Here is a 217,363-nt window from a genome sequence, read left to right on the forward strand (position 1 = left end):
GCCGTCCTGGGCGATGCGCATCCGCGCCCACATGTACGGCGTGCCGAACGCGACGCGTGCACCCAGTGCGACGAGCAGGCGGCTCGTCTCGAGCGACCTGAACACGATGCCGTGGTGCCCCTCGTCGTCGACGGAGTAGAGCCGGACGTTGGTCTCGGCGAAGTCGCCGAAGAACGGCACCGCGGGGCCGCGGCCGAAGCCGGCGCGACGCATCTCGAACGGGATCAGCCCGACGTACGTCACTCCGTCGAGCACGTCCGGTCGGGTGCCTTCCGGCAGCAGCGGGGCGATGAGGGCAGGGTCGACGGCCCAGTGGATGAACGTCAGCCGGGTCCAGTCCTGACGCATCAGGCGGGGTCCGACGAGCTCGGCCGGCAGGGAATTGAACGCGTTCATATTTCCAGTGTGCCACCGCTGGGGATCGGACGGGGCCTGGAACCGCAACGACTACGTCACACGCGGCCGAGCCACCCCGACGTCTGCTCGTTGCGGAATGTGCCGGTCGGGTCGAGGCGATCGGCCAGTGACCGGAACTCGGCGATGCGCGGGTAGGCCGCGTCGAGCCGGTCGCGGTCGCTCGTGAAGACCTTGCCCCAGTGCGGCCGGGCGGCGTACGGCGACAGGGCATCGTCGAGCGCCGGCAGCAGTGCCGTCACCTCGGGGACGTGCATGCGCCAGGTGAAGTGGATCGCGAGGCAGTCGAGGTCATGGCTCGGGCTGAGCCACAGGTCGTCGGCCGCGATCGTGCGCAGCTCGCTGACGAACAGGTGCGGGCGGATGGCCGGGGCGAGCGAACGTACCGCGTCGATCGCTGCGAGTGCGTGGAACCGGGGCACGAGGTACTCGGTCTGCAGCTCCTCGCCGTTGCTCGGGGTGAAGCCGAGGCGGAAGTGCGGCAACCGGTCCCACCAGACGCCGGGCGCACCGAGCTGCTTGGTCGTGAACTCGGCCGACTCGTCGGGCAACGGGTGCAGCTCGCGGGTCGCCGGTGCAGCGCCGAAGAAGTCGGCCGGGGGAGTGACGTCGGCCCGCGACTTGAGCCACGCCTGACCCGCACCGGCATCGCCCCAGTCGGTGAACATGCTGACGCTGTAGGCGCTCGCCGTGATCGCGTCGAGGTTGGCGGCGATCGACTCCCACGACACGCCCTCGTAGACGTCCTGGCGCACCTGGAACGTCGGCACGATGTCGAGCGTGACCTTGGTGACGATGCCGAGGCAGCCGAGCGACACGACCATGCCGGCGAAGTCGGTGTCGCCGCGGCGCACCGTCAGCACCGAGCCGTCGCCGGTCACGAGCTCGAGCGCGGCCACCGAGCTGGCGAGGCTGCCGTTGTGGTCGCCCGAGCCGTGAGTGCCGGTCGCGATTGCACCGGCGACCGAGATGTGGGGGAGCGAGGCGAGGTTGTGCAGTGCCCAGCCCGCGCGGTCGAGCTCCTCGACCAGCTCCCCGTAGCGCAGGCCGGCCGAGACGGTCACCTCACGCGCCGACTCGTCGACCTCGACGAGTGCCGGGAGCTTCGCGACCGAGACCTGTACACCCGACGTGTCGGCGATCCGGTTGAACGAGTGCCGGCTGCCGAGCCCGCGTACGACGGGCTCGGCGGCCACGACCTCGCAGAGCTCGTCGACCGAAGCCGGTTCGAGCAGCGCCGAGGCGCCGTACGTCAGATTGCCTGCCCAGTTGGTCCCGGTCATGTCACCAGTGTGCTGGTCGGCTCACACGGCGATCCTCCGGGTGAGCCCGAGGTCGTCGAGGAACCTCTCGTCGTGGCTGACCACGATGAACGCGCCACGGTACGACTCCAGCGCCTCGACCAGGTGGCGGATGCTCGGCAGATCGAGGTTGTTGGTCGGCTCGTCGAGCAGCAGGAGCTGCGGTGCGGGCTCGGCCAGCAGGAGGCACGCCAGCGTTGCGCGCAGGCGCTCGCCGCCCGACAGCGTCGATGCCGGTTGGTCGGCCGCCCGCCCGCGGATCAGGAAGCGCGCGAGCTGGGCCCGCCGGTCGTTCTCGGTCGTCGCCGGAGCGATCCGGGCGACGTTCTCGGCGACCGTGAGGGCTCCGTCGAGCAGGTCCATGCGCTGCGGCAGGAGGCGGATCGGCACGTGCGTGCGTACCGTGCCGGCCGCCGGCTCCAGCTCACCGGTGACGGTGCGCAGCAGCGACGTCTTGCCCGATCCGTTCCGTCCCGTGAACCCGACCCGCTCCGGCCCGCGGAGCTCGAGGTCGAGCTGCAGGTCGCCGTACGCCGGACGTACGCCGTCCAGCGTCAGGACGTTCCTCCCGCTGGGCACGACCGTGTTGGGCAGGTCGACGCGGATCTCGCGATCGTCGTGGACGAGCTCCTCGGCCTCGGCCAGCCGTGCGGTGGCGTCCTCGATCCGGTCCTCGTGGATGCCGCGAAGCTTGCCGGCAGACACCTGTGCCCGGCGCTTGTAGTTGCCCATCGCGATCTTGGGCATCCGCTTCTCGGCCCACGCCTTCTCGCCCTGCTTGCGCCGGGTCGTCAGCACGGACTCCGCCTCGATGCGGTCGCGCTTCTGGGCGCGCAGGTCCGACTCGGCGACCCGCACCATCCGCTCGGCCGCCTCCTGCTCGACCGCGACCGCGGCCTCGTAGTCGTCGAACCCGCCGCCGTACCAGCGCACGCCGCCGGCCCGGAGCGAGCCGATGTCGTCCATCGCGTTGAGCAGCTCGCGGTCGTGGCTGACCACGAGCAACGTGCCCTTCCAGGCGGCGACGATGTCGATCAGCCGCTCGCGCGCGTCGGCGTCGAGGTTGTTGGTCGGCTCGTCGAGCAGCAGGATCGACGGTCGCGTCAGCAGCCTCGCGACCAGTGACAGCAGGACGAGCTCGCCACCCGACACCGAGGCGACCGGGCGGTCGAGGCCGAGGTGGCCCAGGCCGAGCCGGGCGAGCTCGGCTTCCGTACGCTCGGCGATGTCCCAGCCGTCGCCGATGACGTCGAAGTCGTCGATCGCGGTCGAGCCGCCCTCGACACGTTCGAGCGCCGTGAGGATGGCGGCAATGCCGAGCACCTCCGCGACGGTCTGCGTCGGGTCGGCACCCGGGTCCTGCGGAAGGTAGGCGACCGCGCCGTCGACGCCGATCGAGCCACGTTGAGGCGTGAGCTCGCCGGCGATCAGCCGCAGCAGCGTCGACTTGCCCGAGCCGTTGAGGCCGATGAGGCCGTGCCGGCCGGGGCCGATGCCGAGATCGAGGCCGTCAAGGACGACGGAACCGTCAGGCCAGGCGAAAGAGAGGTCGTTGACAGAAAGTGATGCACGCATGTGCGCTCCATGAGGTCGATGGGTGCGCAGGCCGCTGTGGGCTGCTGCGCGGGATCTGACCTCAGAGCTTCAACGGACCGGCTACCTGTTCCTCAGGGAATGCGAACGCTGCCCATCATACGATCTCAACGTGCGCGAAATCTACTTCGACTCCGACGACGACTCGGAGGAGCTGGTCAAGGCCCTCGAGGGCGAGGGCTACACGACCTCGCTGAGGCGCGAGGCGTTCGCCGGCGAGGAGGACTGGGAGGACCGTGCGTGGGTGCTCGTGGTCGAGCCGTTCGACGAACGGGTCGTGGAGATGGTCGACGTGTACGGCGGCTGGCTGCCCGGCGACGACCGCGTCCCGGACGACCCGCCGCCTCTGCCGGACGTACCGAAGCGCCTCAAGGACTGACAGCCCGCTGGGAGTGACGTTTGCGTCGGGGCGCCACGGCGATTCGCGACCCAAACATCACTCCCAGCGGGGATCTAGCCGAGGTGGTCCTTGAGGAACTGCACCTGCAGCAGCTTGAGGTTCTCGGCCACGACCTCCTGCGGCGTCATGTGCGTGACGCCCGACAGCGGCAGCACGGTGTGCGGCCGGCCGGCGGCGAGCAGCGCGGATGACAGCTGGAGCGTGTGGGCCGCGACGACGTTGTCGTCGGCGAGGCCGTGCATGATCATGAGCGGCCGCTCGAGGCCCGGCGCCAGGTGCAGCAGGGAGTTGCGGTCGTAGACCTCCGGCTCGGTGCGGGGGTCGCCGAGATAGCGCTCGGTGTAGCACGTGTCGTAGAGCCGCCACTCGGTCACGGGCGCGCCGGCGACGGCGGCATGGAACACGTCCGGCCGCCTGAGCACCGCGAGCGCCGAGAGGTAGCCGCCGTACGACCAGCCGGTGATGCCGACGCGGGTCGTGTCGACATCGTCGGGGTACGCCTTGGCGACCGCCTCGAGCGCGGCGACCTGGTCGTCGAGCGTGATGGTGGCGAACTCGTGCAGCACCGAACGCTCCCACGCGTGGCCCCGTCCGGGAGTGCCGCGGCCGTCCGCGACGATGACGCAAAAGCCCTGGTCGGCGAGCCACTGCGGCTCGAGGAACGCACGCGCCGACGCCATGACGCGCTGGGCGTGCGGGCCTCCGTACGGGTCCATCAGCACCGGGAGGCGGCGCGAGCCCGGCTCGTGGTCGGAGGGAAACAGGATCGCCGTACGCAGCTGGTGCTCGCCTGCAGCGACCAGCGTGACGACGGGCTCGTGCGGAGCCGGCTCGGCGAGCACCCGGATCGGGGCCGGCTCAGAGTCCTCCTGGTGCACGACGACCGTCGTGCCGACCGCCTCGAGGCCGGAGCGCACGATGACCGTGGTGGGTCCGCCGACCACGGCGCCGTGCACGGCGGCGCCGTCGGTGACCTCGGTGATCGTGCCGTCGAAGCCGAAGCGCACGATGTGCACCTCGGTCGGCTCCTGCGAGGCGGCGGCCACGACACAGTCCTCGAAGACGTCGATCAAGCCGCGGACCTGCCAGCCGTCGGCGGACACGGCCAGGCCGTCACGGAGCACGCGCCGCCAGCCATCGGCATCCTCGACGGTGATGAGCGAGCCGCCGGGTGCGAACCTCGGCGCGGACGACAGCTCGACCCAGGCCGGGTCGCTCAGCTCGCGCCGGACGCTGGTCTGCCCGGTGGTGACGTCGACCGAGAGGATCTGGGACGACTTCTGGTCGCGGCTCAGGACCTGGATCACCGGGGCGCCGTGCGCGTTCCAGGACACGCGGCCGAGGTACTCGTACGTCGTGCGGTCCCACTCGACCTGCCTGCGGTTGCCGTCGAGGTCGACGTGCCACAGGGTGACGTCGGCGTTGGGCGTACCGGCGGCGGGATAGCGCTGGGCGACGGGCTCGCGCTCGGGGTGCTCCGGGTCGGCGATGTGCCAGGTCTGGACCGGTGCCTCGTCGTAGCGCTCGACCAGCAGGGACTGCCCGTCGGGCGCCCACCAGAAGCCGCGGAAACGTTCCATCTCCTCCGCCGCGATGAACTCGGCCTGGCCCCACACCTCGGTGGCCGTGTCGGGCTCGACGAGCGCGCGCTCATCGCGGCCGCCGACGTCGATGACGCGGAGCGCGCCGCCTGAGGCGTACGCGATGAGGCGTCCCGTGGGGTCGAGGTGCGGGTCGATGACGGCGCCGACGCTCGGTAGTGAGTGCACCGCCTTGGCGCCGAGGTGGACGGCCCAGAGCTGGCCGGAGAGCGCGAAGCAGGCCCAGCGTCCGGTCTCGTCGACGTCGTACGCGACCACCCCCGCAGCCGACTCACGGCTGCGCTCGCGGCGGGAACGCTCCTCGGCGGACAGCTGTTCGCCCTCGGCACCCAGCAGCTCGACGGGATCGACGAGGACGGACTCGGTGCCGGTCTCGACGTCGTACTCCCAGAGCTCGCCGGTCCGCGTCACGCCGTCGGGCGTACGGATGAAGCGCACCGTGCGTCCGTCGGGCGACACCGTGATGTTGCGGGGAATGCCGAGGGTGAAGCGCAGCGTGCGGGCGGCGAGACGCGGATAGGAGACGGTCATGCCCCGATCCAATCACGGCCAGTGGCGCACGTCGGCTTCACGTCAGTGGTGGTCAGTAGCCTTGGGGCATGACCTCGAACGACCGGCGGATCCTGCTCGTCCATGCCCATCCCGACGACGAGTCGATCGGCAACGGCGCGACGATGGCCAAGTACGCCGCCGAAGGAGTGCAGGTCACGCTCGTCACGTGCACGGCCGGCGAGGAGGGCGAGATCCTCACTCCCGAGATCGAGCACCTCGCTGCGGACCGTGAGGACGGGCTCGGCCCGCATCGCATCGAAGAGCTCGCGGCGGCGATGAAGGCGCTCGGCGTCACGGACCACCGGTTCCTCGGCGGCCCGGGCCACTTCCGCGACTCGGGCATGAAGTGGGCCGACGACGGCAGCGCGACCGTCGCCGACGAGACCCGCCCCGACACGTTCTGGCACGCCGACCTCACCGTGGCGGCCGACCTGCTGGTCGAGATCATCCGCGAGACCCGGCCGCAGGTCCTGGTGACGTACGACCAGTTCGGCGGCTACGGCCACCCCGACCACATCCAGGCCCACCGGGTCGCGACCTACGCGGCGTCGCTCGCGGCCGTGCGCTCCTACAAGCCAGAGCTCGGTGCGGCGTGGGACATCGCCAAGATCTACTGGGGCGCGATGTCCAAGTCCCAGATGGCCGAGGGCATCCGCAAGCTCCGCGAGGCCGGCGACGAGACGAGCTTCGAGGGCTGGGACCCCGACAACCTGCCGTGGGGCGCGACCGACGACGAGCTCGACGCCAAGGTCGAGGCCGACGCCTGGGCCGAGGCCAAGATGGATGCGATGAAGGCGCACGCCTCGCAGATCGCCGTCGACGGACCGTTCTTCGCGCTGTCCAACAACGTCGGCTCGCAGGTGTGGGGCACCGAGTTCTACCGCCTCGCCAAGGGTCAGCGCGGCCCGGTCGGGCCTGACGGTCTCGAGGAAGACCTGTTCGCCGGTCTCTGAGGTGAGGCGCGCAGCACTCGTCGTGCTCGGTGCGTACGTCGCCGTCCTCGGCGCGTTCGTGCACCGGCACGTGTGGCGGTCCCACGGGGTCGACTGGCCGTGGGGGCTCGTGCTGGCGATCGTCGCCACGTACGCCGTGGTGCTTGCCGCCGACCGGGTCGTACGTACCGGAGGTGCCTGGTTCGGGCTCGGCTGGGGGATCGTCCTGCTGGTCCAGCAGTTCTCGCCCGGCGGCAGCTATCTGGTCGCCTCGGACTGGCGTGGCTGGGCGTTCACGATCGGTTGCCTGGGGGCCATCGTGGTCGGGGTCGTCCGCACTCCTAGGCTGGAGCAATGACCGCGACGGTGGACCAACCCGCGTTTCGCGGTGCGCTTGCACGATTTGCCAGCGGAGTCACGGTCGTCTCGACGGTTCAGAACGGCGTCGACCATGCCATGACGGCGAGCGCGTTCACGTCGGTGTCGCTCGACCCGCCGCTGGTCCTGGTGTGCTCGCACAAGTCGAGCCGCTTCCACGAAGCCGTCCTCGAGACCGGGTTCTGGGCGGTCTCGATCCTCGCGGAGGAGGGCATCGCTGCCTCGGCCTGGTTCGCGCACCGCGGCCGGCCGCTGGAGGACCAGATGCAGGGCATCGCGTTCCACCGCGGCGCGTCCGGGGCGGCGCTCCTCGACGAGTCGCTGGCTTGGCTGGAGTGCACGACGGTTTCCGTCACGGACGGTGGTGACCATACGATCTTGGTCGGCGCGGTGTCCGGGGCGGCGGTCAACGACAGCATCGACGACCCGCTGCTCTACTACCGTTCGCACTACGGCACGATCGTGCGTCTGCCTGACTCGGAGAAGACCGTCTACGGGAGCACCTCATGACCGACAAGCCAGACGAGCACCTCACGCCCGACGACCTGCCGGAGCCCGCGGACGACACTCCGGTCGACGACGCGCCCGAGCCTGCTGTCGATGACACCTCGGAGCCGGACCTGGCCGACGAGGGCGATGGCGTCGTCGAGCCCGGCCTGGTGGTCGAGCACGACGAGGAGATCGAGCTCGACGCCGTGCCCGACGTCGAGCCGGCGTACGAGCTGCAGCCCGGCGAGGACACCGTGCTGCACGACGCGCCGCTCGCGTACGACGCTCCAGAGACTGACGAGGAGCTCGACGAGGTCGTGGCCGCTCCCGTCGACGACGCACCGGCTGCCGACGACGCCGGCGACGACAGCACCGACCTGCAACCGCCCGGATCGGGCGACGAGGGCGGGTCCGCCCACTGGGGTCGACGGGTCCTGCTCGGGCTCGTCCTGGTCCTCGGTGTGCTCTACGTCGGCGGCTACTTCCTCACCGGTGCCCGTATGCCCGCCAACGCCACGATCGGCGGAGTCGACGTCAGCGGCAAGTCGCCGTCCGCGGCCCGCGATGCCGTCGACAAGGCGCTGACGCCCAACGTCGACCGCGAGATCGTCCTCACGCACGGCAAGACCGAGTTCCGCATCAAGCCCAAGGACGCCGGCCTGGCCTTCGACCTCGACCGTACGATCAGCGACGCCGGCGGCGAGCGCAGCTGGAAACCGGCCGACATGGCCGGCCTGTTCTTCGGCGACCACAAGACCGATCCGGCGCTCGATGTCGACGACGCCAAGCTGCAGAGCTCGATCGGCACGATCGGCGAGACCGTCAATCGTGACGTCGTCGAGGCGCTGATCAGCTTTCCCAAGGGCAAGCCCAAGGCGCGTGAGCCCAAGGCCGGCCGGGTCATCGCCCGGGCGGACGCCGCCGACGCGATCCGCGGGGCGTACCTCGTCAGCAACAAGCCCGTCGTGGTGCCGACGGCGGTCGTCGAGCCCGCGGTGGACTCAGACGGTCTCGCCGACGCGATGAAGACCATCGCCAAGCCGGCCGTCAGCGCACCCGTCACGATCCGCGTCGGCGACAAGAAGGTGTCGCTGCCTGTCACGGCGTACGCGCCGGCGCTTGTCGTCCGCGTCAAGGACGGCAAGCTGCAGCCCTATCTCGACCCCAAGAAGCTGGCCGGCCCGCTGACGGACTCGACGACCGGCATCGGCAAGAAGGCCGTCGACGCCACGGTCAAGATCGAGGACAACAAGCCGGTCATCAAGCCCGGCAAGGAGGGCGTCGGCCTGCAGCCCAAGGAGATGGCGGTCAAGCTGCTCCCTGCGCTGACCGAGTCGGGGTCCAAGCGCGCGGTCGTGGTCGAGGCCAAGCTCGTCGAACCTCTGTTCACGACCGCCGACGCCAAGGCGCTGAGGATCAAGCAGAAGATCAGCAGCTTCGAGACCCAGTTCCCGTACGCCGAGTACCGCAACACCAACCAGAGCCGCGCCGCCGAGCTGATCAACGGCACGATCCTCAAGCCCGGTGAGACGTTCAGCTTCAACTCCATCGTCGGTGAGCGCACGGCGGCCAACGGCTTCGTGACCGGCACCGTCATCAACGGCGGCGTCTTCCGCGAGGAGCTGGGTGGCGGGGTCTCACAGGTCGCCACGACGACCTACAACGCCGGGTTCTTCGGCGGCATGGACGACGTCGAGCACCACCCGCACGCGTTCTACATCAACCGCTACCCGGTGGGCCGCGAGGCGACGGTCTACTACGGCAACCTCGACCTGCGCTTCAAGAACCCCACGAAGTACGGCGTCCTGATCCGCTCGTACGTCGTCAAGAGCACCCCGTCGTCGGCCGGCATCATGCACGTCGAGCTGTGGAGCACCAAGGTGTGGGACATCAAGGCCGGCCAGTCGGCCAAGCGCAACGGCCGCTCGCCCGGCAAGCAGTACGACGACACCGACCGTTGCGTGCCGCAGGACCCGATCCCGGGCTTCGACATCGACATCTACCGCTACTTCTACAAGGGCGGCAAGAAGGTCAAGACCGAGACCGACACGGCCAACTACCAGGCCGCCGACCACGTCATCTGCGGCAAGAAGCCGAAAACCGACTGACGCTGACGGGTCACTTACTGACCACCGAGGGGTCAGTTGTCGGGCCACTCGATTGGCAAAAGTGACCCGTCAGCGGGCAACAAGTGACCCGTCAGCGGGCGAAAAGTGACCCGTCAGCGGAGGCCTACACCGCGACGTTGAGCTTGAGGGTCATGCCGTCGTCGGGGGTCCCGGTCGCGTTCGCCATCTGCAACGAGTAGCCGTCGCTGAAGACCATGTCGGAGTCGAGCGGTGTCCGGGCAAAGTTCTGCACGCTCTGCTCGTACCCGGACGTTGCATAGACCCGCTTGCAGGTGTCCTCCGGCAGCGCGATCTGTGAGGTGCGCAGCTTGCCGGTCGCCTTCTGTGCGTCGGCCGCGGTCCTGTAGACCTCGAAGTGGATGTGCGGCCAGCGGCCTTGGTAGGCGCCGGGGAAGATCGTCGTGAAGGTCAGCCTGCCGTCGGCGTCGGCTGCCTGCACGCCGCGCAGGTAGTTCTCGTCGGCGATCTCCGACTCGTACATCGAGTAGCGGCCCTCCCTGTCGCAGTGCCAGATGTAGACCGCCGCGCCCTCGTACGGTGTGACCTCGCTGCCGTTCATGTCGAAGATCGTCAGGTCGATCGTCGTCCTGACCCCCTCGGCGGTCGTGCTGGTGCCGCCGAAGCTCGACCTGATGTCGCTGCGCACGACGCCGCTCTCGGTCAGCACGTTGGCCCCGTTCGAGCCGTCGGCCGGGAAGGGGCCGCCGGTCTCCTCCGGCACCTCGCCGTCGACTGTCGCGTTGGTCGTCGACGGCGAGCCCGACGTCGACGGAGTGCTGCTCGTCGCGGGCGTGCCGCCCGACGAGTCACTGCCGCTGCAGGCGGCCAGCGCGGCGGCGAGCCCGGCACCCGTCAACAGTCCCAGCGCCCGCCGGCGATTGAGCAGGGCCGGCAGGTCGTGGGACAGCCCGAGGTCGTGTTCGTGGGGCCCGTCGTGATCGTGAGTCATGCGTTCAGCGTACGAATGCTGAGTGGACGCAACCCGTGGCTTCACTGTGCGGAGTCTGTGGATCCGGGCTCGAGGTAGCGGTAGTCGTGGTGGTCCGCGAAGCCGTACGGCTTGTAGAGCGCCAGCGCTGCGTGGTTCGAGCGCATCGTCTGGAGGTACGCCTTGTCGGCTCCGTGCTCCACGGCCCAGGCGAGGGAGGTCTCGACGATTCGGCGAGCGAGGCCCTGCCGCCGGTGCTCGGGGGAGACCTCGACGCAGGCGATGCCGGCCCACTCGCCGGTGACCACCACACGCCCGATCGCCACGGCCGGTGTGCCGATCGAGACGAACCCGACGGTGTCCGGCCCTTCGAGCACGGCTCGGGCGGCGACCGGGTCGTTGACCCGTCCGTAGTTGACCAGCCAGTCGTCGTCGGCCGTGGCGGCGATGCGGGCATCCGGGTCGGCGTCGTATGCCGGGTCGAGATCGGCGACCAGGACGACCGCTCCACCGTGGTAACCCGTCATCGGGATCCAGCCGGCACCGGCGAACGCCCGCTCGCCGGAAGATCCGACGACGACCTGAGCCAGCGCGGGGGAGTCGTGCGACGCGTAGAACGCGCGCACCCGGTCGAGTGCGTCACCGAACGGCAGGCCCGGGTCCCCGTGGACCGCGACGGAGTTGGCCCGGCCGGTGAACCGCCCGGACGTGCGCAGCTCCCAGTCGCCGAGGGCGACCGACTCGATGGCAGGCCAGCCGCGGGAGGTGATGCGGGTCAGGTCAGCGGGATCGACGTCGCCGGCCCGGCGCCGCCGGAGCGGCCGGTCGGGGACCGGCTTCCACGTCACGACATCCGCCAGGGCCACGACCTGCGTACGCCCGTCGCGACGCTCGAGAGTCACCGCGGCTGCATCGACCGCGCGCACCCGTCCGATGACGTCGCTCATGGCGGGTCCGCCCGACGGTCCGGTGCCGCCCACGGCGTACCGGACGACGACGCGCTGGCCCACGGAGGTGGCGTCAAGGGGCATGCCCCCAGCGTTCCATGTCATGAGGTGGACCTCATGTGCGGGAGGTGGAGCGGAGGCGTGATACTAGAGCCCAGTCCCTTGAAGGAGAAATGCTCGTGACGTACGTGATCGCCCAGCCGTGTGTGGACCTCAAGGACCGCGCTTGTGTGGACGAATGTCCCGTGGACTGCATCTACGAGGGCAACCGCATGCTCTACATCCACCCCGACGAGTGCGTCGACTGTGGTGCGTGTGAGCCGGTCTGCCCCGTCGAGGCGATCTTCTACGAGGACGACACGCCGCCGGAGTGGAAGGACTACTACGCCGCCAACGTCGACTTCTTCGACGACATCGGCTCGCCCGGTGGTGCAGCCAAGCTCGGCGTGATCGACAAGGACCACCCGCTGATCGCCGCGCTGCCCCCGCAGTCCCAGGAATGACCACGAGGGGCAACGTCTCCGCGAAGTTCCCGGACTTCCCCTGGGACACGCTCGCGGCGGCCAAGGCTCGCGCTGCGGCGCATCCCGGCGGCCTCGTCGACCTGTCGATCGGCACGCCGGTCGACCCCACGCCCGACGTCGCACGCGAGGCGCTCGTCGCCGCGGCCGACGCCCCGGGCTATCCCACGGTCTTCGGCCCTGAGTCGCTGCGGCAGGCCGCCGTCGACTGGATCGAGCGCCGCTTCGCGGTGACCGGGCTCAGCGCCTCGCAGGTGCTGCCGACGATCGGCTCCAAGGAGCTCATCGCCAACCTGCCGGTGCAGCTCGGACTCGGCGCGGACGACCTGGTCGTGGTCCCTGAGCTGGCCTATCCGACGTACGAGGTCGGCGCCCGCTACGCCGGCTGCGAGGTCGTGGCCACCGACTCGACACTGTCGCTCGGCCCCCGCGTCCCGGCGATCATCTACCTCAACTCTCCGGCGAACCCGTCCGGCCGCATCCTGCCGCCCGACCACCTCCGCAAGGTCGTCGACTGGGCTCGTGAGCGCGGCACCCTGGTGGTCTCCGACGAGTGCTATCTCGAGTTCGCCTGGGAAGGCGAGCCCTACTCGGTCCTGCACCCTGACATCTCTGGCGGATCGTCCGAGGGCATCCTCGCGGTGCACTCGCTGTCGAAGCGGTCCAACCTCGCCGGCTACCGCGACGCGTTCGTCACGGGCGACCAGGCCGTGGTCTCCGAGCTGCTCGAGGTCCGCAAGCACCTCGGCTTCATGGTCCCGACGCCGGTGCAGGCCGCGATGGCCGCTGCGCTCGCTGACGACGACCACGTCGAGGCGCAGCGCAAGACGTACGCCGCCCGTCGCCTCGACCTGCGCCGCGCGTTCGAGTCCGCGGGATTCTCCGTCGAGCACTCCGAGGGCGCGCTCTACCTCTGGATGACCCGCGGCGAGCCGTGCCGCGACACGATCGACTGGCTCGCCGAGCGCGGCATCCTGGCGGCGCCGGGCGACTTCTACGGTGCTGCGGGCTCCCAGCACGTACGCGCGGCGTTCACCGCGACCGACGAGCGCGTCGCCGAAGCCGTCACCCGCCTGACCGCCTGAGCCGAATCCCCGCTGAGCGTGACGTTCTTGTCGCGACACGCCGGTGAAACGCGCCCAAACGTCACTCCCAGCGGGGATGGGGTCAGTTCGTCGAGACGCGGACGGTGTCGGAGTCGGCGCCCGAGCGAGCGGTCCAGCCCTGGTCGGAGTCGTCGGCGTTCCACTCGCGGTTGCCGAACGAGATGTCGGTGATCCGCAGGCGTGACGCGTTGCCGACCAGGTAGTGCGCGAGCGCCCAGCCGCGCGCCTTCACGTCGGACGCCTTGCCCGTGAGCGGGTACGACGCGTCGTCGCCGTCCGTGTCGAACGCGATCTTGCCGAACGCCGCCTTGACGTCCGTGGTGACCCGGTCGATCGTGCCGCTGCCCTTGGGATTGATCTGGCAGGTGAACTTCGCCGGGCTGTAGCCACGGAGTGCCGATGCGAGCGCCCGGGCGTAGTCCTCGTGCTGGGCGTACGCACCGGGGAACGCGGAACGCTGCACCTTCTGCGCCGCGTCCGTGATCTTCATCGACTCATAGCCCTTGACCTTGACGAGCGCGTCGTAGAACCGGCCGATCGAGTAGTGCGGGTCGCTGATCTGCTCGACCGTGCCCCACCCCTGCGACGTACGTTGCTGGAACAGGCCCACCGAGTCGCGGTCGCCGTAGTCGATGTTGTGGATCTTCGACTCCTGGAACGCCGTGGCGATAGCGATCGTCGTGGCCCGCGGCGGCAGCCCGCGGCGCTGCGAGATCGCCGCCATCAGCGTCGTCCACCGGGCCTGCTCGAGATCGATCTCGGCCCTGACCTTGCCGACCTGGGCGACGCACGACTCGCTGCGCAGCGGCTCGCGGTCACGCAGCACCACCGCGACCATCACGGTGGCGGTGAGGAGGGCGAGGACGACGAACCAGCGAAAACGCACAGTCAGTTCGCGTGGAGGTCGGCGTTGAGCTCGATGCCCGTACGCTCACCGCGCGGCCGGGCCTCGATGGCGCCGGTCTGGCTGTTCGTCAGGAACAGGATGCCGTTCTCGCCCGACAGCTCCGACGCCTTGATGACGGTGCCGTCAGGCATCGTCACCTTGGAGCCCGCGGTGACGTACGTGCCGGCGGCCACGACGCAGTCGTTGCCGAGCGAGATGCCGATGCCGGCGTTGGCGCCGATCAGGCTGTTCTCGCCGACGGTGATGACGGCCTTGCCGCCACCGGACAGCGTGCCCATGATCGATGCGCCGCCACCGACGTCCGAGCCGTCGCCGACCGTGACACCGGCGGAAATGCGGCCCTCGACCATCGCCGTGCCGAGCGTGCCGGCGTTGTAGTTGACGAAGCCCTCGTGCATCACGGTGGTGCCCTCGGCGAGGTGCGCGCCGAGGCGTACGCGGTCGGCGTCACCGATGCGTACGCCGGACGGGACGACGTAGTCCGTCATGCGCGGGAACTTGTCGACGCTCGTGACCTGGACGTGCAGGCCGGCGCCGCGCGCCCGGGCCCGGATCGTCTCGAAGCCGTCGACGGGGCAGGGGCCGAGCGAGGTCCATACGACGTTGGTCAGCAGCCCGAAGATGCCGTCGAGGCTCTGGCCGTGCGGGGCGACGAGCCGGTGCGACAGCAGGTGGAGGCGCAGATAGACGTCGTACGCGTCGGTGGGCGGCTGCTGCAGGTCGTCGATCACGGTGTGGACGACGACCTTGTGCACCTCGCGGATCGCGTCCTGGCTGGCCAGCGCGGTCAGCTCGGCGGGCTCCGGGTCGGGATCGGGCGCGGCGCCGAGCCGAGGCTCGGGGTACCAGACGTCGAGGACCGTGCCGTCGAGAGTCAGCGTGGCGACGCCATAGGCGTACGCGCCGGGATGATCCGCAGAAGTCATGCCCCCAAACCTATCGGGGGGACCTCAGCGCTTGGGCAGGCCGTCCTTGGTGCACAGGCTGCCGATCTGGTCGGTGCGATCCTTCTTGATGTAGTCGAACATCTTGGGCGCCCGCTCGGGGTCCCAGGTGACCGCGAAGTCGCGCAGCGGCACGGTGCAGTTGAGCCCGCCGCCGCCCATCGAGGCCGACAGGGCGAGCGCGAACCGGAACAGCGCGATGGGGCTGACGTCGTCGCCGATGCGCAGCGAGCCGGAGGCGCCCTTGGCCACGCTGAGGTAGCGGACGGGGTTGATCACGGTCCACGGCGACTTGGCCTTGGCGGCGATCGACCCGAGCACCTCGCGCTGGCTCTGCACGCGCTGGATGTCCTGCGTCGCGTACGAGTGCCGGTTGCGGGAGTAGGCCAGCGCGGTCTTGCCGTCGGCGTTCTGGCAGCCCTTGCGGACGTTGAGCCCCGAGTCCTTGTCCTTGATGCGCTCCTTGGGACAGATCTCGACGCCACCGAGCGAGTCGACGACCTTGACCAGGCCGCCGAAGCCGACCTCGATGTAGTCGTCGACCTTGATGCCGGTGTTGCCCTCGATCGTGCGGACGAGCAGCTTGGGCCCGCCGAACGCGTACGCCGCATTGATCTTGGTGCGGCCGTAGCCGGGGATGTCGACGAGCGAGTCGCGGGGGAGCGACATGAGGATGCTGGGACCGCTGCCGGTGTGCAGCAGCATGATCGTGTCGGTGCGTCCGCGACCGCCGGTGTCACCGCCGGTCGTGAGCTCCTTCTGCTCCTCCTTGGTCAGGCCGCGACGGCTGTCGGAGCCGACGAGCAGGTACGTCGTGCCGGGCTGGTCGGCCGGGCGTCCGGTCGCCGGCGAGGCGTCGACCTTCTCGATCTGGCCCCAGGCCCACCAGGGCACGGCGACGAGGAACACGACCCAGGCGAGCACGATGAGCCCGAAGATGCGCCGGCCGTTGTGCTTCTTCTTGGGCTTCTTGGGCCCGGACGGCGGCACGTCGTCGGCGCGGCGGCCCGGCGGCGGCAGGTTGGGCGGCGGCAGGTCGTCGCCTGCGCCGCGACTCGGCGGCGGCAGGTTCGGGGGAGGCAGGTCGGACGACGGTCCGCGCGGCACCGGTCGGGTCGGCTGGTCCTCGCCGTACAACCAGCCGTACTCGCCCTCGGGACGCTCATCTGACATGAGCACGAACGTACCTGACCTCGCTGCACGAGCCCGGCAGCCGCCCTGACGACCCGGCGAAATTCCCGTGCACGCCCGGCGCGCCCTCAACCTCAACTGGAGAGTTTGTGTGGATACTGAGAATCACCTCAGCCTCTTCCCCCGTGAGGACACCATGTCTGACGTTCGCTCGAGTGTGATGGGTGGGTCGTACGCCCATCCGGCCGACACCTCCGCACGCATCCAGTTCCGCCGCGCACTGACCCTCACGGCGATGACCCTTGTCATGCCCGGGTCCGCCCAGCTCGTGAATGGCAACAAGCGGATCGGCCGCATCGCCGTACGCGTGTGGCTGGCGTTCCTCGCCGTCGGCGCGGTCCTGCTGTTCCTCGCCATGAACTCCCGCAAGCAGCTGCTGTCCCTCCTGATCGAGAGTCCGTTGCTGCCGGTTGGCCGCTGGATCCTCATCGCCGGGGCCGTCGCCTGGGTCGCGCTGATCGTCGATGCGTGGCGCCTGGGCCGCCCGCTCGAGCTGCGCCGCAAGCACCGGCTCTGGATGACCGGCATCAACAGCGTCCTCTGCTTCGTCACCGCGGGGACGTTGTTCTTCGCAGCCCACCTGGTCGCCGTGCAGACCTCGTTCGTCGGCGACGTGTTCAACGCCAGTGAGGTCTCCAAGCCGCAGGAGGGTCGCTACAACGTGCTCCTGCTCGGCGGCGACTCCGGGCCCGAGCGCAGCGGCCTGCGGCCAGACTCGCTGACTGTCGCGAGCATCGACAAGAACACCGGCCGCACGGTGCTGGTCGGCCTGCCCCGCAACCTGCAGAACGTGCCGTTCCCCAAGGGCTCGGTCATGCGCAAGGCGTTCCCCAACGGCTTCAACGGTGAGGGCCAGTACCTCAACGCGATCAACACCTGGGCCAACGACCATGCCTCGCTGTTCAAGCAGAAGAACCCGGGCCTCAAGGCCACGATGGGCGCCGTCGAGGAGATCACGGGCCTCAAGCTCAACTACTACGCGATGGTCAACATGCACGGCTTCTCCAAGCTCGTCAACGCGGTCGGCGGCGTACGCCTCAACGTCCAGCAGCGCACCGCGATCGGTGGCATCGGCTCGCCGATCCGCGGCTGGATCGAGGCCGGCGAGCAGACGCTGACCGGCGACCAGGCACTCTGGTACTCCCGCAGCCGCGTGCAGAACGACGACTTCTCGCGCATGGGCCGGCAGAAGTGCGTCATGAACGCGATGCTCCACCAGCTCAGCCCGCAGAAGGTGCTGTTCAACGTCGAGAAGATCGCCAGCTCCAGCAAGGCGCTCCTCACGACCAACATCCCCAAGTCCGAGCTCGACGTCTTCGTCGACCTGGCGCTGAAGGCAAAGACGCAGAAGGTCTCGACCGTCTCGCTGGTCCCGCCGGTGATCTACACCGGCAACCCGGACTTCAAGAAGGTCCGCAGGCTGATCGACCACGCGATCGACAAGGCCGAGGGCCGGTCCTCGATCCCCGGTGGCATCACGAAGGCCAGGCTGTCGGTGCCGAAGACCGGCGACGACGCCAACGATCCGCGCAAGGCCAACCAGAGCTCCGACCTCGGCGCTGCGTGCTGACCGGCCGGACGGACCTGAGTACTCACTGAGATCACTGACGCGATGTCACGGAAGCACCGCGCGTCAGTGATAATGGATGCTTCGTCGGTCACACCGTAAGGGATCTCATGTCGCATCGCGCGAGTCTCTTGGGCCGCGGCTACCAGGACAACCACCTGGACTCGCCGCGCGTCCGCTTCCGCCGCGCCCTGCTGCTGTGCCTCATGACGGTCCTGGTTCCCGGCTCCGGCCACATCGCCGTCGGCAAGCGCGCGGTCGGCTGGTTCGCGGTGACCCTGTGGCTCGCCGCGCTCGGCGGTGGCGGCTATGTGCTGTGGAAGTACCGCACGGATCGCGCCGAGGTCCTGGGCTGGTTCACCGACACCGACGTCCTGATGCTCGCGCGGGCCGGCATCGTCGCGGTCGCCGTGCTGTGGGGCATCCTCTTCCTCGACGCGTGGCGGCTGGCCTCGCCGTTCCGCCTCAACTTCATGCGGGCGGCACTCATCACGGTGCTCAACCTCGCGATCATCGGCGGCGTCGCCGGCTCCACGGCGTACGCGTCACAGCTCATCAAGGTCTCGCGCGACACCGTCAAGGTCGTGTTCAAGGCCACCAAGACGTCGGAGCCGCTCAAGGGCCGCTACAACATCCTGCTGCTCGGCTCGGACGCCCGCGCCGACCGCACCGGCATCCGCCCCGACTCGATGACCGTCGCCAGCATCGACGCCGACACCGGCAAGGTCGTGCTGATCTCGTTGCCGCGCAACCTGCAGAACGTGCCGTTCTCCAAGGGCTCGCCGATGCTCAAGGTCTACCCGTACGGCTACAACTGCGGGCCGACTTGCCTGCTCAACGCGGTGCACACGGCGGCGCAGAACCGTACGGACCTCTACCCGGGCAGCAAGGACCCGGGGCTCGACGCCACGATCGACGCGATCCAGGGCGTCACCAAGCTCAAGATCAACTACTACGTCATGGTCAACCTCAACGGCTTCAAGGGTCTGGTCAACGCGGTCGGCGGGGTCACGATGGACGTCAAGACGCGCATCGCGATGTTCGGCCACGACGACGCCTGGAAGAACAAGTACATCGAGATCGGCAAGCAGAAGCTCAACGGCCAGCAGGCGCTCTGGTACGCCCGCAGCCGCGTTCAGTCCGACGACTACACCCGCATGGGCCGGCAGAAGTGCCTGATGGCCGCGATGGCCGACCAGCTCAGCCCGCAGAAGGTGCTGCTCAACGCGACCAAGATCGCCAAGTCCGGCAAGGAGCTGCTCAGCACCAACATCCCGGCCAAGGAGCTCGGTCAGTTCGCGGACCTGGCGCTCAAGTCGCGCGGCGAGAAGATCCGCACGGTGTCGGTCGTCCCGCCGGAGTTCAACACCGTCACGCCGGACTTCCCGGCCATCCAGGCGGCGATCCAGAAGGCGATCGACAAGTCGGAGTCGACGGTCAAGTCGACCAAGAAGCCCAAGGACGACTCGGGCCGCGCCGCCAACCAGACCGACGACCTCAACGCCGTCTGTTAAGAGCGACCTACGGCTGCTGGTCCTGCGCGGTGTCGTACGCGTTGATGACCTCGTCGGGCTCGCCGTCCATGACGAGCGTGCCCTGGTCGAGCCAGATGACCCGGCTGCAGGTGTCCTTGATCGACTGCATCGAGTGACTCACGAGGAAGACCGTGCCGGCGTTGTCGCGGATCTCGCGGATGCGCGCCTCGCTGCGGGCGCGGAACCGACGGTCACCGACCGCGAGCGCCTCGTCGACGATCAGGATGTCGTGGGTCTGGACGCTGGCGAGGGCGAACTTCAGCCGCGCCGTCATGCCTGAGGAGTAGGCCCGCATCGGCAGGTCGATGAACTTCTCGAGGCCCGAGAACTTCACGATGTCGTCGTAGTTGGCGGCGATCTCGTCGCGGGTGAAGCCCATCGCCAGGCCGCCGAGGATGATGTTGCGCTCGCCCGACAGGTCCTTCATGAGGGCAGCGCCGACGCCCAGCAGGCTGGGCCGCGAGGTCGCGTAGATCGCGCCACGGCTGGTCGGCGTGAGGCCGACGATGGCTCGCATGAGGGTCGACTTGCCGGAGCCGTTGGTGCCGATGACGCCGATGCTGTCCTGCTCGTACGCCGTGAACGACACGCCCTTGAGCGCGTGGACCGTACGCATCTGCTTGCCGCGGCCCTTCAGGACGTTGGAGCGACGGTCGGCCGCGGTGGGCCGCTTGCCGGTGGCGAACACCTTGTACTCCACGTGCACGTCGTCGACGACGACAACGGGCTTGCGGTCGGTGGGCGGCTGGGGAGCCTGGACCTGGGTCTCGTCAGTCGACACGGCCATACCTTTCCTCGGCGCGCCAGAAGAACCAGACCCCGAAGACGAACAGGCCGATCGACCAGACGCTCGCGTAGAGCCAGTAGCGCTCGTCGATCGTGTAGGAGTTGCCGGGCAGGAGGGCCGAGCGGGCGAGGCTCAGGAACTCGTGGACCGGCTGGAAGTGGCTGATCGTGATGATCGTGGGGTGGCCTTCGGTGGCTTCCTTGCTCGCGGTGGCCTTGTGGGGACCGAACCGCTCCTCGACGCTGAAGAAAATGCCGGTCGTGTAGAAGAAGAACCGGGTCAGGAACGGCAGGAAGTTGTTGACGTCGCGCCAGTGCGCGGCCAGGCGGGCCGTGACGAGGGCGAGCCCGCAGTTGAAGACGTAGTAGAGCGCGAAGATCGGGATGATCAGGATCCAGTGGAGCTGCGGAGCGTTGCCGGCGATCATCAAGAACGCCAGCATGATGCCGACCGTGGGCAGGAACTGCAGGAACCGTTGCGTGACGGCGGCCAGTGGCAGCACCATGCGCGGGAACGCCAGGCTCTGCACGAGCGCCGCGTTGTTGGTGATGGCCTTGCCGCCGGCGGTCCACGACTGGGAGAAGAACTCGAAGATGAACACGCCGATGATGAGGAACTCGACGAAGTGCGGCGGGCGCGTGTCGCTGGGGAGCAGGAAGCCGAAGATCATCCCGTAGACCAGCGCGTTGAGCAGCGGCTTGAGGATGACCCAGAACATGCCGAGCGAGTTCTGCTGGTTCTCCGACTCGATCTTGAATCGCGACATCGAGTAGATGAACGCCCGGCGCTTCCAGACGTCAGCGACGTAGTCGCGAAGCGGGGGGCGGCCGCCGACCTTGTGCAGGCCCAGGCGCGCCGCGTCCTCGGCGATTGTCATCCGTGTGGTGTCCCTACTGTTCAGACATTCGGGGGCGCCTGACGTCTGCCGTCGAGGCATCGTTGAGTGTAATGGATCGGCCTACCCGGGCTCGGCGCCCTCCTGCGCGCTCACGCGTGAGATCTGCTCCGGTGTGGCGGATGACACGATCACCAAGGAGCCGCCACCCAGGCACGCGGCGACGATCAGCTCGGCGTCGCGCCGGACGTCGCCAGGAGTGACGAGCCGACGTACGCCGTCAGGAGCGGCGGCGTCTAGCAGTTCGGCGTGCGTGAGAGCGGTGCCGTCGAGGTCGAGTGCCAAGGTCGAGGGTTCCGGCGGGTCGAGGGCGACGAAGTGGTCGCCGTGCCCCGGCACCTCGGCGCCCAGGTCGAGGAAGCCGGCCGGCGCCTCGGGGAACCGGCCGCCCAGCGGACGCAGCGAAGCCGCAACACGTACGGGCTCGTCGGCGACGAGGTCAGGACCGCTCAGCCCGATGTCGGCGGAGCTGTCGACGACGGCCGCGCCGACGTTCCACGCCGACAGGATCCAGACCGTGGTCAGCCAGTGGCTCGGCAGCCCGATGCGGACACGGCTGCCCGGCGCCGCGTCGAGGTCGTCGACGAGGAAGTTGCTGGTCTTGGCGACCCAGTTCGCGGTCGTGGTCGTGCTGAGCTCGACGCGTTCGCCGGTGGCCATGTCGTAGTAGGTCACGAGCGGCTGCGAGGGGTCGGCCGCTGATCGGAGCGGCTGGTCGAGCGTCCTCATGCCGCGACCTTGCGCGCGCGGTCGAGCACGGTGGCGGCGTCGGCCGGCACGGGCTCGGGCCGGCCAGGATCGGGCTCCCGCAGGCCGGCGACACGTACGAGCTCAGCTGGCGCGGAGTCCTCGTGGTCGACGACCAGCACCGGCAGGTCGTCGCCGACCAGGTCGCGGAAGCCGGGCGTACGCAGGACCGGGTCGATCGCCAGCGTGCGGCTCGAGGGCCCGAGCACCAGGACGTCGCAGCCGAGCACGGCCGACGAGACGGCGGGGGAGACCGAGATCTGATCGGCGATCAGGAGCAGCTGCGTGACTCTGTGGGCCGAAGGATCGGCGAGGTACTCGTCGACCGGGATCGCTCGCGGTTCGTCAGAGCCGACGACGACGCGGAACTCGGCTCGGTCCTCGCACATGGGCAGCAGCCTGTAGGGGAGCGCGGCGCGGATGCCCGCCGCGAGCGTCGCATCCGTGAGGGCGGTTCCCGTCGCGACGAGCTCGGTGCGGACCAGCCGCACCGCCACGGCCTGGTCGCCGGCCCGTTGCCACGTGGGTGTGTAGCCGACTGCCTCGAGCGCGTCGGCGACGGCGTACGTCGCGGGGGTCGCGGGGGTCAGGAGGCCGTCGAGGTCAGGGCTCGCCTGCAGGCCGGCGGCGACGTGGCCACGTACGGTCGGGGCGACCACCGTGAGCTCGTCACCGGGCTCGAGGAGCTCACCGAGCTCGTGGGCGAAGGGTGCGCCGTCGGCGCCGACGACGAGCAGAATGCGCATTCGATCATTCTCTCTTGCCCTATCGGACGTCCGGCACGGGGGCGACACGCCGGGGATTTCATGAATCTTGCCATTCGGCTTGACTTGTGACAGGTGACAGGACTGTAATTCCATGTATGTCATTCGATCTGGGTCTGCCGCAAGAGCTCGATGAAGAACTCATGTGGCAAGAGCGCGCCCTTTGCGCTCAGACGGACCCCGAGGCGTTCTTCCCTGAGAAGGGCGGATCCACACGTGAGGCCAAGCGAGTGTGCCTGACGTGCGACGTCCGTGGAGAGTGCCTCGAGTACGCCCTGGCACATGATGAGCGGTTCGGCATCTGGGGCGGTCTGTCCGAGCGTGAACGTCGCAAGCTGAAGAAGCGGGCTTAGAAACGCTCGTTTCCCTCGTCCACTAGAGTCGCTCTACGTGGACGAGACCAGTACGACGCGCCATTGGCTCGACGATCCGCCCACTGTGGGCGCCATCCTCGTGGCTCACAACGGTGCGAGCTGGCTGCCCAAGGTCCTGGCTTCCTTCGCCCACATGTTCTATGCGCCGACCACGTGGCGGGTCGTCGACGTCAGCTCGACGGACGGCAGCGCCGACCTGTTGCGCGACTCGTTCGGCGCCGAGCGCATCACGTACGCCCCGTCCGGCACCGGGTTCGGTGAGGCCGTCCGCCTGGGACTCGAGTCGATGCCCCGCACCGACTGGATCTGGCTGCTGCACGACGACTCGTCGGTGCTGCCGGGCACGTTGTCGGGCCTGCTCGACACCGCGACCTCGGCGCCCGACATCGCAGCCGTCGGCCCCAAGATCCGCGAGTGGCCGTCGCTGCGCCGCCTCCTCGAGGTCGGCCTGACGGTCACCGCCACGGGCTCGCGCGAGACCGGTCTCGAGACCGGTGAGCCCGACGCCGGGCAGCACGACCGGCCCCGCGACGTCCTCGCCGTCAACACCGCGGGGATGCTGATCCGCCGCGACGTGTGGGACGAGCTCAACGGGCTCGACCCCAACCTCCCGCTGTTCTTCGACGACATCGACCTGGGCTGGCGCATCGCCCGAGCCGGCTATCGGACGAGGACCGCGCCGACCGCCGTGGTGTTCCACGCCGAGTCGAGCCGACGCGGCACCCGTACGCGTACCGCCGGCGACGTGCCGCACTGGGAGGAGCGCCGGGCCGCGATCTACACGCTGCTGGCCAACACCCCGATGCCACGCTTCCTGTGGCAGTACGTCCGGCTGTTCTGCGGGTCGCTCCTGCGCGTCATCGGCCTGCTGATCGGCAAGGACCCGGAGGCGGCGAGCGACGAGCTCCTCGCGCTGCGCTCGGTCTACGTCCACCCGTTCAAGCTCATCAAGGCCAGACGGCGGAGGCGGGCGACCGCCAAGCGCCCGCACCGCGCTATCCGACACCTGCTCGCACCGTTCTGGCTGCCGTACCAGCACGGCTTCGACATGGTGCGCGACACCGCGACCGCGCTGATCAAGCCCGAGGCGGTGGAGACCGTCGGTCGCCGCTCGACGACGCTCGACCAGGCACCCGACGAGGCAGAGGATCTCGACGACGGCCCGTCGTTGCTGCAGCGCCGCCCGTGGCTGGCGGTCGTGCTGGTGCTGATCGCACTCTCGGTGATCGCCGGTCGTGGTCTCTTCGGCGGCGGTCTCCACGGCGGCGCGCTGCTGCCCGCTCCGGGATCGTCCGCCGGCTGGTGGGGCCTGCTGTTCGGTGGCTCGAACGACGTGGGGCTGCCCAGCGACACGATGCCGCCGGTCTTCGCACTTCCGCTGGCCGTGCTCTCGACGCCGGTGTGGTTCCATCCCGGTCTCCTGATCACGCTCGCGATGGTGTTCTCGGTGCCGCTGGCCGCGCTGACGGCGCACCGTTTCGGCCGGCAGATCAGCTCGCACCGCGTACCCCGCATGGTCTGGGCCGTGTCGTACGCGCTGTGCGTCGTCGCGACCGGAGCCGTGAGCCAGGGCCGGCTCGGCACCGTCGTCGCGCTCATCGTCCTGCCGATCCTCGCCAACACGGCCTGGCAGCTGGCCGAGAACCCGGGCTGGCAGCTGGCCCTGCGCCTCGGCATCTGGATCGCGTTCGCCTCAGCGTTCGCTCCGATCGTGCTGCCGATGAGTCTCGGCGGGCTCCTGATCCTCTGGTACGCCGAGGGCCGCTGGGTCCGCAAGCAGCTCGTCGTCGCCGCCGTCGTACCACTGATCCTGCTTGGACCGTGGCTGGCGCAGCGTGCGCTCCGACCGTGGCGGGCGTGGTGGGAGGCCGGCTATCCCGTGCCCGGCTCGGCCACGGTGCGCGACGTCGTGCTCGGCCGTGCCGGCGGTCCCGGTGCGGCTCCCGAGTGGCTCACCGTGGGGGTGCTCGTCCTGGCGCTCGTCGCGTTGGTGCCCCGTCGCACCCGCACCGGCGTCCTGCTCTCATGGCTCGTCGCCCTGCTCGGCCTCGCCGCAGCGCTGGCCGGCACGCTGGTCGACTATTCGACCCACGCGGGCCCGGCAGACATCACGCCGTGGGTCGGCATCCCGACCGTCGTGTGGATCGGCGGCCTGCTGACCGCGGTCCTCCTCGCTGTCCCGGCCGCACTGTCGTGGCCGCGACCCGCACTCGCGTCCGCCGTCGTCGTCGCTCTCGTGCTGCCGCTCGGCACCGCGGGCTGGTGGCTCGCACGGGGCTCCGCCGACCCGATCGACGACGGCCGGGCCAACGTCGTGCCGGTGTTCCTGGCCGAACGTCCCGGCGACACCTTGATCGTGACCGGCAGCATCGACGACGGCGTGGACTATCGCGTCGTCGCCGGCGACGGGCCGTTCCTGGGTCAGGAGGCCGTGACGGCGTCGTCGTCGGACTCGGCCCGGCTGACCGCCGTCGTGCGCCGCATCCTCGCGCAGGCGACCACTGCGGACGTCGACGCGCTCGGCGACCTGGGCATCGACTCGATCTATGCGCCTCACGTCGACGCCGAGGTGAGCCGCCGCATCGACGCCGCGCCGCGGCTCTCGCCGGCCGGCAGCGACGAGCCCGGTTCCCGGGTGTGGACACTCACGCCGCAGCCGAATGACGACACCGCTTCGCCGCCCTGGTGGCATGGGGGGCTGATCGGGTTGCAGGCCCTGGCCTGGCTCGTGGCGATCGTGCTGACCGCCCCGGTACGCCGGCGCGCCGCGCCCGAACCACTGGACGACGAGGAAGAAGCGGAGGTGAAGGCATGAAGGATCTGAAGATCCTGATCCTGCCCATCGCCGCCGTCGCGATGGTGCTGCTGGCCCTGGTGGCGCCGTCGAGCTCCGAGTCGGCCCGCCCGCCCTCGCGAGTGACGGTCACCGAGTCGTCGTACGCCTGCCCGGCCGGCTCGGTCATCACGGTGGCCTCGGGTCAGGTCCGTCCCGGCAGCGGTGCCACCGCCAACCCGTTCCCCGGTCGGGCCCGTGACACCGAGCTCGAGGACGCCTCCTCATGGCGTACGTCCGTCGTCGACGCCGAGGGCGTCATGGTGCAGCAACGGGGCCGGGCCTCCGGCGCCGTCGGGTTCTTCGCCGGCACGGCACCCAAGAAGGGCGGCGGCGGACTCGTGGTCGGCTCGTGCCCCGGTGTCGTCGACGACGCCTGGCTCATGGGCCTGGGCTCGGGCGGCAAGCACTTCTCGACGTTGATCCTGACCAACCTGGCCGACACGCCAGCCGCCGTCGACCTGTCGCTCTGGGGCCCCAAGGGCAAGATCGACGCGGTCGGTTCCGAGGGCATCGTCGTCAAGCCGTCGTCAGTCCGCAGAATCCGGCTCGACGAGCTGGCGGCGGGCGAGGCCGAGCTCGCGATGCACGTCCACCGGCGCCGCGGGTCGCTGTCAGCCGTCGTCAACGACAGCTCGACCTCGGTGTTCAGCGGCACCGAGCCGGTCTCCGCGACCCTGTCCCCACGACGTACGCAGGTCATCGGAGGACTCGTGCAGGGCGCGTCGGGCCGCACGCTCATGATGGTCAACCCCGGCCAGTCCACCGCCCGGGTCAGCGTCAAGGTCATCGGCGCCAAGAACACGTTCGCGCCGTCGGGCCTCGAGCAGCTCAAGGTCGCGGCCGGCACCACGCGCTCCGTCACGGTGCCGAAGTCCGCCGGCTCGGGCGCCCAGGCGTTGCGGCTGACGTCGGACCAGCCGATCTCCGCCTCGGTGCGCATGGCGCCGGGCGACAAGGACTACGCGTACGCCGAGGCGGTCCCGGCGTTGTCGGGGCCGGCGATCGTGCCCGTCGAGGTGGGGCCCAAGATCGGCGCCCCGCGGCTCATGCTGACCGCGCCCCGCGGCGCGGCGTCGGTCGACGTCCAGGCGTACGACGCCTCGATGCGCCGGCTCGCGTCGAGCACCGTGAAGATCAAGGCCGGCACCACGACGTGGGCGAGGCTCGAGACTCCCGACGCGGCGTACTTCGTCGTCACGCCGCACGGCAAGGTCGTCGCCGCCGCGACGTACGTCAAGGGCGACGGCATCAGCTCGCTGGCGCTCACGACGGCACCCGTGACGGTGCTCAGTCCGCAGGTGCGCCCGACGTCCTAGGACGAGTCAGCGGGGCCGCGGGTCGAGGTCGTCGGGCGACATGTGCCAGACCTCGGCGAGCCGGTCGAGCACGACGGACCAGACGAGGTCCTCGAGGTCGTCGTTGCTCGTGCAGCGCTGGGCGATCGGGATGCGGAACAGCACGACGCGCGCACCATCGGGGTCGGGCGCGACGATGCTGAGCGGGACGTCGTCGGTCCACTCCGGGGGCAGCAGCGGCGCCTCCTCGACCACGACCTGGACGTGATCGGCCTCGACGGCGAAGTGCGGCTCGAGCGCCGCGATCACGTCGCCGACCAGCAGGTCGAACGCGGCCCGGGCGGGCCGGTGGACCGGGACACTGCGCGGCGAGAGGGGCCCGGGCAGGGCCATCGGCCCGCGGGGCCCACGGCCTCGCCGGTCACGCATCCGGCCGGGGCGTGGACCGCTGACGGCGCCGCCGAAGTGATCCATGCGGTGAGCCTAACGCGCGGTGTCGGACGTGGGGGATAACCTCGCCTCGTGGGTGCGGTGAGACGATGCACGCGTTCTGCGTGCTCCCAGACGGCAGTGGCGACGCTGACCTATGTCTATGCGGACCAGACGGCCGTGCTCGGACCGTTGGCGACATACGCCGAACCGCACACCTACGACCTGTGCGCCGAGCACTCCCAACGCATGTCGGCGCCGCAGGGCTGGAACGTGCTGCGGCTCGCCCCCGACCCGGCTGCCGCCGAGCCCACCCGTGACGACCTGCTCGCGCTGGCCGATGCGGTCCGTGAGGCCGGCCGTCCGCCGACACCCACACCTGATGGACCACCCGCCCTTCGACTCGTGAGGCCTGAATCTTGATCGACCCCCGTCTGGCGGAGGTGGTCAAGGCGTACGACGTACGCGGCCGCTCGCCCGAACAGCTCGACCCTGCCCTGACCCGTGCCCTCGGCGAGGCGTTCGCCCTCGAGACCGGCGTGGCCGGCGGCGGCACCGCCGTCATCGGCCACGACATGCGTGACACGTCGCCGCTGCTCGTCGAGGCGTTCTCCGACGGCGTACGCGCGCAGGGCGGCAACGTCATCGGCATCGGCCTGGCGTCGACCGACCTGCTCTACTTCGCGTCGGGCGACCTCGACCTGCCCGGCGCAATGATCACCGCGAGCCACAACCCGGCGGCCTACAACGGCATCAAGCTGTGCCGCGCCGGCGCCAAGCCGATCGGCTACGACACCGGGCTCTCGGCGATCGCGGAGCAGGCCACCGAGTTCCTGGCCCGCACCGAGCTGCCGGAGCCGACCGGGACGTACGAAGAGCTCGATGCGCTGAGCCGCTACGCCACCTACCTGCACCAGATCGTGCCGATCCCCGATCGCCGGCGGCTCACGGTCGTCGCCGACGCCGGCAACGGCATGGCCGGCCACACCGTGCCGTCGGTCTTCGCGACGCTCAACGTCGAGCTCACGCCGATGTACTTCGAGCTCGACGGCACGTTCCCCAACCACGACGCCAACCCGCTCGACCACAGCACGCTGGTCGACTTGCAGGCCAAGGTGCGCGAGACCGGCGCCGACATCGGCTTGGCCTTCGACGGCGACGCCGACCGCTGCTTCGTCGTCGACGAGCTCGGCGACGTCGTCTCACCATCCGCGATCACGGCGCTCATCGCGTCGCGGGCCCTGCTCACGACGCCGGGCGCGACGATCCTGCACAACGTCATCACCTCCAAGGCCGTACCGGAGATCATCGTCGAGAACGGCGGCACGGCTGTGCGTACGCCGGTGGGGCACTCGTTGATCAAGGCCGAGATGGCGCGCACCGGCGCGGTGTTCGGCGGCGAGCACTCGGGACACTTCTACTTCAAGGACTTCTTCCTCGCCGACTCCGGCATGATCGCCGCCCTGCACGTCATGGCGGCGCTTGCGGAGACCGACGGCACGGTGTCGGAGCTCATGGCGCAGTACGAGCGCTACGTCGCCTCCGGCGAGATCAACAGCACCGTCGACGACGGCCCGGCCATCCTCGCGGAGCTCGCGAAGACGTACGCCGACCTGCCGCAGGACACGCTCGACGGCCTGACGATCACGAGCGACCAGTGGTGGTTCAACGTGCGGGCGTCCAACACCGAGCCGCTGCTGCGGCTCAACGTCGAGGGCGACGACGAGGAGACCATGGCCCGCGTGCGCGATGAAGTCCTCGCGGTGATCCGTCGGTAGGCTGCTCCACATGAATCTTGACCCCGCCCTGCTCGAGATCCTCGTCTGCCCGCAGTGCCGGGCCACCCTGGCGGTCGACGACGAGGCCAGCGAGCTCGTCTGCACCGCCTGCTCCCTGGCCTACCCGGTCCGGCGAGACATCCCCGTGATGCTCGTCGACGAGGCCCGGAGCATCTGACTCGTGTCGACTGAAGGCGGCAACAAGGCGGTCATCGCTGCGCTCCTGGCCAACACCGGCATCGCGATCACCAAGTTCATCGCATTCCTGCTGACGGGTTTCTCGTCGATGCTGGCCGAGTCGATTCACTCGCTGGCCGACTCCGGCAACCAGGTGCTGCTGCTCGTCGGCGGCAAGCGATCGCAGCGTGAGGCCACCGAGGAGCACCCGTTCGGCTTCGGCCGCGAGCGCTACATCTACGCGTTCGTCGTGTCGATCGTGCTGTTCAGCGTCGGTGGGCTGTTCGCGCTCTACGAGGCGTACCACAAGTGGCACGAGATCCATGAGGGTCACGACGCCGGCCTCGACAGCAAGTGGCGCCTCGTGCCGCTGGTCGTGCTGGGCATCGCGATCGTCCTGGAGTCACTGTCGTTCCGCACCGCGATCGTCGAGGGCAACAAGGTGCGCGGAGAGCAGAGCTGGTGGTCGTTCATCCGCCGGGCGAAGTCGCCTGAGCTCCCGGTCATCCTGCTCGAGGACTTCGCCGCACTGATCGGACTCGTGGCGGCATTCCTCGCGGTGAGCCTGTCCCTGATCACCGACAACGCCTACTTCGACGTGGTGGGCACGGGCTTCATCGGCGTCCTGCTGATCGTCGTCGCCGTCGTGCTCGCCATCGAGGTCAAGAGCCTGCTGATCGGCGAGTCCGCCGGCAAGGAGGCCATCGCACGGATGCGGACGGCGATCGAGTCGACGCCCGGCGTCACCCAGATCATCCACATGAAGACGCTGCACATCGCGCCCGAGGAGCTGCTCGTCGCGGTCAAGATCGGCATCGAGTCCGATGCGACCGGCGCGGGCATCGCCGAGGTCATCGACGCCGCCGAGCGCAACGTGCGCGCCGCCGAGCCGATGGCCCAGCAGGTCTACGTCGAGCCCGACGTGTTCCGCGCCGACCACGTCCCGGACGCGCGCCCCGAGGCCCCGAGCGCCCCCAGCCACTGAACGGCCCCCGAGATTTGGATCCCGCTGCACCACCGGTGCGCCGTGGGCGGTGCACACGGATCCAAATCTCGGAGGCTTAGTCGACGGGTGGGGTGGACAGCGGGTCGAGCCGGTCGACGACCTCGGGGTCCCCGGCATCGGCCAGGTAGTCCGTCGGGTGTGTGTCGTCCGTGCCGGCGTCGATCCCGAGCGCCTGGCACACGAACGTGCCGACGGCCGCGACCAGCAGGTTGAGCACCAGCGCGGTCAGCCCAAAGTATATGAGGTTGTCGCTCAGGTTGATGCCGAGCACCTCGAGGGGAGCGACCGAGCCACCGAAGTGCGATCCCGGGTCGCCGACGACGGGTGTGTTGTAGGCCGCGATCGTGCCCCACACCATGCCGACCGCCCAGCCGGCGATCAACGCGTACCGGTGGAACCAGCGCGTGTAGAGGCCGATGACGATCGCCGGGAGCGTCTGCAGGATCCAGATGCCGCCGAGCAGCTGCAGGTTGATCGCGAAGTCCTTGGGCAGCGCCAGCACGAACAGCAGCGCGCCGAACTTCACGAGCAGGCTGGCGAGCTTGCTCTGCTTGGCCTCCTGCGCATCCGTAGCGCCCGGGTTGAGGAACGCCTTGTAGATGTTGCGGGTCCACAGGTTGGCCGCGGCGATCGACATGATCGCAGCCGGCACGAACGCGCCGATCACGATCGCGGCGAACGCGACACCGGCGAACCACGGCGAGAACTCCTGCTCGAACAGCTGCGGGATGGCCAGCTGCGGGTTCTTGACCTTGATCCCGGCGGCCACGGCGGCGATGCCGAGCAGCGCCAGGAGGCCCAGCAGGAACGAGTACGCCGGCAGCAGCGCCGCGTTGCGCCGGATGATGTTGCGGTTCTTGGTCGACAGCACCGCGGTCACCGAGTGCGGGTACATGAACAGCGCCAGCGCCGAGCCGAGCGACAGCGTCGCGTATGCCCACTGGGAGACGCCGAGCCCGGGGATCAACCCCTTGGGCCGGGCCTCGCCGGCGGCGATGGCATCGGCACTGTCCTTGTTGAACGAGTCGAAAGCCTTGCCGGCCGAGTCGAAGATGCCGCTCCAGCCGCCCAGCTGCGTCGGGAGGTAGATCACCGCGACGATGATGACGAGGTAGATCAGCGTGTCCTTGACGAACGCGATCAGCGCGGGAGCCCGCAGACCTGACGAGTACGTGTAGGCCGCCAGGAGCGCGAACGCGACGAACAGCGGGATGTCCTTGCGGAACCAGCTGGCGTCCTCGCCACCGCCGAGGCCCATGACGTCGAGCACCGCCTGGATGCCGACGAGCTGGAGCGCGATGTAGGGCAGCGTCGCGAGGATGCCGGTGAACGCGATCGCGAGCGACAGGCCACGCGAGTCGAACCGGCCCTGCACGAAGTCGGCCGGCGTGACGTACGCCCGGCGGTGCGAGACCGACCAGAGGCGCGGCAGGAAGATGAAGATGATCGGGTAGAGGATGATCGTGTAGGGCACGGCGAAGAAGCCCGTGGCGTTGCCGGCATACAGCAGCGCCGGCACCGCGATGAACGTGTACGCGGTGTAGATGTCGCCGCCGATCAGGAACCAGGCGACGAACGTGCCGAAGCTGCGTCCGCCGAGCCCCCACTCGTCGAGGTTGTCGAGCGTCTCGGCCTTGCGCCACCGCGCGGCGAGGAAGCCCAGGACCGTGACGAGCAGGAAGAAGAACAGGAAGATGCTGAGGGACACCGGATCGACGTCGTTCATCGCTGGTCCCCGTTCGTGCGGCCTTCAGCGAGCCGACGCTGCCGCTCGTGCCCGATGACGAGCCGGTAGGCGATCGACGTCAGCACGACCGACCCGATCACGAGCAGGAACTGGTACCAGAAGAAGAACGGGATGCCCCACAGCTCGGGGTCGGCCTTGGCGTACGTCCAGACGAGCAGCGGGACGACGATGGCAACCGCCAGCGCCACCCCCGCCCCGATCAGTGGACCCTTGCCGGGCGGTGTGTGTTCTGGCATGGACGTGACCCCCAAGATCGGTCAGACCGTGACCCCCGTCACAGTCCCTCGGACACCGTACGCCCGTCCGCAGGACTGCGAAAGTCGGGGTCGTACCCTGTCGATTCGCTCACATGTGCCCGTCGATTCGGTGCGGACGACTACCCGCCGGTACGCTGTCGACCATGGATTACAACGTCGCAGACCTGTCCCTCGCGGAGTACGGTCGCAAGGAAATCGACCTCGCCGAGCACGAGATGCCGGGACTCATGGCCATGCGCGAGCGCTATGGCAAGGACAAGCCGCTCGCCGGAGCCCGCATCGCCGGCTCCCTGCACATGACCATCCAGACCGCCGTGCTGATCGAGACCCTCGTGGACCTCGGCGCCGACGTCCGCTGGGCGACCTGCAACATCTTCTCGACCCAGGACCACGCCGCCGCCGCGGTCGTCGTCGGCCGTGACGGCACGGTCGAGGACCCCAAGGGCACCCCCGTCTTCGCCTGGAAGGGCGAGACGCTCGCCGAGTACTGGGACGAGGCCGAGAAGGTCTTCGACTTCGCCGAAGGCGGACCCAATGTCCTGCTCGACGACGGTGGCGACATCACGATGCTGCTGCACCTCGGCGTCGAGTACGAGAAGACCGGTTCCGTGCCGTCGCAGGACAGCACCGACAACGAGGAGTTCAAGGAGGTGCTGCGCGTGCTGGCCCGCTCCGTCGCCAACAAGCCGCAGCACTGGACCAACATCTCCAAGGACATCAAGGGCGTCTCCGAGGAGACCACGACCGGTGTCCTGCGCCTCTACGACCGTTTCCGTGAGGGCACGCTGCTCTTCCCGGCGATCAACGTCAACGACTCGGTCACCAAGAGCAAGTTCGACAACAAGTACGGCTGCCGCCACTCGCTGATCGACGGCCTCAACCGCGCCACCGACGTCATGATCGGCGGCAAGGTCGCCGTCGTCTGTGGCTACGGCGACGTCGGCAAGGGCTCCGCGGAGTCGCTGCGCGGCCAGGGTGCTCGCGTCATCGTCACCGAGATCGACCCGATCTGCGCGCTGCAGGCCGCGATGGACGGCTACGAGGTCAAGCGCCTCGAGTCGGTCGTCGAGACCGCCGACATCTTCATCACCACGACGGGCAACTTCGACATCATCCGGGTCGAGCACTTCGAGAAGATGAAGCACCAGGCGATCGTGGGCAACATCGGCCACTTCGACAACGAGATCAACATGGCCGGCCTGGCCAAGATCCCCGGCATCGTCAAGGACGAGATCAAGCCGCAGGTCCACCAGTGGATCTTCCCCGACGGCAAGAAGATCATCGTGCTGTCCGAGGGCCGTCTGCTCAACCTCGGCAACGCGACGGGTCACCCGTCGTTCGTGATGTCGAACTCGTTCACCAACCAGGTCCTGGCCCAGATCGAGCTCTTCAGCAAGGCCAGCCAGTACGAGCTGGGTGTCCACGTGCTGCCCAAGCACCTCGACGAAGAGGTCGCCCGCCTGCACCTCGACGCCCTGGGTGTCGAGCTCACCGAGCTCTCCAAGGAGCAGGCCGCCTACCTCGGTGTCGACGTGGCAGGTCCCTACAAGTCGGACCTCTACCGCTACTGAGTCACCGCACGACATACCGCTTCGGGCGTCAGGTGTTCGCATCTGGCGCCCGTTGCTGTTCCCGGCTCCGTATCATTCACCCATGAGCGAGCGCAGCGAGCGAGTCATGTGGCTGGGTTCATGCGGCCGTCTCCGTATGGTGGGTTTCTTGGTGGAGAGGGCCGCATGAGCTATCGACGTACGAAGCGTGATCGCGTGCTCGTCGTCGATGATGACGCCTCGCTCGCCGAGATGCTCACGATCGTGCTCGAGGGCGAGGGCCTGACGGCTGCGGTGTGCCGCTCGGGCGACCGGGTCATGGCGGCGTTCGGCCAGTTCAAGCCCGACGTGGTCCTGCTCGACCTGATGCTTCCGGGTCTTGACGGCATGAGCGTGTGCCGGCAGATCCGTGAGAAGTCGGCGGTCCCGATCATCATGCTGACGGCCAAGTCGGACACCCCCGACGTCGTCGCGGGCCTCGAGGCCGGCGCGGACGACTACATCACCAAGCCGTTCAAGAACACCGAGCTCGTCGCCCGCATCCGGGCCCGGCTGCGCCGGTCGGACACGCTCGCCGAGCCGCTCGTGTTCGGCGACATCGTGCTCGACCCGGCCGGCCACACCGTGACCCGCAAGGGCGAGCCGCTCGAGCTCACGCCGCTGGAGTTCGACCTGCTGGCCTGCCTGCTCAGCGACCCCGCACAGGTCTTCACCCGCGAGACGCTCCTGCAGAAGGTCTGGGGCTACCACCACCCCGGCGACACCAAGCTCGTCAACGTCCACATGACGCGCCTCAGGTCGAAGATCGAGGACGACGCCGAGAACCCGCAGATCATTCGCACCGTGCGTGGCGTCGGCTACCAGGCGATCACGCCGCCGGCATGACTCGGCAACGTCCCACCGCCGGTGCCCGATGCGGCGCCTGACACGCATCTGGCGTCGGTCGATCCAGGCCCGCGTCGTGACGAGCACGATCGTGCTGAGCGCGCTCGTGATCTCGCTGACCGGCTGGGCCCTCCTGCGAGACGTGGCCGGCGGCCTGGCCGACAGCCGGAGGGTTGCGGCGATCTCCGAGGCACGGTCGGGCTTCGACTACGCACAGACCCAGCTCGACGCGACGGTCGAGACCGAGCCGGCGACCCAGTCGCAGGCCTTGACCCAGATGGTCGACTCGCTCACGAGCTCGCGCGGCGCCAAGCGTACGTACGAGCTGGTGCTCGAGGGCCCGTTGCTGACCGGTGGCGGTGAGGTCCCCGTACGCTCGTCGGCCGCGATCGAGCCGGGCTCCCTCCCGTCAGACCTCGACCGGGCCGTCAGGGACAAGCCGGGCACCTACTGGCGCTACTCCGACCTCTCCCTCCTCGGCTCGTCAGGCGCGGATCCCGCGGTGGTGGTCGGCAGCCAGCTGCGCGCGCCCGGCACGGGCGACACGTACGCGCTGTACTACCTGTTCTCGATGGAGGACCAGCAGGAGACCCTCGACCTCGTGCGCCGGGCGCTGCTGCTCGGCGGACTGGCGATGGTCCTGATGGTCGGCGGGGTTGCCTGGCTCGTCTCCCGCCAGGTGCTCGATCCCGTACGTCTCGCGCGTCGCATCGCCGAGCGCTATGCCAGCGGCAATCTCGAGCAGCGCATGCACGTCAGTGGCGAGGACGACATCGCCCGCCTCAGCTCGTCGTTCAACCAGATGGCGGCGAGCCTGCAGAACCAGATCCGCCGCCTGGAGAACCTCTCGAGGCTGCAGCAGCGCTTCGTCTCGGATGTCTCTCACGAGCTGCGCACCCCGCTCACGACCGTGCAGATGGCCAGCGAGGTGCTCTACGACTCACGCGACCGGTTCGACCCGCAGACCGCGCGATCGGCCGAGCTGCTCAAGGGCGAGCTCGACCGGTTTGAGTCGTTGCTCTCGGACCTGCTCGACCTGAGCCGGTTCGACGCGGGCGCGGCCAAGCTCGAGCTCGACACGATCGACCTCAGCCAGGTCGCCAAGCAGTCCGCGGACGACACGATGCTGGCGCGCAAGGGCATCGACGTACGCCTCCTGGGTGTCGAGGAGCCGGCGATCGTCGAGGCCGACATCCGCCGGATCGACCGGATCGTGCGCAACCTGCTGACGAACGCCGCCAAGTACAGCGGGTCGCCGCGCGTCGAGATCGAGGTCGCCCAGAACGAGCACTGCGTCTCGCTCGCCGTGCGCGACTTCGGCGTCGGGCTTTCCGGCGACGAGAACCTGCGCGTCTTCGACCGGTTCTGGCGTGCCGATCCCGCACGTACGCAGGGCGGCACGGGGCTCGGCCTCGCGATCTCCCGCGAGGACGCGGCGCTGCACGGCGGGACGCTGCAGGCGTGGGGCCGGCCAGGCGAGGGCAGCGAGTTCGTCCTCACGATCCCGAAGCCCGAGGGCACCGCCAAGTTCCCGGCCATCACGTCGGTGTTCGCATGAAGACCCGGACCGTACGCTGCGCTGTGCTCGCTGTCGGGACGCTGCTTGCGGTGTCGGCGTGTGCAGGCATCCCGTCGTCGGGCCCGGTGACCAAGGTGGCCGACGACGGCGGACTCGGCGAGAGCACCGTGCGCTACACGCCGGCCCGGCCGGCCGAAGGCGCCTCGCCCCGGGAGATCGTGCGCGGCTACCTCGACGCGATGCTGGCCTATCCCGCGTCTTCCGGCACCGCCACCGCGTTCCTCACCCCCGCAGGGGCCAAGGAGTGGAGCCCGTCCGCCGGGGTGCGGGTCTACTCATCCGTCGGGCTCGCCGGGCCGACGCTCGCCGCAGGTGAGGATGCCGAGACGACCGACAAGGCTCGCAATCCGGTCGACGTCGTGACCCGACTCGTCGAGGACGCCAGGCTCGACCGCCAGGGCCACTACACCCGTCGGGCCCGTCCTGCGGCGGTCACCTACCGCCTCGAGCGGGTCGACAGCGAGTGGCGCATCGCCAATCCGCAGGCCGGGCTCCTGGTCAGCCGCAAGTTCTTCGACGACTACTTCCGGCCGTTCAACATCTACAACTTCGACCGGCCCGGCCAGCGGCTCGTGCCCGATCCCATTCACGTCCTGGTCGGCGACCAGTTGGCCACGGGTCTCGTCACCAGCCTCGCCAGGGGACCGGCCGGGCCGACGGCCGCCGCGGTCCGCACGTACGTCCCCCCGTTGAACACGTTGCGGCCGTCCGTGCCGGTGTCCGCCCAGGGTGTTGCGGACGTGGAGTTCAACGCCGACTTCGCGGCGATGAGCGAGGCGGCCGAGAACCATCTGTCGGCCCAGCTCGTGTGGACGCTGCGCCAGGTCAGTGACGTGACCGCAGTACGTCTTGCCGGCTCCGCGGGCGTCCTGTCCGGCGGTGGCGCCGCCGTGCAGGACATCACCTCCTGGGGCGGCTACGGGCCGAGTGTCGCGCGCGGGCACGCCTACGCGCTGAGGGGCGACCGGGTCGTGCAGATCGACGGCGACCGGATCAAGCGACTCAGCGGGGCCTGGGGCAAGGACGCGCGTGGTGCCGTGGCCGTGGGCGTGTCCGAGGACGGCGTTGCCGGGGTGCTGCCCGGCCGCCGGGTCGTGCGGGTCACCGATCGCAAGGGCGGCGCAGCGCGTACGTTCGCCGGCGCGCGATTCATCACGCCCCACTGGGACGGCGACGGCCATGCCTGGCTGGTCGATCGCGCAGGCTCGCGGACCCGCGTGCGACTCGTGACCGACGACCAGATCCGTACGCTCGATGTCGGCAACCTGGCCGGGCTCGACGTCAGGACGTTCGACCTGTCGCCCGACGGCTCCCGCTACGCCGTCACGGTGCAGGGGCCGGACGGGTCGTCGATCCGGATCGGCTGGGTCAGGCGCGACACCCAGGACCGCATCCTGGGGCTCGGCGACGCGTCGCGGGTCTACACGACAGCCCGGTCGCCGCGATCGGTCACCTGGTCATCCGGGACCGAGCTGAGCTACTTCGCCGACAGCCAGTCGGGGCGGCAGGTCTACACCACGACGATCGACGGGTCCTCGACGTCCGGCGGCCTGGCTCGCGGCGGAGCGTTGCTGCCCGACGTCAGCGCCAGCACGTTGGCGATCGGCACCGGGCCGACCCCTGACCGCTACGCGGTCGACGCCCGCGATCGGCTGTGGTTCCTGGCCGCGGGGGAGTCGTGGCGGTTGCTCAGCGACTCCCGATTCACAAGCCTCACGTACGGCCGCTGACGTCCACAGTCGCCGACCGGCCGCGTGCCGTGCCGTCCGCGAACGGTGATGCTCGGTGGATGCGTGAGCTCCTGATCCCGGCCGCGGACCTCCTGCTCGGCGCCCAGTGCCCGGGCTGCGGACGGCCGGCGCTGACCGTCTGTCGTACGTGTGGTGACGCGATCAGCCCCGATCCGGTCGTCACGTGGCCGGAGCCGTGCCCGGCCATGCTGCGGCGGCCCGAGCGGGTGCCACCGGTCGCCGCCGGCGCCAACGCCGACGTGCTGCGCCGGGTGCTGGTGGCGTGGAAGGAGGCCGGCAACACCCGGTTGACCTCGGTGCTCGACCACCTCCTCGCGGCGGCCGTCATCGAGCACGCACGCCCGGGAATCGCCGTCGCGCTCGTACCGGTCCCGACGTCGCGCCGCAGCAGGCGCGAGCGAGGCTGCGACCTCGTCGACGAGCTCGCCCGCTCGGCCGGTCGCCTGCTGCGGCAGGTGGGTGTCGACACGCGGGTCGTGCAGTCACTGGCTCCGGCCAGGGCGACAGCCGACCAGGTCGGCCTCGGCGCGGCCGAGCGGGCCCGCAACCTTCACGGCGCGTTCAGGCTGCGCACCGACCGGCACCTGGCGGACCGCGACGTCGTGGTCGTCGACGACATCCTGACGACCGGCGCGACGGTCTCGGAGGCCGTACGAGCACTGAGCGCGGCACGTCGTCGACCGGTCGGGATCGCGGTGGTCGCCGCCACGCCTCGCATTCCAACGAACATTCCTGAGCATCGCTCATGAGTTTGTCGGCGGCTCTGGTGATTCCTTGGAGGGCGGTCTAACGTCACAGGTATGGCATGAAGGCTGCGCTGAATTTCGGGCGCGACACCGAGGCAAGGGGTTCCCATGGAAATTGTCGTCAACGGTCGCAACAGTGAGATCTCCGAGCGGTTCCGCGAGCACGTCGAGGAAAAGCTTCTCCGGCTCGAGAAGTACGACTCCCGCCAGAAGATCAGCCGCGTGGAGGTCGAGGTCACGCACGAGAAGAATCCCCGCCAGCAGGACACCGCGGCCAAGGTCGAGATGACGTTGCGCTCCAGGGGCCCGGCCGTACGCGCCGAAGCCGCCTCCACCGACCAGCACTCGGCGCTCGATGCCGCGATCGACAAGCTCGAGTCGCGCCTGCGTCGCTCGGTCGACCGTGGCCGGATCCATCACGGCCGGCACGCCCCGAGGTCGCTGTCGACGGCCGCCGCGGAGCTTCCGCTGGAGGGCCTGTCCGACGCCGAGCCCGACGAGGACGTCCCCACGGGCCAGTCCTCGCCGATCGCCGCCGAGGGCGACTGCCCGATCGTGGTGCGCGAGAAGACGCACCAGGCGCCCCCGATGACCCTGGACCAGGCGATGTACGAGATGGAGCTCGTCGGGCACGATTTCTACCTGTTCCTCGAGAAGGACTCGATGCGTCCCAGCGTGGTCTACCTGCGCAAGGGATACGACTACGGCGTCATCCATCTGGACGTGACGGAGTAGCAGGACGACGCAAACTGGCCCCCGACGTGGCATGATCAGGACGTGACTTCTCGGGGTGACAGCATTCGGGTGCTCCTGGTCGACGACCAGGAGCTGTTCCGACGTGGTGTCAAGATGGTGCTGGGCGCCGACGACACGCTCGAGCTCGAAGAGGTCGACGACGGCGACAAGGCCCTGGAGATGGTCGCCGAGAACCCTTACGACATCGTGCTGCTCGACGTACGCATGCCGGGTCGCAGCGGGGTCGAGGTCTGTGCGGCCATCAAGGAGATCTCTCCGACGACCGGCATCATCATGCTCACGGCGAGCGACGACGAGTCCGACCTCTACGAGTCGATCCGCAGCGGTGCCTCCGGCTACCTGCTCAAGGACGGTTCGACGTACGAGCAGGTGGCCGAGGCCGTCCGCCTCGTGGCGTCTGGCCAGTCGCTGATCAGCCCCAGCATGGCGACCAAGCTGCTCGACGAGTTCGTCCACATGTCCAAGAGTCCTGCGCCGACGACCAACCTCACGCCCCGCGAGCTCGGCGTGCTGCGTCACGTCGCACGCGGTCGCAGCAACCGTGAGATCGCCGAAGAGCTGTTCATCAGCGAGAACACCGTCAAGAACCACATCCGCAACATCCTCGAGAAGCTGCAGATGAAGTCCCGCATGGAGGCGGCGATGTACGCCGTCCGCAGCAAGCTCGTCGACGACATCCCTTAATGTCACACGGCTAGACGACGATCGGGTCCATGCAGCTGACCACGACGCAAGCCCGGCGAATCGCTCTGGGCGCGCAGGGGTTCACCCGCCCGCGCCCCGGTCTCGATGCTGAGGTCGGCTCGCGGCACCTCAACCGGGTCATCGAGCGACTGGGCTTCTTCCAGATCGACTCGGTCAACGTGCTCGTCAGGGCGCACTACATGCCGCTGTTCTCGCGGCTCGGACCCTACGACCGCGAGCTCTTGCACCGCGCGGCGGCGCGCCGGCCGAGGCGGCTGTTCGAGTACTGGGCGCACGAGGCCGCCCTCGTCGACGTCAACCTCTGGCAGGCGTTCCAGTTCCGGATGCAGGCCGGGGCCCGCATGTGGGGCAACATGGCGCGGATCAGCCGCGAGAAGCCGGAGTTCGTCACCTGGGTGCTGGACGAGGTGCGCGCGAAGGGCCCGCTGACGGCTCGGGAGATCGAGCACGACGCGCCGCGCGACAAGGACAACTGGGGCTGGAACTGGTCCGAGGTCAAGATGGCGCTGGAGTACCTCTTCTACAAGGGCCAGGTCACCGCCGCGCGGCGCAACTCGGCGTTCGAGCGGGTCTACGACCTGCCCGAGCGCGTCATCCCGGCGACCCAGTTCGACGGGCCGCCGCTCGACTCGGCCGAGGCCCATCGCCTGCTGGTCGGGCATGCGGCCCGTGCCCTCGGCGTCGGCACCGCCCAGTGCCTGCGTGACTACTTCCGCATGGCGCCGGAGCCGACCAAGGCAGCCATCGACCAGCTGGTCGAGGCCGGCGAGCTCGTCCCCGCCACGATCGCGGGCTGGAAGCGCCCTGCCTACCTGCATCGCGACGCCGTGCGGCCGCGCAAGGTGACCGCCCGCGCCCTGCTGAGCCCGTTCGACCCCTTGGTGTTCGAGCGCACGCGCACCGAGCAGCTGTTCGACTTCCGCTACCGCATCGAGATCTACGTCCCGGCCGAGAAGCGGGTGCACGGCTACTACGTCCTGCCGTTCCTGCTGGGCGACCGGCTCGTCGCGCGGGTCGACCTCAAGGCTGACCGGCAGGCAGGGTCGCTGATCGTCCACGGCGCCTGGGCCGAGTCGCACGCCCCTGACGAGACGGCCGACGAGCTCGCGGCAGAGCTGCGGCTCATGGCGACCTGGCTCGGGCTGGAGACCGTCACGCCGCCGGTCAAGGGTGATCTGGCCGGGGAACTCACGGCATCGCTTGCGCGTCACCTAGACTGAACAGGCTCTCAAACTTTTTCGCAGACTCCGTACCAGGAAGTGCATTTCGTGCCCAAGGTCATCGACAAGATCCTTCGCATGGGCGAAGGCAAGATCCTCAAGCAGCTCCAGGCGGTCGCCAAGCAGGTCAACGCCCTCGAGGACGAGTTCCACGCCATGAGCGATGACGAGCTCCGCGGCATGACCGAGGAGTTCCGCGCGCGCCTCGACGAGGGCGCCACGCTGGACGACCTGATGCCCGAGGCGTTCGCGACGGTGCGCGAGGCCGCGCAGCGCGTGCTGGGCCAGCGCCACTTCGACGTCCAGATCATGGGCGGCGCGGCGCTGCACCTCGGCAACATCGCGGAGATGAAGACCGGCGAGGGCAAGACCCTGGTCTCGACCCTGCCGGCATACCTCAACGCCCTCAGCGGCGACGGGGTCCACGTCGTGACGGTCAACGACTACCTCGCGAAGTACCACGCCGAGTGGATGGGCCGCGTGCACCACTTCCTCGGCCTGACGGTCGGCATGATCCTGCCGTCGATGTCGCCCAACGAGCGCCGCGAGGCCTACGCCGCCGACATCACGTACGGCACCAACAACGAGTTCGGCTTCGACTACCTGCGCGACAACATGGCCGACGACATCGCCGACTGCGTCCAGCGTGGCCACAACTTCGCGATCGTCGACGAGGTGGACTCGATCCTCATCGACGAGGCGCGCACGCCGCTGATCATCTCGGGACCCACCGAGGAAGAGGTCAAGTGGTACGCCGAGTTCGCCAAGATCGTCGGCGCCATGTCGATCGACGAGCACTACGAGGTCGATGAGAAGAAGCGCACCATCGCGGTGACCGAGGAGGGCATCGACCGGGTCGAGGACCAGCTCGGCATCGAAAACCTCTACGACGCGGTCAACACGCCGCTGATCAGCTTCCTCAACAACGCCATCAAGGCCAAGGAGCTGTTCAAGAACGACAAGGACTACGTCGTCATGGAGGGCGAGGTCCTGATCGTCGACGAGCACACCGGCCGCATCCTCGACGGCCGCCGCTACAACGAGGGCCTGCACCAGGCGATCGAGGCCAAGGAGGGCGTACGCATCCGCGAGGAGTACCAGACCCTCGCCACGATCACGCTGCAGAACTACTTCCGCCTCTACGACAAGCTCGGCGGCATGACCGGCACGGCGCTGACCGAGGCGTCGGAGTTCGACAAGATCTACAAGCTCGGCGTGGTGCCGATCCCGACCAACCGTGAGGTCGCCCGCGTCGACCAGCCGGACCTCGTCTACCGCACCGAGCAGGCCAAGTTCGACGCCGTCGTCGAGGACATCGTCGAGCGCCACTCCAACGGTCAGCCGATCCTGGTCGGCACGACGAGCGTCGAGAAGAGCGAACGCCTCTCCAAGCAGCTCAAGAAGCGTGGCGTCCCGCACGAGGTGCTCAACGCCAAGCAGCACGACCGCGAGGCAGCGATCGTCGCGATGGCCGGACACAAGGGCGCCGTCACGGTGGCCACCAACATGGCCGGTCGTGGCACCGACATCATGCTCGGCGGCAGCGTCGAGTTCCTCGCCGACCAGGCACTGCGCAAGAAGGGCCTGGACCCGCTCGAGGACTCCGAGGCGTACGAGGCCGAGTGGCCGCAGACCCTCAAGCAGATGGAGGAGCAGGTCGCTGCCGAGCACGACGAGGTCGCCTCCGCAGGCGGCCTGGCCGTCATCGGCACCGAGCGGCACGAGTCGCGTCGCATCGACAACCAGCTGCGCGGCCGCTCCGGCCGTCAGGGCGACCCGGGCGAGACCCGGTTCTACCTCTCGCTCGAGGACGACCTGATGCGCCTGTTCAAGGCCGACTGGGTCAACTGGGTCCTGCAGACCATGAAGATCCCCGACGACGTGCCGATCGAGAACAAGCGCGTCACCGGAGCGATCGCGTCGGCGCAGGCCCAGGTCGAGGCGCAGAACTTCGACACCCGCAAGAACATCCTCAAGTACGACGACGTCATGAGCCGCCAGCGTGAGGTCATCTACGCCGAGCGCCGTCGGGTGCTCGAGGGCGAGGACATGCACGAGTGGGTCACGTCGATGATCGGCGAGGTCACCGGTGCGTACGTCCACGGCGCCACCGAAGGATTCCCCGAGGAGTGGGAGCTCGACCAGCTGTGGACCGCGCTCGGCACGCTCTACCCGATCGGCGTGACGGTCGAGGGCGTCGAGTCCGAGGCCGGCGGCCGCGAGGGCCTGTCGCGCGAGCTGCTGCAGGAGATCATCTCCGAGGACGCCCTGGCGGCATACGGCAAGCGCGAGGAGGAGCTCGGTGCCGAGGTCATGCGTGAGCTCGAGCGCCGTGTCGTCCTGAGCGTGCTCGACCGCAAGTGGCGCGAGCACCTCTACGAGATGGACTACCTGCGCGAGGGCATCGGCCTGCGGGCGTACTCCCAGCGCGACCCGCTCGTGGAGTACCAGCGCGAGGGCTTCGACCTGTTCAACGCCATGATGGAGGGCATCGCCGAGGAGTCCGTGGGCTTCTTGTTCAACCTGGACGTCCAGGTCGAGCAGGCCGAAGAGGCCGAGCCGCAGCTGACCGCCAAGGGCCTCAGCGCGGAGAAGAAGCCGCAGGCGCTGTCCTACTCCTCACCCAGTGAGGACGGCGAGGCCGAGGTGCGCGGCGAGACCGTGACCGAGGAGACGCCGGAGTCCGAGGCGCGCCGCCAGGCCAACGCCAAGAACAAGGCACGCCAGAAGGCCAAGCAGCAGAGAAAAAGCCGGAAGAACAACCGGTAGCCGATTTTCGAGGCGACCCCTCGCAGTGAGGTCCTGAGCTCGGTGCGGGAGGGTGCCGAGCTCAGGAGTCTCTTACGGACCGTCGACGAGCTTCAGGATCAAGGTGCGGCGGCGACGCAACGTGCTTGTCGATGGTCGGTAAGTGACTCGTGAGCGTCGGTGACCGGACGCGAGACGCACGCTCACCAACGGACGCGATCGCCCTCAAGAGTCAGGCCCACGTCAGGGCGGTGCACTTCCAGACCCGGTCGCCTCGGTGGGTGGTCTGGAGCTCCAGGCGTACGGCGATGGCACGAGACCGGCCGCGATGCACCATGCGGCCGGCGATCTCGGCCGCGCCGTCGTGGACCATCGCGACGTGGACCGAGACGATGCGGGCGCCGTGGCCCGAGCGTGAGCGCAGCGGCACCCGCGCGTGCGCGGTGAGCCGGCTCGTCAGCTGGTCGTAGACGTCGGGCGCCATCCACGCCGCCATCTGGCGAACCGCGCGCTCGCCCGACAGCACCTCGACGAGAGCCTGCATGAACCGTGCCGCGCGTTGCCGCATGGGTCCCGCGTCGCCGCGCTCCACGGGGACCGGGAGCACGGGGCTCAGGCCCGGGAACGGCAGCGGGATCTGGCCCGGGGCCGGCTCGACCGGTCCGGCGAACGACGGTTGGAGCGAGGGGACGAGCAGGGCGGTGGCGGTCTTCATGTGGGGTCCTTCCCGAGCGGCGGAACGAGTCGTTGCGTGGGGAAGATGAGGTTGGGATCGGCGCCGATGACGTCGCGGTTGGCGGCGTGCCACTGCTCGCACGCGCGAGCGATCTCGGCCGCGCTGGCACCTGGCGGCAGCGAGCGCGCCGCGATGGCCCACAACGTGTCGCCACGGCGTACGACGACGGTGGTGGTGTGCGCGGCGGATGCCGGCGCGGCAGCCACGGGGCGGTCGGGCAGCTGCAGGCCGGTGAGGTCGTGGTGGGCCGGTCGGGACGGCGCGGCAGCCTGGTCTGCGTGCACGGGAGCCAGGGCGAGGGCGCCCGCCGTCCCGGCGAACAACGCTCGGCGCAGCAGCCGCGGCGTGATCGCCCGCACCAGTGCCGCCGGTGCGTGGACGAGCGACAAGGTGGTGGCCAGGAGCACCCAGGACGCAAGCGTCAGCTGCACCAGCTCGCCGACCGCGAGCAGGGCAGCGGGGAAGCTCTGCCCGCGCAGGTCGCCGATCATGGCGTCGGTGTCAGGAGCCAGCAGCCCGGCGCTCAGGGCGGCAAGACAGGTGAGCGCCCAGCCACTGCGTGAAACCATGCCAACCCCCCTATCACCGTTTGATGACGTTTGATGCTGTTTGAATACAGAGAAGACCGTTTGTGATCGTCTGTCAACATCGTGTGCACAGGCGGATGCACCTGGGATAGCGTTCCGGCATGCGGTGGGACAGGTTGTTCGAGGATCTCGAGGCGCAGGCGGCGGATCTGGAGCTCGACGAGCGAGACGCACTGGTCGATGAGCTGCGGGACGGCGACTGGGCCCAGACGTCATGGCGGCACCTGCTCGGCGGCCGTGTCGTGCTGGCGGTCCGGGGAGCCGACCGGGTCGAGGGTGACGTCGCGCTGGTCAACGAACGCCTGGTGCACCTGCGCGGCGACGCGATGGACCACGTGGTCAACGCCGGCGCCGTGATGGGCATCCACTCGAGCGAGCGACGCGCCGACTCCGCCACGGCGGTGGGGGACGCGCTGGGCTGGGGGCAGGTGTTCCGCGCCCTGCGTGAGGCGGGGGAGGAGGTTCGCGTGCGGCTCGTCGACGGGACGGTACGCGACGGTGAGGTCGTGGTCGCCGGACGTGACTTCGTACGCCTGAGGGCCGGGTCAGGGCGCGATCAGGTGCTGCCGTTCGACGCGATCGCGGTGGTCAGCGGTCGGACGTGACGTCGTCGCTGGGCGCGAGGTGCTCGTCGGGGGCGTCGGCGCGGGCGTACTGGCGCGCGATGTAGTCCTCGAGCTGGTCGTTCTCGATGCGCCACTGGCCGCGTCCGCCGATCTGGATGCCCCGCAGGTCGCCGGAGCGAACGAGCGCGTACACCTGACGCACGGTGACGTTGAGGATGTCTGCGACATCGGCCAGCGTGAGGAACCGCGGGCTGGTGGGTGGCATGGCTCCAGTTTCCCATGACTGGGTGTCAGCGTCGTCGCAGGCTCGGCTCTCCTGTGGACAACCTCGAGGGGGTATGGACGAATGCTGCCCGAGTCTGTACAACCGTTGCATGACGAACTGGCGGGGGCCTGGGGGATCAGGCAGGACAGCAGCGCAGCGCTTGCGCATCCGACCGTGGCGGGACCCACGACTCCTGATCGGGCTGCTGCTCGTGCTGGGGGCGACGATCCTCGGCGCCCGCCTCGCGGCCGCCAGCGACGACACGGTCGAGTACTGGACCGTCAGGTCCGACGTGGCGCCGGGCGACCCGGTCAGCCGCGACTCGCTCCAGGCGACGCGCGTACGCCTGTCGTCGGCGACCAAGGGTGCCTACCTGCGCACCGACGAGGAGTTCGCGGCGCCACTGGACGAGCTGGTCTGGGCGCACGGCGTCGCCGCCGGATCGCTGGTCGGCAAGGACTCGCTCGTGAGCCGGTCCAGCACGACCCGCAGCCAGCTGCCCCTCAGCGTCGCCGAGGGCGCGGCGCCGGCGGACCTCGACCGCGGCGACCTCGTCGACGTCTGGGTGGGGCCGGGCCCCGGCGACGAGCCGGTGGGCAAGGCCAGGCTCGTGCTCGAGTCCGTGCGGGTCATCGAGTCGGGCGACGAGGCGGCCGCCGCGAGCGGCTCGCTGGCGCAGACCGTCCTCGTGGACGTCGACGAGTCCCAGCTCCGGGGATCGGTCGTCAGCACCGTGGCGGCCGGCCACGTGACGCTCGTCAGGGTGGCCTGATGGACGTCGTCCTGGCGGCGGGAGGCGCACCGTGGGAGGCGGCGGCGATCCGCGAGATCGAGGGTTCCTCGCAGCTTCGCCTCGTACGCCGTTGCGTGGACGTCGCCGACCTCCTCGCGGTCGCCGAGACCGATCTCGCGGCCGCCGCCCTGGTCACCGCCGACCTGACGGGCCTGGACGCCGACGCCGTCTATCGCCTCGAGCACGCCGGCGTACGTGTGGCTGCGGTCGAGGCGGACGACGCGCTGTGCCGTGCCCTGGGCATCGAGCGCACGCTGCTCCTCGGGTCCTTGGACGTCGTGGCGCGTGATGCCCCCGCGCCACGTCACGCGCCCGAGGAGGAGCGGGCCCCACTGATCGCGGTCTGGGGGCCGGCGGGCGCGCCCGGTCGCAGCACCGTCGCACTGGGGCTGGCTTCGGCCGCGGCGGCACGCGGCAGCGACACCGTGCTGGTTGACGCCGACACCTACGGCGGATCGCTCGGGCAGGCACTGTCGGTGCTCGACGACGTGTGCCTGCAAAGGGCATGACGAAAAGCCCCCACCCGGGAGGGGTGGGGGCGTTCGTCCCGAGGAGCTCGGTCGAGCTCAGGGTCTGCGGTGGATCCGCGCGCGGGTCAGGTCGGCGAGGTCGTCGAGTCGGAAGAGCACGACGTAGAAGCCGACCATGCCGCGCACGAACCCAAGCATGGTCAGTCGACCAGCGAGGGGCTGTCGTCGCCGACGTAGCCGGAGCCGATCGACGTGAGGAGGGACACGATGCCGGCGAGCCCGGCGACGGAGCCGACGGTGGACCAGTCGACGTTGAGGATCCCGAAGCCGTCGCCGACGAGGAGGGCGGCCGCGGACTGGGCGACGGTCTTGATCGCGCGCTCGGCCGCGTCCTTCAGGAACGACTTGGTGAAGATGGTGGACATGATGGTGCTCCTTCGGTTGTGAGGGTTCAGCGCTTGCCGATGTCGGCGAAGATGTCGAGGTGGTCGCTGAGGTCAGCGGTCGTGGTGCGGACCCGGAAGCGGGCGACGGGGCGCTTGCGCTGGGCGAGGATCAGGTCGATGCGCTTGCCCTTGGTCGGCTTGGCGAACCAGCCGACGAACGTGCGCCAGGCACTGTTCTCCGAGGAGTACGCCGTGGCGGCGGTGTCGAAGAAACCAGCTGGCTCGAACGCCTCGTGCAGGACCCGGCTGTCGCTGTTGGTGTCGAGCACGGGGAACACACGGTCTTCGGGGACGTCCTTCGCCCTGGCGTAGGCCAGGACCTGTGACAGGAACGACCGGGCCTGCTTGACCTGGGTCGTGCCGGTGAGGTCCTCGTTCTCGAGCTGGGTGACCGCGACGATCGCCGGGTTCGGGTTGTCGGTCGGCCGGATGACCGCCATGAACGCGACCTTGTTGTCGCCACCGAGATCGGGGGAGAGGTTGAACACGACGCCGGCGTCGACGGCGACGTGCTTGAGGACGAACAGGTGCCGGCCCATGTTGCCGCCGGCGTGCTTGTAGCCGATCGCGGACATCCGCTTCTTGAAGTCGTCGACCTTGCCGTTGGGGAGCTCGATGACGGCGACGACCGCGCGACCGACGGTCTTGATGTCGGCGATGGTCTTGACGATGCGGGCGTGCCAGGTGTCGATGCCGTGGTCGTTGAACCCGGCAAGGTTGCGCAGGTCGATGCCGAACCAGAGGTCGGGCTTCGACGTGGGCCGTGGGGGCACGGGGATCGCGACCGGGGTGGAGTAGTTGATGACCGCCCAGGGGTCCTCGTAGCGGTCGTACCGGTTGGCGTAGCCGACCTGCACGTGCAGGTGGGGACCGGTGCTGTTGCCGGAGTAGCGCTGGCCGGCGCGGCCGCCGGAGGTGCCGAGCTTCTGCCCGGCCTTGACCCTCTGCCCGACGGAGACGTTCTCGGTCTTGAGGTGGCCGTAGAGGACCCACTTCGTCTTGCCCTTGAACGTGGACTTGACGATGACGTGCTGGCCGTACGCGGGGCCCCAGCCGCCGTAGCCGGCGTGGGTGACGGTGCCGTCGAGGCAGGAGCGGACCTCGTGCCCCTCGCGGCCGTCGGAGAAGTCGACGCCCTTGTGGATGATGCCGTTGGAGTAGCGGCGCCCGTAGGCGAACGAGACTCCGACTGAGCTGCCGATGGGTCGGACCATGGTGATCTCCTGGCTGTGAGGGGTCGACGAGGGACCCGCGGCGAGGGCGGGCGTGAACGATGGGGGCGGTGCTACTCGGGCGGCAGGACGATGCGGCACGGGCCGTCGACGGTCTGCGTCGTGTCGTCGCTGTAGGTGATGAGCCACGTGCCGTCGCTTTGGCAGCTGGTGCTGGTGATACTGCGACCGTCTTTGCCGTCAGTCCCGTCCTTGCCCGCAGATCCGGCGGGCCCAACGGCGCCCTGCGGCCCGGTGACCGAGTCGCCCGGCGGACCGGTGATCGACTCACCTGGCGGACCGGTGATGCTGCGACCGTCTCGGCCGTCGCGTCCGGCCGGGCCGGGCACCGGGACGTAGGGATTGTCCAGGGTCGTGCTTGGCTTGGTGGGCACGCTGACGGCTGGTGTGCCGCCGAGTTGCTTGACCTGGGCCTCGAGCACCTTGGCCCGACTGACGGCGTCGGCGGCTGTCGCCGAGCTCGAGCTGGCGTGATCCTCGGCCGTGTCGAGCCGGTCAGAGAGTCCGTTGACGACGGTGAAGATGGCGTAGAAGCACACGGCCGCGATCGCGAGGATGACTGCGAGGGCGATGTGGCGGAGGCGGATCGACTTGCTGGGGTTCATCATCGGCTCACCTGCTGGGAGACGTAGAGGAGGATGAAGCTGGTCACGAGTGGCAGTATCAGCGAGGCGACCAGAACGCGGTCGCGCCACCGCATGGATTCCTTGATTTCGGCGACGTCCTTGGTGACTTCCGCGACGTCCTTCTGATCGGCCTGGCGCTGGGCGTCGTAAACGTCTTTGCGCACGAGCTCGTCACGGAGCTTGTCGATCGAGCTGCGGAGTTCGTTGACGACGCGGATCAGCTGGCCTTCTCCCTCGGCGGTCATCAGGCGGGCTTGACCTGGATGCGGGGGCGGCCGTCGGTCGTGCTGACAAGGCTTGACGGGGTGGCTGGGAGGGATGCCTGCCCGGTCTGGTTCCATCCCGCGCGCTGCGTCTCAGCGATGGCGCCGGCACCGATCCAGGGAGCGATCCCTGCGTTGGATCCTGCGTGGCAGGAAATAGCGGGTCCGCCACCGATCGCGACTGCGGCCAGCCAGTACATGCCGCCTGCGACGGGTTGGGCCAACCCAGTCAGGGCCTTGGTGCCTGAGGATGTGGTGGCCACGTTGCCGAAGTTGCGGATCAGCGCTCCTGGTCCTCCGGGTGCGTTGGCGTACAGGCCGAGGTGGACTGCGGATGCGGCTGCCAGTGTGGCCACGTTGATCGCGACTTCGGTGATCGTGGTTCCTCGGGGGATCGTGATGGGCACGTAGTAGACGGTGCCCGCGGTCATGGTGAGGTTCGCAATGTTGAACCCGACGTACTGCGACTCGTAGTACCGGGTGTTCAGCCACTTGGGAGTCTGCAGCGCGACGCCAGGGACGTTGGTGCGCAGCAGCAGGAAGACCCCAGACACTGTGGTGGTGACGACCTCAACGAAGTCGTACTGGGTGCCGAGGACGACGTTGGTCTGCCCGTCGATGGTGCCGACCACCGTGACCGCGTTGACCGATGAGTCGGTCTTCTTGATGAGGTACACCAGGCCCGCCGTGGTCGTCGCAGTCGGCGTGATGCTGATCGCGCCGGACGTCGCATCGCACAGCTGGACCTTGTTCGACGCGATCGTCAGGGTTGCCGTCGCGGTCTTGGTGGCAGGGATCTCCTGCAGCCGGTTGTAGATCAACAGGTCGGCCGTGGTGGTGCCCGTCAGTGTGGGGCTGATCTTGGGTGCCAGGAGAAGGTCGGCCGCAGCTCGAGCGTTGGCCTCGGCCTGCTCGGCGGCGATCGCGCGGGCAGTCTCCGCCGCGATCGCCGTGTTGTTCGTGTTCGACGCCAGCAGGGAAGCAAGAGCAGACGCCCGGTCACGCACCATACGGAGCAGGTCCTGGGCACGCTGCAACATGCCAGCCTTGCCGGGGTGGTAACCGTCGTACGACAGGGTGCCCGGTGTCATCGTGGTCGGCGCCCACGACGCGTTGGAGAACTTCGCCACAGCAGCCCGAACCGAGGGGACCAGCAGCGGGTAGTTCGCCCGCCAGATCGCCGCCTGTGCGGCGTTGATCGCCGTCCCAGCTGTGGGTGCCGGGGAGTCCATGACGTAGATATCAGGCGGGGCGACGACGGGCACGTGGTAGTAGGCCGGGATCATGTAGTCGACGCCGTTGACGCCGGCGTGCTTCAACCCGATGACGTGACCGGCCCCGTTGATCGGGGCATCGACGGTGATCAGGGCGTACGCGGCGCCGACGGCGCCGCCGTCGTACCGTTCCCAGCTGGTGGGGGTCCACGTGAACTGGGACACCCCGTTGAGGAACACCTCGATGGGGGCGTTGCTGATCCCGGTGGCGGGGTCGAACTGGAGGACTGTGATGAACAGACGACCCGCCAGAGGACCCTCTTGCGCCGGCACCTTGGAGGCCATGTTGTACGTGGTGCCGGCGACGGCGGTGGCTGGGAACGCAACTGTGAGGTCGATGGGTGCTTTGGATGACACGATCGCGCACACGGCCTCGTGCATGGCTGCCATCGCGTTGACGTACGCGGTGCCACCAGCGCCGGTGATGGGTGCTGGGATGCCCCCGGAGGCGTAGTGGCCCACATCGTTCATGAGGGTGTCGATGATGACGGGGCCTGTGCGTACGTCAGCTCCGGGCCACAGGGCGCCGGCGATGGGCGGCAACAGGCCCGGACCTGTCGCGGCGGTCAGGAGGGACGACACGACGTAGTTGACGCGCATCGCGGACTGGCCGTAGGTGGTGACGCTGGCGGCGTCCAGTTCGGTCGCGGCGACGCGGAAGTACATGTCAGCCAACGTGGGCACCACGATGGGTACGAGGTCGTCATCGGTCCACGAGTCGCCATAGACCGACACCGCTTCGCCGTTCCACGTCGCCTCGTTGACGTATGCGTGGTCCAGCGTTTCGCGCGACTCGGACTCCAGGTCCGACAGCACAACGTTCATCACCGCGTCGATGAAGTTGGCCGGGTTGGGCAGCGGGTCCGGAACCACGTCCAGAGAGGCGTACGTTGCAGAGCTGGTCGCCGGGATCAGCTTGATGACGCGGGTGCCGTCCGGCTCGACGAACGCGAACTCCTGACCCTGCTCGAAGTCCATCACCATCGGCGGATTGGTCAACGGCACTTCGTCGAAGTCGGTGGTGACCCACCATGTGGAGTCCACGAATCCAGCTGACGGGGCGACACGCAGGTGCTCGCCGATGTACGGCTGCGACGAGCCGAACGCCAGGGCCAGGGTGACCGCGCAGTTGGTCATGTCTAGACCGACTTCGGTCCAGCAGTCCAGGAGTACGAGACCGTCTGACCCGTACCCGAAGTTGACCCGACTCGGACAGTGAACCCGGTCTCGGATGCGCTCGCCGCCAGCGCGAAGCGGTTGCCGACGTTCGATGTGCCGGTCGCCGAGCAGGTGACGACCACATCGGTTCCAGGAGGGAATGCGGTGGGGAACGTCACCGTGGCCGAGTTGGTTACAGGGGCGGCAGGCGTACCAGTCCCAGACGTCGCGAGCGTTCCGGCGCCGCGCTGGTTCATCGCCGCGGCTGCTTCGACGACCTCGTTGAGGATGTCCTCCAGCGGTGTCAGCGGGTCGAGGTCGGTGAACGGGTACGGCATGTCGGCTCCTACGTGTCGAGGGGGTTGGCGTTGAAGTCGGCGATGGTCTTGCCCGCCCAGAGGGTGTTCCAGTCCGCGATCGTTGGAGAGCCGGTCAGGTCCCAGGCGTCGTTGAAGTCGCGGATGCGGGGGCCGAGGAACGCCAGGCCGAGCTGCTGGGTGATCTTCCCGTCCTGGCCGCCGATGGTGTTCTTGGTGATGATCGCCTTGGTGTGCAGGCCCTCTTCGGGGAAGTCGACCCAGATGATGTCACCCAGCTCGCGGCGCAGGTCGGGCACGACGTTGACGTTCGGGATGTACGGGCGGGCCTCGCGGACCTGGCCAACGATCCTGGACAGGATCACCGAGGCGTCCTCAGTGCGCTGGACCATCTTGCCCAGGTCGACGCTCAGCGGGTTGTAGGCCGAAGCGGCGTCCGCACCCCACGACAGAACGACCCCGTCGTCAGTCCCGGCGGAGTCCTTCCAGTACGTCACCAGGTACGACGGGTTGCCGTCGTTCTCCACGAGCCACCGTCGTACGCCGGTGGTGTTCTGGACCTTGATGACCAGCCTGCCGGTGGACAGCTCCGTGAGGGCGCCGATCCCCTCGTACGTGTCGAGGACGTAGTGGCTGGTGCCGGTGCCGTTGGTCTTGGTGTCGGAGTTGATCACCTCGGTCGCGGTCGACCAGGCAGTGCCAGGGTCGATGACGTACTCGCGGGCATGGCCCGGTTCGATGCGTGTCTTGGGTGCGGCGATCCAGGCGGACATGGCCCGCTCGAGCGCGATGTAGTCGTTGCCGGTCTCGTCGTCAAAGTCCTGGATGCTGATGTAGTCCGGGGGGGTGAATTTGACCTCGACACGGTCGTAGGACTCGGCTGGGTCGATGACCCATTCCAGGTCCTCCAGCTTGTCTAGGACCGACACGGTGTCGACGGGGTCGACGGTGGCTCCGGAGAGTTGGTCGTAGGTCAGGACCGTGATCGTGCCGTCGACGGTGACACGCACTGCGCCGAGGTGGGCGGCGACGAGTTGCTGCAGGCAGGTGAGGGCGTCCATGTTGCCGGGGAAGTAGATCGAGGTGAGCTCGGCGCCGAATTCGGGGACGTCGTACGCGAAGCCTGTGCCTTCGGCGATCTGCTCGACGATGCGGGCCGGGTCGTACGGGTATGACGCCGGGTCGTCGATCGGCTGCGGTGCGCCGCCGAAGATGCCGAACCGCTCCTGGACGACCGTGTGCGGCCGGCGCAGCGCCACCCAGTCCTCGATGATCTGGATCGACAGTGACGGGTCGGACTCCTTCGACGACACGGGGTCCACCCGGAGGGTGCCGAGCAAGAACGCCGTGTCGCCCAGGGGCCCGTCGTGTGAGGCGATGAGCTCGACAGCGGACGGGATGAGAGCCCGCTGGTCTCCGGCCTTCCACGGTGCGATGCGCCCGGACTCTGGTTGGCCGATCGTCGCGGATCCGGACGAGCTCGCGAACCCGGACGGTGTCGCGACCTGGCCAGGCAGCAGGGACCCTTTCAGGTCGGCTGTGAGGTTCCAGGTCCCGACCTTGGCGTAGCCGGCCGGGCAATCATCATCGTCGTTTGCGGGCGGCCACGCTGAGTCCACGAGGTGCAGGTAGACGTCGGGCGCGGTCTGGTCGGGATCGGACGGATCGACCCAGCCAGCGGGGTACGTCCGCATCTATCCGACCTCCTGCAGGGTGACGGTGTAGTCGCTCAGTGGCGGGCTGCCGGGGCGGTATAGGGAGAGCACGCCGTCGGGGTCGGACACGGACACCCGGCACGGGGTGTTGTGGCCGGGGATCCACTCGTACTGGTCGACGGACGACTCGGTCAGCCGCAGCGCGGTGGTCTTCGCAGCTGACGTGATCGCGAACGTGACCGTGGCGTCGGCGTCAGGGTTGAACGCGACGGACCAGCGCCGGGCACCAGACCCGGTCGGGGCGATGACGGAGACCGGTGTCTCGGCACCGACCGTGAGGGTCCCGATCTCGGCGCCTGACCCGCGGGTCGTCCACCCGGACAGGTGGTACCACTGGCCCGCGCGCACGCGGCGGGTGAACGCGGTCTCCACGCCGAACGTCTGCATTGGCACGCCCAACGCTGTGGCGATCGACGGTTGCCCATTGAGCCGGCCCGCGGTCGTCCTGGGGTCCAGCATGTTCGCCTGGGCGGCCATCCGGTCCAGCAGCCACACCTCGCCGGCGTCGCCGTTCGCTGCGTGAGCGAGCCACGCGATCGCCTGCGGGTCTTTCGCGGCGTACGCCAACGACCAGGTGCGCGGTGCACGACGGGCACGCTGCACATACCTCGTGCCGCCGAGCGTCACGAACGAGCCTGTCGCGCGGTCGCTAGCCCGGGTGGCCCCACGCTGCACACCGGTCAGCGGGATCCAGATGTCACCAACGCTGAGCATGAACGCGGCAACCATCAGAGCCTCTTCTCGGCAGCATTGCCAACCTGGACGATCGTCCCTGCCTGGCGGCGGTCGACGTTGAGCTGGATGGGCCGTTCAGCGACGGCGGCCAGGTAGTCGTTCTGCGCGCGCGTCTCCTCGAGCAGCTCGTCGAGCCGGGCCGACAGCTCGTCAGAGTTGCCCGGGCCTGTGCCGAACGCCTCAGCCATGGCCTGCTTGGACTTCGAGCTGCCGAGCGGGAGTGCCACCTCAGGGCCTGCCTCGCCGAAGACCGCGAGGGTGGCCTTGTCGGCGTAGCCGCCCTTGGCCAGCATGGGGATGTTCGGCGGGTTGATGTGGACGTCCGGCGCGTGGGGGATGCTGATCTTGAACTCGAGCGCGGAGTTGATCTTCGAGATTGCCCCGTTGAGCAGCTTCTTCACCGCGCCCCACACGGAGCCAGCGATGCCGCCGATCGCGCCGCCGGCGTTCTTCAGCCCGCCGACGAACGCGTTGATGATGGAGCGGCCAGCCGAGGCGAACTTGCCGACGAGGCTGAGGAGCCTGCCAGGGATCGAACGTACGGCGTTGACGACCGACTCGGCACCGTTGCGGATGATGCCGGTCACCCCGCTCCATGCGGCCCGGGCGCCGGACTTCACGGCGTTCCAAGCCGCCGACATTGCGCCCTTGATCTTGTCCATGTTGCGGACGATGAACAGGACGGCCAGGCCGATCGGGCCGGTGATGATCGCGAGGATCAGCGGCCAGTGGGACCTCACGAAGTCGATCACCCAGTTCACGGCACCCATCACGGCGCCGGAGACCTTGTCCCAGGCGGCCTTGGTGAACGCGGAGATCTGGTCCCAGTACTTGATGACGACGGCGACGATCAGCGCGACGGCGGCGATCGCCCACCCGATCGGGCCGAGCGCGATGAACCAGGCGGCAGCCATGGCGACGGCGCCGGCCATGGCGGCGGCTGCTGAGGCGACCCACCCGGCGGCGATCATCAGGAACGCGACGCCGTAGAGGGCGATCGTGCCGGCGACGCCGGCCTTGGAGATCAGCCACGCGGCGGCCTGACGTACGGCGGACGCGGTCGCGATCGCCGCCGATCGGATCCACTGGGCCGTGATGAGGGTCAGCGACATGACCTGCAGTGCGGCTGATGACGCGGCTTCGACCTTGGAGGTCAGCCAGGCAGCAACGTTCCGCTTCGCAGCGATCAGCGACTGCACACCCCAGGCGATGATGGCCGGGAGGAGCAACGCGGTGATGACGCCGGCGACGATCGCGATCGTGGTCTGATTCGACGACAGGAACCCTGTGACGGCGCGGACCGCCTGGCCGACGTCCTCGAAGTTGTCGCCCAGGGTCGCGAGTGCTGGGGCGCCGGTGGAGTTGATCCACGCCATCCCGTCGCCGAGCTTGTTGAAGACCCGGGTGGCGATCGGTTCGATCTGGACCAGGGCCCGGTTCTTGAACAGCTGCCACTGCTCGGCGAAGTCGGCGGTGTCCTGCCCGGCCTTGAGGATCGTGTCGCCGTGCTTGAACGTCGACGACGTGAGCGCGTCGACCGAGAGCTTGCCTGACTTCACCGCGGCGACGAATTGGGCGGCGCCGCGGGTGCCGAAGATCTTCGCCGCCAGCTGCACGGCGTCGGCGTCCTTGCCCTTGGCGATGAAGTCCTCGATGCCGCCGATGGTGTCGTCGAGGGCTTTGCGGGGCTCCTTGCCCTTCTTGGCGAACTCGACCATGGCGCGGCCGAGGGCCTGGACGGTTTTGTCGCCGTTGATGCCGGCCTTGTCGAGGTTGCCGAGGAGGTTCGCGGACTCGGACACGCCGAACCCGAACTGGGTCAGCATGGGCGCACCGCGCTGCACTGAGGAGATCAGAGCCGAGAGCGGGACGCCGGTGGCCTGGGAGACCCGGAACAGCTCGTCGAGGGTCTTGGAGGCGTCCTTGCCCTTGACGTTGAACGCGTTGAACGCTGCAGTGACCGTCGCCGGGTCGAGGGATTCGCCGCTGATGCGGCCGTACTCGACGAACTGCTCGGTCAGGCGCTCGAGCAGGGGACCGGTCAGGCCGAGGCGCTGGTGCAGCGACGCGATGACCGGGGCGATCGCCTCGAACGACGCGGGCACCTCTGTGCCGACGTGCTTGGCCGAGTCGACCAGGCCGTCGAGCTCGGCGCCAGTGGCGCCGGTCTCGGAGCGGATAGTGTCCGAGACGTCGTCGAAGATCCCGCCGACCTTGTAGAGGGCGACACCGACCCCGATGGCCGCGCCGCCGATCGCCGCGGTGGCGAGGAGCGCCTTGGCCTTGAACCCCTCGATGCCTCGGACACCGGACGCGATGCCGCGGTCCCACCCGGACCCGTCCATCCGCATGTACCCGACGAGGGTGCCGAGGTCGAGGGTGTCACCTGACATGCGGGGCCCCCTCGGTCACTGGCTGGTGGTGTTCTTGGGCTTGGGGGGAAAGAAGTGCCACGCGAGGCGTGTGGTCGGCAGCAGGGTGCCGTCTGGTGCGACGATCTTGGGCCGGTTGAACAGGCCGCTGATCTTGTCCTGCAACCACACCCACGACCGGGTGGTGAGGATCTCGGTGGCGTCGACGCCGTACACCTCGAGGAGGTCCTGCTCGACGAGGTGCCAGACCTCGAGGATGTCGAACCAGGCGGGGCCGGCTACGCCTTGGTCTTGGGCTGGTTCGTCGTACCAGCGGGCGAGGCCGTGCTCGTTTTCTTCACCGAACGGCGCCGATCCTGCGGCTTCTTCTGTGCTTTTGGGGCCTGGCCGCCGTTGTCCCAGTACTCCTCGGCTGCCTCGATGCCCTGGTGGATCCAGATGACGGCGGTGGTGCCGACGAGCTTGACGACTTCCCAGTTCATGCCGTCGTCGAACATCTGCTGGTAGACGTCGCCGAGGACCGTCTGGTAGAGGTGCTCCTGCTTGCCGCGGTCCATGGTGATGGTTTCCATGTCCTGCTCGGTGGGCTCCACGTCGCCGGTGCGTACGCGGATCGCGAGGGACATGACCTCGGTGACCCATGCGCCGGTCTTGCCGTCGACAGGCTGGATCACGTAGGTGTGGTCCTTGTCGACGGGCAGGGTCAGGGTCGGGTCGAAGTGTTGGTCGAGCTGCTTGAAGCGGGACATGCTGGGTCTCCTGGCTGGATTCCCTGGCTGGGGTTGAGGGGTGGTGCAGCGTGGGCCGGGGTCCAGCCAGGGATCCCCCGGCCCACGCCGATCAGGCGTCTCAGCTGTAGGTGAGCTTCGACGATGCGGAGGTGCCGGACGTGCCGCCCGGTGTGGTGACGGTGACGTCGACGATCCCGGCCGCGTGCGCGGGGACCTTGAGCGCGATCTTGGTGGGCGTGATGACTTCCCAGTCCGTGGCGTTGACGTTGGTGACGTCGACGTGGACCGCGGTGGCGCCGTTGAAGTTGGTGCCCGACACGACGATCAGCAGGCCGCCTGCGGCTGCTGCGGCCGCCGGCGCGAGACCGGTGACCGTGGGTGCTGCGACACTGGCAGCACCCGGGTGGGTGATGACGTTGCGCTTGCCCTGGCCGTTGAGCTTGAACGACACCATGTCGAGGGCGTCCATGCCGCCACCGTCGGGGGTCCACTCGACGGACACGAACCCCTGGTAGGCCTCGACCTGCGGGCCGCCGGGGGTGACCTCGTAGTAGCGGATCTCGACGGAGTTGTCGGTGCCCATGCCGTCGGACGCGGCGCGGAGGATCTCCTGGCCGGGGTCGTAGGCGGTGGCGTCGGCGCGGCGGACGGACCGCTTGAGCTTGCCCTCAGCACCCCACCCGAGGGCGGTGACGGTGGACGACTTCCAGCCTTCGGAGTCGAAGTCCGAGGAGTCCTGGGACGTGGGGTCCTTCGACGGCTTGAACTCCGTCATGCCGAAGATCCCGACCCAGTCGGGGGCTTCGGTGGTACCGGCGTTCACATCCAGGTACCACTTGCGGTTGAGTGTGTCGGCCCCGAGGGGCTCTTTGGTGGTGACGGTCATGACTGCTCCTCAGGGGCGTCGTTGTTGGGCTGCTGGTCCTGGCTGGGAACTGTGGGCGGTCCGGTCACCTGCTCGATCGAAGCCGTGGCGTACCTGTCGGCGTTCTCCTGGCCGACCGTGTTGACCAGGTGCTGGATCGCGAGCTGCTCGGCGCCGTCCTCGTCAGCGGCAGCCATGACGGTCTGGAAGTCCTCTTCGCCGTCAGCTTGGAGAACGACCTTGAAGGGAAGCGCCGACGCGGGGTACTCATCCGGGTAGCCGAATGTGCCGGCCTTCGCGAGGTGCTCGGCCAACCGTTCACGCTTCTCGGCGACCTTGCCGGTCAGGGGGAGCCCGTTGGCCCGGAGAGCGTCGTCCAGGTCGGCGCCCTTGAGCTCCTCGGCTGCGGCCTCGGCCTGCTCCTCGATCACTTCGGGAGGGACCACCTCGGTCCAGCCCTTGTTGATCAGGAACGACGCGACGGCACCGGATGCCTCGCGCTGCTCGTTGTTGTAGGGGTGGCGGTAGAGGCCCATGATGGTGCTCCTTCTCAAGGACGGTGCGGCAGGATCCGCGGGTGCTGGACGTAGAAGTTCTGGATCAGGGAGTTGCGACCGTTGGCGTCACGGCCGCCGGACACGGACGACTGCCAGGTGATCTGGGTGACGTAGACCCCGCCGGTCAGGGTGACGTTGTGGCGCATGTGCCACCGCTCGTAGATGGCGTCAGCCAGGGCCATGGCGGGGCGGGGGTCCTGGCCGTCGCGGCGGGTGCGGACCTGCACACCCTGAATGTCGTCACCGACAGCGGACGCGGTGACGCCGTACGGGGTGAGGGCGATGATGTCGGACGGCTGGTCGGGGAAGAACCCGAGGACGATGCCGACCTCGGCCGCTTGGTACTTGCCGTTCGAGCGCCAGGTGCCGATGCCATCAGCGACAAGGTCCTGCGCCAGGCCGGTGAGGAGGTCGTCGGTGAATCCCACGGTCCGCCTCCTCAGCCTTCGAGTGCTTTGCGGACCTCGCGGCCGATCAGAGCCAGCGAGGTGGCGCGCTCGGAGTTGAGCGCGTTCTCGAGGTACTTCGCCGTTCGGCCGTCGTCGTGCTGCCAGTCGAGCTCCTCGTGCTGGCGTGCCGCGTACGGGGTGTCGAACGAGACCGCGCCGACCATGCTGTCGGCGTTCTGGGACGCGACGACGGACTGCTCGAGGGTGTGGTCCTCGATCGGGGCGTGTGCGGCCGCGACCTGGGCGACGTGCTCGGTGGCGTAGAACAGGCCCTTGAGCTGGCCCTCGCGGGACGCTTCGGGCAGGTCGGGGAGGCGGAGGGTGTCGCCGAAGGACATGCTCACTGGCAGAACACCTCCACGTGTTGTGGGGCGCCGAGGCCGCCGTCGTCGCGGTCCTTCTTGAGGATCACAATCGAGGGGCGGCCGCCGGGCAGGATGACCTTGGTCTTCTCGACGAACTTGGGGGCGTCGGAAAGGAACCCGATGACGGTGGACTCGGAGACGACCTCGTCACCGTCGGGGTTGCGGACGATCTTGCGGGCGTCGTCGACGAAGCACGGCACGTCGACGGGGGCCGCGTAGGTGTCGCCGTACGCGCCGGTGCCTTCCCAGGTCTCCACCGACACGGTGTGGACCAGCAGGTAGCCCGGGATGTCAGCCATAGGTCAGGACCGTGGCGGGCAGGAGTCCCGCGATCCGCAGCACTCGTACGGCGTCCGGTGCCACTGAGGCGCCCGATCGGGTGGTCATCGGCGAACTGGCGAGGGTCTTCTTCCCGGACAGCTTGACGGACCCGATCGCGACGGAGTCCCACTCGGTGGCTGTGCCGGTGCCTGTAGTGTCACCGTTCGCGAGACCCCACTGCACCTGGGCGCAGGTGGCGTCGCGGATGGCCTCGATCTGGGCTGTCAGGGTGGGCAGCTGGGTGTTGTCGTCGATGGCGTAGACCGCGCCGATCAGTACCTCGTCGATGACCTCGGATGCGCGCGCGAACAGCGCGTCACTGACGTCGACGGTTTGGTCGTCGAGCCAGTTCCTGTAGTCAGCGAGCGTGGCGTAGACCGGCGCGGTCATGGGTCAGGCCTGCTCGGTCGGCTCGCCGGTGAGCTTCTCGTCGACCGTGAGGATCTCGGCGCCGAGGTACTCCTCGGCCGACCCGAACGCCTCACGCACCTGGTCGACGTCGCGACCGATGTAGTCGACCTTGACCTCGTCGCCGGCGGCGTCCTTGTACGTCACGACGTACGTGTGGTCGAGGGCGTCCTGCTGCTCCTGCTCGGCCTTGGCCTTGCGGGCTGCCTCGATCGCATCGACACGCGTCTGCTTGGACGCCTTGTGACCCTTGAGGTCGATCTCCTCGACCGCGGCGAGCTCGTCGAGCTGCGCGATCGTGAGCTCGTCCAGGCCGGCGGGCTTGCCGTCGTCGGTGATCGGCTCGACCGTGTAGCCCTGCGCGATGCAGTAGTCGATGATCGCCTGGTTGTCGGTCTCGGCGATGCTGTTCTCGAACTGGAGGCCGCCGACGCCGGTGCCGTTGAGGCCGGCGACGGGGGCTGTGATGCGTACGCTCATGCTGCTCTCCTCCTGGAGGAATGTCGTGGTGCCGCCCGACCCTGTGAGGGGCCGGGCGGCAGGGTCCTACGAGACCGTCACCACGCAGGTGTCGGTCTTGCCCTTGTAGGTGCCGGTGATCGTCGCCGACCCCGTGGCCACCGCGGTGATGAGACCCGAGGCACTGACGGTCGCCTTCGTGGCGTCCGACGTGGTCCAGGCCGTCAGGGCGGTGACGACCTTGGTGGTCGAACCGTCCTTCAGCGTGGCCGTGGCCACCAGCTGCTGCGTCGCCGCGGCCGCCTTCGTGGTGGTCGCAGGCGTGACGTCGAGAGACTGAGCGATCGTGTTCCCCTGGAACTTGATCATGTCAGCGTTCTCGGCCGCCTCCTGCGTGTCCTCGACCGATGACACCACGCCCGGGGTGACCGGGTGGATGCCCTGGTTGCCGTGGATCCCCGGGGAGATCCCGGCCACCGGCGGCAGGAAGTCCCCTGCCACCGGGTCGACCGCTGCGTCACGCAGCGTGGTCACGGGACGACCTGGATTGCGGTGTCCACCGCCGCGGCCTTCGTCGCCTTGAGAGCGACACCGACCGGCCCGAGCTCGACCTCACCGGTCTTCACCGCGCCGGCCGACGTGAAGTCCGGCAGGTAGGCCGAGACGACACTGCCGCCGACGGTCGAGACACCGTGGAAGGCGTCCAGGCCGAAGCGGACCGCGTAGAGCGCGGACTTCTTGGCCGTGATCGGCACGACGTCGGACGCCGACCCGGCCTTGAACCCGGCGTCGACGAGCACGGCGCCGTTGTACTCCACGATCGTGGTGTCACGGGGACCCACACGCGTGGTGTACATGTTGGCGAAGCGCATCGCAGCCTTGATCAACTGGATGACCTTCTTGTTGGAGATCAGCGCACCCGCCTCGCCGTCGAGCTGCGCGAGCAGGTCGTCGACCGTGGTCAGGACGAAGAACGCCTTGGCCTGGTCCATCGTGCCGGACCAGTCGTACGTCGTCGTGTCCTCGGTGGACGAACCGGTGAGGGCCTTCTTCAGCCCGTCGAACGAGTCGGCGTTGACCGCGGAGTCACCGTTGATCACGGCGTCACCGAACAGGGCCTTGGCGGCCTTGATCTTCTGCGAGGACTGCAGCGCCACCTCGGCGGAGGCGGCGGGCCCGATCTTCGCGAGGACGCGGTCGATCTGGTACGCGCCACCGAGGACCTTGAGGTCCGTGGTGAACTGCTGCGTGGTGACCTCGGTGGGTGAGTACTCCGAGTTGACGGCGCGGAACTCGGCCGTCGGGGCGGTGACGAGTCGGCGGTAGCCGTACGTCAGGGTCCCGCCGCCGCCGGCGGGGTTGACCGCGTCGTCGAAGGTGATCAGGTCGAGGATCGGGTTGGTCCGGAACTCGTCGATCACCGCCGCGTCGTAGTCGGTCTGGGCGTTCTGCATCGCCTGGGCGAGTGTGACTGGCATGGTGCGCTCCTTGTGCGCTAGGTGCCGAGCGCCGTGTTGACGGCGTCCTGCATGGAGGGGGCTTCTGTTCTCTTCGGTCCGCCGCCACCGCCCGGGTGGTCAACGCTGCTCGAGCCCGGCGCCTGGCCGGCCTTGAGCTTGGGGTTGGCATCGACTGCCGTCTTGATGACCTCGCCGACCTTCGTGTCGAAGTCCGACGCGTTGGGGTCGAGGTCTGACAGCTTCGCCAGGAAGCTGCTGGAATCGAGGAGGGCTTCGGGGTCGCCCTGGTGCTTGCCGGCTGTCTTGAACACGGCGAGGTGGACCTGCGCGGTCCGCTCGCTGGTCTTGGACTGCTCGATCTGCTTGGCGAGCTCGGCGGGGTCGACGGGCTCGTCGTCCTTGACGAGGCCGATCGCCTTGCCGATGGACTGGGCGAGCTCGGCGCGGGCCTCGTCGGCGGCCTGCTGCTTGGCGGTGGTGCGGGTGGACGCGTTCTCCTTGCGGAGGTCGCCGATCATCTTGACCAGGGCGTCGCGGTCCTCGGGGAGCTTGTCGTCCGGGGCGGGCGGAGGGGCGGGCGGAGGCGTGGCCGGAGGGGTGGCTGCCGGCGGTGTGGCCGGGGGCGTCGACGGAGGAGTGGACGCAGGCGGCGTGGCAGGTGGGGTTGCGGGAGGAGTCGCCGGTGGGGTCGGCTCGACGCCTGCGGGCTCGGAGCCGCCGCCGATCATGAACCGGGGTCGGCCGTCGCGGGTGAAGTAGATGGGCTCCCGGTAGTTGCGGCCGGTGAGCGGGTGGGTCTGGCTGGTTGTGGACATGCTGAGCCTCCTGGACTCTTCGTGGGTGCGCGCCTGGCGCAGGGTGAAGCGCCCGTCCACCTGGAACGGGTCGTGTGTGGGGCGGGTCAGCTACAGGGCGCCGAGGCGCTCACGCTGCGGCTGACGCTTCGCCGGCGTCTCGTCGACATGCTTACGGATCCGGGCCTGCCAGTCCCGAACCTTCGCGTCCGCAGCCGCCTTCGCGTTGTCGTCCAACGCTGCAGCGGAGCGACGCTTCCACTGACGGACACCACGCTCGAGGCGGCGCAGCTCCTGCCGGGCCCGGTCGCCCTCAGGATCCGCCGTGTCCGTGGGGACCTCGGTGACACCCGGCTGATACAGGGCGATCGAGTGGCGGCAGTTCGGGTGGAACAGGCCCTCGTCCTCGGCCTCGTCCAACGTGGCCTCGACCTCGATGTCGTCGATCCGCGGCGCCCCGGTCAGGGATAGGATCTTGCCCTCCCACGGCTCGCAGAGCTCGCACTCCTGCGGGGCGTCGGACACGATGACCAGGTCCTCACCGGCTGCGACCATCTGATCGCGGTACGCCGACGTCACAGCCTTCGAGGTGGCGGTCCGGGTTGCCATCTCCGCGTACGACTCGAGGGCCCAGTTGCGGCCAGCCTGGTCGATGAACCCGCTGATGCCACGGTTCGCGAAAGCGTCGAGCGCCGACTGCGCAGCCTGCAACCTGGTCTGGGTGCCGAGCAGCACCTGCGGTGACGTTGACGCCACCACAGCCCGGTACGTGTCCAGCGTCTGCCGCAGGATGTGGGGGTGGGTGCCGACGGTGGCTCGGATCGTCTCGCCGACGAGCGCCTCCACTGCGGGCAGCGCGGGCGGTACGACCAGACCCTGGCGGATCAGCTCGGCGAGGTCGGCCATGGCCACCGCGGTGCCACGGTTCGCGGCCTTGCTCAACGTGAGCGCGAGCTCGGCGGCGACCTGACGTCCGGTCCTGTCCAACAGCCCGCGGGCCTGAGCCTGCAGCAGCTGCACCTGCAGGAGCTTCAGCTCGGCCCAGTCGGGGGCGTCCATGTCCTTCTTCAGGTAGCCCGCGATCAGGAGCAGCAGTCTGCGTTCGGCTTCCTGGTAGTGCGCCGCGACCCCTGCCGAGAGGTTCTCGGTGTACGAGGGTGAGACCGGCATGGGTGAACGCTACTCCGGTGCTGGCGGCACGTCAGCCGGCTCGGCCTCCGGGTCGCCGGGCATCGGTGGGAGGTCCACGCTCATGCTGTTCTCCGCCACGATCAGCGCGACCTCGTCGTCGATCTGCTTCGCGTCCCAGTCCGGGTGCTGCGCGGAGACGAGAGTCTTGGTCGACGCGGCCTGCGCGACCCGCAGCGCCTGGGCCGTACGCGCCAACGCTTCGGGGTCAGCCTGGACGGCGTCCGCGAACTCCATGTCGACCTGCTCGGGGTCGACGTCCTTGCTGAAGATGGCCTTGTCGACGGCCAACAGCTTGCGCAGGATCCGCAGCTGGCGGGGCATCAGCAACCGGATCTTGCGATCGCGGGTCAGGTACGACCGGTTCTGCTCCGACACGACCTCGGTCGCGGTCTTCATCCCACCGCCGGCGTCCTCGCCGAACGTCTCGGCCGAGTAGCCGGCCGTACGCAGCGCGGCCTTGACCAGGCCGGTGACGGTGGCGGCGTGCTGCTCGACACGGATCTCGAACTGCACGTCTGTGATCGGGACCCCGTCACCCTCGGTCGATGGGGGCACGTTGAGCTTCTCGTAGACGTCCTGGTCGAGGTCGAAGAATGCGCCCTGCCCGCGGCCGGCGGACTGGAGCATGTAGCCGGGGACGATGATGCGGCCCTTGCCGAGCCGGACGTCACGCATCCATGACGAGTAGGCCTCGTCGATGGCGTCCATGATGCCTTCGATGCCGGCGAGGTCGGAGCGTCCGAGGTTCCGGCCGAGGGGGTCCTTGCGGAGGAGGCGCTGGGGGTACTGGTTGGGGAAGTACTCCACGGCCAGGCCGGGGGACTGGGTGGAGATCTTCGACTCGGCGTCGACGGCACCGGCGAGGGCCTGGGTGGAGGGGTGCTCCTCGAGCGGGTGCACGGTGCCGAGGTTGTCCTTGGTGCCCTTGAACAGCTGGTGGAAGATCACGCCCACGCCCTGGCTGTCGAGCTCGTGGTGCTCGAGGTGACGCCAGACGACCTGGTCGTCGGCCTGCACCTCCCACCAGAACGTGACCTCGACGAGCTCCTTCCACCGGAACACGGGGTACGCGCCGTCGGCGTCGATGTTGGTGATGAACGCACCCTCGGGACGGTTCGCGTCCCAGGTGACGCGCTGGAACCCGCCACCGAGGGCGGCTGACAGCTCGGCCGACTCGGCCATGGTTGACAGGATGCCGTTGTCGGCGAGGTCGTCGAGCAGGGTCTGTGTGCCAGCGTGGTCGGACTTGATCGACGGCGGCTCAGCGAACAGCAGGTCAGCGGACGCCTGGCAAATGTCGGACGCCAGCGGCACGTGGAGGAAGTCGCGGCGCTTCGTCAGGTCACCGAGGGGCCGGCCCCACCAGAAGCGGGCCACCGCACCGACGGCGCCGCCCCTGTATTGGGCGGGCTTGTCGATGCGGGTGGTGGACTGGACACGGGTGTAGACCCGCTGCAGTTCGCCGGGGTCGCCGGAGTACCAGGCGGAGTGCTCGGCGTACTTCGCTGCGACGTTGCCGAAGTCGGCCGGCGGCCACAGGGTGTTCGGGCGGGGGAGCGGCATCAGGGCACCTGGCCCTCGTCGAGGACCTCGACCCGGAAGGGTGCGATGCCACCGAGCATGGTGAGCCAGATCTTCCCGCCGGCGGCGAGGTGCTCCAGCTCGCCGTCTTCGAGCTCGAGCATCATCGACAGCTCGGCGAGGTCGGCCTCACCGCGTTTGATGAGCGCCTCGACGGGTCGGATCTGATCGTTGGTCAGGTCGCCGTCGGGTGCGGCGACGATCTGCCGCACGGTGCCGGGCTGGACCAGGCTGTCGGGGATCATGGTGGGGCGCATCAGGCTGCCTCCGTCCAGGGGGTCTCGTCGTCAGCGCCAGGCGCGGTCGGGGATGCGGTCAGGGTCGGGATGTCGTCACGCCACAGAGCGCGGGCCGAGTGGATCGCGTAGCGCCACCCGTCGACCTCGTGGTCGTTGACCTTGAGCGGGGCGTCCTCGCCCTTCTCGGTCTTCTTCGGGTCCCACGCGTACCCGGGGATCTGCTCGACCAGGTGCGGGCAGTTCTCGCCGACCACCATGAGCTGGTCGGTGGACAGCAGTGACGCGATGGTGCGGATGCCGGGGAGGACCCGGTTGGCTCCGTTCGCGACGTTGTTGATGCCGTCGGTGAACAGCTGGACTTTGAACGATGCGGCCGCCGGGTCGACGAACACCCACTCGGGGTCACGCCACGAAGGTTGTGTCCGTTTCGCCAACCAGGTGCGCAGCGACAGCGACTGGGCGGCGTCGGTCTGCCCGGTCGGTGGGGCCCACTCGTCGATCGTCCAGAGCTTCTGCTTGGCGAGGCCGACGAGGAGGCCGCGGGTCGGGTTGGTGGTGCCGTAGTCGACGCCGAGCGCGAGCACGCGTTCCATGTCGGGCAGGTCGGCGAGGGTGACGACGTGGAGCTCTGGGTCCCACATGTCGTAGATCGCGCCCTCGGCCTGGACCCACTCGCCGAGGATGAAGCGGCGGTACCAGAGACCGGTGAACTCGCGCTTGATCGACTCGACATAGGCGGCGGCGAGCGAGGGGTTGTCGTCGAGGGTGAAGTGGAACCGGCGCCAGTCGGGCAGCTGGCCCATCCGGTCGAGGAACTTCTTCTTCAGCCAGTGGGCCGGCGAGTCCGGGTTCGTGGTCCCGAAGAGCTGCGCGCCGGGAACGGACATGCGGCCGAGGAGCTGGGTGAAGAACTCCTCACCGATGACGGTGACCTCGTCGACGTACGCCAGCGCGACGGTCATGCCTCGGATGACCTTCTCGGACTTCACGTCGTGGGCGCCGAGGACGTGGACGGTGCGGCCCAGGATGCGGACGGTCGGTGCGCCGTAGTTCCCAATCACCGCGAGTGAGGCCTGGCCGAACAGGCCGGTGTCCTGCATCGGGGAGATGACGTTGCGCCAGACGGCGTCGCGGGTGCGGCCGATCATGACGATCTCGCCACCGCGGGGGCACAGCAGCACGGCGATGAGGAACCGGATGATCGAGGCGATGGTCTTGCCGGAGCGGATCGACCCGTCCCAGATGTTGACGCGGCCCAACGATTCGCGGATCGACTGGTCTTGCTTCGCCGACAGCGGCGAGACCAGGTCAGGCGTCGGCATCGGGGTCAGCGGGCTTGAAGCCGAACGCTGCGGCCAGGTCGGTGATGAGCGATCGCGCGGCCGCGGTGCCGCCGTCGTTGCGGGCGGCTTCGATGCGCAGCGACGCGTTGGCGGCCGAGGTGGACGCCTGCATGATCTTGAGCTTGTCGGCGAAGATCGGCTCGTCGAGCTCGGTGCTGTTGTAGGTGTTGTCCTTGCCGCCGAAGTTGAACGCGATGCACGGCTCCCACAACTGCCGGCGCAACCGTTGGGCGTCCTCGAGGTAGTCAAGCTCGAGCTGTGCACGCAGTGCGGCGGCGTCGGCCTTCTTCGCGGCAGTGGCGGCTTCGGTCTTGCTCCGGTCGAACGTCAGGCCGGCAGCGTGGACGGTCTTGGTGACGGTCGCTGCCGCGCGGCCGGTCTCGCGGGCGATGTCGTTGCGGGACTTGCCTTCGCCGTGGAGTTTGAGGATCAGCGCGCGGTCGGTGTCGCTGATGGGTGGCAACGCCATGGCGGGTCACCTCGCAGCGGGGAGGACGGCGCCTGGCCTGTCCTGGAATGACGAAACCCCGGGCCGCCTGGGCTCCGGGGTCTGACTGTGGCTAGAGACACTTCTCCCGCCACGGCCTATGGTGAGGCACGATCACGCGGAATGCAAGTGACCGTGACCGCGGCGGCGTGTCGTCACTCGGCGAGCGGTGGCCTCCAGGTGACGTGCAGCGAACACACGGGAACGCCGACGCCGGGGTAGCGGGCGTACGCCAACGTCACGCCGTCAAGTGGACAGCCGGGGTAGGAGCATGGCGGGATCTCACCGATCCGATCCAGCTCGGGCATCAGCTGGCCTCGCTCTCGTCCTCGTGGTTCTCCGCCCGGATGTGATCCGCGAGCAGCCCGATCGTCTCGGCCGGCCACGTGGATCCGCAGTCGACGCACATGCCTGACCGGTGCTCGAGCTTGATGCGCAGGCTCCCGCGGACCTCGCACACCGGGCACGTGTTGTCGGGCTTCCACGCCGGGGAGTCCCACCCGGTGAGGATCCTGGCGGCCGTCCACCACGACCGCAGGTCCAGCTCGAGCTCGTGCTGTGGGCAGCAGGCTCGTTCACGGTCGGCCCGCTTGCGGCCGCACTTCTCGGCTGACGGCAGCAGGGAGCCGAGCCGCTTCACCGCGGCGGCGGTGTCGGGCAGAGTCTTGTCGTCGTACACGTCGACGAGGCCGAGGCGACGCAGCCAGGTGAACGCGCCTGTGTCGATGCGCTGGGCGGCGTCGATCGCGTCGAGCCTGGCCGATGGCTTCGACGCGAACGACCGCTGGCCGCCCTCGGTGGATCCGGATGCTTCGACCGCGGACCAGAGCTGCTCGAGCAGTGAGGGGCTGCTGGTGATGTGGCGTTGTTGGATCCAGGTCGTCGAGCCGTCGTCGTTGGCGTGGGCGATCGTGAAGGACTCGCGGCGGATGGTGGCGCTGGTCAGGTCGGTGACGCAGTCGAGGACGTCGACCATGATCGTGGTGTCGATCGCGACGGCGCCGGCGATCGTGACGGGGTCGTGGTGTCGGACGGGGTGGACGACGCGCAGCTGGCCGCGGCGGAGGCGTTCGTTGGTGACGCGGTTGCGGAGGTCGTCCTGGTTGACGAGGGGTCCGGTGCGGGTTGGGCGGGCGGTGGTCATCGTGTTCTCCTTCGGGGTGGCAGGATCTTGGACCGGTCGATCCGGCCGCTGATGACGGGCTTGGGCAGGTTGCCGAGGTGCCAGTACTGGCCGCACCGGTAGACGCTGAGGTGCTCGTCGTGGGGCATGCGTCGGCGGATCGCTTTGGCGTCCTGCTTGGTGAGGTAGCAGTGCTTCCCGCAGGTGGGGCAGAGGCCGACGTAGGACTTGTGGAACGAGGTCATGGTCGCCTCCACATGCCGGCCGCGATGAGTCTGCGCCTGGTCGACTGGGCCGGGGAGCGGAGGACCCGGGGTGGCAGGGCGGTGCCGGCTGGTGGGTCGATGCGGGTTTGGGTGAGGACGAAGTCCCAGGGCACGGTGGCACCGTCACGGAGCTGGTCGCTCATGACCGGGCCTCCGAGCTAGCGGTGGGCAGGAGGCCGCGAAGGGTGGCGACCGACAGGGTCACGTACTCGACACCCTGCGCTGTCGCTTCGGCGGCAGCCTCGGCCATCATCTCGTCGGTGAACCCGTCGTGGCCGCGGCCGTCCTGTAGGCAGCCGTAGTCTTGGCGTTCGTCGTAGCGGAGGTTGCAGTCGAGGCACCGGACGTTGCCGAGAGCGCTCCGAACGTTCGCGGCCAGGTCGTCGGCGATCTCCGTGTCGACCAGTTTGCGCACGGCCTCCAGCGCAGTGCGGGCCTGCTCCTCCTGGTCGATCGCCCAGTTGGTCCGATCCTCCGCAGCCTCGGCCCTCGCGTTGGCTGCGGCCACGTCCCCGAACCCAGCAGCGGTGAGCTCGTAGGCGACGTGTGCCCTATGGCGGACGACCACGGGCACCTCTCGGCCATCCGTGACGGCCTTCACCGGGTCGCGCTCAGCGAGTCCTTCCTCGGGCCCGATCTCCGCGTCCATCGTCCAGCCGCAGTCGCAGATCAGGAAGTCGAGGCCGTCACTCCACGAGTACCCGTGGTCAGCGATCACCTCGGCCATGCGTGCCTCGTCGGTCGGGTGCTCCGCCCCCTCGTGCGCGTGGACGCCGTCACGACCGGTCGCGGTGTCGGGCTGGTCTGGGGTGTTGTTCATGCTTCCTCCTGGTGTGTTGGCGGGCCCGCCTTTTGAGGGGCGGGGGTGGTGGGCGGGAGCGGGAGCCACCCTCCCCCTAAAGGGGGACCAGAGTGGACCACTGGGATTGCAGGGAAAATCAGGGTGTCTTGATATGGTCCACGGGGTGGGGGTGGACCAACCGTCGGTATGTTGCATCGCCGCAGGTCAGAGGGTGGTCCACTGCGTGGTGGACCACTTTGGACCGGGGTGGGTGGTCCGGTCGTTGGACCAGGTGTGGACCAGGCTGCGCGGGTGCTCATCGCTTGTCCGTGACCTTGTTGGAGTTGTTGTAGCCGGGCCAGCCGTGGGCGTACTTGCCGCCGGGTCCGACGAGGCGGGCGATGGTGGTCTTGGGGATGCCTGTGGCTTCGACGAGGTCTCGTTGGGACATCGGTTTGCCGTGGTCCATGCGGGCCTTCTGGATGGCGATCCAGAGTTGGTCGGGGCCGGTGAGGGCGGCGGTCCAGGGCCAGTGGCCGCCGCGTTCGATCTTGTGGGGCCAGTCGCGTTCTTCGCGGGCTCCGCGCCAGTGGGTGAGCTTGCCATCCTTGTCGAGGTAGATGCCGATCTCGGGCCAGCGGAGCCACCCGGACCAGCCGTAGGGTTCGTGGGGTCGCTTCTTCTGGCCGGAGGGGGCTTTGGCGACGTGGGCTTCGAGGATGAGGCCGCAGTCGGTGGCTTCGCGGACCTGGTCGAGGATCATGGCGACGGGTTTGGCGGAGGTCTCTTCGGTGGGGTCGCCGTTGGCGAGCTTGTAGATCGGGCCGATGAGGAGGAGGTCGGGTTGGACGGCGGCGGTGGTGCGGAGGAGCCATTCGCGGTCTTCGGCGGAGGTGAGGTCGATGCCGGCCATGCGGATCTCGACGCGGAGGAGGTCGGGGTCGAGGTTGGCGCCGGCTTGGATGCGCAGGGGGCGGTAGCGGCGGCGTGACTGGCGCAGGGAGTTCTCGACGTCGACGTGGAGCACGCGGACTGGGTCGATGGCTTCGCCGGTGAAGGGGTGGATGCCGGCGGCTGCGGTGATGCCGATCTGGCGGAGCAGGGTGGACTTGCCGGCGCCTTCTTCGGCGGTGAGGATGACGCGTTCCTGGTGTTCGATCAGGCCGGGGATGACCCAGTCGTAGGCGTCTTCGTCGTCGCCGGCGAGGATGTCGTCGATTGTGGGGACGCGGATGGTGGCGTTGTGTCTGGGGCCGACGCGGGCGGAGAGGTCGTCGAGGGTCTGGAGGGTTTCCGCCATGGAGCTGTCGACGGTGTCGGGTGTGGCTGTTCTGACGAGTTGGAGGCCGCGGTTGAGTGCTTGATCGGCTTGTCGGAGGCGTGCTGCGTTGCGTACCTGGGCGGCGTAGTGCTCGGCGTTGGCGGGGGTGGGGCAGGCGTCGATGAGCTCGGGGAGGAGTCGGCCGAGCTTGGTGAGCTGGCCGGTCTCGCGGAGGTGGTTGGTGACCATGAGGTAGTCGGGTTGGACGCCGTCGCGGAGGAGGACGGTGTAGATGGCGTCCCAGATTTGCTCGTAGCGGGGGTCGTCGAAGTCGTGGGGCTCGAGGTGGTCGTGCAGTTGGGGTGCTCGGCCTGGTTCGAGGAGGAGTGCGCCGAGGAGTGCGCGTTCGGCGTCGGGGTTGTGCAGGGCTGGTGGGCGTAGCGGGGTGACGTTGTCGCCTGGTGGGGCGTCGGTGTCGGTGTAGGGGGCGTCGTCGCGCACGATGCTGTGGGTCCTCCCGGAAGGTTCGTCCCCGGGTCAGTCGTCGATGCTGACCCGGGACAGGTGCTGCGGTGCTGCTACTTGCTGATGAAGTCCGGGTGCTGTCCGGAGATGTGCCGGCCGAGGTTCGCGAACGTGCGGTTGCAGCAGGGGCAGACGCCGTTGCCGACACGGTTCTTGATCTTGGTGACCTGGCCTCGGGCCGCTGCCCTCTCGCGCTCGGCCTTGAGGCGCCTCTCGCGCTCCCGCTCGGCGTACTCGCGCTGGTTCTTCTCGCGGGTGCGTGTGCGCTCGAGCTCGGCCTGGAGCTTCTCGGCTTGACTGCTGCCCTTGATGTAGTGCTGCTGGTGGCCGTTCGGGCAGTAGTAGTTGCGGTGGTCCTCCTTGCGGCGGGCTCGGAAGTCGTCACCGACGCCGAAGACGACGCCGCAGGTGATGCAGTGGTCGACTCGGAGGGCGAGGTTGATGCTGATGTCCTGGACGGTTCGGGTGGTCATACTGCGGTCCTTCCTGGTGGGTCGTGCTGGGTTGGTTATGCAGGGCCTTCGCGGGTGTCTCCGGTCCAGACCTGGCCGGAGCCGGGGCAGGGCACGGTCTGCTTGCCGACCCGCTTGGTGTGGTCGCGGAAGACGAGCTGCCCGTTGTCGTGGACCAGGCCGGTGAGTTGGTTCTTGCCGCCGGGCACGTGGTTGGGGCATCTGGCCCAGGCGACGGACTTGAGCGGTCGCTCCTTCACGCCCTCACCCCCCCCCCTGATCGGCCGGTGGGAAGTCCATCGGGAGCGTGTCCTGGGGGATGTCCGGGTGCCGCTTGGCGATCTTGGTCAGGTCGCTCATGCTGCTGTGGCGTCCGGGTCGATGAGCAGGTCGAGCAGCTGGAGGGCCGCGTCCTTCTGCTCAGCAGCGAGGTCGGCGACCTGCTGGCTGATGGGGAGCGGGTGCTCCGCGTAGTAGGCCTTCGCGGCCTTGTACGCCGCGGAGTAGGTCTTGCCCCACGGATCGCTGTAGCCCTCAGCGTCAGCGTCAGCGTCAGCGGCAGCGTCAGCGGCAGCGTCAGCGGCAGCGTCAGCGGCAGCGTCAGCGACAGCGGCAGCGACAGCGGCAGCGACAGCGGCAGCGACAGCGGCAGCGGCAGCGGCAGCGACAGCGGCAGCGTCAGCGACAGCGGCAGCGACAGCGTCAGCGGCAGCGTCAGCGGCAGCGGCAGCGACAGCGACAGCGTCAGCGACAGCGGCAGCGGCAGCGACAGCGGCAGCGTCAGCGGCAGCGTCAGCGGCAGCGACAGCGGCAGCGACAGCGGCAGCGACAGCAGGCTGCTTCGTCTTTGCCAGTTCTTCCATGACTCGGGCCTTGACGATCGTGCGCAGCTCGCCGCGACGCTTGCTGCGCAGCGCCCAGGCCGCGTCGGAGGCCACACGGATCAGCCGGCGAACCTCGTCCATGTCAGACAGGTCGACGGCCTCGAGCGCGTCAGCCTCCTTGTCGAGCTTGGCCAGTCGCAGCCAGGGGGCGAGGAGCTTCTTGGTGGCCCACTCGGCTGCGATGCGTTCGCGCAGGGAGTCCTTGCCGTCGCCGCCTGTGCCGATGGTGCGGAGTAGGTAGGGCTTGAGGGTCTGGCGCTTCTCGACGTCCCATCGGTCGTTGAGGGCGATGAGGTAGCGGCGCAGGAACGGCGAGGCGCAGTCGGGTGCGTCGGTGTGACCTTCGTCTGCGAGCCAGGCGACGACCTCCATGGCGCAGTGGCCGTCGTCGAAGTTCTTGTGTGAACCGTGGTCGAGGAGGAGCTGGTCGAAGATGGCCAGCTTCTCGGGCTTGATCTGGATCGTGGTCATGGTGTTCCTTCCTTGTGGGTGGGTCATGCGGTTACGCGGCTTTCGATCTGGTGGCGATCGCGGATCTTGGCGACCGCACTGCTGGTGAGGTCGAGGAGGTCACCGATCTGCGAGTCGGACAGGCCGCGTGGTGCCAGCAGCTCGACCGCGGTGCGGCGCTCGAGGTAGTTGAGCTGGACGGTCTTGTCGCCGTCGATGCGGCGCTGCACCGCGACCTCGTCGACCTCGACACGGGGCGTGTTACGAAGCGGCTGCATGTGAGACCCCCCCCCCGATTCCTTGGGATTCGTCACGGATGGCCTGCTCCCAGCACTGACCGCACCCGACGGCGCCGAGCTTCGGGCGGGTGGAGTGGTCGCACTGGTCGCGCACCACGGCGGCGAGCGGGTGGGACCTGGTGAAGTACGGCGGCTCTACCTGGATCGGGCGGCCGCGTGTCGGTGTGTCCATGCGCTCGCGGCTCGCGGCGCGCTCCTTGCGGACGGCCTCCTGCGCGGCGCCGGCGGTGAGCTCGCCAGCACGGACGGCCTCGATCGTCTGCTCGTCGAGCTCGGTGATCAGCAACAGCGCGTTGACGGTGGAGGCGTGCATGCCGGTCGTGCGTGCGATCTCTGCCTGGGTGAGGCCCAGGTCGATGAGTTCGCGCAACGCTTCGGCCTTCTCGACGGGTCCGAGGTTGGTGCGTTGGCAGTTCTCGACGAGCATGAGCGAGAGGTGGTCGGCGAGGTGGCCGACGTCGTGGCGGATGATGCACGGCACCTGCGCGAGGCCAACCCGCTCGGCTGCCTTGGCGCGGCGGTGGCCGGCGAGGATGAGCCACTGGCCGATCCGGTTGGGGCGCTGCGTGACGACGATCGGCTGAACCAGGCCGTTCTGGCGGATGGACGCGGCCAGCTCGGAGATGTCGCCGATCTGCTTGCGCACGTTGTTCGGGTGGGGGACGAGCTGCGCGAGGGGCAGCATGGTGGCGGTTTGCCTGGGGATGCTCATGCCGACTCCTTGTCGCGGTAGCGGTGGGCGTTGATTCCGGTGACGCGCTCGAGCTCGTTGAGGGGGCGGCCCTGCGCTTCCCACCGGCGGGCGATTTCTTCGCGTTCGGGCTTGGTGAGGGCGACGGTCCGGTCGCCGTTCATGGCGCGCTGGACGGCTACCTCGTCGAGCTCGCGCAGGGTGTGCGGCAGCTCGTCGAGGACGGTGGGTGCTTCGTCGTTGTCGATGTCGTCCCAGCCGAGCGGGGGGACGTAGCCGAGGCGGGCTGCGCGGCCGCGGGTGAGGTGGGATGGGCCGGGTGTCATCGACAGCTCGTCGTACATCCGCTCGATCGCCTCGTGGGTGGTGAGGGTGATCCACCTGCCGCGCTGGTGCATCATGACGGCGGTCCTGATGCCGGTGTGTTCGGTCATGGAGGCGTGGGTCCAGCCGAGGGCGAGGAGTGCCTGGATACGGCGTACGGCGCCGACCTTGGGCACGAACGGTTCGGTGGTGCCGGGGGTGTTCTCGCGGGTCACACCTGGCTGCACGGCACGGATGGCGGCGATCGTGGCGTGACGGGCCTTGACTTGGCCGTGGTGGATCGTGTGGACAGCCTGGACTGAGACGCCCGCGGCCGCGGCGATCGCACGCAGCGACATGCCCTGGCCGAGGCAGGTGGCGATGTGGAGGCGTGCGGGGGTGGCGTCGGCGAGCCGGAGCTTCCCGTGCGATCGGTCGTAGCGCCAGCGCTTCATGTAGCGGGGGTCTTGGCTGCCCATCAGAACGGCGCTCCGCTCTCGGCGAGCGCGCGTGTGTCGGCGGCGTAGACGGCCAGGGCGTACGCCTGCCAGACGTCCTTCGCGAAGCCGTAGAACCAGCCAGGCTGGGCCTTGGTGCCCTTGCCGTGGTTGGTGGCGTCGGGGGCAAAGCGGTCGACGAGGGCCTGGGTGATGTTGGAGTCCTTGGCCCGGGCGGAGTGGCAATGGTGCATCTTCACCGGGTGGCGCTTGATCAGCTGGGGGAAGACGCGGCCGCTGCCGTCGAAGTGGCGGGCGGACTCGACGAACCGGCCGATCCAGACGCAGGTCTCGAAGACGTCGGCGCCGACGGACATGCCGTAGCTGGCGATCATCTCGATGACGATGTGGTCGGCGGTGAGGTAGTCGTCGGCCATGCCGTCGAGCAGCATGCGGCGGAGCTCGACGTTGGGGGTCTTGCCGAAGCGGAGGGGCTTGCAGGTGGTGGCGTCGATCAGGGTCCAGCCGGACTCGGTGTTGCCGGGGTCGATCGCGAGGACGGTGCTCACAGTTGGCCTCCTTCGCGGAGGTCGCGGCAGACGAGGCCAACGGCGGTCCAGAGGACGGTCGCGGCACCGGCAACGAGCAGGGCGGTCATGTTGGCTTCTTTCGTGGAGGACGGGTGGGGCGCCGGCCAGGGGGTTGAAACCGGCGCCCCACGATGGGGGTGCGTCAGAGACGCTTGAGCAGCCGCAGGGTGCCGAGGCCGGCGACGACCATGAGGGCGCCGAGTACGGCGACACCGCCAGCGGGTGCACCGGTGTCGGGCAGCGTGTCCTCGGACAGCGCAGCCGGCGTGCCGATGCCCTTGTCAGTCGGCTTGTGGTCGACCGGGTTGCACTCGGCTGCGGTCTTCAACGCCGGGTACGTGTGCCAGAACGTGTCCTGGCCAACGACCTCGTAACCGTCCTTCGCGATCGCGGTCAGGCCGATCTTGGGCCAGATGTCCTCGCGCGGCTCGACCCGCTGCCACTCGATGCCCTCGATGGTGGGCACCGTGTAGTCCTGGACGTTGTTGTCGCAGGTCGGGTCGATGAACATCGGCGCGGCCGCGGTGACCGGCTTGTCGCAGGCCGGGCCCGTGAAGACCTTGCTGTAGTAGCCGTGCGGTGACAGCTGCGCGTCGTCGGCCGGGCTGTTCAGCACGTCGAGGCTGGCGAGGTAGTCCTCGTCGTCCTGGCTCTCGATCCAGTACAGGTCGCGCTGGATCTCGATGACCTTGCCGCAGGTGGGCGCCGGTGTGCACGTCGAGCTGCGGGTCTGGGGCCATTCGTACGTGCCCTCGACGCCGTCGGACTTGTCCATCGTCCAGCAGATCTCGACCTCGTACTTCTCGAACTCGGGCGGCGTGGTGGTCGTGAGGGTCTTCGGCTGCTTGGTGTCGACCTTGGCGATCGGCTCGGCAGGCGGGGGTGTCTCCTCGACGACAGGGGCCGTCGGCTCGACGACAGGTTCTGTCGTGACCGGCTCGGGGGCTGGTGCGTCCACCACCGTCTCGGCGACCTGGGTCACGTCCTCCGCGGGTGGTGGTGTCTCGGCCGACGCGGGCGTGGCGAGGAACACGGTTCCAGCCAGGAGCGCGAGGACCATCAGGATCCGCTTCATGGTTTTCCTTTCGTGCCGGCGACCGGAGTGGGCGCCGGAGAATGTGGGGTGCTGGATGGTCATGCGGTCACCGCTTGCAGCTGCGTGTGCAGCGGCCAGCCGCCGTCGACGCCGTCGTGCTCGATGCCGTTCTTGTCGAAGTACTCGCGCAACGAGTGGCACATCTCGCGGCGCCAGGTCTTCTGCAGCTGGTGAAGGGCCCCGGGGCCCATGTCGCCGAGGTAGGCGTCGGAGTCGGCGATCGCGCGCGCCAGGCCGACCGCGCCGAGTGCGTCAGCGGTGGCGTCGTGGGTCTCGGTGAACGGGACCTTGTACCACTCGCACAGGGCCGGCAGGGTGAACTTGCGGCCCTTGACGAAGCGATGGTTCTTGATCGTGTCGACGCCCTTGCCGAGGACCATGGGGTCGATGACTGAGCGCCAGTTCTCGTGCGACGTGAGCCGCTCGGCGAGGGGTGTCAAGTCGTGCCGGCGGCACTCGGCCTCGAGCATGGACAGGTCGAACGCGGCGTTGAACGCAACCAGGGGGAGACGCTGGTTCAGGACCCAGGTGACGTAGTGGGCGATCTGTTCGATCGCCTCGGCGGGTGCCATGCCTTCGGCGGCCATGTCGTCGGTGATGCCGTGGACATTGGTGGCGGTCTCTGGGATGGGGACGCCCGGGTTGACGAGCCACTGCTTGGAGTTGGGCGACCCTGCACCCTCGGGCACGACCTGGGTGATCGTCGAGGTGACGATGCGGTCCGTGAAGACGTCGACGCCAGTTGATTCGACGTCAAAGCCGTACATGGTCTGCGCCGCCCAGCTCATACGATCACCTGCGCGACGTGGGGGAAGCCGTACGTGCAGGACAGGCACGCGCAGTGCTTCGGCTGGTGCGGGGTGCCGTTGCGGCGGGCCACGTTCAGCGTGTGCGTGAGCGGTGAGTCCTTCGGGTAGGAGTGCTGGGGCTCAGCCAGGCCGAGGTCCTTGACGACCTGCTCGAACTGCTCGTCGACGGACGGCGCGGTCATCACGCTGCCTCGGCTTCCAGCGTGGTGAGCAGCGCGTCGAGCTGCTCGGACGTGGCGTCCCAGGGGGTGGCGTCGTGGTCGGACTTGAGCGCGAGCTCGAGCTGGTCGGTGGTCCAGCCGAGGGTGCCAGCGACGGTCACGCACTTCTGCCAGAGCACGTCCGGCGGGTCGAGGACCGGCTCACCCTCGACGGGCTCCTGGTCGTCCGTCGGGTGCAACGTCTTGGCCAGGTCCGTGAGCGCCTGCTTGAGGTCGTCGGTCAGGTGGCCCGCATCGGCCGCCTTGGTCCACTGCTCGCGGACTGCGTCGACGTCCCCGGCCTCGGTGGCCAGTGCCAGATAGTCAGGCCGCTTCGCCTCGATCGCTGCAGCGCCGGATGATGCCCCCGCCTCCAGCTCGTTGCCGATGCCGGACTTGGCCTCGACGATCTCGCGCAGCTTGGCCGCACCGATCTGCAGGTCGAGCACGGGCACGACGAACCGGGACGTCTGGCCGTCCTTGATCGCGCGCCGCTCGACCAGGTGCAGCACCGCGGGGACCAGGTCTCCAACGAACTGCGCCAGCTCGGCGACAGCGGGGATCTCGGCGGCCGCGTTCCAGCCGTGGGTCTCGAGCCGGAACACGCCGATCGCCTCGAGCTCGGGCAGCATGACCGAGAGGCGGGTGGTCGGCTTGGCCTCGGTGTGCGGGTTGACCTTCTTCTTGCCGACCTGGACCTTCTCCTCGGTGTCGCACGGGTCACCGGTGAGCATGTTCGTGACGCCGTCGCAGCGGTGCATGCAGCCGCCGCCGGCCCAGAACTCCATCCACTGGGACATGCCGTTCTTGACGACGATGACGGGGATGCTGGTGGCCTCGGTGATGACCTCCCACGAGGGGATGCCGTTGTTGTCCCATGCCTGGGCGGTGCCGCCGTAGAGGTCGGCGAGATCGCGGACGTACTGCTCGGAGACGCTGGTGAAGCGGAAGCGGTCGAGCTTCATGGGGAACCCCTTCTCGGGGTTCTTCTGGCCGAGTCGGATGCGGCCGAGCTCGGCCTGCCTGCGCTGCAGGACGATCGGTGAGATGGGCATGTCAGGAGTCCTTCGAGTCGATGGGGTCGCAGCCGCAAGCGCCATTCGCTGCGGGGATTTGGAAGCACGAGGCGCAGGGCGCCGCGGTGGGTCGGGGAGTGGGGCATACGGCGTGCTTCCACGCCTTGTCCTCGTCGGCGCGGATCAGGTCGCCGGCCGACCACCTCTCACCGCACTCGGGGCACTCCCCGGAGTAGCGGGCCATCAGCGTCATGTCAGGCCACCGCCTTCGCAGCAGCGACCGGCAGAGCCTCGACAGGCTTGACGCCGTACTGCGAGTGCAGGTGGTTGGCCGCAGCGAGCGCACCCTGGAACCCGGCGAACGACTCCTGCAGCGTCCCGGTCAACGGCATCGGGATCAGCGCGTAACCGTCCTTCCGCAGGGTCAGAACGAACACGTCCTTGATGCCCTTCGGCGCCTCGACCTCGCTACCGTCGTCCAGCAGCAGCGTCTCCGCGTTGGCCAGGGCAGCCAGCTGCATCCCGTTCTCGGGGTACGCCGACACCCGCGGCCGCGTCGACGACGACTTGTAGTCGATCAGGCACAGACGCTTCCGCGCCCACCCCTCGACACGGAGGCGCACCCACAGGTCACCGGTGCCGGCGTAGCCGACCTTGCGGTTGACGATGGTGGCCTCGGACGCCTCGATGTCCTTCTCGAGGTCGACGCCGTACTCGTCGAAGAAGCGGAGCAACTGACGGCCGAAGGGCTCGACCTCCGGGTCGTACACGACCGGCCTGTCCAGGACGTGACCCTCAGCCCACGCGTGGATGCGGGTGCCGAGGTCGGCGGCGGTGTCCTTGACGAACCCAGGCTCGCGCTTGAGCTGCTTGAGGCGGCAGGTCTTGCACTTGCCGCACTCCTCGTCGACGCGCTTCGGTGAGCAGGGCTTGACCACCATCGAGGCGACGAGCAGCGGGAGCTCGCGCATCGCCTTCTCCGCGACAGCCTTCGCCGCCCACGGAACGAGCGCGGGCTTGGAGACCGCAGTGTCGAGGACGTTGGTCACGGACGGCCACATCTCACCGGTGTGCGGGTGGACGTACCAGCGGCCCTTGCCGGGCATGTTCTGAGCGAACTTCGGATCGGTCATCACCAACCACCTCCCCGCTCATCGGAGGCGCGGTCTTCGTCGGCCGAGTACTGCAGCCAGTAGACGTACTCGGAGCACGCCGGTGCGCAGTCGTAGTGGTGCCAGTTGCCGCACCCACAGTTGAGGGCGGTCTCGCCGTCCTCGACCTCGGGCTTGATCGGGGTGTCGCAGAACGAGCAGTCGACCTCGTCGACGACCTCGGCCGGGGCCGGCACGGACACGAGGCTGGTCATCGTGCACCGCCGCGGCGCTCGGACCGGTAGTGACGTACGAGCTCGACGAGGGCAACCGCGTTGAGCGACACCCACGCCGCGATGCACAACCAGAAGCCCGTCATGACGCCACCGCCATGAGCTCGTCGACGATCGCGAGGTACGCGTCCTCGGCCTGCTTGGCCGCGACGCGAGCCTTGCCGTACGCCTCGCGGTCCTCAGGCGGCACGGGCAGCCCGACGGCGATCTGGATGCCCAGGTCGCGGGCGAGGTCGGCGACCTTCCGGTCAGCGGCAGTGAGGGCGGCGAGCGCCTGGTCTGCCTTCTCGAGGTTCGTCATTGGTATCCTGCTTTCAGTTCGTGGGGTCCGATCGCTGCTTGCCGGTGGAGATCGGGCCCCGATCTATTTCGGAGGTCTTGCACGTCCCGCCAGTGGGTTCGCGGCTCGCTGGGCGGGACGGCGTCTAGGAGGCGTGAGCCAGGGGGAGGCCGCGGCGCTGTCGGATCTCGTCCTCGAGCTCGTCGACGGTCGCGCCGCAGGTCGGGGTCCAGGCCGCTTCGGCGAGTTCGCGTGCGGTCATCTGGTCGGCGGCGCGCTGGCCGGCGGCGAGGATCTCGCCGGCCTTCTGCACGGCGGCCGCAGACGGGCGGGTCATGCCGGCACCTGCTCGGAGGCGAACAGCTTGGCGTCCCGGATGAGGGCTTCGACGGGGACGTCGAGCGCGATCGCGATGCGGTGCAGGACCTCGGGGCTGGCGTTGCGTCGCTCGTTCTCGATGTTGTCCAGCGTCGAGTAGCTGATGCGTGCGAGGGTCGCGAACTCACCGGGCTTCATGCCGCCCTTGATCCGGAAGTGCCGGATGGTGTGGCCGTTCTGTCGCTTCGTCTTCTCGCTCATAGGAAGAGATTAGAAGAGGAGAAAGGAGGAAGTCAAGAGGAAAACGGAAGAGGTTACGTTTCCGCTGGTCAGACGGCGTGGCGCGGGGTGAACCACAGCCTTGTGTTTCTGGGGTTACCTCTGATTTCCTCTTCTGAGACTGCCTAGACTCTTCCGATCACTTCCTGAGAGCGTGTCCGCATGAAGAAGTACTCCGCCGACAACTGGCGCAAGCTCGGCCGCCGCGTCTACCAAGCACGCATCCGAGCCGGATACACCGACACCCAGACCTGGGCGGACGCCGTCGGCAGGTCCACCCGAATGCTGCTCGGACTCGAGCGAGGAGAGGCCGTCGGCAACGGCACCCTCGATCTCGTGGCGGCCGCACTGGAGTGGACGCCGGAGGAGCCCTACGAGGTCCTCGAAGGGCTTGAGCTCGCCGACGCCCCACCTGTGCCGCTGCCTGGGGAAGGCGGTTCTGTCAGTGCCGTCGCCGACGATGGGCCAGAGTTCGAATTCCTAACGCGAGTCAGAGAAGACCTGACGGATGAAGAGATGGATCAGCTGATGAAGGAAGCAACCCCGTACCTGCAGATGCTCATGCGCGACATCAAGGCCCGGCGAGACTGATGTACTCACCGTGGGACGACGCAGGGGAGCGTCACCGCGACTGGATCATCGAACGAGTCCCGCTCCGCGGCCTCCACGAGGTCATGTGTGTCAAGAGCAAGATCATCCTGCTCGAGCGCGACCGCACCAAGTGGGAACGTCGATGCGACCTGGCGCACGCGATCGCGCACATCGACCTCGGCCACACCAGCAGCCTGGACCGCAAGACCGAGCGGGCAGCCGTCCGGTACGCCGCCAAGATGCTCATCGACCTCGAGCCCCTGGGCGACGTCCTCGCCGTCACCGGCGGCCGCGTGACGTACGACGGAGCGCATCTCCTGGGCGTCGACGTAGAGACCATGACGGCACGCCTGCAACACCTGCACCCCGGCGAGCGGGGCTATCTCGTCCGCCGACTCTCACACCTGACAGAGGAGCACGTCGCATGAACCGTTCACTCACAGCCGGCATCGCGCTCTCGGCCACGCTGATGCTCGCCAGCTGCGGCGGCGGATCCGACGAACCCAAGGAGTCGTCAGCCACGACGACGACCGCGACCAGCTCGGGCACGCAACCCAAGTGCGTCGACGTCTGGGTCAGCGGCAAGACCATCCCCAAGGACTACGAGGGCTGCTCGAAGGGCGACACGATCGAGGCCGCCGTGACCCTCGACTGCCGAGACGGCTCAAAGTTCATCACCTACGACGACCGATTCTTTGCCACGCTCGGCGGCAAGATCACCGCCTATGAGGGCAACGGCGAAGGTGGAGCCGCATACCAGAAGGCCTACGATGCGTGCTTCGGCTGACCTGACAGACCAGGAGAAGCAGATGCTCGACGTCGAGCGGCTGTGGTGGCAGTACACCGGTGCCAAGGCCAACGAGATCCGCAAGCGGTTCGACCTGTCCGAGACGCAGTACTACCAGAAGCTCAACGCCCTGCTCGACCGTGAGGACGCCCTCGCGCACGACCCCCTCCTGGTGAAGCGGCTCCGCCGACTGCGCGCCCAACGGCAGCGGTCCAGGAGCGCATCAAGATACGGCCAAGACCTCTGATGGTCAGCCTGCGCCCGGTCCCGGAGACCCCGCCGCGGGCGGTCCTCTACCTGCGCCAGTCGATCTCCCACGACGACTCCATCAGCCTCGAGCTGCAGGAGGCGTCATGCCGGCAGTACTGCCAGCAGCAGGGCTACCAGGTCGTCGCCGTGGAGTCCGACCCCGGCATCAGCGGCCGCACCTGGAAGCGGCCCGCCGTCACCCGGGTCATGCAGCTGATCGAGGACGGCGGCGCCGACATCGTCGTGCTCTGGAAGTGGTCACGCCTCTCGAGGTCGCGACGTGACTGGGCGCTCGCAGCCGACCGGGCCGACGTCGCCGGCGGCCGCATCGAGTCCTCCACCGAGGCCGTCGACATCGGCACCGCCACCGGACGGCTCACACGCGGCATGCTCGTCGAGCTCGCAGCGTTCGAGTCCGACCGGATCGGCGAGGTGTGGAAGGAAGTCCACGAGTCCCGCCTGGCCAAGGGCCTCGTGCCGAACGGCAACCCCCGCTACGGGTACGAGTGGGACCGCGAAGCAGGGATCCACCGCCCGCACCCGATCGACGGGCCAGCCCTCCTGCAGGCGTACGAGAGCTTCGTCGCCGGCGTCGGCGTCGTGGAGATCACCAGGTCGATGAACGCCCGCGGGCTCAAGACCATCAAGGGCGGCGCCTGGTCTCCGAAGATGCTCTATCGCGTCCTCGACAGTGGGTTCGCTGCGGGCCAGATCCTGTGGGGTGGCCAGCTGCACCCCGGCGCCCACGAGGCCCTCGTCCCGCCGGACCTGTGGCAGGCCTACCTCGATCGACGTGAGGCCGGCCGCTTCGTGCCGCCCCGCACCAAGGCGTCGAGCTACCTGCTGTCCGGGATGGTGAAGTGCGGCCGCTGCGGTGGGCCGATGGCCGGTGGTGGGAAGTCCAACGCCCAGGGCCCTCGGTTCAGGTGCAACCGGAACCGTGACTACGGGTCCCACGACGAGTCCGGGTGCACCGGTGGCGCCGTGCAGATGTCCGTCGTCGAGGCGGCCGTGCTCGAGTGGTTGAGTGTCGAGGCGGCCGACGTCGAGAAGGCGGCGCGCACTGCGAGTAGGAGCGCGGCCGCGGTGGTGTCGGCCGAGGCCGAGGTGCGGCGTGCGACCAAGGCTGTCGACAAGATCAACCGAGACCTGCAGCGGCTCACCGTACGCCTGGCCGAGGACCTCGTGCCGGTGGAGGACTACCAGCGGGCGCGTGACCAGATGGTGGCTGAGCGTGACGGGTACGTCGCTCAGATCGAGGAGTCGGCACGTGCTGGGCGTCGAGCCCAGGTCGACCGGGTGGAGGTCGCGACGGGGCTGCTGGATGGGTGGCGTCACCTGCCGGTGGCGGTGCGGCGGACTATGCTCGGCACGCTGATCGACCGCATCGTGGTGACCACGGCGCGCGCCAAGGGTGGTGGCGCGGCTGGTGGGTTGTCGCAGGCGAAGGTGGAGGTCGTGCCGCGTGACGCCCTTTAGGGGCTGATCTCCGACGACGTCAGCGGACTCGTGGCCGCCTGCCGGGCCGCCAACACCGGACGTGCGGCAGAGGTCGCCGACCACCTGTTGGGGATCGAGGACAACCTCCGACTGCTGACGGGCCTGCCGCGAGCCGACATGTGGCCGCAGGTGCGCACCGGTGCGTTCGAGCTCGTGCTCGCCCGGCTCCGCGCCGACGCCGGGCTGCTCGTCGTGGACTGCGGCTTCTCCCTCGAGTCGGGCACCGGCCACACCGGCAACCGCAACCAGTCGACACTGCAGGTCCTTGACCAGGCCGACGCGATCGTGGCGGTCGGCCGGCCGGACCCCGTGGGTCTCGCCCGACTCGTACGCGGCCTGCACGACCTGGCCGAGGCGGTGCCCGGCTGCGTGCCGACCCTCGTCATCAACATGACCCGTACGTCGTTGGGCTGGCGCGAGCGCGAGATCGACGCGACCCTGCGACGGCTCACCGGGATCGTCCCGACGACCTACCTGCCGTTCGACCAGTCGGGACTCGACCTCGCGGCGGTCAGCGGGCGTACGCCGCGAGACGTCGCCCCGTCGTCGCCGTTCGTGACCCGGATCGAGGTGCTGGCCAGGAGTCTTGTGTCACAGGTCGGAACACCCGGCGTGCTCTCGGCCGCCACCCCATGACCCGGTGGTAACTTCTCTGCAGGACGTCCCTGAGGAGTGCCATGCAACGGTTGAGCCCGCTGGATGCGATGTTCCTGCAGCAGGACAGCCCGACCGTCCCCCGCCAGATCGCCTCGTTGGCCATCCTCGAGCCCGGTGAGCACCCCCTCGACTACGACCGGCTGATCCACGTCATCAACGAGCGCATCGATCTCGTCCCGCGCTATCGCCAGGTCCCGCGCACCGTCCCGGGGGCCTTGGGAACGCCGGTGTGGCTCGACGACGAGAACTTCGACATCTCGTTGCACGTACGTCGCTCGGCGCTCCCGCGGCCCGGCACGAGCGCAGCGCTGCACGAGCTGGTCGGCCGGCTCATCGCCCGCCGGCTCGACCTCGACCGTCCGCTGTGGGAGCTCTACCTGATCGAGGGGCTGTCCGAGGGGCGGGTTGCGCTGCTGTTCAAGGCGCACCAGGCCCTGGTCGACGGCTCCGAGACCGTCGACCTCGCGCAGGTCCTGCTCGAGGAGACCGCGTACGACCGCGACATCCCCCACGAGGAGTGGAACCCGCGCTCGGAGCCCAACGCCGCCGAGCTCGTGGTCGGCACGCTCAACCGCAACCTGCGCCATCCCGGGGAGGCCATCCGCGTCGCCGAGCTCAACCTCGGGCGCATCGCCCGCCGGCTGCCGGTCATCGGCGTCGACGGCCAGCCGCCCAACAGCGTCCTGTCGACCGAGCTGTCGCGGCATCGCCGGTTCGCGTCGCTCGCCGCGAGTCTCGACGACTTCCGTCGCGTACGCGAGGAGCACGGCGGCACGGTCAACGACGTGATCCTCGCCGTGATCGCCGGCGGCATCCGGGGCTGGATGCTGACCCGTGCGGAGCCGGTGACGCCCAAGACGAGCTTCCGCGCGATGGTGCCGATGTCGGTCGTGGCCGAGGACGGCCTGCCGACCTCGCTGGGGTCCAAGGTCCGTGGCCACCTGCTCTCGCTGCCGGTCGGCGAGTCCAATCCCGTCGTCCGGCTGCACCAGGTCTCGTACGCGCTCAAGGACCACCGCGAGACCGGCTCTGCGGTGGCCGCCAACAAGCTCGCCAACCTGCCGGGCTTCGCCACGTCGACGTTCCACGCCGTCGGTGCGCGCGTCGCCGATGCCGAGGCGGGGCGCGGCCACCAGATCGTGATCACCAACGTGCCGGGCCCCCAGGACCCCGTCTACATGGCCGGCGAGGCGGTCAGCGAGGTCTATCCGTGCATACCCCTGAGCGGTCGCCGCGCCGTCTCGATCGGCGTGACGTCCTACAACAGCAAGGTGTTCTTCGGCATCGTCGCCGATCGCGAGGCGGTGCCTGACGTGGACGTGCTTGCGCAGTGCATCGAGGACGCGTTGCTCGAGCTCGTCGAGTCGGTCGATGGCCGCCGCACGCGCGCCCCCCGCGGCCGGCAGAGGCCGGCGAAGTCATGAGGGTCTATCTCGCGGTCGGCCGCGACGACCTGACGGCACTGGCCGGTGGCGCCTCGATCAGCGCCCCGGCGTTCACCGCCGCCTCGGAGGACGAGGAGGACGAGCTCGCCGCGCTGGAGGAAGCGTCCGAGCATGCTGCCGCGGTGGCTGCCGCCGAGGTCGACGATCCTGACGGGCCGGTGACCCTCGACGAGGTCGTGTCGTTCCACCTCGACGTCGACGGCACGGGTGACCTCGCGTGGTACGCCACGCAAGAGATCGACGCCGTGCTCAGCGCCCTTGCGGGGCCGAACACGGCGTCGTGAGCTCGCCTGCCGTCTAGAGCTTGGTCTGCCCGTACTCGACCTCTTCGCGCAGCGAGGAGCGGATCGCCTTGGCGACCTCGGGCTCGATCTTCTTGCCGATGAACGGGATCGACACCTTGACGTCGCCGTCGAGGGTGAAGTCGGTCGCGGCGCCGTTGGCGATCAGGTTGGCGGTGCCGACCATCTCCGCGGGCTGGCCGATGATGCTGACCTTGACGTCGGCGCTGCGGTTGCCGCCGGCATCGGGGCCGCTCCACACCTCGGTCTGCTTGACCTTGACGGTGCTGCCGGTCAGCTTCTTGACGAAGTCCGGCATGTCGGCCTCCTGCGTACGGACGACCGTGACGGTCGCGCCGTCGCCCGAGGGCTCCACCGTGACCTCGTACTCGAGGGATCCCTGGTTGGCGCACGACTCGGTGCGGAACGCCTGGTCGGTGATCAGGGCGTAGACCGCCTCGACATCGGCGCCCTCGTAGCTGAACGACTCGGTGAGCTTCATTCGGACGCCGCCTCGGGTGCCGGGGTGCCTGCGCCGAGGCTCTTGAGCTCGGACAGCCGGGCCTCGACCTCGGCGTTGGTCGACGACTCCTCGAGCTCGTCCCACGGGTCGGCGGTCGCGGCATTGAGCTCGGCCTGACCGGCGACCTGCGCCTCCGAGCGGCGTACCTTGTCCTCGAACCGGCCCAGCTCGCTGGTCGGGTCGAGCACGTCGATCGACTTGACCGCGTCCTGCACCTTGGCCTGGGCCTCGGCGCTCTTGGCGCGGGCGACGAGCTGGTCGCGCTTGGTCTGCAGCTCGCCGAGCTTGCCCTGCATGCCGATCAGCCCGGCCTTGAGCTTCTCGACGGTCTCGTTCTGCGCGGCGATCTGCGGCGCGGCCTGCTTGGCCTCGGTCTCGAAGCCGATCTGCTTGGAGAGCGCGATCTTGGCGAGCTGGTCGAACTTGTCGGCCTCAGCCGCCTGGCCGGAGGCGCGGAGTGAGTCGGCCTTCTGGGAGGCGGCGAGCGCCTTGGCGCCCCACTCCTTGACCGCGGCGACGTCCTCGGCGTGATCGGCCTCGGCGAGGCGCAGGTTGCCGATCGTCTGGGCGACGGCGTCCTCGGCCTCGGCGATCGAGTTGGTGTAGTCGCGCACCAGCTGGTCCAGCATCTTCTCCGGGTCCTCGGCCTTGTCGAGGAGGGCGTTGATGTTGGCGCGCGTCAACTGCCCGATGCGCCCGAGGATGGACTGTTTCTGAGCCATGGTCGTCACTCTCTGTCAGGAATTCTCGTCGTCTCCTGTCGATCTTGGTCCATGGAGGGGGTCCAGACAACCGGTTTCGACGCCGCTCGCTCCTCAGACCACGGTTTCCGCCTCTGCGCGCTGACCGCGGAAGATCCAGACCCGCATCAGGACGAAGCGCATGACCGTCACGAACAGGTTCGCGGCGGTCAGCAGGACGACCTCGACCAGCGGGTGCCCGTCGCCTCGCACGGCCCGCAATGTCCACAGGGCACCGCTCGTCACGCCCAATCCGCAGGCGAACACCAGCAGGCCCTGCAGCTGATGGCGCAGGGCCCCGTCGGGGCCGCGGAACCCGAACGTGAACCGGCGATTCGCCGCGGTGTTGGCGATCGCGGTGGCGGCGAGCGCGAGGGCGTTCGCCTCCTGCGCGCCGAGCCGCCCACGCAGCGCGACGTACAGGACGCCATACGCCAAGGTCGACAGGATCCCGATCAGCGCGAACACCACCATCTGCGCACTGAGCCGGCCTCCCGCGCTGCGTGCCGTCGTACGTCCGAGCGCGCTCGCGACGTCCGCCAGCGGCACGCGGCCGCGCAGGAGCGCCCAGCCGAGCCGGCCCATGCCGCGCAGGTCGGCTGCCGCGGTGCGCACGATGTCGACCCGGCTGTCCGGGTCGTCGACCCAGTCGACCGGCACCTCGTGGATCCGCAGCCCGGCGCGCTCGGCGACGATCAACAGCTCGGTGTCGAAGAACCACTCGTCGTCCTCGATGAGCGGCAGCAGGTGCGTCGCCACGTCGCGGCGGATCGCCTTGAACCCGCACTGGGCGTCGGAGAACCGCGCCCGCAGCGCGCGGCGGAGCATGACGTTGTACGTACGGGAGATCAGCTCACGCCTGGGTCCTCTCGTCGTCCGCGCCGTGCGGGCCAGGCGCGACCCGATCGCGAGGTCGGAGTGCCCCGACAGCAGCGGTGCGACGAGCGGCAGCAGCGCGTTGAGGTCGGTCGACAGGTCGACATCCATGTAGACCAGCACCTCGGCGTCCGACCGTGACCATGCCTGCTTGAGCGCCCGGCCGCGCCCCTTCTCGGTGAGCGACACCACCGACACGTCGGGGTGGCGGTGGGCCAGCTGGTGAGCCAGCAGGCTGGTCCCGTCGGTGCTCGCGTTGTCCGCGATCGTCACCCGTGACTCGTACGGCAGTGACTGCAGGTGCCTCCGCACGGTCTCGACGGACTCGACCAGTGCGCGCTCCTCGTTGTGGACCGGGATCACGATGTCCAGCACCGTCGTGCTCACCGGAGCCTGCTCGGCGTACGCCGTTGCCGCAGTCACTGGATGCCTGCCGACAGGTCGTAGATCGTCACGCCGTCGACGGTCTTCGCGGTGAAGTTGTCGGACACCCAGGCGGAGATCGCGGAGCTGGTGCTGCCGCCGGCGTTCATCCCGCCGCCTCCGCCGCTCCCGCTGCCGATGAAGTAGTGGATCTCGCCGTCGGCGACGTACTGCTTGAACCGCGCCAGCGTCGGGCTGGGATCAGAGCCGTTGAACCCGCCGATCGCCATGACCGGCAGCTCGGTCGCGAGCTGGTAGCCCGAGGCGGTGTTGGAGCCGATCGCCGCGGCGACCCAGGTGTACGTGCTGGAGTCGGTCGTCAGCAGGGCGTTGATGGCACTGGTCGAGGTCGAGCCGTTGAGCAGTCCGCCGGCCCCGCCTCCTCCTCGCGTGCCGTCGTTCGTGCCGCCGGGTGCCTGTCGCGTGCCGTTCTGTGTCGGCGGCTGACCCATCTGGCCGCCACGACCGCCGCCCGGTCCGCCGCGCATGCCGCCGAACCCGCCGCCACCCGTGCTCGGGCCGGCGCTCGGGATCGAGCCGGTGTGCGGCGTCGACGCGGTGTCCAACGCGTACGCCGTGGGGCCGGCGAGCAGCGTGATGAGTGCCGCCGCGCCGACCGCGAACATCGCACGGCGGGGGAGGAGACGGTGGATCACGATCAGGAAAGCGGCACCGACACCGGCGACCACCACGGCGTACTTGAGCCACGGGACGAAACCGTCGGTCCGGTCGAGCAGGACGTAGCTCGTCGAGGCGGTCATCGCGAGCACGAAGGCTGCGCCCAGAGCGGTGAGGAGGGACTCACGGTGCTCCCAGAGGATGCTGGCGCCGATCGCGACGAGCGCGGCGATCGCGGGGGCGAGCGCAACCGTGTAGTACGCGTGGAAGATGCCGGCCATGAAGCTGAAGGTCAGCCCGGTGACGAGCAGCCAGCCGCCCCACACGATGAGCCCCGTGAGCTGGCGATCCGTACGGCCGGCCCGGCGACGGAACCACACACCCAGCACGAGGCTGGCGAGGGCCGCAGGGAGCAGCCAGGCGATCTGCCCGCCGATCTCGGAGCTGAACAGCCGGAACAGCCCGGTCGAGCCCCACATGCCGCCGCCGGTGTTGTTGCCGCCGCCGCCGACCGAGCCGACTTCGTTCCCGTTGAGCCGGCCGAAGCCGTTGTAGCCCAGCGTGAGCTCGAGGATCGAGTTGTTCTGCGAGCCGCCGATGTAGGGCCGGCTCGACGCGGGCCACAGCTCGACGATCGCGATCCACCAGCCGGCGGCGGCGATCATCGAGCCGAACGCGATGAGCAGGTGGCCCAGGCGCTTGCCGATCGAGGGCTTGGCAGCGACGAGGTAGACGGCCGCGAGCGGTGGCAGGACCAGGAAGGCCTGCAGCATCTTGGTGAGGAACGCGAAGCCGACCAGGGTGCCGCCCAGCACGAGCCAGCGCACGGCTCGCTCAGGTGACTCGATCGCGCGGATCGTGGCGTACACCGCGGCGATGAGGAACAGCGTCAGCAGTGCGTCGGGGTTGTTGAACCGGAACATCAGCACGGCGACGGGGGTCAGCGCGAGGATCGCGCCGGCGAGCAGCCCGGCCCACGCGTTGCGCGTCGTACGCTTGACCGTGGCGTGGAGCAGGCCGACCGAGCCGACGCCCATCAGCGCCTGCGGCACGAGCATGCTCCACGACGACAGCCCGAAGATCCGCACGGACAGCGACATCGGCCACAGCGACATCGGCGTCTTGTCGACCGTGATCGAGTTCGACGCGTCGGACGAGCCGAAGAAGAACGCCTTCCACGACGCGGAGCCGGCTTGCACGGCGGCGGAGTAGAACGAGTTGGCCCACCCGGACGCGCCGAGGCCCCACAGGTAGAGCAGCGCGGTGGCCAGCAGGAGCGCAAGCAGTGCCGGGCGTACGAGCGGCGAGTCGTCGGGCTTGCCGCGCCAGAGGCGGGTCGCCCACGTCGGGGCTGGGGGTGTGCGGTCAGGGGTGGGCGCCTCGGAGCGGCGCTCGGCCGCCGGCGCGATGAGGGTCGTCTGGTTCATGCCTCCACGGTGCGAGGCCGGACTGGCACGACCGTGTGGTCACTCTGTGCCACCTCTGTGAGCCGGTGTTGGGGCAAACCGTGCCGGTCAGGAGGCGGGCAGCGTGAGCGTGAACGTCGTGTCGCCCGGCGAGCTCTCGACGGTCGCCGTGCCGCGGTGCGCGTGCATGATCGCGCGTACGAGCGACATGCCGAGCCCGGCACCACCCGACGCGCGGGTGCGGGACGAGTCGCCGCGGACGAAGCGTTCGAAGATCGTCGGCACCAGCTCGGGATCGATGCCGGGACCGTTGTCGTGCACCTCGATCCGCACCATGTCGGCGACCCGCAGGCGTACGTCGACGGTCGTCTCCGGAGGGGTGTGCCGGCTCGCGTTGGTCAGCAGGTTGGTGACGGCCTGGTGGAGCCGCTGCTCGTCGCCGGTCACGGTGACCGGCTCGTCGGGTACGTCGAACGTCCAGTGCCGCTCGGGGTCGACGACCCGCGCGTCGTTGACCGCCTCGACGAGCAGGCGCGTGAGGTCGACGGGCCGGCGGTCGATCTCGCGTCCGGAGTCGAGCCGAGCCAGCAGCAGCATGTCCTCGACCAGGGTCGACATGCGGCCGGCCTCGGACTCGACCTTGGCCAGGATCTGGTCCGGGTCCGCGCGTCCGGTACGCCGGCTGAGCTCGGCATAACCCTTGATCGTCGACAGGGGAGTGCGCAGCTCGTGCGACGCATCGGCGAGGAACTGGCGGACCTGCTGCTCGCTCTCGTGCCGGGCGTCGAGCGCCTCCTCGACGTGACCCAGCAGCTGGTTGAGCGCGCCGCCGACCTGCCCGACCTCGGTGTTGGGGTCGGTGAGGTCAGCCGGCACACGCACGGTCTGCCCGATCTCTCCCGACGACAACGGCATAGCGATGACCTCGTGGGCCGTGGCGGCGACCTCGCGGAGCGGCCGGAGCTGACGGCGTACGAGCAGGCGACCGGCGACCCCCGCGACCCCCGTGGCACCGAGCGCGAGCAACACCTCCCACCAGATCAGGTTGCCGATGGTGTTGTCGACGGAGGACCTCGGCAGTCCGACGATGCAGATCGATCCGTCGGGCGCCTCCGCGGCGAGCACGCGGTAGGAGCCGTACTTCGGCAGGTCGATGTCACGGGGTGTGCCATCGGGGCTCACCTCGGCCAGCAGGTCGCGCGCTGCGGTCGAGATGGCGGGTGCATCGCCGTCCTCGGTGACGATCGACCCCGGTCGGCCCGGCACCACGGTGATGAGTCCGACGTCCTGACCGCGACCGGGGTCAGGGCGCCTGCCGTCCGGCGCGATGGCATCGCGGGGCGGCGTGTGCTGGGCCCGGCCCATCGACTGGGTGAGCTTCTCGTCGAGGCGGTCGGTGAGGTAGTTGCTCATCACCACGGTCACGACACCGGCCACGAGCAGGCTCGCGACGGCGACCAGCGCGACCACCGTGACGATGAGTCGGCCGGTCAGCGAGGAGGGCAGGACCTTGCGCACGAGACCTACCCGGCAGGCTTCAGGACGTAGCCGGCGCCGCGCTTGGTGTGGATCATCGGCTCGTGCCCGACATCGACCTTCTTGCGCAGGTACGAGATGTAGAGCTCGACGACGTTGGCCTGGCCGCCGAAGTCGTAGTCCCACACGCGGTCGAGGATCTGCGCCTTCGACAGCACGCGCCGCGGATTGCGCATGAGGAAGCGCAGCAGCTCGAACTCCGTCGCGGTCAGCTCGATCTGGCGGCCGGCACGCTCGACGTCGCGGCTGTCCTCGTCGAGCGTCAGGTCACCGACCGTGATCACTGAGTTGGGCCGGGCGTCGAGCGCGCCGGCGCGACGCATCAGTCCACGCAGCCGCGCGACGACCTCCTCGAGGCTGAACGGCTTGGTGACGTAGTCGTCGCCCCCGGCAGTCAGGCCGGCGACCCGGTCCTCGACCGAGTCGCGGGCGGTGAGGAACAGCACCGGGATCTCGGGGGACTGGGCGCGCACCTTGCGCAGGACCTCCATGCCGTCGTAGTCCGGCAGCATCATGTCGAGCACGATCGCGTCGGGCGTGAACTCCTTGGCGGCGGACACGGCCTTGCGCCCGGTGTGCGCCATCTGGATGTCCCAGCCCTCGTAGCGCAGCGCCATCTGCAGCAGCTCGGCGATGTTGACCTCGTCGTCGACCACGAGGACGCGCAGGGGTGTCCCGTCAGCCCGGGTCAGGGTGGAAGCCATGTGTCCAGTGTGGATGGCGCAGCGTCGACGCGGGTAGGAACGGCCTGTGAGAAGACTGTGAGTGAGTCTGCCCGAGTCCCAGTTGGGGAAGGGCCGGCGCACAGGCGCATGACAGGTCGGCGGGTCACCGTGGCGGCATGAGTGACAACGAAGACAGCTCCGCTGTGCCCGCGGCATGGTCCACCCGTACGCTCGTCGCCTCCGCGCTCGCGGCGGTCGTGCTGGGGCTCGGCGCCGGCGCGGCGATCGGTTCGGCCGGAGGTGGCGATGACGGTGGCCGTGGCGGACCAGGCGGGTTCGGCGGAGCTGGTGGACCCGGTGGGGGCCCCGGTACGCAACGCGGCCAGGGGTTCCACAGCGCACAGCAGCCCGCCGCGCCGGGGAACGCCACCAACGGCTGACCCGGGTCACTACGCTGACCCCATGACGAGGCTGACCCGGTTGCAGGTGCAGGAGCGCAATCGCGAGACGGTCCTCCAGGTGGCCCGCGAGGCGTTCCTCCGCGACGGCTATGTCGCAACCTCGTTGGCGTCGGTCGCAAAGGAGGCCGGGTTCACCACTGGCATCGTCTACTCGAGCTTCGGCAGCAAGGCCGATCTCGCGCTCGGCGTGCTCGAACGCCTGCAGGCCGAGCAGATCGGCGCGCTGGGCGATCAGGTCGACCGCGCCATGGCCGCAGGCGATGTGCTGGACCAGGTCAGGCAGTGGGCGGCCCAGGCCATGTCGTCCGGGTGGGTTCGGCTCGAGCTCGAGCTGCTGCTCGACACGATGCACGACCCGCGGCTCGCCGCGGCTCAGACGCGGCGGCAGACGGCCTCGATCGAGCAGGCCGTGTCGGTCGTACGCTCGCTCGCCCCGCCCGACTCGATGGGCGACGAGACGCTCGAGGTGCTTGCGGAGGCGGCCGTCGACTACGCAATCGGGCTCGCGATGCGCCAATCGGTCAACCCCGACGCGACTCCCGATCGGCTGTTGCGACTGATCGAACCCCTCGTTGCCGCCATCTCGATGCCCTAGCCGAATACTTCTAGGGGTAGCGGCGGGTCTTGCCGTCGGGCGTGCCGCACTGCGTGCCGCCGACGCTCGCCGGGAAGCGGAACTTCTCGAGCACCGCGCAGTCGGGCAACGTCTGGCCGCCCCACACCTCACGCCACCCTCCGGCGACCTTGGCCCACAGGTTCGCGTTGCCGCCGCACTGCGGGATGAACGTGCCGCCGGCAGCCCAGCCGCGCGTGTCGACCCGTTCGACGTGGATCTCGGGCTTCTTGGCGCAGACGTCGTCCTTGGTGTCCTGCTGCCGCTGCAGGTCGGCGGCGATGAAGTCCTTGAAGTCCTGCGGAGCGCCCGTGAGCTTGGCCGTGTCGGCTCCGCGCGCCACCGTGATGCCGTCGTCGCCGTAGTCGATCAGCGTCGAGGCCGGCGTGGCCTTGGTCGGCGTCGGCGTCGTCGCGGTGGGTGTCGGTGCCGTGGTGGGGGTCGTCGTCACCGTCGGCGCAGGGGTCGTCGTCGGGTCGTCGCCGGCGTCCTTGGGCTCGTCGGAGCCGCCGCACCCTGCTGTGAGCAGCAGGATCGCGACGGCCACCGTCAGGGTCGGTCTCATGCCGACCAGTATCACCGAGCCCGGTGCGTCCGGTAGTCAACGACTTGCTGGAACGTGGGCCGGTTCTGCCAGTCGATCGGGCGCACGCCGACCACGCCGCCGCTCGTGGGCCGGATGTAGTCGAGCGACTTGTCGTACGTCAGCTGGCTCGGGCTGCTCACGCCCTGGGCCGTCTGCGCTCGCTGCACCGCGCTGAGCAGCGACGCCCGCAACGTCGTGCGGCAGGTCGAGAGCGTGCCGCAGAGCCGATAGGCGTACGGGCTCTGGACGGTCGATCCGGTCAGCTGGCGCAGCTCCTTGTTGACGTATCCGTACCAAGGCGAGCCGAGCCACGACGAGCCCTGGCCCTGGCGCGGGTGGTCGTCGAGTGGCTGAGGCAGCGCCCGCGCCAGGTCGGCGCCGAGGCTCGGCGTGGCGAAGTCGTACGCCAGGGACTTGTCGCCGTCCTCCCACCACGTGTCGAAGATGCGGATCGCGGCCTGGTGCGCGTAAGCGCCGGTCCGGTCGTAGTCGACGCGGTGCGCGCCGGCCGCCAGCCAGGCCGACAGCAGCTTGCGTGCCTCGGCCGTCTTGGGGTCGTCGCCGAGCACCTTGAGCAGCGCGGGGAGCAGCTCCTTCGCGCGTACGTCCTCGGTCGCCGCGTCCTCGACGATCCCGGCCAGCTGCGCGCGGGTGATCTTGCCGGCGGCGATGGCCTTGGTGGCGCGACGGCTGAGCGCCAGCGAGCGGTGCACGGATCCGTCGGACCACTTGTCGTCGGCCGCGGCGAAGTCTCGCGCGGGCTTGTTGTTCCAGCTCGCGAAGTATCCGGTCGGCGGGTTGATCTGCTGCACGTGCTTGGCAGCACTGAGCCAGCCGGTCGAGTCGTACTTCTTGCCGGACCAGCGGGGCATGTCGGTGTCGGTGCCGGCCGCACGCACGGGCAGGCGGCCCGACGAGAAGTAGGCGATGTCGCGGTTGTCGGCGTAGAACCAGTTGAACGTGTAGTCGATCGCGCTGGCGGCCTTCTTGAACGACGTCGCGTCCTTGACGTAGTCGGGGTTGTTGAAGCGCGAGAAGCCCAGGATCGACGCCGCCTCGCGGCCATACGTGCTGCGCTCGATCACGACCGCGACCGGGACGCCCTTGACCGTCGTGCGGGTCTGCACGATGCCGTGGTTGGTGCGCCACACCTGCATCTTGAGGGTTGCGGGGGCGGTGGGGGCCGAGATGTTGGGGATCACGGTCTCCTTGTGCTCGTTGTACTGCATCGGCACGCACGTGCCGCCGTCCTTGCGGTACGACGTCGAGTTGACCGTCGGTGCGCTGCCGTCGGCGTTGCACAGCTTCTCGATGACCGTGTCGATGTTGTCGCTGCCCGAGCTCGTCGCCGACCAGGCGTAGTCGGCACCGTGACCGAGCTCGACGACGAGGTTGGTGCCGGCGAACGACACGCCGCGGGCGAACACGCCCGGACCCATCAGCACCTGCTCGTTGAGCAGCTGCGGGTTGTAGTAGCCGGTCTGCGGGCCGAACACGACCAGCGGGTGGCCGGTCTTGGTCTTGCTGGCGCCGACCAGCAGCGCGTTGCTCATGCCGTTGGCCGAGAACAGGCTGCTGAGGTCGATCGTGCCCGACGGGGTCTCGACCTCGTTCGGCACGCCGGTGAGCCCGAGCTTGAGCGCGTCCAGCAGGGTCTCGATGGGATTGCTGGTGCCGGTGTCGTCGCCGGATCCACTGCCGTGCGCGCCGTCGAGGTCAGGGATCGCCACGCCGGCCTGGTGCGGGTTGAACGCCTTGTTGTCGTACGGGAAGGACAGCGTCGAGGTGGTCGGTGCTTCCTTGTCGTTCTTCTCCCGCAGGCTCGCGAACATCTTGTCGGCCTTGGCGGTGCCGTACTCCTTCACGAGCTTGCCGTAGAACAGCGCGTTGGCGTACTCCTGCCCGCCGCCCTTGCCGAAGATGCCGCCGACGAGCGAGGCGACGTACGTCAGGTCGGCCCGCGTCCACGGGGTCGGCTTCTTCTGCAGGGCGACGTACTCGGCGGGGCACTCGAGCCCGGTCGGCAGGCCGAGCGGGCACATCCGGTCCTGCGCGGCATTGATGCCGGCGATGTAGGCGTCCGCGCCGTCGAGCAGGCGCTGCCCCTCGGCGCCGTTCTCCTTGGCGATGATCTCGAGCTGGTCCTGCGCCTCCTTGGGCGTGTAGTACGCCGACCGCACTTGGGCGCGGTCCATCGCGATGTTGCCGGGCGTGCCGCCGACGAACTCCGCCCCGCGGCCGGCGCCGAGGTGCCGCAGCGCGTCCATCAGGAACATGCGGTCCTGCGTACCGGCGAACCCGGCACCGAACATCGTGTCGTTATACGTCTTGCCGGTGATGTAGGGGACGCCGTACGCGTCGCGCACGATCGTCACGCCGGGCTTGGGCGTCTCGGTGCTGACGACCTTTTCGGGGACGAAGCCGGCCTTCTTGTAGTCCTTGTCGACGACGGCGTCGGTGATCGTGCCGGGCTTGTGCTTCGCCAGGTCGTCGTACATCTCGAGCTGGTCGGCGTAGTTCGTGGGCGCGTTCTTGCCGTCGACCGCGGTCAGCCCGCCGCCGATCAGCACCTGCACGAGCTGCAGCGCGTTGATCGTGCCGCGCTGGCCGGCCGGCACGATGTTGCGCACCGTGCCGTACGAGTCGGCGGTCGTGGGGGAGGGGACCGTGCCTGCGGCGGCGGCCGGGACGGTCGCGGCGGCGCCCACGGCGAGGACGCTGAAGATGACGACTGCAAGACGACGCACGAAGGTGCTCCTCGGGCTCAGAAAAGTGTTGCAGGTCACAACGATCGAAGGTGACACGGAGTTACACCTGCGGCGCGTGCAGTTCCTGACCGACCTTGTGAAGCACCCCCGGGCTGACAGAGCGAGGTCTAGTCGGCTCGACCCACGTCGCCGGAGCCCTTGAGGTGCTTGGTCAGCGCCGGGTCGCCGCGGTACTCCACGTCACCGGAGCCGTCCGTCCGAAGGTCGAGGGCGGCATCCACCCACAGTTTCGTGTCGCCCGAACCCTTCGTCCTGACCCGCGCGTCGCTCGCCGACAGGTCGCCGAGGTCGAGGTCACCGGAACCGCTCTGATCCACCGTGAGCTGCCGCGCCTTGCCCGCGAGCTCGAGATTGCCCGAGCCGTCCGCCTGCACCGTCAACGTGTCGGCGTCGACCCCCTTGGCCTCGACGTCACCGGAGCCGGCATTCTCGAGCGAGTCCACGCTCGGCACGTCGATCTCGACCGTCACATGGTCGGGGTCGTGCGACCCGAACGACACGTGCAGCGTGCCGTCGCGCACCTCGGTGCGTACGTCCGACACTGCGTTCTCGGGCGCGACGACCTGTACGTGCTGTGGTTCGCCGACGCGGATCCGCACATCCGCCGAGCTGTCGTTGGCGACGCTGGTGAACTCGGCCACCTCGCGTACGTCTGTCGTTCGCGGTCCGCCGTCCGAGCACCCGGCGAGGGCGACCGCCGCGACTGAGGCGATGACGAGGGCGGAGAGGCGTGTGGTTGTCCTGGACATGATGGGCCTTTCGATGAGGGATCGGGCGAGGTGTCAGGCGGCGTCGGACAGCTCGAGGAACCATCCGAGAGCCCGGGCGCTTCCGGCGACGTTGCTGCCGATGTGGCGTGACCCGAAGTGCTCAGGGGTGCCGAGGTCCACGACGTCGGAGCCGGCGAGTGAGGAGTGGCAGCTCGGCGTGTTGGCGGATGCGGCTTGCTCGTCGTCCTGTGCGACGTAGAGCCGCGTCGGCGCAGTGGGCGACCAGTGGCATACGGCGTCGGCCTGCTTCAGCGCGGTCAGCAGCCGACCACTCGGGTGCTCCAGGAGCTTCCGGCCGTCGTCGGTCAGGAGCTCGGCGATGCCGCCGGGCAACGTCTTCATCATGGTCTCGCCCGGCGTCGTCCCGTCGAAGACCTTCGCCATCTTGGTCGCGTACGGACGCATGAAGACGTCCTGCGGGTCGTCGAACAGGTCGAAGGTTCGATCCCACGACGTCAGCATCAGTCCCGTGTAGACGACGCTCGCCTTCGGATCCAGCTCGCCACGGACCAGCGCCGGCAGCTCCACCCCGGCGAAGTCGTACCCGCCGCTGATCGGGGCGATCGCGCCGACGGCGAAGTCAGGATCAGCACCGTCCTGCAGCGCGTGAGCGAGACCCAGTGCACTCGACGCACCCTGGCTGAAGCCGGTGATCAGTACGTCCTTGGCAAGCCGATGCTGCCGTTCAGCGACGAACGTGCGGCTGGCCCGCAGCATGTCGAGCGAGGCCGACGTCTCGGTGGCCACGTGCATCCAGGGATGAACGCCCGGCCCGCGACCCAGTCCCAGGTAGTCGGGCAGTACGGCGACGAACCCGGCGGAGGCGTACATGACGCCCGGCGACGTGTTGTAGTCGTCGCTCCATTCCGAAGCGACATCGCGCTTGAAGGTGGTGGTGCCATGCGTGTACGACACGGCCTGCAGCTCACGCCGATCAGTCTTGGGGACGACGACCAGTCCGCTGGCCCGGGTCTCCTTGGCGTCGAGGCCGACCGTCCGGTAGACGATGCGGTACGCCGTGACGCCGTACGTCACGTGGCCGGCGTCGAAGCCGGCATCGTCGAGGTACGCCGTGGCCTTCGCTGCGCTCAGGTCGGCGACCTTGGTGCTGGACACGATGGTGCCGCGGAACTCGTCGGACTTCGTCTGCGGTCCGCTCGTCTCGGAGGGGTCTGATCCGCACCCGGCGAGAGCAGCAGTGGCGGCGACGGCGGTGAGGATGCCGGCAGTGACCCGGCGCTGGGTCCGGCTGTGGCGTGCTGTGTGTGAGGGCATGCCTCAACGCTAGGGAGATCTCGTACGCAGTTCAGTGGGCCGGAATCCACACCTGCGGTGGGCCTAGGCCCCCTGTCTTCAGCGGCTCGTGACGCCGTCGATCGCCTCGCGAATGAGGTCGGCGTGGCCGTTGTGCCGGGCGTACTCCTGGATCATGTGGATGTAGAGCATGCGCAGTGACATGTCCTCGCCGTGACTGTCGAACGTCACGTCGAAGTCCAGGCCCTCGGCCGCCGCAGCCGCCTCGCGTTGCTCGTTGAGCAGCGCGGCCACGGCGCGCTCGGCGTCGGCGGGGTCGATGACCTTGAAGTCGGTGTCGTCGCGAGCCTCGAAGTTGTGCAGGTGCTCGACGTCCTGCTGCGCGAGCCGCTTGCGGAACCAGATGCGCTCGACCTTGGCCATGTGCCGCACCAGGCCGAGCAGCGTGATGCTCGTCGACGGGATCGGTCGCGAGGCGAGCTGCTCAGCGGTCAGGCCCGCGCAGATGTTCAGCAGCGTCGCCCGGTGGTGCGCGAGCATCTCCTCGAGCAGCGGCCGGTCCGGGCCGGTCATCGGGCCTTCGGGCGCAGCGGTCGGGGCGGGGACGGTCCAGGTCATACGTCCGATCGTGTCATGCGATGGCTGCGGCTCCCGCGGCAGGAACGTACACACGTGCGTGCTGCAGTGATGACTGATGGAAGTTGTCCACATCTCCTTGCGACAGGCTCTTCCCAAACTCGCTCCGCTTCGGGCACTATCGGTTGCCAAGTCACTTCTTCGGGGGAAGAGGTATCGGGAGTGGAATCGTCGACGTCGGCACTGTCGGAGCGCGTGCGCGACCTCGTGCGCCAGCGCCGCATCGACCCACGCACCGACGCCGGATCCGTACGCCAGGCAGCTCTCGACGTCATCGCTGAGCACGAGTCCCGCAGCCTGACCGGCGCCGTACGTTCGTTGGACGAGCCCGAGCTGGTCATAGGGCAGATCGTCGCCGACGTGTCAGGCTTCGGCCCCTTGCAGGCATACCTCGACGACGACTCGGTCGAGGAGATCTGGATCAACGATCCGTCGCGCGTGTTCATCGCGCGTGGCGGGCGGCACGAGCTGACGTCGCTGATCCTCACCGTTGAGCAGGTGCGTGAGCTGGTCGAGCGGATGCTGAGCTCCTCGGGTCGCCGGCTCGACATCAGCCAGCCGTTCGTCGATGCGATGCTGCCGGGCGGGCACCGGCTGCACGTCGTGCTCGACGGCATCTCGCGTGGCTTCGCCGCCGTCAACGTGCGCAAGTTCGTCGCCCGCGCCCACTCGCTGGGCGATCTGGTCACCCTCGGCACGCTCGACGAGCAGAGCGCGGCATTCCTCGACGCCAGCGTCGCTGCCGGACTCAACATCGTCGTCTCTGGCGGCACTCAGGCCGGCAAGACGACGCTTTTGAACTGCCTTGCCGCGTCGATCCCCGGGTCCCAGCGGCTCGTCTCGGTCGAGGAGGTCTTCGAGCTGCAGTGCGGCCATCCCGACTGGGTCGCCATGCAGACCCGTCAGGCCGGACTGGAGGGCACCGGCGAGATCTCCCTGCGCGTGCTCGTCAAGGAGGCGCTGCGGATGCGACCCTCGCGCATCATCGTGGGTGAGGTCAGGGCGGCAGAGTGCCTCGACCTCCTGCTGGCCCTGAATGCCGGGCTTCCCGGCATGGCGAGCATTCACGCCAACTCCGCACGGCAGGCCCTCGTCAAGATGTGCACCCTCCCGCTGCTGGCCGGCGACAACATCGGGTCACGGTTCGTCGTGCCGACCGTCGCCTCGTCCGTGGATCTCATCGTCCATACCGGCATCGACCCCGACGGCTCGCGCGCGGTGCGCGAGATCGTCGCCGTCACAGGTCGGGTCGAGAACGACCTGATCGAGTCCGAACCGGTCTTCGTACGCCGTGGCGGTCGCCTCGAGCGCGGACACGGAGTGCCACTGAGGCGCGAGGCCTACGAGCAGGTGGGCATCGACCTCGACGACGTCCTGGGAGTCGGTCGATGGGTGCCCTGATCGGACTGATGGCAGGTCTCGGCCTGCTCCTGATCGGCTGGACGTTTGCCGAGCCCAGCTGGCGGCCGGCTCCGCGCAACTCGAGGCGCGCAGGGCGCCTGGCAGACCTGCTGGCTCGAGCCGGTGTCGAGGGAGTGTCGCCCGCGCAGGTCATCGGCATGTGTGCCGCAGCGTTCGTGCTGTCTGCCGTCGTGCTGACCGGAGCGTCCGGCGTGCCCGCCATCGGCTTGATCTTCGGGCTCATGGCCGGCGTTCTGCCGATCTCGGTGCTGCGTGGGCGAGCCGTTCGCCGCGTCCGCGAGCACGCAGCGCTGTGGCCCGATGCCGTCGACAATCTGTCCTCGGCGGTGCGCGCGGGCCTCTCGCTTCCCGAAGCGTTGATGCAGCTGGGGGAGCGCGGCCCGGAGGGTCTCCGAGCGCCGTTCCGGCAGTTCGGTCGCGACTATCAGGCGACCGGTCGCTTCCATGACTCTCTCGACCTGCTCAAGGACCGGCTCGCCGATCCCGTCGGCGATCGTGTCATCGAGGCCCTTCGCATCGCGCGCGACGTCGGAGGAGGCGACCTCGGCCGCATGCTCCGCGCCCTGTCCGGGTTCCTGCGCGACGACCTCCGTACGCGCGGCGAGCTCGAGTCCCGTCAGTCGTGGACCGTCAACGGGGCCAGGCTCGCGGTCGGAGCGCCTTGGGCAGTGCTGTTGTTCATGTGCCTGCAGAAGGACGTGGTGCAGCGCTTCGCCACCACGGCCGGTCTCGTCGTGCTCGCGAGCGGTGCCGTGCTCTGTGTCGTTGCCTACCGGCTCATGCTCTGGATCGGTCGGCTGCCCACCGAGCGGCGGATCCTCGCATGACGGGCGCACTGATCGGGCTGCTCCTCTCCGCGGGGTTGCTGCTGATCGCCTCCGGCTGGGCACGCACGCGGCGACCGTCGCTTGACCAACGTCTGACCCCCTACGTGCGCGACGTGCATCCGTACGCCGTGCTGCCCGGCCGGTCCCACGGCGTGGTCGAGGCGGTGTTCGGCCCGTCGATCCGCAGGGCCAGTCAGGTCATCGGCGATCTCGTGGGCGGTTCCGCGAGCGTCTCACGGCGACTGGTCCGGTTGGGCTCGCCGATGACGCTTGAGGACTTTCGCATCCGCCAGGTGCTCTGGGGCGCCGGCGGGCTCGCCGTGGCGATCGCGCTGTCGTCGATGCTGTGGACCGAGCGCGGGACCGGTGTGCCGATCCTCCTCGTCATATGCGTCGTCGGCTTCGTCAGCGGCGTGCTGCTGTGCGACAACCAGCTGTCGAGCCGGGTGACCGCGCACGAGCAGGAGCTGCAGGCGGAGTTCCCGGTCGTCGCCGACCTGCTGGCTCTTGCCGTCGCGGCAGGCGAGAGCCCCGTCGCGGGCCTCGAACGCATCATGAAGGTGTGCCACGGTGCGCTGTCGGATGAGCTTGCGCGGGTCGTCTCCGACATCCGTACGGGGACGCCCATGGCGCAGGCCTTCGACGCTTTGGCGGCCCGCACGGGCGTCACGAGCATCGCCCGGTTCGCCGAAGGGCTCGCGATCGCCGTCGAGCGCGGCACCCCACTGGTTGACGTCCTGCACGCCCAGGCCGCCGACGTTCGCGAGGCGGGTCGGCGCGAGCTCATGGAGGCGGGCGGACGCAAGGAGGTCGCGATGATGGTTCCCGTCGTGTTCCTGATCCTCCCGGTCACCATCGTGTTCGCGTTCTTCCCCGGATACATCGGACTTCACCTGACCTCAGGTATGTAGGAAGGAACTCACATGTGGCAATTTCGTTCGCATCGCCATGACGAGCGCGGCGACGTGCCCGGCTGGGTCATGATCACGGTCATGAGTGCAGGCATCGTCGCTGTGCTGTCGGCGGTCGCCGGGCCCCAGCTGCGGCAGATGCTGACGCAGGCCCTGTCGGCGGTCGGCGGCTGAACCCATGCGGGTGCCCGGTCGCGCCGCACTCGAGCGAGGTGCGGCCGTCGTCGACTTCGTGCTGATCATGGTGCTGCTCGTGCCATTGGTGCTGGGCGTCGCGCAGGTCGCGCTCGTGCTCCACGTCCGCAACACCGCTGCTGCGGCTGCATCGGAAGGCGCCCGGGCGTCCGCGCCGCTCGGAGCGACGCCTGCCGACGGCGCCGCGCGCACCCGCAGCATGATCCGTGACGCCTTGGCCGACCGCTACGCCGACGACGTGACCGCGACGCGTACGACGATCGGCGGCGTTCCGGGCACGGAGGTCGTCGTACGCGCGCGGGTGCCTGCGCTCGGGTTGTTCGGCCCTTCCGTCCCGGTGACGGTGCGGGGCCACGCCGTCAGCGATGTCGAGCCATGAACCGCGAGGACGGCACGGCGACGATCGAGTTCGTGTGGCTCTCGATCCTGCTGCTCGTGCCCTTCGTCTACATCCTCGTCGCGGTGTTCGACACGCAGCGTGCGTCGTACGGCGTCTCGACGGCCAGCCGTTCCGCGGCACGCGCGTTCCTCCAGGCGCCCGACGTCGCGGCGGGGGAGCGGCGCGCGAGGCTCGCGGCGCAGGTTGCGTTGGACGATCAAGGCCTGCCAGCTGCCAGCGTGCGCATCACCTGCCTGCCGTCCCCGGCGGACTGCCTTCAGCCGGCCTCGTCGGTCCGGGTCGTGGTCCGTACGACGCAGGCGCTACCGCTCACCCCGAGCGCACTCGGCTCCCAGCTGGGCGGCATCACCGTCGACAGCACCCACACCGAGCCCTACGGGACGTTCCGGAGGGATCGGTGAGGCGCGACGACGGCCAGATCACCGTCATGACGATCGGGTTCTTCATGTTCCTCGGCCTGCTGGCGGTCGTCGTGATCAACTCGTCTGCGGCATTCCTGCAGCGGCAGCAGCTCGACAACGTCGCGGACGGCGCGGCGCTCGCGGCGGCGGACGGGCTGAGCCGGGCCGACTTCTACCGGCGCGGCGAGGTCAGGCTCGACGGCCGGGAGGCCCGGCGGCTGATCGGTGAGTACGTCACCGGCGGCGACATTCGTGTCGTGTCGGTCAGCACTGACGGCGACCAGGTCCACGTGCGCCTGGAGCGCACGATCAGCATGGCGATCGCTTCGCCTGGTTGGACGTCACGCTCGACGATCGTGTCCGAGGCGACGTCGCAGCTCCGGCTCGGCGACTAGTCGCCCTTGCGGCCGACCACCTGGCGTTCGGGCTCGATCAGCGCGACGACGCGCTCGGCGTCCCGGCCGTACGGCTGGCCGATGTACTTCTGCGCGATCCGGTCCACGACCTCCCAGGCCGCGTCACCCTCGAGCCACTCGACGACCCGGCCACGGATGATGACGGGGTGGAAAGGATTGTCGGCCGGCGTCATCGACAGGGCGAGCCGCGGGTCCCGCCGCAGGTTGCGAGCCTTGAGGGTGCCGGGCCCGGTGAGGATCGCGATGTGCTCGCCCTCGGTGGCGACCCAGACGGGCACCGAGTGCGGAGCACCGTCGGGGAGGATCGTCGCGAGGTGGGCGGTCGGGGTGCCGTCGACAATCTCGCGGACGGCCGCGGTGATCATCGCTGCACCTCGTAGTGCAGGTGCGTCACGCCGGGAGCCGGCACGGCCTCGATCAGGCGCAGGTTGATGTGTTCGGGCAGCTCCTGGAAGTACGGTCGTCCGGCGCCCAGCAGGATGGGGATCTGGTTGAGCACCAGCTCGTCGACCAGACCTGCCTTGAGCGTCTCAGTCACGATGCCTCCGCCCATCAGGGCAACGTCCTTGTCGCCCGCTGCTTCCTTGGCGGCGGCGACAGCGTCCTCGATGCCGCTGGTGATCAGCGTCTGCCGGTCACCCATGTCCGGCGCCGGTCGATGGCTGAGCACGAACAGGGGAGCGGTGGGGTGCGGTGCGCCGTCGTTGCCGAACTGCTCGGAGTCGTCGTACGTCTTGCGGCCCGCGAGCGACGCGCCCACGCGTGCGGCCAACGAGTCGAAGAGCGGTGCGCTGGCCGCGCTGAGCTTGAAGCCGTCGAAGACCTGGCTCGGGACGCCGCCGGTGAAGAACCAGTCGAAGAGTGCTCCGCCGTCACCGAGGCCGTGACCCGGGCGGGCGTTCCGACCCGTGACGAAGCCGTCGACCGAGACGGACATGGCACTGAGGACCTTGGTCATGATCGTGTTCCTTTCGAGTTCCCTGAAGAGACTCCACGACCGTAGCATTCAAAGTTCCCTGAGGGAACCCCGAGTGCTAGCATGATGCGATGCAACGTACGGACTTCGGCACGATGGCCTGCTCGATCGCTCGCACCCTCGACGTCATGGGGGAGCCGTGGTCGCCCTTGATCCTGCGTGACGTGTGGGTCGGGATGAACAGGTTCGAGCAGCTCCAGGCCGACCTCGGCATCTCCCGCAAGGTGCTGACCGAGCGCCTCAACCACCTGGTCGACCACGGCGTGCTCGAGCGCCGGCCGTACGACCGGCGCCCGAGGTACGAGTACCACCTGACCGAGAAGGGCACCGACCTGATCGACGTCCTGATGGTCATGGTCCGCTGGGGTGACACCTGGCTCGCGGGTGAGGCCGGCCCGCCGGTGCTCTATCGCCATCACGCGTGCGGCGAGATCAGCAGCGTCGACCTGCGCTGCACTGGTTGCGGTGAGCCGATGCATGCCGACGACGTCGACGTGGAGGCCGGCCCCGGAGCCGCTGCCTAGGCCTACTTCACGGTCACCGAGACCACCTTGGTGACCTTGGCGGTCGAGGACGTGCCGGAGAAGGCGATCTTGACCTCCCGCTTGCCCTTCGGCAGTCCCGTCAGCTTGACGGTGGCCTTGCCCTTGGCGAGCTGGACGGTCTTGGTGACCGATCCCGAGCTCACCGTGACCGAGCCGCCCGACGCGGTGCCGGACGTCTTGCGGATCACCTGGACCGCGGCCGTGGCAGTGCCCGTGCCGGGCGTGACCGCCGCCGTGAGGGAGGCCTTGGACTTGAGCTTGATCTGCACCCCCAGGGCGTCCGTCCCGCTGATGTCCAGGACGGCGACGGCGTCAGCCGACGCCCACGGGGACGGCGCAGCGACGTCGAGCTGGTACGTGCCGTCGGTCAGCGGACCGATCTTGAACGATCCGCTCGAGGACGAGGTGCCGGAGAGGTCCGGCTTGCCTGCGACCTGCACGTAGGCGCCCTTGATGGGCTGGCCCGAGGTGTCGGTGACCGTGCCCACGATGCGGTGGCCCTTGTTGGTCAGGACCTGTGGGTTCGTGGCGACCGTCTGGCCGGCGTTGACGAGCACCGCGGTGCTGTTGTCGCAGTCGTCCGACGGCGGAGCGTTGTCGTAGCACTGCGGGTAGTACGTCTTGCCCGCATCCGTGAACTTGAGGTGGTAGGTGCCGGCGGGCAGTCCCTGCAGGGCGAACGACCCGTTCGCAGCCACCGGGACGACCTCGTCGTAGGCCAGCGGCAGGTCACGGTTCGGGTCGATCGGCACCTGTGGGCCGAGGACGTTGACGCGCAGCAGCTGCGTCGTCGATCCGTCGCCGCGCGTGACCGAGCCGGTGATGGTCGCCGCCTTCTTGACCACGGCGTTGCGGGTGACGGTCTTGCCCGCACGACCCATGAACGTACGAGAAGTTGCGACGATTCGGTGCTGCGAATCCTTGATGAGGATCGTGTGGCCGACGTACTCGCCCGGGCTGTAGAGGCCGTTGACGTTGATCGTGAACGAGTAGGCGCCGTTGCTGTCTGTCGTGTCGACCGCGAGCCGGGAGCCCTCGTAACCGTCGTCGCCGGTCCAGTACAGCTCGATCGTCGCGCCCTTGAGCGGCTGGCCGCCAAGAGTGATGACGCCCTTCACGTTGCCGGTCGTGGTCGCGGCCGTGCTGGGCGCGACCAACCCCAGTGTCAGTAGTGCGACGAGCATCGCCAGCAGGGCTGACGTACGGACCAGGTGCTTCATGGATTCCCCCTGAGAGTGTGAGTGTCTTCTCTGGTGATGCATGAGCACGCGGTTTGGTTGTCCTCGGTCGGCACCTTTCTGAGTCAGGCCTCGAGGGCCGCGCGGAGCTTTGCGGCGTACTCCTCGGCCTCGCCGTCGGCGTACTTCGTGCGCGGCCAGAAGAATCCACGGAGCCCGTCGCCCTTCGTACGCGGGACGACGTGCACGTGCAGGTGCGCGACGCTCTGCGAGACGACGTTGTTCATCGCGACGAACGTGCCCTGTGCGCCGAGCCCCGACGTGATGGCATCCGCGACGCGCTGCGCGCTGCTGAACAGCGGCACGATCAACGACTCGGGCAGGTCCGACAGCGTCACGACGTGCTCACGCGGCACCAGCAGCGTGTGCCCCTTGAACACCGGGCGTACGTCGAGGAAGCCCACGACGTCGTCGGTCTCCAGCACGATCGTCGCCGGCGTCGTGCCGGCGATGATGCCGCAGAACAGGCACTCAGAAGTCATGGTTCGATCCCACCACATGTAGGCATAGGGTGGAGCCATGGCTGAATCAGAAGGCACCGACAACAAGTCCGACATGAAGGCCAAGTTCCGCGAGGCGCTGGAGAAGAAGAAGGGCAAGCACCACGCGACCGCCGAGGGTGCAGAGCACGACGGCAGCGAGAAGTCGCACGGCGCCAACGGCCCGACGCAGGCACCGGAGTTCCGACGCAAGAGCATCTGACCTCTCCCTGTAACCTCGTCGGGTGGCGACACCTGATTTTGCAGAGCAGACCAAGGCCCTCGACTCGACCCTGACGTCGATCGAGAAGGTCCTCGATCTCGACTCGATTCGCGCGGAGATCGCGACCCTCCAGGAGGAGGTCGGCGATCCCGGGCTGTGGGACGACCAGGCCAACGCGCAGCGCGTCACCAGCCGGCTCTCCGCCCTGCAGGCCGAGGTCGAGCGGGTCACCGGACTGCGCGGACGGCTCGACGACCTCGAGATCATGCACGAGATGGCACTCGAGGAAGACGATGCTGACGCGACCGCCGAGGCCGACCGTGAGCTCGTACGCATCCAGAAGGCCATCGACTCGCTCGAGATCCGCACGCTGCTGTCCGGTGAGTACGACGAGCGCGACGCCCTGGTCTCGATCCGCTCGGGCGCCGGCGGTGTGGACGCGGCCGACTTCGCCCTGATGCTGCAGCGCATGTACATCCGCTGGGCCGAGCGCCACGGCTACAGCGTCGAGGTCTACGACACGTCGTACGCCGAAGAGGCGGGCATCAAGTCGACGACATTCGCGGTCAAGGCGCCCTACGCGTACGGCACGCTGTCAGTCGAGGCCGGCACGCACCGCCTCGTCCGCATCTCGCCGTTCGACAACCAGGGCCGGCGCCAGACGTCGTTCGCCGCCGTCGAGGTCGTGCCCGTGCTGGAGGAGACCGACGAGATCGACATCCCCGAGGAGGACATCCGCGTCGACGTGTTCCGCTCGTCGGGGCCCGGCGGCCAGAGCGTCAACACGACCGACTCGGCCGTACGCCTGACGCACATCCCGACCGGCACCGTCGTCAGCTGCCAGAACGAGAAGAGCCAGCTGCAGAACAAGGCCAGCGCGATGGTGATCCTCAAGGCCAAGCTGCTGGCGCTCAAGAAGGCCGAGGAGCGGGCTCAGCTCGACGAGCTGCGCGGCGACGTGCAGGCGTCGTGGGGCGACCAGATGCGCAACTACGTCCTCAACCCCTACCAGATGGTCAAGGACCTGCGCACCGAGTTCGAGACCGGCAACACGCAGGCCGTGCTCGACGGCGAGATCGACGACTTCATCGAGGCGGGAATTCGCTGGCGCAGGGGCCAGGCCGCTTAGTCCGGCCAAGACCACCGCAAGCCGCCCCTCGGAGCGGTGACTTAGGGCCCACTCTGAGGTCCAGGCTGGGCCCTAAGTCACCGCTCCCGACAGTGGGTCAGTCGCCGGAGCTGAAGGCGGCGTCGAAGGCGGCCGTCGGGGCGTCGAACAGGTTGGCCTTGACGAATGCCAGCGCCTCGGGCGCACCGAGGAGGCGATCCATGCCGGCGTCCTCCCACTCGACCGAGATGGGCCCGTCGTAGCCGATCGTGTTGAGCATCCGGAAGCACGCCTCCCACGGCACGTCGCCGCGGCCCGTCGACACGAAGTCCCAGCCACGCCGCGGGTCGGCCCACGGCAGGTGCGAGCCCAGACGTCCGTTGCGGCCGTTGCCGACCTGCTTCTTGGCGTCCTTGCAGTCGACATGGTAGATCCGGTCCTTGAAGTCCCAGAGGAAGCCGAGCGGGTCGAGGTCCTGCCACACGAAGTGCGACGGGTCCCAGTTGAGCCCGAACGCCTCGCGATGCCCGATCGCCTCCAGCGCGGCGTGCGTCGTCCAGTAGTCGTACGCGATCTCGCTGGGGTGCACCTCGTGCGCGAAGCGCACGCCCTCCTCGTCGAACACGTCGAGGATGGGGTTCCAGCGGTCGGCGAAGTCCCGATAGCCGGCCGCGACCATCTCCTCGGAGGCCGGCGGGAACATCGCGACGTACTTCCAGATCGCGGAGCCGGTGAAGCCGATGACGGTGTCGACGCCGAGCAGATTGGCCGCGCGGGCGGTGTTCTTGAGCTCCTCGGCGGCGCGCTGGCGTACGCCTTCGGGATCGCCGTCACCCCAGATGCGCGGCGACAGGATGCCCTGGTGGCGGGCGTCGATCGGGTCGTCGCACACGGCCTGGCCGGTCAGGTGGTTGGAGATCGCGTAGACCTTGAGGCCGTGCTTCTCCAGGATGTCGTGGCGGGTCTGGATGTAGCCGGGGTCCTCGACGGCGGCCCAGGGATCGAAGTGGTCGCCCCAGCAGGCGATCTCCAGTCCGTCATAGCCCCACTCTCCGGCGAGCCGCGCCACCTCCTCGAACGGCAGGTCGGCCCACTGGCCGGTGAACAGCGTGATCGGACGAGTCATGCGGAAGCTCCTGTCGTGTGGGTCGTGCCGTCAGCGGCGCTCGCCTCGACCGCCGCGAGCACGCGCTGCACCGCGAGGCCGTCGGCGAACGAGGGAGCCGGGTCGGCGCCCTTGGCGATGTCGGTGACCAGGTCGACGACCTGGTGGGTGAAGCCGTGCTCATAGCCGAGACCGTGACCGGGCGGCCACCACGCGGCGACGTACGGATGGGTGGCCTCGGTGACGATGATGCGGCGGAAGCCTGCGATCGAGGGATCCTCGGTCGCGTCGAAGAACTCGAGGACGTTCATGTCCTCGAAGTCGAACGCGATCGAGCCCAGCGTGCCGTTGACCTCGAGCCGCAGCGCGTTCTTGCGGCCGGTCGCGAACCGGGTCGCCTCGAAGACGCCGATGGCGCCGTCGGCGAAGCGAGCGGTGAAGGCGGCCGCATCGTCGACGGTCACCGGCCCGCGCTCGGCGTCGGCGGAGGAGGTGCCACCGAGCGTCGCGCTCTCGCCCGCGATCGGGCGGGTCTTGACGAATGTCTCCATCAGTCCGCTCACCGAGGCGATCGACGAGCCGGTGACGAACTGCGCCATGTCGATGACGTGGGCTCCGATGTCCCCGAGTGCGCCGGAACCCGCCAGCGACTTGTCCAGCCGCCAGCTCAGTGGTGCGTTCTCGTCGGTCAGCCAGTCTTGGAGGTACTGCCCGCGGACGTGCCGGATCGTGCCGAGCCGTCCCGATGCGACGAGCTGGCGGGCGAACGAGACGGCGGGCGTACGCCGGTAGGTGAAGCCGACCATCGCGCGTACGCCGTGCTTGGCGGCCTCGCTGGCAGCGGCCGCCATGGCCTCGGCCTCGGCGACGGTGTTGGCGAGGGGCTTCTCGCAAAGGACGTGCTTGCCGGCCTCGAGTGCCGCGATCGCGATCTCGGCGTGCGTGTTGCCGGGCGTGCAGATGTCGATGACGTCGATGTCGTCGCGGGTCAGGAGGGCACGCCAGTCGGTCTCGACGGACTCCCAGCCGAACCGGCGGGCGACGTCACCGGCGGCATCCTCGTTGCGTCCGCAGATCGCCTTCAGCCGCGGGTGGAGCGGCAGGTCGAAGAATGCGGGGGCCGTGCGCCAGGCCTGGGAGTGGGCGGCGCCCATGAAGGCGTAGCCGACCATGCCGATCCCGAGGTCGGAATGAGTGTCGGTCATGTCCCTGCTCTCGTGTGTGGTGGTCTCGGTGAAAAGGATGGCGGAGGGGGTCCGCGGTGGAGGCCGCGGACCCCCGACCGATCAGGACTCGAAGGCCGACTTGATGTACGTGTCGACGTTGTCCTTGGTCACCACGGGTGCGGACAGCTTGAGCTGACGCGGCACCTCGATCTCCGAGAGATCCGACATCGACTTGCCCTGGACCAGCAGGCGGGCGAGCTTGATGCCGTCGGCGGCCTGGGTCGACGGGTAGATGACCGTCGCCTTGAGCACCGTGTTGTCGGCCTTGATGTCGCGCATGACGTTGGCCGAGCCGGCGCCGCCGATCATCGTGAACTCGTCGCGGTTGGCGTTCTTGATCGCTGCGAGCACGCCGACACCCTGGTCGTCATCGTGGTTCCACAGGTAGTCGATCTTCGGAGCGGCCTGCAGGAGGTTCGACGCAGCCTTCTCGCCGGACTCGACGGTGAACTCGGCAGCGACGCGGTTGTTGACTTTGAGGCCGCACTTCTTGAGCGCGTCCGCGAAGCCCTGCGACCGGTCCTGCGTCAGGGGCAGCGAGTCGATGCCGGCGATCTCGGCGACGACCTTGCCCTTGGCGCCCTTGGCGTCGTCACAGACGAACGTACCGGCGGAGACGCCCATGCCGTAGTTGTCACCCAGCACCGTGGTGCGGGCGGCGAACGGCGAGTCGAACTCGCGGTCGACGTTGATGACGACGATGCCGGCGTCCATGGCCTTGCGGGCCACCGACGTCATCGCAGCGCCGTCGAACGGCAGCAGGACGATCGCATCGACCTTGTCGTTGATGAACGTCTCCACCTGCGAGATCTGCAGGTTGACGTCGTTGGTGCCCTCGGCGACCTTGAGCGTGATGTCGTCGTACTGCTTGGCCTGGGCGACGGCTGCCTTGGTGATGGCACCCATCCAGCCGTGATCGGCGGCCGGGGCCGAGAAGCCGATGACGACCTTCTTGCCGGCCTTGTCGTTGTCGGTGTTGCTCTTGCTGACGTTGGAGTCGGAGTCGCCTCCGTCGGAGCTGTTGCCGCAGGCGCCCAGGACGAGCGTGGCAGCGGCAAAGGCACCGACGATCGCGAGACCGCGACGGCGACGATGGAGGAACGTGGACATGTGGAACTCCTGTTGTGGTGGGGGCGGACGGGCTTGGAGAAGTCAGGTCTTGCGGTCGGCGATGCGCTGCTGGAGGAGCACGGCGATCACGATGATCACGCCGTTGGCGACGGCCTGGGTCGACGTCGACAGGTTGTTGAGCGTGAAGACGTTGGTGAGGGTCGTGAAGATCAGGACACCGAGCAGCGTGCCGATCACCGTGCCGCGCCCGCCGCTGAGCAGCGTCCCGCCGATCACGACGGCCGCGATGGCCTGGAGCTCGAGACCCGTGCCGTGGGTGGAGGATCCCGTCGTGGTGCGCGACATCAGCATCACCGCGGCGATGCCGCACGTCAGGCCCAGCAGGGCGTACAGGTAGACCGTGTGGCGCTGCACCTTGATGCCGGCGAGCCGGGCGGCCTCGGGGTTGCCGCCGACGGCGAACGTCCGGCGGCCGAACGTCGTGCGGTTGAGCAGGAACCAGCCGGCGACGGTGACTGCCGCGAAGATGATGACAATGAAGGGAATGCCCAGCGGCTCGCTGCCGAAGAAGTCGGTGAAGCCCTGGTTGCGGATGATCTGGGTCTTGCGGTCGGCGATGACCTCGGCAAGACCGCGGGCCGACGCCAGCATGGCGAGGGTCGCGATGAAGGGCACGACCTTGCCGTAGGCGATCAGGATGCCGTTGATCAGGCCGGCACAGGTGCCGACCAGCAGGGCGCTGAACACCATCGCGATCCAGCCGATGCTGTCGGCCATGTCCTGCGTGCCGGTCGTCGTGGCCCACACCGAGGCGAGGGCGAGGATCGCGCCGACGGACAGGTCGATGCCACCGCCGGTGATCACGAACGTCATGCCGATCGACACGACGCCGACCACCGCGGCGAGTCGCAGGATCGTCAGCAGGTTGTCCGTGCTGGCGAAGCGGTCGCCCGCCGTGATGATGCCGACGACGCACAGGATGACCAGGGCGATGATCAGGCCGAGGTTGCGGGCGATGCTCAGGTTGCCGCCGCGGTCTCCGCGACCGGTGGGTGCGGGCACCGTCAGCGATGGGTCGTTCTGGAGGGAGGCGCTCACGCGATGTCTTCTTCCTGGATCGGGGTCGATTCGTGCTCGGCAAGGATCCGGTCGAGGACGCCGGAGGGGTCGATCGCGTCGCTCGGGCCGTCGTGGACGACATGGCCGTCGGCGACGACCAGGACCCGGTCGGAGAGGCCCAGCACCTCTTCGATGTCGCTCGACACGATCACCAGCGCGACACCGGAGTCGGCCAGGTCGCGGATGAGCGAGTAGATCTCGGCACGGGCGCCGACGTCGACGCCACGCGTCGGCTCGTCGAGCAGCAGCACCTTGCACGACCGCAGCAGCCAACGGGCAAGCACGACCTTTTGCTGGTTGCCGCCCGAGAGCGTGCGGATGATGCGGTTGGGATCGTCGGGGCGTACGTCGACGGAGCGGGCGGCCGCGTGGGCAGCCTTGCGCTCGGCGCCCTCGCGGGAGATGCCGTACTGCGCGAAGCGGTCGAGGCTCGCGAGGGAGATGTTGCGGTAGACCGCGTCGTCGAGGACCAGGCCCTGGGACTTGCGCTCCTCGGGACAGAGCCCCAGACCTGCCGCGACCGCGCTCGACACCGACCCGTTGCGCAACGTACGGCCGTCGACGCTGACCGAGCCGTGGCCTGCCCGGCGGGCGCCGTAGACCGTCTCGATGATCTCGCTGCGACCCGCGCCGACGAGTCCGGCGATCCCGAGGATCTCACCGGCCCGCACCGCGAAGGACACGTCGGAGAACTCGCCGTCGCGGCTGATGCCGTCCACGTCGAGCAGGGGAGGGCCGTCGGGCAGCTCGGTCGTACGTCGCGGGAACACCGACGACACGGTGCGCCCGGTCATCAGCGTGATGAGCTCGGAGGTCGGGGTGTCACGGGCCGGCAGGTCGGTGGCAACCGTGCGGCCGTCCTTGAGCACCGTGAGCCGGTCGCCGATGCGACGGATCTCCTCGAGGCGGTGCGAGATGTAGATGATGGCCGCGCCGGACGTACGCAGGTCCTCGACGACGCGGAACAGGCCGTCGACCTCGTCGGGGTCGAGTACGGCTGACGGCTCGTCCATCACGATGACCTGCGCGTTGCGGGACAGCGCCCGGGCCATCGAGACGATCTGCTTGCCCGCGGCCGAGAGGCTGCCGACCTCGCGGGTCGGCCGGATCTCGGGATGTCCGAGGCGGCGGAGGAGCTCTCGCGCGGAGCGGTTCATGTCGCGGTCGCGGGTGACGCCGGCCTTGGCGTTCTCGTGCCCGAGGTAGATGTTGTCGGCGACGCTCAGGCCGTCGATGAGGTCGAGCTCCTGGTAGATCGTCGCGATCCCGGTCGCCAGCGCCGCCTGCGGATCCGCGAACGTGACGGGCTCGCCGTCCCAGAGAATCGTCCCCTCGTCGACGGGATGCGCTCCGGACAAGATCTTGATCAGCGTCGACTTGCCGGCGCCGTTCTGGCCGAGGAGGCAGTGCACCTCGCCGGCGCGGACGACGAGGTCGACGCCATCGAGCGCACGGACACCGGGGAACTCCTTGACGATGCCGCGCATCTCGAGCAGGGGCTGTGGCATGCCGTGATGCTAGTCACACGTTTTGTCGTCCGTCAAGCAAAAGTCTGCATCCGGTCGACATACTTGCTTCACAACCGTCATGAAAGGGGGCATGGTTTACTCATGGCCATGACTGTGCCCGCCGAGCTGCCGCCGACCCTGGCGGGCACGGGAGACCTGTTCCAGCTGCTGCGCGACGGCACCCCCCGTACGCGGGCCGAGCTCGCCCAGCTGTCGTCGCTGGCGCGATCGACCGTGACCGCCCGGGTCGACGTGCTGCTCGCCTCCGGCCTGCTCGGTCCCGTGGGCGAGGCCGCCTCGACCGGTGGCCGGCCGCCGACGCGCTTCGCGCTCAACCGCGACAACCGCGTCGTGCTCGCCATCGACCTCGGCGCGTCGCACGCCAGCGTCGCCGTCACCGACCTGTTGGGCCGGGTTCTCGGCGAGAAGACCGTGGACAGCGACATCGCGGACGGCCCCGAGAAGGTGCTGGACCGGGTCAGCGCGATCGGTGTCGAGCTGCTCGGCACGATCAAGCGTCCCGTCGGCGATGTCGCCGGCGTCGGGATCGGGGTCCCCGGCCCGGTCGAGCACGCCACCGGGCGGCCCGCGAACCCGCCGATCATGCCCGGCTGGCACGACTTCGACATCCCGGCCCACCTCGGCAAGACGTTCGCCGGCCCGATCCTCGTCGACAACGACGTCAACCTCATGGCGCTGGGGGAGTACGTCACGTCGTGGCAGAGTGCGCCCCACCTGCTGCTGGTCAAGGTCGCGACCGGCATCGGCGCCGGCATCGTGTCGGACGGCCGCCTCATGCGCGGCGCGCTCGGCTCGGCCGGGGACCTCGGCCACGTCCAGGTCGCCGGCGCCCGTGAGGACGTCGTCTGCAGGTGCGGCAACACGGGTTGTCTCGAGGCTGTCGCGGCGGGGCCGGCCATCGCCGCCCGGCTGCGCGAACGCGGCCTCGAGGTTGAGAGCTCGCAGGACATCGTGGATGCCGTCGTCGCCGGCGAGATCGTCGCGCTCCAGGCCGTACGCGCCGCGGGTCGTGACCTCGGCACCGTGCTGGCCACGTGCGTCAACCTGCTCAACCCGTCGGTCATCGTGATCGGCGGCAAGCTCTCGGAGGCCGGCGAGTACCTCCTGGCCGGCGTACGCGAAGTGGTCTACCAGCGATCGCTGCCACTGGCGACGCACAACCTGCGCATCGTCAGCGCCTCGGCGACCAGCAGGGGCGCTGTCCTCGGCGCGAGCGCGATGGTGCTCGACGCGGTGCTGGCCCCGCGTGCCGTCGACGACTACGTCGCGAGACACGCTGCAGCGCAAACGGCCTAGGTGTACTCGGCCATCAGGTTGGTAGCAGTCGGCTGATGGGTGGGAGTCCTCCGAGTGCGCTGTGGCGTCGCCGAGTGTTGTAGTTCTCGAGCCAGGGCGCAAGGGCTTCGGCTCGCTGGTCGTTGCTGGTGAAGACTTGGCGGTATGCCCATTCGGTTTGCAGGGTGCGGTTGAGGCGTTCGACCTTGCCGTTCTGCCAGGGGCAGTGTGGTCGGATGAACACNACCGCCGCCTCCGCCGCCACCTGAGGACGACGAGGACTGCGTGGCTGAGTAGGCGCTGATCGAGGAGGCCAGCGAGGATTCAAATCCGGAGAAGGCGTCGTTGCTGCCGAAGAAGCTGTGACCCGTGCTGGTGGTGGTCCCGCCGCCGTACCAGGTCGGTACGGGCGGTTCAGACCCCGTCGCGAGCTGGTACTTGCGGGCCCAGCGGTCGGCGCAGTCGAACGCCACGGCGTACGGGATGAAGGCGGTGTAGAGATCCTTCTTGCCGCTGAAGTCGAAGCGGTCCTGTGCGGAGTCGGTCGACAGCAGACGTTTGAAGCCGCCGGCGCGGGACCAGAGGTCGCGCCCCAGGGTGGTACGTCGCCGGCCGACGCCGGAGCTCATCAGGCCGATGCCACCGATGACGAATCCCGCGATGGGCAACAGATACATGGAGACGGCGGGATGTAGGAAGATGCCGATGGCGAGCAGAGCGATGGCCGCCACGAACACGGCGATCCGCGACAGCATCTCCGAACCAGCCGGCTTCTGCGCACCGACGCCCGAGGCCCAGGCATTCGTCTGGGCTGGCAAGGCGTTGCGGACCGACTGCAGCTTCTGGCCCGACGTGACCGAGTCGGGGCTCGACTTGAAGTGCGCGCCAGGCTGCGTGACCCCGAGGGACTCGCCGACGAACCGCGTGACGTCGTCGGTCTTGGCCCACGCGGCCGCGTCGCCGACGCCCGTGATGGTCCACGACTTGCCGCCGTTGTCGACGAGCGTGGTGAGGCCCTGCTCCGCCTGGTAGAGCAAGGTCGACACGAGCCCACGGCTGGGGACGGTCTCGGTCGTGACGTATGCCGTCTGGACCGGTCCCAGCCCCGGTGGCGGCTCGTACATGACCGGCGTGCCGGGCTCCTTCTCACGCGAGCGGCGATCGAGGTAGTAGCCGACGGCCATCAGGCCCAGCGTGATCGCCAGGACGATGCCGAGCTTGCTGGTGCTCGTGCCCAGCGCGCGGTCGGCGGCGACCGGCCATGGCACCGTAACGCGGTCCGGCGGCTCGACGGGCAGCCCGATGCGCACCGTCACGGGCGTCCGGGGCGACAGGTGACCCGTCGTGATGGTGACCTTGTCCGTGCCGGCGCCGCTGATGTCACAGGTCCCGGAGCCGTCGAAGCTCGAGGTGCACTGCACCTTGCCCGACTTGGCCGGCAGGGTGATGTTGACCGTGGACTTGTCGATGTCCATCTGCCAGCCCTGCGCGACGACGTTCCAGTAGAACACCGACTGGGCCGGCTGCTTGTCGGTCCAGCTCGACGAGGCGAACGTGCCGGGACCGGCCGTGCTGGGCGCGAGTGCGCCGTCGATCCGGTAGGTGATCGTGTAGACGTGCGTGCCCGAGGAGACGTACGAGTCCGGGTCGCCGATCTTGGCCACGCGGAAGTGGCGGCCCTGCCGCCACTGCAGGTCGTACGGCACGCTTTTGCCGTCGAGTCCGACCGTGATGCTCTTGGGGACCAGGCGCACGTTCTTGTCGGACGGATCGGTGACGTCCCAGAACCGGAAGATCCCGTGCCGACCGGCAGGGAACTCGGTGGTGATCCGCTCCTGGGCCACCAGGTCGCCGTCGGCCGTCACGACATAGTTGGCGGTGTAGTCCGAGATGCGTACGGGATCGGGACCCGAGTCGGTCGGCGCGATCGTCACGAGCGCGAACAACGCGGGGAGGAACAACACCCCGGCGGTGACGATGAGCGCCAGAGCTCGCAGGACGATCCGCATGGCTTGCATCCTAGGGGCGGATCTCCGTCCTGCCGCCGGAATGGCGCACCCACCCCCGAATGCAAGAAATTGCAGAGGTGTGCAAGAATGTGAGGCATGTCCAAAGTCCTCACCTCCCTGCCCGTGGGCGAGCGCGTCGGAATCGCGTTCTCCGGCGGCCTCGACACCTCCGTAGCCGTCGCCTGGATGCGCGACAAGGGCGCGATCCCGTGCACGTACACTGCCGACATCGGCCAGTACGACGAGCCCGACATCGCGGGGATCCCCGGCCGCGCGATGGAGTACGGCGCCGAGCTCGCGCGCTCGATCGACTGCAAGCGCCCGCTCGTGGAGGAGGGACTCGCGGCGCTGGCGTGCGGCGCGTTCCACATCCGCTCGGGCGGCCGGACGTACTTCAACACGACGCCGCTCGGCCGCGCCGTCACCGGCACGCTGCTTGTACGTGCGATGCACGAGGACGGCGTCGACATCTGGGGCGACGGCTCGACGTTCAAGGGCAACGACATCGAGCGGTTCTACCGCTACGGGCTCCTCGCCAACCCCGAGCTGCGGATCTACAAGCCATGGCTCGACGCGGCCTTCGTGCACGAGCTGGGTGGCCGCCACGAGATGAGCCAGTGGCTCACCGAGCGCGACCTGCCCTACCGGGACAGCCAGGAGAAGGCGTACTCGACCGACGCCAACATCTGGGGGGCGACCCACGAGGCCAAGACCCTCGAGCACCTCGACACGTCGCTGGAGTCCGTCGACCCGATCATGGGCGTCAGGTTCTGGGATCCCGAGGTCGAGATCGCGACCGAGGACGTCACGGTCTCCTTCGAGGCCGGTCGCCCGGTGGCGATCAACGGTGCGCGGTTCGACGGCGACGCGGTCGCCCTCGTGCACGAGGCCAACGTCATCGGTGGACGGCACGGTCTGGGCATGTCCGACCAGATCGAGAACCGCATCATCGAGGCCAAGAGCCGCGGCATCTACGAGGCGCCGGGCATGGCGCTGCTGCACATCGCGTACGAACGGCTCGTCAACGCGATCCACAACGAGGACACGATCGCCAACTTCCACCAGCACGGTCGTCGCCTCGGCCGGCTGATGTACGAGGGGCGCTGGCTCGACCCGCAGGCCATGATGCTGCGCGAGTCGGTCCAGCGCTGGATCGCGTCGGTCGTCTCCGGCGACGTGACACTGCGGCTGCGGAGGGGAGAGGACTACTCGATCCTCGACACGCAGGGCTCGAACTTCTCCTACGACCCGGAGAAGCTCTCGATGGAGCGCACCGAGAACGCCGTCTTCGGGCCGACCGACCGCATCGGCCAGTTGACGATGCGCAACCTCGACATCGCCGACTCGCGCGCGATGCTCGAGCAGTACGCCGCTCAGCCGCTCGACCAGGGCCAGGTGCTCGTCGAGAACGGCACGCTGTTCGGCGAGCTGCCCGCGGGTGGTGCCACCCGCATCGAGGCCAATCCGGCCGCCCACAGCGAGGAAGAGCTGGCCCTCGACGCCGCTGCCATGGAGCTCGGCACCGACTGACGGCACCTGCCCGACCGACCACAACTCTGCAAAGGTGGAGAGATGACCACGATCACCGCAGCCGTCGCCGGCGCCAGCGGGTACGTCGGCGGCGAGGTCCTGCGCACGCTGCTCGCGCACCCCGACGTCCAGATAGGCGCACTGACCGCCGCATCGAGCGCAGGAAGCACGTTGGGGGAGCACCAGCCGCACCTGGTGCCGCTCGCCGACCGCGTGCTCCAGCCCACGACAGCCGAGATCCTTGCCGGTCACGACGTCGTCTTCCTGGGCCTGCCGCACGGCACGTCGGCGGCGATCGCCGCTCAGCTGGGAGACGACACGCTCGTCATCGACTGCGGCGCGGACTTCCGCCTGCAGAGCGCCGACGACTGGGAGACGTTCTACGGAGGTGACCACGCGGGCACCTGGCCGTACGGCCTGCCCGAGCTGCCCGGACAGCGCGACGTGCTCGCCGGTGCCAAGCGCATCGCCGTGCCCGGCTGCTTCCCGACCGCCTCGACGCTGACGATCATGCCGGCGCTCGCCGCAGGACTGATCGCTCCCGACATCACGGTCGTCGCCCCGACGGGTGCCTCCGGCGCGGGCAAGTCACTCAAGCCGCACCTGCTGGGCTCGGAGATGATGGGCCAGGCCAGCGCGTACGGCGTCGGCGGCGTGCATCGGCACACCCCGGAGATCGAGCAGAACCTCGAGCTCGTCTCCGGCACGCGACCCACGGTGTCGTTCACACCCATCCTGGCGCCGATGTCGCGCGGCATCCTCGCCACGGTGTCCGCCCCCGCGCTCGACGGCGTCACCGCCGAGGACGTACGTGCGGCCTACCTCAAGGCGTACGCCGACGAGCCGTTCATCCATGTGCTGCCCGAGGGCCACTGGCCGCAGACCAAGGCCGTGCTCGGCGCCAACATGCTGCACGTGCAGGCCACGCTCGACCCGCGGGCCGGCAAGGTCATCGCGATCGGTGCGATGGACAACCTCGCCAAGGGCACCGCCGGCGGCGCCATCCAGTCCATGAACATCGCCCTCGGCCTCCCCGAGACCACGGGGCTCACGCAGATCGGGGTCGCACCATGAGCGTCACTGCTGCGAAGGGATTCACCGCTGCGGGAGTGGCTGCGGGGCTCAAGGCCACCGGCGCCCCCGACATCGCCGTGGTCGTCAACACCGGGCCGTCCAAGGCTGCCGCCGCGGTCTACACGAGCAACCGGTGCAAGGCCAACCCGGTCCTGTGGAGCGAGGAAGCCATCAAGAGCGGGTCCGCGGTTGCCGTGGCGATCAACTCCGGCGGGGCCAACTGCTACACCGGCCCAGAAGGGTTCGCCACGACGCACCAGACTGCCGAGATGGTCGCCGAGGCCCTCGGCACGGGCGCGATCGACGTGCAGGTGTGCTCGACCGGACTGATCGGGCTGCTCAACGACCGCGAGGCCCTGCTGTCGGGCGTACGCGCTGCCGTCGACGGGCTGAGCCCCGATGGCGGGCATGCCGCCGCGACCGCGATCATGACGACCGACTCGGTGTCCAAGGAGGCCGTGGCCCAAGGCGACGGCTGGACCGTCGGCGGCATGGCCAAGGGGGCCGGCATGCTGGCTCCTGCCCTCGCGACGATGCTCGTGGTCATCACGACCGACGCCGATGTCGACGCCGCCACGGCTGATGCCGCTCTGCGCGCCGCTACGGCCCAGACGTTCGACCGGCTCGACTCCGACGGCTGCCAGTCGACCAACGACACCGTGCTGTTGATGGCGAGTGGCGCGTCAGGTGTTGCGCCCGACGGCGAGGCGTTCACCGACGCCGTCACCACGGTGTGCATGGAGCTCGCCAAGCAGCTCCTTGCCGACGCCGAAGGTGCCGACCACGAGATCGCGATCGAGGTGGTCAACGCTGCGACCGTCGACGACGCCCTCGAGGTGGGCCGTTCGGTCGCCCGAAGCAACCTGTTCAAGTGCGCGATCTACGGCAAGGACCCCAACTGGGGCCGCATCCTCGCCTCGGTCGGCACGACCCAGGCGGCGTTCGACCCGGCCGACCTCGACGTCGCACTCAACGGCGTCTGGGTCTGCCGCACGAGCGGTCCGGGGGAGTCGGCAGACTCGATCGACCTCACCGAGCGCTCGGTCTCGGTCACGATCGACCTCAAGTCAGGCTCGGAGACGGGCACCATCTGGACCAACGACCTCACCCAGGCGTACGTCCACGAGAACTCGGCGTACAGCTCATGAATGATGCGACAGACAGCACTCTCGACGAGTGGCAGCCCGAGGACTGGAAGAAGGCGACCGACAAGGCCGCCACCCTCGCCCGGGCTCTGCCGTGGCTGAAGAAGTATCACGGCAAGGTCGTCGTGGTGAAGTACGGCGGCAACGCCATGACCGACGAGACGCTCAAGCACGCGTTCGCCGAGGACATCGTGTTCCTGCGCATGGCCGGGTTCAAGCCCGTCGTCGTGCACGGCGGCGGACCACAGATCAGCGCGATGCTCGACAAGCTGGGGATCGAGTCGGAGTTCCGGGGTGGCCTGCGGGTCACGACGCCCGAGACGATGGACGTCGTACGCATGGTGCTGACCGGTCAGGTCGGTCGCGAGCTCGTCGGCCTGCTCAACCAGCACGGCGACCTGGCGGTCGGCCTCTCGGGCGAGGACGGCGGGCTGTTCACCGCTGAGAAGACCATGCCGGTCATCGACGGCGTCGAGACCGACATCGGCTTGGTCGGCGAGGTCGTCGGCGTACGCCCTGAGGCCGTGCTGGACCTGATCGAGGCCGGACGCATCCCGGTCGTCTCGACCGTCGCGCCCGATGCTGACGGCCAGGTGCACAACGTGAACGCCGACACCGCCGCCGCCGCACTGGCCGTGGCCCTGGACGCCGAGAAGCTCCTGGTCCTCACCGACGTCGAGGGTCTGTATGCCGACTGGCCCAACAGCTCCGACGTGATCGGCGAGATCAGCCCGGAGTCCCTTGCCGAGCTCATCCCCGACCTCTCGACCGGCATGATCCCCAAGATGACCGCGTGCCTCAAGGCCGTCCAGGAGGGTGTGCGCCGAGCGACGGTGATCGACGGCCGCGAGCCGCACGCCGTGCTGCTTGAGATCTTCACCGACGAGGGTGTGGGCACCCAGGTCGTACCCGGTGCCGAGACCCGCATCCGCACGGCGCTCTACTCCACGAGCGTCACGAAGGACGCGAAGGGCGACACCAAGGGCGACACCAAGGGAGAGAAGGCATGACCGTGAGTGACTGGACCGAGCGCTACCAGGGCGCGGTCATGAACACGTTCGGCACACCGCAGGGCGTGCTCGTGCGTGGCGAGGGCGCGTACGTCTGGGACGCCGACGGCACCAAGTACCTCGACCTGCTCGGCGGCATCGCGGTCAACGCGCTGGGCCACGGTCACCCCTCGATCCTGGCTGCTGTCACCGACCAGCTCGGCACGCTGGGCCACATCTCCAACTTCTTCACCTCCAAGCCGCAGGTCGAGCTCGCCGAGAAGCTGCTCGACCTGGTGGGCCAGGAGGGGCGCGTCTTCTTCACCAACTCCGGCACCGAGGCCAACGAGGCGGCGTTCAAGGCGACCCGTCGCACCGGGCGCACGCGCATCATCGTGGCCGAAGGCTCGTTCCACGGCCGCACGATGGGCGCCCTGGCGTTGACCTCCAAGGAGGCCTACCGGGCGCCGTTCGAGCCGTTGCCGGGCGACGTCAGCTGGGTCCCCTATGGCGACACGGCCGCGCTCGAGGCTGCGGTCGATGACACCGTCGCCGCCGTCCTGCTGGAGCCGATCCAGGGCGAGGCAGGCGTCGTGGTGCCCCCTGCCGGCTACCTGCAGGCGGCCCGGAACATCACGACGCAGCACGGCGCGCTGCTGTGGCTCGATGAGGTGCAGACCGGCATCGGGCGCACCGGGGCGTGGTTCGCCCACACCGAGTCCGGCATCGCCCCTGACCTGATCACGGTCGCCAAGGGGCTCGGCGGCGGCATCCCGATCGGCGCTTGCATCGCGCTCGGCGACGCCGGGACGCTGCTGCAGCCCGGCAACCACGGCACGACATTCGGCGGCAACCCTGTCGCCACCGCCGCAGCGCTCGCCGTCATCAGCACGATCGAGTCCGACGGACTGCTCGACAACGCACTCAAGGTCGGTGACGTGTTCCGCAACGGACTGGGCGCGCACCCGCTGGTCTCCGAGACCACGGGTCGCGGGCTCCTGGTGGGCATCGTGCTCGCCGAGCCGGTGACCGCGGAGGTGCAGAAAGCGGCCCTCGCCGCCGGCATCATCGTCAACAACGCCACACCGACCCGGCTGCGTCTCGCGCCGCCGCTGATCCTGACGGCCGAGCAGGCCGAAGGCGCCGTGGCGGTGCTCAAGCAGATCCTCGACGAGGTGGCATCGTGAGGCACTTTCTCAGGGATGACGACCTGAGCCCTGCGGAGCAGGCCGAGGTCCTGGCGCTGGCTGCCGAGATCAAGGCCGACCCGTACGCCCGCAAGCCGCTCGCCGGCCCGCAGACCGTCGCGGTGATGTTCGACAAGGCGTCGACACGTACGCGCGTCTCGTTCGCGGTGGGCATCGCCGACCTCGGCGGCAACCCGCTGATCATCGACAAGGCGACGACGCAGGGCGCCCGCGGCGAGTCCGTCGCCGACACGGCTCGCGTCCTGGGCCGGATGACCAGCGCGATCGTGTGGCGCACGTACGCCCAGGCTGGGCTCGACGAGATGGCGGTCAACGCGGGTGTGCCGGTCGTCAACGCGCTCAGCGACGACTTCCACCCGTGCCAGATCCTCGCGGACTGGCAGACCGTCATCGAGCACAAGGGGCACCTCGCCGGACTGACGGTGGCCTACCTCGGCGACGGCGCCAACAACATGGGCCACTCCTACCTGCTGGGGGGCGCGACCGCCGGCATGCACGTGCGTATCGGCGCTCCCGCCGGCTACCAACCCGATCCGGCGATCGTCGCCGATGCGGAGAAGATCGCGGGGGAGACCGGCGGCTCCGTCACGGTCACGGACGATGCCCGCGACGCGATCTCCGGCGCCGACGTCGTCATCACGGACACCTGGATCTCGATGGGCCAGGAGAGCGAGAAGGAAGAGCGACTCGCGCTGTTCGGTGAGTTCGCGATCACCGCGGAGTCCCTCGCTCGCGCGGCGCCCGATGCGATCGTGCTGCACTGCCTCCCGGCCTATCGCGGCCTCGAGATCTCCTCAGAGGTGCTCGACGGCCCGCAGAGCGTCGTGTGGGACGAGGCCGAGAACCGCCTGCACGCGCAGAAGGCGCTGCTCGTCTGGCTGCTCGACAAGGCGGCAACATGACCGTGCCACCCACCAAGGCTGCGCGCCAGCAGCTCATCGTCGAGCTGCTCGGCCACCAGCTCGTACGCTCCCAGGGCGATCTCGCCGAGCTGTTGGAGTCGCACGGCGTCAGCGCCACCCCCTCGACGATCTCGCGCGATCTCGTCGAGCTCGACGCCGTACGCGTGAGGCACCCCGACGGCGGCCTCGTCTACGCCGTGCCGGCCGAGGGCGGCGACCGTACGCCGCGACCGGCTGCCGGCAGCGCATCGGGACATGCCCGGCTCGCCAAGATCCTCCGGGAGCTGATGGTGACGGCCGAGGGATCGGCCAACCTCGTGGTGCTGCGCACCCCGCCCGGCGCCGCGCAATACCTGGCCTCGGCGATCGACCATGCGTCCCAGCACGACCTCCTGGGCACGATCGCCGGCGACGACACCGTCATGCTGATCTGTCGTGACCCCCACGGCGGTCAGGCCGTCGCAGAACGATTCGCGGCCATCGCCGCATCCACCCCGAAGGAGCCCACGTGAGCGAGACCCCGAACGACGAGAAGACGAGCCTCTGGGGCGGCCGTTTTGCCTCCGGCCCGTCGCCCGAGCTCGTCGCGCTGTCGAGGTCGACGCACTTCGACTGGCGGCTCGCGCCGTACGACCTCGCCGGATCCCGCGCGCACGCCATGGTGCTGCAGGCCGCAGGACTCCTGAGCCGCGACGACCTGACGGCACTGATCGCAGGCATCGACGCGCTCGCCGCCGACGTCGAGTCGGGCGCGTTCGTCGCGCAGCCCGACGACGAGGACGTGCACACGGCGCTCGAGCGTGGGCTCCTCGAACGGCTCGGCCCGGTGCTGGGTGGCCGGCTGCGAGCCGGCCGTTCGCGCAACGACCAGGTGGCGACGCTGTTCAAGATGTACCTGCGCGACCACGGCAGGTCGATCAGCCGGCTCGTGCGCGAGCTGGCCGAGGCGTTGGCGACGCAGGCGGAGCGCCACATGGGCGTCGCGATGCCGGGGCGTACCCACCTGCAGCACGCCCAGCCCGTGCTGCTCGCGCACCACCTGCTGGCCCACGCGTGGCCCTTGGTCCGCGATCTCGAGCGACTCGACGACTGGGACGCGCGCGTCGGTGCTGATTCCCCATACGGAGCGGGCGCGCTGGCCGGGTCGTCTCTCGGCCTCGACCCGGAGAAGGTCGCCGCGGACCTCGGTTTTAGCGGGTCCACCGCGAACTCGATCGACGGCACGGCCGCCCGTGACTTCGTCGCCGAGTTCGCCTTCGTGACGGCTCAGATCGGCATCGACGTCTCCCGCCTGGCCGAGGAGATCATCCTGTGGAACACCAAGGAGTTCGGCTTCGTCACGCTGCACGACGGCTACTCCACGGGCTCGAGCATCATGCCGCAGAAGAAGAACCCTGACATCGCCGAGCTCGCGCGTGGCAAGTCCGGACGTCTGATCGGCAACCTCGCGGGCCTGCTCGCGACCCTCAAGGCGCTGCCTCTGGCGTACAACCGGGACCTCCAGGAGGACAAGGAGCCGGTGTTCGACTCGATCGACACGCTCGAGGTCCTGCTGCCGGCGTTCACCGGCATGATCGCCACCCTGACCTTCGACACCGAGCGCATGGAGTCGTTGGCGCCGCAGGGCTTCGCGCTGGCGACCGACATCGCCGAGTGGCTCGTGCGCCAAGGGGTGCCGTTCCGTGACGCCCACGAGATCTCCGGTGCGTGTGTGCAGGAGTGCGAGCAGCGCGGCATCGAGCTGTGGGACCTCACCGATGACGACTTCGCGGCGATCTCGCCGGCCCTGACGCCGCAGGTTCGCGAGGTGCTGACGGTCGAGGGATCCTTGGCCTCCCGCGACTCCCGCGGCGGCACCGCGCCCGTACGCGTCGCCGAGCAGCTCGCCGAGCTGCGGGCCCGACTCACCGACTGACGGCCGGCCACCGGTGCATGGCTAGGGTGGTCCCGACCGAGACCGTTGACATGGGGGAGACCGTGGCCATTCGTACGAGCACGGGCAGGACATTGCGCAAGGTCATCGGATCGCGCCGCACCGAGGCCGTACGCCGTTGGGAGCGCAAGATGCGAGTGGGCGCCGCGCGCAAGCTCAGCCCACACGGCACGCCCTCGGTCGACAAGGCCAAGCACGCCTACGTGCCGGCCGACCCGTTCGCCGAGTTCCCGGAGCCCACGCGGTCGCGTCACCAGGTGCTGCGGGCGCTCCACCGCCAGCTGAAGCCTCGGACCTACCTCGAGGTCGGCGTCTTCACGGGTGCAAGCCTCGGCCTCTCACGCACGCGCTCGATCGGCATCGATCCGGCGTACACGATCACCAAGGAGATCCAGTGCGAGGTGCAGCTGCACCGCACGACGAGTGACGAGTTCTTCTCGCGCCCGGATCCGGTGGCGTTCTTCGACGGTGTCCCGATCGATCTGGCGTTCATCGACGGCATGCACCTGGCCGAGTTCGCGCTGCGTGACTTCATGAACGTCGAGAAGCACATGTCGCCGGCCGGCGTCGTCCTGATCGACGACATGCTGCCGCGCAACTCGTTGGAAGCCGCCCGCGACCGCAAGACGTCGGCGTGGGCCGGCGACGTCTTCAAGGTCGCCGACATCCTGCGGTCGTACCGGCCGGACCTCACGATCATCCCGGTCAACACCTCGCCGACCGGCGTCGTGATCGTCCTGGGCCTCGACCCGACGTCGCGCGTCCTCGAGGACAACTACGACGCAGCACTGGCGGCGTGCCTCGCACCGGATCCGCAGATCGTGCCGGAGGAGACCCTGCGACGGACCCACACAGCCGACCCGGCGAGCCTCATCGCGTCGCCGGTCTGGGGCAAGCTCGCCGACCTGCGCAAGAAGACCGTCAACCGCGCTGCCCTCGACAAGGTGCTCGCAAACCTCTCAGCGTGACCGAGAGCGCTGTCGTCGGCCACGCGCGGGGCCTCCTGGGTCGCGTGCTGCACGGCCACGGCGTCGGGGTGCGCATCACCGAGGTCGAGGCGTACGGTGGGATCAACGATCCTGCCTCGCACGCCTACACCCGGACCGCTCGCTCGGAGATCATGTACGGCGAGCCGTGGCGGCTCTACGTCTATCGCTCGTACGGCATGCACTTCTGCGCCAACGTCGTCACGGGGCCGACGGAAGAGGCGTCCGCCGTCCTGATCCGTGCCGGTGAGGTCGTCGACGGTCACGCAGTCGCCCGCCAGCGTCGCCCGGCGGTGGAGGATGTCGCCCTGGCCCGCGGTCCCGGCAACCTCGCCCGGGCTCTCGGTCTGACGTTGGACGACCTCGGCACGGACCTGCTCGGACCTGATGGCGTACGCCTGGGGGAGCGGTCTGCCGAGACGCCGGAGATCAGCGCCGGCCCGCGCGTCGGCGTCTCCAAGGCCGCCGATGTCCCATGGCGCTTCTGGATCACCGGTGACCCGACCGTGTCGGCATATCGGCGAAGCCCCCGCGCCTAGAGGATTTCCAAGAGCCCGAGCTCGTGGGGGATGCCGGTTCCTCACTCCCGGGCCGCCAGCAGTGCCACAGGCGCCTGCCGGGTGGCATTCCGCGACGTGATGACGCTGGTCACGGTGGTGAGGGCCACGACGACGCCCACCAGGCCGGCGATGATGTCCCACGGCAGGCTCAACGCTCCGGTCCCGGTGACCTCGGCCGTCGTCGTCATGACGGCGACCCAGGACGTGGATGCCGCCACGAGTCCGAGCATGACCGCGGCTGCAGTCACGGACACGGACTCCAGCAACGCCGTGCGGACCACGTGGGCCCGGGTCAGTCCGGTCGCACGTGCACACGCGAACTCATGCGCACGGGCGGCGGCTCCGATCGCCACGGCGTTCACGACACCGATCAGCGCGTAGGCCGCACCGAGGCCGAGGATCACGAGCAGGATGTTGGTGCTCGTCTTGGTGTCCTCGCTCGAGGAGTCGTCCAACCATCGCTCGATCGACATGACCGAGCCGTGATCGGCCAGGGCCGCGGAGACCTTGGCCCTGTCGGCGCCGGCCTCGAGACTCACGAACGTACGGGAGTGGGCTTCGGCCAGCACCGACGTCGGCACGAGGCCTGCGGGTGCGAGCAGCGCTGCGCCGCCGCCGATCGTCTGGGTGGCCTTGGCGACGACGGGAAGCTTGCCGAGCCTCTGGTCCCCGATGCGTACGCTGACGGTGTCCCCGGGCGACATGCCCAACGCGCCGGGGCCGGCCGCGACAGTTTGGGACTGGAGCTTGTCGAGCGAGCCAGCGCGGGGGTGCGCCACGGCGTACGCCGTCGGATCGACGACCAGCAGGCGCCCGGACTCGGTCGTCCGGTCCTCGCCCGACCCGAGCGTCAGGGCGATCGGGACGTCGATCTCGGTGGAGGCAGACCGCACTCCTTGGACCTGCGAGACATCGAGGGTCAACGGACGGGTGGACTCGAGCACGAGATCCGCGGAGGTTCCCGCACGCAGCTCGTCCTTGGCCGAGGAGGCGAACGAGCTCAATGCACTGGCCTGACCGACGACCAGCCCGACCAGCACGATGAGAGGAGCGGCGGTGGAGGCGTTGCGGCGGACGCTGTCCCGTACGTTGGCCGAGGCCAGGCGGCCGAGCACCCCGCGGAACGGCAGCAGGAGGAGTGCGGCGATCGGCGACACGAGCACCGGTGCCAGCATCGCGAGGGCGATGGCGCCACAGATCGAGGCGCACGGCGCCATGGCCTGGCCACCGCTGGCTCCGCCCTTGGGCGAGAGCAGGACGAGCGCTCCCGCGCCGGCCAGGGCCACGATGCCGACGAACCAGCGCCCGGCAGTCATCGAACGACGAGCTGCCCCGGTGCTACGCAGTGCTGCGAGCGGTTGGACCCGCGCAGCCCGGCGGGCTGCCATCAGCACGCCGGCGAGGGCCAGGCCCACCCCGACGCCCACGGAGGCGCCGAACACCCATACCGGCGTTGCCGGGTCGAATCCGCTGGGGGAGAGGTCGAGGCGAGCGAGCAGGCGCTCCTGGAACGACGTCAGTGCGACGCCGAGAGGGATGCCGATGACGGTGCCGGTCAGTCCCAGCAGGACTGCCTCACCGGTCAGCAGGCGCCGGACCTGGCTGCGGCTGCCGCCGACGAGGCGCAACAGTGCGAGATCCCGCTGACGCTGCGCGACGGTGAAGGCGAACGTCGAGCTGATCACGAACACGGCGAGGAACGCCGACAACGCCAAGGTCATCGACAGGACGGTGATCGCAACGGTCGTGCTCTCGTCGAAGGTCATGATCTCGATGGCGCTGGAGCCCCGAGGCGCGTCGCCGGTGACAGCGGCGAGCAGCAGGACCAAGGACGACTGCACGAGGGCGACACCGAGGCAGACCGTGACGATCGCGCCGATGAACAGGCTCCAACGCTCACGGAAGCCGTTCCAGCTGAGCCGGAACATGTCAGGCCTCCAGCTGGACGAGACGCGCGGCAAGGGCGCCAGCACTTGCGCCGGCGAGGTGGTCGACGACGCGACCGTCCCGGAGGAACACGGTCGAGTCGGCGCGTGCGGCGGCCGCGGGGTCGTGGGTGACCATGACGATGGTCTGACCGGCGTCGACGGTCGCCCGGAGCAGGTCCAGAACGCTGTGGGCTGAGGTCGTGTCGAGCGCCCCAGTCGGCTCGTCGGCGAACAGGACCTCGGGGCCGGTGACAAGCGCTCGGGCGATGGCGACCCGTTGCTGCTGGCCACCGGACAGCTCGCGGGGGCGGTGCCGACCTCGGTCGGCGAGACCGACCGAGGAGAGCGCGGCCTTCACGTCTGCTCGCGAGGGACGCCGGCCGGCCAGTCGGAGCGGGAGGCTCACGTTCTGCTCGGCGGTGAGCGACCCGACGAGGTTGAAGCTCTGGAACACGAACCCGATCCGCGAGCGCCGCAGGGCGGTCAGCTGGCGGTCGGAGGACGACGTGATGTCGCTGTCGCCCAGGAACACGCGCCCGGAGTCCGCGTGCTCGAGTCCTGCCGCGATGTGCAGGAGCGTGGACTTGCCCGAACCCGAAGGACCCATCACTGCAGTCCAGCTGCCGCGCGGGAAGTCGATGTCGACACCGTCGACGGCGCGGACCTCGGCGGACCCGCGTCCGTACGTCCGGTGGATGTCCCGCATCGAGATGGCAGCGGCTGTCTGGGTGAGTGTGGTGGTCATGCCGTTCAGTCAATCCTCGATCGGCACTGGTGCCGATCGTGCTGGCCGCACTGAAGCGGGGGTGGCACGCACACCTGAGGTGGACCCAGGCCCACCATGCGCTCGCGTCAGGCGGTCGCTGTCCAGCGGTAGCGGCGCTCGGGCCGTCCGGCGCTGCCGTAGTTCAGGCGTACGACGGCCTGCTCGTCGTCGACGAAGTGCTCCAGGTATCGGCGGGCACTGACCCGTGAGATGCCGACCCGTTCGCCGCACTCGGTCGCCGACAGCTCCCCGGCATCACGCAGTGCCGCGCCGACCAGTCCCGCGGTCTCGTGGCTGAGGCCCTTGGGCAGGGGCTGGTCCGCCGGCTGTGTCGTGCCGAACGCGCGGTCGATCGATTCCTGATCGGCCTCGCCCGGCTCCAGCAGGGCCAAGGTGTCCCGTACGCGGAGCAGCCGGGTGGCGAGGTCCGGATACTCGAACGGCTTGACCAGATACTGCATCGCGCCGCCGTGCAGTGCCTGTCGTACGACATCGGCGTCCCTGTCGGCCGTGACCATCACGACGCCAGCCACGTTGCCGGTGGCCCGCAGTCTTTGCAGGACCTCGAGGCCGCTCATGTCGGGCAGGTGGACATCCAGCAGGATCAGGTCGGGCGCCAGCTCGTCGACGAGGCGAAGCGCCTGCTCGCCGTTGCGCGCCGTGCCGACGACGGTGAACCCCTGCGTCTTCTCGACGAACTTGGCGTGGATCCCCGCCACCATGAAGTCGTCGTCGACGACCAGCACGCCGATCATGATGCGCCGCCGCTCAACGGGAGCTCGACCCGGAACGTCGTGCCGTCCTCGTGATCGACCGTGACGCTGCCGCCGCGTTGCGAGCAGATCAGCTGGACGAGCGGCAGCCCGATGCCTCGGCCGCCCAGCACGTCCGGCTTGGTCGAGAAGCCGCGGACGAAGATGGCCTCGCGCAGGTCGGCCGGTATGCCCGGGCCGTTGTCCCTGACCTCGAGGACGAGGTGGTCGTCCTGGACATGCATGTCGACCACGACGCGGGCCGACGGCTCGCCGCGGCATGCGTCGATCGCGTTGTCGACGAGGTTGCCGACGACCGTCGTCAGGTCGGCGGACTCAGCCGATGTCAGAGCCTTGAGGCGAGCGGTCGGGCCCAGCGTCAGTGACACACCAGCCTCGGCCGCGACGCTCGACTTGGCGATCAGCAGCGCCGCGAGGGCGGGATCGGCGACCCGGCTGGTGACCTCGTCGGTGATCTCCGCCCGGCGCCGGGTCAGCGTGCCCACCAGGGCCGTCACCTCGTCGTACTCCTCCAGCTGCACGAGTCCCGAGATGGTGTGGAGCTGGTTGGCGAACTCATGGGTCTGGGCGCGGAGGGTGTCGGTGATCGACAGGTTCGAGCTCAGCTGGCTCTGCATCGAGACGAGCTCGGTCCGGTCACGCATGGTCGTGACGGTACCGATGCCCTCGCCGTGGCTCGACGCCGATCGCTGGTTGAACACCAGCACCCGCCCGCCGACGAGCACGACGGCGTCCTGGCTGCCACCGCCGGCTGTGAGCAGCTCGCTGACCTGCGGGTCGAGGCCCAGGTCCGCGACCGGCCGTCCGACCACGTCCGGTGTGAGCTCCAGCAGCTCGCGCGCGCCGTCGTTGATCATCGTGACCTTGCCGTCGGTCCCGACCGCGATGACGCCTTCGCGGATGCTGTGCAGGAGCGCCTCGCGGTGATCGGCCAGCGTGGCGATCTCGTGTGGTTCGAGCCCGCGTGTACGCCGCTTGATGAGCCGCGCGAGCAGCAGCGACCCGGCCACACCCAGCAGCGCGCCGATCCCGAGGAACAGGGCCAGGTCGGGAGCCGCGTTGGTCAGCCGCTGCCAGGTGGACGGATAGCGCTGTTGGGCGATCGACAAGCCCACGAGCGTGCCGCTGTCGTCGAGGATCGGGGCATGTCCGGCCACTGCCTCGTGACCGTTGTCGTCGACGTCGCCGACCCACCCGCGCCCCTCGCGCACACGACTGTCGCCGAGGTCGATCCGCTTGCCGACGAGCCGTGGATCGGACGACGACAGCACGATGCCGTCGGGATCGGCGATCGTGACCTCGGTCGCTCCTGACAGGCTGAGCGCTCGGCTGATCGACGGGGCCAGTGTGCTGGCGGGGGTCGGGCCGTCGATCTCGGAGCGTACGACCGAGATGTTGGCGAGGTACTCGGCGACCGAACGCATCTGCGATCCGCGCTCGCTCGCGAACGTCGTGGTCGACTGGCGAACCGAGATCACCGCGACGATCGCCAGGACCAGGGCGACGACGAGCAGCTGCAGGGCGAGGAACTGCCCGGCGAGGGTGAGCCGTTGCCGGCGCGGTGACCACAAAGAACACAACCTCCTTTGGTTCCGCAATAGTGACTCACGCCACACGTGGGGGCCATGCTCGGGGTCGACCACAGGAGGTTCCATGACGTCGAGACGACGTGTCCACGCAAGGCTCGCGGGTGTCATCCTCGCAGTCGCCGCAGCGATGGTGCTGGCGAGCTGCGGCGTCACCCGCGGGACAGACGACGAGGGCCACCGCCGGCTCCAGATGTGGATCCCCAACAGCCCCGGCGGTGGGTACGACCTCACGGGCCGCGCCGCCACGCACGTCCTGGAGGACGCGGACCTCGCCGGGCGGTTCGAGATCACGAATGTGCTCGGCGCGAGCGGGACCGTCGCGATGCAGCGACTGCTCAACGCCAAGGGCGCCAACGACGTCGTCATGACGATGGGGCTTGGCGTCGTGGGCGCGGTCTACACCAACGAGTCGAACGCCCGCGTCTCCAAGGCGACGCCGATCGCCCGGCTGATCGAGGACCAAGAGGCGCTCATCGTGCCCAAGGACTCGCCGTACAAGACGGTCGAGGACCTGATGGCGGCGTGGAAGAAGGACCCCAAGAGCGTCACGATCGGCGGCGGATCGTCGCCGGGCGGCCCCGACCACCTCTTCCCGATGCAGCTGGCCAAGACCGTGGGCATCGACCCCAAGGCCGTCAAGTACATCCCGTACGACGGTGGTGGCCCCCTGACGACGGCGCTCCTCGGGGAGAAAATCGATGTCGGCACCTCGGGGCCGAGCGAGTTCGAGGGGCAGATCAAGGACGGCTCGCTCCGGGTGCTCGCGGTCTCGGGTGGCGAGCGCCTCGACAACGTCGATGCGCCGACCCTCAAGGAGTCCGGCGTCGACATGGTGTTCACGAACTGGCGCGGCGTCCTCGCGCCTCCCGGCATCAGCGATGAGACCCGGGACTACCTCATCAAGCTCTTCACCGACATGCACGCCACCAAGGGCTGGCAGGCCGAGCTCAAGCGCAACGGCTGGATCGACGCGTTCGCGACCGGTGATGAGTTCGGCACGTTCTTGAAGGAACAGGACCAACGCGTCGCCTCGACGCTCAAGGAGCTGGGACTCGCATGACCACGACACAACAACCATCCGCAACACCCCGTGACGGCCGGGTCGTCGACCGGGCCCAGTACGCCCTCGCCGCCGGGATCGGCATCGCCGGTGCGTACGTCACCTACGACGCGACCACCCTGCACAAGGGATTCGCGGACCAGCCGGTCCAGCCCTACACGTTCCCGTACATCGTCGGAGCGGGGCTGATCGTCCTCGCGGTCCTGCTGGCACTCGCCACGGCGCGGGGTGACGTGGCCGAGTCCGAGGAGGGCGAGGACGTCGACCTCACCAAGGGCAGTGACTGGGTCACGGTCGGCAAGCTCGTCGTGGTCTTCGCGCTCAACTTCGCGTTGATCAGCTGGCTCGGCTGGGCCATCACCGGGGCACTGCTGTTCGCCGGCACGGCGCACGTGCTCGGGGCCCGCTCGATCGTCCGGTCCCTCGCGATCGGCGTCGTGCTGTCGGTCCTGTCCTGGTACGGCTTCTACTCCGGTCTGGGTCTCGCGATCCCGGCCGGCGTCCTGGACGGAGTGCTCTGATGGGATCGTTCGACCTGTTGATGCAAGGCTTCGAGAACGCCTTCACCCCGACCAACCTGCTCTACGCGTGCATCGGCGTGCTGCTCGGCACCGCCGTCGGCGTGCTCCCCGGCATCGGCCCGGCGATGACGCTCGCGCTCCTGCTGCCGATCACCTACAGCGTCGAGCCTGCGAGCGCGCTGATCATGTTCGCCGGCATCTACTACGGCGGCATGTACGGCGGGTCGACCACCTCGATCCTGCTCAACACTCCGGGGGAGTCCTCCTCGGTCGTGACGGCGATCGAGGGCAACAAGATGGCCAAGGCGGGCCGAGCGGCTCAAGCCCTCGCGACCGCGGCGATCGGTTCCTTCGTCGCGGGCACGATCGGCACACTGCTGCTCGTGCTGTTCGCCCCGAAGCTGGCCACCGAGGTCGTCAAGCTGGGCGCACCGTCGTACTTCGCGCTCCTGCTCCTGGCCCTCTTCGCGGTCACCGCAGTCCTCGGCACCTCGCGTCTGCGCGGGTTCACCGCGCTGTTCATCGGGCTGGCGATCGGCCTGGTCGGCACCTCGACGGGACAGCCCCGCCTCACGTTCGGCAGCCCGCTGCTCGCCGACGGCATCGACATCGTGGTCGTCGCGGTCGCGATCTTCGCGATCGGCGAGGCGCTGTGGGTCGCGTCCCACCTGCGCCGCCGGCCGCTCGACATCATCCCGGTCGGGCAGCCCTGGATGAGCCGCGACGACTGGGGCCGTTCGTGGAAGCCGTGGTTGCGCGGCACCGCGTTCGGATTCCCGTTCGGCGCCCTGCCCGCCGGCGGCGCTGAGCTCCCGACATTCCTGTCGTACATCACGGAGCGCAAGCTCGCCAAGAACCCCGAGGAGTTCGGCCACGGCGCGATCGAGGGCGTGGCGGGACCCGAGGCGGCCAACAACGCGTCGGCAGCCGGCACACTCGTGCCCCTGCTGGCGATGGGCCTGCCCACCACGGCGACGGCAGCCGTCATCCTGCTGGCGTTCCAGAGCTACGGCATCGAGACCGGTCCCGGCCTGTTCGACAGCCAGCCGCTCTTGGTGTGGACGCTCCTGGCGAGCCTGTTCATCGGCAACACGCTGCTGTTGGTGCTCAACCTGCCGCTCGCACCGGTGTGGGCCAAGCTGTTGCAGATCCCGCGGCCGTACCTCTACGCGGGCATCCTGTTCTTCGCCTCGCTCGGTGCCTACAGCGTCAACTTCCAGTGGTTCGACCTGCTGATCCTGCTCGTCATCGGCCTGCTCGGCCTGGCGATGCGGCGCTTCGGGCTGCCGGTGCTCCCGCTGATCATCGGCGTGATCCTCGGCCCCAGGCTCGAGGCGCAGCTGACCGAGGCTCTCGCGATCTCCTCGGGCAAGGTCAGCACGCTGTGGAGCGAGCCCGTCGCGGTCATCGTGTACGTCATCATCGCCGGCGCGCTGCTGTTCATCATGGGCAACGGCGTCCGCACTCTCCTCCGCAACAACAACCAGAAGAAGAAGGTCCTGGCATGAGCGTGGTCGTCGCATACAGCGCAGATGTGTACGGCAAGGCGGCTCTGGCGTACGGCGCCACCGAGGCGTCGCGGCGCGACGAGAAGCTCATCGTCGTCAACGACACCAAGGGCGACGCGTACGTCGACAAGCGGCTCGCGGCCGACGCGGAGATCGAAGCCCTGCGCGCCGAGCTCAGCCGGCTCGACGTCGAGACGGAGATCCACCAGGACGTCGTCCGAGACGTCGCCGAAGCGGTCCTCCAGGTCAGCGCCGAGTCATCGGCGAGCCTGATCGTCGTCGGCGTACGCCCCCGGTCGCCGGTCGGCAAGCTGCTGCTCGGCAGCGTCGCCCAGCGGATCATCCTGGACGCGACCTGCCCCGTGCTGGCGGTCAAGCCCGACGGATCCGGCGTCTAGTCCTCGTCGACAGACTCGGTGGAGGGAATCTCGCAGACGCCGTCCTCGCACACGGGGGCGGTGTCTGCGCCCACCATCTCCAGAGGCCCGATCATTCGCCCGACGCCGCCTTCTGCAGCACGTCGACGAACACCGACGGGTCCTGAGCGCCTGACACACCGAACTTGCCGTCGATCACGAAGAAGGGCACTCCGCTGATCCCGTACGCGATGGCCTGGTCCTTGTCCGCCTGCACGTCGGCGAGGAACCGCTCGGACTTCAACGCGTCGACGACCTCGGCCCGGTCGAGCCCGATCTCCTCGGCGAGGTCGGCGAGATCGTCGACCCGGCCCACGTGCCGGCCCTGCTCGAAGTACGCCGAGAGCAGCCGTTCCTTCATCTCGAGCTGCCGGCCCTGTGCCTTGGCGTAGTGCAGCAGCTCGTGCGCCTTGACGGTGTTGGTGTGCTGCAGCGCGTCGAAGTCGTACGACAGGCCCTCGGTGCTCGCGAGCTGGGTCATCTGCGCCAGCATCGACTCGACCTGCGCGGCCGGCATGCGCTTGTGGCCGACCAGGAAGTCGACCTCGGTGCCCTCGAAGTCGACCGGTGTGTCCGGGGCCAGCTCGAAGGAGTGGTACTCGACCTCGATCGATCCACCGCCTTCGGCGAACTCGGCCGCTGCGGTCTCGAACCGGCGCTTGCCGACGAAGCACCACGGGCACGCGATGTCTGACCAGATGTCTACCTTGACTGTCTCGTTCACGACGTGTGCAACGCCATGGTTCGCGGCAGATATTCCGTTCGCCACGGGGCATCTCGCACCGCTACGCTCATGTCATGACAATTGCTGTCGCATACCGGCCCGACGAGTTCGGACGGGCCGCCCTCGAGTGGGCTGCCGCGCAAGCGCGCGCCACGGATGACTCGCTCATCATCATCAACGTCCACCGGGTCGAGCCCCGCCTCGACACCGGTCATGCCAAGGGTCGTCACCTCCAGGACGTCACCGAGGCTCTCGCCAAGGACAACGTGACCTACGAGCTGCGGCAGGTCGAGGGTGAGAACATCGCCGGCACCGTCCTGTTCGAGGCCGAGCAGGCCGGCGCATCCCTCGTGGTGATCGGCGTACGCCCGCGCAGCCCGGTCGGCAAGATCCTGATGGGCAGCGTCGCGCAGCAGATCCTGCTCGACTCGGCAGTGCCTGTCGTCGCTGTCAAGCCTTAGAGGAGACGGGGGAGTGCCGCGCTAAAGTCGCGGTGCATCCCCGACCTTAAGGACTGGCCAGTGACCCACGTACTCGACGACCTCGACGCGCGAGGACTCATCGCGCACTCGACGGACCGCGACGCCTTGCGCGCGGTGCTGTCAGCGGGGCCGATCACCTACTACGTGGGGTTCGACCCGACAGCCCCGAGCCTGCACATCGGCAATCTCCTGCAGATCCTCACGGCTCGCAGGCTGCAGCTCGCCGGCCACAAGCCGTTGATGCTCGTCGGCGGGTCAACGGGCCTGATCGGTGATCCGAAGGAAGCCGGCGAGCGGGTCATGAACACCAAGGAGACCGTCGGCGAGTGGGTCGACAACATCCGTGAGCAGGTCTCGCGCTTCGTCGAGTTCGGTGGCGACAACGGCGCGACGGTCGTCAACAACCTCGACTGGACCGCCGGCCTCAGCACGATCGACTACCTCCGCGACATCGGAAAGCATTTCCCGGTCAACCGCATGCTGGCCCGCGACGTCGTCAGCAACCGTCTCGAGTCCGGCATCAGCTACACCGAGTTCAGCTACGTCCTGCTGCAGTCCCTCGACTACCTCGAGCTGCATCGACGCCACGGGTGCGTCCTGCAGACCGGCGGCAGCGACCAGTGGGGCAACATCACTGCCGGCGTCGAGCTGATCAGGCGAGCAGACGGCGACAAGGTCCACGCCATGGCGACGCCGTTGATCACCAAGGCGGACGGCACCAAGTTCGGCAAGACCGAGTCCGGCACGGTGTGGCTCGACCCAGGTCTCACGAGTCCGTACGCCTTCTACCAGTCCTGGATCCAGGCCGAGGACTCCAAGGTCATCGAGTACCTCCGCCAGTTCACGTTCCTCGATCTCGACGAGATCAGCGCGATCGAGGCCGAGCACGTCGAGAAGCCCGGGCTGCGCGCCGCCCAACGGCGGCTCGCTGCCGAGGTCACGACGATCGTGCACGGCCCGGAGGAGACGGCGGCGGCGGAACTGGCCTCGCGCGCCCTGTTCGGGCGGGCCGAGCTCGCCGAGCTGTCGGAGCCGACGCTCGCGGCCGCCCTGCGCGAAGCCGGCGCCGTCGACCTCCTGTTGGCGGACCGACCCAATGTCGTCGACGCCTTCGTGGCCGCCGGCCTCGCCGAGAGCAAGTCCGCAGCACGTCGAGCGGTGGCCGACGGGGGAGCGTACGTCAACAACGAACGCGTCTCCGACCCCGATCTCGAGCTCACCTCTGAGCGCCTCCTGCACGGCAAGTGGGCGGTCCTGCGCAAAGGAAAGCGGTCGATCTCGGGCGTGTCGGTGTCCTGAACCCCGTCATTTCAGGGGCTCGGAACCATGTGACGTGGACCATACGGACCCGATTTGACGAAGCGGGAAACGCCCCCGTAATGTTCTTCTTGTTGGACAGCACGGCGGAGCGAAAGGCCGAAAGGCCGGTCACTCGGAGCTTCCAACCAGCTCAACCGAAACGGTCGACGGCACGGCGCCTCAGGCGCCCGGAGACGGACCGCGGACAACGAAGCTGAACATGGTGACCGACCCGGTTTGACCGGTGAAAACGAGCCGTGTAAGTTAGACGAGTTGCCCCAAGGCAGAGACCGCGAGGTCGAAGCCGAGGTGAGCGTCTGATCCTTGAGAACTCAACAGTGTGCCAAAAGTCGACGAGATTAATTAGTAGTACCCCGTCGAGACCATCGGAGAGCTTAGGCTCGCCGACCTTGATGGAAATCAATTCCGACAATTTATTTGTCAGCAAATAGTTTGTCAGAGTCGAACTGAAGTTTGGCAGCGCTTTAGCTGCTTCAACGGAGAGTTTGATCCTGGCTCAGGACGAACGCTGGCGGCGTGCTTAACACATGCAAGTCGAGCGGTAAGGCTCCTTCGGGAGTACACGAGCGGCGAACGGGTGAGTAACACGTGAGCAATCTGCCCTTCTCATCGGAATAACCATTGGAAACGATGGCTAATGCCGAATATGACCTCGGATCACATGTTCTGAGGTGGAAAGCTCCGGCGGAGAAGGATGAGCTCGCGGCCTATCAGCTTGTTGGTGAGGTAATGGCTCACCAAGGCATTGACGGGTAGCCGGCCTGAGAGGGTGACCGGCCACACTGGGACTGAGACACGGCCCAGACTCCTACGGGAGGCAGCAGTGGGGAATATTGGACAATGGGCGAAAGCCTGATCCAGCAACGCCGCGTGAGGGATGACGGCCTTCGGGTTGTAAACCTCTTTCAGCAGGGACGAAGCGAAAGTGACGGTACCTGCAGAAGAAGGACCGGCCAACTACGTGCCAGCAGCCGCGGTAATACGTAGGGTCCGAGCGTTGTCCGGAATTATTGGGCGTAAAGGGCTCGTAGGCGGTTTGTCGCGTCGGGAGTGAAAACTCAGGGCTCAACCCTGAGCGTGCTTCCGATACGGGCAGACTAGAGGTATGCAGGGGAGAACGGAATTCCTGGTGTAGCGGTGGAATGCGCAGATATCAGGAGGAACACCGGTGGCGAAGGCGGTTCTCTGGGCATTACCTGACGCTGAGGAGCGAAAGCATGGGGAGCGAACAGGATTAGATACCCTGGTAGTCCATGCCGTAAACGTTGGGCGCTAGGTGTGGGGACCTTCCACGGTCTCCGTGCCGCAGCTAACGCATTAAGCGCCCCGCCTGGGGAGTACGGCCGCAAGGCTAAAACTCAAAGGAATTGACGGGGGCCCGCACAAGCGGCGGAGCATGCTGATTAATTCGATGCAACGCGAAGAACCTTACCTGGGTTTGACATATACCGGAAAGCTGCAGAGATGTAGCCCCCTTTTGGTCGGTATACAGGTGGTGCATGGCTGTCGTCAGCTCGTGTCGTGAGATGTTGGGTTAAGTCCCGCAACGAGCGCAACCCTCGTCCTATGTTGCCAGCACGTAATGGTGGGGACTCATAGGAGACTGCCGGGGTCAACTCGGAGGAAGGTGGGGATGACGTCAAGTCTTCATGCCCCTTATGTCCAGGGCTTCAAGCATGCTACAATGGCCGGTACAAAGGGCTGCGAAACCGCAAGGTGGAGCGAATCCCAAAAAGCCGGTCTCAGTTCGGATTGGGGTCTGCAACTCGACCCCATGAAGTCGGAGTCGCTAGTAATCGCAGATCAGCAACGCTGCGGTGAATACGTTCCCGGGCCTTGTACACACCGCCCGTCACGTCATGAAAGTCGGCAACACCCGAAGCCAGTGGCCCAACCGTTTACGGAGGGAGCTGTCGAAGGTGGGGCTGGCGATTGGGACGAAGTCGTAACAAGGTAGCCGTACCGGAAGGTGCGGCTGGATCACCTCCTTTCTAAGGAGCATTTGGCAGCCGGCGCAAGCCTGGTTGTCCATTGAGTTGTTTGTACGGCGAATGTCTGTACGCAACTCAGCTCACTAGTGGATCGTCGATTATTTGGCTTGGTAACGGCCAACAGCGTCAGTACTTCCCCTTGGGGAGTGGAACCTCGCTGGAACGTAGTTACCAACTCAGGCACACTGTTGGGTCCTGAGGGATCAGCTCGTAAGAGTTGAGACCTCGGACCACATACCCCCACGAACCACCAGGTTCACCCGTCAGGGACATCTGGTAGGCGCGGGATCTTTATGTGGGACCGAACGTATTTTGAGAACTTCACAGTGGACGCGAGCATCTTTGTAGTAACAACAAGCTACTAAGTGCACATGGTGGATGCCTTGGCATCGAGAGCCGATGAAGGACGTTGGAGTCTGCGAAAAGCCCCGGGAAGGTGACAACCGACCTGTGATCCGGGGATGTCCGAATGGGGAAACCCACCTGGAGTAAAGTCCAGGTACCTCTGTCTGAACACATAGGACAGTAGGAGGGAACGTGGGGAAGTGAAACATCTCAGTACCCACAGGAAGAGAAAACAAAAGTGATTCCGGTAGTAGTGGCGAGCGAAACCGGATCAGGCTAAACCTCAGTGATGTGATAGCCGGCAGGCGTTGTCACTGGGGTGTTGTGGGACCACATGGTCTGTTCTGCCGAGCAGACAAAGAGTCATAAACCATGAGTGAAGTGAAAGCCAACTGGAAAGTTGCGCCATAGAGGGTGATAGCCCCGTACACGTAAGCTCATGGCTCTTTTGTGTCATCCCAAGTAACACCGAACCCCTGAAATTCGGTGTGAATCTAGCGGGACCACCCGTTAAGCCTAAATACTCCTCGATGACCGATAGCGGACTAGTACCGTGAGGGAAAGGTGAAAAGTACCCCGGGAGGGGAGTGAAATAGTACCTGAAACCATGTGCATACAATCCGTTGGAGCTCTTCCTTGTGAAGGGTGACAGCGTGCCTTTTGAAGAATGAGCCTGCGAGTTAGCGTTCTGTAGCGAGGTTAAGGCGTCGAGCCGTAGCCGTAGCGAAAGCGAGTCCGAATAGGGCGACCATAGTTGCAGGATCTAGACCCGAAGCGGAGTGATCTATCCATGGGCAGGTTGAAGCGCGGGTAAGACCGCGTGGAGGACCGAACCCACCTAGGTTAAAAACTGGGGGGATGACCTGTGGATAGGGGTGAAAGGCCAATCAAACTCCGTGATAGCTGGTTCTCCCCGAAATGCATTTAGGTGCAGCGTTGCGTGTTTCTTGCCGGAGGTAGAGCACTGGATGGGCTAGGGGGCCTACAAGCTTACTGAACTCAGCCAAACTCCGAATGCCGGTAAGTGAGAGCGCAGCAGTGAGACAGTGGGGGATAAGCTCCATTGTCGAGAGGGAAACAGCCCAGACCATCAGCTAAGGTCCCAAAGCGATAACTAAGTGGAAAAGGATGTGGAGTCGCAGAGACAACCAGGAGGTTGGCTTAGAAGCAGCCACCCTTGAAAGAGTGCGTAATAGCTCACTGGTCAAGTAATTCCGCGCCGACAATTTAGCGGGGCTCAAGTTATCCACCGAAGCTATGGGATTCATGCAATAGCCAGGCCTTCGTGGTCCAGGCGCATGGATCGGTAGGGGAGCGTCGTGTGGCCAGCGAAGCGGCGGAGTGATCCAGCCGTGGAGGCTACACGAGTGAGAATGCAGGCATGAGTAGCGAATGAGGAGTGAGAAACTCCTCCACCGAATGACCAAGGGTTCCAGGGTCAAGCTAATCTTCCCTGGGTAAGTCGGGACCTAAGGCGAGGCCGACAGGCGTAGTCGATGGACAACGGGCTGATATTCCCGTACCGGCATTAGATCGCCCATGCCGAACCCAGAAATGCTAAGTGCCCAAAACTGGCGGGACTCTTCGGAGCGAAGCCGGCGCTGCGCACGACCCGATCTGGTAGTAGGCAAGCAATGGTGTGACGCAGGAAGGTAGCTCATCCCGGGCGATGGTTGTCCCGGGCTAAGGACGTAGGGCGAATGGTAGGCAAATCCGCCATTCACATGCCTGAGATCTGATGGGGAGACGTTTTAGTCGAAGTGAGTGATCCTATGCTGCCGAGAAAAGCATCTAGCGAGATCTAGAGCCGCCCGTACCCCAAACCGACTCAGGTGGTCAGGTAGAGAATACTAAGGTGATCGAGTGAACCATGGTTAAGGAACTCGGCAAAATGCCCCCGTAACTTCGGGAGAAGGGGGGCCGGATGCGTTATCGGACTTGCTCCGAGAAGCGTTGAAGGCCGCAGAGACCAGGCCCAAGCGACTGTTTACTAAAAACACAGGTCCGTGCTAAGTCGAAAGACGCCGTATACGGACTGACTCCTGCCCGGTGCTGGAAGGTTAAGGGGACGTGTCAGCGCAAGCGAAGCACAGAACTTAAGCCCCAGTAAACGGCGGTGGTAACTATAACCATCCTAAGGTAGCGAAATTCCTTGTCGGGTAAGTTCCGACCTGCACGAATGGAGTAACGACTTGGGCGCTGTCTCAACCATGGACTCGGCGAAATTGCACTACGAGTAAAGATGCTCGTTACGCGCGGCAGGACGGAAAGACCCCGGGACCTTTACTATAGTTTGGTATTGGTGTTTGGTTCAGTTTGTGTAGGATAGGTGGGAGACTGTGAAGCTTGGACGCCAGTTCAGGTGGAGTCATCGTTGAAATACCACTCTGGCTGTACTAGATATCTAACCTAGGTCCATTATCTGGATCAGGGACAGTGCCTGATGGGTAGTTTAACTGGGGCGGTTGCCTCCTAAAATGTAACGGAGGCGCTCAAAGGTTCCCTCAGCCTGGTTGGCAATCAGGTTTCGAGTGTAAGTGCACAAGGGAGCTTGACTGTGAGAGTGACAGCTCGAGCAGGGACGAAAGTCGGAACTAGTGATCCGGCGCTGGCAAGTGGAAGCGGCGTCGCTCAACGGATAAAAGGTACCCCGGGGATAACAGGCTGATCTTCCCCAAGAGTCCATATCGACGGGATGGTTTGGCACCTCGATGTCGGCTCGTCGCATCCTGGGGCCGTAGCAGGTCCCAAGGGTTGGGCTGTTCGCCCATTAAAGCGGCACGCGAGCTGGGTTTAGAACGTCGTGAGACAGTTCGGTCCCTATCCGCCGCGCGCGTAGGAAACTTGAGAAAATCTGTCCCTAGTACGAGAGGACCGGGATGGACGAACCTCTGGTGTGCCAGTTGTTCCGCCAGGAGCACTGCTGGTTAGCTACGTTCGGAAGCGATAACCGCTGAAAGCATCTAAGCGGGAAGCGTGTTTCAAGATGAGGTTTCCCACTGGTTTACCAGGTAAGGCCCCCAGCAGACCACTGGGTTGATAGGCCGGAGGTGGAAGTGCAGCAATGCATGGAGCCGACCGGTACTAATAGGCCGAGGGCTTGTTTCTTACAAAGATCTACCGCGTCCACTGTGAGGTTCCCGAGATATGTTCGGGAACCGGAAAAGCTCTCTTCATGAGAGCTCCAAGGTTTTGATTGATATCTCAATAGAGTTTCGGCGACCATGGCGAAAGGGAAACACCCGGTTACATTCCGAACCCGGAAGTTAAGCCTTTCAGCGCCGATGGTACTGCACGGGAGACTGTGTGGGAGAGTAGGACGTCGCCGGACAATCTTTAGCGCGAGGCCGCTCCTTCGGGAGCGGCCTTGCTGCATTTACGCAACATTTTGATGGAAGGAACGACTCATGGCAGAGTCGAGAAACCCCCGCCGTGACGGCGGGAAGCCTGCTGGCCGTGGAGCCGGCAGTGGTGGTGCCCGAGGCGGCAAGCCTGGCGGACAGGGTCGTGACCGTCGTGGCAGCGGGGATCCCGTACGCCGTGATGGCAAGCCCACCGATCGACGCGACAGCAAGCCCACGACGCCGCGCCGCGACGGCAAGCCCTACGAGGCCCGTCGCGATCGCCGCCAGGAGGAGGGCGACCGCACGGCTGCCCAGAAGATCTATGACGGACCGCCGATCCCGGACGACGTCAGCGCGAAGGATCTCGACAAGCACGCGCGCCAGGCGCTGCAGAGCCTTCCCGAGAAGCTCGCCGACAAGGTCGCGCGTCACCTCGTGATGGCCGGACTGCTGATCGCCGAGGATCCCGAGACCGCGCACCTGCACGCGCTTGCTGCCAAGGCACGGGCAACGCGTACCGGGCTGGTTCGTGAGGCGTGCGGTGAGACGGCGTACGCCGCCGGCAAGTTCGCCGAGGCGTTGTCGGAGTTCCGCGCTGCTCGCCGGATGACCGGTGGCTACCTCTACGCGCCGATGATGGCGGACTGTGAGCGCGCTCTGAAGCGTCCTGACAAGGCGATCGCCTACGACACCCCGGAGATCCGGGGCCAGCTCGACGATGCCGGCCAGATCGAGCTGTCGATCGTCGTGGCGGGCGCACGCCGGGACCAGAAGCAGTACGACGCCGCGGTGCGGCTGCTCGAGACCGAGCCGCTGCACACCAAGGGGCGTTCGGACTGGGTGCCGCGTCTCCGTTATGCGTACGCCGACGCACTGCTGGATGCCGGGCGCCGTGACGAGGCGATCGAGTGGTTCCACCGCACGGTCGCTGTCGACGGCAACGGGCAGACCGACGCCGAGGAGCGACTGGCCGAGCTCGACAAGCGTCCACAGGCCTGAACCTCACGCGTCGTCGTCCACAACGCACGCCCTGAACAATGCCCTCTGCCCTTGGTGGAGGGCATTGTCATGTCATGACTGATGACAACAATCGAGTACATCTTGTGGGCCGGGTGTCGGCGGACCCCGAGACCCGAGTCCTTCCCAGCGGCGACGAGGTCGTCTCGTTCCGCCTGGTCGTCCGGCGCAGTGCCGCCGCGCGGCGACGCTCCAAGCAGGTCGTCGACACGATCGAGTGCTCCGCGTGGAGCGCCTCGATGCGCCGCACGGTGGGTCGCCTCGAGGCAGGCACCGAGGTCGAGGTGACCGGCGAGCTGCGTCGACGCTTCACCCGCGGCGCCATCAGCTTCGTGTCCGTGGACGTCGACTCCTGCCGGAAGGTCACGGCGCCGGCGGTAGCCTCGGGGGCATGACACTGAGCGCCACCGGCCTGGGCTCGACGACGCAGGCGCTCAGCGCACGCTACGACCTGGCAATGCTGGATCTCGACGGCGTCGTCTACGTCGGCCCGGACGCCGTCCCTGGTGCTGCCGACGCGCTCAAGGCGGCGCAGGCCAACGGGATGCGACTGGCGTACATCACGAACAACGCCGCGAGGACTGCGCACGACGTCGCTGAGCATCTTCGGGAGCTCGCGATGCCCGACGTGAGCGACGGCGACGTGGTGACGTCGGCGCAGGCGGTGGCACATCTGGTCGCGGATGCCGTGCCCGCTGGCTCGCCAGTGCTCCTCGTGGGCGGCGAAGGCCTGCGATCACCACTCGAGGAGCGCGGGCTGCGCTGCGTGGCGAGCCTGGACGACGGGCCGGTCGCTGTCGTTCAGGGCTTTCATCCGGATGTGGGCTGGCGTCAGCTGTCCGAGGCCTCGTTCGCGATTCAGGCAGGGCTCCCGTGGTTCGCCAGCAACACCGACCTCACGATCCCGACCGCGCGCGGCATCGCGCCGGGGAACGGCTCGCTGGTGCAGGCCATCCGCAATGCGACGGGAGCGTCGCCGATCGTTGCCGGCAAGCCGGAGAAGGCACTGTTCGACGAGACCATGGAGCGAGTCGGTGGCAAGAACCCGCTCATGGTGGGCGACCGGCTCGACACCGACATCGACGGCGCGATCAATGCCGGCACCGACAGCCTTGCGGTCCTGACGGGGGTCAGCACGTTGCAGGAGATCCTGGATGCGGGGCCGGAGCACCGGCCCACCTTCGTGTCGGCCGACCTCGCTGGACTCAACGAGACTCACCTCGAGGTCGAGTACGACGCGGACCGGTCTCGATGCGGGTCTGCGACGGCACTGGTGCGTGACGGTGTCGTCAGCGTGGAGGGTGGCGACCCGCGAAGCACCGACGCCCTGCGTGCTGTCGTTGGACTCGCGTGGTCGGTGCGTGATCGCTCCGACGAGTCCGTGACGCTTGATGGGACACTGAAGGCATGAGCGACCCTTCGACAAGCTCAGGGACCGACGTCCCTGACGAGACCCACGACGAGCCGGTCGACGAGCTGGCGGGAGAGACGGTCCAGTCGACGGGCCATGCCGACATCGACGCGGCACTCGAACGACTGGATCGACTCGACGGCCTCGAGATCACCGCGCATCCTGAGGAGTTCGACGCGATCCACCGGGTGCTGCGCGAGTCGCTTGCCAACGCCGGCCGCGACGGGGACATCCCCGAGAGCGCGTGAGGTCCGCATGACTCGTCGGCTGCGGCTGGACGCCGAGCTCGTACGCCGAGGTCTGGCCCGTTCGCGGGAGCACGCTGGGACGCTGATCGAGGACGGTCAGGTCAAGGTCGCGGGATCGGTCGCCACCAAGGCCGCGACCGGGGTGACGACCGACCAGGCGATCGTCGTCAAGGCGAGCACCGAGCCGACGTACGCCTCTCGCGGCGCGCACAAGCTTCTCGGGGCCCTCTCGGTGTTCGAGCCGATGGGCCTGTCGGTTGAGGGCAAACGTTGTCTCGACGCGGGCGCCTCGACAGGCGGATTCACCGATGTCCTGCTGCGCAGGGGAGCGCGGCAGGTGTGTGCGGTCGACGTGGGGTACGGCCAGCTGGTCTGGGCGCTGCAGTCCGACGAGCGGGTGGTGGTGTTCGATCGTACGAACGTGCGCCACCTGGAGGCCGACGACATCGGAGGTCCGGTCGAGCTGATCGTCTCGGATCTGTCGTTCATCTCGCTTACGGTGGTCATGCCTGCCCTGACGAGGGTGTGCGAGCCGAGCAGCCCAGAAGGCGGAGGTGACATCGTGCTGATGATCAAGCCGCAGTTCGAGGTGGGCAAGAGCAACCTCGGCAAGAACGGCGTGGTGCGCGATCCGGCGCTGCACGCAGACGCCGTGCAGCGTGTGTGCCTGTCGGCGTACGAGCTGGGCTGGGGCACCAAGGCCCTGGCGCCGAGTCCGCTGCCCGGTCCCGCCGGCAACGTCGAATACTTCTGCTGGTTGCGCAGCGACGCCGACCCGCCCCATGAGGACGCAGCACGTGCAGTCGTCGCGGCTGGTCCTCTCGACACGACGGGTGAGGGCGCATGACTCGACGGGTTCTGCTGATCGTCCACGTCGCCCGCGAGGAGGCGAGCAAGGTCGCCACCGCGTTCGCTGCCGACCTGAGGGCAGAGGGCGTCGAGATCTGCGTCCTTGACGCCGAGCTGGAGACGCTCCGGGCGGCCGGCCTGGAGGATCCCGGTGTGATCGAGGCCGGTCCCGGAGCGGCGGACGGCTGCGAGCTCGCGGTCGTGTTCGGAGGCGACGGCACGATCCTGCGAGCCGCCGAGATGTGCCGGGGCACCGACACGCCCGTCCTGGGGGTCAACCTGGGACACGTCGGCTTCCTTGCCGAGGCCGATGTCGAGGACCTCCACGACGTGGTGCGCGGCGTCGTCGACGGCACCTACACCGTCGAGGAGCGCCTGACGGTCGACGTCTCGGTCTCGGTGGGCGGCGAGGTCGTCGCGACCAACTGGGCGCTCAACGAGGCCTCGGTCGAGAAGGCCGCACGCGAGCGCATGCTCGAGATCGTCGTCGAGATCGATGGCCGCCCGGTGTCCCGTTGGGGCTGCGACGGCGTGGTGTGTGCGACGCCGACCGGTTCGACGGCCTACAACTTCAGCGCCGGTGGCCCCATCGTGTGGCCCGAGGTGTCGGCGCTGCTGATGGTGCCGATCAGCGCGCACGCCCTGTTCGCCCGCCCCCTCGTGGTGTCGCCGGACTCGACGCTGGCGATCGAGGTCGTCGGTGAGGTGTCGACCGGCGTCCTGTGGTGCGACGGCCGGCGCGCAGCCGACCTCCCTGTCGGTGCGCGTGTCGAGGTGGTCCGGGGCAAGACGCCCGTACGACTGGCGCGGCTGCAGATCGCCTCGTTCGCCGACCGGCTCGTACGCAAGTTCGACCTGCCCGTCGCGGGCTGGCGCGGCTCCGCTGAGCGCCGGATGAGGGGTGATGTCTGATGTGGCAGCACCTGCGACTCTCGTCGCTGGGCGTCATCGACTCCGCTGAGCTCGAGCTGTCCGACGGATTCACCGTGATCACCGGCGAGACCGGTGCCGGCAAGACCATGGTGGTGACCGCCCTGGGGCTCCTGCGCGGCGATCGCGCCGACCTCGGACTCGTACGCCGGGGGGCTGACCAGGCCCGCGTCGAGGCCAGCATCGGCGTCCCGGCGGGTGCTGCGGCGACCGCTGCCGTCGAGGATGCCGGCGGCCGGATCGACGACGACGTGGTGATCCTCGGCCGCGTGCTGTCCGCCCAGGGCCGGTCGCGCGCCATCGCCGGGGGAGCGATGGTGCCTGCCGCGCTGCTCGCCGACGTGACGGACGAGCTCGTCGCCGTGCACGGCCAGTCGGACCAGCACCGGCTCCTGCGCGCTGCGGAGCAACGGGCCGCCCTCGACCGGTTCGCCGGCAGGGCATTCACTGCCGCCGCTGAGGCGTACGCGCCGGCGTTCGCCCGGTGGCGCACGGTGGAACGTACGCTCGAGGAGCTGCGCACGCATGCCCAGGAGCGCGCCCGAGAGCTCGACGTCCTGCAGTTCGGGCTCGACGAGATCAACGAGGTCGAGCCACAGGCGGGCGAGGACGAGCACCTCAAGGTCGAGGAGAGTCGGCTCGCCCACTCCGAGTCCCTGGCCCGCGCAGCAGACCAGGCCCACCGCTCGCTCGTCGGCGAGGGCGACCTCGATGCGGCCCGCACACAGGTGGCCGAAGCCTCGACGGCGCTGCGGGAGGCCGCCGGCCACGACCCGGCCCTCGACGCTCTGGCCGAACGGGTCCTCGAGCTCGGCATCCTGCTCGACGACGTCGGCGCCGAGCTGGGCGCTTACTCCGCGGGCGTCGAGCTGGATCCCGAACGCCTGGCCGAGCTGCAGGAGCGCCGGGCGGCGCTGTCCGGACTGCAACGCAAGTACGGCCCCACCCTCGATGACGTCCTGGCGTGGGCCGACAAGAGCGCGGCACGGCTGAGCGAGCTGGGCAACGACGACGAGTCCGTGGCGGCGCTCGAGGCCGAGCAGGCCCAGCTCATCCCCGAGGTGACGCGGCTGGCGCAGGAGATGTCGGCGATCCGCGCCGAAGCGGCCGCGCGGCTGTCGGGGCTGGTCGACGAGGAGATCGCGCAGCTGTCGATGCCGTCGGCACGCCTCGAGGTCCAGGTCACCGCCAACACGGATGCCGTACCGGGACCGCACGGCATCGACGACGTCGAGTTCCTGTTCGCCGCCAACAGTGGCACCGGGCTGCGCCCCCTCCACAAGGGCGCCAGCGGAGGCGAGCTGTCCCGCTTGATGCTGGCCCTCGAGGTCGTGCTGGCAGACCGCACGACCGTGCCGACCCTGGTGTTCGACGAGGTCGACGCCGGCATCGGCGGCAAGGCGGCGGTCGAGGTCGGTCGCCGGCTGTCCAGGTTGGCTGAGCACGCGCAGGTCATCGCCGTGACGCACCTGCCGCAGGTCGCGGCGTTCGCGGATCACCACTTCGTCGTCTCCAAGGACGACGACGGCACCGTCACGAGCAGCTCAGTCCTCGAGCTCGACGAGCACAGCCGGGTCGACGAGCTGGCTCGCATGCTGGCCGGTCAGGAGGACTCGGCGACCGCGCAGGCCCATGCCCGAGAGCTGCTGGAGCTGGCACGCGGATGACCTGAGTTCCGGCTGAGAAGGTGTCTTTTGCACGACACGCCGGGGGAGCGCGCAAATCGATCCGCCTCAGCGGGAAACATGGGCGGCGATGGCCATCAGGAAGCACAAGAGACCCAGTTCACCCGAGGTGACGGGGGTCGTCGGCACGGTCCGGTTCGCCCGGCGCGACAGCGATGTTGCGTCGCTGCGCGAGGGCGACATCGCAGTCGTCGACCACCCCGAGCTCGACTCCCGCCAAGCCCAGGAACTCATCGATCGCCGCGTACGGGCCGTGCTCAACGCGGCCCGGTCGAGCAGCGGCCGCGTGCCCAATGTCGGACCGCAGATGTTGTCGCACGCCGGCATCCTGCTCGTCGACATCGCCAGCGACGCGGTCTGGTCGAAGCTCAAGAACGGCGAGCGGGTGCGGATCGAGGACGGCAAGATCCTCCGCGACGAGATCCTCGTGGTGGCCGGCACCGAGCTCGACGAGTCCCGCACCGCAACGGCGCTGGCCGACGCCGAGTCGGGCCTGGCGACCAGGCTGGACTCGCTGGCCGCCAACGCCACCGACCACATCCAGCGTGAGCAGACCATGCTGCTGGACGGCGCCCGGGTGCCACGGATCCGCACCAAGCTGCGCGGCCGGGCGGTCGTCGTGGTCTCCAAGGCGTACGACGACGAGGCGGACCTGCGGGGCCTGCGCCGCTACATCCGCGATGACGACCCGGTGCTGATCGGCGCCGGTGCCGGCGCCGACGTCCTGCTCAAGGCCGGCTATGTCCCGGCGATCGTGGTCGGCCACCTCGACAACCTCTCGGATGCGGCCATCCGGGCGGCCGGGGAGGTCGTGGTGACGACGTCGTCCGGCACGGTCGACACTCCAGAGCGGCTGGAGCGCCACGGCAAGGAGGTCGTGACGTTCGTGTCGACAGGAGCCGACGACGACCTCGCGATCGTGCTCGCCGACACCAACGAGGCCGCCGTCATCGTGCACGTCGGCGCACCCGCGACGCTCTCGAAGTTCCTCGAGCGACCGCCGTCGGAGGTGGCGCGGATGTTCGTCGCCCGCCTGCGGGCCGGCTCCAAGATCGTCGACGCCAAGGCGGTCAACCACTTCACCTCGCAGCGCTTCGCCATGTGGCCGGTGCTGCTGCTCCTCGCCGCAGGCGTCGCAGCCGTCGCGGTCGCGATCGCTGTGACCCCCGTCGGCAACGACTGGTTCGACTCTCTCGGGGATCGCCTTGCCGATCTCGGAACCTGGATCAAAGGACTCTTCTCGTGATCAACTTCCGCTTCCACCTCGTCTCGCTCGCCGCGACACTGATCGCGCTGGCGGCCGGGGTTGCGCTGGGCTCAGGCCCGCTGGATGACACCGGCGACTCGCTGCGCGGCGACGACACCACCAACCAGCAGGCCGCCGATCCGGGCGTGGCCGCCTTCGAGTCGGGTTATGCCGGGCGTACGTCGGGCGCACTGCTCAAGGACAAGCTCAAGGGTCAGACGATCGTCGTGCTCACGGTGCCCGGCACCAGCGCGGCCGAGACGAAGGGCGTGACCGCCAATCTCGAGGCAGCCGGCGCCGATGTCACCGGCGAGGTCGGCCTGACGAGCAAGCTTCTGGACGCGTCGGGGCGCCAGTTCGCCGAGGGCGTGGCCCAACAGTCCGCGGACGACGTGCCCGGAGTGAGCGCGGCCGGCGACAGCTACGGACGCATCGGCTCGGCGCTCGGTCGCGCGTTGCTGGCCGACAAGGCAATAGCGCCGGACCAGACCGCCGGCACGATCCGCTCGGCGTTCTCCGAGGGCAAGCTCATCTCGCTGACCAAGGCGCCGGCCAAGGTCGCCACGCTCGCGGTGCTGGTCACCGGGCCCGAGCGCGCCAGCGGCTCCGACCAGAGCGGCGTCATCGCCGCCCTCGCCGGAGCGCTCAACGGCAACGGCAAGGGTGTCGTCGTCGCGGGACCGTCGTCCTCGAGCACCGATGGCGGCGCGGTCAAGGCCGTACGTGACAGTGATTTCGCCACCGAGGTGTCGACGGTCGACGTGACCGACACGGCTGCCGGCCGGGTCGTGACCGCACTGGTCGCGGCGGCGCAGGCGGACGGCCAGCCCGGTGCGTGGGGCACCTCCCGCAGCGGCAGTGGAGCCGTGCCGGCCAGCTAGCGACCTCGTGTGGGCCAGCCGACAGGTGTGTCGTTGGGCTCAACCCGGTTTGTGTTGGTAGGCTGGAATCCCGTGGAGGCCTGATGCCATTCGGCATCCAGAGCGCTCGACATCAGCATTCGACCACGGGAGTCACCTTGGCAGGTAACGCGGTTACCAAGCATGTTTTCGTCACCGGCGGGGTTGCCTCCTCGCTCGGCAAGGGTCTGACCGCATCGTCCCTCGGGCGGCTGCTCAAGTCACGGGGTCTGCGCGTCACGATGCAGAAGCTCGACCCCTACCTCAACGTCGACCCCGGGACGATGAACCCGTTCCAGCACGGCGAGGTCTTCGTGACCGACGACGGTGCCGAGACCGACCTCGACGTCGGCCACTACGAACGGTTCCTCGACGTCGACCTCTCCGGCGCCGCCAACGTCACGACCGGCCAGGTCTACTCCGAGGTCATCGCCAAGGAGCGCCGCGGCGACTACCTCGGCGACACCGTCCAGGTCATCCCGCACATCACCAACGAGATCAAGTCGCGCATCCGCGCCATGGCGGGCCCCGACGTCGACGTCGTCATCACCGAGATCGGTGGCACGGTCGGCGACATTGAGTCCCTGCCGTTCCTCGAGGCCGCGCGCCAGGTGCGCCACGACGTCGGTCGCGGCAACGTGTTCTTCCTGCACGTGTCGCTCGTGCCCTACATCGGGCCGTCGGCAGAGCTCAAGACCAAGCCCACGCAGCACTCCGTCGCCGCGCTGCGGTCGATCGGCATCCAGCCGGACGCGATCGTGTGCCGCGCCGACCGGGACATCCCGACCAGCATGAAGCGCAAGATCTCGCTGATGTGCGACGTCGACGAGGAAGCCGTCGTCACCGCGAGCGACGCTCCGTCGATCTACGACATCCCCAAGGTCCTGCACAGCCAGGGCCTCGACGCGTACGTCGTGCGCCGCCTCGACCTGCCGTTCCGCGACGTCGACTGGACGCAGTGGGACGACCTGCTCCGACGCGTGCACCAGCCCGCAGAGGAGATCACGATCGCGCTGGTCGGCAAGTACGTCGACCTGCCCGATGCGTACCTGTCGGTCGGTGAGGCGCTGCGCGCCGGCGGGTTCGCGCACGATGCGCGGATCCACCTGCGGTGGGTCCCGTCGGACGAGTGCGAGTCGCCTGCCGGCGCCGCCCAGAACCTGCACGACGTCGACGGCATCTGTGTGCCCGGCGGCTTCGGCATCCGTGGCATCGAGGGCAAGCTCGGCGCGCTGACGTACGCCCGTGAGCGGGGCATCCCGGTCCTGGGCCTGTGCCTCGGCCTGCAGTGCATGGTCATCGAGTACGCCCGCAACGTCGCCGGCATCGAGGGCGCCAGCTCCTCGGAGTTCGACCCGCAGACACCCAACCCGGTCATCGCGACGATGGCCGAGCAGCTCGAGATCGTCGACGGTGCGGGTGACCTCGGGGGCACGATGCGCCTGGGTCTCTACCCGGCGCAGCTGCAGGCCGGCAGCATCGTCGCCGAGCTCTACGGCGCTGACAAGATCGAGGAGCGCCACCGCCACCGCTACGAGGTCAACAACTCGTACCGGGCCAAGCTCGAGGCGGCCGGCCTCGTGTTCAGCGGGACGTCGCCGGATGCCAACCTGGTCGAGTTCGTCGAGCTGCCGCGTGAGGTGCACCCCTACTACGTCGCGACCCAGGCACATCCCGAGCTGCGTTCGCGTCCCACCCGGCCGCACCCGCTGTTCTCGGGCCTGATCGGCGCCGCCTTGGCCCGCCAGCTCGAGATGCGACTGCCGGTCGACGAGCAGGCGAAAGCGGACGCGTGACTGAGCATCCTCGGCTGCCGGGTGAGCTGGCCGGCGGCAACTCGCTGGGGGACTCCGACCAGTCGTGGCCGGTGAGCTCGTCCGAGGTCAAGTACGAGAGCCCGTACGTCAGCCTGCGCGTCGACACGATCGTCGATCCGGCCGGCGGCGAGCACCCGCGGGCCGTCGTGCAGCCCAACGGCGCGATCGGCGTGCTGGCGATCGACGAGAACGACCGCATCCTGCTGGTCGAGCAGTATCGCCACCCGGTGGGCCGTCGCCTGTTCGAGCTGCCGGCCGGCACGCTGGACGTACCGGGGGAGTCGTCGCTCGACGCGGCCGCCCGTGAGCTCGCCGAGGAGGCCGATGTCGTGGCCGGGCAGTGGGACTCGATCCTGCACCTGCTGGCCACTCCGGGCTACTCGACCGAGGCGTGGGAGGTGTTCCAGGCGACCGACCTGTCGGCCGTGCCGCACGCCGACCGTACGCAGCGCGAGGCCGAGGAGGCCGACATGGCCCAGTGGTGGCTGCCGTTCGAGGACGCCGTCGACGCGGTGCTCTCGGGCCGGATCACGGACTCGCTCACGGTCGCGGGGATCCTCGCCGCACAGGTGTTGCGCACCAGATGACGACCGACGCGGAGCGGGCGGTCCAGGACTACCTGAGCCATCTCAGCGTCGAACGCGGGCTTGCCGACAACACGCTCCACTCCTACCGCCGCGACTTGAGGCGCTACCTCGAGTTCCTGCACGCGCGAGAGCTCACGGATCCGGCCGCGATCACCGAGAACGACATCGCCGCGTTCCTCGGTTCGCTCCGCACGGGCGACCCTGACCACGTCTCGCTGGGCACCGCGAGCGCGGCTCGTACGATCGTCGCGGTCCGAGGGCTGCACCGGTTCCTGCTGCGCGAGCAGATCGTCTCGACCGACGTCACCGCCGCGATCAAGCCGCCACGTCCCGCATCGCGGTTGCCCAAGGCTCTGCCGCTGTCGGACATCGAGGCGATCCTCGACGCGGCCGGTGCGCCCGGCACGACCCTGTCCTCGCGCGACCGGGCGCTGCTCGAAGTGCTCTACGGCACGGGCGCCCGCATCTCCGAGGCCGTCGGCCTGGACCTCGACGACCTCGACCTCGAGGAGTCCACCGTGCTGCTGCGGGGCAAGGGCGGCAAGCAGCGCATCGTGCCGCTCGGCTCGTACGCCCGGCAGTCCTTGCTGGACTACCTGGCCGCGTCGCGTCCGGCCCTCGTGTCCGCCAAGGCGAGCACGCCCGCGGTCTTCCTCAACGCTCGCGGCGGCCGGCTCTCGCGGCAGAGTGCCTGGACGGTGCTGACCCGGGCTGCTCAGCGGGCCGGCATCGCCGTCGACGTGTCACCGCACACCCTGCGGCACTCGTTTGCGACGCACCTGCTGGACGGCGGGGCCGACGTCCGCGTCGTGCAGGAGCTGCTCGGCCATGCCTCGGTGACGACGACCCAGATCTACACGCTGGTGACCGTCGAGAAGCTCCGCGAGATCTATGCGACGGCCCATCCGAGGGCGTCGAGATAGGTTCTGGCTGCGATCTCGGCAGCCGTGTCGAGACTTCGTTCCCGCGCGGTCGTCAAGTCGACTTTTCGCGGTAGAGTGACGCTCGTCCGCCGGTCGAGTTCGAGTGCAGGGGTAGCTGATGAGCAAGGAACTGGGACCGACCGGAAGGCCATTGCCGAACTTCCCGAAGCCTCAGCCGCGCAAGGCCGGACAGCCCGCGACGATCATCGCGATGTGCAACCAGAAGGGTGGCGTCGGCAAGACCACGACGACCATCAACCTGGGTGCCGCACTCGTCGAGACCGGCCGCAAGGTGCTGCTCGTCGACTTCGACCCGCAGGGCTCCATGACCGTGGGACTCGGGATCAGCGCGCACGAGCTCGACCAGAGCATCTACCACGTCCTGATGGATCGCGAGATCTCGATCAAGGACCTGATCATGCCCACCGCGGTCGACGGACTCGACCTCGTACCGTCCAACATCGACCTGTCCGCCGCGGAGATGCGGCTCGTGACCGAGGTCGGCCGTGAGCAGGTGCTCGCGCGGGTGCTGAAGTCGATCCGCCAGGACTACGACGTCATCCTGATCGACTGCCAGCCGTCGCTCGGCCTGCTGACCGTCAACGCCCTGACCGCCGCCGACGGCGTCCTGGTGCCGCTGGAGTGCGAGTACTTCGCACTGCGTGGCGTGGCGCTGCTCAAGGACACGATCGAGAAGGTGCGCGACCGCACCAACGACGAGCTGCAGATCATCGGGCTGCTCGGCACGATGTACGACAGCCGCACGTTGCACGGCAAGGAAGTCCTGGCGACCCTCGTCGAGGGCTGGGGAGACCTGGTGTTCCACACGGTCATCCGTCGCACCGTGAAGTTCTCCGACTCGACCGTCGCCGGGGAGCCCATCACCGAGTACGCCACGACGTCTCCCGGGGCTGAGTCCTACCGTCAGCTCGCGAGGGAGGTCCTCGTTCGATGCCCCGACGCGTGACAGCCTCGTCAGGAGGTCCCGGCAAGCGACCCACCATGCCGGGCGCGGATGAGCTCTTCAGGGCCACCGCTCCGGCGCCGGCCGCCGAGGAGAGCGAGGCCAGCGCGCCGGCCGCGGCGAGCGGGCGGGTCAAGCACGACGAGAAGATGACGGTCTACGTCACGGCTGCCGAGCTGCTCGCCGTCGAGCAGGCCAGGCTCAAGCTCCGCAGCGAGCTCGGCCGCAGCGTCGACCGCGGACGGTTCGTACGAGCCGCACTCGCGGTGGCGCTGGCCGACCTGGAGTCCCGTGGCACCGACAGCGATGTCGCCCGGCGATTGAGCGAGTCGTGACCATCGCGGACGTCGACGAGTCCGCACCGTCCGGCTTCTCCGTGGGCCTGACCAACTTCGAGGGCCCGTTCGACCTGCTGCTGCAGCTCATCTCCAAGCATCAGCTCGACATCACCGAGGTCGCCCTGTCGAAGGTGACCAGCGACTTCATCGCGTACATCAAGGAGCTCGGGGACGACCTCGAGCAGACCACCAGCTTCCTGTTGGTCGCCTCGACCCTGCTCGACCTCAAGACCGCGCGGCTGCTGCCGCAGGCCGAGGTCGAGGACGAGGAGGACCTCGCCCTGCTCGAGGCCCGCGACCTGCTGTTCGCCCGGCTCATGCAGTACCGCGCGTTCAAGCAGGTTGCCGGTGTCATCGCCGCCCGCCTCGCCGAGGAGCAGAAGCGGTTCCCGCGGATCGTGTCGCTCGAGCCGCGCTTCGCCGACCTGCTGCCCGAGGTGCTGATCTCGATCGGTCCCGAGGAGCTGGCGCAGCTCGCGGCCGCGGCCTTCGAGGCCAAGCCCGTGCCGATCCTCTCCCTCGCACACCTGCACGCCCCGCAGGTCAGCGTGCGCGAGCAGGCGCACCTCGTGGTCGACCAGCTGCGCCGCAAGGGCGAGATGACGTTCCGCGCCCTCACCGCAGACGCGCCGGACCTGATGACCAAGGTGGCCCGCTTCCTCGCGGTCCTCGAGCTGTTCCGCGAGGGGGTCCTCGCGTTCGAGCAGGCGACCCCGCTGGGTGACCTGCACGTACGCTGGACCGGCACGGATGACGGCGACATCGACGTCGGCGACGAGTTCGACGAGCCGATCGTGGACCCCGACGACGTACCCATCGTCGAGGACGCGGATGAGCCGCCGGCCGACGACGAGCCCACCGACGAACAGACCCCTGAGACACGCGAGAGCACTGATGACTGACCAGCACGTACCCACCGGCCCCCACGAGCTCGAGCTGGAGATGCTCGACCTGAGGCCGGCCCTCGAGGCCGTGCTGATGGTCGCCGACCAGCCGCTCGACCACCTGACCCTCGCGCAGGCCGTGGGGCATCCGCCGGTCGACGTCGAGCAGGCCCTCGCCGAGCTGGCGGCGGAGTACACCGAGCAGGGGCGTGGCTTCGAGCTGCGCAACATCGCCGGTGGCTGGCGGTTCTTCACACGCGAGGAGTTCGCGGGAGCGGTCGAGCGGTTCATCCTCGACGGTCAGCAGGCCCGGCTGACCCAGGCGGCCCTCGAGACGATGGCTGTCGTGGCATACCGGCAGCCCATCAGCCGGTCGCGCATCTCGGCCATTCGTGGCGTCAACGTCGACGGCGTCGTTCGTACGCTCGTGACGCGTGGGTTGATCGAGGAGGACGGGGTCGACGCCGAGAGCGGCGCGATCCTCTACCGCACGACCAGCTACTTCCTGGAGCGCATGGGTCTCGGTGGTCTCGACGAGCTGCCCGACATCGCCGGCCACCTGCCGGAGCTCGAGGACATGGAGGACGAGGTTCTCGCCGGCGCCGAGGAGGCGCTCGGAGACCTGGCGAGCCAGGACTCGATCGGCGACGAGGCCGAGGTCGGTTCGGAACCCGAGGCCGAGCCGGAGCCAGCCGAAGCCCCCGAGGCCGCCGCCGAGCAGGGCGACGACACGCGTGGCTGAGATCCGACTGCAGAAGGTCCTCGCCCAAGCCGGCCTCGGCAGCCGCCGACGCTGCGACGACATGATCGCGAACGGCCGCGTCGAGGTCAACGGCGAGATCATCGACGTCATGGGTGCACGCGTCGACCCCATGACCGACGTCATCCGGGTCGACGGCCAGCGCATTCCGCCGCCCAACGACCACGCGTACGTCCTGCTCAACAAGCCCCGCGGGATCGTCACGTCCATGGCCGACGAGCGGGGCCGGCCCGACCTGTCGACGATCGTGGCGGGCCGCGAAGACCGCTTGTTCCACGTCGGCCGCCTGGACACCGACACCTCCGGGCTGCTGATCCTGACGAATGACGGGGACCTGGCGCACAAGCTGGCGCACCCGTCGTTCGAGATCACCAAGACCTACGTCGCACTGGTCGACGGCACGGTGCCCGACGGGCTGGGCGCCAAGCTCAAGGCCGGCATCGAGCTCGACGACGGTCCGGCCCAGGTCGACCGGTTCCTCGTCAAGGACACCTCACGGGGACGTTCGCTCGTCGAGCTCGACATCCACATGGGTCGCAACCGCATCGTCCGGCGGCTCCTGGACGCGGCCGGTCATCCCGTACGCGAGCTGACCCGCACGGCGTTCGGTCCGCTGCACCTCGGCGGGCTCTCGTCCGGCTCGATGCGCGACCTGACCCGCGACGAGCTCGGCGCCCTGTTCGATAGCGTTGACGGGTGAACACTGACCTTCCCGGACCGGTCCTGGTGATCGGCTGCGGACTCATCGGTACGTCCGCCGCGCTCGCGTTGGTCGAGGCGGGTGTCACGGTGCACCTCGAGGACATCCGCACCTCCAACCTCGAGCTGGCGATCTCCCGCGGAGCCGGCACCGCCGACCCGGTCGAGGCGCCCACGCTCGTCATCGTCGCGGTGCCGCCGGCCGACGTCGTCGACACGGTGCGCCGGGTGCTGAAGGACTTTCCCGCGGCCGCCATCACCGACGTCGCCAGCGTCAAGTCCGACCTGCAGCACCAGATCGCGCAGCTCGACGGCAGCCAGCGCTACGTCGGCAGCCATCCCATGGCCGGCAGCGAACGCTCCGGTCCCATGGCCGCCTCCGCGCGGTTGTTCGAGGGCCGGCCGTGGGCCGTCACCACCTCCGAGGGCACCGACCAGGACGCGATCGATCTCGTGGTCCGGCTTGCCGAGGTCGCCGGGGGAGTGCCGCTCGTCATGGATGCCCCTGATCACGACCGCGCAGTGGCCCTGGTGTCGCACGTGCCGCACATCCTGTCGGTGCTGACGGCGGCGCAGCTCAACGGCGCGCCGGGCGAGCACCTTGCGCTGGCAGGCCCCGGCCTCCGCGACGTGACGCGCATCGCCGGCAGCGACATCGCGCTGTGGCAGGACATCCTCGGCGCCAACGCCGGCCAGGTGCGGGCCGTGCTGCAGCACGTACGCGAAGACCTCGACCGGGTGATCGACTCGATCGGCGCGGACACCGACCGCCTCGGCCAGGTGCTCCAGTCCGGCCAGGATGGCACCCGGCTGATCCCGGGCAAGCACGGCGACAAGATCGCCGACCTGGCCACGGTTTTCGTCTCCGTGCCCGACCGCCCGGGCGAGCTGCCGCGCCTCATGGCGCACACGGGCGAGGCCGGGGTCAACATCGAGGACATCCGCATCGACCACGAGCTCGGCCGTCCGGTCGGCCAGGTCGAGATCGCCGTCATGGCGGGCTCGGCCGATACGCTCGTCGAGGCATTGACCGCGCGCGGCTGGTCCGCGTACCGCTAGGCACAACAGCAATCAAGGAGTGGCACACGTGAGCAAGCCCCTGGTCGTGGCGATCGACGGACCGTCGGGTTCTGGCAAGTCGAGCACCTCGCGAGGCGTCGCCGACCGGCTGTCGCTGGCCTACCTCGACACCGGGGCGATGTATCGCGCCATGACCTGGGCGCTTCTCGAGCGTGGCGTCGACCTGCAGGACCCCGACGCGATCGCCACGGCAGCCGAGGACGTACGCCTGACGTCGGGCACCGATCCGCTCGATCCCACGATCCACGTCGACGGCACCGACGTCGCGGACCCGATCCGCAGCGAAGAGGTCACCGGTTCGGTCAGCCTCGTCGCCGCCGTGCCGAGCGTCCGCGAGATGCTGGTCGAGCTGCAGCGCGAGATCATCGCCGGCAGCGATGGCATCGTCGTGGAGGGCCGCGACATCGGCTCGACCGTCGCTCCCGACGCGCCGACCAAGATCTATCTGGTCGCCGACCCGGCCGCGCGGGCCGCCCGGCGAGCGGCCGAGACCGGCGCGAGCGACGCCGCGGCGACCGAGCTGGCCCTGGCCCGCCGCGACGAGATCGACTCCAACCGCGCCGCCTCGCCGCTGGCCAAGGCAGACGACGCCGTGGTCGTGGACGGCACGCACCTGACGCTTGAAGAGGTCATCGAGACCATCGTCGGGATCGTCGACGCGGCACGATGAGCGCCGCCGACGGGTTGCCTGAGGGCGGGCTGCGGCTCGTCCGGCGGCTGGCCCGCGGGCACTTCACGCGGCGGTGGGACATCCACGAGCACGGCCGCGAGCACGTCGCCAAGGCCGGGCCGGTGATCTTCGCCAGCAACCACATCGGCTGGCTCGACGGCCCGCTGCTCTTCGTGACGGCTCCGCGGCCGCCGCACGCGCTGGTCAAGGAGGAGGAGTTCCACGGGCGTACGGGGCGGTTGCTCCAGTTCGTCGGGCAGATCAAGGTCAGCAGGACCCGCAACGACACCGGTGCCGTACGTCGTGCGGTTCAGGCACTGGCCGCCGGGCAGACCGTCCTGGTCTATCCCGAGGCGACCCGTGGCAACGGGGAGTTCGACAACTTCAAGAACGGCGTGGCGTACCTCGCGCTCGTCTCGGGAGCCCCGGTCGTACCGATCGCGATCTTCGGGACGCGCCTTGCTGGGGAGCCTGCGGACGCCCGTCCGGCCAAGGGCGCACGCCTGGACGTGGTCTACGGGGAGCCGATCCAGCTGCCGATGCAGGTTTGGCCGCGAGATCGTGGGATGATGGCAGACGCAGGTGATCAGATCCACGATCATCTGCGTGCTCATGTTTCCCAGGCCAAGTCAGTGCTCAAGCGCGACCTCCCCGGCCCTCTTCCGACAGGATCCACCGATGGCTGACGTTGTACCCGTTCTCGCTGTGATCGGGCGCCCCAACGTCGGCAAGTCGACCCTGGTCAACCGCATCATCGGTCGCCGGGAAGCTGTCGTCGAGGACGTGCCCGGCGTGACCCGCGACCGGGTGTCCTACGACGCCCACTGGAACGGCCGCGCGTTCACCGTGGTCGACACCGGTGGCTGGGACCCCGACGCCCGCGGCCTGGCCGAGCGCATCGCCGCCCAGGCCGAGATCGCGATCCAGGTCGCCGACGCGGTGCTGTTCGTCGTGGATGCCACGGTCGGCATCACCGATGTCGACGAGAAGGTCGTCCGCATCCTGCGCGCCGCCAAGAAGCCCGTCGTGCTGGCCGCCAACAAGGTCGACGACCAGCGCACCGAGGCCGAGGCTGCCGGTCTGTGGAACCTCGGACTCGGCGAGCCCTACCCGGTCTCCGCCCTGCACGGCCGGGGGAGCGGCGACATGCTCGACGCCGTCCTCGCGGCACTGCCCGACCCGCCGCCCGAGGACTTCGACGCCCCGCAGGGACCGCGTCGCGTCGCGATCGTCGGCAAGCCCAACGTCGGCAAGTCCAGCCTGCTCAACCGTCTTGCGGGTGAGGAGCGGGTCGTCGTCGACGACGCCTCCGGCACCACGGTCGACCCGGTCGACGAGATCGTCACCCTCGGTGGCCGCACGTGGAACTTCATCGACACCGCGGGCATCCGCCGGCGCGTACGCGATGCGTCGGGCCATGAGTACTACGCCAGCCTGCGCACCAGCTCGGCCATCGATCGCGCTGAGGTCGCTGTCGTCATCATCGACGGCAGCCAGCCGCTCACCGAGCAGGACACCCGCATCATCAGCTCGGTGGCCGAGGCCGGCCGCGCGCTGATCGTCGCATTCAACAAGTGGGATCTCGTCGACGAGGAGCGCCGCTACTACCTCGACCGCGAGATCGAGCGCGAGCTCGTGCAGGTCCCGTGGGCGCCGACGATCAACATCACGGCCCGCACCGGCTGGCACATCGACCGGCTCGTACGCGCGCTGGATGCCGCCCTCGAGGGATGGGAGACCCGCGTGACGACGGGCGCGCTCAACGCGTTCCTCGGGCGGCTCGTCGCCGAGCACCCGCACCCGGTGCGCGGTGGCAAGCAGCCCAAGATCATGTTCGGCACGCAGGCATCGACGGCTCCGCCGACCTTCGTGCTGTTCACCTCGGGCAAGCTCGAGGCGTCGTACATGCGGTTCATCGAGCGTCGGCTCCGCGAGGAGTTCGGGTTCGTCGGATCGCCGATCCACCTGCAGCAGCGCCCGCGCAAGAAGCGCGAGCGCCGCTGAACGACCGGTGCAGGGACCTCGCCGCGGCTGCGGTAAAGTTCCTCTTCGGTACAACGGGCTGTAGCGCAGCTTGGTAGCGCACCTGACTGGGGGTCAGGGGGTCGCAGGTTCAAATCCTGTCAGCCCGACGTTGTGATCTTGCAAGAGAAACAGAACTCCCGGACCTGCGGAAGCGGGTCCGGGAGTTCTTTCGTGCCGAGGGTGACTCGCTCAGGTCACCTGGGTCATCGAGACCAGCTCGTGCTGGGGCATCGGGTTGTCGCGGGTGGCCTTGCAGGTGAGCTGCACGAGCTCGGCGCCCGGCATCGTGCGGACCTGCACGTCCCAGCGAACGTCACCGACGGCGAACGTCGCGTCGGTCAGCTCGTTACGTCTCTGCCGGGACACGAGGCGTACGGCGCCCTCGCGGGTCTCACCCAGGTGGCGGCGCAACGCGAGCTCGGCGAACTGCACCGGCATCGTGTACGAGGAGCGGCCCCGGAGGCGGTCGAGGTCGAGCCGCCCGGCGACATGCCCCTCGGCGACTGCGACGGACGATTCGGCATCGAGACGTCCGTAGTAGAGGCCTTGGGGGAGCACCAGCATGTTGCCGGCGAAGCGGTCGCCGCCGATGTGCGAGACCTCCCAGGTCTGCTGGGGGTACGCCTCAGCCAGCGCCGCAGCGACCGGGCGGCCGCGCTCGGCGCAACAGGCGTCGTGGCGGCCGTGCGTGCACACGCAGAAGAGCGGTGCGTCGTACGGCGTCAGGCCCATCGAGCGTCCGGCACCCAACGCGGCGAGGTCGAGATCGAGCAGCTCGTGCGGATCGGTCAGGACTGTCGCCTCGATCCACGAGCGCGACGGGTGGGCGAAGGCCGCGAAGACCTGCACGCCGGCCTCGTCGGTACGCCGATCCGGTCGACGTACGAGCAGCGGACGGACCTTGGCCGCAGCCGCCGCACGCCTCAGGGAGTCGCCCAACCCGTCAGGCAGCCGAGCGTCCCGCAGCGCGTCGACGCCCCAAGGACCGGGGTGCTCGACGAGCAGGAACGCCCGGACGGTCGATGCCGTACCCGTCATCGGCTCGTCCCGCTGGTCGCTGGCGATCGCGCAACGGAAGGCGGGGTCGCGAGAGGTCACGAAACGACCTCGAGCATCCCTTCCCGCACCAGTCGGCGGCAGAGCACGAGCCGACTCTGTGGGTCGAGGTGCTCGGCGAGGTCTCGTGGGGCGAGCTCTCGGCGCTCCCGCAGGTCGTCCAGAGCGGGTCGCAGCCATCCGGGCACGTCGATGGAGCGGTCGCCCAGCAGCACGTCGATGCGGTCGCCGCGCGCGAGCAGCACGCAGGGGCTCCCGGGCCGGCGCCGCAGCACGGTGTCGTCGTCGATCGCACCGGCCGCGAGGACGTCGTGCAACCCACCGGACAGGCGCGGACTGCGAGTCGTGAGGAACCGGCGCACCTCGGCCTCCACCGCTGCGGTCGTGTCGACGCTGCGAATCTGTGCCGCCAGCGACTCCAGCCGGTGCCCGAGCTCGTCGGCGAGTCCGGCCGGGTCGTCGAGGTAGCCCGCCGGCAGGTGCGCTTCGGCGACACGGGACACGACGTCAGCCAGGCTGCGCTCGACGAGACCACGCCAGGTCAGCTGGTTGATGCCGATCGTGACGTGGAGCGAGACCGTGTCCTGCGCGCGCGCCGCGTGCGGGGTGCCGGTCGGCAGATACATCGACAACCCGGGCTCGAGGAGCACGTCGTCGACGCCGTCGGGAGCGTGGACCTCCCACTGCTTCGACCCGGCGGTCTGGAAGACGAATACGTCGTGGGAGTCGCTGTGCACCGCGAAACCCTGCGCTCCGGGCGGGGTGAGGTAGGCATTGGCCTGGCACGGATGGCCGATCTCAAGCTCGAGCTCGGCGACGAGACGGGTCAGCGGCGGCCAGTAGCGGTGCAGGCCTTGGAAGACGACGGTCGCGCCGCCCTCGAACAGCGCCAGAGCCTTGCGGGCGTCCACCAGACCGGTCAGCGGCTTGCCGGCGAGGGTCGCGCCGCGGGTGTACGCGGACTCGGGCAGCACGGCGCCGTCCTTGGCCACGCGGACCGACGGCGTACGAATGGCGGACGAGGTGAGCAGGGTGTCCACGTCGTCAAGGGACAGCAGATCGGCCAGGTCGTCAGGGTTGGCTCGGTGAAGGTGCACCTGCGACGCCCAGACCTTCGAGATGAAGGTCTGGGCGTCGCCGCTGAGCAGGTCGAGCGCGGATCCGGACACGGTCAGGACGCGTCGCCGTCCGTGGTGTCCGTGGCATCGCCGTCGGTCCCGTCGGAATCCGTGCCGTCGCCGTCGGTGCCGTCGGAATCGGTCGTGTCGCCGTCCGTGGTGTCGGTGGCGTCGCCGTCAGTGCCGTCCGCGTCGCCGCCGTCGGTCCCGTCGGCGTCGCCGCCAGAACCTGTGGGGCCGCCGGTCTGGCTGGTGATGAGGTCGTCGTCGCTGAGCGGCTCTTCAGGGGTGTTGGTCATGTGTCCTCCTGTAGCGAAACGGTTCGCCGCCCGATGAGACGGCTCGTTCACAGTCTGCTGCCACCGCTCAAGGCGGACAACCCGAGGAATCGCGGGAGTCCACGATTCGGTCCTGCAGACGGCGGGCGCGCCAGCCACAACGGGCCTAGGGTGGCCCCATGAGTGACGAAGCGTCTCCGATCGCGTACACCGCCCTCGAGCCCGGTACGCCGGTGCAGTCCAGCGACGGTCAGCAGTTCGGCACGGTCGTCGCCGTGCTGGTGGTCGAGGAGGTCAGTGTGTTCGACGGCATCGTCGTCGAGACGTCTGCCGGGACCCGATTCGTCGACGCGGACCACGTCGGCACCATCACGACCGCGTACGTACGCACGTCGTTATCGGCCGACGAGGCGGCGCAGCTGCCGGAGCCCGACGACAGCACGCCGGTGTTCCGTGCCGATGCCAGAGACGACACCGGCAGCTCGCTGGCCGATCGCTTCGGCCGCATGTTCGGCCGTGGCAAGTGGAAGCGGGAGGAATAGTGTCTGCCACGATGTGACCATGTCCCTCAGCGCGATCGCCATCTTCTGTGGCTCCAGCTTCGGCAATGACCCGGCGTACGCGGAGGCGGCACGCCACACGGGACGTACGCTCGCCGAGCGCGGCATCACGGTCGTCTACGGCGGCGGCCACGTCGGACTGATGGGCACCGTCGCCGACGTGGCCCTCGAGGCCGGGGGCAAGGTCATCGGCGTCATCCCACGGCAGCTCGACGACCGGGAGCTCGCGCACCACCGGCTCACCGAGCTGCACGTCGTCGAGTCGATGCACGAGCGCAAGGCCCTGATGGCCGACCTGTCGGATGCGTTCATCGCGCTGCCGGGCGGCGCAGGCACGCTGGAGGAGATCGCCGAGCAGTGGACCTGGGCCCAGCTGACGATCCACTCCAAGCCGTCGGGATTCCTCGACGTGGCCGGGTTCTGGTCGCCGATGCGTGACCTGCTCGACGGCATGGTCGGGTCGGGCTTCGTACGCGAGGAGCAGTCGGGGATCGTGTCGTTCGCGGACGACCTCGACACGCTCCTCACGATGCTGGAGGCGCCGCCGTCGTGGACCGACAAGTGGGGCCGGGCGAGCGACGACGTGCCGCAGCCGTGACGCCTCCGGTCATCCACGTCGCGGCGGCGTTGACGGTCGATGCCGAGGGCCGGGCCCTGATGGTCCGCAAGCACGGCACGACCGTCTTCATGCAACCCGGCGGCAAGATCGAGCCCGGCGAGAGCCCGCTGGACTGCCTGCGCCGCGAGCTGCTCGAGGAGCTGGGCCTCGACCTGCCCGCTGACGCATTCACCTGGCTCGGGACGTTCGAGGAGGACGCCGCCAATGAGCCGGGGCACCGGGTGCTCGCCGAGGTGTTCCGGCTGAAGATCGATGCATCGACCCCGGTCGTCGCGGCCGAGATCGCCGAGAGCATCTGGGTTGACCCGGTAGCGCCGGGTGACATCGACCTCGCGCCGCTCAGCAGCCGGGCGCTCCTGCCGATCCTGGTCGGCTAGCGCCGGCGCAGCCGGTCGAGAGCCCTGCGCTCGCGCTTGGTGGGCCGGCCGGCGCCTCGGTCGCGTCTGGGCATGATGGCGACCTCCTCCTTGGGCGGTGGCGGGGGAGTGTGGTCCTCGTAGCACTCGACCGCGACGGCCGCGCCGACCCGCTTGACGATGATCTTGGTGACCACGACGATCCTCATGCCGCCCTCCGTGAGGGCCTCGATGCGGTCGCCCACCTTGACCGGTTGTGCGGGCTTGGCCTTGGCGCCGTTGATGCGTACGTGCCCCGCCTTGCACTCCGCCGACGCGATCGATCGCGTCCTGTAGAGGCGTACGGACGAGATCCACACGTCGGCGCGCGCGTTGGTGGCGCCGGTCATGCGGTGTCCAGGGTGATGACGAGCTCGTCGGCATCGAACGCGGCACGAGCTGCGGTGAAGTCCGGTATGCGGGGCAGGCCTTCGGCACTGGGCCCGTCATACGAGCCGACGACGACAACCTGGGCGCCGGCCGAGCGTGCGGACTCGATGCCGGCCGGCGCGTCCTCGAACACGACGGTCTCCGCGGGGTCGTGCCTGAGCAGTGAGGCCGCCCGCGTGTAGCCCTCGGGATCGGGCTTGCCGTTGGTCACGTCCTCGGCGGGCACCACAACCGGAGGCATCGGCACTCCTGCGTCGGCCATCCGCGTCCTGGCGAGCGCGAGCGGAGCCGACGTCACGAGGGCCGTGCGCTCGGAGGGAATCGACGCCACGAACGCAGAGGCGCCGGGGACCTCGACGATGCCGTCAGGCGTCTCGATCTCGGTGCTGGCGAGCTCGACGGCCAGGGCGGCATGGTCGGCGTCCGGCGGCGCGAACTGCCGGACCGTGTCGATCGTCTGCCGACCGTGCGAGAACGCCAACACGTCTGCTGTGGAGAGGCCGTGCTGCTCGGCGAACCGGGTCCAGATGGCCTCCACGACGGCGTTGGAGTCGACCAAGGTGCCGTCCATGTCGAAGATCACGGCTCGGGCGCGGACCGTCTGCTCCATGCCGTCGATCCTCGCACGCGCGGGACAGGGTGTCGTGGCAGGCTGGACTCATGGCTCCCGACAACATCGACGTCGTCCCGATCACCGGTGACATGATCCGGCTGGGACAGTTCCTCAAGTTCGCGAACTTCGCGGAGTCCGGCGCTGCGGCGGGTGATCTGATCCAGGGCGGCGACGTCAAGGTCGACGGCGAGGTCGAGACCAGGCGCGGCCGTCAGCTGGGCAAGGGCATGCTCGTCGAGGTCCAGCTGCCCGGTACGACGCTCGCGGCGCGCGTCGGTTGAGCCGGTCGAAAGGGTTCGTCTCGGCGCTGGTCGTGGTGGTGACGATCGCCTTGGCGTTCGTGCTGTACACCCGCTCGAACGACGACGGGACCGCGGTGTTCAAGACCACGGTGCCCGCAGTGCCGGTCACGGTGACGCCTCCCGAGGCGGCGACGGTCGTTCCGGGCGGGATGCAGGTGACCGGGGCAGGTCAGACCCGCGTGGTGCCCGATGCGGTCTTCGCGCGGTGGTTGCCGACCGGTCGGGTGCTGCTCGCGATCGAGCGCAAGGAGCCGGGTTATGTCGGGCAGGTCTACCGCCTGTACGACCCGGTGTACGGAACGTTCAGTGGTGCGCCGATCGGGGACCAGCTGAACCTGCCGAAGGACCCCACCACCGACCTGGCGTTCCTCGACGGCCGTCGACTGCTTCGCTGGGACCTCGAGCTCACCGATCGCGAGGTCGTGAGGCTCCCGGGCAAGCCGCGGGCCAAGGGCAGCGGTGGCGACATCGAGCGGTCGTACGCGGCCGACCCCGTCACGGTGGGCGGCGTGACGTTCCTGCGCTTCAGCGAGGTGGAGAACGAGGAGAAGACCTTGGCGTACGGCGTGACCAGGGTCGTCGCGGATGGTTCCACCTCCGACGTCCTCAGGGGGCAACGGATCACGCGCCTGCGAGTCTCGGCCGACGGGCGCAGCCTGCTCGCCGTGCAGCAGCACAAGGGCGAGCCCTGCGGTGGATGTGTCGTCCGGCAGGACGTCGTCGAGATCGACCCGGCCAACGGGAAGATCGCCGGTACGTACGGCGCCCCGCCGGGCTACACCAAGGCCTGGCGCATCACCCGGCTGGACAAGGTCGGGCGCACGGTGGCCGTGCGCTACGAGGGGATCTGCGTGACAGGCGACGCCGAGTGCATACCGAAGCAGTTCGGTACGTGGACCTATCGTGACGGCTCCTGGTCGAAGGTCGCCGGCAGTGAGCGGACCGAGACGTGGTGGCAGGGTCGCAAGGACCGGATCGTGCGCCGGGCGGACCGCAACGTCCTGCGTGAGCCGTTGTACTGGCTGCACGGCGGGCAGCGAGCGCCTTTGGCGGGCACCTTGACCGGTGCTGACGGCAACACGGGCGACGTCGCCGGCGGCCTGCTGCGCCCCGCGGCATGACAGGGGAACACCACGATGGCGCCGGGCGTTGCACAGGCGAACCTCAACCCGGGAGATGACATGGCACAGCTCGAGCTCGGCCTCGACACGTTCGGCGACGTGACGTTCGGTGACGACGGCGCGCCGTTGCCGTACGACGAGGTCATCCGCAACATCGTCGACCAGGCGGTGCTCGCCGACGAGCTGGGACTCGCCTTCTTCGGTGTGGGGGAGCACCACCGCGAGGACTTCGCGGTCACGGCCCCGGAGGTCGTGCTCGCTGCGATCGCCGCGCGGACGACCAACATCCACCTCGGCACGGCCGTGACGGTCCTGAGCTCCGACGATCCGATCCGCGTATACGAGCGGTTCGCGACGCTCGACGCGCTCTCCAACGGCCGCGCGGAGGTCATCCTCGGTCGGGGCTCGTTCACCGAGTCGTTCCCGTTGTTCGGCTTCGACCTCGGCCAGTACGAGGAGCTGTTCAGCGAGAAGCTCGACCTGTTCGCGGCGCTGCGCGAGGAAGGGCCGATCACCTGGTCCGGCAACCTCCGGCCGCCGCTCGACGGGCAGGAGGTGTTCCCCAAGACCGCCGCCGGGAGCCTCACGACGTGGATCGGAGTCGGCGGGAGCCCCGAATCGGTCATCCGCGCCGCCCGCTACGGCATCCCGCTGATGCTGGCGATCATCGGCGGCCCTCCCGCGCAGTTCAAGCCGTACGCCGACCTCTACCGGCAGGCGCTCGAGCAGCTCGGCAAGCCGCAGCTGCCGATCGGTGTCCACTCGCCCGGTCACGTCGCCGACAGCGACGAGCAGGCACTCGACGAGCTGTGGCCGCACTACGAGGTGCAGCGCACGCGCATCGGCCGTGAGCGTGGCTGGCCGCCCGCGACCCGCGAGGAGTTCGAGGCGTCGGCGGGTCCGGAGGGCGCGTTGTACGTCGGGTCGCCGCGGACCGTCGCCGACAAGATCGTCCGCAACGCCAGGATCCTCGGCATGGACCGGTTCGACCTCAAGTTCAGCAACGGCACGCTGCCGCACGACAAGCTCATGCGCAGCATCGAGCTGTACGGCCGGGAGGTCGTGCCGCTCGTGCACGCGGCCCTAGAGTCCTCGTCATGACCCTCGCCTCGTTGCCGACCCCGCGTACGCCGGACCCGATGGACGCACCGACCCTGCGGTGGGGCGTGATGGGCCCGGGCTGGATCGCATCGCAGTTCACCCAGTCGCTGCAGGCGCACACCCGCCAGGAGGTCGTGGCGGTGGGCTCGCGCGCCCTGCCGCGGGCGCAGGAGTTCGCCGACAAGCACGGCGTACGTACGGCCGTCGGCAGCTACGAAGAGCTCGCCGCGCTCGACGACGTCGACATCGTCTATGTCGCGACCCCGCACCCCGCGCACCTCGAGCACGCGATCCTGAGCCTCGAGTCGGGCAAGCACGTCATCGTCGAGAAGCCGATTGGCCTCAGTGCCGGCCAGGCTCGCGAGATCGCCGCCGTCGCGCAGCGGACCGGGCTCTACTGCGCCGAGGCGCTGTGGACGATGTTCCTGCCCAAGTGGGACGTGGTGCGCCAGGTCGTCGAGCTCGGCGGGATCGGTGAGATCACGTCGGTCCACTCGGACTACGGCGAGTCGTTCCCTGACGGTCACCGGGTGTTCGACCCGGCTCTTGCCGGCGGCCCGCTGCTCGATCTCGGCATCTACCCCCTGGCGTTCGTCACGTCGCTGCTCGGACCGTACGAGTCGATCGCCGCGCTCGGACAGCCGGATCCACACGGGGTCAACGGGCAGCTCGGCGCCGCCATGACCCACGCGGGCGGCACGCTGTCGGTCATCTCGACGACGCTGCACGGCTTCCTGGCCAACCAGGTCACGATCGTCGGCACCGAGGGCGTGCTGACCGTCGAGCCCACCCACCACAGCCCGGGACCACTGACCCTGCGCTACGCGGACCGCACGCTGACGTACGACGAAGCACCCGGCAACCAGGCGTCCGGCCTGCACTTCCAGGCGGTCGAGGCTGTTCGCCGCATCGCCGCCGCGGAGACACAGACGCCGCTCTGGACGCTCGACGACTCGGTCGTCGCGCTCGAGGCTTCCGACGAGATCCGGCGGCAGATCGGCGACGACCTGACGGCGGCCGGGCTGCACGAGTGACCGAGCGCGCGATCGAGATCGTCCAGGACCGCGACCGGCCGTCCGGGCACACGCTCCGGATCGACGGCACGGACCAGTCGCACGTCGACCTCGACGATCCCAGCCGGCTCGAGTTCGACTACATGCAGCGCATCGCCGATGTCATTGACGCCTTGGGCAGTCCCGGGAAGCCGTTGCGCTTCGTGCACATCGGCGGCGCGGCGATGACGATCCCGCGGTACGTCTCGGTGTCCCGGCCGACGTCGGCGCAGATCGTCCTCGAGCCCGACACCCGCGTCACCGAGCTCGTGCGCGAGCAGCTGCCCCTGCCACGGCAGAGCGGCATCAAGGTCCGCCCGATCGACGGACGCGCCGGGATCGCGGCTCTGCGGCCCGACTTCGCCGATGTCGTGATCCTCGACGCGTACGACGGTGCTCAGGTCCCGGCGGAGCTGTCAACGGCCGAGTTCTTCGCCGACCTCGCCAGGGTCGTCGCCGACGACGGGGTGGTCCTGCTGAACCTCGCGGACCGTGCACCGTTCCCGTACGTACGTCGGGTGGTCCGTGGTGTGCGCGACAGCTTCGACCAGGTCATGATCAGCGCCGAGCCCGCAACCCTCAAGGGCCGCCGGTTCGGCAACGTCCTCGTGTCGGCGTCGCAGGGACCATTGCCATGGGAGGCGTTGGCGCGCCGCGCCGCGAGCTCCCCGTTCCCGTACCGCGTCGTGCCCTACCGCGAGGTCATCGAGAAGTTCGCCGGCAAGACACCGTTCACCGACGCGGACAGCGAACGGTCGCCGGCACCTCCGGGCGGCGCTGCGTTCTTCAGCTGAGACCTAGGCGTGCAGTGCCTCGGCCAGTGAGTCGACCGCACCGTCGATCTCGTCGCGGGTGATGACCAGCGGGGGAGCGATGCGGAGCGTACGCTCGTGCGTCTCCTTGCAGAGCACCCCGCGATCGCGCAGCGCCATCGAGACCTCGCGGCCGGTCTTGGCCGCCGGGTCGATGTCGATGCCGGCCCAGAGGCCCCGGCCGCGTACGGCCACGAGACCCTTGCCGACGAGCTCGTTGAGCCGCGCGTGCAGGTGCTCGCCGAGCTCGTGTGAACGCTGTTGGAACTCGCCGCTCTCGAGCAGCGCGACGACGGCCCGCCCGACGGCGCAGGCGACGGGATAGCCGCCGAACGTCGAGCCGTGCTGGCCTGGCTTGAGCACCCCGAGCACATCGGCGCGCCCGACGACCGCGGACACCGGGATGATGCCGCCGCCGAGGGCCTTGCCGAGCGTGTAGAGGTCGGCGCGCACGTCGTCATGATCGAGTGCGAACAGCTTGCCGGTGCGCGCGAGACCCGACTGGATCTCGTCAGCGACGAGCAGCACGTCGTTCTCGTCGCACAGGGCGCGTACGCCAGCGAAGAAGCCGGCGGGCGGCACGATGACGCCGGCCTCGCCCTGGATCGGCTCCATCAGGACGGCGGCGGTGTTGGGCGTGATCGCGGCGCGGACGGCATCGAGGTCGCCGTAGGGCACCGTGATGAAGCCGGGCGTGAACGGACCGTAGTTGTCGTGCGCCACCGGATCGTCCGAGAACGACACGATGGTCGTCGTGCGCCCGTGGAAATTGCCGGCAGCGACGATGATCTCAGCGCGGTCGAACTCGACGCCCTTGACCTCGTACGCCCACTTGCGGGCGACCTTGATGGCCGACTCGACGGCCTCGGCGCCGGTGTTCATCGTCAGCACCATCTCGGTGCCGGTCAAGGCAGCGAGGTCGCGGCAGAACGCGCCGAACTGGTCGTTGTGGAACGCGCGTGACGTCAGCGTGAGGCGGTCGAGCTGATCGCGGGCCGCGTCGAGCAGCGCCGGGTGCCGGTGCCCGAAGTTGAGCGCCGAGTAGCCCGACAGGAAGTCGAGGTAGCGGTTGCCGTCGACGTCCGTCACCCAGGCGCCTTCGGCCTCGGAGATCACCACCGGAAGGGGGTGATAGTTGTGCGCCCCCCACTGCTCGTCGAGGGTGATGAAGGACGCGGTGTCGTGTGCGGTTGCTGCCATGTGACCCACGGTACATACGTACGAGGTTCACCTCGAACACCGGGATTCCGGAGGCTGATCGCGTCCTCAACTCACCGCCGGTGAAGCCCGTCCCGAACGCGATCGATAGCCTGATCCCGTGCCCGGGTCCGCGTTCGATGCTGCGCTGCGACCGGCCGCAGGTCCCATCCGGCTCGTACGCTCGACGGCCGCCGCGCTGGCCTGTGTCGCCGCTGCGGCGACGGGGCACGCCACGGCCGGTGGCACCCTTGGTGCTGTCGCGGTGCTGGCCACGTTCGTCGGTGCGGCAGCCGTCGCCTGGCTGCTCTCCGCACGCCGTGTCACCCCCGGTCAGACCGTGGGACTCCTGATCCTCTGCCAGGTCTGCGTCCATCTGGGCGGATCGACCGGCGAGATGCAGATGTCCGTCGCGATGGTGGCCGGCCACATCGCCGCGACGGCGGTCAGCGCCCTTGCCCTCGCACGCGGCGAAGCGTTCGTCTGGCAGCTCGCCGAGCGGCTCGGCCTGCGGGTCGCCGCGCACGAGCTCACGATCGCCCCGATCCCCGCGTGGCGGCCGCCGGCGCCCGTCGTCGCGCCGCGATCACTGCAGGACGTACGCCTCGCGCACTCGCGGGCCGAGAGGGGACCGCCGAGCGGGTCCTGACCCCGCTCCGCACTCCCTTCACAGAAAGCACTTTTTCATGAATCGCATCACCGCGCGGCTTTCCGCTGCGCTCCTCACGGCTGCCCTCGTGGGCATCGCCGGTCCGGCGTTCGCCCACGTGAACGTCTCCTCGACCGACGCCACCCAGGGCGGCTTCGGCAAGGCGGTCTTCCGCGTGCCGACCGAGTCCGAGACGGCCTCGACGACCAAGCTCGTCGTGACGTTGCCCCAGGACACGCCGTTCGCCTTCCTCACCACACAGACCAAGCCGGGCTGGAAGGTCACGATCAAGGAGGCCAAGCTCGCCAAGCCGACCAAGGTCGGCGACTTCGAGCTGACCAAGGCCGTACGCACGATCACCTGGACGTCGACCGGTGACGGCATCCCGCCGTCGCAGTTCGACGAGTTCGCGATCTCCGGCGGTCCGTTCCCCGAGGCCGACACGATCGCGTTCACCGCCGAGCAGACCTACAGCGACGGCAAGGTCGTCGCCTGGGACCAGGTGCAGAAGGGCGACAAGGAGCCCGAGCACCCGGCTCCGACGCTGACGCTCGCTCAGCCGGTCGAGGACAAGGCCGCCGACAGCAAGACGGCTGCCGGCAAGGTGGAGGCCACTTCGGCCTCCGACAACACGGGTCGCTGGCTCGGCGGTGGCGCCCTCGTCGTGGCGGCCGTCGCCCTGGTTGTGGCTCTGCGGGAGAATCGACGTCGTGCGTAACGTCGTTCTCCGTGTGGCTCTCCTGAGCTTCGCCCTGCTCCTCATGGGGTCGGGCCCGGCGTCGGCGCATGCGTCGCTCGTCGGGTCCGACCCCGCGGACGGGGCCACCCTCGGCGCGGCGCCGACGGTCATCACGTTCACGTTCAACGAGAACATCGGCAACCCCGCATACATCGCCGTGACCGCGCCCAACGGCAGCAAGGTCGATGTCGGTGACGTACGAGCGATCGACAACAAGGTCTCGGCGAAGCTGCCCGATGTCGACCAGAAGGGCCGCTACACGGCGTCCTACCGGGTGGTGTCGGCCGACGGGCACCCCGTCGAGGGCACGATCCACTACTCCTCGACGACCGGGCGCACCGTCAAGCAGGTCGCCGCACCCGACAAGGAGACCTTCATCCACCGTCACAGTGCCCACCTGTTCTGGGGCATCCTCGCCGCTGCTGTGGCGATCGCCCTGCTCCTGGCTCCGTTGAGGAGGCGAGATGACAAGGACGACGCGTGACGTGGTCCTGGCCTTCCTGCTGGCCGTCGCAGTCCTGACGTTCTTCCTGGCCGTCGGCGGGGGAGCACCGAAGACCGCGCCCGCCGGCATCCCGGACCCAGGGCCCTTCGTGGGCTGGGCGGTGCCCTTCACGAAGCTTCTGACCGACGTGTCGGCCGTGCTGGTCATCGGGTTCCTCGCGGCGGCGGTGTTCCTGCTGCCGTCGACCCAGAGCGAGGTTGAAGGCCTCTCCGTCCAGGCCGTACGTGTTGCGGCCCGTTGGGCGATCGTGTGGTCGGCGGCCAGCGTGTTCTACTTCTTCGTCAAGGTCGCAGACACCTTCGCCAAGCCCCTGTCGGGGCTGTCCTGGGCCTTCATCGACGGTTATGCGGGTGCGTCCGAAGGGCGCGCGATCCTGTTGCAGGCCCTCGCGGCAGGGCTCGTGGCGATCGCCGCGCGGTGGACGCTCGGCACCGCGCCGCTGGCCGGGATCCTGGGTCTCGCGCTTGCGGCGATGGCGCCGATCGCGTTGACCGGCCACACGGCGTCGTCCGGCTCGCACGACCTGGCCACGACCAGCCTCCTGCTGCACCTCGTGGGCGTGACGATGTGGGTCGGCGGCCTCGCCGCACTCGCCTGGGTCGGACTGCGGGGGAGCAAGCGCCTGGAGGCCGCGATCACCCGCTTCTCGACGCTCGCACTGTGGTCCTTCGTCATCATCGGTGCCTCGGGGGCGATCAACGCGTCGGTTCGGCTCGGATCGATCGGGGAGGTGTTCGGTTCGGCGTACGGTCGGCTGGTCCTGCTGAAGGTTGCCGCGCTGGTGGTCCTGGGCGTGTTCGGGCAGCTGCAGCGCCGGCGCATCGTGGCCCAGAGCGCCGGATTCCTGCGTCTCGCCCTGACCGAGCTGTTCATCATGAGCGCGACGGTGGGGCTGGCTGTGGCGCTCTCTCGGACTCCCACCCCGGTCGGCAACAATGTCCTCAACACCCCGGTCGAGGAGCTCTTGGGCGGTCCGATGCCGGCCGCGCCGACCGTGCTGCGGCTGCTGTGGGGCTGGTCCGGCAACGGTGTCGGGCTGGCGATCGTCTGCCTGGGCACGGCGCTCTACCTCCGCGGCGTCTGGGCGATGCGCCGGCGCGGCGATGCGTGGCCGGTCGGACGTACGATCTCGTGGTTGCTCGGCATGGTCATCATCGCCTGGGCCACGTTCGGCGGGCTCGGCGTCTACTCACACGTGCTGTTCAGCGCCCACATGGCGTCGCACATGCTGCTGTCGATGGTTGCGCCGATCTTCCTCGTGCTCGGCGCCCCCATGACCCTGGCGCTGCGCACGTTGCCCGGCCCGCGGCAGCCGGGCGAGGTGTCACCCCGCACGATGCTGCTGGGATTCCTGCACTCGCGGTTCTCGCGGTTCTTCACGCACCCGTTGGTTGGGCCGGTGCTGTTCGTCGGCAGCCTCTACGGCCTCTACTTCAGCGGCGCCTTCGAGAGCCTCATGGGCAACCACTGGGGCCACGCGATCATGGAGCTGCACTTCCTGACCGTCGGCACGCTGTTCTACTACGTCCTGATCGGCGTCGATCCCGCACCGCGGGCCATCGCCCCGCTCGTACGTTTCGGCATGCTGCTGGTCACGGTGCCGTTCCACGCGTTCTTCGCCGTCGTGGTGATGTCGTCCAACACGGTGTTCGCCGGCGACTACTGGCGCTCCCTCCACCGGCCCTATCGCACCGACCTGCTCGCCGACCAGTACCTCGGCGGCGGCATGGCCTGGGCGATGGGCGAGATCCCGCTGATCCTCGTGATGGGCGCGATCCTCGTGCAGTGGTACCGCTCCGACGCGCGGGAGGCCAAACGGTTCGACCGGTCCGAGAGCCGTACGGGCGACGAGCAGCTCGAGGCGTACAACGCCCGCCTGCGCGACCTCGCCGAACATGGAAAACGGCGGGACCCCTAGAAGGAGGTCCCGCCGTCGGCCGTGTCGTCGGTCAGAAGATGATCTGGCCGCCGGAGGTCGCCGCCGTGAAGCGTGCCTGGGCATCGGCCCAGTTGGCGATGTTCCACCACGCCTTGACGTAGTCGCCCTTGACGTTGAGGTAGTCGAGGTAGAACGCGTGCTCCCACATGTCCAGCTGGATGATCGGGATCAGCGTCGCCGGGATGTTGTTCTGCTGGTCGAACAGCTGCACGTTGATCAGCCGCTGGCCCAGCGTGTCCCAGGCCAGGATCGCCCAGCCCGAGCCCTGCAGGCCCAGCGCCGACGCCTCGAACTGCGCGCGGAACGCGTCGAACGAGCCGAAGTTGTCGTCGATCGCGGCGCCCAGCTCACCGTCGGGCTTGTCGCCGCCCTCGGGGGAGAGGTTCTTCCAGAAGATCGAGTGGTTGATGTGACCGCCGAGGTTGAACGCGAGGTTCTTCTCCAGCAGGTTGATCGTGTCGTGGGCCTCGGTGCTGCGCGCCTCTTCGAGCTTCTCGAGCGCGGTGTTCAGGCCGTTGACGTAGTTCTGATGGTGCTTCGAGTGATGAAGCTCCATGATCTTGCCCGAAATGTGCGGATCCAGAGCGCCATAGTCGTACGGCAGATCCGGAAGTGTGTAGTCAGCCACGATCCTCCTCGGGACGTGGGCACCTCATGTGCCCGGTGTGTAGTTGTATGCGTTTCAACTGCCAGTCTGTCAGTCCTGTTCCCATACGCAACGGCGGTGCCCAACCCGTGGGCGGCAGGCCCGTGTCCGCGAGCAGATGACGGGTTGGCATGTCCTAGTCTGTCTGTGGACATTCCGGGGGTAACCACCACGACGTACGAGGAGGATCGAGATGGAGGAGCGCATCCTCACGATCCCCAACGCACTCAGCTTCGTACGCCTCCTGCTGGTCCCGGTGTTCCTGTGGCTCGTGCTCGGGCCCGAGTACGACGAGCTGGCGCTGGCCGTCCTCATGGTCTCGGGCATCACCGACTACCTCGACGGCAAGCTGGCACGCAGGCTCAACCAGACGTCCAAGATCGGCGCGATCCTCGACCCTGTCGCCGACCGGTTCTTCATCCTCGCCGTCGTGATCGGCCTCGGCTACCGCGACATCATCCCGTGGTGGCTCGCCGTGATCCTGCCGCTGCGGGACGTCTTCTTGTTCAGCCTCGTGCCGTTCCTGCGCACGCGCGGCTACAGCTCACTGCCCGTCCACTTCCTCGGCAAGGCCGCCACCGCGAGCCTGCTGTATGCCTTCCCGTTGCTCCTGCTGGGTGACGGGAGCGGCACGGTCGCGGACCTGGCCAACGTGTTCGGCTGGGCGTTCACGATCTGGGGTGTGGCGCTCTACTGGTGGGGCGGCGTCCTGTACGCCTTCCAGGTGCGGCGGCTCATGACCTCGACGGCACCAGTCGTCCGGAGCTGACATGGCCGAGCAGGAGGCGCCGATGCGGGCCGAGGGCCTGCTCGAGCAGATCGCCGAGACGGCGCTCGACGACGACTACTACGTCGTACGCGCCGGCAGCTACGCCGACTCACGCGAGTTCAACACGCCACTGACGGGTCTCGTGCTGGCGGCCTTCGCGCTCCTCGTGGTGATCGCGGCCGTGCAGACCCGCAACGACCGGCCGGCGACCGAGCGCGAGCGTGACTCGCTCATCAGCGACGTCGCAGCGCGCAAGAAGGTGCAGGCCAGCCGCGAGGCGACGGCCGAGCGCCTGCGCAAGGAAGTGGCCGACCTGTCGGCGTCGGTCGGCCAGTTCGACCCGGCCTACCAGAACGTCCGCATCGAGACCGGCGACCTCGCCGTCACGGGCTCGGGCATCAGGATCGTGGCCGGCGACAGCACGCAGCGCAACACCGACGGAGTCATCACCGACAACGACCTCCAGATACTGGTCAACGGCCTCTGGTACGCCGGCGCCGAGGCCGTGGCGATCAACGGGCAGCGCCTTGGGACCCTGACGGGCATCCACTTCGCCAACGGCGCGATCAACGTCAACTTCACGGACATCGCGCCGCCCTACACGATCGAGGCGATCGGTGAGAGTGACACACTGTTGCAACGCTTCGAGAACAACCCGGCCGGTCGCTACTGGGCATCCCGGCAAAAGGACGCATCCGTGCAGTTCGGCATGACACCATCGTCTGACCTCTCCGTTCCCGCCGTGCCCGAGAAGCGCAGGACGATCCACCACGCAACCGCCATCAAGGGGGAAGAATGATCCCGGTCATCGGCCTGGCCATCGGCATCGTGGCCGGGCTGGTCCTCAAGCCGACGGTGCCCACGGACCTGCAGCCCTACCTGCCGATCGCGATCGTCGCGGCCCTCGACGCGGTCATCGGGGCGCTTCGCGCGCTGGGGGAGCGCCGGTTCAACGATCGCGTGTTCGTCGTCTCGTTCATCTCCAACGTCGTGATCGCGGCGTTCATGGTCTACCTCGGCGACCAGCTGGGTGTCGGCTCGCAGCTCTCGACCGGCGTCGTCGTGGTGCTCGGCATCCGTATCTTCGCCAACGCCGCGGCAATCCGGCGGAGGATCTTCCATGCCTGAGAGGTCGTGGCGCTCGCTGTTCCGTCCGTCGGTCCCGCTCGTCGTGGCCGCGATCCTGCTGGGCGGCCTGGCGCTGGCGATGATCGCCCAGATCAACGCCAAGGACACCGACGACTACTCCGGCGTTCGCGGGGACGACCTCGTCGAGCTGCTCAAGTCGCTGGATGCGACCAACGAGCGGCTCAGCACGCAGATCGACGAGCTGACCACGACCCGCAACGGGTTGCTCGACAGCACCAAGCGCACCGAGAAGGCCGAGAAGCAGGCCAAGCTGCGGGCCGAGCAGCTGGCGATCCTTGCGGGCACGGTGGGCGCCAAGGGCCCAGGCGTGGAGGTCGTCATCGACGATCCCGACAAGAACATCGACGCCGCAGGTCTGCTCGATGCGGTTGAGAAGCTGCGCGACTCCGGTGCCGAGGCGATCGCCATCAACGGCGTCGCCCGCGTCGTCGCACAGACGTACTTCCTCGACGACGACGACCAGATCCGGGTCGGCGGCCGCGAGATCAAGCGGCCGTACCGGATCGAGGCGATAGGGGACTCGTCGGTCCTGGCCGGAGCGGTACGCTTTCCCGGCGGAGTCATGGATGGGATCTCGATCCTGGGCGGCACTGCGAGCGTGACCGAGCAGAAGAAGGTCACGATCACGGCGCTGGCCGACGTCAAGGCCCCTGAGTTCGCACGACCATCTTCCTGATCTGGCTAGGAGCACGCGGTGATCCCTGAGGACCTCTACTACAGCGAAGAGCACGAGTGGGTGCGCCTCGACGACGACATCGCGACGATCGGCATCACTGACTTCGCTCAGGACCAGCTCGGCGACATCGTCTACGTCGAGCTGCCCGCGGTGGGCGACCGCGTCGAGGCCGGCGCCGTCATCGGTGAGCTCGAGTCGACCAAGTCGGTCTCCGACATCTTCTCCCCGCTCACCGGTGAGATCGTGTCCCGCAACGACTCCCTCGAAGGCGGGCCCGAAGTCATCAACTCCGATCCCTACGGCGAGGGCTGGCTCATCAAGGTCCGGACCGCCGACGAGGACCCCACAGCATCGCTGCTCGAGGCCGAGGCCTACTCGGCGCTCGTCTCCGACTGAATCACCTCGCGATCACGACGTGTCGTGAGCGTACGGAGTGCTAAGTTGGAGACGAAGTCTCAACCCGCACTCAAGACCCCAACCTTCAGGAGTGAACCCGATGTCAACGCCGGACCACGAGCCCGACGAAACCGCCGGACCGGTGCCTCCGAGCGATGACACGACGCACATCCCGATCCTCGATGCCGACACCGAGGAAATGTCCGCGTCAGATGTCTCGGCGGTCGAGAACCTGCCAGCCGGCAGCGCGATGCTGCTGGTGCAGCGCGGCCCGGACTCCGGTGCCCGCTTCCTGCTCGACAGCGACGTCGTGACGGTGGGCCGGCACCCCGACAGCGACATCTTCCTCGACGACATCAGCGTCTCCCGCCGCCACGCGACGTTCACGCGCAGTGGGGCGGGCTACTCGATCGCCGACCTGGGCAGCCTCAACGGCAGCTACGTCAACCGTGACCGCATCGACAGCGACGTGACGTTGTCGGGCGGCGATGAGGTCCAGATCGGCAAGTACCGCCTGATCTACTTCGCCGGAGCCCTGAAGGGCGGAGCGTGACCGAACCCCTGCCGGAGCTTTCGCGCCTCGGCATCGGCAAGGTGCTCGACGAGCTCCTGCCGGAGTTCCCGGATCTCACGATCACCAAGATCCGCTACCTGGAGTCCGAAGGGCTGCTCGAGCCGGAGCGTACGTCGTCGGGTTATCGCAAGTTCTCGTTCGGCGACGTCGAGCGCCTGCGCTTCATCCTGCGTCAGCAGCGCGACAAGTTCTGGCCGCTGAGCCACATCCGTCAGGTGCTCGACGACATGGACCGCGGTGTCGTGCCCGACACGCAGCTCGGCAGCACCACACGGGTGCCGCAGCTGAGCCTCGCGGTCGACGGCCTGCCGACGGCCGAGACCTTCGCGGAGCCCAAGAGCACGGCACGCCTGTCGCGTGAGGAGCTGCTCGACTCGGCCGGCATCGACTCCGACACGCTCGACGCGATCGAGGAGTTCGGCTTGATCGTGCGCCGGCCCACCCAGGCGTACTACGACGGTGAGGCGCTGCAGGTCGCAGCGCTGGTGGGGGAGTTCGTCGAGCTCGGCATCGAGCCGCGCCACCTGCGCATCTTCCGCGCTGCAGCCGATCGCGAGGTCGCGCTGTTCGAGCAGGTCGTGACGCCACGGTCCCGCCAGCTCGACAAGGAAGCCAGCGAGCAGACCGTGTCGGCACTGGCCGCCCTGTCCGTACGCCTGCAGAGCGTCCTCGTCAGAAGTCGATTGCGCGGCTAGTCCCATGCGCGAGGTCGAGGTGGTGGGCGTACGTGTCGAGATGCCGACCAACCAGCCGCTGGTGCTCCTCCGAGAGGTGGACGGGGGCCGCTACCTGCCGATCTGGATCGGCGCGGTCGAGGCGTCCGCCATCGCGTACGCGCAGCAGGGCACGGTCACGCCCCGGCCGCTGACGCACGAGCTGATGCAGAGCATCGTCGAGGCCCTGGGCGACGAGCTCGACGCGGTCCAGATCACCGACGTCCGCGAAGGCATCTTCTACGCCCTGCTGATCTTCGCATCGGGCGCCGAGGTCGAGGCGCGACCGTCGGACTCGATCGCCCTGGCCCTGCGCTCGGGCGCGCGGATCCTGTGCACCGAGGACGTGCTGGACGAAGCCGGCATCCTCGCGACGACGGACGAGGACGAGGAGATCGAGAAGTTCCGCGAGTTCCTCGATGAGATCAGCCCGGAGGATTTCGACAAGCCCGACCCGGAGGCCTAAGTCTCAAGTCTTACTTCAAGGTTGAGGCTTGCGGTTCCTAGGAAGGCCGCCCGCGGCCGACCGGGAGCGAGCTCTGCGAGCGAAGGACGACACGCCCGGGTTTGCGCTCGGTCGTTGCTTTGGCAAAGTCTCACCCTTACCTTGAGAGAACTACTGAGGTACACGGATGTAGTTCCGTGGAGGTAGTCTTCCCCAATACACAGCATTGGAAGGCATTTCGGATGATCGAGTCACGCGACGACGACGTCACAGCCACCACGGAGGCCGTGGCGGAGGCCAACGACCAAGGCTTGCTGTTCACCGACGATGTCTCCCCGCTTCCTGAGGACGCCGGATTCCGCGGCCCGACCGCGTGCAGCGCCGCAGGCATCACCTACCGGCAGCTGGACTACTGGGCTCGCACCAAGTTGGTCGAGCCGACCGTACGCTCGGCGACCGGCTCCGGCACGCAGCGCCTCTACTCGTTCAAGGACATCCTGCTGCTCAAGATCATCAAGCGTCTGCTCGACGCCGGTGTCTCGCTGCAGCAGATCCGCATCGCGATCGACCACCTCCGCGTACGCGGCACCGACGACCTGACGCAGGTCACCCTGATGAGTGACGGCGCCAGCGTCTACGAATGCCGCTCCGCCGACGAGGTCATCGACCTCCTGCAGGGCGGCCAGGGTGTGTTCGGCATCGCGATCGGCGGCGTGTGGAAGGAGATCGAGGGCTCGCTCCACGAGCTCCCGAGCGAGCGCGCGGTCGAGATCAGCCTTGCCGACGACGAGCTCGCGGCCCGTCGCCGCGCCCGCCTCAGCTCCTAGCCCACACACCTCGGCACCACCTTGGTAGGCTGGGGGTGCTGTCGACCGCGCGTGGGAGAGTTCGCCCAGGCGGCGCCGAAGGGGCAATTCCTCCCCGGAACCTCTCAGGCACCAAGGACCACGCGACCGAGGCAATTCTGAAGCGCTCAGCCTTCGCGGTTGGGAGTGACAGAAGGGGAGGCGTAGATCGACGCCTCTACCTTCGGGAGCCTCCTCGTGCCTTCATCCTTCACCAGTCGCCACATCGGCCCGACCCCGTCCGACCAGGACGCCATGGTCCGCCGGGTCGGCTACGACTCGCTCGATGACCTGATGGCCGCGGCCGTCCCGTCCGGCATCCGCAGCGCGCAGGCGCTCAACCTGCCGCCAGCCCAGACCGAAGCCGAGGCGCTGGCCACCCTGCGAGGGCTCGCTGACCGCAACAACCCGGGCGTGGCCATGATCGGCCTGGGCTACCACCCGACCGTGACGCCGCCGGTCATCCGGCGCAACGTGCTGGAGGACCCGTCCTGGTACACGGCCTACACGCCGTACCAGCCGGAGATCTCGCAGGGCCGGCTCGAGGCCCTGATCAACTTCCAGACCGTGATCGCCGACCTGACCGGCCTGACGACGGCCAACTCGTCGCTGCTCGACGAGGGCACCGCGGTCGCCGAGGCCATGACGCTGATCCGCCGGGCGACCAAGGGCAAGGACGCGTTGCCGATCATCATCGACGCGGGGCTGCTGCCGCAGACGCTGGCCGTCACGCACACGCGCGCGGAGGCGCTGGGCATCGAGCTCCTCGAGGCTGATCTCGCTGCTGGTGTCCCCGAGGTCGAGGCGGCCGGCACGATCATCGCCTACCCGCGCACCGACGGCCAGATCGTCGACCCCCGGCCCGCGATCGACGCCGCGCACGCCTCTGGCGGTCTCGCCGTCGTCGTCGCCGATCCGTTGGCTCTCGTGCTGCTGGCCTCGCCGGGCTCGATGGGTGCCGACGTCGTCGTGGGCTCCAGCCAGCGGTTCGGCGTGCCGATGTTCTACGGCGGACCGCACGCCGGCTTCATGGCCGTGCGCGCAGGCCTCGAGCGGCACCTGCCCGGACGCTTGGTCGGCGTGTCCGTCGACAGCGCCGGCCGTCCGGCGTACCGGCTGGCCCTGCAGACGCGCGAGCAGCACATCCGCCGCGAGAAGGCCACGTCCAACATCTGCACCGCGCAGGTGCTGCTGGCGGTCGCCGCGTCGATGTACGCGGTCTACCACGGTCCTGACGGACTGCGCGAGATCGCGCGGGAGGTCAACGGTCGCGCCGTGACCATGGCGCGTGGGCTGACAGCCGGTGGTGTCGAGATCGTCTCCGAGTCGTTCTTCGACACGATCGTCGCCCGTGTGCCCGGCCGAGCCGCTGATGTCGTCAAGAACGCACGCGCCTCCGGCATCCACCTGCGTCTGGTCGACGAGGACCACGTCGGCGTCACCACCAACGAGACGACCACAGAGGCCCACCTGCGTGCCGTCTGGGACGCCTTCGGGGTCGACTCGCCTGACTGGGGCATGGGCGGCGAGTCGCTGCCGGCGGAGCTGCTGCGGACGGACGAGATCCTCACGCACCCGGTGTTCCACGAGCACCACAGCGAGACGCAGATGCTGCGCTACCTGCGCAAGCTCAGCGACCGCGACTACGCCCTCGACCGCGGCATGATCCCACTCGGGTCGTGCACCATGAAGCTCAACGCGACAGCCGAGATGGAGCCCATCAGCTGGCCGGGATTCGCCGACCTGCACCCGTTCGTGCCGGCCGAGGACGCCGCCGGGATGATCGAGCTCGTCGAGACGCTCGAGTCCTGGCTCGCCGAGGTCACCGGCTATGCCGCCGTGTCGATCCAGCCCAACGCCGGATCGCAGGGTGAGTTCGCCGGCCTGCTGGCCATTCGCGCGTACCACCTGAGTCGTGGCGACGAACACCGCGACGTGTGCCTGATCCCCGCGTCGGCGCACGGCACCAACGCAGCGTCGGCGGTCATGGCCGGCATGCGCGTGGTGATCGTGAAGTCCACCGACCAGGGTGAGGTCGACCTCGAGGACCTCCGAGCGCAGTGCGAGGCGCATGCCGACGACCTCGCCGCGATCATGGTGACGTACCCGTCGACGCACGGCGTCTACGAGCACGGCATCACCGAGCTCTGCGAGATCGTGCACAGCCACGGCGGCCAGGTGTACGTCGACGGCGCCAACCTCAACGCACTGCTCGGGCACGCTGCTCCGGGCCAGTTCGGTGGCGACGTCTCGCACCTCAACCTGCACAAGACGTTCTGCATCCCGCACGGTGGCGGCGGCCCCGGCGTCGGTCCGGTCGCCGTCGCGGAGCACCTCGTCCCGTTCCTGCCCACGCATCCGCTGCACCCGGTGGAGAGCAAGCGCGGGGGAGTCGGAGCGATCAGCGCGGCTCCGTACGGGTCCGCCGGAATCCTGCCGATCCCTTACGCGTACATCGCGATGATGGGTGCCGAAGGACTGACGGACGCGACCTCGGTGGCAGTCCTGTCGGCCAACTACATCGCCAAGCGCCTCGAGAGCGCGTTCCCGGTGCTCTACACCGGCGACAACGGCCTGGTGGCGCACGAGTGCATCCTCGACGTCCGGCCGCTCTCCAAGGCGTCAGGGCTGAGCATCGACGACGTCGCCAAGCGGCTCATCGACTACGGGTTCCACGCTCCGACGATGAGCTTCCCGGTGCCCGGCACGCTGATGGTCGAGCCGACGGAGTCCGAGGACCTCGCCGAGCTCGACCGCTTCTGCGACGCGATGCTGGCGATCCGTGCGGAGATCGACGCGGTCACGGCGGGGGAGTACCCCGACGGCGACAACCCACTGGTGCACGCGCCGCACACGATGCGGGACCTGCTCGCGTGGAAGCACGCGTACGCGATCGAGACCGGTGCATTCCCGGCCGGCTCCGTCGACGACAAGTACTGGCCCCCGGTCGGCCGGATCGACCAGGCGTACGGCGACCGCAACCTCGCGTGCTCCTGCCCCCCGATCGAGGCCTTCGCCGAGAACTGACCCGTCACCGGGCGAAAACTGACCCCTCACCGGGCGAAAACTGACCCGTCAGCGGACGGTGGCGAACCAGGTGATGATCTGGTCGACCACGGGGGCGGGCGTCTTGACCCACATGACGTGGTGGGTCGTGCCACCCTCGGGGGCGGCGTCCTTGGTGTAGACCCATCGGGTGGAGTGCTCCGCGTCGAGGAATGTCTCGGCGAACACCTTGTTGGACCGGGAGACCGCGTACGTGTCGCCCTGCAGCTGGATCATCAGCGACGGCGTCGTGATGCGGTGTGGCACGTCGAACGGCGGCTTGCCCGACCGGACGACCCGGGCCCACTCGCGCATCAACGTACGGGCGCCGGGCGCGCCGAAGAACGGCTTGGGCACGAATCCGCGGACCCGTGCCACCACCGGCACGCTCACACCGAGGAACAGCACCGGCAGGCCGCCCCTGGGGTATGACCGGAAGTGGGGCACGGAAGCGCCCACCGTCACGAACCCGTCGCTGGGCGGATGGTGCAGCTCGTGCCCCGCGGCGATCTGCGCCCCGAGGCTGTGGCCCAACAGGATCACCGGACGTTCGGGCTGGTCGGCGCGAGCCTTGGCCACCTCGTCGGCGATCGCGGCCATCTCGTCGGCATAGCTCCAGTCGTACGACCGCGACGCGGTGGGCTCGCCACGTTCGAAGCCGCGGGTCGACAGGGCCTTGGCCTCCCAGCCGCGGCGTTCGAACTCGGCGACGAGCGGGCGGTAGAAGGCGGACGGCACCGCCATTGCGGCCGAGATCAGGACGATGGGCTCAGGCATGCCGCACATCATGACACGAGCACTGTCAACGTCGGATCCGGGCGCGACCCGGCAGCGACGTGCCCTACGATCGTCACCATGTCGGGGGAGGGATGGCGTCACCATGTGACGTCCTGGTGGCGAGCGCGCAGCATCCGTCAGATGGTCCTCATGGCCGGTGCCGTCCTGCTGCTGGTCTCGGGCCTGTTCGGCGGGTTGCGTGACGCTCCGGCCGAGGCTGCAGTGCCGCTCGTGGTCGGCAAGCCTCACGAGGCCGCGCCCTTCACGCTCACGGTCGAACGAGCGCGGTGGACGAGCGACCTGGGTGAGATCGCCAAGACCGATCGCGGCCGCTATCTCATCGTGATCGTCAAGGTCCGGACCGACGCCGACCGATCGGTCGACCTGTCCACGCTGCAGGAGGCGCTCGCGTTGCGGGGCGCCAAAGGAATCTACGCGGCGATGGGTGGCGACAAGATCGTGCCGAGCCTGGAGGTGACGCCGTCGGTCTACGTGCTCGCCGACGGCACGCCGATGTCGGCGCTGCCGCCGGGCCTGACGTACGAGCTGGTCTACATCTGGGAGCAGCGCGGCAGCGAACCCGTGCCCGAGCGGCTCAAGCTGGCGTCGCGCTCGCACACCTGGCGCCAGAGCTCGCTCGACGAGCAGATGAACTGGTTCGATCCGACGGTGGACGCGGTGGGTACGGTCCCGCTGATCGAGGCGAAGCCATGAAGTGGCCTGTCCCACGACGGTCCCAGCTCGGCACGGGTGCGCTGGTCATCGCCGCGCTCTCGGTGGGGCAGGTGCTGGTCGACCACCTGCCGTCGGGCGATCGCGCGGGACGCCCGTTCGAGCACGAGGTCGGGGTCGGCCAGACCGTCGCGCTGCGCACCGGCACGCTGACGGTGACGGGCGTCGATGGTGCACGATCGGTGCAGCCCCAACGCGACGACCGGCTGCTGTCGCCGGGTGTCATCGTCGTGGTCACGTTCGACTTCACGCCGAAGGTGCCCGAGACGACCATCACCTACGGCCAACTCCGAGATGCCGACGGCAGGACGACGGCCCTCGGCGGCGCGCGGAGCGCGGTCAGCTGCCCTCAACCACCCGTGGGCATCACGTCGCACTGCACCGCGATCGTCGAGGCTGATCCGCGTACGTTGGCCGGCGCACGCCTCACCCTCGGACCGTTGGCGATCGACGAGCGTTTCGACGACGTGGCGGTCGCGGACCTGGCGATCTCCGATCGGGATGTCGCGACGTGGAAGAAGCGCACGACGCCGCTCAAGGTGGCGTCCCCGACCGTGGCGGGCATGTCATGAGGTCCTGGCTGAGGGGCAATCGCATCGCCCTGCTGCTGCTCCCGATTGCCCTCATCACGGCCCTGTTGGCGAGCAGCTCGCGCATCGAGGACTACTGGTGGGGCAAGGGGCTGCATCAAGCCGTCAGGGCCGACTCGTCAGGCGTGGCGCGCTTCAAGGACGCGTACGACGACGGCTACCTGACCTATCCCATCGCCGCGGACATCTCTCTCACCTCGGTGGAGCCGGTCACCACGATCGACAACAGCGTGGGGGTCCCGCAACCGGTCACGGTGCCCGAGGGCGCGATGCTCTGGCGCGTTGTCCTGGGCTTCAGGGCCGATCCGGACGTCGTGCTCTGGGGGTGCCACATCGCGATCGTCGACACCAACGGCACCCGGTACGACGCCGAGTCGCGGCAGTTCCAAAGCTTCGGCGCGACCCCGATCTACAGCTGCGTACCGGACGACACGCCTGGACCGAAGCCCGTCATCGGCAGCACCGCGAAGCCGAAGGTCGCCGACGGTGAGTCACCGCGCCCTCCTGCGTACGAGGCGGAGACCTACGTCGTCACGCCGAAGGGTGTGAAGCCGGACAACGTGCGGGTGTGGTGGATCCCCCCGAAGTACGCCGAGCTGCCGGTCGACGAGACGTCACGCGGCTGAGCCGGCCGCCTCGGTCGCCAGGTGCTCATCGCGCCGCTGCACGACCCGGTCGATCGCGGCGCCGAGCAGGCCGACCAGCAACAGGCTGTAGACCGCGTCGGCGAGGATGTTGACGTAGGGCGCGATGGCCAGCGCCGTGTCGCGGTCGAGCGGCCCGACGACGGTTCGCCACACCTCGGTCACCAGCACACCTGACTGGCTGGCGATGATGAACACGAGGCAGAACAACAGCATCGGCACCAGCCCGCCGATCACGATCAGCCGGAGACCGTCCCCCAGGCCGCGGAACCGCCCGCGCAGGTCGGCGGTCGCCTCCGACCCGATGCGGCGGACCGGCGCGGGGATCCGCGCCACGGGGCGCAGGAGGGGAGACGCGGGTCGAGTCGGACGAGGCACGTAGATCTGCCGGCCGAGGGCGACCGCGCCGACGGTCAGCCACGCGATGGGGATGACGACGATCCCGTCGGCGTCGCCGATGACGTTGCCGAGCCAGTGCGCGGTCGAGCGGAGCGGGTCGCCGATCGGTCCGACGGCGTCGGTCAGGGTGGCCCACCGGTCCTCGACCCATTCGACGGACCGCCGATCGGTCACCCACGTCCACACGCGGTCCTGGTACTTCGTGATCTGGCGCGCGATGAGGAACAACCACAGCACCTCGACGTAGGCGGCGAGCAGGCCCCAGGTCGTGTGCTTCGACGGCAGGTCGAGCTTGTCGATCGCGAAGCGCAGCACGAGGGCCACCACCACGATGCCCACCAGCAACGTGCCGTCGGCGATGATCGTGCGATTGGAGTCGGCGGCGTGACCGTAGAACGAGCCGGCGGTGCCGTAGATCTCGTCGTACGACGCCTCGTTGACGAACAGCCGGATGTCCTCCTTGAGGTAGCCCTGCGCCGCGTACACCGTGAGGAACGGGATGAGGGTGCTCGCCAGCAGACCGAGCCACGGCGTCGTGGGAGTGTCGGGACTGGTCTCGCCGCCGAACGACGCTGACGAGAGGGACGTCGACACGACCCGCAGCATCAGGATGATCGCGGTGAGGGTCGCCATGGGCGCCAAGGGCAGCATGAACCCGGCGACGGTCGGGTTGTGCGCGCTGACCTCGACGGACGCCCACAGGACGCCGTTGCGGATCGTCGAGCCGAACAGGTAGATCACCAGGAGTGTCGGCCCGTGCCGACCCACGAGGCGCAGCCCGTTGATGATGACCGCCAGCGCATCGCCGAGCGCCCCCCGAAGACTTCTCACGGGAAGATCCTAGGGGGTGGTCGGACTCGACCGGCGGGGGTGACGAGGTCGGTAGATTCGAGCCGTGACCGCGACCCAGATCGACCTGCTGGAGTCCGTCCTGCGCACGACGCGACGCCTCGCGGATCGCCTGGAGCCGCGCGACCTCGAGCGGCCGACCCCGTGCGATGAGCTCGACGTACGCCGCCTGCTGGAGCACCTCATCGGCTGGCAGCAGATCATGGGCGCGTGCGCGGCCGGCCTCGAGCCTGCGCTGGCAGACGGGTCGCCGACGTACGTGGCATCCGCGGACATCGCCGGCGACCTGCGGGCCGCGTCGACGGCTCTGGTCAACAGCCTGCGCCAGAGGAACGACGACACCATCGTGCTGCCGTACCGCGGATCGACCTCCGTGGACGTCATGCACGCGGAACAGCTCGCGGAGCACGTCATCCACACGTGGGACCTCGGTGCGGCTCTCGGAGTGCCCGTCTCGTTCGACGAGGAGGTCGTGACCGCGGCCCACGAAGGACTGTCCCTGATGCTCGGGGAGTCGTTCGCCGAGATGGGCTTCCGTACGCCCGTGTCGGCCCAGCCTGCGCCGACCGAGCTCGCGCGACTCCTCGTACGCAGCGGGAGGTCACCCGCGGACTGGCCGACCCCCTGAGCCTTCACTGTGCGGGACTTGTCCCCACATGCCAGCATCGATCTCATGCCAGGTCCACGCCTCGATCGCTACAGCACGCCCGACTCGCCCGACGCGATCGTGCTGCTGCTGCACGGCGGCCAGCAGCACAATGTCGAGCCGGTCGAGAACAAGCACGCGAGCTGGTGGCGCATGGCTCTGATGGCCCGATCGCTGCGGCGCTTCGGTCGCAAGCAGAACGTCTCGGTGAGCCTGCTGCAGTACGCCCAACGGGGCTGGAACTCCGAGACCGACCCTGCGCCCGTACGCGATGCGCGCTGGGCGCTCGACCAGCTCACCTCTGAGCACCCCGGCGTGCCGGTCGTGCTCGTCGGCCACTCGATGGGCGGCCGCACCGCGTGCCGCGCCGCAGACCACGAGGCGGTGACCGGAGTCGTGGGGCTGGCGCCGTGGCTCCCGCCCGGAGAGCCCAACCGTACGATCGCCCGTCGCCATCTGCGCGTCCTGCACGGCACGGCGGACCGCTGGACCTCGCCGGCCGCGAGCAAGGCGTACGTCGAGCGCAGCAAAAGCCTGGCGGCGAGCGTCTCGTGGCGGCCGCTCGAGGGCGCGGGTCACTTCATGCTCCGCCGGTCGTCGACGTGGCGACGCTTCGTGGAAGACTCGGTCACGGAGATCCTGACCGCCACCTCGCACGAGGAGGCCCCGAACAAAGGCAATGCGTGACCGACCTCGTGGCGTACGTCGTCGCCCTGGCCGCCGTGCTCGTGGGCGGATTCGCCGCCTGGCACACGTGGCGGCGGCTCCCGTTCAGCAATCCGCTCTTCTATGCCGTGGCGGCGCTCGAGGTCCTGCTGATCGCGCTGCTGGTCGGCGGGTCGATGGCCCTCGGCTCCACGAGTCGTGACGTCGACGGTGTCCTGTTCGTGTCGTACCTCATCACGATCGTCGTGATCCCACCCGCGGCCGTGCTGTGGGGCATCGCCGAGAAGTCGCGCTGGGGCACGGGAGTCGTCGTGGTCGCGATGCTGACGGTCGCGGTGCTGTGCGTCCGCCTGCTCGGCATCTGGAAGAACGCGTATGTCTGACACGTCGCACGGCTTCGGGCGGGTGCTCGTGGCGATCTACGCCGTCTTCGCCCTCGCCGCGTCGGCCCGGTCGATCTTCCAGCTCGCGACCAAGGCGAGTGATGCGCCATTCGCCTACACGATGTCGGCATTCGCCGGGCTCGTCTACGTCGTCGCCACGATCGCCCTGGCGCGCAGCGTGCGCGGTCTCGCGCTGGTCACCATCACGATCGAGCTGGTCGGCGTGCTGGTGACCGGAGGGCTGTCGCTCGTCGACGACTCGCTGTTCCCGGACCAGACCGTGTGGTCCGGATTCGGCGAGGGTTACGGCTTCGTGCCGCTCTTGCTGCCGCTCGTGGGACTGTGGTGGCTCCGGCGGACGGCGTCGTCAGGGCAGAGTTAAGGCCCTACGCACTCATACCGCGTAGGGCCAGAACCATTCAATCCCGGGAGTCACTGCAGCCCCGGTAGCGACACGGAGAACACTCAATGAATTCGGAGTACGTGCTGCTCTCGCGGTGGCGGGTCGACCGCAGCCGCGACGCGCTTTGGGACGTGCTCGAAGCCCTGCTCGACACGCCTGACCCGTTGCCGTGGTGGCCATCAGTGCAGGTCACGGCGTACGACGGCGACAATCTCGACCTGCGTGCCGCGAGCGGCCTCGGGTACGCCGTAGAGTTCCGGCTGGCCAACCTGGAGTCGCGCCGGCCGGACCGGCTCAGGTTCACGTCGGAGGGCGATCTGCGGGGGAAGGGCGAGATCACCTTCGTCGAGCTGACCTCCGAGACGTCGGCCATGGACATCGACTGGCGCGTCGCGACCGATCGCCGCTGGATGCGCTGGACGTCGTGGATCCTGCGGCCCGTGTTCGTCGCCGGTCACCACATCGTCATGCGGCAGGGCGAGAAGCACCTCAACGAGTGGCTCCGGGCGCAGGCGCGGTGAGTCAGACCCCGCAGCTGGTGTGGAAGTACGCGTAGAACGCCTCCCGTTGGTCGTGGTCGAGCGGCAGGTAGAACCACGAGTCGTCCGGGAGCCCGGGCGCCATGACGCGCATGCCGAACAGACGGCCCACCTTGTCCTCCGCCAGAGCGTGTGGGTCACACCTGGCCGGTACGACGGACATGACCAGCTGGGTCTTCTGCGTCGACGAGATGGGCTGGTCGACGCCGACAGGGGAGTCATCTGCCTGGCGGAACAGCGGCGTGGACTCGAAACCACCGAAACGTACGTCATCGCGCTTGCCCGTCGGGGTCAGCGTGATCGGCAGCCGCAGCACCGAGTCGGGCCCGGAACCGTCGATCGTCGGAGTGCCGACCGTGAGCTTCGCGGCCTTGGCCAGGGTCGTCCGTGCGCAGTCGCGGCCGAGCATCAGCGCGATCTGCCGGTAGGGGTCGTCGGCCTTGCCCACCGACACGCGTTCGGCCGAGTCGCCGAGGCGGTACGTCAGGCGCACGGACGCCTTGACGCCGTCGCCGCAGCGGCCCGCGGGCATCGTGAACTCGAGGTCGGCCTGCTCACCGGCAGCCATGGACTCGTCGCCCTTCCATGTCACCTGTTTGAATCGCGGCGAGGTCAGGACGAATCCGGTGACCGTCAGCCTGCGCTCGGTGTTGTTCTCGACGCGTACGAACACGTGCCGGGTCATGCGCTCGAGCCGCGTCTGGTCGACGTGCATCACGATGCCGGACGGCAACGGCTTGCGCTCCGGCTCACCTCCGCACGCCGCGAGTCCGGCGACGAGCGCGGCGCCGCACAGCACGGCCATGGGACGGATCATTCCCACATTCTGGCCTTCGAGCGGTCACACCACCCGCCGACATGCGCTGGGAGTGACGTTTGGGTCGTGACACACCGTGTCAGCCCGACCCAAACGTCACTGCCAGCGGGCAGCGGTGCGTGCCACACTGTCACATGCGCAGGATGCTGGTCGCCGCAGCAGCCGCCGTCGTGCTCGCGGGGTGCGGCGGCTCGCCGATCGTCACCAAGGGCGAACCGGTGCCCTCGCCGTACGACGGGCCGATGAGCCTGCCGATGAACGGCACTGACGAGTCGCCGGTTGCCGATCGCGCCGGAGCGGCCGCCCAGGCGCTGGAGTGCGACGGGCAGCCGTACGAGGGCGGTGGCGCCAGCTACAACAGCGGACTCGCGACGGTCCAGAAGGACGCGACGAAGGCACTGGAGAACCTGTTCGCCGAAGACGGATTCGGTGCGACCCTGCCCGACGAGGGCTATCGCATCGAGCGCAAGGACGGCGGTCGAGTGCTGTTCTCGTACGACGTGGACAAGCGCACCAAGATCGCGTTCATCGCATACGACCACGTCGAGGACTTCAACCATGACGAGGGCTGGGGCATCGAGGCGTGGGCGCAGTGCGATCCCTCCGAGCTGCCCGACGGCGTGACTGACGACCTCAACATCGGCATCTGGGCCGACTCGTCAGGCAAGCGGGTGCCCGAGTCGACCGTGACGTCGTACAAGGGTGCCGAGCACTGCGGGTGGCAACGCATCACCTTCGTGGTCCATCTCGAGGAGACCCAGTACGTGCGGGACGTCCGTGGGGACCTCGAGGACTTCCTGCTCGCGACGTACGACGGCTCCGCCGACCTGCCCGGCGATGCGACCGACACGGGCCTGCGCCATGACGGCCGGCAGCTGTGGGTCGTACCGGCGAAGGACGCCGCCTACCTCGTCAGCATCGACGACGCCGACGACGTCGAGCGCTGGCCCGCCGCGAAGCGACGCATCGGCTGCGACTGACGCTGGGAGTGACGTTGTGCCGGCGACACGCCGGTGAGAACCTGCCCAAACGTCACTGCCAGCGGTGGCTCAAGCTGGGGGCCAGGCGGGTGACAGGGTCACGACGTCGCCGATGATCGTGATGGCCGGCGGCTGGGCGCCGATCGCGTCGGCGCGTTCGGCGATCGTCGCGAGCGTGCCCACTGTCACCCGCTGCCCTTCGCGATAGCCGCTCTCGACGAGCGCGGCCGGGGCCTCGGGGTCGTGTCCCGCGGCGATGAGCTCGCCGGCGGTCTCGGCCAGGCGCTTGACCCCCATCAGCATCACCAGGGTGTGGGCACGGTTGCGCGGCAGATCCGCGAGCGACTCGTGGCCGGTGGCGACCGTGAAGCCGCGCGAGACGCCGCGATGCGTGACGGGTATGCCCGCAGCGGCAGCGACAGCGATCGCGCTCGTCACGCCGGGGACGACCTCGACCGGGATGCCGGCTTCCTGGCAGGCGATGAGCTCCTCGCCGCCGCGCCCGAAGACGTACGGGTCGCCGCCCTTGAGCCGGACGACGATCTTGCCCTGCTTGGCCCGGTCGACCAGGATCGCGTTGATCTCGTCCTGCGGGATCGGGTGATGATCGGGCTTCTTGCCGACGTCGATGACCTCGACGTCCGGCGGCAGCTCGGCGAGCACGCCGTGCGGCGCGAGTCGGTCGACCACGACGACGTCCGCCTCGGCCAGCAGGCGCCGGCCACGCGTCGTCAGCAGGCCGGGATCGCCCGGGCCGCCTCCAACGAGCGCGACGAATCCGTCGGGATGGTGCGTGCGGTGCCGCATCGGCAGCTCGCCGGACTGCAGCGCAGCGGCCACCCCGTCACGCAGGGCAGCCGCACGTCCGGCGTCTCCGCCGCCGCTGATGGCCACTGTGACGTCGTCCACGCGTGCCACGGCGGGGGACCAGGCGGTGGCATGGTCAGGGTCGCCGCCCTTGAGGCACCAGACCTGGCTCGCCTCGGCGTCGTCGGCGACCTGGCCGTCGACGACGGGGTCCGCCGTGGCGGTCTGCACGAGCCAGGCGCCGTCGAGATCGCCGGGCTGATAGGTCCGCTGGATCCACTCGACCTCGCCGCGGTCGATCGACGAGCCCAATGAGTCCGAGACGGCTGGGGCGATCACGACGACGCGGGCGCCGGCATCGAGCAGCGAGAGCGTACGCCGGGTGGCCACGTGTCCGCCGCCGACTACGACGACCTTGCGACCGGTCACCCGGAGGGTCAGTGGGAAGCTGCTCATGTCGTCGCCTCCAAGAAGAACCAACCATACGGAGGCAACGACATGAGTGCTGCCTCATGGTGAGCTCGCTGGCGCTCGCTCATCGAGCTCATACGAGAACTGTAGTGTCGCCGATCGCTTCCACGGCCGCCTTGGTGTCGAGCAGCGCATCGCCCACCATGCCGGCGGCAAGGGTACCGCCGTCCTGGGCGTCGATCAGCAGGAACGCCCCGGTGCCGCGGGCGTGGATGTACTCCTCGGCCGGGATCGGCGCCGCGAGCCGGAGCGTCACGTGCCCGATGTCGTTCAGGCCGAGCGAGTCGGCCGGCAGCAGCCTGGCGTTGTCGAGATCGAGCTTGCCACCGATCACCTTGACCATGGCCTGCACCGTGCGGGTGCCGTGCTTGAGCAGGACCTTGGTGCCGGGCATGAGGGAGCCCTCGGCGAGCCAGGCGATGGTGCCGTCGATGTCCTGCGTGACGGGCGGGACGCTCCGCGACGTGACGATGAGGTCGCCGCGCGAGATGTCGATGTCGTCCTCGAGCCGCAGCGTCACCGACTGCGGAGCGTACGCCTCGGTGAGCTCCCGGCCGGCGAAGTCGATGCCGGTGACGGTGCTCGTACGACCGCTGGGCTGCACCGTGACGGCGTCCCCCACCCGCACGAGGCCTGACGCGATCTGTCCGGCGTAGCCGCGATAGTCGCGGAACTCCTCACCCGCAGCGGACTGCGGGCGGATCACGAGCTGCACGGGGAACCGCAGGGGCTCGGACTGCGGCGAGCCGACGGGGGAGAGCTGCTCGAGGTACGCGAGCAGGCTGGGTCCGTCGTACCACGGCGTGCGATCGGACCGGTCGACGACGTTGTCGCCGTCGAGGGCCGAGACCGGGATCGTGGCGACGTCGTAGAGGCCGAGGCTGCGGGCCGACTCGAGCACCTCGTCCGACACCCGGTTGTAGGTCGCCTCGTCGAAGTCCACCAGGTCGATCTTGTTGACCACGACGATGACGTGCGGGACGCGCAGCAGCGACGCGACCGCAAGATGCCGGCGGGTCTGCTCCTGGATGCCGTGGCGTACGTCGACCAGCAGGACGACGACGTCCGCGGTGCTCGCGCCGGTCACGGTGTTGCGGGTGTACTGAACGTGGCCGGGGCAGTCGGCCAGGATGAACGAACGCTCGGCGGTGGCGAAGTAGCGATAGGCCACGTCGATCGTGATGCCCTGCTCGCGCTCGGAGCGCAGCCCGTCGGTCAGCAGGGCGAGGTCGGCCGACGCCAGGCCGCGGTCACGGCTGACCCGCTCGACGGCGTCGAACTGGTCGGCGAGCACGGACTTCGAGTCGTACAGGAGGCGCCCGACGAGGGTGGACTTGCCGTCGTCGACCGAGCCGGCGGTCGCGAGGCGGAGCAGCGTCCTCATCAGAAGTAGCCTTCCTTCTTGCGGTCCTCCATGGCGGCCTCGGACGCGCGATCGTCGGCGCGGGTGGCGCCGCGCTCGGTCAGCCGTGTGGCGGCGACCTCGACGATGACGTCGTCGACGGTGACCGCGTCGCTCTCGACGGCTCCCGTGCAGGACATGTCGCCGACCGTGCGGTAGCGCACCTGGCGCTTCTCGACGGTCTCGCCCTCGCGCGGCTGCGACACGTCGCTGACGCTGATCAACATGCCGTCGCGCTCGAAGACCTCACGCTGGTGGGCGTAGTAGAGCTCGGGGAGCTGGATGTCCTCGGCGCCGATGTACTGCCAGACGTCGAGCTCGGTCCAGTTGCTGAGCGGGAACACGCGTACGTGCTCACCGGGGCGGTGCTTGCCGTTGTAGAGGTTCCACAGCTCGGGCCGCTGGTTGCGGGGGTCCCACTGGCCGAACTCGTCGCGCAGGGAGAACACCCGCTCCTTGGCGCGGGCCTTCTCCTCGTCGCGCCGTCCGCCGCCGAACACCGCGTCGAACTTGTGGCTGGTGATCCCGTCGAGCAGGGGCTGGGTCTGCAGCTGGTTGCGGGTGCCGTCGCTGCGCTCGCGCAGGCGTCCGTCGTCGATGTAGTCCTGCACGCTGGCGACCTCGAGCCGCAGTCCCAGCCGCTCGACCGTGGCGTCGCGGAACGCGAGGACCTCGGGGAAGTTGTGCCCGGTGTCGACGTGCATGACCGGGAACGGCACGGGGGAGGGCCAGAACGCCTTGACGGCCAGGTGCAGCATCACGACCGAGTCCTTGCCGCCGGAGAACAGCAGCACGGGGCGCTCGAACTCGGCAGCCACCTCACGGATGATGTGGATCGCCTCGGACTCCAGCCACTCGAGCTGGGTGAGACGGCGTTCGTCGGTCAGGGTCATCGGTGCCTTTGCGTATGTCGGGCAGGGATCAGGCGTGCAGGCCGCACTCGGTCTTGTCGAGGCCGGCCCAGCGACCCGCGCGCGGGTCCTCACCCGGAGCGACGCGGCGGGTGCAGGGTGCGCACCCGATCGAGGGGTAGCCGTCGTTGACCAGCGGGTTGACGATGACGTCGTTGTCGTCGGCGTATGCGAGGAGGTCGTCGAACGACCAGGCGGCCAGGGGATTGACCTTGACCAAGCCGTTCTTGTCGTCCCAGGTCACGAAGGGGGTGTTGGCGCGGGTCGGCGCCTCGTCACGGCGTACGCCCGTGATCCACACCTCGTAGCCCTGCAGGGTCTCGTGCAGCGGCTCGACCTTGCGCATCTGGCAGCAGAGGGCCGGATCGCGCTCGAAGAGCTTCTCGCCGAACTCGGCGTCCTGCTCGGCGACGCTGCGGCGCGGCTTGACGTCGACGATCGACAGCTGCATCGACGCCTCGACGGCGTCGCGCGTACCGATGGTCTCGGCGAAGTGGTAGCCGGTCTCGAGGAACAACGTGTCGACCCACGGAAGGTGCTGGGCCACGACGTGCGGCAGGACGGCGTCGGCCATCGAGCAGGCGACGGCCGTACGGTAGCCGAACTCCTCGGCGACCCACGCGAGGATCTCGGTGGTGTCGGACTCGGCGAAGCGTTCCTGGGCCGCGTCCGCGAGCGCCTTGAGCTCCTCGTTGCTGCGCCGCGGAGCAAGAAGGGCCTCACGCGACGACAGGTGCGCCGTGCGCTTGTTGTCGTGGTCGATCTGCTGCTGACGCCGCTCGGCGAGGGAGAGGACCGCGGGGGCCATGCTGCTCACCTCTTCCGGAATGTCGATCACTGCGGGCTCCAGAATAGGTCGGCCCCGACTGGCGCCCCAGCGCGTACAGAACTGTCCGGATGACGGAACGCAATCACGTGACCCAGGTCACATCCAGGACGGTTGAGGCGAGGCTTTTCGGGGTAGACCTCTTTGCGGTGGCCACCGTCACCACTGAAGAGAGGGAGCACCCATGGCGTTCATCTTGTGGATCATCGCAGTCATCATTGCGATCTACGGAATTCTGCGTCTCGTCCGCGGCGACATCTTGATCGGCATCGTCCTGCTCATCGTGGCAGCACTCGTCGGTCCCGGGGGTTACAGCATCTTCAGCTGACTCAGGCGGAGGGCGGCGCACGATGGTGCGCCGCCCTTCGTCATGTCCGGGCCAAAACGAAGTAGCCTCTGGCCTATGGCCCGCTACATCGAGATCCATCCCGACAATCCACAGCAACGATCGGTCGACCAGGCGGCGGCGGTGATCCAGGACGGCGGGCTCATCGCCTACCCGACGGACTCGGGGTACGCGCTGGGCGCCCAGCTCGGCAACAAGGACGCGCTCGACCGCATCCGCACGATCCGGCAGCTCGACGACAAGCACCACTTCACGCTGGTCTGCAAGGACTTCGCGCAGCTCGGTCAGTTCGTGCACGTCGACAACGCGATCTTCCGCGCGGTCAAGGCGGCGACGCCGGGGCCCTACACGTTCATCCTGCCGGCCACCCGTGAGGTGCCACGCCGGCTGCTGCACGAGAAGAAGAAGACCGTCGGCGTACGCATCCCCGACAGCAAGATTGTCACCGCGCTGCTGACCGCCCTGGGCGAGCCGATGCTGTCGACGACGCTGATCCTGCCCGGCAGCTCGGAGCCGATGACGACCGCCTGGGAGATCGCCGAGGCACTCGACGGCCAGATCGATGCGGTGGTCGAGTCCGGCGCCGACGTCATCGCCGAACCGACGACCGTCGTCGACTTCTCCGACGGCTTCGCCGAGGTCGTACGTGTGGGCGCCGGCGATCCCGCCCCGTTCGAGTAGCCGGTTCATGGCTGAGTCGACGTATGTCCTGGTCCCCGGCGCTGGGGGACAGGCGGCGGCCTACTGGCATCTCGTGCGCCGCGAGCTGGGTGAGCGCGGGCTGGCCAGCGTCGCCGTCGAGCTGCCCGGTGACGACCCGGGCAAGGGCCTTCCGGACTATGTCGACCTGATCGTGGCCGCGGCTGCAGACCTGGACGACGTCGTGGTCGTCGCCCAGTCGATCGGCGGTTTCAGCGGATCGTGGGCCGCTGACCGGCTGCCGGCTTCGCGGATCGTCCTGCTCAACGCCATGATCCCGCTCCCGGGCGAGACCGCAGGGGAGTGGTGGGGCGCGACCGGGTCGGCAGAGGCCCGGCGTGACCACGACATCCGGGAGGGCCGCGACCCGGACGCCAACTTCGACCTCGAGACGTACTTCCTGCACGACATACCGGCTGACACGATTGCTGCCCTCGGCGACGAGGAGCACGGCGAGGCCGACGCGGTGTTCGCCGCGCCGTGGGGGCTCGACGCCTGGCCCGACATCCCCACGACCGTGCTGGCCGGGCGGAGCGACCGGTTCTTCCCCTACGCCTTCCAGCAACGAGTGGCACGCGAGCGTCTGGGCATCGGGGTCACCGAGATTCCCGGCGGTCATCTGGCCGCACTGAGTCAACCCGTCGCGGTCGCAGAGGCGATCGTCTCGGCAACCTGAGCAATCGGAAGGACACATCATGGTCTCGTACGGCACACCGTTCAGCGGCTTCTCGGTCGCCGACATCCCGGCAGCCAAGGCGTTCTACAGCGACCTCGTCGGCCTGGAGGTCGAGGAGTCCGAAGGCATGCTCCACATCGACCTGGGCGACGGCCATCGTGTGCTGGTCTATCCCAAAGGCGAGGCTCACTCGCCGGCGTCGTTCACGGTGCTCAACCTGCCGGTGGACGACGTCTCGGCAGCTGTGCGTGAGCTGGCGGAGCGGGGCGTGACGTTCGAACGCTACGACGGCATGCCGCAGGACGAGGACGGCGTCATGAAGGGCAACGGGCCCGACATCGCCTGGTTCACCGATCCGTCGGGCAACGTCATCTCGGTCATCGGCGCGGCCGGCCCCGGGCGCTGACGGCGGTCCGTGCCTGCGACACCAGCAGCAACGGAAGGGTGATGGCGATCATCAGGATGCCTGCAAGCATCAGCTGCTCCGGCGAGATCGCGTTGAGGGCCAGGGTGCTGAGCAGTGGCGCGGCGAATCCGACGTACGTGAGGCTGTAGAACACCGCGTTCAGGGTGCCGAGATCGTCGGGGTGGGCCAGGCTCTCGACCGTTGTGAGCCCGCCGACCAGGATCAGGCCGTATGCCGTCCCGAGCAGGACCGCCGCAGGCAGCACGAGCCACTCGATGCCGGTCGCGGCGAGCAGGAGCCCCGTGAGCAGTCCCGCTGCGGCCGCCGCCAGCCCGGCTCCGATGATGAGGCGGGGGTCGTGGAGGCGCTTGCCCAATGGCTGCACCGCGACGCCGGTCCACAGCGTGAGGCCGGTCAGGGCACCGGTCACGGCGACCGGTGCGACTCCGATGTCGACGAACGTCGGGATCGTCGCGAAGCTCGTCGCCGCGGCACCGAACACCCACGGCGCTGTCAGCGTGATGCCGAGCAGGAACCGGCGAGAGCGCATCGCCTGCCACACCTCGGACCGGCGGTGGCGTTCGTCCTTGCTCCGCGGCACGAACGGCTCCGGGGCGTGCCAGGCGAGCGCGACGACGCCGAGCATCAGCACGAGGTGCGGCACGTACGGGAGGACCGTCGGATCCGGCAGCCATTGCCCGCACACCCCGGCGACCAACGGGCCCGAACCGAAGCCGGCGGACAGGGCGAGGGTCGCGCGCCGGGCACCGGTGCCCGGCGGTCCGTCGGCGGACAGCTCCTTGACCCAGGCGCTGCCCGGCGCGAAGGCCGCGCCGGAGGCGATGCCCGCGACGAGTCGACCCAGCAGCAGGACCACCAGGTTGTCGCCGCCGACCAGGAGGATCACCGTCGCGATGAACGAGAGCACCAGGACCGGGCGCATGACCCGGCGTCGCCCGATGCGGTCCGAGATCGGGGCGACGATCAGCAGGGCCGGGATGAGGCCGAGGGCGTAGGCGCCGAACAGGGCGGTGACCGCCTCGCTCGAGGCGCCGTCGTCGCGATAGACCAGCAGCATCGCGGCGAACTGGTTGGCGCCCCAGCCGACGGCGAACAGTGCCGCGGCCACTCGCAGCCACGCAGGAACACGGGACGTCAGGGGCACCGGATCACTGTAGGGCCGGGTGCCGACGGTCAAGCCGTACGGGCGGCGAGGTCGAGACCGTAGAGGGCCTTCTCGCCGTCGATTCCGGGTACGAGCACCTGCCAGCCGCGTCCGCCGTAGAGCCGGGCGGCAGCGCCGTCGTCCGGGGTGGTGGCGAGGAGAGCCTTCTGCTGGGGCAGGCCCTCGACGAGCTCGTCATGCAGGAGTCCCGCGATGCCCTGGCCGCGGTGAGCCGGGTCGACGACGATGTCGACGAGCTCGAAGTGGTCGCCGACCCACGTCTCGACGATGTCGGCCGGCGCCGCGCCGGCGAGCCAGTCGCTCCAGAACTGACCGTGCTTGCCGGTGAACCCGTACGCATACCCGGAGGTCTCGCCGTCCGTCGTGGCCAGCACCAGGCGGAACCCCGCGCGCCGTGAGTGCCGCCGGATCGTCGAGGTGACGAAGTTGTCGGCGTCGAGCTGGCTCTCGGGCAGGCTCGCGTCGCCATAGGCCGCGAGATAGATCGCGGCGAGTGCCTTGCGGGTGTCGGCGTCGATCTGCTTTCGGGTCAGGGCCTGCACAGTCGTCGTCATGACACCTTGCAACCGGTTGCGGCGCGCATTCATTCCGGCGTCAGATGTGACGGTGGTCGACGCGCGGCATGCGCGGCCCACGGCGCTCAGGCCTGGCAAGTGGGCTGAGCTGCACAAGGCGTACGACCCGGAACCGGTGAGGACGCCACGGTTCGAGCAGCTCGGCAAGCCCCGCGTCGTCGACCGGACGGCCCAGGAGAGCGGCGCCGGTGTCCTTGGCGACGTGATAGTCACCGAACGGCACCGCGTCGGCATCGCCGAGCGCGCGGCTGCCGACCTCGGCAGCGGTCCACACGCCGACGCCCGGAATGCTCCGCAGGCCTCGGTAGACCGCAGCTGGGTCGTCCGGATGTGTCGTCGCCAGGCGGTCTACCTGGGCGCCGAGGCGCGCGCAGGCCTGCGCCGTACGCGCCCGCTGGGGGTCGACGCCCGCGCGGTGCCACTCCCACGAGGGGATGGCCGCCCATTGCTCGGCGGTGGGGAAGACGTGCATGCCGGCCGGCGCCGGACCGGGTGCGGGCTCACCGAATCGCGTGTTGAGCCGGCGCCAGGCGGCGAAGGCGTCGAGGCCGACGACCTTCTGCTCGATCACTGCTGCGATCAGTGCTTCGAGGACGCGTCCGGTGCGGGGAACGCGGAGCCCCGGGTGCCGTCGGACCGCGTCGGCGAGGATCGGATGACCGGGCCGAAACCCCCTTGGGTCGTCGTCGGCCCCGACGAGGCCGGGCAGGCCGTCGAGCAGCTCGGCAGCGCCCGGTCCCCAGGCTTCGGCCTGCACCAGCGTGGGCTCGAGCTGGCGCAAGGCGTACGTGACCGGACCGGTCGGCATGCGGCTCGTTCGCCACAGGCGATCGGGGGCGCGTCGGGTGGTCGGGTCGCCCTGGCCGCGACGAAGCGTGCTGAGTGTCAAGGAGACGTTGACCGGAGTCTCGAGGCGCAGCTCACGCAGGAGCGAGTGCGACGTCGTGACCATGCAGCCAGTGTGCCCGGAGCCACCGACGAACGTCAGACGAGATGCCGGAACCGCGGTACGAGGCGTGCGAGCAGTCGCCGCCACCACACTGGGGAAGCAGCAGCCGCCTCATCCCGCCGGATCTGCGCCATGACGGCCTTCTGTCGCGCCACCCGCGCGGTACGCCGTTGGTTCCACGCACGCATCTCGTCGTCCGGGTCGCGCAACGCCGTGATGACCGGCGGGCCGCCCTGGAGCTGCCGTCGCGCCTCGACGATGCGGGCGTTGAAGTCCTCGATCACTCGCCGAACGCCGTCGGGGGTCGTCTCACGGTCGAGCGTGTCGTCCATTCGCGCGTCCTCGGTGCGGAGCGCCAATGCCGGTGGCAGGACCCCGGTGATGCGCTCACGCTCGATGAGCCGCTTGAGCCACCAGTCGGGATCATGCGGGGCGTCGAGGTCGGGGATCGGCTTGCCGGCGCCCGGCAGGTTGTCGAACTCGCCGCGTCGTATCGCCTGGTGCACCTGCAGCTCGACCCACTGGGCTTGGTTGGCGATCCGCTTCTCGCGGGCCTCCGCCTCGTCCTGATCGCCCTCGTCCTGATCGCCCTCGTCCGCCGCGGCTTCGGCCTCCAGGCGCAGCCGATACTCGTGCCTCTTGCGGTCGCGGGCGCTCATCGGGATCACTCCTTCAGGTCGTGCAACCAGCCTAACCGGCACGCTTCATCAGCACGACGCCGTCGACGAGGTCGGTGAGCTCGCCGTGGTGCACCGCCGTGCGTTCGCGAACGTCGGACGTCACGACCTGCCAGTCGTCACCCAGCAACGTCACGATCTCGTCCGTCGTGAAGAGTCGCTCGGGGTGGTCCTTGCCGATGTGCTCCGACGGATAGTGACCCACGACCAGCAGGTGTCCGCCGGGTGCGACGGCCGCGCCGAGACCTTGGTACGCCTGGCCGCGAGGCGGGTCGGGGAGGTGGAAGAACTGCGCCGACACCAGGTCGTACGCCTCGGGCGTCGGGGGAGTGGCGACGAGATCCACGTGCTCGAACGAGATCGCCACCGCTGCCGAGGCGGCATGGGCGCGCGCCCGGTCCAGCGCGACCTCGGAGACGTCGACGGCCGTGACATCCCATCCGCGCTGGGCGAGCCAGACCGCGTCGGCGCCCTCGCCACAACCGACGTCGAGCGCAGTCCCGGGGGCCAGGGGTGTCACCTCAGCGACCAGCTGCGCGTTCGGCTCGCCGCTCCACACGGTGGAGCGCTCGGCGTACATCGCGTCCCACTCTGCGGCGGGATCTGACTCGGAGGCCGGCATGCTGCCGACGCTATCTCGTCAGCGGAGAGCCGCGCTGGATCTGTCGACCGTGCCTGTGATTGACTCGTTGCAGACACACCGTCACTCCGATCTCTCGAGGCGCGTTCTCTTGTCCGACCGACAGCTCATCGAACACATGGACACGCTCCGGGAACGGCTCGACTCGTGGCTGCAGGGGCTGCCTCCCGGTGAGCGCCTCGAGGCGCTGGCCACCGTGCACGACTCGCTGCGGTCGATGAGCCAGATGGTCAGGTCGGTGCGTCGGGACACGCTGGTCCAGCTCATCGACGAGCGTGGCATCGAGCGGGTGAGCCGCGCCCTCGACGTGTCCGAGGAGCGGCTGCTCCGCATCATCGCGCAGCCTGTTTCCTGACAGTTTCTCGCCGAGCGCGGCTGCCCGAACACGTGGCCGCGAGGGTATTGCGGGCCGGTGTGAGGCGGGTTACAGTACGTGGCAGCAAACCGAACCGAATTCAGGTTCACCGCCACGGCCACGCATCGCGCGGCGTACGAGGAAGCGAGACCCGCGGTGACCACACCGGCCGAGGAGCGGACGGAGATCTCCCAACGGGTGCCTTCTGGGTGCCCCGTCATCCATCTCGACGCGTCAGCACCGCTTGAGGCTGGAGCACACTGGGACAAGGCGAATGAGCTGAGGGAGAGCAGTCCGGCGTACTTCAACACGCATGCACAGGGCTACTGGGTCTTCACGCGGTACGACGAGGTCCGCGAGATGTATCAGCACCCCGAGATATTCTCCAGCGAGTCGATCACGCCGTGGGAGCCGGATCCGGTCTACCGGTTCGTGCCCACGCAGATCGACCCGCCGGATCACGCCAAGTATCGCCAGCTCATCAGCCGCTGGTTCGCCCCCAACGCGGTCAACCGGATCACACCTGAGGCGCAGGAGATCGGCCGGCGCCTGGTGGCCGATCTCGCGCCCAAGGGGGAGTGCGACTTCGTCGGCGACTTCGCGATGCGGCTGCCCACCGAGATCTTCCTGACGATCATCGGCGTGCCCAACTCCGACGCCGACCTGTTCGTGCCGTGGGTCGAGGACTTCTTCGCCGGGTTCGGCGGAGACCTGGAGCAGCAGACCGCCATGGGCGCGGCTCTCGGCGGCATCCGCGGCTACTGGGAGGACGTCCTGGAGGACCGCCGCCACGACCCGGCACCGCGTGAGAACGACTTCGCGTCGCTGTTGCTGCACTCCACGGTCGACGACGAGCCCTTGGGTGACGCGCTGATCCTCGACATCCTCACGGTCCTCGTGCTCGCCGGCCTCGACACGACACGCGGCCAGCTGGGCTACCTCTTCCGCCATCTCGCCGAGAACCCCGACGACCGGCACCGTCTCATCGCCGAGCCGGAGCTCATCCCGACCGCGGTCGAGGAGTCGCTGCGGATGTACACGATCATCTTCGGTGACGGTCGCAAGGTCGCGCAGGACACCGAGTTCCACGGTTGCCCGCTCAGCAAGGGCGACATGGTCTACGGCCTGGTGTCGGGCGCCAACCGCGACCCCCGCGTGTACGAGAACCCCGACGAGTTCGTGGTCGACCGCAAGGCCAACAACCACCTCGGCTTCGCCGGAGGCCCGCACCGCTGCCTCGGCGCGCACCTGGCCCGTCGGGTCATGCAGGTCGCCGTCGAGGAATGGCTGAAGGTGATCCCCGACTTCGAGGTACGGAGCGACGAGCCGTTGATGGAGCGCGGTGGCGGCGCAATGATGACGCTGCTCAGCCTGCCGCTCTCGTGGGAGGTCCGGTCATGAAGCTGACGGTCGACGTCAACATCTGCCGCGGGCACGGCCGCTGCTACTCGCTGGCGGAGGGCCTGCTCACGTACGACGAGGACGGCTACGTGACGCCGCGCGGTCAGGTGATCGACGTGCCCGCTGATCAGATCGACGATGCGCGCAACGCTGCTGACTCGTGCCCCGAGGGTGCGATCGACCTCCTGGACTGAGCGTCACGAGGCCGATGGCGCGTCGTTCGTGTCATCGGTGCCGGGGCGCCATGGGTCGCATGCCATGGCCATCAGCAGCATTCGCAGCTCGAGCGAGCCATCGTCCCCGTTCCGGCCGGTTCGGTCCTGAATCACTTCGCCTCTTGTCGATTCCACGTTCTCGCCTCCTGTACGTATGACGGGACCGCAGAGGCGGCTGTGACATCCTGCGCAACCGATGGTTGCGTATGTGCGAAGAAGTGGCTATCTTGATAGGCAACCGATGGTTGCATATCAGGAGGAACTCATGGAGTACGCCAGCATCGAGCGCGAGATCCACATCGACGCGCCGCCGAGCGTCGTGTTCGACGTCGTCAGCAGCCCCGAGCACGTGCGGGAGTGGTGGAGCGTCGACACGGACTTCGAACCGGCGCCCGGATCGACGGGGGAGCTGGTGTGGGCCGACGGTGATGACCCGCGGGCGCACGTCGAGCAACTGACGGTCGTGGCCGCCGAGCCTCCGCGGTTGTTCAGCTTCCGGTGGACGAACCCAGCGGGGGAGAGCGCCCAGGAGGGCAACTCGAATCTCGTGACGTTCGAGCTCGTGCCGTCCGGGGAAGGCACCCTGCTGCGATTCAGGGAGACCGGGTTCCGCGAGCGGGGCTGGGAGGCCGCCGTTCTCGAGCAGCGATACCTCGATCACGGGATCGGCTGGGACCGGTTCGTGCCGCGCATCCAGGCGTACGCCGAAGAGCTGGCGGCAGCGGCATGACCGCCGCGATCGACGACGACCTGTGGTCGGCGATCGGGGATCCGACCAGGCGTCGGGTGCTCGACCTCCTGCTGGCCGGAGGTCCGGGCACGGCCACGGCGCTCAGCGACGAGCTGCCGGTCACCCGGCAGGCGGTCGCCAAGCATCTCGGCGTGCTCGACCGCGTCGGTCTGGTGCACGCCACGCCGGCGGGGCGCGAGACGCACTATCGCATCGACGAGGCGCAGTTCGCCCGCGCTGTCGCTCAGCTCAACGCGGTCGGCAGCACGTGGGACGCCCGGCTCCGTCGGATCAAGCAGATCGCCGAGGCCATCAAGAACGCCAGCGAAGAGAAGAACTGACGAACCCGAATGCGCGCCCGCAACCGCGGGCGCGCCACGACAGAGGAGAGCATCATGGTGGACATCCTGCATCGCGTGGGAATCACGGCATCGCGGGACGCGGTGTTCCAAGCATTGACCACGACCGACGGGTTGGCGGGGTGGTGGACCAGGGACGTACGCGGAGACGGCGACACCAGCGGGGTGCTGGAGTTCCGTTTCGAGGGCGCCCCGGAGCCGAACGGCTTCGACATGCAGGTCATGGAGGCGAAGCCGGGCGAGCGCGTGGTCTGGGAGGTCGTCGAAGGACCGGCCGAGTGGATCGGCACGCAGGTCATCTGGGACCTGACGACCGAGGGGGACTACACGATCATCCTGTTCGCCCATCGGGGCTGGCGGGAGCCTGTGGAGTTCATGCATCACTGCAGCACGAAATGGGCCACGTTCCTCATGAGCCTGAAGTCGCTCCTGGAGACGGGAGCAGGAGCGCCGGCACCGGACGACGAGCGGATCAGCGACTGGCACTGAGCCGAGTCAGGCTGCCGGTTGGGCGAACCAGATCGTGCGGTGCGTCCAGTCGCCCGGGCCGAGGCGTTTGCCTGAGCACACGATGAGGGCGACCTGCGGACTGCCCTTGCGGTCGTAGTACGGGGGATAGCCGTCCTTGGCGAGGACCTCGACCCGCTTGGTCACCGTGTAGCAGAGCTCGGACCTGCCGCCGCGCAGCACGATGCGGTCGCCCTTGTCGAGCTTGTCCAGCATGACGTTGCCGACGGCCGATCCGTCGGGCCAGGTATGGGCGTTGAGCAGGACGTTCCCACGCGGCGAGCCGGGCCTGATCCCCGGCGGACGGTCCCACGCGAAGGCGTACTTCGCCGACGTCGGCGGCACCTCCGGCACGTTGTTGCCGTCGCGGGGGAGCGGCAGCACCTGCCCGTCGTCGACGACGCCGCGGATCGAGACGCTGGTGGGCGTGAAGGGGCTCGTCGCCGGCTTCGTGCACACGCCGGGCTTGGGGATCGCCAGGAGGTCGAACGCGGGGGAGCTCATCGCGAACGGCCGGCCGGAGTCGGCAGGACGCAACAGCCACGCCGCAGCGCCCGCCGCGACGAGCGCGGCCGCCACCAGGACGGCCGCGAGCCTTCGGGGTGTTCCTCCCTTGTGCGCCGCCGTCGTCATCCCTCAACGGTAGGGGCTGGACCTGTACGACCGCAGGTCAACGCCGAGCGTCGTGGCTACCTCGGGCTCAGCACGCAGAACTCGTTGCCGTCAGGGTCGGCCATGACCTCCCAGCTGACGTCGCCCTGACCGATGTCGATGCGCTTGGCCCCGAGCTCGACGAGGCGTTCGACCTCGGCCTGGAGATCGCTGCCGGCAGGGGGAGCGATCTCGAGGTGGATGCGGTTCTTGCCGGTCTTGGGTGCCACGGGTGGCCCGCCCCACGACATCTTCGAACCGCCCTCAGGTGCCTGGATCGCGGTCTCCTCGTCCTGGTCCCACACGAGCGGCCAGTCGAGCGCCTTGCTCCAGAAGTAGCCGACCTCCTGCGAACCGTCGCAGTTGATCGCCCCGATGAACGCGGTGTCCGCGAGGAAGTTGTTGCCGGCCTCGATGACGCAGAACTCGTTGCCGTCCGGATCGGCCAGAACGACGTGGCCGTCGTCGGGGGTCTGGCCGATGTCGATGTGCTGACCGCCGAGCTCGAGGGCTCGCGCCACGGTCTCCTGCTGCTGCTCGGGGGTGGCGCTGGTCAGGTCGAAGTGCACCTGGTTCTGGCCTCGTTTCGGCTCGTCGCTGGGGAAGAAGCCGAGTCGGTACGCCGTGCCGTCGGTCGGGACGACCTCGAATCCGTCGTCCTCCTCGCTCAGCTCCCAACCCAGCAGCGTGGCCCAGAACTCCGCGACGTGCTTCGGCTCGTGCGCGTCGAAGGTGACTGAATAGAGCTTGGACGTCATATCGGGTCCCCGTTTCCGAATCGTGGCTCACGACCGCCTGGCCGGTGAGGCTCGCAACGCTAGGCTCGCGCCGATTATTTCGTCAACCGCCGAGTGGCCCGCCCTGTCGTCCAGGGATAGCGTCTCGAACGGTGGTCGCATACGCCCGCCGAGACGTCGACCGACAGGAGAACGTGCATGCCGATCTGGCTGCAGGCGGGGCTGTGGGGGACGTTCGCCGGTGGTGCCCTGCTCCTCGGTGCCGCCCTGGCATGGACCCTCCACATCCCGCGTCTCGTCGTGGCCAGCACGATGGCGTTCGGCTCAGGGGTCTTGATCTCGGCGCTGGCCTTCGACCTCGTCGATGAAGCGGAGTCGACCGGTGGCCTGATGCCGACGGTGATCGGTTTCATGGGCGGCGCCACCGTGTACGTCCTGGCCAACGTGGCCCTCGCCCGGAGAGGCGCCCGGCATCGCAAGCGTTCGGAGGACCAGCAGCCGTCCGAGAGCGACCAGCAGGGGAGCGGGGTCGCGATCGCCATCGGCGCGCTGATGGACGGGATCCCCGAGTCGATCGTGCTCGGCCTGTCGCTGCTGGGCGGCAACGGGGTCGGCGTACCAGTGCTCGCAGCCATCTTCATCTCGAACCTTCCCGAGGGTTTGTCCAGCGCGGCCGGGATGAAGCGCAGTGGCCGGAGCAGCACGTACGTGTTCGGGGTCTGGGGCGCCATCGCACTCGCCAGCGGGATCGCCGGCCTGCTGGGATGCCTGGTGCTGCAGGGCGCGAGCGCCGACCTGATCGCGCTCATCACCGCTATCGCGGCCGGAGCGATCCTTGCCATGATCGCCGACACGATGATCCCCGAAGCGTTCGAGCGTACGCACCTCTACACGGGACTCATCGCCACCGCTGGCTTCATGGTCGCGTTCGGCATCGAGCGGTTCTGACGCGCGTACAGGGCATCAGCGCCAGAACTCGGTGAGCTGCCCGGCCACGGCTGAGCCTCGGTCGTACCCGGCTTGGGCGGCGGCCGGGCGTAGCGACACATCCATCGCGTTGGTGCCGAACAGGTGCTCGGAGCTGCTCTCGGGGAAGATGGTCTCCACCCTGCTGCCACCCGCTCGCAGCTCGTTGACCTGCGCGGCCAGGTGCATGCCCCATTCCAGCGGCAGGAGTGTTCGTCCGCCGAAGGGGGACAGCACCAGCACTCGTGCGTACCCGGCGGCCAGGTCCGCGTTCTCGGCGTTGGAGCGGTAGCCGCCGTCGATGAATCGGCGGTCGCCGATGCGGTAGGGCGGGCCGCTGGAACAGCTCGCGGCGATCGCGTCCGCCACGTCGACGCCACTGTGGCGGTCGAACACGACCGGATCGCCGGTCTCGGCGTCGACCGCCGTGATGAGCACCGAACGCTCCGGCCATCGTTGACTGGGCAGTCTCGAGGCGACGGTCGTACGCCATTGGGCCTGCCAGGAGCCGTCGGACGCGGCCTCCATGTCGAGTGCGGCCGCACCCATGCGGCGACGCATGTCGGCGACGTCGTCGGCGGAGTCGATGATCTTCTGGACCCGTTCGCGGTGGTTCACCACCGGCTTGGCTCGAGCGCGTCTTGCATCGGCGGATGGAGCGGTCCGCTGCGGGGGAGCGACGAGGGTGGCGGCGAACAGCTCAGGCGGAGTCGCCCCGGCCACCTGGGCCGCGGCCGTCGAGCCGGCTGACGTCCCGACAGTGAGGTCGGCCGTGGTCACCTCCAGGCCGGCGTCGAAGAGTCCGGCGATGACGCCGATCAACCAGGCGTTGCCGGTGGATCCGCCACCGCCGAGGACCAAGGCTCGCTCGCCCTGCCGGGCGTCGGAAGGTGTTGAAAGAGGTGTGTGGTTCATGGGAGCTGCCCTTCGCAGAAGTTGCGTGGGGTGCTCCCGGGGCGACTAGCTCAGTCGCTGCATCGTGGACTGCGGGGGAGCACCCACTGTGGGTACTGCGTTCATGGGTCTCACCTCCTGTCGTCGATCACGATCGCTGGGACTCTAACGCGCGTGCCCCGTGCCGCACAACCGTTGATACGCGGCTTTTCAGCCGTGCTCAGGGTTGAGCGTTTGGTAGAGAGTGTGGTCCTGCCACTGCCCGGCGAGCTTGGCATACGCCGGTGCCAGGCCGAATCGGACGAACCCGTTCTTCTCCAGCACACGTTGCGAGCGAACGTTGTGAGCCAAGGTGCAGGCTTCGATGCGATGCAGTCCCAACTCGTCGAACGCCACCTGCTTGATCTCCCTGACTGCCGCAGTAGCGACACCACGGCCGTTGGACCGTTCGGCGACCCAGTAGCCGACACCGCACGACTGGAACGGGCCATGCACCACGTTGCCCAGATTGATTCGGCCGACGATGTCGCCGGCGTCGTCGAGGATGACGTGTGGGTAGGTGAGTCCTTGCTCGTGGCGCTCCAGCGCTTCCTCGATGACGCCGCGCTGCCCGTCGATCGAGAAGTAGTCGGTCCCTCGCTCCGGCTCCCACGGCGCCAGGAAGTCGCGGTTCCTGGTGAACAGGTCCGCAAGCACCGGGACGTCATCGAGGGTGACGAGTCGTATGGCGGTCATGGCCCCATGCTCGCGTGTTGGGCCAAGGGGCGCGATGTCTTCACGATGAGGGGAGGGACGACGCGGGAGATCCCACGCTGGAATACATACTAATTGACATAATGTGCATTATCGGACAAACGTGTCGAGTGGGAGCATCTGGCAGGGTCTTGCCCGTGAACCCGGCACATCGCGTCCGCCCAGCGCTTTTCGACGACATCGCCAGCGTTCTGCGTGTCCTGGCGCAGAATCAGGCCGTCCACCAGGACGTTTCGCTCGAGATGCCTGTGGCAACGACGCGACAGCTGGCGATGTGGGAACGCGTCCAGACGTCGCCCGACGTCACTGTGTACGTCGCTGAGAGCGCTTCTGGTGAACCCGTCGGCACAGCGTGCCTCTCCGTCCTCCCCAACATCACGTATGACTGCCGTC

General features: G+C 68.7%; 244 protein-coding genes, 1 tRNA gene, 3 rRNA genes, 1 pseudogene and 1 riboswitch (2 of these 250 only partly in view). Of the genes and pseudogenes, 133 read left to right on the top strand and 116 right to left on the bottom strand.

Annotation, left to right across the window (positions count from 1 at the left end):
- The 3 genes in view from BOSE46_RS10520 to BOSE46_RS10530 are tightly spaced (at most 56 nt apart) and all read right to left on the bottom strand, a layout consistent with a single transcriptional unit that may run on beyond the window.
- Positions 1-396: the 5' portion of a YqjF family protein gene (locus BOSE46_RS10520; RefSeq protein WP_159540196.1), read on the bottom strand. It extends 378 nt beyond the left edge of the window; the window shows 396 of its 774 coding nt (coding positions 1-396); its start codon is at positions 394-396; its stop codon lies beyond the left edge, outside the window.
- A gap of 56 nt (positions 397-452) precedes the next feature.
- Positions 453-1,697, bottom strand: coding sequence for an FAD-binding protein (locus BOSE46_RS10525; protein WP_159540197.1), 1,245 nt, complete (start codon positions 1,695-1,697; stop codon positions 453-455).
- A gap of 21 nt (positions 1,698-1,718) precedes the next feature.
- Entirely contained in the window at positions 1,719-3,290 is a 1,572-nt protein-coding gene (locus tag BOSE46_RS10530) for an ABC-F family ATP-binding cassette domain-containing protein (protein WP_159540198.1), read from the bottom strand.
- A gap of 130 nt (positions 3,291-3,420) precedes the next feature.
- Here BOSE46_RS10530 and BOSE46_RS10535 point away from each other — a divergent pair, with 130 nt between their 5' ends.
- Entirely contained in the window at positions 3,421-3,687 is a 267-nt protein-coding gene (locus tag BOSE46_RS10535) for a hypothetical protein (protein WP_159540199.1), read from the top strand.
- Between the two features lie 74 nt (positions 3,688-3,761).
- Here the strand turns inward: BOSE46_RS10535 and BOSE46_RS10540 are convergent, their stop codons facing one another.
- Positions 3,762-5,840, bottom strand: coding sequence for a S9 family peptidase (locus tag BOSE46_RS10540; protein ID WP_159540200.1), 2,079 nt, complete (start codon positions 5,838-5,840; stop codon positions 3,762-3,764).
- 68 nt (positions 5,841-5,908) lie between these two features.
- Here BOSE46_RS10540 and mshB point away from each other — a divergent pair, with 68 nt between their 5' ends.
- Genes mshB through BOSE46_RS10560 form a run of 4 tightly spaced genes read left to right on the top strand, consistent with a single transcriptional unit; the run spans position 5,909 to position 9,768 of the window.
- Complete coding sequence (mshB, locus tag BOSE46_RS10545; protein ID WP_159540201.1) at positions 5,909-6,814, top strand: N-acetyl-1-D-myo-inositol-2-amino-2-deoxy-alpha-D-glucopyranoside deacetylase; 906 nt, start codon at positions 5,909-5,911, stop codon at positions 6,812-6,814.
- A gap of 1 nt (position 6,815) precedes the next feature.
- Positions 6,816-7,151 (top strand): hypothetical protein, encoded by a 336-nt coding sequence (locus tag BOSE46_RS10550; RefSeq protein ID WP_159540202.1) that lies wholly within the window; start codon positions 6,816-6,818, stop codon positions 7,149-7,151.
- Positions 7,148-7,681 carry a flavin reductase family protein gene (locus BOSE46_RS10555; protein ID WP_159540203.1) on the top strand — a complete coding sequence of 178 codons (534 nt, stop codon included), beginning with the start codon at positions 7,148-7,150 and terminating at the stop codon, positions 7,679-7,681. Before BOSE46_RS10550 ends, BOSE46_RS10555 begins: the two co-directional genes overlap by 4 nt.
- Positions 7,678-9,768, top strand: coding sequence for a VanW family protein (locus tag BOSE46_RS10560; RefSeq protein WP_159540204.1), 2,091 nt, complete (start codon positions 7,678-7,680; stop codon positions 9,766-9,768). Before BOSE46_RS10555 ends, BOSE46_RS10560 begins: the two co-directional genes overlap by 4 nt.
- Before the next feature lie 124 nt (positions 9,769-9,892).
- On the opposite strand, the gene BOSE46_RS10565 is transcribed toward BOSE46_RS10560, so the two are convergent.
- Both BOSE46_RS10565 and BOSE46_RS10570 read right to left on the bottom strand, forming a co-directional pair.
- Positions 9,893-10,738 carry a hypothetical protein gene (locus tag BOSE46_RS10565; protein ID WP_159540205.1) on the bottom strand — a complete coding sequence of 282 codons (846 nt, stop codon included), beginning with the start codon at positions 10,736-10,738 and terminating at the stop codon, positions 9,893-9,895.
- A 41-nt stretch (positions 10,739-10,779) separates the two neighbouring features.
- On the bottom strand, positions 10,780-11,748 hold the full coding sequence (locus BOSE46_RS10570; protein ID WP_159540206.1) for an N-acetyltransferase: 969 nt from the start codon (positions 11,746-11,748) through the stop codon (positions 10,780-10,782).
- Between the two features lie 95 nt (positions 11,749-11,843).
- On the opposite strand from BOSE46_RS10570, the gene fdxA reads away from it, so the two are divergent.
- Both fdxA and dapC read left to right on the top strand, forming a co-directional pair.
- Positions 11,844-12,167: a ferredoxin gene (gene fdxA, locus BOSE46_RS10575; protein ID WP_159540207.1), complete on the top strand. Its 324-nt coding sequence runs from the start codon at positions 11,844-11,846 to the stop codon at positions 12,165-12,167.
- Positions 12,164-13,270, top strand: a complete 1,107-nt coding sequence (gene dapC / locus BOSE46_RS10580) for a succinyldiaminopimelate transaminase (protein WP_159540208.1) — start codon at positions 12,164-12,166, stop codon at positions 13,268-13,270. Before fdxA ends, dapC begins: the two co-directional genes overlap by 4 nt.
- A gap of 82 nt (positions 13,271-13,352) precedes the next feature.
- On the opposite strand, the gene BOSE46_RS10585 is transcribed toward dapC, so the two are convergent.
- From BOSE46_RS10585 to BOSE46_RS10595, 3 genes are read right to left on the bottom strand one after another with little or no spacing between them, the layout of a single operon-like run.
- Positions 13,353-14,177, bottom strand: a complete 825-nt coding sequence (locus BOSE46_RS10585; RefSeq protein WP_159540209.1) for a hypothetical protein — start codon at positions 14,175-14,177, stop codon at positions 13,353-13,355.
- Between the two features lie 2 nt (positions 14,178-14,179).
- The gene (gene dapD / locus BOSE46_RS10590) at positions 14,180-15,124 is read right to left on the bottom strand and encodes a 2,3,4,5-tetrahydropyridine-2,6-dicarboxylate N-succinyltransferase (protein ID WP_159540210.1); all 945 of its coding nucleotides are present in this window, start codon (positions 15,122-15,124) and stop codon (positions 14,180-14,182) included.
- A gap of 24 nt (positions 15,125-15,148) precedes the next feature.
- On the bottom strand, positions 15,149-16,315 hold the full coding sequence (locus tag BOSE46_RS10595; protein WP_159540211.1) for an LCP family protein: 1,167 nt from the start codon (positions 16,313-16,315) through the stop codon (positions 15,149-15,151).
- A 154-nt stretch (positions 16,316-16,469) separates the two neighbouring features.
- Here BOSE46_RS10595 and BOSE46_RS10600 point away from each other — a divergent pair, with 154 nt between their 5' ends.
- Both BOSE46_RS10600 and BOSE46_RS10605 read left to right on the top strand, forming a co-directional pair.
- Positions 16,470-17,903 (top strand): LCP family protein, encoded by a 1,434-nt coding sequence (locus BOSE46_RS10600; protein ID WP_159540212.1) that lies wholly within the window; start codon positions 16,470-16,472, stop codon positions 17,901-17,903.
- 107 nt (positions 17,904-18,010) lie between these two features.
- Entirely contained in the window at positions 18,011-19,414 is a 1,404-nt protein-coding gene (locus BOSE46_RS10605; protein WP_159540213.1) for an LCP family protein, read from the top strand.
- 7 nt (positions 19,415-19,421) lie between these two features.
- On the opposite strand, the gene BOSE46_RS10610 is transcribed toward BOSE46_RS10605, so the two are convergent.
- The 4 genes from BOSE46_RS10610 to BOSE46_RS10625 form a co-directional block, all read right to left on the bottom strand.
- A complete protein-coding gene (locus BOSE46_RS10610; protein WP_159540214.1) occupies positions 19,422-20,222 on the bottom strand; it encodes an ABC transporter ATP-binding protein in 801 nt (266 codons plus the stop codon).
- A complete protein-coding gene (locus BOSE46_RS10615) occupies positions 20,206-21,099 on the bottom strand; it encodes an ABC transporter permease (protein WP_159540215.1) in 894 nt (297 codons plus the stop codon). The genes BOSE46_RS10610 and BOSE46_RS10615 overlap by 17 nt, the downstream gene beginning before the upstream one ends.
- Before the next feature lie 81 nt (positions 21,100-21,180).
- Complete coding sequence (locus BOSE46_RS10620) at positions 21,181-21,846, bottom strand: TIGR03089 family protein (protein WP_159540216.1); 666 nt, start codon at positions 21,844-21,846, stop codon at positions 21,181-21,183.
- Positions 21,843-22,610, bottom strand: coding sequence for a 2-phospho-L-lactate transferase CofD family protein (locus BOSE46_RS10625; RefSeq protein ID WP_159540217.1), 768 nt, complete (start codon positions 22,608-22,610; stop codon positions 21,843-21,845). The genes BOSE46_RS10620 and BOSE46_RS10625 overlap by 4 nt, the downstream gene beginning before the upstream one ends.
- Positions 22,611-22,726: 116 nt before the next feature.
- Between BOSE46_RS10625 and BOSE46_RS10630 the strand changes: the two genes are divergently transcribed.
- From BOSE46_RS10630 to BOSE46_RS10640, 3 genes are read left to right on the top strand one after another with little or no spacing between them, the layout of a single operon-like run.
- A complete protein-coding gene (locus tag BOSE46_RS10630; protein ID WP_056212467.1) occupies positions 22,727-22,981 on the top strand; it encodes a WhiB family transcriptional regulator in 255 nt (84 codons plus the stop codon).
- A 37-nt stretch (positions 22,982-23,018) separates the two neighbouring features.
- The gene (locus BOSE46_RS10635; protein WP_159540218.1) at positions 23,019-25,817 is read left to right on the top strand and encodes a glycosyltransferase; all 2,799 of its coding nucleotides are present in this window, start codon (positions 23,019-23,021) and stop codon (positions 25,815-25,817) included.
- On the top strand, positions 25,814-27,154 hold the full coding sequence (locus BOSE46_RS10640; RefSeq protein ID WP_159540219.1) for a DUF5719 family protein: 1,341 nt from the start codon (positions 25,814-25,816) through the stop codon (positions 27,152-27,154). The genes BOSE46_RS10635 and BOSE46_RS10640 overlap by 4 nt, the downstream gene beginning before the upstream one ends.
- A 6-nt stretch (positions 27,155-27,160) precedes the next feature.
- On the opposite strand, the gene BOSE46_RS10645 is transcribed toward BOSE46_RS10640, so the two are convergent.
- Positions 27,161-27,607 carry a metallopeptidase family protein gene (locus tag BOSE46_RS10645; RefSeq protein WP_159540220.1) on the bottom strand — a complete coding sequence of 149 codons (447 nt, stop codon included), beginning with the start codon at positions 27,605-27,607 and terminating at the stop codon, positions 27,161-27,163.
- A gap of 57 nt (positions 27,608-27,664) precedes the next feature.
- Between BOSE46_RS10645 and BOSE46_RS10650 the strand changes: the two genes are divergently transcribed.
- From BOSE46_RS10650 to BOSE46_RS10665, 4 genes are read left to right on the top strand one after another with little or no spacing between them, the layout of a single operon-like run.
- The gene (locus tag BOSE46_RS10650) at positions 27,665-27,985 is read left to right on the top strand and encodes a DUF3499 domain-containing protein (protein WP_371415523.1); all 321 of its coding nucleotides are present in this window, start codon (positions 27,665-27,667) and stop codon (positions 27,983-27,985) included.
- A complete protein-coding gene (locus tag BOSE46_RS10655; RefSeq protein ID WP_201299605.1) occupies positions 27,982-29,340 on the top strand; it encodes a phosphomannomutase/phosphoglucomutase in 1,359 nt (452 codons plus the stop codon). The genes BOSE46_RS10650 and BOSE46_RS10655 overlap by 4 nt, the downstream gene beginning before the upstream one ends.
- Before the next feature lie 10 nt (positions 29,341-29,350).
- On the top strand, positions 29,351-29,518 hold the full coding sequence (locus BOSE46_RS10660; protein ID WP_159540222.1) for a Trm112 family protein: 168 nt from the start codon (positions 29,351-29,353) through the stop codon (positions 29,516-29,518).
- A gap of 3 nt (positions 29,519-29,521) precedes the next feature.
- Positions 29,522-30,502, top strand: a complete 981-nt coding sequence (locus BOSE46_RS10665) for a cation diffusion facilitator family transporter (protein WP_159540223.1) — start codon at positions 29,522-29,524, stop codon at positions 30,500-30,502.
- A gap of 76 nt (positions 30,503-30,578) precedes the next feature.
- Here the strand turns inward: BOSE46_RS10665 and mctP are convergent, their stop codons facing one another.
- On the bottom strand, positions 30,579-32,249 hold the full coding sequence (gene mctP, locus BOSE46_RS10670) for a monocarboxylate uptake permease MctP (protein ID WP_159540224.1): 1,671 nt from the start codon (positions 32,247-32,249) through the stop codon (positions 30,579-30,581).
- Positions 32,246-32,506, bottom strand: a complete 261-nt coding sequence (locus BOSE46_RS10675; protein ID WP_159540225.1) for a DUF3311 domain-containing protein — start codon at positions 32,504-32,506, stop codon at positions 32,246-32,248. The genes mctP and BOSE46_RS10675 overlap by 4 nt, the downstream gene beginning before the upstream one ends.
- Positions 32,507-32,670: 164 nt before the next feature.
- Here BOSE46_RS10675 and ahcY point away from each other — a divergent pair, with 164 nt between their 5' ends.
- The 9 genes from ahcY (at position 32,671) to secA (ending at position 44,488) form a co-directional block, all read left to right on the top strand.
- Entirely contained in the window at positions 32,671-34,098 is a 1,428-nt protein-coding gene (ahcY, locus tag BOSE46_RS10680; RefSeq protein WP_159540226.1) for an adenosylhomocysteinase, read from the top strand.
- Positions 34,099-34,263: 165 nt separating this feature from the next.
- On the top strand, positions 34,264-34,962 hold the full coding sequence (gene mtrA, locus BOSE46_RS10685) for an MtrAB system response regulator MtrA (protein ID WP_159540227.1): 699 nt from the start codon (positions 34,264-34,266) through the stop codon (positions 34,960-34,962).
- Between the two features lie 28 nt (positions 34,963-34,990).
- Complete coding sequence (mtrB, locus tag BOSE46_RS10690; RefSeq protein WP_159540228.1) at positions 34,991-36,520, top strand: MtrAB system histidine kinase MtrB; 1,530 nt, start codon at positions 34,991-34,993, stop codon at positions 36,518-36,520.
- On the top strand, positions 36,517-38,271 hold the full coding sequence (locus tag BOSE46_RS10695) for a GerMN domain-containing protein (RefSeq protein ID WP_159540229.1): 1,755 nt from the start codon (positions 36,517-36,519) through the stop codon (positions 38,269-38,271). Before mtrB ends, BOSE46_RS10695 begins: the two co-directional genes overlap by 4 nt.
- Before the next feature lie 59 nt (positions 38,272-38,330).
- On the top strand, positions 38,331-39,041 hold the full coding sequence (locus tag BOSE46_RS10700; protein ID WP_159540230.1) for a ComF family protein: 711 nt from the start codon (positions 38,331-38,333) through the stop codon (positions 39,039-39,041).
- A gap of 105 nt (positions 39,042-39,146) precedes the next feature.
- Entirely contained in the window at positions 39,147-39,773 is a 627-nt protein-coding gene (gene hpf, locus BOSE46_RS10705; RefSeq protein WP_159540231.1) for a ribosome hibernation-promoting factor, HPF/YfiA family, read from the top strand.
- A 42-nt stretch (positions 39,774-39,815) separates the two neighbouring features.
- On the top strand, positions 39,816-40,478 hold the full coding sequence (locus BOSE46_RS10710) for a response regulator transcription factor (RefSeq protein ID WP_236551723.1): 663 nt from the start codon (positions 39,816-39,818) through the stop codon (positions 40,476-40,478).
- Positions 40,479-40,507: 29 nt separating this feature from the next.
- Entirely contained in the window at positions 40,508-41,719 is a 1,212-nt protein-coding gene (locus BOSE46_RS10715) for a winged helix-turn-helix domain-containing protein (protein WP_159540232.1), read from the top strand.
- A 60-nt stretch (positions 41,720-41,779) separates the two neighbouring features.
- Positions 41,780-44,488 (top strand): preprotein translocase subunit SecA, encoded by a 2,709-nt coding sequence (gene secA, locus BOSE46_RS10720; RefSeq protein ID WP_201299721.1) that lies wholly within the window; start codon positions 41,780-41,782, stop codon positions 44,486-44,488.
- 211 nt (positions 44,489-44,699) lie between these two features.
- Here the strand turns inward: secA and BOSE46_RS10725 are convergent, their stop codons facing one another.
- Entirely contained in the window at positions 44,700-45,182 is a 483-nt protein-coding gene (locus BOSE46_RS10725) for an Rv3235 family protein (RefSeq protein ID WP_159540234.1), read from the bottom strand.
- Positions 45,179-45,772 carry a LysM peptidoglycan-binding domain-containing protein gene (locus BOSE46_RS10730; RefSeq protein WP_159540235.1) on the bottom strand — a complete coding sequence of 198 codons (594 nt, stop codon included), beginning with the start codon at positions 45,770-45,772 and terminating at the stop codon, positions 45,179-45,181. The genes BOSE46_RS10725 and BOSE46_RS10730 overlap by 4 nt, the downstream gene beginning before the upstream one ends.
- A 119-nt stretch (positions 45,773-45,891) precedes the next feature.
- Here BOSE46_RS10730 and BOSE46_RS10735 point away from each other — a divergent pair, with 119 nt between their 5' ends.
- On the top strand, positions 45,892-46,395 hold the full coding sequence (locus BOSE46_RS10735; protein ID WP_159540236.1) for a hypothetical protein: 504 nt from the start codon (positions 45,892-45,894) through the stop codon (positions 46,393-46,395).
- Here BOSE46_RS10735 and BOSE46_RS10740 read toward each other — a convergent pair.
- On the bottom strand, positions 46,379-46,621 hold the full coding sequence (locus tag BOSE46_RS10740; protein ID WP_159540237.1) for a helix-turn-helix domain-containing protein: 243 nt from the start codon (positions 46,619-46,621) through the stop codon (positions 46,379-46,381). The two genes, BOSE46_RS10735 and BOSE46_RS10740, sit on opposite strands and share 17 nt — an antisense overlap.
- A gap of 109 nt (positions 46,622-46,730) precedes the next feature.
- On the opposite strand from BOSE46_RS10740, the gene BOSE46_RS10745 reads away from it, so the two are divergent.
- Positions 46,731-47,393 (top strand): hypothetical protein, encoded by a 663-nt coding sequence (locus BOSE46_RS10745; protein ID WP_159540238.1) that lies wholly within the window; start codon positions 46,731-46,733, stop codon positions 47,391-47,393.
- The gene (locus BOSE46_RS10750) at positions 47,393-47,923 is read left to right on the top strand and encodes a hypothetical protein (RefSeq protein WP_159540239.1); all 531 of its coding nucleotides are present in this window, start codon (positions 47,393-47,395) and stop codon (positions 47,921-47,923) included. Before BOSE46_RS10745 ends, BOSE46_RS10750 begins: the two co-directional genes overlap by 1 nt.
- A gap of 161 nt (positions 47,924-48,084) precedes the next feature.
- Here the strand turns inward: BOSE46_RS10750 and BOSE46_RS10755 are convergent, their stop codons facing one another.
- The 47 genes from BOSE46_RS10755 to BOSE46_RS10985 all read right to left on the bottom strand — a co-directional run bounded on the left by BOSE46_RS10755 (position 48,085) and on the right by BOSE46_RS10985 (position 82,698).
- Positions 48,085-48,309, bottom strand: coding sequence for a holin (locus BOSE46_RS10755; protein WP_201299606.1), 225 nt, complete (start codon positions 48,307-48,309; stop codon positions 48,085-48,087).
- A gap of 26 nt (positions 48,310-48,335) precedes the next feature.
- On the bottom strand, positions 48,336-49,544 hold the full coding sequence (locus BOSE46_RS10760; RefSeq protein WP_159540240.1) for a M23 family metallopeptidase: 1,209 nt from the start codon (positions 49,542-49,544) through the stop codon (positions 48,336-48,338).
- A 71-nt stretch (positions 49,545-49,615) separates the two neighbouring features.
- Complete coding sequence (locus BOSE46_RS10765) at positions 49,616-50,170, bottom strand: collagen-like protein (protein ID WP_201299607.1); 555 nt, start codon at positions 50,168-50,170, stop codon at positions 49,616-49,618.
- Positions 50,167-50,433 carry a hypothetical protein gene (locus BOSE46_RS10770; RefSeq protein ID WP_159540241.1) on the bottom strand — a complete coding sequence of 89 codons (267 nt, stop codon included), beginning with the start codon at positions 50,431-50,433 and terminating at the stop codon, positions 50,167-50,169. The genes BOSE46_RS10765 and BOSE46_RS10770 overlap by 4 nt, the downstream gene beginning before the upstream one ends.
- A complete protein-coding gene (locus BOSE46_RS10775; protein ID WP_159540242.1) occupies positions 50,433-52,862 on the bottom strand; it encodes a hypothetical protein in 2,430 nt (809 codons plus the stop codon). The genes BOSE46_RS10770 and BOSE46_RS10775 overlap by 1 nt, the downstream gene beginning before the upstream one ends.
- Before the next feature lie 2 nt (positions 52,863-52,864).
- A complete protein-coding gene (locus BOSE46_RS10780) occupies positions 52,865-53,221 on the bottom strand; it encodes a hypothetical protein (RefSeq protein WP_159540243.1) in 357 nt (118 codons plus the stop codon).
- 8 nt (positions 53,222-53,229) lie between these two features.
- The gene (locus tag BOSE46_RS10785; RefSeq protein WP_159540244.1) at positions 53,230-54,894 is read right to left on the bottom strand and encodes a hypothetical protein; all 1,665 of its coding nucleotides are present in this window, start codon (positions 54,892-54,894) and stop codon (positions 53,230-53,232) included.
- On the bottom strand, positions 54,895-55,644 hold the full coding sequence (locus tag BOSE46_RS10790; RefSeq protein WP_159540245.1) for a hypothetical protein: 750 nt from the start codon (positions 55,642-55,644) through the stop codon (positions 54,895-54,897).
- Positions 55,644-58,043 carry a phage tail tape measure protein gene (locus BOSE46_RS10795; protein ID WP_159540246.1) on the bottom strand — a complete coding sequence of 800 codons (2,400 nt, stop codon included), beginning with the start codon at positions 58,041-58,043 and terminating at the stop codon, positions 55,644-55,646. Before BOSE46_RS10795 ends, BOSE46_RS10790 begins: the two co-directional genes overlap by 1 nt.
- Positions 58,044-58,058: 15 nt before the next feature.
- Entirely contained in the window at positions 58,059-58,238 is a 180-nt protein-coding gene (locus tag BOSE46_RS10800; protein ID WP_159540247.1) for a hypothetical protein, read from the bottom strand.
- A 62-nt stretch (positions 58,239-58,300) separates the two neighbouring features.
- On the bottom strand, positions 58,301-58,771 hold the full coding sequence (locus BOSE46_RS10805) for a hypothetical protein (protein ID WP_159540248.1): 471 nt from the start codon (positions 58,769-58,771) through the stop codon (positions 58,301-58,303).
- A gap of 100 nt (positions 58,772-58,871) precedes the next feature.
- Positions 58,872-59,639: a phage tail tube protein gene (locus BOSE46_RS10810; RefSeq protein WP_159540249.1), complete on the bottom strand. Its 768-nt coding sequence runs from the start codon at positions 59,637-59,639 to the stop codon at positions 58,872-58,874.
- The gene (locus BOSE46_RS10815; RefSeq protein ID WP_159540250.1) at positions 59,636-60,154 is read right to left on the bottom strand and encodes an SAP domain-containing protein; all 519 of its coding nucleotides are present in this window, start codon (positions 60,152-60,154) and stop codon (positions 59,636-59,638) included. Before BOSE46_RS10815 ends, BOSE46_RS10810 begins: the two co-directional genes overlap by 4 nt.
- Before the next feature lie 14 nt (positions 60,155-60,168).
- Positions 60,169-60,603, bottom strand: a complete 435-nt coding sequence (locus BOSE46_RS10820; protein ID WP_159540251.1) for a minor capsid protein — start codon at positions 60,601-60,603, stop codon at positions 60,169-60,171.
- 11 nt (positions 60,604-60,614) lie between these two features.
- A complete protein-coding gene (locus tag BOSE46_RS10825) occupies positions 60,615-60,968 on the bottom strand; it encodes a hypothetical protein (RefSeq protein ID WP_201299608.1) in 354 nt (117 codons plus the stop codon).
- Positions 60,965-61,288, bottom strand: a complete 324-nt coding sequence (locus BOSE46_RS10830) for a hypothetical protein (protein ID WP_159540252.1) — start codon at positions 61,286-61,288, stop codon at positions 60,965-60,967. The genes BOSE46_RS10825 and BOSE46_RS10830 overlap by 4 nt, the downstream gene beginning before the upstream one ends.
- Positions 61,281-61,700 (bottom strand): hypothetical protein, encoded by a 420-nt coding sequence (locus BOSE46_RS10835; RefSeq protein ID WP_159540253.1) that lies wholly within the window; start codon positions 61,698-61,700, stop codon positions 61,281-61,283. The genes BOSE46_RS10830 and BOSE46_RS10835 overlap by 8 nt, the downstream gene beginning before the upstream one ends.
- 3 nt (positions 61,701-61,703) lie before the next feature.
- Positions 61,704-62,198 (bottom strand): hypothetical protein, encoded by a 495-nt coding sequence (locus BOSE46_RS10840; protein WP_159540254.1) that lies wholly within the window; start codon positions 62,196-62,198, stop codon positions 61,704-61,706.
- A gap of 66 nt (positions 62,199-62,264) precedes the next feature.
- Positions 62,265-62,711, bottom strand: a complete 447-nt coding sequence (locus tag BOSE46_RS10845) for an Ig-like domain-containing protein (protein WP_201299609.1) — start codon at positions 62,709-62,711, stop codon at positions 62,265-62,267.
- Positions 62,708-63,655: a major capsid protein gene (locus BOSE46_RS10850; protein ID WP_159540255.1), complete on the bottom strand. Its 948-nt coding sequence runs from the start codon at positions 63,653-63,655 to the stop codon at positions 62,708-62,710. Before BOSE46_RS10850 ends, BOSE46_RS10845 begins: the two co-directional genes overlap by 4 nt.
- Positions 63,656-63,672: 17 nt before the next feature.
- The gene (locus BOSE46_RS10855; protein ID WP_201299610.1) at positions 63,673-64,452 is read right to left on the bottom strand and encodes a hypothetical protein; all 780 of its coding nucleotides are present in this window, start codon (positions 64,450-64,452) and stop codon (positions 63,673-63,675) included.
- Between the two features lie 90 nt (positions 64,453-64,542).
- The gene (locus BOSE46_RS10860; protein ID WP_159540256.1) at positions 64,543-65,601 is read right to left on the bottom strand and encodes a phage minor capsid protein; all 1,059 of its coding nucleotides are present in this window, start codon (positions 65,599-65,601) and stop codon (positions 64,543-64,545) included.
- Positions 65,602-65,610: 9 nt separating this feature from the next.
- Positions 65,611-67,185 (bottom strand): phage portal protein, encoded by a 1,575-nt coding sequence (locus BOSE46_RS10865; RefSeq protein WP_159540257.1) that lies wholly within the window; start codon positions 67,183-67,185, stop codon positions 65,611-65,613.
- Entirely contained in the window at positions 67,185-67,460 is a 276-nt protein-coding gene (locus tag BOSE46_RS10870) for a hypothetical protein (protein WP_159540258.1), read from the bottom strand. The genes BOSE46_RS10865 and BOSE46_RS10870 overlap by 1 nt, the downstream gene beginning before the upstream one ends.
- The gene (locus BOSE46_RS10875; protein ID WP_159540259.1) at positions 67,460-68,764 is read right to left on the bottom strand and encodes a PBSX family phage terminase large subunit; all 1,305 of its coding nucleotides are present in this window, start codon (positions 68,762-68,764) and stop codon (positions 67,460-67,462) included. The genes BOSE46_RS10870 and BOSE46_RS10875 overlap by 1 nt, the downstream gene beginning before the upstream one ends.
- Positions 68,751-69,254, bottom strand: coding sequence for a helix-turn-helix domain-containing protein (locus BOSE46_RS10880; protein WP_159540260.1), 504 nt, complete (start codon positions 69,252-69,254; stop codon positions 68,751-68,753). Before BOSE46_RS10880 ends, BOSE46_RS10875 begins: the two co-directional genes overlap by 14 nt.
- Positions 69,255-69,579: 325 nt before the next feature.
- Positions 69,580-70,416 (bottom strand): hypothetical protein, encoded by an 837-nt coding sequence (locus BOSE46_RS10885; protein ID WP_159540261.1) that lies wholly within the window; start codon positions 70,414-70,416, stop codon positions 69,580-69,582.
- Positions 70,413-70,640: a hypothetical protein gene (locus tag BOSE46_RS10890; RefSeq protein ID WP_159540262.1), complete on the bottom strand. Its 228-nt coding sequence runs from the start codon at positions 70,638-70,640 to the stop codon at positions 70,413-70,415. Before BOSE46_RS10890 ends, BOSE46_RS10885 begins: the two co-directional genes overlap by 4 nt.
- Entirely contained in the window at positions 70,637-70,804 is a 168-nt protein-coding gene (locus BOSE46_RS10895) for a hypothetical protein (RefSeq protein WP_159540263.1), read from the bottom strand. Before BOSE46_RS10895 ends, BOSE46_RS10890 begins: the two co-directional genes overlap by 4 nt.
- Positions 70,801-71,481, bottom strand: a complete 681-nt coding sequence (locus BOSE46_RS10900) for a hypothetical protein (protein WP_159540264.1) — start codon at positions 71,479-71,481, stop codon at positions 70,801-70,803. Before BOSE46_RS10900 ends, BOSE46_RS10895 begins: the two co-directional genes overlap by 4 nt.
- A gap of 277 nt (positions 71,482-71,758) precedes the next feature.
- Positions 71,759-73,204: an AAA family ATPase gene (locus BOSE46_RS10905; RefSeq protein ID WP_159540265.1), complete on the bottom strand. Its 1,446-nt coding sequence runs from the start codon at positions 73,202-73,204 to the stop codon at positions 71,759-71,761.
- Between the two features lie 77 nt (positions 73,205-73,281).
- The gene (locus BOSE46_RS10910) at positions 73,282-73,701 is read right to left on the bottom strand and encodes a hypothetical protein (protein WP_159540266.1); all 420 of its coding nucleotides are present in this window, start codon (positions 73,699-73,701) and stop codon (positions 73,282-73,284) included.
- Positions 73,702-73,736: 35 nt separating this feature from the next.
- Positions 73,737-73,940: a hypothetical protein gene (locus tag BOSE46_RS10915; protein ID WP_159540267.1), complete on the bottom strand. Its 204-nt coding sequence runs from the start codon at positions 73,938-73,940 to the stop codon at positions 73,737-73,739.
- A gap of 96 nt (positions 73,941-74,036) precedes the next feature.
- Positions 74,037-75,035, bottom strand: coding sequence for a hypothetical protein (locus tag BOSE46_RS10920; protein ID WP_159540268.1), 999 nt, complete (start codon positions 75,033-75,035; stop codon positions 74,037-74,039).
- A gap of 23 nt (positions 75,036-75,058) precedes the next feature.
- Entirely contained in the window at positions 75,059-75,292 is a 234-nt protein-coding gene (locus BOSE46_RS10925; protein ID WP_159540269.1) for a hypothetical protein, read from the bottom strand.
- Complete coding sequence (locus tag BOSE46_RS10930) at positions 75,276-76,025, bottom strand: ParB/RepB/Spo0J family partition protein (protein ID WP_159540270.1); 750 nt, start codon at positions 76,023-76,025, stop codon at positions 75,276-75,278. The genes BOSE46_RS10925 and BOSE46_RS10930 overlap by 17 nt, the downstream gene beginning before the upstream one ends.
- A complete protein-coding gene (locus BOSE46_RS10935) occupies positions 76,022-76,786 on the bottom strand; it encodes a hypothetical protein (protein WP_159540271.1) in 765 nt (254 codons plus the stop codon). Before BOSE46_RS10935 ends, BOSE46_RS10930 begins: the two co-directional genes overlap by 4 nt.
- Positions 76,786-77,313: a hypothetical protein gene (locus tag BOSE46_RS10940; RefSeq protein WP_159540272.1), complete on the bottom strand. Its 528-nt coding sequence runs from the start codon at positions 77,311-77,313 to the stop codon at positions 76,786-76,788. Before BOSE46_RS10940 ends, BOSE46_RS10935 begins: the two co-directional genes overlap by 1 nt.
- A gap of 163 nt (positions 77,314-77,476) precedes the next feature.
- Positions 77,477-78,409, bottom strand: coding sequence for a hypothetical protein (locus tag BOSE46_RS10945; protein ID WP_159540273.1), 933 nt, complete (start codon positions 78,407-78,409; stop codon positions 77,477-77,479).
- Between the two features lie 59 nt (positions 78,410-78,468).
- On the bottom strand, positions 78,469-79,218 hold the full coding sequence (locus BOSE46_RS10950) for an exonuclease domain-containing protein (RefSeq protein ID WP_159540274.1): 750 nt from the start codon (positions 79,216-79,218) through the stop codon (positions 78,469-78,471).
- On the bottom strand, positions 79,215-79,421 hold the full coding sequence (locus BOSE46_RS10955; RefSeq protein WP_159540275.1) for a hypothetical protein: 207 nt from the start codon (positions 79,419-79,421) through the stop codon (positions 79,215-79,217). Before BOSE46_RS10955 ends, BOSE46_RS10950 begins: the two co-directional genes overlap by 4 nt.
- Positions 79,421-80,494 carry a hypothetical protein gene (locus tag BOSE46_RS10960; protein ID WP_159540276.1) on the bottom strand — a complete coding sequence of 358 codons (1,074 nt, stop codon included), beginning with the start codon at positions 80,492-80,494 and terminating at the stop codon, positions 79,421-79,423. The genes BOSE46_RS10955 and BOSE46_RS10960 overlap by 1 nt, the downstream gene beginning before the upstream one ends.
- A gap of 215 nt (positions 80,495-80,709) precedes the next feature.
- Positions 80,710-81,588 carry a hypothetical protein gene (locus BOSE46_RS10965; protein WP_159540277.1) on the bottom strand — a complete coding sequence of 293 codons (879 nt, stop codon included), beginning with the start codon at positions 81,586-81,588 and terminating at the stop codon, positions 80,710-80,712.
- Complete coding sequence (locus tag BOSE46_RS10970; protein ID WP_159540278.1) at positions 81,588-81,821, bottom strand: hypothetical protein; 234 nt, start codon at positions 81,819-81,821, stop codon at positions 81,588-81,590. The genes BOSE46_RS10965 and BOSE46_RS10970 overlap by 1 nt, the downstream gene beginning before the upstream one ends.
- Positions 81,822-81,921: 100 nt before the next feature.
- The gene (locus BOSE46_RS10975) at positions 81,922-82,140 is read right to left on the bottom strand and encodes a hypothetical protein (protein ID WP_159540279.1); all 219 of its coding nucleotides are present in this window, start codon (positions 82,138-82,140) and stop codon (positions 81,922-81,924) included.
- A 124-nt stretch (positions 82,141-82,264) separates the two neighbouring features.
- The gene (locus tag BOSE46_RS10980) at positions 82,265-82,456 is read right to left on the bottom strand and encodes a hypothetical protein (protein WP_159540280.1); all 192 of its coding nucleotides are present in this window, start codon (positions 82,454-82,456) and stop codon (positions 82,265-82,267) included.
- Positions 82,453-82,698 (bottom strand): helix-turn-helix domain-containing protein, encoded by a 246-nt coding sequence (locus tag BOSE46_RS10985; RefSeq protein ID WP_159540281.1) that lies wholly within the window; start codon positions 82,696-82,698, stop codon positions 82,453-82,455. Before BOSE46_RS10985 ends, BOSE46_RS10980 begins: the two co-directional genes overlap by 4 nt.
- A gap of 180 nt (positions 82,699-82,878) precedes the next feature.
- On the opposite strand from BOSE46_RS10985, the gene BOSE46_RS10990 reads away from it, so the two are divergent.
- From BOSE46_RS10990 to BOSE46_RS11025, 8 genes are read left to right on the top strand one after another with little or no spacing between them, the layout of a single operon-like run.
- Positions 82,879-83,307, top strand: a complete 429-nt coding sequence (locus BOSE46_RS10990; protein ID WP_159540282.1) for a hypothetical protein — start codon at positions 82,879-82,881, stop codon at positions 83,305-83,307.
- Positions 83,307-83,735 (top strand): ImmA/IrrE family metallo-endopeptidase, encoded by a 429-nt coding sequence (locus BOSE46_RS10995; protein WP_159540283.1) that lies wholly within the window; start codon positions 83,307-83,309, stop codon positions 83,733-83,735. Before BOSE46_RS10990 ends, BOSE46_RS10995 begins: the two co-directional genes overlap by 1 nt.
- On the top strand, positions 83,732-84,094 hold the full coding sequence (locus BOSE46_RS11000; protein ID WP_159540284.1) for a hypothetical protein: 363 nt from the start codon (positions 83,732-83,734) through the stop codon (positions 84,092-84,094). The genes BOSE46_RS10995 and BOSE46_RS11000 overlap by 4 nt, the downstream gene beginning before the upstream one ends.
- The gene (locus tag BOSE46_RS11005; RefSeq protein ID WP_201299611.1) at positions 84,078-84,341 is read left to right on the top strand and encodes a DUF3263 domain-containing protein; all 264 of its coding nucleotides are present in this window, start codon (positions 84,078-84,080) and stop codon (positions 84,339-84,341) included. Before BOSE46_RS11000 ends, BOSE46_RS11005 begins: the two co-directional genes overlap by 17 nt.
- Positions 84,341-85,822: a recombinase family protein gene (locus tag BOSE46_RS11010; RefSeq protein WP_159540286.1), complete on the top strand. Its 1,482-nt coding sequence runs from the start codon at positions 84,341-84,343 to the stop codon at positions 85,820-85,822. Before BOSE46_RS11005 ends, BOSE46_RS11010 begins: the two co-directional genes overlap by 1 nt.
- Positions 85,823-85,852: 30 nt before the next feature.
- Positions 85,853-86,479, top strand: a complete 627-nt coding sequence (locus BOSE46_RS11015; RefSeq protein WP_159540287.1) for a hypothetical protein — start codon at positions 85,853-85,855, stop codon at positions 86,477-86,479.
- Positions 86,480-86,520: 41 nt separating this feature from the next.
- Positions 86,521-87,924 (top strand): wax ester/triacylglycerol synthase family O-acyltransferase, encoded by a 1,404-nt coding sequence (locus tag BOSE46_RS11020; protein WP_159540288.1) that lies wholly within the window; start codon positions 86,521-86,523, stop codon positions 87,922-87,924.
- Positions 87,921-88,229: a hypothetical protein gene (locus BOSE46_RS11025; RefSeq protein WP_159540289.1), complete on the top strand. Its 309-nt coding sequence runs from the start codon at positions 87,921-87,923 to the stop codon at positions 88,227-88,229. Before BOSE46_RS11020 ends, BOSE46_RS11025 begins: the two co-directional genes overlap by 4 nt.
- Positions 88,230-88,242: 13 nt before the next feature.
- On the opposite strand, the gene BOSE46_RS11030 is transcribed toward BOSE46_RS11025, so the two are convergent.
- From BOSE46_RS11030 to BOSE46_RS11055, 6 genes are all read right to left on the bottom strand, one after another.
- Entirely contained in the window at positions 88,243-88,728 is a 486-nt protein-coding gene (locus BOSE46_RS11030) for a DUF2505 domain-containing protein (RefSeq protein WP_159540290.1), read from the bottom strand.
- On the bottom strand, positions 88,725-89,471 hold the full coding sequence (locus tag BOSE46_RS11035) for a PspA/IM30 family protein (RefSeq protein WP_159540291.1): 747 nt from the start codon (positions 89,469-89,471) through the stop codon (positions 88,725-88,727). The genes BOSE46_RS11030 and BOSE46_RS11035 overlap by 4 nt, the downstream gene beginning before the upstream one ends.
- A gap of 93 nt (positions 89,472-89,564) precedes the next feature.
- Positions 89,565-90,788: a glycosyltransferase gene (locus BOSE46_RS11040; protein WP_159540292.1), complete on the bottom strand. Its 1,224-nt coding sequence runs from the start codon at positions 90,786-90,788 to the stop codon at positions 89,565-89,567.
- Complete coding sequence (locus BOSE46_RS11045) at positions 90,785-92,833, bottom strand: glycosyltransferase family 39 protein (protein ID WP_159540293.1); 2,049 nt, start codon at positions 92,831-92,833, stop codon at positions 90,785-90,787. Before BOSE46_RS11045 ends, BOSE46_RS11040 begins: the two co-directional genes overlap by 4 nt.
- 87 nt (positions 92,834-92,920) lie before the next feature.
- Entirely contained in the window at positions 92,921-94,330 is a 1,410-nt protein-coding gene (locus BOSE46_RS11050; RefSeq protein WP_236551724.1) for a cell wall metabolism sensor histidine kinase WalK, read from the bottom strand.
- A gap of 5 nt (positions 94,331-94,335) precedes the next feature.
- Positions 94,336-95,052: a response regulator transcription factor gene (locus tag BOSE46_RS11055; RefSeq protein ID WP_159540294.1), complete on the bottom strand. Its 717-nt coding sequence runs from the start codon at positions 95,050-95,052 to the stop codon at positions 94,336-94,338.
- Between the two features lie 137 nt (positions 95,053-95,189).
- On the opposite strand from BOSE46_RS11055, the gene BOSE46_RS11060 reads away from it, so the two are divergent.
- Together BOSE46_RS11060 and BOSE46_RS11065 are read left to right on the top strand one after the other, a co-directional pair.
- On the top strand, positions 95,190-95,453 hold the full coding sequence (locus BOSE46_RS11060) for a hypothetical protein (RefSeq protein ID WP_159540295.1): 264 nt from the start codon (positions 95,190-95,192) through the stop codon (positions 95,451-95,453).
- A 22-nt stretch (positions 95,454-95,475) separates the two neighbouring features.
- Positions 95,476-96,069 carry a TetR/AcrR family transcriptional regulator gene (locus BOSE46_RS11065; protein ID WP_159540296.1) on the top strand — a complete coding sequence of 198 codons (594 nt, stop codon included), beginning with the start codon at positions 95,476-95,478 and terminating at the stop codon, positions 96,067-96,069.
- Between the two features lie 10 nt (positions 96,070-96,079).
- On the opposite strand, the gene BOSE46_RS11070 is transcribed toward BOSE46_RS11065, so the two are convergent.
- From BOSE46_RS11070 to BOSE46_RS11090, 5 genes are all read right to left on the bottom strand, one after another.
- Positions 96,080-96,652: a hypothetical protein gene (locus BOSE46_RS11070; RefSeq protein WP_159540297.1), complete on the bottom strand. Its 573-nt coding sequence runs from the start codon at positions 96,650-96,652 to the stop codon at positions 96,080-96,082.
- 11 nt (positions 96,653-96,663) lie between these two features.
- Positions 96,664-99,420, bottom strand: a complete 2,757-nt coding sequence (locus BOSE46_RS11075) for a penicillin acylase family protein (RefSeq protein ID WP_159540298.1) — start codon at positions 99,418-99,420, stop codon at positions 96,664-96,666.
- 128 nt (positions 99,421-99,548) lie between these two features.
- Positions 99,549-100,190: a head GIN domain-containing protein gene (locus BOSE46_RS11080; RefSeq protein ID WP_159540299.1), complete on the bottom strand. Its 642-nt coding sequence runs from the start codon at positions 100,188-100,190 to the stop codon at positions 99,549-99,551.
- A 33-nt stretch (positions 100,191-100,223) separates the two neighbouring features.
- Positions 100,224-101,486 (bottom strand): S9 family peptidase, encoded by a 1,263-nt coding sequence (locus BOSE46_RS11085; protein ID WP_159540300.1) that lies wholly within the window; start codon positions 101,484-101,486, stop codon positions 100,224-100,226.
- Between the two features lie 78 nt (positions 101,487-101,564).
- The gene (locus tag BOSE46_RS11090) at positions 101,565-102,083 is read right to left on the bottom strand and encodes a DinB family protein (protein ID WP_159540301.1); all 519 of its coding nucleotides are present in this window, start codon (positions 102,081-102,083) and stop codon (positions 101,565-101,567) included.
- A gap of 180 nt (positions 102,084-102,263) precedes the next feature.
- On the opposite strand from BOSE46_RS11090, the gene BOSE46_RS11095 reads away from it, so the two are divergent.
- The 7 genes from BOSE46_RS11095 to BOSE46_RS11125 are packed head-to-tail and all read left to right on the top strand — an operon-like array spanning position 102,264 to position 106,652.
- Positions 102,264-103,502, top strand: a complete 1,239-nt coding sequence (locus BOSE46_RS11095) for a CpaF family protein (protein ID WP_236551725.1) — start codon at positions 102,264-102,266, stop codon at positions 103,500-103,502.
- Positions 103,490-104,350, top strand: a complete 861-nt coding sequence (locus BOSE46_RS11100; RefSeq protein ID WP_159540303.1) for a type II secretion system F family protein — start codon at positions 103,490-103,492, stop codon at positions 104,348-104,350. Before BOSE46_RS11095 ends, BOSE46_RS11100 begins: the two co-directional genes overlap by 13 nt.
- The gene (locus tag BOSE46_RS11105) at positions 104,347-105,261 is read left to right on the top strand and encodes a type II secretion system F family protein (RefSeq protein ID WP_159540304.1); all 915 of its coding nucleotides are present in this window, start codon (positions 104,347-104,349) and stop codon (positions 105,259-105,261) included. Before BOSE46_RS11100 ends, BOSE46_RS11105 begins: the two co-directional genes overlap by 4 nt.
- 12 nt (positions 105,262-105,273) lie before the next feature.
- Complete coding sequence (locus BOSE46_RS11110; RefSeq protein ID WP_201299612.1) at positions 105,274-105,435, top strand: hypothetical protein; 162 nt, start codon at positions 105,274-105,276, stop codon at positions 105,433-105,435.
- 4 nt (positions 105,436-105,439) lie between these two features.
- Entirely contained in the window at positions 105,440-105,835 is a 396-nt protein-coding gene (locus tag BOSE46_RS11115) for a TadE/TadG family type IV pilus assembly protein (RefSeq protein ID WP_159540305.1), read from the top strand.
- On the top strand, positions 105,832-106,257 hold the full coding sequence (locus BOSE46_RS11120; protein ID WP_159540306.1) for a hypothetical protein: 426 nt from the start codon (positions 105,832-105,834) through the stop codon (positions 106,255-106,257). Before BOSE46_RS11115 ends, BOSE46_RS11120 begins: the two co-directional genes overlap by 4 nt.
- Entirely contained in the window at positions 106,254-106,652 is a 399-nt protein-coding gene (locus BOSE46_RS11125; RefSeq protein WP_159540307.1) for a pilus assembly protein TadG-related protein, read from the top strand. Before BOSE46_RS11120 ends, BOSE46_RS11125 begins: the two co-directional genes overlap by 4 nt.
- Here the strand turns inward: BOSE46_RS11125 and BOSE46_RS11130 are convergent.
- Positions 106,649-107,038, bottom strand: coding sequence for a PPOX class F420-dependent oxidoreductase (locus tag BOSE46_RS11130; RefSeq protein ID WP_159540308.1), 390 nt, complete (start codon positions 107,036-107,038; stop codon positions 106,649-106,651). The two genes, BOSE46_RS11125 and BOSE46_RS11130, sit on opposite strands and share 4 nt — an antisense overlap.
- Positions 107,035-107,631, bottom strand: a complete 597-nt coding sequence (locus BOSE46_RS11135) for a dihydrofolate reductase family protein (RefSeq protein WP_159540309.1) — start codon at positions 107,629-107,631, stop codon at positions 107,035-107,037. The genes BOSE46_RS11130 and BOSE46_RS11135 overlap by 4 nt, the downstream gene beginning before the upstream one ends.
- 89 nt (positions 107,632-107,720) lie before the next feature.
- Here BOSE46_RS11135 and BOSE46_RS11140 point away from each other — a divergent pair, with 89 nt between their 5' ends.
- Positions 107,721-108,173, top strand: coding sequence for a helix-turn-helix domain-containing protein (locus BOSE46_RS11140; RefSeq protein WP_159540310.1), 453 nt, complete (start codon positions 107,721-107,723; stop codon positions 108,171-108,173).
- A 2-nt stretch (positions 108,174-108,175) separates the two neighbouring features.
- Here the strand turns inward: BOSE46_RS11140 and BOSE46_RS11145 are convergent, their stop codons facing one another.
- Both BOSE46_RS11145 and BOSE46_RS11150 read right to left on the bottom strand, forming a co-directional pair.
- Positions 108,176-109,414 carry a carboxypeptidase regulatory-like domain-containing protein gene (locus tag BOSE46_RS11145; RefSeq protein ID WP_159540311.1) on the bottom strand — a complete coding sequence of 413 codons (1,239 nt, stop codon included), beginning with the start codon at positions 109,412-109,414 and terminating at the stop codon, positions 108,176-108,178.
- Positions 109,415-109,497: 83 nt separating this feature from the next.
- Positions 109,498-109,914: an HIT family protein gene (locus BOSE46_RS11150; RefSeq protein WP_159540312.1), complete on the bottom strand. Its 417-nt coding sequence runs from the start codon at positions 109,912-109,914 to the stop codon at positions 109,498-109,500.
- A gap of 37 nt (positions 109,915-109,951) precedes the next feature.
- Between BOSE46_RS11150 and BOSE46_RS11155 the strand changes: the two genes are divergently transcribed.
- Positions 109,952-110,134 (top strand): DUF5302 domain-containing protein, encoded by a 183-nt coding sequence (locus BOSE46_RS11155; protein WP_159540313.1) that lies wholly within the window; start codon positions 109,952-109,954, stop codon positions 110,132-110,134.
- 22 nt (positions 110,135-110,156) lie between these two features.
- Entirely contained in the window at positions 110,157-111,263 is a 1,107-nt protein-coding gene (gene prfB, locus BOSE46_RS11160) for a peptide chain release factor 2 (protein ID WP_159540314.1), read from the top strand.
- A 97-nt stretch (positions 111,264-111,360) separates the two neighbouring features.
- Here prfB and BOSE46_RS11165 read toward each other — a convergent pair whose 3' ends face one another.
- The 5 genes from BOSE46_RS11165 to BOSE46_RS11185 form a co-directional block, all read right to left on the bottom strand.
- Positions 111,361-112,368: a sugar phosphate isomerase/epimerase gene (locus tag BOSE46_RS11165; RefSeq protein WP_159540315.1), complete on the bottom strand. Its 1,008-nt coding sequence runs from the start codon at positions 112,366-112,368 to the stop codon at positions 111,361-111,363.
- Positions 112,365-113,552, bottom strand: coding sequence for a Gfo/Idh/MocA family protein (locus tag BOSE46_RS11170; protein WP_159540316.1), 1,188 nt, complete (start codon positions 113,550-113,552; stop codon positions 112,365-112,367). The genes BOSE46_RS11165 and BOSE46_RS11170 overlap by 4 nt, the downstream gene beginning before the upstream one ends.
- Positions 113,553-113,633: 81 nt before the next feature.
- On the bottom strand, positions 113,634-114,683 hold the full coding sequence (locus tag BOSE46_RS11175) for a substrate-binding domain-containing protein (RefSeq protein ID WP_159540317.1): 1,050 nt from the start codon (positions 114,681-114,683) through the stop codon (positions 113,634-113,636).
- A 42-nt stretch (positions 114,684-114,725) separates the two neighbouring features.
- Positions 114,726-115,742, bottom strand: coding sequence for an ABC transporter permease (locus tag BOSE46_RS11180; protein ID WP_159540318.1), 1,017 nt, complete (start codon positions 115,740-115,742; stop codon positions 114,726-114,728).
- Positions 115,739-117,271 (bottom strand): sugar ABC transporter ATP-binding protein, encoded by a 1,533-nt coding sequence (locus tag BOSE46_RS11185; RefSeq protein WP_201299613.1) that lies wholly within the window; start codon positions 117,269-117,271, stop codon positions 115,739-115,741. Before BOSE46_RS11185 ends, BOSE46_RS11180 begins: the two co-directional genes overlap by 4 nt.
- Before the next feature lie 102 nt (positions 117,272-117,373).
- Here BOSE46_RS11185 and BOSE46_RS11190 point away from each other — a divergent pair, with 102 nt between their 5' ends.
- The gene (locus BOSE46_RS11190) at positions 117,374-118,588 is read left to right on the top strand and encodes an ROK family transcriptional regulator (protein WP_236551726.1); all 1,215 of its coding nucleotides are present in this window, start codon (positions 117,374-117,376) and stop codon (positions 118,586-118,588) included.
- Between the two features lie 13 nt (positions 118,589-118,601).
- Here the strand turns inward: BOSE46_RS11190 and BOSE46_RS11195 are convergent.
- Together BOSE46_RS11195 and BOSE46_RS21715 are read right to left on the bottom strand one after the other, a co-directional pair.
- Positions 118,602-118,811 (bottom strand): integrase core domain-containing protein (locus BOSE46_RS11195; protein WP_159542669.1); only part of this gene is annotated, 210 nt, incomplete at its 5' end.
- A 1-nt stretch (position 118,812) separates the two neighbouring features.
- Positions 118,813-120,585: pseudogene (locus BOSE46_RS21715) on the bottom strand (DUF2207 domain-containing protein); the annotation flags it as partial.
- 87 nt (positions 120,586-120,672) lie between these two features.
- On the opposite strand from BOSE46_RS21715, the gene argG reads away from it, so the two are divergent.
- From argG to BOSE46_RS11245, 10 genes are read left to right on the top strand one after another with little or no spacing between them, the layout of a single operon-like run.
- Positions 120,673-122,106 carry an argininosuccinate synthase gene (argG, locus tag BOSE46_RS11200; protein ID WP_159540319.1) on the top strand — a complete coding sequence of 478 codons (1,434 nt, stop codon included), beginning with the start codon at positions 120,673-120,675 and terminating at the stop codon, positions 122,104-122,106.
- Between the two features lie 42 nt (positions 122,107-122,148).
- Positions 122,149-123,180 (top strand): N-acetyl-gamma-glutamyl-phosphate reductase, encoded by a 1,032-nt coding sequence (argC, locus tag BOSE46_RS11205; protein ID WP_159540320.1) that lies wholly within the window; start codon positions 122,149-122,151, stop codon positions 123,178-123,180.
- Entirely contained in the window at positions 123,177-124,328 is a 1,152-nt protein-coding gene (argJ, locus tag BOSE46_RS11210; RefSeq protein WP_159540321.1) for a bifunctional glutamate N-acetyltransferase/amino-acid acetyltransferase ArgJ, read from the top strand. The genes argC and argJ overlap by 4 nt, the downstream gene beginning before the upstream one ends.
- Entirely contained in the window at positions 124,325-125,335 is a 1,011-nt protein-coding gene (argB, locus tag BOSE46_RS11215) for an acetylglutamate kinase (RefSeq protein WP_159540322.1), read from the top strand. The genes argJ and argB overlap by 4 nt, the downstream gene beginning before the upstream one ends.
- Entirely contained in the window at positions 125,332-126,501 is a 1,170-nt protein-coding gene (locus BOSE46_RS11220) for an acetylornithine transaminase (protein WP_159540323.1), read from the top strand. The genes argB and BOSE46_RS11220 overlap by 4 nt, the downstream gene beginning before the upstream one ends.
- Entirely contained in the window at positions 126,495-127,424 is a 930-nt protein-coding gene (argF, locus tag BOSE46_RS11225; protein ID WP_159542673.1) for an ornithine carbamoyltransferase, read from the top strand. The genes BOSE46_RS11220 and argF overlap by 7 nt, the downstream gene beginning before the upstream one ends.
- Entirely contained in the window at positions 127,421-127,936 is a 516-nt protein-coding gene (locus BOSE46_RS11230; protein WP_159540324.1) for an arginine repressor, read from the top strand. Before argF ends, BOSE46_RS11230 begins: the two co-directional genes overlap by 4 nt.
- On the top strand, positions 127,933-129,339 hold the full coding sequence (gene argH, locus BOSE46_RS11235; protein WP_159540325.1) for an argininosuccinate lyase: 1,407 nt from the start codon (positions 127,933-127,935) through the stop codon (positions 129,337-129,339). The genes BOSE46_RS11230 and argH overlap by 4 nt, the downstream gene beginning before the upstream one ends.
- Before the next feature lie 50 nt (positions 129,340-129,389).
- On the top strand, positions 129,390-130,325 hold the full coding sequence (locus BOSE46_RS11240; RefSeq protein WP_159540326.1) for a class I SAM-dependent methyltransferase: 936 nt from the start codon (positions 129,390-129,392) through the stop codon (positions 130,323-130,325).
- Entirely contained in the window at positions 130,322-130,882 is a 561-nt protein-coding gene (locus BOSE46_RS11245) for a DNA-3-methyladenine glycosylase (RefSeq protein ID WP_159540327.1), read from the top strand. Before BOSE46_RS11240 ends, BOSE46_RS11245 begins: the two co-directional genes overlap by 4 nt.
- Positions 130,883-130,923: 41 nt before the next feature.
- Here the strand turns inward: BOSE46_RS11245 and BOSE46_RS11250 are convergent, their stop codons facing one another.
- From BOSE46_RS11250 to BOSE46_RS11265, 4 genes are all read right to left on the bottom strand, one after another.
- A complete protein-coding gene (locus BOSE46_RS11250) occupies positions 130,924-132,831 on the bottom strand; it encodes an ABC transporter permease (RefSeq protein ID WP_159540328.1) in 1,908 nt (635 codons plus the stop codon).
- Between the two features lies 1 nt (position 132,832).
- Positions 132,833-133,576 (bottom strand): ABC transporter ATP-binding protein, encoded by a 744-nt coding sequence (locus BOSE46_RS11255; protein WP_159540329.1) that lies wholly within the window; start codon positions 133,574-133,576, stop codon positions 132,833-132,835.
- A 107-nt stretch (positions 133,577-133,683) separates the two neighbouring features.
- Positions 133,684-134,352, bottom strand: coding sequence for a response regulator (locus BOSE46_RS11260; RefSeq protein ID WP_159540330.1), 669 nt, complete (start codon positions 134,350-134,352; stop codon positions 133,684-133,686).
- Entirely contained in the window at positions 134,349-135,941 is a 1,593-nt protein-coding gene (locus BOSE46_RS11265; RefSeq protein WP_201299614.1) for a sensor histidine kinase, read from the bottom strand. Before BOSE46_RS11265 ends, BOSE46_RS11260 begins: the two co-directional genes overlap by 4 nt.
- Before the next feature lie 82 nt (positions 135,942-136,023).
- Here BOSE46_RS11265 and BOSE46_RS11270 point away from each other — a divergent pair, with 82 nt between their 5' ends.
- Genes BOSE46_RS11270 through BOSE46_RS11285 form a run of 4 tightly spaced genes read left to right on the top strand, consistent with a single transcriptional unit; the run spans position 136,024 to position 139,446 of the window.
- Entirely contained in the window at positions 136,024-137,019 is a 996-nt protein-coding gene (locus BOSE46_RS11270; protein WP_159540332.1) for a tripartite tricarboxylate transporter substrate binding protein, read from the top strand.
- Positions 137,016-137,540, top strand: coding sequence for a tripartite tricarboxylate transporter TctB family protein (locus BOSE46_RS11275; RefSeq protein ID WP_159540333.1), 525 nt, complete (start codon positions 137,016-137,018; stop codon positions 137,538-137,540). The genes BOSE46_RS11270 and BOSE46_RS11275 overlap by 4 nt, the downstream gene beginning before the upstream one ends.
- Positions 137,540-139,048, top strand: coding sequence for a tripartite tricarboxylate transporter permease (locus tag BOSE46_RS11280; protein ID WP_159540334.1), 1,509 nt, complete (start codon positions 137,540-137,542; stop codon positions 139,046-139,048). The genes BOSE46_RS11275 and BOSE46_RS11280 overlap by 1 nt, the downstream gene beginning before the upstream one ends.
- Complete coding sequence (locus tag BOSE46_RS11285) at positions 139,045-139,446, top strand: universal stress protein (protein WP_159540335.1); 402 nt, start codon at positions 139,045-139,047, stop codon at positions 139,444-139,446. Before BOSE46_RS11280 ends, BOSE46_RS11285 begins: the two co-directional genes overlap by 4 nt.
- A gap of 91 nt (positions 139,447-139,537) precedes the next feature.
- Here BOSE46_RS11285 and BOSE46_RS11290 read toward each other — a convergent pair whose 3' ends face one another.
- On the bottom strand, positions 139,538-140,188 hold the full coding sequence (locus BOSE46_RS11290; RefSeq protein WP_159540336.1) for a DsbA family protein: 651 nt from the start codon (positions 140,186-140,188) through the stop codon (positions 139,538-139,540).
- A gap of 74 nt (positions 140,189-140,262) precedes the next feature.
- Between BOSE46_RS11290 and BOSE46_RS11295 the strand changes: the two genes are divergently transcribed.
- The 27 genes from BOSE46_RS11295 (at position 140,263) to BOSE46_RS11425 (ending at position 166,809) form a co-directional block, all read left to right on the top strand.
- The gene (locus BOSE46_RS11295) at positions 140,263-140,649 is read left to right on the top strand and encodes a universal stress protein (protein ID WP_159540337.1); all 387 of its coding nucleotides are present in this window, start codon (positions 140,263-140,265) and stop codon (positions 140,647-140,649) included.
- Between the two features lie 60 nt (positions 140,650-140,709).
- The gene (gene tyrS / locus BOSE46_RS11300; RefSeq protein ID WP_159540338.1) at positions 140,710-141,969 is read left to right on the top strand and encodes a tyrosine--tRNA ligase; all 1,260 of its coding nucleotides are present in this window, start codon (positions 140,710-140,712) and stop codon (positions 141,967-141,969) included.
- A gap of 494 nt (positions 141,970-142,463) precedes the next feature.
- Positions 142,464-143,981, top strand: a 16S ribosomal RNA gene (locus tag BOSE46_RS11305).
- A gap of 351 nt (positions 143,982-144,332) precedes the next feature.
- A 23S ribosomal RNA gene (locus BOSE46_RS11310) occupies positions 144,333-147,434 on the top strand.
- Positions 147,435-147,540: 106 nt separating this feature from the next.
- A 5S ribosomal RNA gene (gene rrf, locus BOSE46_RS11315) occupies positions 147,541-147,657 on the top strand.
- Together the 16S, 23S and 5S rRNA genes form the textbook arrangement of a ribosomal RNA operon.
- 76 nt (positions 147,658-147,733) lie before the next feature.
- A complete protein-coding gene (locus tag BOSE46_RS11320; RefSeq protein ID WP_159540339.1) occupies positions 147,734-148,669 on the top strand; it encodes a tetratricopeptide repeat protein in 936 nt (311 codons plus the stop codon).
- Positions 148,670-148,743: 74 nt separating this feature from the next.
- Positions 148,744-149,082 carry a single-stranded DNA-binding protein gene (locus BOSE46_RS11325; protein ID WP_159540340.1) on the top strand — a complete coding sequence of 113 codons (339 nt, stop codon included), beginning with the start codon at positions 148,744-148,746 and terminating at the stop codon, positions 149,080-149,082.
- Positions 149,079-150,098: an HAD-IIA family hydrolase gene (locus BOSE46_RS11330; protein ID WP_159540341.1), complete on the top strand. Its 1,020-nt coding sequence runs from the start codon at positions 149,079-149,081 to the stop codon at positions 150,096-150,098. The genes BOSE46_RS11325 and BOSE46_RS11330 overlap by 4 nt, the downstream gene beginning before the upstream one ends.
- Complete coding sequence (locus BOSE46_RS11335; protein ID WP_159540342.1) at positions 150,095-150,346, top strand: hypothetical protein; 252 nt, start codon at positions 150,095-150,097, stop codon at positions 150,344-150,346. The genes BOSE46_RS11330 and BOSE46_RS11335 overlap by 4 nt, the downstream gene beginning before the upstream one ends.
- Before the next feature lie 7 nt (positions 150,347-150,353).
- A complete protein-coding gene (locus BOSE46_RS11340) occupies positions 150,354-151,193 on the top strand; it encodes a TlyA family RNA methyltransferase (RefSeq protein WP_159540343.1) in 840 nt (279 codons plus the stop codon).
- On the top strand, positions 151,190-152,107 hold the full coding sequence (locus tag BOSE46_RS11345) for an NAD kinase (RefSeq protein ID WP_159540344.1): 918 nt from the start codon (positions 151,190-151,192) through the stop codon (positions 152,105-152,107). The genes BOSE46_RS11340 and BOSE46_RS11345 overlap by 4 nt, the downstream gene beginning before the upstream one ends.
- Positions 152,107-153,792, top strand: coding sequence for a DNA repair protein RecN (gene recN / locus BOSE46_RS11350; protein ID WP_159540345.1), 1,686 nt, complete (start codon positions 152,107-152,109; stop codon positions 153,790-153,792). Before BOSE46_RS11345 ends, recN begins: the two co-directional genes overlap by 1 nt.
- Before the next feature lie 127 nt (positions 153,793-153,919).
- Positions 153,920-155,056, top strand: a complete 1,137-nt coding sequence (steA, locus tag BOSE46_RS11355; protein WP_159540346.1) for a putative cytokinetic ring protein SteA — start codon at positions 153,920-153,922, stop codon at positions 155,054-155,056.
- The gene (locus BOSE46_RS11360; protein ID WP_159540347.1) at positions 155,053-155,937 is read left to right on the top strand and encodes a copper transporter; all 885 of its coding nucleotides are present in this window, start codon (positions 155,053-155,055) and stop codon (positions 155,935-155,937) included. Before steA ends, BOSE46_RS11360 begins: the two co-directional genes overlap by 4 nt.
- A 137-nt stretch (positions 155,938-156,074) precedes the next feature.
- Positions 156,075-157,751, top strand: coding sequence for a CTP synthase (locus BOSE46_RS11365; RefSeq protein WP_236551727.1), 1,677 nt, complete (start codon positions 156,075-156,077; stop codon positions 157,749-157,751).
- Entirely contained in the window at positions 157,748-158,359 is a 612-nt protein-coding gene (locus tag BOSE46_RS11370) for an NUDIX domain-containing protein (protein WP_159540349.1), read from the top strand. The genes BOSE46_RS11365 and BOSE46_RS11370 overlap by 4 nt, the downstream gene beginning before the upstream one ends.
- A complete protein-coding gene (gene xerD, locus BOSE46_RS11375; RefSeq protein ID WP_159540350.1) occupies positions 158,356-159,282 on the top strand; it encodes a site-specific tyrosine recombinase XerD in 927 nt (308 codons plus the stop codon). Before BOSE46_RS11370 ends, xerD begins: the two co-directional genes overlap by 4 nt.
- A gap of 118 nt (positions 159,283-159,400) precedes the next feature.
- Positions 159,401-160,249, top strand: coding sequence for a ParA family protein (locus BOSE46_RS11380; RefSeq protein WP_159540351.1), 849 nt, complete (start codon positions 159,401-159,403; stop codon positions 160,247-160,249).
- Entirely contained in the window at positions 160,234-160,581 is a 348-nt protein-coding gene (locus BOSE46_RS11385) for a hypothetical protein (protein WP_159540352.1), read from the top strand. The genes BOSE46_RS11380 and BOSE46_RS11385 overlap by 16 nt, the downstream gene beginning before the upstream one ends.
- Complete coding sequence (locus tag BOSE46_RS11390) at positions 160,578-161,486, top strand: ScpA family protein (protein ID WP_159540353.1); 909 nt, start codon at positions 160,578-160,580, stop codon at positions 161,484-161,486. The genes BOSE46_RS11385 and BOSE46_RS11390 overlap by 4 nt, the downstream gene beginning before the upstream one ends.
- A complete protein-coding gene (gene scpB / locus BOSE46_RS11395; RefSeq protein WP_201299616.1) occupies positions 161,479-162,210 on the top strand; it encodes an SMC-Scp complex subunit ScpB in 732 nt (243 codons plus the stop codon). Before BOSE46_RS11390 ends, scpB begins: the two co-directional genes overlap by 8 nt.
- On the top strand, positions 162,203-162,928 hold the full coding sequence (locus BOSE46_RS11400) for a pseudouridine synthase (protein WP_236551728.1): 726 nt from the start codon (positions 162,203-162,205) through the stop codon (positions 162,926-162,928). Before scpB ends, BOSE46_RS11400 begins: the two co-directional genes overlap by 8 nt.
- Positions 162,925-163,986 carry a prephenate dehydrogenase gene (locus tag BOSE46_RS11405; protein ID WP_159540354.1) on the top strand — a complete coding sequence of 354 codons (1,062 nt, stop codon included), beginning with the start codon at positions 162,925-162,927 and terminating at the stop codon, positions 163,984-163,986. Before BOSE46_RS11400 ends, BOSE46_RS11405 begins: the two co-directional genes overlap by 4 nt.
- A 28-nt stretch (positions 163,987-164,014) precedes the next feature.
- A complete protein-coding gene (gene cmk / locus BOSE46_RS11410; protein ID WP_159540355.1) occupies positions 164,015-164,677 on the top strand; it encodes a (d)CMP kinase in 663 nt (220 codons plus the stop codon).
- Positions 164,674-165,363, top strand: a complete 690-nt coding sequence (locus BOSE46_RS11415; protein WP_159540356.1) for a 1-acyl-sn-glycerol-3-phosphate acyltransferase — start codon at positions 164,674-164,676, stop codon at positions 165,361-165,363. The genes cmk and BOSE46_RS11415 overlap by 4 nt, the downstream gene beginning before the upstream one ends.
- Entirely contained in the window at positions 165,356-166,681 is a 1,326-nt protein-coding gene (der, locus tag BOSE46_RS11420) for a ribosome biogenesis GTPase Der (protein WP_159540357.1), read from the top strand. Before BOSE46_RS11415 ends, der begins: the two co-directional genes overlap by 8 nt.
- A gap of 54 nt (positions 166,682-166,735) precedes the next feature.
- Positions 166,736-166,809: transfer RNA gene (locus tag BOSE46_RS11425), tRNA-Pro, on the top strand.
- Between the two features lie 82 nt (positions 166,810-166,891).
- Here the strand turns inward: BOSE46_RS11425 and BOSE46_RS11430 are convergent.
- Genes BOSE46_RS11430 through BOSE46_RS11440 form a run of 3 tightly spaced genes read right to left on the bottom strand, consistent with a single transcriptional unit; the run spans position 166,892 to position 169,175 of the window.
- On the bottom strand, positions 166,892-167,800 hold the full coding sequence (locus BOSE46_RS11430) for a sucrase ferredoxin (RefSeq protein ID WP_159540358.1): 909 nt from the start codon (positions 167,798-167,800) through the stop codon (positions 166,892-166,894).
- Positions 167,797-168,927, bottom strand: a complete 1,131-nt coding sequence (locus BOSE46_RS11435; protein ID WP_236551729.1) for a cupin domain-containing protein — start codon at positions 168,925-168,927, stop codon at positions 167,797-167,799. Before BOSE46_RS11435 ends, BOSE46_RS11430 begins: the two co-directional genes overlap by 4 nt.
- Before the next feature lie 2 nt (positions 168,928-168,929).
- A complete protein-coding gene (locus BOSE46_RS11440; protein ID WP_159540359.1) occupies positions 168,930-169,175 on the bottom strand; it encodes a hypothetical protein in 246 nt (81 codons plus the stop codon).
- Positions 169,176-169,333: 158 nt separating this feature from the next.
- Here BOSE46_RS11440 and BOSE46_RS11445 point away from each other — a divergent pair, with 158 nt between their 5' ends.
- From BOSE46_RS11445 to BOSE46_RS11455, 3 genes are read left to right on the top strand one after another with little or no spacing between them, the layout of a single operon-like run.
- A complete protein-coding gene (locus BOSE46_RS11445) occupies positions 169,334-169,696 on the top strand; it encodes a hypothetical protein (protein ID WP_159540360.1) in 363 nt (120 codons plus the stop codon).
- 19 nt (positions 169,697-169,715) lie between these two features.
- On the top strand, positions 169,716-170,312 hold the full coding sequence (locus tag BOSE46_RS11450) for a TIGR00730 family Rossman fold protein (protein ID WP_159540361.1): 597 nt from the start codon (positions 169,716-169,718) through the stop codon (positions 170,310-170,312).
- A complete protein-coding gene (locus BOSE46_RS11455) occupies positions 170,309-170,710 on the top strand; it encodes an NUDIX domain-containing protein (protein WP_159540362.1) in 402 nt (133 codons plus the stop codon). The genes BOSE46_RS11450 and BOSE46_RS11455 overlap by 4 nt, the downstream gene beginning before the upstream one ends.
- Here the strand turns inward: BOSE46_RS11455 and BOSE46_RS11460 are convergent.
- Both BOSE46_RS11460 and BOSE46_RS11465 read right to left on the bottom strand, forming a co-directional pair.
- Entirely contained in the window at positions 170,707-171,078 is a 372-nt protein-coding gene (locus BOSE46_RS11460) for an RNA-binding S4 domain-containing protein (RefSeq protein WP_159540363.1), read from the bottom strand. The genes BOSE46_RS11455 and BOSE46_RS11460 overlap by 4 nt on opposite strands.
- On the bottom strand, positions 171,075-171,728 hold the full coding sequence (locus BOSE46_RS11465) for an HAD-IA family hydrolase (RefSeq protein ID WP_159540364.1): 654 nt from the start codon (positions 171,726-171,728) through the stop codon (positions 171,075-171,077). Before BOSE46_RS11465 ends, BOSE46_RS11460 begins: the two co-directional genes overlap by 4 nt.
- A gap of 50 nt (positions 171,729-171,778) precedes the next feature.
- On the opposite strand from BOSE46_RS11465, the gene BOSE46_RS11470 reads away from it, so the two are divergent.
- From BOSE46_RS11470 to BOSE46_RS11490, 5 genes are read left to right on the top strand one after another with little or no spacing between them, the layout of a single operon-like run.
- Positions 171,779-172,012 carry an RNA-binding S4 domain-containing protein gene (locus BOSE46_RS11470; protein WP_159540365.1) on the top strand — a complete coding sequence of 78 codons (234 nt, stop codon included), beginning with the start codon at positions 171,779-171,781 and terminating at the stop codon, positions 172,010-172,012.
- A complete protein-coding gene (locus tag BOSE46_RS11475) occupies positions 172,009-173,154 on the top strand; it encodes a hypothetical protein (protein WP_159540366.1) in 1,146 nt (381 codons plus the stop codon). Before BOSE46_RS11470 ends, BOSE46_RS11475 begins: the two co-directional genes overlap by 4 nt.
- Positions 173,155-173,214: 60 nt before the next feature.
- Entirely contained in the window at positions 173,215-174,255 is a 1,041-nt protein-coding gene (locus BOSE46_RS11480; RefSeq protein ID WP_159540367.1) for an LLM class flavin-dependent oxidoreductase, read from the top strand.
- Positions 174,252-175,289: a Gfo/Idh/MocA family protein gene (locus BOSE46_RS11485; protein ID WP_159540368.1), complete on the top strand. Its 1,038-nt coding sequence runs from the start codon at positions 174,252-174,254 to the stop codon at positions 175,287-175,289. Before BOSE46_RS11480 ends, BOSE46_RS11485 begins: the two co-directional genes overlap by 4 nt.
- The gene (locus tag BOSE46_RS11490; RefSeq protein WP_236551730.1) at positions 175,286-176,101 is read left to right on the top strand and encodes a spermidine synthase; all 816 of its coding nucleotides are present in this window, start codon (positions 175,286-175,288) and stop codon (positions 176,099-176,101) included. Before BOSE46_RS11485 ends, BOSE46_RS11490 begins: the two co-directional genes overlap by 4 nt.
- Before the next feature lie 3 nt (positions 176,102-176,104).
- Here BOSE46_RS11490 and rocD read toward each other — a convergent pair whose 3' ends face one another.
- A complete protein-coding gene (gene rocD, locus BOSE46_RS11495) occupies positions 176,105-177,319 on the bottom strand; it encodes an ornithine--oxo-acid transaminase (RefSeq protein WP_159540369.1) in 1,215 nt (404 codons plus the stop codon).
- A gap of 118 nt (positions 177,320-177,437) precedes the next feature.
- Here rocD and BOSE46_RS11500 point away from each other — a divergent pair, with 118 nt between their 5' ends.
- From BOSE46_RS11500 to BOSE46_RS11515, 4 genes are read left to right on the top strand one after another with little or no spacing between them, the layout of a single operon-like run.
- The gene (locus BOSE46_RS11500; protein ID WP_159540370.1) at positions 177,438-177,965 is read left to right on the top strand and encodes a hypothetical protein; all 528 of its coding nucleotides are present in this window, start codon (positions 177,438-177,440) and stop codon (positions 177,963-177,965) included.
- Positions 177,966-178,002: 37 nt separating this feature from the next.
- Positions 178,003-178,683 carry a YcnI family protein gene (locus BOSE46_RS11505; RefSeq protein ID WP_159540371.1) on the top strand — a complete coding sequence of 227 codons (681 nt, stop codon included), beginning with the start codon at positions 178,003-178,005 and terminating at the stop codon, positions 178,681-178,683.
- Entirely contained in the window at positions 178,676-179,188 is a 513-nt protein-coding gene (locus BOSE46_RS11510) for a copper resistance CopC family protein (protein WP_159540372.1), read from the top strand. Before BOSE46_RS11505 ends, BOSE46_RS11510 begins: the two co-directional genes overlap by 8 nt.
- Positions 179,169-181,127, top strand: coding sequence for a cytochrome c oxidase assembly protein (locus BOSE46_RS11515; protein ID WP_159540373.1), 1,959 nt, complete (start codon positions 179,169-179,171; stop codon positions 181,125-181,127). The genes BOSE46_RS11510 and BOSE46_RS11515 overlap by 20 nt, the downstream gene beginning before the upstream one ends.
- 31 nt (positions 181,128-181,158) lie before the next feature.
- On the opposite strand, the gene BOSE46_RS11520 is transcribed toward BOSE46_RS11515, so the two are convergent.
- On the bottom strand, positions 181,159-181,776 hold the full coding sequence (locus BOSE46_RS11520) for a superoxide dismutase (protein ID WP_056396764.1): 618 nt from the start codon (positions 181,774-181,776) through the stop codon (positions 181,159-181,161).
- A 211-nt stretch (positions 181,777-181,987) separates the two neighbouring features.
- Between BOSE46_RS11520 and BOSE46_RS11525 the strand changes: the two genes are divergently transcribed.
- The 10 genes from BOSE46_RS11525 (at position 181,988) to gcvP (ending at position 190,388) form a co-directional block, all read left to right on the top strand.
- Positions 181,988-182,563, top strand: coding sequence for a CDP-alcohol phosphatidyltransferase family protein (locus tag BOSE46_RS11525; RefSeq protein WP_159540374.1), 576 nt, complete (start codon positions 181,988-181,990; stop codon positions 182,561-182,563).
- 1 nt (position 182,564) lies between these two features.
- Positions 182,565-183,362, top strand: a complete 798-nt coding sequence (locus BOSE46_RS11530) for a DUF881 domain-containing protein (RefSeq protein ID WP_159540375.1) — start codon at positions 182,565-182,567, stop codon at positions 183,360-183,362.
- Entirely contained in the window at positions 183,359-183,691 is a 333-nt protein-coding gene (locus BOSE46_RS11535; RefSeq protein WP_159540376.1) for a small basic family protein, read from the top strand. The genes BOSE46_RS11530 and BOSE46_RS11535 overlap by 4 nt, the downstream gene beginning before the upstream one ends.
- Entirely contained in the window at positions 183,684-184,388 is a 705-nt protein-coding gene (locus BOSE46_RS11540) for a DUF881 domain-containing protein (protein WP_159540377.1), read from the top strand. Before BOSE46_RS11535 ends, BOSE46_RS11540 begins: the two co-directional genes overlap by 8 nt.
- Positions 184,389-184,406: 18 nt before the next feature.
- Positions 184,407-184,784 carry a glycine cleavage system protein GcvH gene (gene gcvH, locus BOSE46_RS11545; RefSeq protein WP_159540378.1) on the top strand — a complete coding sequence of 126 codons (378 nt, stop codon included), beginning with the start codon at positions 184,407-184,409 and terminating at the stop codon, positions 184,782-184,784.
- 100 nt (positions 184,785-184,884) lie between these two features.
- The gene (locus tag BOSE46_RS11550) at positions 184,885-185,337 is read left to right on the top strand and encodes an FHA domain-containing protein (protein ID WP_159540379.1); all 453 of its coding nucleotides are present in this window, start codon (positions 184,885-184,887) and stop codon (positions 185,335-185,337) included.
- Positions 185,334-186,053 carry a MerR family transcriptional regulator gene (locus tag BOSE46_RS11555; RefSeq protein ID WP_201299618.1) on the top strand — a complete coding sequence of 240 codons (720 nt, stop codon included), beginning with the start codon at positions 185,334-185,336 and terminating at the stop codon, positions 186,051-186,053. The genes BOSE46_RS11550 and BOSE46_RS11555 overlap by 4 nt, the downstream gene beginning before the upstream one ends.
- 4 nt (positions 186,054-186,057) lie before the next feature.
- Positions 186,058-186,537, top strand: a complete 480-nt coding sequence (locus BOSE46_RS11560; RefSeq protein ID WP_159540380.1) for a bifunctional nuclease family protein — start codon at positions 186,058-186,060, stop codon at positions 186,535-186,537.
- 221 nt (positions 186,538-186,758) lie between these two features.
- Positions 186,759-187,343, top strand: a complete 585-nt coding sequence (locus BOSE46_RS11565; protein ID WP_159540381.1) for a MerR family transcriptional regulator — start codon at positions 186,759-186,761, stop codon at positions 187,341-187,343.
- A 42-nt stretch (positions 187,344-187,385) separates the two neighbouring features.
- Positions 187,386-187,474: riboswitch (glycine riboswitch) on the top strand.
- A gap of 85 nt (positions 187,475-187,559) precedes the next feature.
- Positions 187,560-190,388: an aminomethyl-transferring glycine dehydrogenase gene (gcvP, locus tag BOSE46_RS11570; protein ID WP_256366722.1), complete on the top strand. Its 2,829-nt coding sequence runs from the start codon at positions 187,560-187,562 to the stop codon at positions 190,386-190,388.
- A gap of 48 nt (positions 190,389-190,436) precedes the next feature.
- Here gcvP and BOSE46_RS11575 read toward each other — a convergent pair whose 3' ends face one another.
- Positions 190,437-191,183: an alpha/beta fold hydrolase gene (locus BOSE46_RS11575; RefSeq protein ID WP_159540382.1), complete on the bottom strand. Its 747-nt coding sequence runs from the start codon at positions 191,181-191,183 to the stop codon at positions 190,437-190,439.
- 78 nt (positions 191,184-191,261) lie between these two features.
- Between BOSE46_RS11575 and BOSE46_RS11580 the strand changes: the two genes are divergently transcribed.
- From BOSE46_RS11580 to BOSE46_RS11590, 3 genes are read left to right on the top strand one after another with little or no spacing between them, the layout of a single operon-like run.
- Complete coding sequence (locus tag BOSE46_RS11580) at positions 191,262-191,897, top strand: hypothetical protein (protein ID WP_159540383.1); 636 nt, start codon at positions 191,262-191,264, stop codon at positions 191,895-191,897.
- On the top strand, positions 191,894-192,487 hold the full coding sequence (locus BOSE46_RS11585) for a hypothetical protein (RefSeq protein ID WP_159540384.1): 594 nt from the start codon (positions 191,894-191,896) through the stop codon (positions 192,485-192,487). Before BOSE46_RS11580 ends, BOSE46_RS11585 begins: the two co-directional genes overlap by 4 nt.
- Positions 192,484-193,131: a hypothetical protein gene (locus BOSE46_RS11590; protein ID WP_159540385.1), complete on the top strand. Its 648-nt coding sequence runs from the start codon at positions 192,484-192,486 to the stop codon at positions 193,129-193,131. The genes BOSE46_RS11585 and BOSE46_RS11590 overlap by 4 nt, the downstream gene beginning before the upstream one ends.
- Here BOSE46_RS11590 and BOSE46_RS11595 read toward each other — a convergent pair.
- Positions 193,120-194,379 carry a hypothetical protein gene (locus tag BOSE46_RS11595; RefSeq protein WP_159540386.1) on the bottom strand — a complete coding sequence of 420 codons (1,260 nt, stop codon included), beginning with the start codon at positions 194,377-194,379 and terminating at the stop codon, positions 193,120-193,122. The two genes, BOSE46_RS11590 and BOSE46_RS11595, sit on opposite strands and share 12 nt — an antisense overlap.
- Before the next feature lie 64 nt (positions 194,380-194,443).
- Here BOSE46_RS11595 and BOSE46_RS11600 point away from each other — a divergent pair, with 64 nt between their 5' ends.
- The 5 genes from BOSE46_RS11600 (at position 194,444) to BOSE46_RS11620 (ending at position 197,016) form a co-directional block, all read left to right on the top strand.
- Positions 194,444-195,025, top strand: a complete 582-nt coding sequence (locus BOSE46_RS11600) for a maleylpyruvate isomerase family mycothiol-dependent enzyme (RefSeq protein ID WP_159540387.1) — start codon at positions 194,444-194,446, stop codon at positions 195,023-195,025.
- A gap of 45 nt (positions 195,026-195,070) precedes the next feature.
- Positions 195,071-195,730 (top strand): alpha/beta hydrolase, encoded by a 660-nt coding sequence (locus BOSE46_RS11605; protein WP_159540388.1) that lies wholly within the window; start codon positions 195,071-195,073, stop codon positions 195,728-195,730.
- Complete coding sequence (locus BOSE46_RS11610; protein WP_159540389.1) at positions 195,727-196,092, top strand: hypothetical protein; 366 nt, start codon at positions 195,727-195,729, stop codon at positions 196,090-196,092. Before BOSE46_RS11605 ends, BOSE46_RS11610 begins: the two co-directional genes overlap by 4 nt.
- Entirely contained in the window at positions 196,085-196,474 is a 390-nt protein-coding gene (locus BOSE46_RS11615) for a hypothetical protein (RefSeq protein WP_159540390.1), read from the top strand. The genes BOSE46_RS11610 and BOSE46_RS11615 overlap by 8 nt, the downstream gene beginning before the upstream one ends.
- 86 nt (positions 196,475-196,560) lie before the next feature.
- Entirely contained in the window at positions 196,561-197,016 is a 456-nt protein-coding gene (locus BOSE46_RS11620) for a hypothetical protein (RefSeq protein ID WP_159540391.1), read from the top strand.
- 1 nt (position 197,017) lies between these two features.
- Here BOSE46_RS11620 and BOSE46_RS11625 read toward each other — a convergent pair whose 3' ends face one another.
- Complete coding sequence (locus BOSE46_RS11625) at positions 197,018-197,851, bottom strand: hypothetical protein (protein ID WP_159540392.1); 834 nt, start codon at positions 197,849-197,851, stop codon at positions 197,018-197,020.
- A 134-nt stretch (positions 197,852-197,985) separates the two neighbouring features.
- On the opposite strand from BOSE46_RS11625, the gene BOSE46_RS11630 reads away from it, so the two are divergent.
- Positions 197,986-198,831 carry a hypothetical protein gene (locus BOSE46_RS11630; RefSeq protein WP_159540393.1) on the top strand — a complete coding sequence of 282 codons (846 nt, stop codon included), beginning with the start codon at positions 197,986-197,988 and terminating at the stop codon, positions 198,829-198,831.
- A 69-nt stretch (positions 198,832-198,900) separates the two neighbouring features.
- Here the strand turns inward: BOSE46_RS11630 and cobA are convergent, their stop codons facing one another.
- The 4 genes from cobA to BOSE46_RS11650 form a co-directional block, all read right to left on the bottom strand.
- On the bottom strand, positions 198,901-200,094 hold the full coding sequence (gene cobA / locus BOSE46_RS11635) for a uroporphyrinogen-III C-methyltransferase (RefSeq protein ID WP_159540394.1): 1,194 nt from the start codon (positions 200,092-200,094) through the stop codon (positions 198,901-198,903).
- Between the two features lie 88 nt (positions 200,095-200,182).
- Positions 200,183-201,493 carry a sulfate adenylyltransferase subunit 1 gene (locus BOSE46_RS11640; RefSeq protein ID WP_159540395.1) on the bottom strand — a complete coding sequence of 437 codons (1,311 nt, stop codon included), beginning with the start codon at positions 201,491-201,493 and terminating at the stop codon, positions 200,183-200,185.
- Positions 201,493-202,404, bottom strand: coding sequence for a sulfate adenylyltransferase subunit CysD (gene cysD / locus BOSE46_RS11645; protein ID WP_159540396.1), 912 nt, complete (start codon positions 202,402-202,404; stop codon positions 201,493-201,495). Before cysD ends, BOSE46_RS11640 begins: the two co-directional genes overlap by 1 nt.
- A 28-nt stretch (positions 202,405-202,432) precedes the next feature.
- Entirely contained in the window at positions 202,433-203,230 is a 798-nt protein-coding gene (locus tag BOSE46_RS11650) for a phosphoadenylyl-sulfate reductase (protein WP_159540397.1), read from the bottom strand.
- Between the two features lie 202 nt (positions 203,231-203,432).
- Between BOSE46_RS11650 and BOSE46_RS11655 the strand changes: the two genes are divergently transcribed.
- From BOSE46_RS11655 to BOSE46_RS11670, 4 genes are all read left to right on the top strand, one after another.
- The gene (locus BOSE46_RS11655) at positions 203,433-203,576 is read left to right on the top strand and encodes a GPGG-motif small membrane protein (RefSeq protein ID WP_201299619.1); all 144 of its coding nucleotides are present in this window, start codon (positions 203,433-203,435) and stop codon (positions 203,574-203,576) included.
- Positions 203,577-203,651: 75 nt separating this feature from the next.
- Positions 203,652-204,275, top strand: coding sequence for an L-threonylcarbamoyladenylate synthase (locus BOSE46_RS11660; RefSeq protein ID WP_159540398.1), 624 nt, complete (start codon positions 203,652-203,654; stop codon positions 204,273-204,275).
- A 7-nt stretch (positions 204,276-204,282) separates the two neighbouring features.
- Positions 204,283-204,969 (top strand): alpha/beta fold hydrolase, encoded by a 687-nt coding sequence (locus BOSE46_RS11665; RefSeq protein WP_159540399.1) that lies wholly within the window; start codon positions 204,283-204,285, stop codon positions 204,967-204,969.
- A gap of 19 nt (positions 204,970-204,988) precedes the next feature.
- Positions 204,989-205,375 (top strand): VOC family protein, encoded by a 387-nt coding sequence (locus BOSE46_RS11670; RefSeq protein ID WP_159540400.1) that lies wholly within the window; start codon positions 204,989-204,991, stop codon positions 205,373-205,375.
- Here the strand turns inward: BOSE46_RS11670 and BOSE46_RS11675 are convergent.
- From BOSE46_RS11675 to BOSE46_RS11695, 5 genes are read right to left on the bottom strand one after another with little or no spacing between them, the layout of a single operon-like run.
- Positions 205,347-206,540, bottom strand: a complete 1,194-nt coding sequence (locus tag BOSE46_RS11675) for an MFS transporter (RefSeq protein ID WP_159540401.1) — start codon at positions 206,538-206,540, stop codon at positions 205,347-205,349. The two genes, BOSE46_RS11670 and BOSE46_RS11675, sit on opposite strands and share 29 nt — an antisense overlap.
- 29 nt (positions 206,541-206,569) lie before the next feature.
- Positions 206,570-207,115: a GNAT family N-acetyltransferase gene (locus BOSE46_RS11680; RefSeq protein ID WP_159540402.1), complete on the bottom strand. Its 546-nt coding sequence runs from the start codon at positions 207,113-207,115 to the stop codon at positions 206,570-206,572.
- A 40-nt stretch (positions 207,116-207,155) separates the two neighbouring features.
- Positions 207,156-208,088, bottom strand: a complete 933-nt coding sequence (locus tag BOSE46_RS11685) for a DNA-3-methyladenine glycosylase (RefSeq protein ID WP_159540403.1) — start codon at positions 208,086-208,088, stop codon at positions 207,156-207,158.
- A 32-nt stretch (positions 208,089-208,120) separates the two neighbouring features.
- Positions 208,121-208,744: a DUF1992 domain-containing protein gene (locus tag BOSE46_RS11690; protein WP_159540404.1), complete on the bottom strand. Its 624-nt coding sequence runs from the start codon at positions 208,742-208,744 to the stop codon at positions 208,121-208,123.
- Between the two features lie 31 nt (positions 208,745-208,775).
- Positions 208,776-209,384: a bifunctional 2-polyprenyl-6-hydroxyphenol methylase/3-demethylubiquinol 3-O-methyltransferase UbiG gene (locus BOSE46_RS11695; protein ID WP_201299620.1), complete on the bottom strand. Its 609-nt coding sequence runs from the start codon at positions 209,382-209,384 to the stop codon at positions 208,776-208,778.
- A 109-nt stretch (positions 209,385-209,493) separates the two neighbouring features.
- Between BOSE46_RS11695 and BOSE46_RS11700 the strand changes: the two genes are divergently transcribed.
- From BOSE46_RS11700 to BOSE46_RS11725, 6 genes are all read left to right on the top strand, one after another.
- Entirely contained in the window at positions 209,494-209,757 is a 264-nt protein-coding gene (locus BOSE46_RS11700; protein WP_159540405.1) for a hypothetical protein, read from the top strand.
- A gap of 78 nt (positions 209,758-209,835) precedes the next feature.
- Positions 209,836-211,158: a cytochrome P450 gene (locus tag BOSE46_RS11705; protein ID WP_159540406.1), complete on the top strand. Its 1,323-nt coding sequence runs from the start codon at positions 209,836-209,838 to the stop codon at positions 211,156-211,158.
- The gene (locus BOSE46_RS11710; RefSeq protein WP_159540407.1) at positions 211,155-211,352 is read left to right on the top strand and encodes a ferredoxin; all 198 of its coding nucleotides are present in this window, start codon (positions 211,155-211,157) and stop codon (positions 211,350-211,352) included. Before BOSE46_RS11705 ends, BOSE46_RS11710 begins: the two co-directional genes overlap by 4 nt.
- Before the next feature lie 286 nt (positions 211,353-211,638).
- On the top strand, positions 211,639-212,103 hold the full coding sequence (locus BOSE46_RS11715) for an SRPBCC domain-containing protein (protein ID WP_159540408.1): 465 nt from the start codon (positions 211,639-211,641) through the stop codon (positions 212,101-212,103).
- The gene (locus tag BOSE46_RS11720) at positions 212,100-212,444 is read left to right on the top strand and encodes a metalloregulator ArsR/SmtB family transcription factor (protein WP_159540409.1); all 345 of its coding nucleotides are present in this window, start codon (positions 212,100-212,102) and stop codon (positions 212,442-212,444) included. Before BOSE46_RS11715 ends, BOSE46_RS11720 begins: the two co-directional genes overlap by 4 nt.
- A gap of 54 nt (positions 212,445-212,498) precedes the next feature.
- Positions 212,499-212,951 carry an SRPBCC domain-containing protein gene (locus tag BOSE46_RS11725; protein WP_159540410.1) on the top strand — a complete coding sequence of 151 codons (453 nt, stop codon included), beginning with the start codon at positions 212,499-212,501 and terminating at the stop codon, positions 212,949-212,951.
- A 6-nt stretch (positions 212,952-212,957) separates the two neighbouring features.
- On the opposite strand, the gene BOSE46_RS11730 is transcribed toward BOSE46_RS11725, so the two are convergent.
- Together BOSE46_RS11730 and BOSE46_RS11735 are read right to left on the bottom strand one after the other, a co-directional pair.
- The gene (locus tag BOSE46_RS11730; RefSeq protein ID WP_159540411.1) at positions 212,958-213,602 is read right to left on the bottom strand and encodes a class F sortase; all 645 of its coding nucleotides are present in this window, start codon (positions 213,600-213,602) and stop codon (positions 212,958-212,960) included.
- A gap of 56 nt (positions 213,603-213,658) precedes the next feature.
- Positions 213,659-214,378, bottom strand: a complete 720-nt coding sequence (locus BOSE46_RS11735; RefSeq protein WP_159540412.1) for a VOC family protein — start codon at positions 214,376-214,378, stop codon at positions 213,659-213,661.
- A gap of 177 nt (positions 214,379-214,555) precedes the next feature.
- Here BOSE46_RS11735 and BOSE46_RS11740 point away from each other — a divergent pair, with 177 nt between their 5' ends.
- On the top strand, positions 214,556-215,305 hold the full coding sequence (locus BOSE46_RS11740; RefSeq protein WP_159540413.1) for a ZIP family metal transporter: 750 nt from the start codon (positions 214,556-214,558) through the stop codon (positions 215,303-215,305).
- A gap of 15 nt (positions 215,306-215,320) precedes the next feature.
- Here BOSE46_RS11740 and BOSE46_RS11745 read toward each other — a convergent pair whose 3' ends face one another.
- Positions 215,321-216,238: a patatin-like phospholipase family protein gene (locus BOSE46_RS11745; protein WP_159540414.1), complete on the bottom strand. Its 918-nt coding sequence runs from the start codon at positions 216,236-216,238 to the stop codon at positions 215,321-215,323.
- Between the two features lie 189 nt (positions 216,239-216,427).
- Positions 216,428-216,952, bottom strand: a complete 525-nt coding sequence (locus BOSE46_RS11750; protein WP_159540415.1) for a GNAT family N-acetyltransferase — start codon at positions 216,950-216,952, stop codon at positions 216,428-216,430.
- Between the two features lie 155 nt (positions 216,953-217,107).
- Here BOSE46_RS11750 and BOSE46_RS11755 point away from each other — a divergent pair, with 155 nt between their 5' ends.
- Positions 217,108-217,363 carry the 5' portion of a GNAT family N-acetyltransferase gene (locus BOSE46_RS11755; RefSeq protein WP_159540416.1) on the top strand. The gene runs 221 nt beyond the window's last position, so 256 of the gene's 477 nt are visible here — the first part of the coding sequence; the start codon lies at positions 217,108-217,110; the stop codon falls past the right edge of the window.

This window comes from Aeromicrobium sp. 9AM (assembly GCF_902506105.1).
Taxonomy (GTDB): Bacteria; Actinomycetota; Actinomycetes; order Propionibacteriales; family Nocardioidaceae; genus Aeromicrobium.

What these genes read in the sequence shown, in the direction of transcription:
- BOSE46_RS10525 (WP_159540197.1), bottom strand. Translation starts at nt 1,697, where the DNA reads ATGACCGGGACCAACTGGGCAGGCAATCTGACGTACGGCGCCTCGGCG.
- BOSE46_RS10530 (WP_159540198.1), bottom strand. Translation starts at nt 3,290, where the DNA reads ATGCGTGCATCACTTTCTGTCAACGACCTCTCTTTCGCCTGGCCTGAC.
- BOSE46_RS10540 (WP_159540200.1), bottom strand. Translation starts at nt 5,840, where the DNA reads ATGACCGTCTCCTATCCGCGTCTCGCCGCCCGCACGCTGCGCTTCACC.
- mshB (WP_159540201.1), top strand. Translation starts at nt 5,909, where the DNA reads ATGACCTCGAACGACCGGCGGATCCTGCTCGTCCATGCCCATCCCGAC.
- BOSE46_RS10555 (WP_159540203.1), top strand. Translation starts at nt 7,148, where the DNA reads ATGACCGCGACGGTGGACCAACCCGCGTTTCGCGGTGCGCTTGCACGA.
- BOSE46_RS10560 (WP_159540204.1), top strand. Translation starts at nt 7,678, where the DNA reads ATGACCGACAAGCCAGACGAGCACCTCACGCCCGACGACCTGCCGGAG.
- BOSE46_RS10565 (WP_159540205.1), bottom strand. Translation starts at nt 10,738, where the DNA reads ATGACTCACGATCACGACGGGCCCCACGAACACGACCTCGGGCTGTCC.
- BOSE46_RS10570 (WP_159540206.1), bottom strand. Translation starts at nt 11,748, where the DNA reads ATGCCCCTTGACGCCACCTCCGTGGGCCAGCGCGTCGTCGTCCGGTAC.
- dapC (WP_159540208.1), top strand. Translation starts at nt 12,164, where the DNA reads ATGACCACGAGGGGCAACGTCTCCGCGAAGTTCCCGGACTTCCCCTGG.
- dapD (WP_159540210.1), bottom strand. Translation starts at nt 15,124, where the DNA reads ATGACTTCTGCGGATCATCCCGGCGCGTACGCCTATGGCGTCGCCACG.
- BOSE46_RS10595 (WP_159540211.1), bottom strand. Translation starts at nt 16,315, where the DNA reads ATGTCAGATGAGCGTCCCGAGGGCGAGTACGGCTGGTTGTACGGCGAG.
- BOSE46_RS10600 (WP_159540212.1), top strand. Translation starts at nt 16,470, where the DNA reads ATGTCTGACGTTCGCTCGAGTGTGATGGGTGGGTCGTACGCCCATCCG.
- BOSE46_RS10605 (WP_159540213.1), top strand. Translation starts at nt 18,011, where the DNA reads ATGTCGCATCGCGCGAGTCTCTTGGGCCGCGGCTACCAGGACAACCAC.
- BOSE46_RS10610 (WP_159540214.1), bottom strand. Translation starts at nt 20,222, where the DNA reads ATGGCCGTGTCGACTGACGAGACCCAGGTCCAGGCTCCCCAGCCGCCC.
- BOSE46_RS10615 (WP_159540215.1), bottom strand. Translation starts at nt 21,099, where the DNA reads ATGACAATCGCCGAGGACGCGGCGCGCCTGGGCCTGCACAAGGTCGGC.
- BOSE46_RS10620 (WP_159540216.1), bottom strand. Translation starts at nt 21,846, where the DNA reads ATGAGGACGCTCGACCAGCCGCTCCGATCAGCGGCCGACCCCTCGCAG.
- BOSE46_RS10625 (WP_159540217.1), bottom strand. Translation starts at nt 22,610, where the DNA reads ATGCGCATTCTGCTCGTCGTCGGCGCCGACGGCGCACCCTTCGCCCAC.
- BOSE46_RS10630 (WP_056212467.1), top strand. Translation starts at nt 22,727, where the DNA reads ATGTCATTCGATCTGGGTCTGCCGCAAGAGCTCGATGAAGAACTCATG.
- BOSE46_RS10640 (WP_159540219.1), top strand. Translation starts at nt 25,814, where the DNA reads ATGAAGGATCTGAAGATCCTGATCCTGCCCATCGCCGCCGTCGCGATG.
- BOSE46_RS10645 (WP_159540220.1), bottom strand. Translation starts at nt 27,607, where the DNA reads ATGGATCACTTCGGCGGCGCCGTCAGCGGTCCACGCCCCGGCCGGATG.
- BOSE46_RS10660 (WP_159540222.1), top strand. Translation starts at nt 29,351, where the DNA reads ATGAATCTTGACCCCGCCCTGCTCGAGATCCTCGTCTGCCCGCAGTGC.
- mctP (WP_159540224.1), bottom strand. Translation starts at nt 32,249, where the DNA reads ATGAACGACGTCGATCCGGTGTCCCTCAGCATCTTCCTGTTCTTCTTC.
- BOSE46_RS10675 (WP_159540225.1), bottom strand. Translation starts at nt 32,506, where the DNA reads ATGCCAGAACACACACCGCCCGGCAAGGGTCCACTGATCGGGGCGGGG.
- ahcY (WP_159540226.1), top strand. Translation starts at nt 32,671, where the DNA reads ATGGATTACAACGTCGCAGACCTGTCCCTCGCGGAGTACGGTCGCAAG.
- mtrA (WP_159540227.1), top strand. Translation starts at nt 34,264, where the DNA reads ATGAGCTATCGACGTACGAAGCGTGATCGCGTGCTCGTCGTCGATGAT.
- mtrB (WP_159540228.1), top strand. Translation starts at nt 34,991, where the DNA reads ATGCGGCGCCTGACACGCATCTGGCGTCGGTCGATCCAGGCCCGCGTC.
- BOSE46_RS10695 (WP_159540229.1), top strand. Translation starts at nt 36,517, where the DNA reads ATGAAGACCCGGACCGTACGCTGCGCTGTGCTCGCTGTCGGGACGCTG.
- BOSE46_RS10700 (WP_159540230.1), top strand. Translation starts at nt 38,331, where the DNA reads ATGCGTGAGCTCCTGATCCCGGCCGCGGACCTCCTGCTCGGCGCCCAG.
- hpf (WP_159540231.1), top strand. Translation starts at nt 39,147, where the DNA reads ATGGAAATTGTCGTCAACGGTCGCAACAGTGAGATCTCCGAGCGGTTC.
- BOSE46_RS10715 (WP_159540232.1), top strand. Translation starts at nt 40,508, where the DNA reads ATGCAGCTGACCACGACGCAAGCCCGGCGAATCGCTCTGGGCGCGCAG.
- BOSE46_RS10725 (WP_159540234.1), bottom strand. Translation starts at nt 45,182, where the DNA reads ATGAAGACCGCCACCGCCCTGCTCGTCCCCTCGCTCCAACCGTCGTTC.
- BOSE46_RS10730 (WP_159540235.1), bottom strand. Translation starts at nt 45,772, where the DNA reads ATGGTTTCACGCAGTGGCTGGGCGCTCACCTGTCTTGCCGCCCTGAGC.
- BOSE46_RS10735 (WP_159540236.1), top strand. Translation starts at nt 45,892, where the DNA reads ATGCGGTGGGACAGGTTGTTCGAGGATCTCGAGGCGCAGGCGGCGGAT.
- BOSE46_RS10740 (WP_159540237.1), bottom strand. Translation starts at nt 46,621, where the DNA reads ATGCCACCCACCAGCCCGCGGTTCCTCACGCTGGCCGATGTCGCAGAC.
- BOSE46_RS10745 (WP_159540238.1), top strand. Translation starts at nt 46,731, where the DNA reads ATGACGAACTGGCGGGGGCCTGGGGGATCAGGCAGGACAGCAGCGCAG.
- BOSE46_RS10750 (WP_159540239.1), top strand. Translation starts at nt 47,393, where the DNA reads ATGGACGTCGTCCTGGCGGCGGGAGGCGCACCGTGGGAGGCGGCGGCG.
- BOSE46_RS10755 (WP_201299606.1), bottom strand. Translation starts at nt 48,309, where the DNA reads ATGTCCACCATCTTCACCAAGTCGTTCCTGAAGGACGCGGCCGAGCGC.
- BOSE46_RS10760 (WP_159540240.1), bottom strand. Translation starts at nt 49,544, where the DNA reads ATGGTCCGACCCATCGGCAGCTCAGTCGGAGTCTCGTTCGCCTACGGG.
- BOSE46_RS10765 (WP_201299607.1), bottom strand. Translation starts at nt 50,170, where the DNA reads ATGATGAACCCCAGCAAGTCGATCCGCCTCCGCCACATCGCCCTCGCA.
- BOSE46_RS10770 (WP_159540241.1), bottom strand. Translation starts at nt 50,433, where the DNA reads ATGACCGCCGAGGGAGAAGGCCAGCTGATCCGCGTCGTCAACGAACTC.
- BOSE46_RS10775 (WP_159540242.1), bottom strand. Translation starts at nt 52,862, where the DNA reads ATGACCAACTGCGCGGTCACCCTGGCCCTGGCGTTCGGCTCGTCGCAG.
- BOSE46_RS10780 (WP_159540243.1), bottom strand. Translation starts at nt 53,221, where the DNA reads ATGCCGTACCCGTTCACCGACCTCGACCCGCTGACACCGCTGGAGGAC.
- BOSE46_RS10785 (WP_159540244.1), bottom strand. Translation starts at nt 54,894, where the DNA reads ATGCGGACGTACCCCGCTGGCTGGGTCGATCCGTCCGATCCCGACCAG.
- BOSE46_RS10790 (WP_159540245.1), bottom strand. Translation starts at nt 55,644, where the DNA reads ATGGTTGCCGCGTTCATGCTCAGCGTTGGTGACATCTGGATCCCGCTG.
- BOSE46_RS10795 (WP_159540246.1), bottom strand. Translation starts at nt 58,043, where the DNA reads ATGTCAGGTGACACCCTCGACCTCGGCACCCTCGTCGGGTACATGCGG.
- BOSE46_RS10805 (WP_159540248.1), bottom strand. Translation starts at nt 58,771, where the DNA reads ATGTCCCGCTTCAAGCAGCTCGACCAACACTTCGACCCGACCCTGACC.
- BOSE46_RS10810 (WP_159540249.1), bottom strand. Translation starts at nt 59,639, where the DNA reads ATGACCGTCACCACCAAAGAGCCCCTCGGGGCCGACACACTCAACCGC.
- BOSE46_RS10815 (WP_159540250.1), bottom strand. Translation starts at nt 60,154, where the DNA reads ATGGGCCTCTACCGCCACCCCTACAACAACGAGCAGCGCGAGGCATCC.
- BOSE46_RS10830 (WP_159540252.1), bottom strand. Translation starts at nt 61,288, where the DNA reads ATGGCTGACATCCCGGGCTACCTGCTGGTCCACACCGTGTCGGTGGAG.
- BOSE46_RS10835 (WP_159540253.1), bottom strand. Translation starts at nt 61,700, where the DNA reads ATGACCGCGCCGGTCTACGCCACGCTCGCTGACTACAGGAACTGGCTC.
- BOSE46_RS10840 (WP_159540254.1), bottom strand. Translation starts at nt 62,198, where the DNA reads ATGAGCGTACGCATCACAGCCCCCGTCGCCGGCCTCAACGGCACCGGC.
- BOSE46_RS10850 (WP_159540255.1), bottom strand. Translation starts at nt 63,655, where the DNA reads ATGCCAGTCACACTCGCCCAGGCGATGCAGAACGCCCAGACCGACTAC.
- BOSE46_RS10855 (WP_201299610.1), bottom strand. Translation starts at nt 64,452, where the DNA reads ATGTCCACAACCAGCCAGACCCACCCGCTCACCGGCCGCAACTACCGG.
- BOSE46_RS10860 (WP_159540256.1), bottom strand. Translation starts at nt 65,601, where the DNA reads ATGCCGGTCTCACCCTCGTACACCGAGAACCTCTCGGCAGGGGTCGCG.
- BOSE46_RS10865 (WP_159540257.1), bottom strand. Translation starts at nt 67,185, where the DNA reads ATGCCGCTCCCCCGCCCGAACACCCTGTGGCCGCCGGCCGACTTCGGC.
- BOSE46_RS10870 (WP_159540258.1), bottom strand. Translation starts at nt 67,460, where the DNA reads ATGCGCCCCACCATGATCCCCGACAGCCTGGTCCAGCCCGGCACCGTG.
- BOSE46_RS10875 (WP_159540259.1), bottom strand. Translation starts at nt 68,764, where the DNA reads ATGCCGACGCCTGACCTGGTCTCGCCGCTGTCGGCGAAGCAAGACCAG.
- BOSE46_RS10880 (WP_159540260.1), bottom strand. Translation starts at nt 69,254, where the DNA reads ATGGCGTTGCCACCCATCAGCGACACCGACCGCGCGCTGATCCTCAAA.
- BOSE46_RS10885 (WP_159540261.1), bottom strand. Translation starts at nt 70,416, where the DNA reads ATGACCACCGCCCGCCCAACCCGCACCGGACCCCTCGTCAACCAGGAC.
- BOSE46_RS10890 (WP_159540262.1), bottom strand. Translation starts at nt 70,640, where the DNA reads ATGACCTCGTTCCACAAGTCCTACGTCGGCCTCTGCCCCACCTGCGGG.
- BOSE46_RS10895 (WP_159540263.1), bottom strand. Translation starts at nt 70,804, where the DNA reads ATGAGCGACCAGCTCCGTGACGGTGCCACCGTGCCCTGGGACTTCGTC.
- BOSE46_RS10900 (WP_159540264.1), bottom strand. Translation starts at nt 71,481, where the DNA reads ATGAACAACACCCCAGACCAGCCCGACACCGCGACCGGTCGTGACGGC.
- BOSE46_RS10910 (WP_159540266.1), bottom strand. Translation starts at nt 73,701, where the DNA reads ATGACCACCCGAACCGTCCAGGACATCAGCATCAACCTCGCCCTCCGA.
- BOSE46_RS10920 (WP_159540268.1), bottom strand. Translation starts at nt 75,035, where the DNA reads ATGACCACGATCCAGATCAAGCCCGAGAAGCTGGCCATCTTCGACCAG.
- BOSE46_RS10925 (WP_159540269.1), bottom strand. Translation starts at nt 75,292, where the DNA reads ATGCAGCCGCTTCGTAACACGCCCCGTGTCGAGGTCGACGAGGTCGCG.
- BOSE46_RS10930 (WP_159540270.1), bottom strand. Translation starts at nt 76,025, where the DNA reads ATGAGCATCCCCAGGCAAACCGCCACCATGCTGCCCCTCGCGCAGCTC.
- BOSE46_RS10935 (WP_159540271.1), bottom strand. Translation starts at nt 76,786, where the DNA reads ATGGGCAGCCAAGACCCCCGCTACATGAAGCGCTGGCGCTACGACCGA.
- BOSE46_RS10945 (WP_159540273.1), bottom strand. Translation starts at nt 78,409, where the DNA reads ATGAAGCGGATCCTGATGGTCCTCGCGCTCCTGGCTGGAACCGTGTTC.
- BOSE46_RS10950 (WP_159540274.1), bottom strand. Translation starts at nt 79,218, where the DNA reads ATGAGCTGGGCGGCGCAGACCATGTACGGCTTTGACGTCGAATCAACT.
- BOSE46_RS10955 (WP_159540275.1), bottom strand. Translation starts at nt 79,421, where the DNA reads ATGACCGCGCCGTCCGTCGACGAGCAGTTCGAGCAGGTCGTCAAGGAC.
- BOSE46_RS10960 (WP_159540276.1), bottom strand. Translation starts at nt 80,494, where the DNA reads ATGCCCATCTCACCGATCGTCCTGCAGCGCAGGCAGGCCGAGCTCGGC.
- BOSE46_RS10965 (WP_159540277.1), bottom strand. Translation starts at nt 81,588, where the DNA reads ATGACCGATCCGAAGTTCGCTCAGAACATGCCCGGCAAGGGCCGCTGG.
- BOSE46_RS10970 (WP_159540278.1), bottom strand. Translation starts at nt 81,821, where the DNA reads ATGACCAGCCTCGTGTCCGTGCCGGCCCCGGCCGAGGTCGTCGACGAG.
- BOSE46_RS10975 (WP_159540279.1), bottom strand. Translation starts at nt 82,140, where the DNA reads ATGACGAACCTCGAGAAGGCAGACCAGGCGCTCGCCGCCCTCACTGCC.
- BOSE46_RS10980 (WP_159540280.1), bottom strand. Translation starts at nt 82,456, where the DNA reads ATGACCCGCCCGTCTGCGGCCGCCGTGCAGAAGGCCGGCGAGATCCTC.
- BOSE46_RS10985 (WP_159540281.1), bottom strand. Translation starts at nt 82,698, where the DNA reads ATGAGCGAGAAGACGAAGCGACAGAACGGCCACACCATCCGGCACTTC.
- BOSE46_RS10990 (WP_159540282.1), top strand. Translation starts at nt 82,879, where the DNA reads ATGAAGAAGTACTCCGCCGACAACTGGCGCAAGCTCGGCCGCCGCGTC.
- BOSE46_RS10995 (WP_159540283.1), top strand. Translation starts at nt 83,307, where the DNA reads ATGTACTCACCGTGGGACGACGCAGGGGAGCGTCACCGCGACTGGATC.
- BOSE46_RS11000 (WP_159540284.1), top strand. Translation starts at nt 83,732, where the DNA reads ATGAACCGTTCACTCACAGCCGGCATCGCGCTCTCGGCCACGCTGATG.
- BOSE46_RS11005 (WP_201299611.1), top strand. Translation starts at nt 84,078, where the DNA reads ATGCGTGCTTCGGCTGACCTGACAGACCAGGAGAAGCAGATGCTCGAC.
- BOSE46_RS11010 (WP_159540286.1), top strand. Translation starts at nt 84,341, where the DNA reads ATGGTCAGCCTGCGCCCGGTCCCGGAGACCCCGCCGCGGGCGGTCCTC.
- BOSE46_RS11020 (WP_159540288.1), top strand. Translation starts at nt 86,521, where the DNA reads ATGCAACGGTTGAGCCCGCTGGATGCGATGTTCCTGCAGCAGGACAGC.
- BOSE46_RS11025 (WP_159540289.1), top strand. Translation starts at nt 87,921, where the DNA reads ATGAGGGTCTATCTCGCGGTCGGCCGCGACGACCTGACGGCACTGGCC.
- BOSE46_RS11030 (WP_159540290.1), bottom strand. Translation starts at nt 88,728, where the DNA reads ATGAAGCTCACCGAGTCGTTCAGCTACGAGGGCGCCGATGTCGAGGCG.
- BOSE46_RS11035 (WP_159540291.1), bottom strand. Translation starts at nt 89,471, where the DNA reads ATGGCTCAGAAACAGTCCATCCTCGGGCGCATCGGGCAGTTGACGCGC.
- BOSE46_RS11045 (WP_159540293.1), bottom strand. Translation starts at nt 92,833, where the DNA reads ATGAACCAGACGACCCTCATCGCGCCGGCGGCCGAGCGCCGCTCCGAG.
- BOSE46_RS11055 (WP_159540294.1), bottom strand. Translation starts at nt 95,052, where the DNA reads ATGGCTTCCACCCTGACCCGGGCTGACGGGACACCCCTGCGCGTCCTC.
- BOSE46_RS11060 (WP_159540295.1), top strand. Translation starts at nt 95,190, where the DNA reads ATGAGTGACAACGAAGACAGCTCCGCTGTGCCCGCGGCATGGTCCACC.
- BOSE46_RS11065 (WP_159540296.1), top strand. Translation starts at nt 95,476, where the DNA reads ATGACGAGGCTGACCCGGTTGCAGGTGCAGGAGCGCAATCGCGAGACG.
- BOSE46_RS11070 (WP_159540297.1), bottom strand. Translation starts at nt 96,652, where the DNA reads ATGAGACCGACCCTGACGGTGGCCGTCGCGATCCTGCTGCTCACAGCA.
- BOSE46_RS11080 (WP_159540299.1), bottom strand. Translation starts at nt 100,190, where the DNA reads ATGTCCAGGACAACCACACGCCTCTCCGCCCTCGTCATCGCCTCAGTC.
- BOSE46_RS11085 (WP_159540300.1), bottom strand. Translation starts at nt 101,486, where the DNA reads ATGCCCTCACACACAGCACGCCACAGCCGGACCCAGCGCCGGGTCACT.
- BOSE46_RS11090 (WP_159540301.1), bottom strand. Translation starts at nt 102,083, where the DNA reads ATGACCTGGACCGTCCCCGCCCCGACCGCTGCGCCCGAAGGCCCGATG.
- BOSE46_RS11100 (WP_159540303.1), top strand. Translation starts at nt 103,490, where the DNA reads ATGGGTGCCCTGATCGGACTGATGGCAGGTCTCGGCCTGCTCCTGATC.
- BOSE46_RS11105 (WP_159540304.1), top strand. Translation starts at nt 104,347, where the DNA reads ATGACGGGCGCACTGATCGGGCTGCTCCTCTCCGCGGGGTTGCTGCTG.
- BOSE46_RS11110 (WP_201299612.1), top strand. Translation starts at nt 105,274, where the DNA reads ATGTGGCAATTTCGTTCGCATCGCCATGACGAGCGCGGCGACGTGCCC.
- BOSE46_RS11115 (WP_159540305.1), top strand. Translation starts at nt 105,440, where the DNA reads ATGCGGGTGCCCGGTCGCGCCGCACTCGAGCGAGGTGCGGCCGTCGTC.
- BOSE46_RS11120 (WP_159540306.1), top strand. Translation starts at nt 105,832, where the DNA reads ATGAACCGCGAGGACGGCACGGCGACGATCGAGTTCGTGTGGCTCTCG.
- BOSE46_RS11130 (WP_159540308.1), bottom strand. Translation starts at nt 107,038, where the DNA reads ATGATCACCGCGGCCGTCCGCGAGATTGTCGACGGCACCCCGACCGCC.
- BOSE46_RS11135 (WP_159540309.1), bottom strand. Translation starts at nt 107,631, where the DNA reads ATGACCAAGGTCCTCAGTGCCATGTCCGTCTCGGTCGACGGCTTCGTC.
- BOSE46_RS11140 (WP_159540310.1), top strand. Translation starts at nt 107,721, where the DNA reads ATGCAACGTACGGACTTCGGCACGATGGCCTGCTCGATCGCTCGCACC.
- BOSE46_RS11145 (WP_159540311.1), bottom strand. Translation starts at nt 109,414, where the DNA reads ATGAAGCACCTGGTCCGTACGTCAGCCCTGCTGGCGATGCTCGTCGCA.
- BOSE46_RS11150 (WP_159540312.1), bottom strand. Translation starts at nt 109,914, where the DNA reads ATGACTTCTGAGTGCCTGTTCTGCGGCATCATCGCCGGCACGACGCCG.
- BOSE46_RS11155 (WP_159540313.1), top strand. Translation starts at nt 109,952, where the DNA reads ATGGCTGAATCAGAAGGCACCGACAACAAGTCCGACATGAAGGCCAAG.
- BOSE46_RS11165 (WP_159540315.1), bottom strand. Translation starts at nt 112,368, where the DNA reads ATGACTCGTCCGATCACGCTGTTCACCGGCCAGTGGGCCGACCTGCCG.
- BOSE46_RS11170 (WP_159540316.1), bottom strand. Translation starts at nt 113,552, where the DNA reads ATGACCGACACTCATTCCGACCTCGGGATCGGCATGGTCGGCTACGCC.
- BOSE46_RS11175 (WP_159540317.1), bottom strand. Translation starts at nt 114,683, where the DNA reads ATGTCCACGTTCCTCCATCGTCGCCGTCGCGGTCTCGCGATCGTCGGT.
- BOSE46_RS11185 (WP_201299613.1), bottom strand. Translation starts at nt 117,271, where the DNA reads ATGCCACAGCCCCTGCTCGAGATGCGCGGCATCGTCAAGGAGTTCCCC.
- BOSE46_RS11190 (WP_236551726.1), top strand. Translation starts at nt 117,374, where the DNA reads ATGGCCATGACTGTGCCCGCCGAGCTGCCGCCGACCCTGGCGGGCACG.
- argG (WP_159540319.1), top strand. Translation starts at nt 120,673, where the DNA reads ATGTCCAAAGTCCTCACCTCCCTGCCCGTGGGCGAGCGCGTCGGAATC.
- argC (WP_159540320.1), top strand. Translation starts at nt 122,149, where the DNA reads ATGACCACGATCACCGCAGCCGTCGCCGGCGCCAGCGGGTACGTCGGC.
- argJ (WP_159540321.1), top strand. Translation starts at nt 123,177, where the DNA reads ATGAGCGTCACTGCTGCGAAGGGATTCACCGCTGCGGGAGTGGCTGCG.
- argB (WP_159540322.1), top strand. Translation starts at nt 124,325, where the DNA reads ATGAATGATGCGACAGACAGCACTCTCGACGAGTGGCAGCCCGAGGAC.
- BOSE46_RS11220 (WP_159540323.1), top strand. Translation starts at nt 125,332, where the DNA reads ATGACCGTGAGTGACTGGACCGAGCGCTACCAGGGCGCGGTCATGAAC.
- BOSE46_RS11230 (WP_159540324.1), top strand. Translation starts at nt 127,421, where the DNA reads ATGACCGTGCCACCCACCAAGGCTGCGCGCCAGCAGCTCATCGTCGAG.
- BOSE46_RS11240 (WP_159540326.1), top strand. Translation starts at nt 129,390, where the DNA reads ATGGGGGAGACCGTGGCCATTCGTACGAGCACGGGCAGGACATTGCGC.
- BOSE46_RS11250 (WP_159540328.1), bottom strand. Translation starts at nt 132,831, where the DNA reads ATGTTCCGGCTCAGCTGGAACGGCTTCCGTGAGCGTTGGAGCCTGTTC.
- BOSE46_RS11255 (WP_159540329.1), bottom strand. Translation starts at nt 133,576, where the DNA reads ATGACCACCACACTCACCCAGACAGCCGCTGCCATCTCGATGCGGGAC.
- BOSE46_RS11260 (WP_159540330.1), bottom strand. Translation starts at nt 134,352, where the DNA reads ATGATCGGCGTGCTGGTCGTCGACGACGACTTCATGGTGGCGGGGATC.
- BOSE46_RS11270 (WP_159540332.1), top strand. Translation starts at nt 136,024, where the DNA reads ATGACGTCGAGACGACGTGTCCACGCAAGGCTCGCGGGTGTCATCCTC.
- BOSE46_RS11275 (WP_159540333.1), top strand. Translation starts at nt 137,016, where the DNA reads ATGACCACGACACAACAACCATCCGCAACACCCCGTGACGGCCGGGTC.
- BOSE46_RS11280 (WP_159540334.1), top strand. Translation starts at nt 137,540, where the DNA reads ATGGGATCGTTCGACCTGTTGATGCAAGGCTTCGAGAACGCCTTCACC.
- BOSE46_RS11285 (WP_159540335.1), top strand. Translation starts at nt 139,045, where the DNA reads ATGAGCGTGGTCGTCGCATACAGCGCAGATGTGTACGGCAAGGCGGCT.
- BOSE46_RS11295 (WP_159540337.1), top strand. Translation starts at nt 140,263, where the DNA reads ATGACAATTGCTGTCGCATACCGGCCCGACGAGTTCGGACGGGCCGCC.
- BOSE46_RS11320 (WP_159540339.1), top strand. Translation starts at nt 147,734, where the DNA reads ATGGCAGAGTCGAGAAACCCCCGCCGTGACGGCGGGAAGCCTGCTGGC.
- BOSE46_RS11325 (WP_159540340.1), top strand. Translation starts at nt 148,744, where the DNA reads ATGACTGATGACAACAATCGAGTACATCTTGTGGGCCGGGTGTCGGCG.
- BOSE46_RS11330 (WP_159540341.1), top strand. Translation starts at nt 149,079, where the DNA reads ATGACACTGAGCGCCACCGGCCTGGGCTCGACGACGCAGGCGCTCAGC.
- BOSE46_RS11335 (WP_159540342.1), top strand. Translation starts at nt 150,095, where the DNA reads ATGAGCGACCCTTCGACAAGCTCAGGGACCGACGTCCCTGACGAGACC.
- BOSE46_RS11340 (WP_159540343.1), top strand. Translation starts at nt 150,354, where the DNA reads ATGACTCGTCGGCTGCGGCTGGACGCCGAGCTCGTACGCCGAGGTCTG.
- BOSE46_RS11345 (WP_159540344.1), top strand. Translation starts at nt 151,190, where the DNA reads ATGACTCGACGGGTTCTGCTGATCGTCCACGTCGCCCGCGAGGAGGCG.
- recN (WP_159540345.1), top strand. Translation starts at nt 152,107, where the DNA reads ATGTGGCAGCACCTGCGACTCTCGTCGCTGGGCGTCATCGACTCCGCT.
- xerD (WP_159540350.1), top strand. Translation starts at nt 158,356, where the DNA reads ATGACGACCGACGCGGAGCGGGCGGTCCAGGACTACCTGAGCCATCTC.
- BOSE46_RS11380 (WP_159540351.1), top strand. Translation starts at nt 159,401, where the DNA reads ATGAGCAAGGAACTGGGACCGACCGGAAGGCCATTGCCGAACTTCCCG.
- BOSE46_RS11385 (WP_159540352.1), top strand. Translation starts at nt 160,234, where the DNA reads ATGCCCCGACGCGTGACAGCCTCGTCAGGAGGTCCCGGCAAGCGACCC.
- scpB (WP_201299616.1), top strand. Translation starts at nt 161,479, where the DNA reads ATGACTGACCAGCACGTACCCACCGGCCCCCACGAGCTCGAGCTGGAG.
- BOSE46_RS11415 (WP_159540356.1), top strand. Translation starts at nt 164,674, where the DNA reads ATGAGCGCCGCCGACGGGTTGCCTGAGGGCGGGCTGCGGCTCGTCCGG.
- der (WP_159540357.1), top strand. Translation starts at nt 165,356, where the DNA reads ATGGCTGACGTTGTACCCGTTCTCGCTGTGATCGGGCGCCCCAACGTC.
- BOSE46_RS11440 (WP_159540359.1), bottom strand. Translation starts at nt 169,175, where the DNA reads ATGACCAACACCCCTGAAGAGCCGCTCAGCGACGACGACCTCATCACC.
- BOSE46_RS11445 (WP_159540360.1), top strand. Translation starts at nt 169,334, where the DNA reads ATGAGTGACGAAGCGTCTCCGATCGCGTACACCGCCCTCGAGCCCGGT.
- BOSE46_RS11450 (WP_159540361.1), top strand. Translation starts at nt 169,716, where the DNA reads ATGTCCCTCAGCGCGATCGCCATCTTCTGTGGCTCCAGCTTCGGCAAT.
- BOSE46_RS11460 (WP_159540363.1), bottom strand. Translation starts at nt 171,078, where the DNA reads ATGACCGGCGCCACCAACGCGCGCGCCGACGTGTGGATCTCGTCCGTA.
- BOSE46_RS11465 (WP_159540364.1), bottom strand. Translation starts at nt 171,728, where the DNA reads ATGGAGCAGACGGTCCGCGCCCGAGCCGTGATCTTCGACATGGACGGC.
- BOSE46_RS11470 (WP_159540365.1), top strand. Translation starts at nt 171,779, where the DNA reads ATGGCTCCCGACAACATCGACGTCGTCCCGATCACCGGTGACATGATC.
- BOSE46_RS11480 (WP_159540367.1), top strand. Translation starts at nt 173,215, where the DNA reads ATGGCACAGCTCGAGCTCGGCCTCGACACGTTCGGCGACGTGACGTTC.
- BOSE46_RS11485 (WP_159540368.1), top strand. Translation starts at nt 174,252, where the DNA reads ATGACCCTCGCCTCGTTGCCGACCCCGCGTACGCCGGACCCGATGGAC.
- rocD (WP_159540369.1), bottom strand. Translation starts at nt 177,319, where the DNA reads ATGGCAGCAACCGCACACGACACCGCGTCCTTCATCACCCTCGACGAG.
- BOSE46_RS11505 (WP_159540371.1), top strand. Translation starts at nt 178,003, where the DNA reads ATGAATCGCATCACCGCGCGGCTTTCCGCTGCGCTCCTCACGGCTGCC.
- BOSE46_RS11515 (WP_159540373.1), top strand. Translation starts at nt 179,169, where the DNA reads ATGACAAGGACGACGCGTGACGTGGTCCTGGCCTTCCTGCTGGCCGTC.
- BOSE46_RS11525 (WP_159540374.1), top strand. Translation starts at nt 181,988, where the DNA reads ATGGAGGAGCGCATCCTCACGATCCCCAACGCACTCAGCTTCGTACGC.
- BOSE46_RS11530 (WP_159540375.1), top strand. Translation starts at nt 182,565, where the DNA reads ATGGCCGAGCAGGAGGCGCCGATGCGGGCCGAGGGCCTGCTCGAGCAG.
- BOSE46_RS11535 (WP_159540376.1), top strand. Translation starts at nt 183,359, where the DNA reads ATGATCCCGGTCATCGGCCTGGCCATCGGCATCGTGGCCGGGCTGGTC.
- BOSE46_RS11540 (WP_159540377.1), top strand. Translation starts at nt 183,684, where the DNA reads ATGCCTGAGAGGTCGTGGCGCTCGCTGTTCCGTCCGTCGGTCCCGCTC.
- BOSE46_RS11550 (WP_159540379.1), top strand. Translation starts at nt 184,885, where the DNA reads ATGTCAACGCCGGACCACGAGCCCGACGAAACCGCCGGACCGGTGCCT.
- BOSE46_RS11560 (WP_159540380.1), top strand. Translation starts at nt 186,058, where the DNA reads ATGCGCGAGGTCGAGGTGGTGGGCGTACGTGTCGAGATGCCGACCAAC.
- BOSE46_RS11565 (WP_159540381.1), top strand. Translation starts at nt 186,759, where the DNA reads ATGATCGAGTCACGCGACGACGACGTCACAGCCACCACGGAGGCCGTG.
- BOSE46_RS11575 (WP_159540382.1), bottom strand. Translation starts at nt 191,183, where the DNA reads ATGCCTGAGCCCATCGTCCTGATCTCGGCCGCAATGGCGGTGCCGTCC.
- BOSE46_RS11580 (WP_159540383.1), top strand. Translation starts at nt 191,262, where the DNA reads ATGTCGGGGGAGGGATGGCGTCACCATGTGACGTCCTGGTGGCGAGCG.
- BOSE46_RS11585 (WP_159540384.1), top strand. Translation starts at nt 191,894, where the DNA reads ATGAAGTGGCCTGTCCCACGACGGTCCCAGCTCGGCACGGGTGCGCTG.
- BOSE46_RS11590 (WP_159540385.1), top strand. Translation starts at nt 192,484, where the DNA reads ATGAGGTCCTGGCTGAGGGGCAATCGCATCGCCCTGCTGCTGCTCCCG.
- BOSE46_RS11605 (WP_159540388.1), top strand. Translation starts at nt 195,071, where the DNA reads ATGCCAGGTCCACGCCTCGATCGCTACAGCACGCCCGACTCGCCCGAC.
- BOSE46_RS11615 (WP_159540390.1), top strand. Translation starts at nt 196,085, where the DNA reads ATGTCTGACACGTCGCACGGCTTCGGGCGGGTGCTCGTGGCGATCTAC.
- BOSE46_RS11620 (WP_159540391.1), top strand. Translation starts at nt 196,561, where the DNA reads ATGAATTCGGAGTACGTGCTGCTCTCGCGGTGGCGGGTCGACCGCAGC.
- BOSE46_RS11625 (WP_159540392.1), bottom strand. Translation starts at nt 197,851, where the DNA reads ATGATCCGTCCCATGGCCGTGCTGTGCGGCGCCGCGCTCGTCGCCGGA.
- BOSE46_RS11630 (WP_159540393.1), top strand. Translation starts at nt 197,986, where the DNA reads ATGCGCAGGATGCTGGTCGCCGCAGCAGCCGCCGTCGTGCTCGCGGGG.
- cobA (WP_159540394.1), bottom strand. Translation starts at nt 200,094, where the DNA reads ATGAGCAGCTTCCCACTGACCCTCCGGGTGACCGGTCGCAAGGTCGTC.
- BOSE46_RS11640 (WP_159540395.1), bottom strand. Translation starts at nt 201,493, where the DNA reads ATGAGGACGCTGCTCCGCCTCGCGACCGCCGGCTCGGTCGACGACGGC.
- cysD (WP_159540396.1), bottom strand. Translation starts at nt 202,404, where the DNA reads ATGACCCTGACCGACGAACGCCGTCTCACCCAGCTCGAGTGGCTGGAG.
- BOSE46_RS11650 (WP_159540397.1), bottom strand. Translation starts at nt 203,230, where the DNA reads ATGGCCCCCGCGGTCCTCTCCCTCGCCGAGCGGCGTCAGCAGCAGATC.
- BOSE46_RS11655 (WP_201299619.1), top strand. Translation starts at nt 203,433, where the DNA reads ATGGCGTTCATCTTGTGGATCATCGCAGTCATCATTGCGATCTACGGA.
- BOSE46_RS11660 (WP_159540398.1), top strand. Translation starts at nt 203,652, where the DNA reads ATGGCCCGCTACATCGAGATCCATCCCGACAATCCACAGCAACGATCG.
- BOSE46_RS11665 (WP_159540399.1), top strand. Translation starts at nt 204,283, where the DNA reads ATGGCTGAGTCGACGTATGTCCTGGTCCCCGGCGCTGGGGGACAGGCG.
- BOSE46_RS11670 (WP_159540400.1), top strand. Translation starts at nt 204,989, where the DNA reads ATGGTCTCGTACGGCACACCGTTCAGCGGCTTCTCGGTCGCCGACATC.
- BOSE46_RS11680 (WP_159540402.1), bottom strand. Translation starts at nt 207,115, where the DNA reads ATGACGACGACTGTGCAGGCCCTGACCCGAAAGCAGATCGACGCCGAC.
- BOSE46_RS11685 (WP_159540403.1), bottom strand. Translation starts at nt 208,088, where the DNA reads ATGGTCACGACGTCGCACTCGCTCCTGCGTGAGCTGCGCCTCGAGACT.
- BOSE46_RS11690 (WP_159540404.1), bottom strand. Translation starts at nt 208,744, where the DNA reads ATGAGCGCCCGCGACCGCAAGAGGCACGAGTATCGGCTGCGCCTGGAG.
- BOSE46_RS11695 (WP_201299620.1), bottom strand. Translation starts at nt 209,384, where the DNA reads ATGCCGGCCTCCGAGTCAGATCCCGCCGCAGAGTGGGACGCGATGTAC.
- BOSE46_RS11710 (WP_159540407.1), top strand. Translation starts at nt 211,155, where the DNA reads ATGAAGCTGACGGTCGACGTCAACATCTGCCGCGGGCACGGCCGCTGC.
- BOSE46_RS11715 (WP_159540408.1), top strand. Translation starts at nt 211,639, where the DNA reads ATGGAGTACGCCAGCATCGAGCGCGAGATCCACATCGACGCGCCGCCG.
- BOSE46_RS11720 (WP_159540409.1), top strand. Translation starts at nt 212,100, where the DNA reads ATGACCGCCGCGATCGACGACGACCTGTGGTCGGCGATCGGGGATCCG.
- BOSE46_RS11725 (WP_159540410.1), top strand. Translation starts at nt 212,499, where the DNA reads ATGGTGGACATCCTGCATCGCGTGGGAATCACGGCATCGCGGGACGCG.
- BOSE46_RS11730 (WP_159540411.1), bottom strand. Translation starts at nt 213,602, where the DNA reads ATGACGACGGCGGCGCACAAGGGAGGAACACCCCGAAGGCTCGCGGCC.
- BOSE46_RS11735 (WP_159540412.1), bottom strand. Translation starts at nt 214,378, where the DNA reads ATGACGTCCAAGCTCTATTCAGTCACCTTCGACGCGCACGAGCCGAAG.
- BOSE46_RS11740 (WP_159540413.1), top strand. Translation starts at nt 214,556, where the DNA reads ATGCCGATCTGGCTGCAGGCGGGGCTGTGGGGGACGTTCGCCGGTGGT.
- BOSE46_RS11745 (WP_159540414.1), bottom strand. Translation starts at nt 216,238, where the DNA reads ATGAACCACACACCTCTTTCAACACCTTCCGACGCCCGGCAGGGCGAG.
- BOSE46_RS11750 (WP_159540415.1), bottom strand. Translation starts at nt 216,952, where the DNA reads ATGACCGCCATACGACTCGTCACCCTCGATGACGTCCCGGTGCTTGCG.